This is a genomic window from Lapidilactobacillus dextrinicus DSM 20335 (assembly GCF_001436095.1).
GTDB lineage: Bacteria > Bacillota > Bacilli > Lactobacillales > Lactobacillaceae > Lapidilactobacillus > Lapidilactobacillus dextrinicus.
The window spans coordinates 115,344-284,070 of the sequence record NZ_AYYK01000001.1; the positions used below are offsets into that span (position 1 = coordinate 115,344).

A 168,727-nucleotide genomic window follows, 5' to 3' on the forward strand; every position below is an offset into this window, starting at 1 on the left:
TTTACCGTCAACCTGACTTTTTAGCAAAAAAATAATGAAATTTAAAAGTGTAAAGATTATTAAACATAAAAAAAGATGAGCGAAAATCGCCCATCTTTTTTGAGTTGCTATTATCCTCGATGTTTAGAAACATTAATCCGATTGATTGCACGGTTCAAAGCAATTTGTGCACGAGCAATTTCATCAGTATCATGTTTAGCCTCAGCAGCCTTGATCTTCTGTTGAGCACGCTCACGCGCTTGCTCAGCACGAGTCACATCAATATTACGCGCACGTTCTGCACTATCGGCAACAATTGACGCAATATTGTTGTTAACTTCCAAGAAACCGCCATTCACGGCAATTGCGTCTTCGTGATTAGGATCATCAGTCCGCTTAACACGTACTTCACCAATCTTTAAAGGTGCGATAATCGGTTCATGGTTAGCCATGATACCTAAATCGCCATCAATTGCACACGCCACAAGTAAGTTAGCATGATGGTCGTAAACAACACCATCGGGCGTTACGATATTAACGGTCACTACATTTTTGGTATTTTCCGCCATCACTCATGCCTCCCTATTTGCTTTGATGATGGTAACCCATCTTTTCAGCTTTAGCAACAGCCTCTTCAATCTTACCAACACTACGGAAAGCATCTTCAGGCATGTCATCATATTCACCATCTAAGATTGCTCTAAAACCAGCAACTGTATCTTCAACTGGTACATAAGAACCAGGTTGACCAGTAAAGGCTTCGGCAACGAAGAAGTTTTGTGATAAGAAGAATTGAATCTTACGAGCACGGGCTACTAAGACCTTCTCGTCATCAGATAATTCATCCATACCTAAGATAGAAATAATATCTTGCAATTCACGATAACGTTGTAAAACATGTTGAACTTCTGTTGCAACTTGATAATGTTCCTGACCAACAATTTCTGGATCCAAGGCACTTGAAGAACTTGCCAAAGGATCAACGGCAGGATAAATACCTTGCTCAACGATTTTACGATCAAGGTTAGTTGTCGCATCCAAGTGAGCAAATGTTGTTGCTGGCGCAGGATCGGTATAGTCATCGGCTGGTACATAGATAGCTTGAATTGAAGTAACAGACCCCTTCTTAGTTGAAGTGATTCGCTCTTGCAATTGACCCATTTCTGTAGCCAAGGTTGGTTGGTAACCAACGGCTGATGGCATCCGACCTAACAATGCAGATACTTCAGAACCGGCCTGAGTGAAACGGAAGATGTTGTCAATGAATAACAATACATCTTGACCTTCAACATCACGGAAGTATTCCGCAATAGTCAAACCAGTTAAAGCAACCCGCATACGAGCACCAGGCGGCTCATTCATCTGACCGAAAACCATGGCTGTTTTTTCCAAAACGCCTGATTCTTTCATTTCGAAGTAAAGGTCGTTACCTTCACGAGTACGTTCACCGACACCAGTGAAGACAGAAATACCACCATGTTCTTCGGCAATATTATGAATTAATTCCTGGATCAAAACGGTTTTACCAACACCGGCACCACCGAATAATCCGACTTTACCACCACGAATATATGGTTCAAGTAAGTCGATAACTTTGATACCAGTTTCCAAAATTTCTGAACTTGTACTTAAATCTTGGAATTTAGGCGCAGGCTTATGAATGCCTTCGCGTGGAAAATCAGCTGGGAATTTAGGTCCTGCATCAATCGTATCACCTAAAACGTTAAAGACTCGACCCAAGGTTTCTTTACCAACTGGTACAGAAATTGGGCCGCCTGAATCTTTAACTTCAGTGCCACGTTGCAAGCCATCAGTTGATTCCATGGCAATTGTTCGCATTACGCCATCGCCAAGTTCAAGCGCAACTTCAAGAACAATTGTCGTATTATCAGACTTCGTCACTGTTAATGCTGTATTAATGTCAGGCAAGCTTTCGTCTAGTGGGAACTCAACGTCCACAACTGGTCCGATAACTTGAACAATATGACCAACACTCATGCGTCTTAATTCCTCCCATCTTTAAAAATTTATCATTCTAGAGCAGCAGCGCCACCAACAATTTCGGTGATTTCTGTTGTAATTTGTGCCTGACGTGCTCGGTTTAACTTAATGGAAAGATCGCGAATCATGCCATTGGCATTATCCGTTGCACTCTTCATTGCGGTCATTGACGAAGCATGTTCAGCAGTTTTAGCATCCATGATTGCACCAAAAATCAAACTTTCTGCATATTGCGGTAAGATTGCATTTAAGGCTGCATCAACAGATGGATCAGCTAAATATTCAGTTGCTTCTGAATTTTGAACTTGATCAGTATCTAAATCAGTGATAGGTAACATTTTTTCAGCACGGAAAGCTGATGATAATGAATTGACATGGTGATTATAACAAACATATAGTTCATCAAAGACACCGTCATCAAACATAGTCACCATTGTTTTAACAATTTCCCGCACTTCATTAAAAGTTGGCATATCACTAACACCACGGTATTCATAAGCTAATTGAACGTCACGAGCCTTAAAGAAGTCAGCACCCGTTCCCCCAATAGCCATTACAACATGTTCTTTAGGATCTTTATGGTCATCTAAAATGTCCATAACAGAACGCAAAATGTTACTGTTATAGCCACCAACTAACCCACGATCACTAGTAATAACCAAATACCCAGTCTTTTTAACTGGACGTTCAACTAATAGATTGTTCAATGAAAGAACATCTTCGACAGTTGTACCAGTTTTAGTTTGGGCATGTTGACGCATCGCTGCTAGTTCCAAAACTTTGTTAGCTGCAAGATGGGTGACGATCTCACGAATTTTTTGGGCGTAAACTTGATAATTTTGCGACTTACGCTCTAGTTTGATCAGCTTTGCGCCGGAAACCATCTGCATCGCACTGGTAATTTGCTCAGTGTTCTTAGTAGAGGCAATTCGCCGCTTAATATCAATTAACGATTCAGCCAATTATTCACCACTCCTTGCTAACTTATGATTGAAACGATTTGATTAGTTTTTGCCTGTAGGTGTAAAACTTTCACTAAAAGCCTTAACAGCTGCTGCTAAAGCATCTTCATCAGGCAAGTTACCAGTTGTCCGAATTGTTTCCAATAAGTCAGCGTGGCTACTATCAAAGAAATCAAATAGTTCATTTTGATAACGTTCAATGTCATCAACAGGTACTGTATCTAAATAGCCTCTTGTTAAGGCATAAAGAATAATAACTTGCTTTTCAACAGGCAATGGTTTGTGTAATGGTTGCTTCAAAACTTCAACCGTACGACGACCACGATTTAACTTAGACTGCGTTGCTTCATCCAAATCAGAACCAAATTGCGCAAATGATTCCAATTCACGATAAGAAGCCAAGTCAGTCCGTAATGTACCTGCGACCTTCTTCATTGCTTTGATCTGAGCGGCACCACCAACACGAGAAACCGAGTTACCGGCATCAATGGCTGGACGTGTACCAGAATAGAACAAATCAGCTTCCAAGAAGATCTGACCATCTGTAATTGAAATAACATTAGTTGGGATATATGCTGAAATATCGCCAGCCTGTGTTTCAATAATTGGCATAGCTGTCATTGAACCGCCACCAAGATCGTCACTTAGTTTAGCGGAACGTTCAAGCAAACGTGAATGCAAGTAGAAAACATCACCAGGATATGCTTCACGACCAGGCGGACGACGGAGCAGCAAGGATATTTCACGATAAGCAGCGGCTTGTTTAGTCAAATCATCAAAGATGATTAAAACGTGTTGGCCACGATACATGAAATCTTCACCCATTGCTGAACCGGCATAAGGGGCAATATATAACATAGGAGCTGGTTCACTAGGACCTGCTTCAACGACAATGGTGTAATCTAAAGCACCAAATTTACGTAAGGTTTCAACCTGTGTCCGAACGGTTGATTCCTTTTGGCCAATTGCGACATAGACACAAATTGTGTTTTGTCCCTTTTGGTTAAGAATTGTATCAATTGCAATTGATGTCTTACCTGTTTTACGGTCACCAATGATCAACTCACGCTGACCACGGCCAATCGGTACTAAGGCATCGATTGCCTTTAAACCTGTTTGTAAAGGCTGAGTAACTGACTGGCGTTGCATAACACCAGGGGCTGGGGATTCAATTGGACGCGTACGAGTAGTGTGGATTGGTCCTAAACCATCAACGGGTTGTCCTAAAGGATTGACAACACGACCAACCATTTCTTCACCAACAGGCACTTCCATGATTCGTCCAGTACGTTTAACTGTATCGCCTTCACGAATATCGTCAAAACGACCTAAAACGATAATACCAACATCATTAGTTTCCAAGTTTTGGGCAATACCATAAGAGCCGTTAGAGAATTCTAGTAACTCACTAGACATGACATTATCTAAGCCATGTGCACGTGCGATACCATCACCAACGTAAGTTACAGTACCGACTTCATCAACTTTAAGTTGATCTTGATAATTAGCTAATTGTTGTTTAATTAATGCACTAATTTCTTCAGCTTTGATGCTCAACCGATTCACCTCACTTTTCTATCTTATTTCAATGGCTGAGCCAATAACTCACGAACCTGATTCAGCTTTGTCTTCACACTACCGTCAATTCGACGATCTTGTGCATCGATTACAACGCCACCAATGATACTGGGTTTAACCACATTAGTGACCGTTGCCGTTTTACCTGAGAAACGTTTCAAATAAGCGGCACCAATACTTTCGATTTGCTCGTCAGTCATTGGTACTGCAGTTGTTGCTGTCATTTCTACACGGCCATTAGCCTTATCGTAGAGCACTTCATATTCATCGATAATGAATTGAAGATCATACATCCGCCGATAATCAAAAACTAATTGCAAGAAGTCTTGCAAAGTTTGCGAAAAGTTCGGTTTCAAAACAGCTAAGATAGCGCGTTTCTCATTTAAATCTAAACGTGAATCAGTTAAAATGTTGCCTAAATCCGGATTATCAGTAAATACTTGTCGTAAAGCTAATAATTCAGTATAAATATCGTCTGAAATATGTTGTTCAGTCGCATACTCAAAAAGAGCTTTGGCGTAACGCTTACCGACAGTAAAATTATCTAGTTTCATCAGCAGTCGTCAACCCCTTAATATATGAATCAATCAAGTCTTTTTGATCTGCTGCATTTAATTCTTTGCCGATCATCTTTTCAGCAATATCTACAGAAATCTGGGCAACATCACTACGTGCGCTATTCAATGCTTCAGTACGCGCTTGTTCTGCATCTTCACGTGCTTTTACCTTAACGGCAGCAGCATCATTTTGAGCAGCAGTCAGAATTTCTTGACGACGTTTTTCGCCGTTTTCTTTGGCCGTATTGACAATTTGCAATGCCTCAGACTTAGAATTTTTCAATTCTGATTGACGCTGTGCAGCCATTTTTTCTGCTTGTTGACGAGAAGTTGCTGCGCCATCAAGATCATCAGAGATCTTTTTAGCACGTTGATCCATCATCTTCACAACTGGTCCCCAAGCGAAATGCTTAACTAAGATCAATAGTAAGATAAATGTGACAATCAAAAACAACGAGTCGCCTAAACTAGCACCTGCAGCAATGACTAATCCATTCGCCATGAATAACGCTCCCTTCTTCTAAGATTGTTAATACAAATACTCTCGGTCTTAGACAAAGAGGATTAAGAAGGCAACGACAATAGCCAAGATAGGAACGGCTTCAATCAAGCCGACACCGATGAACATTGTACTTCTTAATTGGCCAGCAAGTTCTGGTTGACGTGCCATACTTTCGACAGTCTTAGAAATAACTTTCGCGTTACCATAAGAAGTAGCTAAGGCAGCAAGACCTGCGGCAATTGCTGCGGCGATAAATTTACTCATTGATATAATTCCTCCTAAATATTATTATTCTTCACGCTCTAATTTACGTGAGAAATAAACACAAGATAATATAGAAAATACGTATGCTTGGATCGCACCGATAAAGACTGAGAACCCTTGCCAAATCATTGTCATTGGTGCAGCAATGACGGCACTGACGAGTCCCATACTTTGAGCAACCATAATCAGCAAACCGATTAAAACTTCACCGGCATAGATATTACCATAAAGTCGCAATGATAACGTTAAGAAGTTAGTGAACTCTTCGATCAAGTTAATTGGCAACAAGAAGCCAACTGGACGAACGTAGTTGCCAATGTAGCCTTTGAAGCCAAACTTTTGAACTGAGAAGTAATGTGACATCAATAAAGTCACCATTGCTAATGGCATTGTTACCATCGGATCTGCCGTTGGTGATTTGGTGAAAGTAAAACCGCCTACTCGAACTTGGAAGAATAGTCCGATCATATTTGAGAATAGAATAAATGTAAATAACACAAAAATATAGATATAAAATGGCTTGCCTTCATCACCCGGCATGATCGATTTAACAATTCCATTGGTAAAATCAATCAAATACTCTAAGACATTCTGTCCCTTTCCCGGTTTCAGTGTGAGTTTTCTTGAGAGTAAAAAGACAAACAAGAACACCAAGATAGCTGTGATCAAAATTGATAGACAGTTTGCGAGATTAAAGCGAAGGCCTAAGAATGTTAGGTATTGATACTTGCTCTCCAAAGCGCGCCTCCTTCCCGGTCTAAAGACCTAGTCTCAAATGCACAAGTTCCATACTAGCACCATCAAATGTAAAACTCAAAGGAATTTTGTGAAAATATTTAACGACTGATCAACGTCAAAGAAAGTCAAATTTTATCATTAACTTTCTAAGCTAGCCAAAGCCTAATTTACCAATAATATTATCGTAAATCACTTGATTGACTAGTTAATGAAAATACGTGATTAGCTACTGAAAAAATCTGTACAAACTAGACTATTTAGTACCAAATAAACGGTCACCGGCATCACCTAAACCAGGGAAAATATAACCATTATCAGTTAAGCGTTCATCTAAGGAAGCTGCATAAATATCAACATCAGGATGTTCTTCTTGAACAGCACGAACACCTTCAGGAGCTGCTACTAAGACAACTAAGCGCATGTTTTTAGCACCGCGTTTCTTGAGTGCATCAATTGCCATGTTAGCTGAACCACCAGTTGCAAGCATTGGGTCAACGATGAACAAGTCACGTTGATCAATATCTGGCGGCAACTTAACAAAATATTCATGTGGCTCCAATGTTTCCTCATCACGATACATGCCAATATGTCCGACTTTTGCAGCAGGAATTAACTGTAAAACACCGTCAACCATACCTAATCCTGCACGCAAGATTGGCACGACAGCTAATTTCTTTCCAGCTAATTGCTTCTGAACTGTCTTACCCATTGGCGTGTCGATTTCAACATCAGCCAAAGGTAAATCTCTCGTGATTTCATAAACCATTAATTCCGCGATTTCATTTGCGACTTCGCGAAAAACCTTAGTACCAGTTGACTTATCACGAATGATTGTCAATTTGTGTTGAATCAGTGGATGATTCAAAACGGTAAATTTCCCCATATTTTTGCCACCTTTCAAATTTTAAACCATATCAATGATAAGCTAGTTGGCCTGAAAATTCCACCAGATTAAGACCAATTTGTGGGAAAACTTTCTGCAAACGCATTTATTTCTTGGTGAAGTGCGGTAATTTTATCTGGATTATCTCGATTTTCAATAACGGCAATAATCAATTCAGCAACTTTACGTGCATCTGCTTCTTTCATACCCCGCGTTGTAATCGCTGGTGTGCCAATCCGTACACCACTAGTTTTGAAAGGCCCGTTTTGTTCAAACGGAATTGTATTTTTATTTAGAGTAATCTGAACTTGATCCATTAATTCTTGTACATCACGACCATAAAGACCAGTTTGAGTGACATCAAGCAATAATAAATGATTATCCGTTCCGCCTGAAACTAACCGCAGCGTTGAATTAGCATTGAAAACTTCAGCCATGGCTTGGGCGTTTTTAACAATTTGTTGTGCGTAAGTTTTGAATTCAGGTTGTAAAGCTTCACCTAACGCAATCGCCTTAGCTGCAATCACGTGTTCTAACGGACCACCTTGAGTGCCAGGAAAGACCGCTGAATTTAAAGCTTTGCCATATTTTTCTTTGGCTAAAATCATGCCACCACGGGGACCGCGTAATGTTTTATGGGTTGTAGTCGTAACTACATCCGCATAAGGAACTGGACTAGGATGAACGCCAGCAGCGACCAACCCAGCAATATGAGCCATATCAACCATTAACAATGCGCCAACTTGATCAGCAATCTCACGAAATTTAGCAAAGTCGATAGTCCGACTATATGCTGAAGCACCAGCGACAATTAATTTGGGCTGCACTTCGTTGGCAATTTTAGCAATTTCATCATAATCCAACTGTTCTGTATTTGGATTAACCCCATAACTATGGAACTCATAGGTTTTACCACTAAAGTTAGCTGGTGAGCCATGAGTTAAATGGCCACCTGCTGTTAAATCCATACCCAAAACTCGATCACCAGGTTTTAATAACGCCCGATAAACTGCCTCATTAGCTTGTGAACCAGAATGTGGTTGTACATTAGCATATTCAGCGTCAAACAATGTTTTAGCGCGGTTAATTGCTAAAGTTTCTACCTCATCTATATATTCACAGCCACCGTAAAAACGATGTCCTGGATAACCTTCCGCATATTTATTGGTTAACACACTGCCCTGTGCACGCCGTACTGCTTCGGAAACAATATTCTCAGAAGCAATTAGTTCAATGTTCTGCTTTTGTCGTGCTTCTTCTTGATGAATGGCACGCCATACTTCTTGATCTTTTTCTACAAATGTCATTGGCAGACCTCCTCATGTGCCTATTATACCCAAATTTACCAACAATTCGAAAATAAATACCCAAATCAGGTCATTTCGTTAAACAATAATTCACGAGTAACAAAAAAGTCAGCAACAAAATTCGTTGCTGACTTTTTTATAATTTATTTTTAAAGATCCGCTTGTAAATCCATTCCCGTCGTAAAGAATTTGCCACCAGCGGCTTTCTTTAAGCGATTCATATAAGCAATTCCTAAGCCAGTTTCAGGGACACCAGCCGCCAAGATTAACTTGATTTCAGGCTGCAAGTCGTAGTCACGTAAACCGGCAAATAATTGATGACCGCCAGTACTAACGTCTGTTCCTAATGAATAAGTGTCCAAACGTTCAGCTTGAGGAAGTTTGGCTAGTTGTTGGTCAAAAGCCAGCACCCCAAACTTCTTGGGATAATGCTGTAAAGTTTCTGCAACTACTGCTGAGAAATCTTGATCTGGTTGCACAATCAGCACTTGCGCATTAGGTGCATAGTGCTTATATTTCATTCCTGGTGCCTTGGGAACTTCATTAGCGGCAACGTGATGCATTTCTGTTTCCACTTCACCCAAAATCGGTGTTAAATCAGCAGCCGTTAAATAACCTGGTCGTAAAATAGCCGCAGGTTTAATACTTAAATCAACCACCGTTGATTCTAAGCCAACTTTAGTTGGACCATCATCTAAAATGCCAGTAATTTTGCCATTTAAGTCGTGATAAACATGTTCTGCTAAGGTTGGACTGGGTTTGCCAGAAGTATTAGCTGAGGGGCCAACAATAGGAATCCCCGTCTCCTCAATTAAGGCTAAAGTTGCTGCGTTATTAGGCATTCGAAAAGCAGCCGTCTCTAATCCACCAGTCACAGCTGACAATAACTTACCTGGTTGTAGTGGCAAAATAATTGTCAGCGGACCCGGCCAAAATTTAGTCATTAACTCTACTGCTAAATCATTAGGCTTAGCATATTGCCAAACCATTTCTGGTGAAGCAACATGTACAATCAACGGATTATCGCTAGGACGACCCTTAGCTGCGTAAACCTGGTGCACGGATGCTTCATTATTGATGACCGCACCTAATCCATAAACTGTTTCAGTTGGAAAAGCCACCAACTTCCCAGCACGTAATGCTTGGGCCGCTTCGGGAATGTCTTTTTGTTGATAAATTTTTGTTTCCATCATAATCGCCTCAAAATAAATTAATATACCCTTGCCATGCGTGGCCAATCAGCCAAGTCATGGCGAATCTCAACTTGATGCTGTGGTAAGGCATTTTGAAAAATTGTTTTAATTGCTAGTGCTTGTTGATAACCAAACTCCATAAACAAATTACCTTGTGGTTGGAGATAATGTGCCACCTCAACAGCCAGTCGTTCATAAATTGCTAAACCTTGATGGTCAGCAAATAAAGCCGTTTGTGGTTCAAAATTCAAGACTGAATAGTCCATGACCTTTTTTTCATCTGTGGCAATGTATGGCGGATTAGAAACAATCACGTCAAACTTAGTTTCAGATGCCGGCAAGGCTTGCCACAAATCACCTTGATAAAAGGTGACAGGTAGCTGTAAATTGGTCGCATTTTCTTGAGCAACGGTTAAGGCAGCGTTACTAATGTCCGTTGCTACAACAGTACTATTAGGGAAATGTTGCTTTAACGCTAAAGCAATTGCGCCACTACCTGTGCCAATATCTAAAATTCGCAAAGACGTCGTTGCCGGATAGACTTCACCAATCCAACTAACCAATTCTTCTGTTTCTTGCCTCGGAATTAGGGTGGCTTGATTAACCTTTAGTTTTAAGCCAGCAAACCAAGCATAACCTAGTAAATATTGTGCCGGTAAACCTGTTTTTAATTGGGCAACATCTTGTTCAAATTGCTGCCAAACAGATTCAGGCATTGGGCGGCGTTCATTTAATAATAAATCTGTTTTACGCCAATCTTGCCGTTCTAATAAAACATATTCAGCTGCTTCCGGATCACGATCTGCTTTTTGTAATAGCAAAAAAGCCCAATCCAGGGCCTCTTTATAGTTGGTCGGCTTCATCAGAGATTTGCTCCAACTTCTTCGTTTGATCCGAAACAATTAATGCATCGATTACTTCACCGAGATCACCATTCATAATTCGGTCTAACTTATTTAAAGTTAAACCAATTCGGTGATCGGTCACACGGTTTTGTGGGTAGTTGTAAGTACGAATTCGTTCTGAACGATCCCCAGTTCCGACCGCAGATTTACGGCTAGCGTCATATTCACTTTGGTTTTGACTTTCATAGTAGTCATAAACCCGCGCACGCAAAATTTGCATGGCCTTTTCTCGGTTTTGTTGTTGTGAACGTTGGTCTTGCATCGCAACGACAATACCAGAAGGAATATGAGTCATTCGTACTGCTGAAGAGGTCTTATTGATATGCTGACCACCGGCACCAGATGAACGATAAACGTCTACTCGGATATCTTTAGGATCAATATCAATATCAACTGAATCGTATTCAGGCATAACCGCAACGGTTGAGGTTGAGGTGTGTACCCGACCTTGTGATTCGGTTACGGGGACGCGTTGAACCCGGTGAGCACCATTTTCATACTTTAATTTAGAATAAACGTTCTCACCAGTAATCATGACTGCTACTGACTTAAAGCCACCGACTTCAGTACGGTTCTCATCGATTAATTCGAAATGCCAACCTTCACGTTCAGCATAATGATGATACATATCCAATAAGTCTGCAGCAAATAATGACGCTTCATCGCCACCAGCAGCGCCGCGAATTTCCATGATGATATTTTTATCATCGTTAGGGTCTTTAGGAACCATCATTAATTTAATTTCGTCTTCAAGTTGATCACGCTCGACAGTTAAATCAGCCAATTCTTCTTTTGCCAAATCGGCTAATTCTTTATCGTCACTTTCGCGCATCATTTGATCGTTCTCAGCAATTTCTTTAATGACTTCACGATAACGTTTGTACTTGCTGACAATATCGGTCATGCTTGCTGACTCTTTAGAAACTTCTAAGTAACGCTTCGTATCAGCGATGACTTCGGGATCGGCCATCATTTCAGTTAATTCATCATAGCGATCAATTAACCCATCTAATTGAGCTAAAATTTTATCCATTAGTTGCTTCCTTCCAAAGAATTATCAATATTATTCAATAATGGATGATTGTAATGTTCACGACAAACCGGATAATAAGATTCATTGCCGCCAATTTGAATTTGGTCACCTTCATAAACTGGTCGATCATTGTTAATTCGCAGATTCATAATTGCTTTTCTGTGGCAGAACCAGCAAACTGTTTTGATTTCTTCTATCTTATCTGCGTATAACAGCAAATATTTAGAACCTTCAAATAATTCATTACGAAAATCATTCTTTAAGCCAAAGGTCATCACGGGAATGTGCAACTCATCAACAACTTGTGCTGCTTCCAAAACATGATGCTTCTCCAAAAATTGTGCTTCATCAATTAATACACATGAAGCATCGGGATTGGTTTGCTTAACCCTATCGAATAAATTCGTCTCAGCAAAAATAGGATCAGCCTTACGCTTCAAGCCAATTCGACTAGCAACATAACCCACACCATCGCGAGAATCCACACCACTGGTCATTAACAAAACTGATTTGTTTTCTTCCTCGTAGTTATGAGCAATCTTCAAAATATCGATTGTTTTGCCAGAATTCATCGCTCCGTAGCGAAAAAATAGTTGCGCCATATTTTTGCCTCCAGATTTTAATTTCCGCTTTTTAGTATAACCGAAAATCAACTAATTGCCTAGATTAATTGATCAGAGTGTAAAAAGCTACGAATTGGCGACATGGATTTAAAATAGCATCGATTTGATAGTATTGCAAAACAATACAGTCTTTGAGCCCTATTTTTCAGCTCTTGCAAAGTATGATAGAATAGACCAGTACTAATTCTGAAACGATCGAGGTTATCACTATGTCAATAAAGGCCGCCTTTGCCAGCCTTGTTGGAAAGAGCAGCTACTGGTTTCTGCATAACTTCCGCAGCGGTGGCAGTTCATTCCCCGGTAAAATCGCTACAAGAATTGATCCGCGAATTCTTGGTCATTTAGCCAAAGACTACGACGTTATCATCGTTACCGGTACCAATGGTAAAACGATGACCACTTCTTTGCTGACAAAAATTCTTAATGAACAATACGATGAAGTTCTGACTAACCCAAGTGGTTCTAACATGCTTCAAGGTATTGTCACATCATTTTTATCAGCACCTAAAAAAGGTAAACGGCCACTGGCTGTCTTAGAAGTTGATGAAGCTAACGTTGCCCCAGTCTGTGAACAACTAACACCTAAAGCTTTTCTACTAACGAATATTTTTCGTGATCAAATGGACCGCTACGGTGAAATTTATACCACCTATCAAAAAATTCTTGATGGTATTAAATTAGCACCAGAAGCAACTGTTATTGCTAACGGCGATGCGCCAATTTTTCACTCAGTTAAACTTCCTAACCCGACTATTTACTATGGTTTTGACAATAACGATGATCAGCATAAGGATCTACGGGCTAGTTTTAATTCAGACGGCGTCTTATGTCCTGTCTGCAATCATATTTTACATTATCATATGATTACTTATGCTAACTTAGGCGATTATTTCTGTCCTAATTGTGGCTTTAGTCGACCTGAATTAACAGATGCCGTCACAGCTGTTCAAGAATTACGACCAACTTTTTCTAACTTTATTATTAATAAGCAGCCTTTAACTGTTCATGTCGGTGGTATGTATAATATCTACAACGCTTTGGCTGCTTACACAATGGCTAATTTCTTAGGGGTTGACCATGACAAAATCGCCGATGCCTTTAACTATGATGAACAAGTTTTTGGCCGTCAAGAAGTCATTAAACTTAATGGTAAACGCGCAACGATTATTTTAGTTAAAAATCCTGTTGGTTTGAATCAAGTGTTTGATTTGATCAAGACTGATCCTCATCCTTATTCACTTGGCTTCTTGCTAAATGCTCACGCAGCCGATGGTAAGGATACCAGTTGGATTTGGGATGGCGAGTTTGAAGGTTTGCCTTTCGCCGATATTCCTGAAATTGTCGTTGGTGGCGAACGAATGAAAGACATCCAACTCCGCTTTAAAGTAGCAGGTGCTAAAGATGATCAAGTTGTCACATCTGATTCATTAACAGATTTTATTGCTAAAGCTGGTCAAGTGCCAGATGACCAACTCTATATCCTCACCACTTATACTGCAATGTTAGCACTACGTAAACAGTTAGCAGCCCAAGGTATCGTTTCTGCTGGATTTTAAAATAAAGCCTTAAATACAAAAACTCTAAATCCGAATTTGGATTTAGAGTTTTTTAGTTATTTTGATTAAGTCAAAATTATCTCAATTAGATAAGTAAACTAGTTTGGTAACTCTGCGATAAATTGTTGGGCAATTTTTTCACGCCAATCTAAAAAAGCACTGTTTTGTTCATGGGGATGAACGCGATTAGTTAAAACAATTAAGCCTTGTTGCAACTCATCATCTAACATCAACATTGTTCCCGTATAGCCAGTATGATAAAGCAGCGGTTGCCCTTGACGTGGATAGCGTAAATCCCATCCCAATGACCGTCCTAATTGATGATGCGTATAATCAGCATATAGTTTTTTAATGAAGGTACGCGAAATCAATTGTGGCAGATCTGGTCGTTGTCCCAAATACCATTGAGCAAATTGTTGCAGATCTGTTAAAGAAGCAAATAAGCCAGCTGAACCACAATGTTCCCCTAAAACTCGTGCCTTAGGATCATGAACAATGCCTTGTAGTAATTGACCGTAACGCGTATTAGTTGGCACACAACGAGCTGGATCAGGCGTAAAAGTCGCATCATGTAAGCGAAGCGGTTGTAAAACTTGCTCTGTCATAACTTGTTGAACTGGTTGTTGATAAATGGCTTCAATAATCCAGCCTAAATATAACAAACCAATATCGGTGTACACAACTTTTCGTTCAAAGGTACTAGTCACCGGCAATTTTAACAGGGCAGCTTTTAATTCAGCAGCCGGTAATTGATCACGATTAGGAATGAATCCTGCTATTCCTGAAGTGTGCGTTAATAAGTGCCACAATTGCACACGTTCATCTTGAAATTCTGGCAAAAATCGTTGCACAGTATCAGTCAATGATAGTCGTTTAGCTTCAACTAATTGAAGAATCACGGTCGTCGTACCAATCACTTTGGTTAAGCTGGCCAAATCATATTGCAAGCCTGGCGTTAACTGGCGTCTTTGGGGAACTAACTCTCGCCAACCAAAAGTTTGTGTTAACACTTCAGAACGATTAATTAGTGCATAACTAATCCCAGGAACAATTTTTTGAGTCACTAAATCATGTAATAATTGTTGTGTTTGTGGATACATTAACTCACCTCATGAAATTACCTTAGCATTTTTTCAAACCAATTAACATATTCCCTTAATCGGTTGTACCTAAAAAATAAACCACCAATAATCAAAATTATTGGTGGTTTTATTTAGTCAGCTATAGTTGCTTGCCACTTTTTCATTAAAGACGCTGTTTTTAATTCAGTTACCACATCACGATTTAACCGCGCAAAAGCTAAAGTTTCCTGATACAATCTTTGAATGTCAGTCGCTGGTTGATTAGTCACAATTGCATTCGTCAATGCTAGAAACTTTAACCGAGCTAAATAATAAGTCAAATGTTCAGCTGCACATAGTTGTACGCCTGTTTCAATCAATTCGTTGCTTTTAGCAAGCTCCTCTTGTTGGCTTAAAAATTCAGCTGAGAAAAAAATTAAGGTTAGGCGGCGTAAATAAAACTTCTTTTCATCTTCTCGTTCAGGGACGGTCAATGGCTGCTGCAAATAATCAATAACTTTATTGAAGAAGAATTTTGCCCGAGCCTCTTGGCGATGTCTTAGGTATAAAATCCCGGAGCCTAAATAGGACAGTTGGGTAAAAATAGTCTGATGTTTTTCATCAAGATCATCTAAAATTCGGGAAAAATCAAATAAAATATCGGCTAGTTTTTGATTCGTTAACGTCCGAATCATTCCCTGCAAATAATAAAATTGCATTTGGTACAGCGGTGCTTCGATCTTATCAATATCAACGTTTTTTAATTCTTTAACGGCAAAGCGATAATCCTCGCGCATTAAAGCATCTTCAATATCATCTAATTGATAACGTAAGGCCACAACGGAAACTTCCGGATCACTATAAAGATCGTCAACGGTTAGGCCAATTCGTGAACATAATTGATTAAGAATATTTAGCGAAGGAACCTTACCATTATTCTCAAACTTACTAACAGTTGCTTGTGTACAAATTCCTGCAGCAATTTTAGTTTGGGACATTTTCATCGCTTTACGCTGTTTTATAAAGACTTCAATATTCATCATTAGCGTTCACCTCAGCCAATATATTCGCTATGTATCTAAATATATTATAACTTATTCCCATAAAAATATAACCACGCTTAACAATAAATACCCACACTCGAAATATTTCTAACTTAAAAGCCAGTTAATAAGCTCGTAAGACCGTAAAAATATTAAGCAGGGTATGATTAAAAGCATCAGGAACTTCCGCCATAATATCATGACCACACTTGGGCACGAGAATTTCTGTCACCTGTGAATTAGATTGTGCCACCCACTTACCATAACCGAAACGATAATAAGGACTTTGCCGGGCCGAAATAAAATAAGTCGGACACTTTTCGGCAATAGCTGTTGCTCGCCAATCTGCTTGCACATGATTTTTTAATAGCGGCAGAGCTTTTTCACGAATAAACGGATGCGCTTGTTTAGCCTGATTAAACACAGCAAAAACATCCTGGCGGAAACCAGCTAACGTTTCTTTGACCTTTGGCCGCTTAGCATAACTGGTTTGCCAATTACTTTGATTAATGCCGACAAAGCCATACGGCCAGTCAGGATCACTAATCATTTTAGGTGACTGGTCAACTAAAATGAGCGCTTTGATCTTAATTTCAGGATAACGTTGACGTAAATTCCAAATCACACTACAACCCATTGAATGACAAATTAAAATTGGTTTTGCTAACTGTAACTGATTAATTAAGGCCGCTAAATCGTCGCTTAATTGATCTAAGGTCGTGGCATACTGGCCTTGTGATTGACCTTGACCACGAAAATCCCAAGTGATGGCTTCAAAGTTGGCTTTAGTGACCGTTTCAATTTGTCCATGCCAAATTTCCTGGTAACTGCCAAAACCATTCACGAAAACAACAGGTTCCCCACTGCCAAATCGATTCACCGAAACTTGTTGCTGTGTTGATAACGAGAGTAACATTGATAATACCTCTTACATAAAAATCGCTTAAAAATTTTAAGCGATTTAATCAATTTTATTTAATAATGTTAGCTAGATCTTCAGGAATCGACGCCGTAAATGACTGCTTGACCCCTGTATATGGTTCCATAAAGGATAGCTGCCATGCATGAAGTGCTTGCCGTTCAATGCCTTGATCCATTGGGCCTTGATATAATTCATCTCCTAATAAAGGGTGACCAATTGAAGCAAAGTGGGCGCGAATTTGATGGGTCCGACCCGTATGCAATTTAACGCGCACTACCGTTGCTTGCGGTAATCGTTTCTCAACCCAATACTCTGTTTTAGCTGCTTTGCCGGTAGCTGTCACAACTTGTTGGAAGCCAGTTGGACTTTGAGCTAGTGGTGCTTCGATCACACCATGATCATCCGGTAACTGACCGGCAACAATCGCTAAATAAATTTTTTCTAATTGATGTTGATCTTGTTGTTGCACAAATAAATTGTTGGTCAAAATGTCATGAGCAACTAATACCAAACCACTACTAAATCGATCTAGTCGCGTGATGATATGCGGTTTGCGATCAGGGCTCTTGACTGCTCGCCAATGGCCCTTAACTCGATTAACCAAAGTATCGGTTGAGTTAGCAGGCCCAGGGACAGTATTTAAACCAGCTGGCTTATTAAGTAATAAATAGTGCGCTGTTTCAGCAACAACTTCTAATTCGCCATCACTGCCCGCAACATCTGCATCAGAACCTTCAGGTGGAAAAATAACCGTTAGTTGTTCGCCACTGGTTAAGGCATAATCAAACGGCACAATTTGTTCATTAACTAAAACCCGGCCACGCCGTTTTAACTCCGAGTACAAACGATGACTAACTCCTTTGGTTGCTAAAAAGCGTTTAATGCTCTTTTCTGAATCACTTTCGACTTGCCATTTGATTTCCATAAAATTTAGGTCCCTTCTTTTTTGGGCGGTTCTTAATATTAAACTTCAGCGGTTTCTTTTTTAGCAGTGTAATCGGCAATAACTTGCCTGAACTTGGCGCCGTATTTTGTCATTTTATTTTCACCGACACCTTTAACAGCTAAAAATTCTGTTTCAGTGCTCGGTTTTAATTCCGCCATTGCAATTAAGGTTTTATCCGAGAAAATAACGAATGGCGGAACATGTTCTGATTCTGCCAATTCGCGTCGCAATGCGCGCAACTCGGCAAACAAGCCTTTGTCAGCCACAGTAATCGACTGATTACTTTTCACAACGCGATCAACCTTGCGGTAAACTTGCCGCTGACCTTTTAAAACTTCTACGCCGGTTGCTGTCACTGACAGTGTCGGATACTGACCGGCACTCGGTAATAAATAACCACTCGCCGTTAAAAAATCAATTAACTGACTAACTGCTTTTTGAGAATGTGTCCCTAATAAACCATACGTTGATAATTCATCGAAGTGACTCTCAATAACGCGCTGATTATGAGCGCCGGTTAAAACTTGGGCAATTAAGCCCTTCCCATAACGTTCACCCATGCGTTTGACACAAGATAACACTTTTTGGGCATCAATGGTAATTTCAACAGTTTCACGATCATCAAGGCAATTACTACAACGACCACAAGGTTCTGCCGCTTCACCAAAGTAACGTTGAATAAATTGTTGCAAACAAGATTGAGTATTAGCATAAGCCGTCATTTCTTGTAACTTACGATATTCAACTTGTTTTAACTGATCAGATAGTTCTGACTGATCAATAAAGAAATGTTGAATTAAAACATCTTGCGGTGAATAAAGCAGAATTGCTTCTGAAGGTAAGCCGTCACGGCCCGCCCGACCAGCTTCTTGATAGTAAGCTTCTAAGCTACCTGGAACTTGGTCATGAATAACGAAGCGAACATTACTTTTATCAATACCCATACCAAAGGCATTCGTTGCCACCATAATTGAGACCCGATCATAAACAAAATCTTCTTGATGTTGGCGGCGCTGATTTTCATTTAATCCACCGTGATAAATCGTATTAGCTATTTTGTGGCGAGTTAATAAGGCCCCGACTCGTTCAACTTCTTTGCGCGTACTACAATAAATGATACCCGATTGATCAGGATTAGCCTTTAAGTAACGCAACAGATAATCATCGCCACTTTGGTCTTTAATGACAGAAAAAGCTAAGTTTTGCCGACCAAAGCCCGTTTTAATCTCATTGTTCTCTGGAATATTTAATCGCTGACAAATATCTTGCGCAACTTGGGGTGTCGCCGTTGCTGTTAACGCAATTACCGGCGGTTGTTGCGTTAAGTCGGCTAATACTTCACTCAAGCCAAGATAACTCGGGCGAAAATCATGGCCCCACTGTGAAATACAATGCGCTTCATCCACAGCGATTAAACTGATTTTGATTTTTTTTAAAGCCGCCATAAAGTCGGGGGAATCAAATCGCTCTGGTGCAACATAAAGCAGTTTTAAACGACCAGCCTGTGCTTCTTTAAGCACATCTAACATACCTAAAAAGTCCAACGAACTATTAATAAAGGCCGCCGAAATTCCCAGTTCATTAGCTGCGTCAACTTGATCTTTCATTAAGGAAATCAGGGGTGAAATGACTAACGTGAGACCTGGTAATATTAACGCTGGAATTTGGTAACATAGCGATTTACCACCACCAGTTGGCATAATAGCTAACGTATTATCACCAGCTAAAACATGATTGATGATCTCCTCTTGCCCAGGGCGAAATTGCTGATAGCCAAATGTTTGTTGTAAAACTGCCGTTGCATCCATGCACTCACCCCCAAATTCAAATTATTGACACTCGTATCTTCAATTGTACGGGCAAACACCCCTCGGCGCAAGCGCCAGAGAACGCAATTGACTAAATCCACCTATTTATTGAATATAAAAATAAAGACTAGGACCAAAAGTTGCGCCTAGTCTTTAATAGGTTCTGATATAAATGTTTAAGTGTCCCAATCAATAAACTTCATTATTAAGCCAATATCCTATGTCGTATATATTGTTAACTGTTAGCCACATTATTTTTCAATAACTTGTACATAAATAGTGTGACTACGTGGAAATTCAACAACCAATAATTTTTTCAATAGTTTAATCACAGCCTGTTGATCAAGGGCTGTATAAGAAACTTTCTGATAGCCTTGCTCATCTAAGCTAAACAAGCCATCATCGTCATTAATAATAATTTGGCGATCTTTTTTAAAAGTTAACAACGTTATTTGTTTGAAGTTGCCGTGTTTAAGTCGTTGTTTGACCCAACGAATTGTTGTTTGTTTAGTGATTGTTTGCATGATTAACCTGCTTTAAATAATGATTCACTTCATGATCAAAGCGAACCTTTTGTAAAGTTGTTGATAAATAAGCAACTTGAATTAATTGATCCTGATAAAAATAAGCTAAGCGATAAAATTCACGACCAACGCGTACTTTTAACTCAAACAAGTGGGCCAGTGCACCATGAACCGGTTTAATCTTTATGGAACGTTGCGCGACATAGATAGGCAATTTAGTTTGACAGTAGTACACTAACTGCTGCTGTAATTGGTTATCTTTAAAGTAATCTTCTAAATTACCATTAGGTAAAAATAGTATTTCCATCAACTCACCCCAAGATTATCTCTTAGTAGACGACTATTGCGCCTATTGCTTAATAAAACAATTAAAAAGCCGCTAACTAGATTATAGCGCTAATCTTGGATTTGATAGCAATTAAAAAGAAGCATATCTAAAAAATGGATATGCTTCTTTTAACCAATTGGCTACTCTAATCGTTAACTAAACTTTCTCAGTAATGACTATCTCAATTAGTCCTTACAACCAATGATGTAACTTATCCTGCAACTTATCGCCTGCTTTATCAATTCCTTTAGCAGCAAAAGCCGTTCCGGCTACTAAAACACCACCGACGATTAAAGTACTTGCCAGCATAAATTTAAAAACAGATTTAGCAGTCTCCATGATTTACCTCCTATGACTTTTTAGATCTACCAATAAAGAAAGAAACAATTGCAACTAGGATAACGGCGCCAATAATAGATGGTATTAAAGCCATACCCGCAAGTTTTGGTCCCCAATCACCTAACAAGGCCTGACCAAGTGCAGAACCAACTAAACCGGCAGCAATGTTCGTGATCCAACCCATTGACTTACCTTTACTGGTAATCGCACCAGCAATAGCACCAATAATTGCACCTACAATTAGTGACCATAAGAAATGCATAAAAGTCCCTCCTTTTATAAATTGACAATATCTCTCAACAACTTAATTATAACGACACATCCTAGTGCCTGTACATTAATTTGATTACAACAAAAAAACAGTCCACTTTGAGTCAAGCGGACCGTTTAAATAATATATAATTAATAAGCCTATTTTTTTTCGTTAGCTAATAAAAAGTCAAATAGCTCACCAGTGGTTTTACCAGTAAATCCTGGTAAATCTGCTCCTGCCAGAGTTACACTTTCCAAACGATAATAATCTTCAACATCAGGTACTTCAAGTTGTTGACGGGCAACATACTCAGCTGTGTCTTTATAAGTCAATGTTTGTAAACTATTGCCTACATAGTACTTAATAACAAACATAATCTCATCTCCAAATGATTAACCTCAATCAATTACGAATTGATTATATCACTTATTAAAAGTAAGAGCGGTTATCATGACTTATAAAAATAACTTGCCTGCTGATTAAAATCTGTTCAATTAATATAATGCTGCCACGCGTTCTTGGGTAACATCATGGTCCAAGAATTCATCTAAGGTTGTTTCTGCACGGTCGACAACACCTTTAGCAGAAACTTCAACAATATGATTAGCAACTGTTTGAATGAATTGGTGGTCATGTGAAGTAAAGATAATAGCACCCTTAAAATCAACTAAGCCATCATTTAAAGATGTAATAGATTCCAAGTCCAGATGGTTAGTCGGATCATCCATAATCAAGGTGTTAGCTTTAAGTAACATCATCTTAGACAGGATACAACGAACTTTTTCCCCACCAGATAAAACTTCAATCTTCTTTTCAATCTCATCGCCAGAAAACAGCATCTTACCTAAAAAGCCACGTAAAAATGTATTGTCGTCTTCACCCGGTTCAGCAAATTGACGTAACCAATCCAAAATATCGAGTGATTCATCATTAAAGGCCGAATTCGTATCCTTAGGCAAATAAGAACGCGTGCTCGTGACACCCCAAGTTACTGTACCTTCATCAGGTTCTAGATCACCAGCTAAAATCTGCATCATCGTGGTCGAAGCTAAATCATTACGTGACATAATTGCTGCTTTCTCATCAGGACTAATGGTAAAACTAATGTTATCGAGAACTTTGACACCTTCAATCGTCTTCGACACATTTTCAACGCGTAATAAGTCATTGCCTAATTGGCGATCAAATGTAAATTTGACGAAAGGATATTTACGTGACGATGGTTTAATATCATCCAAAGAAATTTTTTCTAATTGCTTTTTACGTGACGTTGCTTGCTTGGATTTAGAAGCATTAGCCGAGAAACGGGCAATAAATTCTTGTAATTCTTTGATCTGTTCTTCTTTTTTACTATTTTGTTGCGAGGCCATTTTAGCAGCTAAACGACTTGATTCTAACCAGAAATCATAGTTACCAACAAACATCTTAATTTGACCAAAGTCAACGTCGCACATATTGGTACAAACTTGATTCAAGAAATGACGATCATGAGAAACCACAATCACTAAGTTAGGGAAACTAGCTAAGAAATTCTCTAACCAAGATTCTGTTTGCATATCTAAACCGTTGGTCGGCTCGTCTAATAATAAAATATCAGGCTTGCCAAAAAGTGCTTGTCCCAACAAAATTTTCACTTTTTGGGGTTCAGACATTTCGCTCATTTTTTGTTGATGCATTGATTCATCGATGCCTAATTCATTTAGTAGCTGAGCTGCTTCGATTTCAGCATTCCAACCGTCAAGTTCAGCAAAACGGCCTTCAAGTTCAGCAGCCTTAATACCATCTTCTTCACTAAAATCGGCTTTAGCATACAGGGCATCTTTTTCAAGCATAATTGAATACAGTTCTTGATGGCCTTGAATAACCGTATCAACTACGGTGAAGTCGTCAAAAGCAAAGTGATCTTGAACCAAACTAGACATCCGTTTATTAGGTTCAATACTAATTGAACCACTAGTTGGTTGTAATTTACCTTCTAATAATTTCAGAAAAGTTGACTTACCAGCACCATTAGCGCCAATGACGCCATAACAATTACCAGCAGTGAACTTCAAATTAACATCTTCATATAATTTATGCCCGTCTAAAGTCAGGCTCATGTTACTAATTGTAATCAAATCGTTATCCCTTTTCCTTTAACTATATTAAAAGCCAGCAGCAGCGCTGTTGGCTTAAGTATTCAGTAATCATTCAGAATTCATCATATCATATTTCTTTCAGAAAGTCGTCCTAACTTCTACTACTTATCATTAAGATTTTACCTAACAATTAACCATCCAACTTCATCAGCAAATCTGAGAAACTTCAAAATTCACACATACATCAAACTTACTTTTAGTGTATGATATGTAAGTAACTTTTTGCTATTTCTGAAAGGAGCATCTCATGCACGACCATCAAAGTCCTAAAAAATTATTATGGTATAACTTAACTTTAATTGGATTTGTCTCAATTTGGGGGCTTGGAAATGTCGTCAATAACTTTGCTGAAGAAGGTCTAGTCGTCGTCATTTCTTGGCTGATTATTATGGCCCTTTACTTCATTCCTTATGCGTTAATGGTGGGCCAGCTTGGTTCAACTTTTAATGCCGACAGTGGCGGTGTTTCTAGTTGGATTAAAGAAGTTGCTAACAAGCGCCTTGCCTATTTAGCTGCTTGGACTTATTGGGTTGTCAACGTCACCTATCTCGCCCAGAAATCACAGTCAATTCTGATTGCTGGTAGCTGGCTGTTTAAGGGCAATGGCGATTTTGTCAATGAAACCTCGTCAACCATCGTCCAACTACTCTGCTTAGTTGTTTTCTTAGTTTTTCTTTATTTGGCTTCACGAGGCATTACAACGATTAATCGGATTGGGACAATTGCCGGTCTTTCAATGTTAGTCATGTCAATTTTATTTATCTTTCTTGGTTTATCTGCGCCTGCACTTACCGGTGCCAAATTTGCCACAGCTAACATGAATCAGATCAGCACCTATATTCCCAAATTTGACTTCAAGTACTTTACGACTATTTCAATGTTAATTTTTGCCGTTGGTGGTTCCGACAAGCTCTCGCCTTACGTCAATAAAATGAAAAAACCCGCCAAAGATTTTCCCAAGGGATTAATTGTTTTAGCCATGCTGGTTGTTGTTTCAGCCTTAATGGGTTCGTTTGCGATGGGCATGATCTTTGATGCGCAGCACATTCCCGCTGACCTAATGGCTAATGGTGCCTATGTTGCCTTTCAGCGTCTTGGTCAGTATTATCACCTAGGTAATCTACTAATGATTATTTATGCACTGGCCAATGCTTTGGCAACAATTGCAGCACTTGCTGTCTCTATTGATGCGCCACTACGTATTCTATTGGACGACGCTGATCCTCAATTCGTACCCAATAAATTACGTCAAAAGAATCAAAATGGCGTGCCTATTAATGGTTATAAACTGACTGGTGTTTTAGTTAGCGTTATTATTTTAATTCCTGCGATTGGGATTAGTGGCACCAATAATCTGTACAACTGGTTATTAAATTTAAATTCAGTAGTCATGCCACTAAGATTCCTTTGGGTCTTTTTAGCCTTTATGTTATTAAACAAGCATTTAAATAAGTTCAAATCTGAGTATGTGTTCGTCAGAAATCCTAAAATTGGTTTCTTAATCGGTTTGTGGTGTTTTGTCTTTACAGCATTTGCCTGCATCTTAGGCATGGTGCCTAAGATGAGCTTTGCTGCAGATCCAGCCGGTTGGTGGTTCCAATTAATACTTAATATTGCCACACCAATCTTCTTAATCGGACTGGGTTTTATCTTGCCAGCCTTAGCAAGACGAAAGAACGAACAACTTATTTCTAAATAGTTTAAAAAAAGCTTTAGTCGTGAATTTTGATATCACGACTAAAGCTTTTTATTTAAAGTTCAATAGATTTTCCTAGTGAATATCCGCCATCAATATTAATAATCTGGCCCGTAATATATTTCGAACTATCTGATGCTAGAAATAAAGTTAAATCAGCAATCTCTGCTGGTTCAGCATAACGGTTAAAAACCGTTTCTTGAGCCAATTTAACATTTAAACCTGTTTCAAAATCAGCTTGGGCCATCTCGGTTTTAACCAAACATGGTGCAATTGCATTAGCCCGTACACCAAATTTACCATACTCAAAAGCAATTTCTTTAGTTAAACCGTTAATGGCATGCTTTGAAGTTGTATAGCTAACGCCACCACCACTGGCAAATAAGCCAGCATAAGAACTCATATTCACAAAAACAATTGGTTGTTTTTTGTCAACGAGTTGTTTGGTGATGATAAACATGGCATCTAAGTTCACCTTTAATAAATCAGTGAACTCAGTATAGCTAGTTTCTGCAATGTTTTTAAAATCATCTAAAATACCAGCCGTATTACAGACAATGTCAAATGTTGACTGGTTCAAAAATTCGGTTAATGCCGTTACATCTCTTAAATCAATTTGAACAAATGTATAGTTTTCATGCTTTAAATGACTCTGTTGAAGATCCAATCCGGTAACTTTAGCGCCCTGCTGCAAAAAAGACTGAACTTGAGCGTAGCCAATGCCACGAGCTGCCCCTGTTACCAAAACGTGTTTATCTTTTAAATCATTATAAATTGTCATTAGTCGACAATTTCCCAATCATCGGCCAATACTTCACAAGAATTAGGTTGAAACATCGAGTAAGCAGGAACTTCATCAGTCTTAATCAACATAAAGGGATTAATCTCGTGTCCCTGCCATTGTTGATCTTTAACTTCAAAGACGTATTCTTCGCCTTCACTCCATGAAGACCGGCGAATTTTACCGCCATTTTTTAAATGTGCTAATGCTTGACTAAATTCCATAATCACGACTTCCTTCTTCCATTTACAAAATCAATTCGGGTCGTCAATAGTTGGATAATCACCGCACCAACTGCCATGGATAAAAGTTCCCCCACTAAAACCGAACCAAAAGTTAATAAAAATGGGATTTTATTGATGATCGTTAACTCTAAAGCAACCAAGAAAACACCCGGAATCTGGCACAAAGTTGCAATAATATAGCGAGTTAAATTCTTCGTCGCTTTTCTGGTCAACAAATAAGTTAAGGTCGTACCGATTGCCGTTCCTAACGTTCCAACAACGACATCAATAATGCCTAAAGGACTGAACATATTAACAATCAGACAACCGAGAATTAGCGCATAGATATAGCGTTTATTAAATGCAGCCAAATGATTAAACATTTCTGCAAAGCGTAATTGAACAGCACCAAAACTCAACGGTGCTAAAACTAAAGAGATTGCCACATACAAACCAGCAATAATTGCCGGCAATGCAATGTTGTTAGTGTTACTTTTGCTATGACTATTGATAGCTTTCATAATTTAAAGACCACCTAGTTTTTTTTAGAGGCAGGAAATTTCGAACTGCCTTAATTAGTCCATCGCGATGACAACATCAGTTGATGTTGGGACTCATTTATTCTAGCTATCTTCAACCAAAATAGCAACCGCTGATATTGATCAAATAAATTAAAAACATTAAAAAAACGCCGTTATAATATTCAACCATTCAGTAAAAATACGACTTTAATAAAACGGAGAAATTAAGCTACGACATATTTTTAAATTGGCGCCAAAAATGACGACAATCTAACCAAAGTGTCTAATTCTTGCGTAAATTTTTAAATTTGTCGTATCGCTATTTTGCCAAATTGAAAAAGTCACTTTAAAAAGATTGATGCTAATTGAACTGATGTATCTTTAAATCACTATTCATCTAAACGCTTAATTAATCTTGCTGGTACGCCGGCATATAGACAACTAGGTTCACAGTCCTTGTTGACAAAACTACCAGCACCTATAATACATCCAGTTCCAATCGTAACGCCGGCAAGAACCGTGACGCGCGTGCCAAGCCAAACACCATCGCCAACAATAATCGAGGCCATCTTTAATTCACCTGCGCGTCGATTCGTCGGACCAATTTCGTGCGTCGCGCAATTAAATGAGGTCTCCATACCAATCGCCACATCCTGACCAATAATAATTTTGCAATCAGGAAAAGCATCTGTCCCGGTAATAAATGAACAATCACGACTGACAAAACACCGATCGCCCAATTAAGCATTGCCCTACCATCTTAGCCCTTATCCTTATGACCTTCATTATTGCATATTGGCTCGCTTCAAAAAAATTTATTGCTGTGAGATCAATTTTTAACTATTCACACGTTAGTGATAAAAAACAGCCCCATCACAACCTTTTTATCGGTTGAAACGGGACTGAATTTATTTAAATTGTTAGAGCTTATTCCCACTCAATTGTTGCGGGTGGCTTACTGGTAATATCATACACAACGCGGTTAACATGTGCACATTCGTTAACGATTCGAACAGAGATCTTTTGGAGAACATCCCATGGAATTTGGGCAAAGTCTGCCGTCATACCATCGATTGAAGTCACAGCACGAATAGCTACGGTGTAATCGTAAGTCCGACCATCACCCATGACACCAACACTGCGAATGCCTGGTAGTACGGTGAAGTATTGCCAAATTTCTTCGTCAAGACCAGCATTCTTGATTTCTTCACGGAGGATTAAATCAGAATCACGAACGATTTCCAATTTATCTTCGGTGATTTCGCCAAGGACACGGATAGCTAAACCAGGACCAGGGAATGGCTGACGCCAAACAAGGTCATGGGGCATTCCCAACTTCTCACCTAACTCACGGGCTTCATCTTTGAATAAAGTCCGTAATGGTTCAATTAATTGGAAGTGAATGTCTTCTGGTAATCCACCGACGTTATGATGTGACTTGATTGTTTGGGCAGTACTTGTACCACTTTCAATCACATCAGTGTACAAAGTGCCTTGTGCTAAGAAGTCAATGCCGTCTAATTTAGCTGCTTCATCATTGAAGACTTGAATAAATTCGTTACCAATGATTTTACGTTTCTTTTCAGGGTCAGAAACACCAGCTAATTTGTCCATGAAACGTTCTTGAGCATCAACTTTAATAATATTTAAACCGAATTTACCTTCAAGGCTAGCCATCACTTGTTCAGCTTCACCTTTACGCAATAAACCGTGATCGACAAAAATACTCGTTAATTGATTACCAATGGCTTTATGCAACAAGACGCCAACAACGCTTGAATCAACCCCACCGGATAAGCCAAGCAGGACTTTCTTATCGCCAACTTTTTCGCGGATTTGAGCAATTTGTTGGTCGATGAAATCAGTCATTGACCAGTTAGCATCTGCACCGGCAACGTCAAAAGTAAAGTGACGTAAGATTTCATTACCGTATTCAGTATTGCGAACTTCAGCATGGAATTGGATACCGTACATCTTCTTGTCATCATTAGCAAATGATGAGATAGGTGCATTTTTACTTGTAGCAACTACATGAAAGCCTGCTGGGACTTCGCGAACCAAATCACCATGGCTCATCCAAACGGTTTGATCAACTGGTAGCCCTTTGAATAATGGTGATTGTTCATCAGTTACTGTAATTTCAGCTTTACCGTATTCACGGTTATCAGCTGGTTCAACCTTACCGTTTAATTTATAAGCTAATAATTGCATCCCATAACAAATACCCAAGACAGGAATGCCTAAGTTAAGGATTTCTTGATCGACATCAAAAGCTCCATCATCATAGACACTCATTGGACCACCTGAAAGAATGATTCCCTTAGGATTGATTGCTTTCACTTCGGCAGCGGTAATGGTGTTTGGTAACAATTCAGAGTAGACACCGAATTCACGAATCCGGCGAGTAATGAGTTGATTATATTGACTACCGTAATCAAGAACGATAATCTTGTCGACATTGTTTACGTCGGCTTGCGCCATATTTGTCACGCTCCAATTTTATTTTTGAATTTAGAGTAAATTAACAGTTATTCTTCTATATATCATAACGATTTTAAACGATGATGTAAATTGAATCTTTCTAGTAAAACGTCACCATTACAAAATTGACTACTTTATCAAGTAAAAAAACAATTTTTCAATCTTGGCTTAATATTTTCGCAACCCCACCGTGTCAATAACATGATGTGCGGTTTTATGCAGGATTAAATCGGCACGATTGCGTGTCGGCAAAATAAACTCGTCGAGATTTTTTAAGTCAACATCGCGCCAAATTTGATGAGCTTCAGCTAATGCTTTGGCACGATCACCAACCGCGTAGTGATAATAATGATTATCAGGATTGTTAACTGCCATATCAAGCAATGTCTCAAAACGTTCAATATACCAATTCTCAACTTGCTTGGGATCAGCATCCACATAAATCGAAAAATCAAAGTAATCACTCACATAAAGTTGCTGATTACTAGGTAATTGTAAAACGTTAATCCCTTCGACAATTAAAATATCCGGCTGATCAATGACATCGTAGCCTTGAGGAACAATATCATAAATTTGATGAGAATAACGAGGTACTTCAATATTTGGCTGACCACTTTTCACGTCATCAAGGAAGGTTAACAGTCGTTCCATATCATAACTCTCCGGAAATCCCTTACGATCAAGAATGCCTCGACGTTGAAGTTCAGCATTAGGATATAAAAAACCATCAGTCGTGATCAATTGAACCTTGTGATTAGTAAAAGAACGGCTCAATAAAAGTTGTAACAAGCGAGCAGTTGTTGTTTTGCCAACAGCGACACTACCCGAAATCCCAATTAAAAACGGGGTCTTACGGGTTGGCTTGCCCATAAAATCAGCCTTATCATTCATCAGTTGTTGATAGCGGTGAATATAAATATGCAGTAAATGCCGCAATGGCACATAGATTTCTTGAACATCATCTAGTGAAATGCGGTCATTTAATGCGGCAATTGATGCTAACTCATCAGCCGTCACCGTATTTAACTGATTACGACCATGGAAGGTAGCCCACTGTGCACGAGTAAAATAATTATAGTTATCCGGTAAAACCACTAGAATTACTCCCAATAAAACAAAATTGATGATACTCTGACATACGATGATAACAGTGAAGAAAGATCGATCCCATTATTCTTGAACATATAACTGCTTAGACACAGCATCTAAGATTGGGGTCACTTGATCCTTTGCAAAAATTGTTAATCGGTGCATCGCCCGTGAAGCAACTGTATAAACCAATTGACGGTCATCTTCATCAGGATAATTCTTTGCTGAAAGATCCCACAAAATAACGGCATCAAATTCCAATCCCTTAGCTAAGTATGCAGGAATAACTAAAGTACCAGCAGCTAAACGTTGGTTTTCAGAACGAATTAAGGTCGCCGGATAATCTTGTAGTTGTAAATATTTCGCCACAGCTTCACTTTCCAACTTGGTCTTACAAATAATCGCAGTAGTAATCTTACGTTCATCATTTGACTTCAGTTGTGCAAGTAATCCCTCTTGTAACGCCAACTCATCGTTCTTAACCATCACGTTAGGTAAATCACCTTCACGCTCAAAAGTATCAATCTTCTGGCCGTTTTTCAAAATTGCTCGCGTAAATTCAGTAATTGGCTTGGTTGACCGATAAGAACGGGTCAATTGCACCACTTCTGTTTTATCACGATCAAATAGTTTTTGCACCTGGCTTAACAACGAGCGGCTTTCGGTACGTGTAAAGATAGCTTGATTCAAATCGCCCAGCATTGTAAATTTCGCTTTAGGGAAACGATTCTGTAAATAAGCCAACTGGAACGGAGTATAATCTTGGATTTCGTCAATAAAGATGAAACGCATTGAACGATCGCCATTTTTACCTGTGATTAAATCAAATAAAAAAAGGAACGGTGTCACGTCATCAAGATTAATCTCATGGTTCTTAAAATTAGCTTGAACTTCCTCAAGACCAGTTTGCCACTGCTCCAGCGTTAAACCATAGTCTGCTAACTTCACTAAGTTAGGAACTTGTTTTAAAAAGTGCAGGTATTGGGCTTGGATATTAAAGAAGCGCATCCGATTAATACCCTTACCAACTGGTTTCAAAGCCTGGGTCACAATTTTACGTGATAGGAATTTATATTCAGCATCACTTGACTCAAATTCTTGGTCGGGACGATCATACAACGTTTGTAGTTGTTCTTTATCCATACCCTCGATCAGCTTAGAAACCCAAGACTTTTTAGTTTCTGGCGTGATACGACTATTTAACATATGCATCAATTTTTCTTTAGTCGAATCGACTCGATTGGCTAAATGATAGTTCTCGTTAAAACTATAATAAATTTCAGCAATCTTTTCCTTAGTTAAATAAGGCTTACCTTGGAACTTCAAATCACGGAAATACATGCCACCTTTTTCTAGTAAGCGGCTATAACTTTCTAGGACCTTAAAGAACTTCAATTCTGTTTTTAAATGTGAAATCTTCTTGGCGGTTTCTGTCTGTGGTGTTTCAAAATGGGTGGTTGGATTAACGATTGTCAAATTAGGTAAACGGCGACCAACATATTGTTGATACGTCATTTGGACCATGTTTTGTTCACCTAACTCAGGCAAGACATTTTCAATATAATCATTAAACAATTGGTTCGGTGAAAACATCACCACTTGGCTTGAAGTTAAATTACCACGATAACGATAAAGTAAATAAGCCACGCGTTGTAAAATCGCTGACGTTTTACCAGAACCGGCCGCACCTTGAACAAATAACAAATCAGCTTTGGTATTACGAATAATTTTGTTTTGTTCTTTTTGAATTGTGGTCACAATTGATTTCATTTGCGTACTAGATTTTTCACCTAGCACTTCAAGTAACATTTGATCACCAATAGTCTCAGAAGTATCAAACATTGATTCAATTTGACCTTTTTTAATTAAGAACTGGCGCTTCAAAGTGATGTTAACCGATTGTTCACCATCAGGTGTCTGATAAGTCACCTCACCTAATTTACCATCGTAATAAATAGATGAAATTGGAGCACGCCAATCATAGATTAAGAATTTATCGTTTTTATCAGTGAAAGAACTTAACCCGATATAAATCGTCTCTCGTTTCGGTTCACCATGCTCATGAAAATCCAATCGAGCAAAATAAGGATTATCAATTAATCGGTTCAACGTATTTAAACGTCGGGTTGATTGTTGCCAACTGTTTTCACGTTCAGCCAACATTTGTTGCTGCTGATGAATCGACAACGCGGTTTCCAAATTAGTGGAATAATCACCGAAGTTCAGTTTGACTTCTTCACCGAAATGCTTATTAATTGACTTCTCGTCATTTGCAGCCTGATCAATTGAAACTTGCGCTTTCTTTTGCGCTTGACCAATTTTTTGAACAACATCATCTAAATACTGTTGTTCTGCTGCCTGTGTGTTACGAATCGGTTCATGTGAATCTGCCAATATCCCACAACCTTTACTAAAAAATGACCTTTAGCAATTTTGCGATCAAAACTGCATCATACAACGACTAAATTTTTCCAAACAAAAAAACGTATTGAACAAGTTTAGCACACTCTGCTCAAAACGTCTATTCTCCAGTGTTTCTATAAGGTATGACACCAGTAAATCATCTGGTGTTTTCACAAAATTATTTATCTTGAGAGGCTTTTTTTCGTTTACGCCAAGCAACAAAATAAGGGATCCAATAAACAATCAAATAACCAACGGCTAAGCCCATCATGGTATACATAAAAATCTTGTTTAAATATAAACCAAACAAAAAGCCAATTAGTGTCGCAATGCCAGTGATAATAGATTTACGATTCATATTAATCCTCCTGATATTGTCATCATTTTATCATCAATTAACCAAAAAGACTATTCCCCAACCACCAACCTAAGGCACATAATGGTAGCCCTAATCCATAAGTCAGCGCAATATAAGTTAACGCACGCTGCCATTTTGTTGCAATTTGACCGGCAATTTCACTATTTAAGGTAGAAAAAGTAGTCCAACCACCACAAAAACCAACACCAAAGAAGCCATATAACGAATCATTTAATGCAAATGAAAAAAGTAAGCCCAAAATAAAAGCACCAGAAAGATTGATGATTAAAGTGGCGTGATACCCAAACTCAGGATGCACCTTTTTATAAAGTTCTGTAAACCAGTAACGGCCCAATGCCCCTATACTAGCACCTAAACCAACGATTACCCAATTCGTCATTAAAAGCGCATCTCCTTCATTGTTAATCTTTGGGCCACAGTTACCCCCAGCCAAGCTACCAAGACACCACCGATGATACTAATACCTAAATAAGCCAAGGCACTCGTCAGTTGGTTGGCAATGATCAATTTGACAAAGTCTAAACAGAAACTAGAAAAAGTCGTAAAGGCTCCAAAAAAGCCAGTTCCCACGCCTAAAACTAACCAGTGCCGATTTTTTGCCAGTCGTGGTCCTAAAAATCCTGTCCACATTGGTAGTAAAAAAGCTCCTAACAAATTAATAGTTAATGTGTTCCATGGTGAAGCTAACAAGTGTGTACCATATAAACGCGCTACACCACCCCAAAAACCAAAAAAAGCAATCATTAAACTGGTCAATATCATCACCTCGTAAAATATCCCTTGATTATCCCACCTAATTACTTGGATTGTCTAGTTGCTTTATTTTTTAGACCGGATAACTTTTGAATGACAAAAGCAAGCGTAAAAAAACCGCATCGCCTTAATTGGTCGATGCGGTTTAATTTTATTTTCGCGTGTGAATGACTAATGGTAAGCCTTCCTCAACTAACATCCCAATTGCCATTGCATACATGGCGAACATATTCTTTCCTGTTGCTACTAAATAAAAAGTAAAAGCCCACCAAAAAACAAACAGCCAGTTAACTAACTTATTTTGTCCCATATGTATACCTCCTCAATCACGACTTTATTATAAGCCGATTACAGCAAAAGTGTTCTGATAACGGCCTAAAGTTGACCCAACTTCAGATAACTTCTACAATAAAAGGGTCATCAATTTGGTATAGGAGGTCATCAAATGTACGTTGCTGCAAGTCATCGTTATGATGTTTTACCAATTCGTCGTGTCGGCCATACAGGCTTACAATTACCAATAATTAGCCTAGGTCTTTGGCGTCATTACAGTAGTTCTGATCCATATGCTGAGCGTAAAAAAATCATTTTATCAGCGTTTGATCATGGTATTTTTAGTTTTGATAATGCGAATAATTACGGCAAGCCAGAAATTGGTTCCGCTGAAAAAATGTTTGGTCAAGTTTATCAGGAAGCCTTAAAACCTTACCGTGATGAACTCGTCGTCACCACTAAAGTTGGTTTTCAAACTGGCATGGGACCTTATTCAGAGTTTAATTCGCGTAAAAACATTTTACAAAGTATCGATCGTAGCCTGACTAATTTACAAATGGACTATGTCGATATTTATTATAGTCATCGTCCCGATCCCCAGACTGACTTTGAAGAAACAGCCTTAGCACTAGCCCAAATTGTGCAAGCTGGCAAGGCGCTTTATATTGGCATTAGTAATTATGATGCCGAACAAACTAAAACAATGGTTAAGTTGCTTCAAGAGTTAAAGGTCCCCTTTGTCGTTAATCAGTCTTCTTATAATATGTTGCAAACAAGTGTGAAAGATGACGGCTTGATGACCACTTTGAAAGACTTAAATCGTGGTTTAGTGGCTTATGGTCCGCTGAGTGAAGGTTTATTAACAGATCGTTATCTAGATGGTATTCCTGAAGATTTCCCAATTCATTGGAGCAATACTGATATTTTTGCTAACGGTAAAGATGCGGTTGTTAAAAAACTAAATCAACTCAACAACATCGCCAAAAATCGCAATCAAACTTTGGCGCAAATGGCCTTGGCTTGGATTTTACGTGATGAAACAGTTAGCAGTGTTATTATTGGCACCACTAGTGAAAAGAACCTTTTGGCTAACATTGAAGCCGGTCAAAATCTTAAATTCAGTGATGATGAAGTAACAGCAATTCAAACAATTTTACAGCATTAAAATGCTATATTTAAAGTAATAACGATAAAAAAGAAAACGGGTGGTTAAATGAAACAAGGAACAACTATTTTAACGTTAGATAATGGTTATCATTTATGGACCAATACACAAGGGCAAGGCGATATTCACCTACTCTGCTTACATGGTGGCCCTGGTGGTACGCATGAATATTGGGAAAACTTTGGCGAAAAATTAGCTGATATTGGTGTTCAAGTTCATATGTATGATCAATTAGGCTCATTTTATTCCGATCAACCAGATTACAATGATCCTGAAATCGCTGCTAAATATTTAACCAATGATTATTTCTTAGGTGAAGTTGAAGAAGTCCGCCAAAAACTTGGCATTGATCATTTCTACTTAATTGGTCAATCATGGGGTGGCGCCTTAACAATGGAATATGCCTTGAAATATGGCGAACACTTAAAAGGTGCAATTATTTCAAGTATGGTTGATAACATTCCTGAATACATGGTCCACATCAATAAAGTCCGCGATGAAGCTTTACCAGTTGAGGCTGTTTCTTACATGAAACGTTGCGAAGCTGAAGGCAACTACGATGATCCTCAATACCAAGCTTATGTTGATGTTCTAAATGCAGGCTATGTCGATCGTCGTCAACCCCTTGCCATTCGTCATCTTATTTCAACGATGGCAACACCGGTTTACAATGCTTTCCAAGGTGACAATGAATTCGTCGTGACTGGTAAATTAAAAGACTTTGATTTACGCAAAGAGATTCATAACATCACTGTGCCAACCCTATTAACTTTTGGTCAACATGAAACCATGCCACTATCTTCAGCATTAAGAATGTCACAAGAGATTCCTAATGCGCGCTTAGAAACCACACCAAATGGTGGTCATCATCATATGATGGACAATCCTGATGTTTACTTTGCTCACTTGAAACAATTCATTCTCGATGTTGAAAGTGGTCACTTCAAAGCTTAATTATATTTAAATCAAAAGGATGCCGATATGAAAACAATCACCGTTTATCTTGTTCGTCATGGTCAAACTTACTTCAATAAATTTAATAAGATGCAAGGTTGGTCCGATTCGCCCTTAACACCGGCTGGTATTGAAGGTGCTAAAGAAGCGGCCGAACGTTTAAAGCATCTTACTTTTACCCACGCTTATTCATCTGATACGACCCGCGCCATGCATACCTGTGAAATTATTCTTGGTAAAAACATGAATACCGTTGTTCCTTATACAACAACTACCTTTTTCCGGGAAGTATTCTACGGCTATTTTGAAGGTGAAGATTCTGCTAAAGCTTGGTATTTAGTTGGTGCCCCTCATGGCGCCCATTCATTTAAAGAAATTATCTCTAAATATAATATTGATGCTTCCAAAGATTTCATGAATGATGCTGATCCTTTTCATGATGCTGAAACCGCAACGCAATATTGGACTCGTTTAGGTAAAGGTTTCAAAATGTTGCGTGAGCAAAATCTTAACGGCGACAATGTCTTATTAGTCAGCCATGGCACCACAATTCGTAGTATTGTTGAAAAATTTGGTGCCGGTCAATTTGATACTACCGTTTCCCCACGAAACGCTAGTGTCACTAAAATTTTGTTAACAGCTGAAGGTATTGAAGTGGTTTACTACAACCGCCTAGACGACATTAATTAAGAACTATTAATCTAACAAAAAAGGACTAAGTTGCTGCTAATCAGCTAACTTAGTCCTTTTAAATTACTTTTTAACTATTTTTCAATTTCTGTCTTAGGAATGACAATGCCACGATACAACCAAGTTGTCAGTAAATAATAGACAACATAGAGGCAGATAAAGATTGTAAATGGAATCCAGATTCCTTGATATGGATTCATTAACAACATCTTGAACAATTGTAAACCAAACAAGACATGGATAATACCTAGTACACCAGGTAATGCATATAACACGCCAATTTCTACTGCAACTGAATGACGTAACATACCTGTTCTTGTACCCATTTTATTTAACATTTCGTAACGACGTACATCGCTATACGCGCCAGACAAGATCTTAAACATTAAGCAACTTGCTAACATTGCTAAGAACGAAATACCCAAGAAGAAGCCCATGAAGATCATGCCAGAATATAATGCCTTGGCTGCAACGTAGAAAGTATATTTACTATTACTCAAAACTGACTTGAATTTTGGTGCTGCTTTTAATTGAAGATCTTGAATTTTACTAATTTGTTGACTATTTTGGGTAAAGTCATTAACGCGAATTAACGTTAATTGTTGCGTTGGTGCTGCTAAAGCTGCAAATTCTGCTGCAGACACAAATTTAACATTAACTGTGGCCGCATTAGCCGTTGTAATAGCTAATCGATCCGCTGCACTATACCGTGCTTCTGTACCTTGTTTGAGATAAGCAGATGCAGGATAACGTTTAGTCTTTGGCAGCTCTCGTTGCATTTCTGAAGAGTTACCATAATCCAAATAATAAAGCGGATCTTTTTGCAATTCAGGAATGGCATAATAAGTTTGTTTTCCAACTTGCTTGTAGTGATACGTTGACTTTGATTTTACGTCCGTTAATTTTGCAACTGCAGCATCAATCTTCTGATCTTGATGATAGAGAGTTAAATCATAAGGACCAGCGATGCTAGCCATTTGGTCAATATCGTTACGGAAACCTAAACCAACAGTAATTGCCCCTAAAGCTAAGGCGAACAAGATTGAAATCATCGCTAACATTCGTGTGTAGTCATGAATTCGGAAATTTAACTGCGATAACGTAAAGTTACGCAATCCTTTTAATGCAAATTTTGAATTCTTCTTCAATAAGCTAATAATCCAAATAAATGTCGCATTAAAAGTGAAATAACTACCTAAAACGATGGTAACTAAGGCTAACGGAATTGATAATAAGATCAAGATTTTAATATTAGCCATGGCCCAATAACCAACTGCTAATAATAAAACACCAAAGATGGCTTGTAAGATTAAAACGCCTGGTTTGATTTTCATCCGGCTAGGTTGTGACGCTTGATGTAACAACTTCAAAACAGGTGTCTTCACTAATTTGGCACTGTTCCAAAAAGCCGATAGGATAAACAAGACGCCAAAGAAAATCAAAGTAATTAATAAGGCTGGTAGATAAAAGGCATTAAAGTGATGTAATTGTAATCCTAATTGTTGGACTAACAGTTGGGCCACAACTCGGGATAAGCCGACACCAATTGCTGAACCAACTAAAGTTGCTAATATGCCAATGACAAATGTTTCGGCAAAGATTAATTGGGCAATTTTACTAGACTTAGCACCTAGCATCATGAACATCCCATAATCACGTTGACGCATATTCATTAAGAATGAATTGGCATAAATTAGATAAACCAACGTAATAATGCCTAGCAAAACAGCGCCAAAGCCAAAAACAAAGACGGTATTATTGGCAGAAAGCATTGAATTATTGCCTAAAAAATTCTTATTCGTGGCTAACGCCATGAACATATAAAAGGTCGCCGCAGAAACAATCAATCCGGAAAAGAGTACGATGTAATCTTTGAGGCGGCTTTTGATTCCCGTAAAAGCTAATTTTGTTAACATCTATACACTCCTCCTAATCTGCAAAAGTACCTAATGAGTTTAAAATTTCCTGATAAAATTCAGCGCGCGGACGACCATCACGCTTTAATTCTTGACCGATTTTACCATCTTTAATGAACAAGATTCGTTGGCAATAACTAGCTGAGAACGGATCGTGAGTGACCAACAAAATTGAAACTTGATCTTCGCGGTTCAAAGAATCCATGGTTTCTAATAATTCCCGAGCTGAGTTAGAATCCAAAGCACCCGTTGGCTCATCACCGAATAAAATAGCGGGTTGATGTACTAAAGCCCGTGCTGAAGCGACCCGTTGCTTTTGACCACCAGATAATTCAGTTGGGTAATGATCAAGGACATTTTCAATTGATAAGCGCTGGGCGATTTTATCAACTAATGGTTTAATCTTACGCGGTGCCACATTTTGTAATGATAATGGCAAAGCAATATTTTCATAAGCGGTTAAATTCTCTAATAGATTAAAATCTTGAAAGATAAAACCAACCTGCTTACTCCGAAAATCGGCCATTTGATTGCCCTTTAAGGTCGTGACATCGCGATTGTTAATCCGCACTTCACCAGACGTTGGCTTATCTAAAGTTGATAAGATATTTAATAGCGTGGTTTTACCTGAACCTGAAGCACCCATGATACCGACAAATTCACCATTTTCGACTGAAAAAGAAACGTCCTTTAAAGCCGTATATTGTTTTTCATTAGCCTTACCATATGTTTTAACAAGATTGTTGACAGTTACAACTTCATTTGCCAATTTATATTCCTCCATCTAAACGAGCATTTACTTAATTAATAACTTTATTATACAAAGGCTAATTAAAATTAGCGTGCCTTTCCCCTAACAAAAATCTAACTCATCTTACAGACTCGTTAGTCCAATTCGCGCCTTTCGTCCCTTGACATTTATTTTATGACCTGCTACCAATAACCACTTACTTAATCACATGCTAACCCGCCACCTTAGTAGATTCCATGCAGTAATTGTTCGCTTTTTAAGGTAGTTCATGGTATGCTGAATGTATCAAATTCACGTAGAAAGGACTGTCGACAATGCGCTTAAGAACAAGTTCGTTATTGTCAATACACTAAATGAATAGCAATCTCAAGCGATTGATGGCAGATTCTTTTTGTATACCTTTGTATGCTTAGAGGCGGCTTCGGTCGGCTCTTTTTTGTTGCCTAAATTTTCAATATGATTGCAATCGCTGATATGTGCAAAACTCATCAGTTATCACAAGTTATTTCAGCTTAAACAACCTGTAAATACATTAGCAACTCCTTGTAGCTTGCGATAACTCATTACTTAAATAATTGGAGGACATTTTATGTCAGATACTATTAATTTACAACCTGAAAAAGAACGTGTTTTAATCGGCGGCTTGAACCGTAATAAGACGTCCGATTTCGACTACACCATGACTGAACTTGGTGAATTAGCTAAAGCTGATAATATGGAAGTGGTTGACCAAGTGATTCAGAATTTAGACCACAAGGATGCCGCAACTTATTTCGGTTCTGGTAAAATTCAAGAAATTGCTGAATTAGCCAACGGTTTAGATGTTCACACCCTAGTGATTAACGACGAACTATCGCCGTCACAAATTGCCAACATTGAAAAAGAAACTAAATTAAGAATTGTTGATCGTACGGAATTAATCCTAGAAATTTTTGCCGATCGTGCGCAAACTAAGGAAGCCAAAACTCAAGTTGAAATTGCCCGTCTTCAATATGAATTACCGCGAATTCATCCTTCTGCTAATTCACTTGATCAACAGCATAGCGGTGGTGGCGGTGGCCTACGTAACCGTGGTGCCGGTGAAACCCAATCCGAATTAGATCGCCGAGTTATTCGCAAACGAATTAGCGATTTAAAGCAGAATTTAAAAGCCTTAGAAAAAAGCGCAGCAACCCAACGAGAACGGCGTCAACAAAGTGGTTTACCTAAAGTGGCTTTAGTTGGTTACACCAATGCCGGTAAATCCACAACAATGAATCAATTACTTGCACGTTTTGATCAACTAGATGCAGATAAGAAACAAGTTTTTGAAAAAGATATGTTATTTGCAACCTTGGATACTAGTGTTCGGACTATCCAACTCCCTAACAAGCAACAATTTTTGCTAAGTGATACGGTTGGTTTCGTGAGTCATTTACCTCATAACTTGGTGGCTTCTTTCAAGTCAACCTTAGCAGAAGCGGCTGATGCCGATTTGTTAATTCAAGTTGTCGACTATTCCGATCCTAATTATCGCGAAATGATGACCACAACAACTAATACTTTAAATGAAATCGGCATCGAAAATATTCCGATGATTGTTGCTTATAATAAAGCTGACTTAAAAGCCGATACCAATTATCCTGAAGTTAATGGCGATGATTTTATTTACTCCGCTAAAGATCCGGCTTCAATCGACGCTTTAGCCAAATTAATTACTAAACATATTTTTGCTGGTTATCATACCGTCAACTTATTAATTCCTTTTAGTGAAGCGCGCATTCTTGCTGAACTTGAAGCTCACACTAGTATTATTGAGAAAGAATATACTGAGCAAGGGACCCAAGTTAAAGTTGTCTTAGATCCCATTCGTTATAATAAATATCAGAAATTCGTTCATTAGTCCGTTATTTTTACTAAGAAATTAAATGTCAAGGAGCAAATCTGATGGATAATTATCAACGTTTCCTACAAGCTTACAATGAATTGGAACATGCTCTTCAGCATCGTCTCAAAGTTGATGCTAAAAATAATCTTGGTTCGCTACTGCGAATTGCGAGTCAAACTCACGACAAGCTAATTACAGCACATTATGAGCAATTAGATTTTCTACGGAATTTCCGTAATATCTTAGTGCATAACGGGCTTCTTAAAGAAGGCGAAATCGCCACACCTAGTGATGCGTTAATTGAAAAAGTTCAAACAATTACGATTAAAATTCGTGAAGCCAAAAAAATTAAGGACTTTTTCACTTCAAAAGTTATTTCTTTTAAACTAACGGATCCTTTGCCTAAAGTGCTGCAAGCAGTTAATCAATATGGTTATACAAAGTTTCCCGTTTTTTCTGAAGATCGTTTAGTCGGCGTCGTCACTGATAATGGCATTACCAAATTTATGGCCAGCCGTTTACAAGAAGATTTAGTTTCCATTAAATCAGTTCAAATTGCCCAAATTCTGGCAATTGATAAGCGCAAAGATTCCTTCATGATCGTCAATGAAACGACTTCTATTTATGATATTGACGAAATCTTCACACGCAAAATTGAAGAAGGTAAATCATCATTTATCCTGTTGATGGCACGCGATAATCACGTAGATCAACCAGAAGATATCACTGGGATTATTACGCCTTTGGATTTACCTAAGATTATCGACAATCTATAAACTTAATAAAGAATAAAACGGCTAGAACAATCTCATGTTCTAGCCGTTTTTATCATCGTCCCATTAACTTTTGGGAACTTTAACTTGTAAGTTTCGTGCAATTAGATAGCTTATGCCACTTAAGATAAGTGCAAAGATTAATAAACTAACAACTAGCGGCCACGCTTGCATTCCTGCTGGAGAATATCCAATTAAACCGTATAAAAAAGCGAGAATATTAGCTTGAGCAACAGCACTAACTCTAAAATAGGTGAAACTAACACTACTAGTTATTAAAATAATTAAGACGATGACACTTCCATAAACTAAAGTAAAAGCCAACATTCGATTCATTTTAGTAATCAATAAACCAATAATAAAACCCGGTAATAAACTGAGCCAGATTAAAATAACTGCAATTAAAAATAAATAACCGGAAAACTGCCAGGATTGATTAAAATTCGACTGATATGCGCCTAATAATCGCGTAAAAGCCTGGATTTTTGCTTGACCTACTGCTGTTAGTTGTAAAAATCCAGCCATGAGACTACCCAGTAAGATGGCACTCAAGAGAGTCGAGAGCCATTGCAACGACCAATTATGCTTACGCGATAATCCAGACTGCAACAAGAAAATCGTGTCTTCTTTAGTCAAGACAATTAACTCTAACCAATAAACAATTAAAATAGCCGTTTTAGCCGCATCAGCATCAAAAAGATTAAAGTTAAGCGGCGTGACTCGGGTAATTAAGTCAATTGACAATGATAATGCCATAAATCCAAGGGTATAAATAATACTTTCTAGAAATAAACGGCGCCAATGATATCGCCAACTTGTTTTTAACATTCTATTCACCAACCTTATCTGTTAAATAAACAAATAATTCTTGCAACGACATTTGCTGAATTGAAACGGTACTCGTCCGTGTATCACGTGGTAATTCACCCAACACATAAGCCATTTCAATTTCACCTAAATGTTTACGCGCTAAAACCCGCAGTCCTTGAGTGAAGTCACGGACAGCCGTTTGTGGTCCAGAAATGACATGCGCCTGATTCATTAATAAAGTAACGTCGCAGTCCTTAGTGACAACTCCTTCATCAATAATCAGTACGTGTTCGATTAAATGTGCAATTTCTTCAATTAGGTGGGTTACAATCACAAAAGTTCGCGGTCGATCTTCATAAGTGCTCAATAATTCTGAATAGAATAATTCACGATTATTAGCGTCTAATCCCAGCACTGGTTCATCAAGGAAAATAAACTCAACCGGCAAACATAATGCCACAATTAACTTAAAAATTGTTAAATAACCCGTTGAAAGTTTAGCGATCTTCTGATTAACATCAAGTCCAAACGCTGCAACTAAATGTTCACTATAAGTCCAATCAAAAGTGCCATACAACTGACTTAACCATTGAAAAGCTTGTTTAGCTTTCATTCCTGAAGGATAAAAATCAGCATCACTCATTAAATAAAAACGTCGTTGAACTGCTTCGTTATCCACAACTGATTGCCCATCAAGAATTACTTCACCACTGTCAGCGAAAGTACGATTATTAATGATCCGTAGTAAGGTACTTTTGCCAACGCCATTTCGACCTAAGAGTCCATAAATTTTTTCGGGCTCTAACGTGAAACTAATATTTTTAAGCACTTGATGACGACGATATTTTTTCTGAATGTGTTTCACAATCAGCTCACTCATGACGATACCCCTTTTCGATTAATCCTTGTAGATCTGACCTTGATAAGCCTAATTTTTTTGATTCAATAATTAATGATTTGACGTAATCTTCATAAAATGAAGCCTTGCGTTTTGCAATAATTTTATTTTGTGCGCCGCTCATGACGAACATCCCCAATCCTCGTCTCTTTTCAATTAATTGTTGCTCAACTAAGATATTCATGCCCTTTAAAACTGTTGCAGGATTAATCTTAAATTCCCGAGAGATTTCTGTTGTAGATGGAATCTGGGTTCCTTCTACAAACGCTCCTGCAAAAATAGCTTCTTCAATTTGATCAGCAACTTGTTGATAGATAGGTTCTGCACTACTAAAATCAAAATGCAAATGTCTCACCTCATCGCTTGCACTAGGTTAACTACTCATGTAACTAACCATATAACCAAGATCCATTTTTGTCAACTGATAATATTTTGGCAAATACTTCTCCGCACTTACGTAAAAGCCACTATTCCTCTAATTGATTGGTTTATTCTTCAACTATGTCGTTTTTTTGCATAATCGGGAATTTGAAATTTCTTTTATAATCATGTCAACTTTTAGCAATCATTCACGTAATATAAGGTGTAGGACACAATAGCTATTGAACGACTATTATTAAGGTAACATTTAGTATTTGCAACAAGAAGAAGGTGGAGTGGATGGATGAGCAAACAGTGATTACGGCATTACGTCATCACGATGAAAAAGCGTTAGGGCAATTAATTGAACATTATGGGGATTTTATTCAACAAGTCGTACTACACAATCTGCCCACATCATATGAACGCGGCTTTTTACACGATATTGAGAACCGTTGTTATTATCAAGTAATAATGACTTGTTGCATTGATAACCCCAAATTATCGCGTAACATTGCAAATTTTTTAAACCAATCCATGTAAAAAGGCCACAGCGACTAAAATCGTTGTGGCCTTTTTATCAGGCTAATAGTACTTTTAATTCAATTGTTTAGCGAGATGTTTAGATAACTGCGACAATAAGAAACAGATAATAAAATACAACGCAGCCATCGCAATAAACATCGGAATCATATAGTTGGTATTTTGACCGTAAATAATCTGCGAATGATACATTAACTCAGGCAGTAAGATAATCGTCGCTAATGATGAATCCTTAACTAACGAAACGAATTGACTGACAATTGGTGGCACCATATTGCGGAAAGCTTGTGGCAAAATAACATGCCATAATGCTTGTAAATACGTTAATCCGTTACTACGTGCAGCCTCCATTTGACCAACATCGATCGATTGAATCCCACTACGAATAATCTCTGCCAACATTGCCGATTCAAAAATCGTTAACGCCACAATTGCCGCACCAACAGTATTTAAACGAATACCAAAAGTACTTGGCAAGCCGAAATACATAAAGAAAATAATCAACAGTAATGGTAGATTACGAATGATATCGATAATGAAACCAACAATCATCGAAACATATTTAATCTTCATGTAGCGAATGATTCCTAAAACTGAACCAATAATAAAACTTAAGACGACTGAAATTGCTGAAACATAAATGGTCACCCACAAACCTTCCAAAAGAAAGCGCAGGTTGATCCAACTATAAGCTTGAATAAAATTTTGCATCGCACTTTCTCCTTTCTAGGCTTGAGGGTTCTTAGACCAACGCTTCTCAAGATAACGCATTAAATAGCTCAATGGCATGGTCATAATTAAATACAGCAAGCCCACTGCTAAATAAGTATCTGTTGTTTTAAACGTTGTCGAAGCAATTAAATTACCTTGATACATCAAATCAAACCCAGCTAAAAATGCTAAAACTGATGAATTTTTAACTAAGTTAACAAACTGATTACCTAGTGGTGGCACCACAATTTTAATGGCTTGTGGTAACACGATAAAGCGCATCGATTGTAAATAAGTCATTCCATTACTACGAGCAGCTTCCATCTGACCAACATCCACACTCTCAATACCAGCGCGAACTGTTTCAGCAATAAAAGCAGAAGTATAGATTGTTAAGCCAATTGTTCCCGCAGTGAAGCCATCAAGTCCGGGAATAAATTGCGGCATCACAATGTAGAAGAACATTGCTACAACCAATAGTGGAATATTTCTAAAAATTTCCACATAAGTTCGGCCAATGATGTGAACCGTTTTGTTAGGGCTGATTTCTAACATGGCAAAAATTACCCCTAAAATTAAACTCCCAATTAAGGCGATTAAACTTGATTCAATGGTGTACTTAACACCTTCCATCAATGATGACCAATTATTTGTTAAGATTGAGATCATTTGCTCACACTCCCATCAAAGCCGGAAATATTACCGAACCATTTGTCTGTAATCTTTTGATAGGTGCCATCTTTTTGAATATCTTTTAAAGCCTGATTAATCGCTGTTAAAAACTTCTTTTGCCCCTTGTTAATACCGATACCGTAAGGTTCACTAGTGAAAGTACCGCCAACAACTCGATAATTAGGATCATCTGAAACCAAGCCATATAAAATCCCATTATCACTAGTCATCGCATCACCTTGACCAGATTTCAAAGCGGTAAATGCTTGGGCAGCATCTGATAATTGTAACACTCGGGTATCTGGAGCTGCTTTTTTGATATTATCGACGGAATTTGATCCTTGAATCCCAATAACTTTGGTGCCCTTAGTTAAGTCTTTAACTGATTTAATTGCGCTACCTTTTTTAACAATAATCGCTTGACCGGCGTTAAAATAAACATCTGAAAAATCAATTTCTTTTTGACGTTCTGGTGTAATTGTCATCGTTGAGACCAAACCATCAACGTTACCATTTTTTAATAATGGCAAGCGTGTGTTACTGGTTACTGGTACGAAGTTAACTTTGACATCTTTACCAAAGATCTCTTTAGAAATGGCCTTGGCAATATCCACATCGAAACCTTCGATTTTACCTGTTTTAATATTCATTAAACCGAAAAGACGCGTATCACTCTTAACGCCCCAAGTGATCTCGTTTGTCTTATCGACGCGCTGCATGACGTCTTCTTGAGCAATGTTTTTACCACAGCCAGTTAAGATAATCATTAAGCTCAATAAAGGAAGCAGCAGCCAAAGTTTCGTCCAAACTCTCTGCTTATTTCTCATCGCGCGCCTCCTAGTCTGCATGAATAATCTTGCTTAAGAATTCTTTAGCTCGTGGGTCTTGAGGGTTTTGGAAGAATTCTTTAGGATGATTTGATTCTTCACGAATTTCACCGTCAGCCATAAAGACCAAACGATCACCTACTTCTTTAGCAAAGCCCATTTCATGGGTAACTACAATCATGGTCATGCCTTGATCTGCAACTTTCTTCATAACATCCAACACATCGCCAATCATTTCTGGATCAAGCGCGGAGGTTGGTTCATCAAATAAAATAGCCTTAGGTTTCATCGCTAGCGCACGAGCAATGGCAATTCGTTGTTTTTGACCACCAGAAAGCATGCTAGGTAATTTATTAGCTTGATCTTGTAAGCCAACTAAGCCTAATAACTTATTAGCACGTTCTTCTGCTTCTGCCTTAGAAACTTTTAAGACTCGAATTGGCCCAAGCGTGATATTTTCCATAATGGTTTTATTGGCATATAAATTAAAATGTTGGAAAACCATGCCCACGTTTTTGCGGATTTTATTCATATCTGTCTTAGCATCGGCCAAATCAAAATTATCAACTAATAATTGTCCAGAAGAGATATGTTCAAGTCCATTAATTGTTCGTAATAAAGTACTCTTACCAGATCCGGAAGGCCCAATGATAGAAACCACTTCACCACGTTCAACAGTTAAATTGATATTTTTTAGCGCATGAAACTTACCGTAGTACTTATTAACGTCATGAAATTCAATCATTGACATTATAAGACCCCCCTTATTCGTATAAAAAGTTTTCATAAATAATCTATTTATTATATTACGGTAAAATAACTCTGAGTGCAAGTTTACGAACATGTATCCGAACCTATAACCAATAATAACAGTTATTATTCGTATTTTTTAAATAAAAGAATTAGCGTTAAATTAACATTTTATGTGGTATTAGCCACTTTTAAAAAAGTTTAATTAAAAAATTTTGCAACTAATTTACCAATTAAATTAACAAAAAAGTCGGGACATTGCGCCTCGGCTTTTGATTAGTATTCGGATCACTTATTTTGCTGGAGTTGCTTTTAACATTGCCTCAGTAATTAAGTTAATTTGGCCCTTAACTGCGACTGGGTCGTAATAGTACATCTTATTAAATGGTAACTCAATTACTTTTTTGGCTTTAACTGCCGGCAATTCTTGCCAAACTGCATTATGCTTTAAATCACTAACAACTTGCGCATTACCTTTTTTGGTTGTACTAAAGCTGGTAAATAACAGCCAATCAGCCGCATATTGTGGTAATGATTCCGTTGAAATCTGCTTATAACCAATTCCTTCTTGAATCTTGTTAATTGATGCGGGCAGTTTAAACCCTAAGCCATTAACAGCCGCCTCACCACCACGTCCCCAGCTAGAGCCTTGAACGTATAACTTATTATTTTGCATTTCATAAAAGCCAACAGTTGTCGTACTAGGATTAATACCTGCAGCCTTTAATTTGGCCACGTTTTTAGTGCCAGTGGCTTTTAAATCTGCTGCCACTTTTTTAGCTTGTGCCGAGCGATTTAAAATTTTACCAAACTTAGTCAATGTTTGATAAACATTATCTGCAGTGCCATATTTCAAATAAACAACTGGTGCAATCTTCTTTAAGGCCTTAACATCAGCTTCATTGCTTGTAATAATTAAATCAGGTTTTAATTTTAAAACGGACTCAACATTCAAGGCATTGCCCAAATTCTTGACGTTCTTAACAGTGTCCTTCTTTAAAAAGGGATTAGCCAAATCCATACTTGTCGATCCGACAACTTTAACGCCTAAGGACATGACTTCACCCGTGTAAACAGTTGAAACAACGCGTTTAGGATGAAGTGGCACTTTAACTTTACCATTATCAGCCGTAATCGTTCTAGTTCGCGTTGCTTGATTACTGGTAGCTTTTTTAGTGGTAGTCGTTTTACCACAACCAGCAAGTACCAAACTCAACATTAAGACACCAATACTTAACAATACTTGTTTCTTCATTACTCATTCATTCCCTTTAGTTTGATTTAAATAATAAATATAAGAAATAGGGCATGGTAATCACCCCAGTGACTAAGCCCACTGGCAAAACAGATGGTAAGAATAAATTATTAGCAACTAACGTAGACAGCACCATAATAATGCAACCAAGACAACAACTAACCGGCACTAAAACGCGCATTTGACTGCCAACTAGTCTTTTAGCCATCCGCGGTGCCATCAAGCCAACAATACTAATAGCACCACCAACTGAAACCGCAATAGCTGCTAGGCCAACGGCTAATGCTAATAATAAATAGCGCATTTTTGCAACATTAACGCCAATGCTTCTCGCCATTGCTGGTCCCAAAAGAAACGTTTCTAATTCGGTATGGACACTCCAAGTTAGCAATAATAAAACGACGGTTAGCACCCCATAGGTCAATAAGAAATCACGATCGGTATTCCAAAAACTGCCACTTAACCAGACTAAAATTTTTTCAAAATCAAATTTATTTAAACTTAATTCAATCATCAAAATAATACCGTTTAGTAATGCCGTTAAAGCAACACCACTTAATAAAATTTGCATTTTTGCACCGTGACGACTCACTACACTGACCACAATAAAACTTAGCAACGCACCAATTAAGGCAGCTCTTGGCAACCAGTTATCCACATTCAAGGTTTTACTTTGGCTAGCGAGGCCAATTAGAATGACTGCCCCTAAACTAGCACCAGCATTAATTCCTAAGATACTAGAATCAACTAACGGATTTTCAGTTAATGTTTGTAAAATTAAACCACTAATAGCTAAGCAACTGCCAGTAATTAATGCTGCTCCTAGATAAGGCATCCGAATCTGCCAAACAACTAAATTCGTCATTTGATCCGTTGACTGCCCGATCAAACTTAACAAGGTACTAATAAAGTCAAGCCGAATCTCACCAAGTGCCAACAAGGCAACACCTAAAAGCACTAGTATTAAGACACAGCTAACTAAACTGCTAACAATCCGCTGCTTACTCATGAGCAGTCACCTGGCTTCCTCGAGCGATGATGATGAATAAAAAGACACCACCACAAATAGCACTTAAAGCAGCCAATGGTAATTCTGTGGGTGCAGCCAAAGTTTTAGCCAGTAAGTCAATGAGTAGCATGAAACTAGCACCTAAGAGCAAGTTAGGCATAATGTTACGTTCCAACGAATCTGGATGTAAATAATGAATGATTGCCGGAATACCTAAGCCAATAAAACCCACGTTGCCAGCAACCGCTACACTGAAACCTGCACTAATGACAATAACGATGGCACCAATAAAGCGTGTTACACCAGGTTGCGCGCCTAGTGAACGTGCCGTTGCATCATCAAATACCATCAGCGTGAACCCTTTGCGATTAAACAAACTGATCAATAAGACAATCAGCAAGCCCACAGCTAAAAAACTAACCTGCTTAAAATTAGTATTACTAAAACCACCCACTAATAAGTTACGGAATTGCATCGTCGTATTAGTTAATACACTTAGCGCATAAGCTAAACAACTAATAAAACCAGAAAAAACCGTACCGCCTAAAATAAAGCGCAATGGATCTAAGCCTTGTCGGGTCATGGCTAGCGCTAAGACAACTAGAAAAGCTAAGGTAGCGCCGACCACACTTAACCAGATTGTATTAGTAATTGACAAACTAAATCCGGCCACTGAACCCAACATTAACGCCAACATTGCCCCCGCATTGACCCCTAAAATTGACGGATCTGCAATTGGATTTTTAGAAAGCGTCTGCATTAATTGTCCACTTAAGGCCAGTAACGCACCAACTATCATCGCTGCTAATGCACGCGGTAGTCGAATCGTCCGCATAATTTGCTGGGCTAACGTGTGATCAGATTGCCACAATAGACGAGGCGAATACCAAATCACACCACCAGCCATATTTAAGACAAATAAGAACAGCAATAAGAGCAATAGCAGTGTATTTAACCACCATAATTTAGAAACTTTCATGATTGCACCAGCGTTTCATAATCCTGTAACTGTGGATACTGCCGTTCTGAATGATACGTAATATCCGCTTTGACTTGAAAAATATTGGCTAATAACGGCGCAGTCAATACTTCCTTAGGTGTACCGGTTTTCATAATTGTTCCGTGCTGCATACAGATTAGTTGATCGCAATATTGGGCCGCTTGGTTTAAATCGTGCAAAACAATGACGACAGTTTTTTGTTGCGTTAGATTCAATTCTTTCAATAGGTTCAAAATACCTAATTGATGGGTTAAATCAAGATAAGTCGTTGGTTCATCCAGCATGATAATGGGACTGTTATGCGCTAATGTCATGGCAATAAAAGCGCGTTGACGTTGACCACCAGATAATGAATCAATTCGTCGATTTGCCAAATGGTCAACTTTAGCCGCAGCCATGGCCTGCTGAACTTCAGCTTTCCCTTGTTCATCTCGATTCATTAAGCCACGATAAAACGCATAGCGCCCCATTTTAACTAGATTTAAGACTGTTAAATCACCGGGAACAATTGGCGTTTGCGCTAAATAAGCAATCGTTTTGGCCCGTTGTTTATTAGCCATGGCAGTTAGTGGCTGTTGATTAATCAAAACCGTACCATTTTTTAGCGGATTAATACCACAAAGTGCCTTTAACAACGTGGACTTGCCACTGCCATTAGGCCCAATTAACCCCGTAATTTGACCAGCGGCAATTGTTAAACTTTGATTGTCAACAATTGTTTTTTTACCATAACCAATCGTTAAATTTTTGCCAACAATAACATTCATCTAAAAACCTTCCATGTCCTAATTCCACTGTTGAAACAAATATGATTAATTATTCCAATAATTAATCATAGCATTATTCCAAAATGCAATAAACCTTATTTTTAATAAGTTGCAGGAATAAAAAATAAGCCTAAATTAATTTAGGCTTATTTTTTAAAATGTCGTCCTAATCGTTGCCAAACTAGACGAAACTTACTGCGTAAATGTTGCAAGGCTAAATACTGACGACGTGCATTTTCGATTCTTTGGTAGCGTTGGCGATTCTTCTTATAAAACTGCTGATGATAATTTTCTGCTGGCCAAAAAGTTGTTGCAGCTTCAATTGTTGTGACAATAGGCTTCTGATAACGTTTAGACGCAATTAATCTTTCTTTAGAATCTTCTGCAATTTGGCGTTGCTTTTGATTTTGTACAAAAATAACGGGTCGATACTGTTGACCACGGTCATTAATCTGACCACCAGCATCTGTAGGGTCCGTAATTTGCCAAAAAATTGCCACTAAGTCAGCATAATTCACCACGCGGTTATCAAAAATAATTTCAACGGCCTCAACATGTCCTGTTGTTTGCGTGGCAACTTGATCATAAGTCGGGTCAACAACCGTGCCGCCAGTATAACCAGAAACCACCATAATAATACCTGGACGTGTTTCAAAAGGTTCTACCATACACCAAAAACAACCGCCCGCAAAAATTGCCCGCTCTTCATAAGGTTGATCCACTTGATAAAAACGACTTAGATCAAATGATTCTTGCGGCTGATTTGTTAATTGCGCATAAAAATCGGCCACATCTGGCGTTAGATTATGACGTACCGCTAAGGGCCGTAATACAGCTTCCAGTTTAGCTGACTCAACTGCCAGATCATTTTCTTGTTCAAGCGCCTTTTTAGTGGTCATTAACTGCTCACGTTCCCAAGTGCGGGTTGCTTTATTTAAAATTAAATTGTAGAGCGTTGTAATCACTTCTGTCGTTGTTAGCTTCAAGTCACTCACCTTACCTTGTTAAGTTTATTATGACGGCTTTCGCAGTTAATTGCACTTTTAGTCACTCAAACTAGTTTTCTGTTTAAATTATTTGGTTCAACTATTTTTAAAGACACAAAAATAGCGTAACGAAAATTCGTTACGCTACCCTTTTAGTTGATTAATATTTAACGTTTTCTTTTACTAACTTGATGTTATCGTCGTTTGTTAAAGAAACATTAATTGCTTTTTCAGCAAGTTGTTTCATATCTTCAGTGTTTAAATTCTTCATTAATGAACGAACTTTCAAAATTGAAGTAGCACTCATTGAGAATTCATCTAAACCAAGACCAACTAACATTGGTACCATGATTGGGTCACCAGCAGCTTCGCCACACATACCAGCCCATTTGCCTTCTGCATGAGCAGAATCAATCACATGCTTAACTAGGCGCAGGATTGAAGGATTATATGGTTGGTAGAGATAAGAAACATGCTCGTTACCACGATCGGCAGCCATTGTATATTGGATCAAGTCGTTAGTACCAATACTAAAGAAATCAACTTCCTTAGCAAATTGATCAGCCAACACTGCAGCAGCAGGGATTTCGATCATGATACCAACTTCGATATCGCCAACTTTTACGCCATCAGCAACTAATTTAGCTTTTTCTTCTTCAAGAACGCCCTTAGCCTGACGGAATTCTTGCAAGGTTGCGATCATCGGGAACATAATCCGCAAACGACCGAATGCAGATGCACGCAACAAAGCACGCAACTGAGTTCTAAAGATATCTTGACGATCCAAACTAATTCGGATAGCACGATAGCCTAAGAATGGGTTCATTTCTTCTGGAAGTGGTAAATATGGTAAGTGTTTGTCCCCACCAATATCCATTGTCCGAACGACAACTGGTTTACCATTCATTCCTTCAAGAACAGCCTTGTAAGCTTCGAATTGATCATCTTCTGATGGTAATTCAGCTGAATCCATATATAAGAATTCAGTCCGATACAAACCAACAGCTTCAGCACCATTATCTAATACACCTTGTAAGTCTTTAGGTGTGCCGATATTAGCAGCCAATTCGAAGTGAACACCATTTGCTGTTTCCGTAGCGGAATTCTTCAATTTTTGCCATTCAGCTTTTTGTGTTGCGTAAGCTTTAGCGGCTTCTTGATATTCTGTTACTTCTTCAGCACTTGGTTCGATTACAATATCACCATTGTTACCGTCAACAATCACTTCTTGACCAGCAGTGATATCAGTTGTCACACTCTCTGCGCCAACAATAGCAGGGATTTCAAGAGTCCGTGCCATAATTGCAGAATGGGCAGTACGACCACCAATATCAGTAACAAAGGCTTTTACGTATTTTTTATTCAACTGAGCAGTATCACTAGGCGTCAGATCATGTGCAACAATGATAACTTCCTCATGGATCAAAGCAGGGTTAGGTAATTCAACGCCTAACAAATGAGCCATCATACGCTTCGTGACGTCGCGAATATCAGCGGCACGTTCTTGCATATAAGGATTGTCCGTCATTGCTTCAAACATGCCAATGAAAGTTGTTGATACTTCGTCCAAAGCGGCTTCAGCATTAACCTTTTCATCGGCAATCTTTGTTTTAACGGCACCAGTAAATTCTGGATCTGCCAAAATCATCATATGTGCATCAAAAACTTGAGCTTCTTCTTCGCCCAGGGATTTAGCAGCACTATCACGAATTTGTTGTAACTCGTCGTGAGATTTATCGATGGCGCTTTGCAAACGATCAGTCTCTTTTGTTACATCATCAATTACAGACTTTGAAAATGACAAATCGGGTTGAACAAGGAGATAGGCTTTGGCAATTGCAATGCCGTCACTAGCCGCAATCCCTTTCAAGGTCTTAGTCATTATTCAGTAAGTCCTTCTTTCTTCATTGTATCAACGATAGCGTTGATAGCATCAGCTTCGTCAGTACCTTCAGCAGAAATAGTAACATCTGCGCCTTGGCCAACACCTAAAGACATAACGCCCATGATTGACTTCAAGTTAACTGATTTACCTTTATATTCAAGGTTGATATCAGAGTTGAACTTGCTTGCTGATTGAACTAACAAAGTTGCTGGACGTGCGTGGATACCAGTTTCAGCAACAATATGAAAATCGCGTTTTTCCATAATAAATGAACTCCTTTGTGATGTAAAAAAATTTTGGGGTTTAGTTTAAAAAACTAAACCAGGAAACAGTCCCTTTGTGGTGTCTGTTTACTTCAACTTAAATGCTAACATTTTTTGAACAATACTACAAGAATTTTCGTTAAATAAAGCGTTGTATTTTCCTATAGCAATTGAAGTTAAACGCTTTCAGATAAATGATAAATAACTGTACCATTACGCTGTGCACTTCCGACAATTTCTTTGCGCTGTGGTAATTGTTCCCAAACTTTGCGGAATTCATTAAATTCTTCTGGTGCAATCACAAGCTCATTAACTTGACCACTTAGCAGATCATTTAATGCTTGTTGATATTTTTCAGTCATAATTTTTGCCTTCCTATAAGTAATGTTAGAAAATTAAATTGAAATAACGACAGCAAAAGAATGCTTGTATCCGTTAACTTAACTATTTAAACACGTTGCCATAGGCTTGTCCAGTAAATTAATTTTTCCGAGTCTTAGCACTTGCACATAAAGAGTGCTAAAGCTATAATATCAACATAGGTCAGAAATGGTCAAACTATTTCTGATAATTATTGATGATAAAAGCAGATCTGAAAGGCGTGATGCATAAAATGCTTTGTCAAAATTGTCAACAGAACGAAGCGACGATCCATTTATATACCACTGTGAATGGTCAACGTCGTGAGATCGATCTTTGTCAGAACTGTTATCAAAAACTTAAAAATCAAGTTGCTCAAGGAAGTGAACCAAGTATGTCACAAGATCCATTCGGTTTTTCTAACTTAGATGATATCTTCCGTGCCATGGGCGGACAAAATCCTAATGATGCCAACCAATTCCAACAGGCTCAAAATGCCCAGCAACCACAAAGCCAAGGTGGCCGTGGCGGTCGTCGTGGCAATGGTATTCTTGCTCAATATGGTGTCAACCTGACTGATCAAGCACGTCAAGGGAAAATTGATCCCGTTATTGGTCGCGATAAGGAAATCGCCCGTGTCATTGAAATCTTAAATCGTCGTACTAAGAACAACCCTGTTTTAATCGGGGAAGCTGGTGTTGGTAAAACAGCCGTAGTTGAGGGCTTGGCCCAAAAAATTGCTGACGGTAATGTGCCAACTAAGCTACAAAATAAAGAAGTTGTCCGTTTAGATGTTGTTTCCTTAGTCCAAGGTACTGGTGTCCGCGGACAATTCGAACAGCGCATGCAACAATTAATTCAAGAATTAAAGAAAAACACCAATATCATCCTCTTCATTGATGAAATTCATGAAATTGTTGGTGCCGGTAACGCTGAAGGCGGTATGGATGCAGGTAACGTCTTAAAGCCTGCCCTTGCGCGTGGTGATGTGCAATTAGTTGGGGCAACGACCCTCAACGAATACCGCACGATTGAAAAGGACTCAGCCTTAGCTCGTCGGTTACAACCAGTAACAGTGGATGAACCAACCATTGAAGAAACGGTCAAAATTTTGCATGGCTTACAGCCACGTTATGAAGACTACCACCATGTTAAATACACCGATGATGCTATTGATGCGGCTGCGAAATTATCTGCCCGCTATATTCAAGATCGTTTCTTACCTGATAAGGCGATTGATTTACTTGATGAAGCTGGTTCTAAGAAGAATTTGACCTTGACCAATGTTGATCCGAAGTTGATTGAAGAAAAGATTCAATCTGCTGAATCACAAAAGCAAGAGGCATTGCAGCAAGAAGATTATGAACGTGCTGCTTACTTCCGTGATCAAATCGAAAAACTTAATAAGATGAAAAACAATCAAGCTGATGCTGACGGTGACCATGCAGTGGTTACTGAAAAAGACATGGAAAAGATTGTTGAAGAAAAGACCAATATTCCTGTCGGTGACTTGCGTGAACAAGAACAAGCTCAACTTAAGAACTTAGCGAGTGACTTACGTCAACACGTAATTGGTCAAGACCAAGCGGTTGATACAGTCGCTAAAGCAATTCGCCGTAATCGAATCGGCTTTAACAAATCTGGTCGCCCAATCGGATCCTTCCTCTTCGTTGGCCCCACTGGTGTTGGTAAAACAGAGTTAGCTAAGCAATTAGCCCTGGAATTATTTGGTTCCGAAGATGCTATGATTCGCTTTGATATGAGTGAATACATGGAGAAACACAGCGTGTCTAAGCTAATTGGTTCGCCCCCAGGCTACGTTGGCTATGAAGAAGCTGGCCAACTAACCGAAAAAGTTCGTCGTAATCCTTACAGCTTGATCTTGCTTGACGAAATTGAAAAGGCTCATCCTGACGTGATGCACATGTTCTTGCAAATCTTAGATGATGGTCGCCTAACCGATTCACAAGGTCGAACTGTCTCCTTCAAGGATACGATCATTATCATGACCTCTAACGCTGGCCAAGGCGATATCGAAGCAAGTGTTGGTTTTGGTGCCGCTGCTAGTGGTGCAACCCACTCAGTTGTCGGTAAATTAACTAACTTCTTCAAGCCAGAATTCTTAAACCGTTTTGACGATATTGTTGAATTTAGTGCTTTGTCTAAACAAGACTTAACTAAGATTGTTGATTTAATGGTTGTTGACACTAACAATATGATTGCTGATAAAGGTTTGACCATTCATGTCACTGAACCCGTTAAGGAAAAATTAGTCGAACTAGGCTACGATCCTAAGATGGGCGCTCGACCACTTCGCCGAGTTATTCAGGAGCAAATTGAAGATCGCGTGGCTGACTTCTATCTCGATCATCCTAAAGATAAACAATTAGAAGCGCGTATTGAAAATGGTGAAATTAAAATTACCGCTGCTCGAACCGACCAAGCAGATGCCACTGTTGATGCCAAAACGACTGATTAATTAACTTAACCGTTCTTGATCCCCACAATAAATTTGTGGGGATTTTTTTATACTTAAAATTCTGATTAACTGTGTCAACACGTTATGTAATCGTTTGAGTCTTATCAATGGTGTGCTTAACAAATTTACTTTATAATTAAGATAAATAATATTTATAGGAGTGATTAGATGCGGCTTTTTGACGTTACTAACAATTTTCGCGATCTTGTCCATCATCAACTGGCTGGAACTGATGCCAACTTAGTTAAGGTCTACTCATTAGGCAATGTTACCGTACTTCATACTAAGGCACCTACTCATGAGGAAATTCTATTAAAGAGCGATCATCGCAACATTCGTGATGATGAAGTTAACTTTGTCGTTGAGTCATTAACCCATTTAAATTCAGACCAACTTGAAGTTATCCATGGTCATCACTTAGCTGAAGTTTCTATTAACTTACCTATTGCTCAATAACTTTAAACTCAATTTTTAATAGTGCCCAATTATTCTTAACCCCACTTTGATTTGAACGTTAGCTTTAAAAGAGTCATTTTTGGACTTTTTTAAAGCTATTTTTTGGCTGAAAATACGATTAGCTTGCCAAGTTAACAGTGCTACAATCGAGGCGACCTAATTTAGCTGACGGCCATAAAATATCGTATCTAAGGCCAAGCAGAATCAAATTTTGACAGATTTCGGCTTAGTCGTAGATCTCACTTTAACACGCCCTTACTACTTCAATTTTTCAGGAGGCAAATCAATGTGTACAAGTTTAACTTTGGCTTCTAGTCAAGGACACTATTTTTTAGCTCGAACTATGGATTTCGATTTTGAATTACAAGGCAGACCAACTTATATTCCCCGTCATTACCAATTCAACAGTGATCTAGGTCATACTTATACCGCTCAATACGGTTTCTTAGGAACTGGACGCAATATTGGCGAATATATTCTTGTTGACGGTGTTAACGAACACGGCCTTAGCGGTGCAGCGCTATACTTTAATGAATCAGTTTATCAAACGAGTAAAAATACCGCTCCTGGTCAAGTTAACTTAGCCTCACATGAGGTCTTGAACTGGATTCTTGGTAATTGTCGTAATATTAATGATTTAGTTGAGCAATTACCACGCTTAAATATCGTTGGTGTTAAAAATCAACTATTGCAAATCGTTGTGCCCCTTCACTGGATTATCACTGATCAAACAGGGCATTGCGTTGTGTTAGAAGCCCGTGCCGATGGTTTAAAATTATTAGAAAATTCAGTTGGTGTGATGACAAACTCACCAGAATTTGAATGGCATCTGAAAAATCTGAGCAATTATAACCACTTACAGCCAGAACCTCACCAACAGCGGTAATATGGTGATCTAAAAGTTAAAGATTTTGGTCCCGGCTCAGGTGCATTAGGCTCGCCTGGTGATTATTCTTCACCTTCGCGTTTCGTGCGTGCAAGTTTCTTACGCAACTACACCGTTCAGCAAGAAAATGATCAAGCCACTTTGAATGCTATGATTCATCTTTTAAATAACGTCGACATTGTTAAAGGTGTCAAAGTGATGGCCAATGGTGTTGTTGAATATACGCAATATCGAGCTTATTACAATCTAAGTACGCACACTTATTATATTCAACCCTACCAAGATCAAAATCTTTATGAAGTTAAGCTTACCGAGGCGTTATTACAAGAAACTCAACCTCAAAGTTTTGAACTGCCCCAAGCACAAACAAGCGTTGTATTAAACTAAGTAAGAAATATCTTGATAATAATCTCAATCTGAATAGCTTAATTTTTAAGTTATCTATGGGCATCAATTAGTCTAAAGATCAGCCGCTACCTTCAAGTTCAGCGATTTACAGTTTTTAAAAAAACAGTATACTAGAACTAAAATGAGATTGTAGAGGTTGATGTTGGGTTGTTAAGCTTAATTTTAATTATTGTTGGTATTTTGGCAGGTATTTGTAACGCCGTCGCGGGCTTAGCTTCATTAGTTGCCTATCCTTCCTTATTGGCCCTAGGCTTGCCGCCAATTATGGCAAATGTTACTAATACCATCGCTTTGATTTTTTCAGGTGTTGGTGCAACGATTTCTTCCCAAAAAGAATTGCGTGGTGCTCATAAAGAGTTACTAACCTTTCTCCCGATTACACTATTAGGCTGTGTTGTTGGCGCATTGTTGCTTTTTGCCATTCCCGAAAGTGATTTTGAAAAAATCGTGCCTTTCTTTATTTTATTCGGTGCTTTTGCAGAACTTGTTCCCTACACAAAACGTCCTAATAAAAAAGTGAGTGTAATAACCAAGGTATTGGCCTTGATCGGCGTCTTTTTAGTCGGTGTCTATTCTGGTTACTTTGGTGCGGCAGCTGGCGTTTTAATGCTGGCCTTATTAGGAATTATTAGTAATGAACCTTTTGCTAAATACAATGCTGAAAAAAATGTCATCTTTGCCATTGCCAATGTTATTTCAGCCATTATTTATGGCCTACACACTCGTTTATTATGGCATTGGATTATTCCTCTAGCCATAGGTTTTTTAATTGGCGGATACATTGGGCCAATCATCGTTCGTCACACACCAACACGACTACTTAAATTACTGATTGGTATCGGTGCAATTATTTTAGCCATTAGTTTATTTATTCAAGCTTATTAATTTTTCCGTTTTAACGCTAAAAAGCGATTAGGACATGATTGTCCTAATCGCTTTTTCTTGTGCAATCATTCTATTCTAGATTACGTGTAAATAATTGCGGCGTGACTCTAACTAGCAGCGCAAACACGATCACGCCCATGATGAGATTGGCGATAAAGCTACCGCCATTAATAATAAGCGAATAAAGCCAAGCTGATTGGCCCTTTGGTGCGTACGATCCCCAAAAGAAGACGCCGGCAAAGTAATGGCATAAATATTTCAAAAAATCGCCAATGATAAAACCGCTAACTGCGCCAGCAACAGCTTGCTTAATATTACCAGCTCGTAAATGTTGCCGGACATAAGGTGCAGTAATCCCAATTAACCCAACCACACCAAAAGCTACTGGATATTCCAAAATGATTTGGACTGGATTTAACAAACTGCCACTACCACGTAGCCACATATCCAATAAACCCCAAACTAAGCCGGCTAACATTCCTGGCACTGGTCCACGACGTAAACTATAAACACCTAAAGGAATTAGCCCATAGCTAAGTTGTACTGACGAAACGCCTAAATCATGAGGAACATATTCCAAAGCCATCGCTAAACCAGCAAAAATGGCTCCTTCAACTAAAACGCGTAACTGATTTTCTCTTTGCATAAAAAAACTCCTCCTTTGTTATTTTTACCATCAACAAAGTAGGAGTTTTCACTCCATCACAATTCCTACGCGTGTCTTAACACAACAGGTTCGAGGGTCTGAACTTAATCACTCTCAGCCACAATGGCTCCCCTTTGTGATGGTAATTATTCGGTTTTCTATACTCCATTATTAAAGCGTTATTTTAACTCACTGTCAAGTTCAGACCTTTGGCCGAATACTCAAGTCTTCCTTGAACCATTTTTGGCTTAACTTGCGAATCGTGCCGTCTTGATAAAGTGCCGTTAAGGCCTGATTAAGACGCCGCCGTAATTTAACATCCGATTTACGTACACCAACAGCAAAAGTTTCTTCGGGAAAACCACCCGTGACAACATTAAATTGCTGTTGATTTTGATGTTGTCGTAAATAATAACCAGCGTAAATACTATCGCCTAAAACACCTTGAATCCGTCCTGCTTGTAAATCTAAAAAAGCATTGTTGAAATTATCATAGAGAATAGCGGAATTTTGCGCCACAATGTTTTTTAGCACTTGCGGTTGGGTATTGAATAAAGTTTGTCCAGAAGAACCATTCTGTAACCCCAACTTTTGATTTTTCATCGCAGCGAATGACTTAATGCCACTACTTTTTTCAGTAACGAGGACTTGACGATTACGCAAGTATGGTTGCGAAAAATCCACTTGTTTTTGGCGAGCCTTCGTTTTAGTATAGCCATTCCAAATCAAATCGATCGTGCCATTGCGTAATTCAGTTTCTTTCATATCCCAATCAATAGGCTGTAGTTTTACTTTTTGGCCTAACTTTTGACCAGCAGCTCGCGCTAAATCAGCATCAAAACCAATAATCCGACCATCTTTGGCTTGAAAATCCATGGGTACAAAAGTATCATCAATTCCTACGATTAAAGTTGTTTGCTTTTGATTAACAGTATCCAAATTACGAATTGAATTCAAACAAGCTGTTAATAACGGTAGAAACAAGATCAAGCAACAAGCTAATAGGAACTGCCATTTCCTCTTCATTTGGTTCACTTCCTATTCTACCGGTGTTAATTGGTACATTTGATCCGCAATTTTTTTGGCAAAGTCTAAATCATGAGTCACGACAATTTGTGTAATTTTTTCCTGCTTCAGTTGCGTAATTAACGTAACCACATTATCACGCATGTCTGGATCCAATGCCGAGGTTGGTTCATCCCAACAAAGAATCTGTGGGTGAAGTGCTAAGGCCCGGGCAATTGCGACACGTTGTTTTTGACCACCAGATAATTGAAATGGGTATAAATCAGCTTTATCAGCCAAGCCTAATTGAGTTAGTAACTTTAGTGTTTCTGTTTGAATATTTTTTAAGTCGCGACCAGATTTTAAGCGTGGTGCTAAGCTAACATTTTCTGCAGTACTCAAATGAGGAAATAACCGAAAATCTTGAAAGACCACGCCGATAACGCCTTGGTTAACATTATCAATTGTCGGAACAAATTTCTGACCATTTAATAAAATCTCACCGCTATCATAATCAGTTAACCCAATGATTGTTTTCAATAGTGTGGTTTTGCCAGCACCACTAGGACCAACAATACAAAGTGTTTGTCCTTGAGTGACTTCAAAGGAAACGTCTTTTAAAATAGGACGACCATTTATTTTTTTATTGATTTTTTCAAGTTTTAACATTAATGATACCTCCTATTCATAATAAGCATAATGTTGCTCTAAACGACGTAATCCCCAAGTTAAGACAGCCGTTAATAATAAGTAAATTACTGCGACCAACAATAACGGCACTAAGGTAACATCACGCGCCATGGCAATATTTCCTGCTCTTAATAGATCACCTAAACCTAAAACATAAACTAACGAAGAATCTTTAACTAAATTAATCACCTCATTGCCCATGGCAGGAATGACGCTTTTAACAAGTTGTGGCAAGGTGATATAGCGGAAAATTTGCCCGGACTTGAGGCCTAGCATTTGACCGGCCTCAACTTGTCCACTGTCAATACTCTGTAACCCACCACGAAAAATTTCGGCAAAATAGGCCGCATAGTTAATCACAAAAGCAAATAGCGCTGCAGAAAAACGTTGAAAAACAATGTGGATAATTGGTAGTCCATAAAAAACAAAAATTAATTGGAGTAACAATGGCGTGCCGCGCATCAGCCAAATATATAATTTTAAAATTGCTTGCACTGGTTTAAATCTAGAATGTAGACCAACACTCACTAATAATCCCAACGGTATTGCCAAAACTAACGTTAAACAAAAAATACTTAATGTCATCTTAGTTCCATCTAACAATGCTGGTAAAATTGCACTAATATAATGCCAATTCATTTATCCACACTCCTCTGTTAATTAAACAACCAATAAAAAAATACCCCCTAGACAAAATGTCTAGAGGGTATTTAATCATTTTAAACACGGTTCCACCTCGAACTTACAGTAATCTCACAATTACTGACTCACACAGTTATAAACTGCACTGATAACGGGGCCAACCATTTACTATTTTATTCATCATTCAACACTTATAAAATTTAATTGTTAAATTGTTGTGCACAATAACTTATCAATCCTTCTCACCAACCAGGACTTCTCTGAACAAAGCGGTTATTGCCGGGACAATTCAAAAACACAATCAAAATCTATAACGAGAATAATAAGCAGTTACGTCCTAAAAGTCAAGCCTCTTGTTTTAAAGACAACAATTATGACTTATGACGACCAAAAAGACGTTGCCAGAAACTTAATTTTTTCGGTGGTTCTGGCGTTGTTTCTTCGGCCATTGTGGTCTCAGATAAATCATTAGTATTTTCAACAGCTTGATCATTCGTTACTGTTGGTTCTTCAGTCACAGCATCATCATCAACTGTTGTGGCAGATGTTTGCTCGTTAGTTGTAACTGTTGTTTTTGGCTCGTCTGTTAAGGACATTAGCGGTACTGTTTCGCCTAACATGCGCCGAGCAATATGTTGATAACCTTGAGCTGCAGGGTTATTCTCTTCAGCAGCAACTAATTTACCTTGATTAGCAGCTGCAATAACTTCATCATCGTCAAAAACAATTCCTAATAATGGAATTGCTAGATGCTCTGTAATTTGCGCCACATTCATGGTTAAGCCTTGTTGCATCAAGTTTTTACGAATACGGTTAATAATTAATCGTGGACCAAATTCCAAATGGCGTGCTTCTAACAAACCTACGATTCGATCGGCATCACTAACCGCCACATTTTCAGGATTGGTGACTAGAATCGCGCCGTCTGCACCAGCAACGGCATTTTCAAAACCCGTTTCAATTCCGGCCGGACAATCTAACAAGACAAAATCAAACTTTTGTTTCAATTCGCCAACAACGCGTTTAACGGCTTGAGCTGTTAAAACATTTTTATCCGCGTTTTGAGCAGCAGGCAATAAATAAAGTTGATCAGCAAAATCAGGATGAGCAATCAAAGCCTGACTAACTTCAGCTCGTCCTTGAATAACATCAACAATTGTATAAATAATTCGATTTTGTAAGCCCAGTGCGGAATCAAGATTTCGTAAACCTAAATCAAGATCAACCACACAAACTTTCTTTTTTAATAAAGCTAAAGCGGCGCCTAAATTGGCAGTCGTCGTGGTTTTACCCACGCCTCCTTTACCAGAAGTAATAACTAAGGCGGTTCCCATTATTGCGCCTCCATCTGTCGATAGAGTTCAGGTTTTTGTTTTTCCAAATCAGTCATCGCAGCATAAGCCAATTCATGTTGATCGTTAATGTAGGCAAACTTCTGTTGACCTAATTCAGGACTATCCGCAACAATTGCCACTAGATTACTAATTCGAATCTGTGCTGCTCTACGCACATCACCGGTAATAATTGCATCGTTATTATCTGGATAACCCGCATGTAAAACAGCACCATCAACATTACCCACGACATAAATATTTTTAGCAGCTTCTAGAATCGCACCTTGATGAACTTTGCCTAATAAAACAACGTCGCCATCAAAAAAGACTTCTTGGCCACTGCGAATAATTTGTGGCACGAAGTAAACTTTTTGATCATGTAAGGCAGTTGCAGCAGCTTCGTTAGTCTGCACATCTGCCACAACAGTCCCCATAGAGAAGTGATCAAATGCTGTAATTACTTTTTCTAACTCAACTTGTTGTTCTGATGTTAAAAGACGTTGACCAGTTTTAACTGAAAATTCTGTATCATGCGTACTTTTATCAGCACCCCGCACTTTTTTTAACATTGTTTTTAATTCAGTTAAACTTTGTTCAAAATCACTCGTTGCCGGGATTTCAATTTGATAGCCGGTATTGCTAGCTTTTAAAGAAATATTTTCCATTAATTTACCCCTTATTTCTCAATCATTATTCCCGATACATTAAATCGAGTAACTTCTGGCTGGGCCAGTAACAAATTGCAAATAAAATAATATTAAATAATATTGTCGGTGCTAAAACATTACTAATGAATGCCCAGACGTTTTGATTAGATAAAGCAAAAAATACAGCTAAGGCATACAAAATAACTTGTGCCAGCAGGACAGCTATAACATTAGCGGCTAATCGGTAGACAAACTTCTGTTGAAAGTAAGTTAATAAATAGCGCGTTAATAAATAAACAACAGGCACAATTAACGTGTACTGACCAATTATTCCTGTATAGAATAAATCATAAAAGAAGCCGAAAAACAAAGCTAACCAAAACAGCCATGGTTCATCTGGCGCAACAAAAGTCGCCAAAACCATTTCCATTAGTAATAATTGTGGTGCAACCTGTAAGTCACCTGCAAATAGTGATGGTGCCAACACCAAACTAAGGCTGCCATCTAAAAAGAAGCCAACCAATAATAAAATTAAAATAAGCCAACGACGGTGTAACTTATGTGCCATTTATTTATCCCCGATCGAACTACTAATAACCGTCACAACTGAAAAGTTATTCAAATTAGTAGCTGGCTTGACATAAATTGTGCTGGCCAAGCCGTAATTATCTTTCTTCACTTTGCTGACCGTACCAATTAATAAGCCCCGCGGTGTTGATCCACCTAGACCAGAAGTAATCACTTTTTGACCGACTTTAACACTATCAGCCGTTACTAAATGACTCATCACTAAACTGGCCGTTTTATCATCAAATTCTGTAATTAAACCAGTTACCGGAGTATCGGCATTGGTACTAATTTCTGCAGCAAAACGACTGCTTGAATTGTTATCACTAGAGATTAATTCAACCTTAGAATTCGTATCATTAACTTCAATGACCCGACCAACTAATCCAGAGCCTGAAACAACCGGCATGTTTTTCTTAACACCAGCTTTGGCACCACGATTAATCATCAAATAATTCTGCCAATTAATTGGTGAACGACTCATGACTGCTGCAGTAATTTTAGTGTAGTCAGTTAAAGTCTCATTTAAATCTAACTGCTTCTTTAAATTACTATTTTCATTTTTGAGGGTTTGGTTCTCTGCTTCAGTAGCTGCAATCGTGGCTAATTTTGCTTTCAGGGTTTTATTTTCCTGATAAGTATTTAATAAATCACGAACACCTGAGGTGGCATTGCGCGCAAAATTAACAGGGGCTGTAATCACCGTCCCGACGGCTCCTAATGCATCATTGCCAAAACGTTGAACAGGTTCTGGCATATTACGATTATTTCGTAAGCTGATTGAAGCTGACAGCATACCAAAAACGGCAATCAAGGTAATCATCACAATTATTAACTTTTTGTTGGAAAAAAACTTATTCATTAGATCCTCCAATAAATCAAAAAAGCGGGCAGCAACCCGCAATTCAGATCTTAATGTGTCCGTTTCAGTATTTATCAATAAATAATCCCACAATTATCGCCAGCAAGCGGGTCTTGCGTGACAAATAAACGCAACGCCAAAACAGCCACAAAACACCACCAGCAACTGATTAGTAGAACGTTATTCACAGACTAATGCTAAAGCAAATTATAACATACCCACAAAATCTTAAAAAGACTTCACAATTAAAACTTAAAAAATCAGAGTGCGGAGAAGTACGAGTAGTTAGTGAGGATAAAACTCATTTGGATAAATCTTTGAACTTTAAGATTAATCCAAATTAATTTAACCGGAACTAACTGCACCTCATAGCACGTTTCAAATCAGAGTGTTCAAAGTAACGGGTTGGCGATATGAAGCTAAACTGGAAGATTAATGTGTGCTAACACAGTGAGATTCACGCTTAACTTTATCTGCGCCAGTTACTTTGAGCCCATTTTAAATGACACCTTCTTCTTTAAGCGATAAGTATTCATCTGACCCAATAATCAGGTGATCTAAACAGGTGATGCCCATTATTTCACCACAGTCAATTAAACGTTTTGAGAATTGAATATCATTTTTTGATGGTGCAATTTGACCACTGGGATGATTATGCACAATAATTAAGCGCGCTGCTGACAATAATACTGCTTGACGATAAATCTCACGCGGATGAGCAACTGAGCTGTTCAAACCACCAATAAAAATTGTACGTTCCTGAATAATTTGGTTTTTCGTATCTAGATAAACCACGATTAACTTTTCTTGTGTACACCCCCGTAATTTTTGCAACATATGATAGCCAATCATACTTGATGATGCCACCACACCTTGACGCAATTGACGTTGTGCTAAGGCGCGCTGTCCTAATTCAAACGCTGCCTGTAATTCAATGGCCTTAGTGAGTCCAATTCCTGAAAATTGCGTTAAAGATTCAATCGATGCTAAAGATAAAAATGCTAAATTATCATACGTTGTTAATAATGATTGCGCTAATTGTGGCAATGATTGATTAACCGTACCTGTCCGCAAAATAATTTGTAAAAGTTCAACATCTTCCGCCGCACTAATGCCATATTTAAGTGCCGCTTCTCGTGGTCTTAATGCCGTAACGGTTTGTTTTTCTGCTAATTGTGCCATAAAAAATCACCCTTTCGTATTTAAATACGAGAGGGCGATTCAAAAGTTTTAATTATCCGCTTCAGTTGCTAATAAAAAATGGCGCACATCTGTAATCAAATAAAATGAACCTGCAAATAAATATAGGCCATCGCCACCACTGGCTGTGATTGCTTGCTGAAGTGCTTCTTGCCAGGTACTGGTGTAGCTAATTGATTCACCTAAAACCTGGCGTAAATCAGCTTCTGAGGCTGCACGAGCACTATTAGGAATTGTGGTCCAAGTTACCTGCCAATTTGTTTTTGCTAGCAAATCAGCAACCTGAGCGATATCTTTATCAGCCATCATTCCCATGGTTAAATAAACCTGCTTATTAGCAAATGAGCGCTTAACACCAGCAATTAGTGCCGTAATTGCATTAATATTATGCGCGCCATCAATCATGATTAACGGTTCACGACTTAGTAATTCCATGCGGCCCGCGACATTAAATTTACTCAATACCCGCCGCAAAATCGGCACAGCTAATGTTGTTTGTTGCTTTTGCAAAAATTCGGTTGCAGCAACAATTGCTAAACTGGCATCTGTAACTTGCCAATCAGCAAAAGCTGGCATCTGTAAATGATCCAATTGTAAATCAGCAGGACCTTTTAGACTAAAATTGGCCGTACCGGCGCTAATTTTAACTTTTGTTAATTGTAGTTGTTGTCCTAGCCACAGACCAGTTGCGGACTTTTCCGTTAACTTATCCGTTATGATTGCTCGGGTAGATTCAGGTAAATCACCTAAAATAGTCGTCTGCTTCTTTTTAATAATGCCGGCTTTTTCCTGGGCAATATCAGCTAAAGTAGGCCCAATAATTTGTTCATGATCCAGCCCAATTGAAACAATTACACCAATCATTGCTTCAATGACATTCGTACGATCATGTTCGCCGCCAATTCCAACCTCAATCACACCGACATCAATTTGTTGTTGGGCAAAATAGACGAACATCAAAACAGTATCTAATTCAAATTCAGTTAACGTTAAATCAGCAGCGTCTAACTTAGTCTTAACTTGATTCACAAGTTTTAACAAGTCAACATCGCCAATTTGTTGATTATTTAATTGAATCCGTTCGTTAAAACGTAAAATAAACGGTGATGTAAACAAGCCAACTTGATACCCGTGAGCGACTAATAGCTCGCTGATCAAATGACTGACAGACCCCTTACCATTTGTCCCGGTTACATGAATACTAGGAAAAGTATCCTGGGGGTTATCAAATAATGCTAAGGCCTGTTTCATTAACGTTAATTTATTTTCTCGATGAAATTTCGGTCGCGAATGAATATAAGCTAGTGCCTCTTCAATCGTTGTAAACATCAGCATACCTCTATTCCCGGATAAAATTTAAAGCGTGCAAAAGACAACAAACTGCCTTTTATACTTTATTTATTTGCTTGTAATTCGTCAATCCGACTAACCGTTGCTTCTTGTTGTTTAACGTAATCAGCACGTTTCGTTCGTTGTTCGGCAACAACAGCTTCTGGTGCCTTAGCAACGAAATTAGCATTGCCTAATTTACGATCAATTCGTGTAATTTCGCCGGTCAAACGTTCATTTTCTTTTTGAAGGCGCGCAATTTCTTCATCCAAATCGATTAATTCAGCTAATGGTACAAAAATTTCAGCGTCAGTTGTGACAGCTGACATCGCTAGCTTAGGTGCTTTGACATCTGGTCCAATCACAATAGTCGTTGGATTCAAGAAGCGTTCCAAGAATTCAACGTTATCATCTAAAATGTTCTTCATTTCAACGGAACTTGTCTTGATTAAAATCTCAACTTGTTTAGAAATTGGTGCGTTAGCTTGCGTCCGAATATTACGAACGCCACGAATAACTTCGATTAAAGCTGACATTTGTTTTTCAGCATCATCATCGGCTAAATCAGCGTTGTATTCAGGGTATTTAGCCACAACCAAAGATTTACCATTGTGTGGCATACTTAACCAAATCTTTTCGGTAACAAATGGCATCGTTGGATGCATTAGCCGTAAAATTTGGTCTAAGACATAGAGTAAGTTTTGACGTTTTGCTGTTTTAGCCGCTTCATCATCACCATTTAAGACAGCCTTACTCATTTCGATGTACCAGTCACAGAAATCGTTCCAAATAAAGTTGTACAAGAGACGACCAGACTCACCGAATTCAAAGTTATCATTCAAACGTGTAACATCAGCAATTAATGAATTCAAGCGGCTCAAAATCCAGCGATCAGATAAATCATAACGATCACGACTAGCTGGTTGATCAGTTGCCTTAATATCGCCTAAGTTCATAATGACGAAACGACTTGCGTTCCAAATTTTATTAATAAAGTTCCAAGCAGCAGCAACTTTTTCATAACTGAAACGTGTATCTTGACCTGGCGTTGAGCCTGTTGATAAGAACCAACGTAAAGCATCGGTACCGTACTTAGCAATAACGTCCATTGGGTCGACACCGTTGCCTAGAGACTTACTCATCTTACGACCTTGTTCATCACGCATTAAACCGTGAATTAAGACATTTTCAAAAGGTCGTTTGCCTGTGAATTTCAAACTTTGGAAAATCATCCGAGCAACCCAGAACGGAATAATATCGTAACCCGTTACTAACGTTGAAGTTGGGAAATAACGTTTGAAATCTTCACTATCAGTATCTGGCCAACCCATTGTTGAAAATGGCCACAAAGCGCTGGAGAACCAAGTATCTAATACGTCAGGATCTTGTTCCCAATTTTCAATATCCTTGGGTGCTTCCATACCAACATAAATTTCGCCAGTTTCTTTATGATACCAGGCTGGAATTTGATGACCCCACCAAAGTTGACGAGAAATAACCCAGTCATGAATGTTTTCCATCCATTGGCTCCACGTTGTTTCAAAACGTTCAGGTACAAAATTAACCCGATCTTCAGTTTTTTGATTAGCAAGTGACATTTCTGCCAATGGCTTCATCTTAACAAACCATTGTGTTGACAAACGTGCTTCGACTTGAACGCCTGTCCGTTCAGAGTGACCAACACTATGAACGATTGGATCTGTACTGATTAAATAACCTTCAGCCTCTAAATCAGCAACCATTGCTTTACGAGCCGTAAAACGATCCATGCCTTGATACTTACCGGCATTTTCGTTCATAGTTGCATCTGGATTCATGGTATTAATTCGTTCTAGGTCATGACGATTACCAACTTGGAAGTCGTTAGGGTCATGTGCTGGTGTGATTTTAACCATCCCAGTACCGAATTCTGGATCAACATATTGATCAGCAATAATTGGAATATGGCGGCCTTGTAATGGCAAGATAACTTCCGTACCAACTAATGCTTTATAACGTTCATCACTTGGATTAACAGCAACGGCTGTATCACCAAACATTGTTTCTGGACGTGTTGTTGCAATTTCAATATAGTGTTTACCATTAAAAGTTTGTTCTGGATCAACAAAAGGATACTTCACATGATAAAAAGCGCCTTGATCATCTTGGTGAATAACTTCAATGTCAGACAAAGCTGTTTGTGCTTGAGGATCCCAGTTAATAATATATTCGCCCCGATAGATTAAGCCTTCGTTATATAAGTCAACGAAAACTTTACGAACTGCTTTAGACAAGCCTTCATCCAAAGTAAATCGTTCTCGTGAATAATCAACGGAAATACCCATTTTAGCCCATTGGTCATGAATAGTTTTTTCGTATTCATCAACCCAATCCCAAACTTTGCCGACAAATTTTTCGCGGCCTAGGTCGTAACGCGTGACGCCTTCTTCACGTAACTTAGCTTCAACCTTAGCTTGAGTAGCAATACCCGCGTGGTCAGTGCCAGGGAGCCACAAAACATCGTAGCCTTGCATCCGCTTCTGGCGAATAATCATATCTTGTAACGTCGTGTCCCAAGCATGACCTAAGTGCAACTTACCTGTAACATTTGGTGGTGGGATGACGATTGAGTATGGTTTTGCTTTTTGATCGCCACTTGGCTTGAAGACATCTTCGTCTAACCAAGTTTGATAACGACCCGCTTCAACGGCCTGCGGATCATATTTTGGTGCCATTTCTTCTGCCATGGTTAATAACTCCTTTATTAAAAATCTAAATTAACATTGTGATGATGAAGCTGAACATTGAACTTGAGAAAATTGAAATATTTGACTTGTGGGGTATTTTCGTGCTTGCGCAGAGGTTGTACATAGAAGGTAGTGTTCGCCGTGGCGGTGAAAAATATTTAACGCTGGAACGCTGTGGGTACGACTTTAAGCCAAATAAAACTCAATTTGTCTTAAAGCTCGGCCTTGCTGTTAGTGGTCAAACCACTAACAGCAATTTCACAGCTGAACGATATTTTTCACTGCCACTAAATTAACAAGCTGGCAACCTTGCTTCGCGCTGACTAATATGTGGCTAATTGACCCTTAAAATTTACGAAGTGCAAATTTGTAGTCAAACTTTATCAACTCTATTTAGTCAGTGGCTAAAGAAAATTGCGGTCAGTCGCGGAATTGTTGTTAATGGTTGGACCATTTACAACAAAGCTCGTATTTAAGACGAATTGGTTTTGATTCGGCTTAAATCGATGCTCGCAACGTTCCACCGCAGATTTTCTGGAGCCATGAAGACTAGCCAGCTAGTGGTTTTAGTTCCGCTCTGACAAATTTATTTGGTTTAAATCGACGTTCGCAGCGTTCCACCGTGTATTTCGCACAGGCACGAAGAAGGACAATCTCATAGTTCTAGGTCTTGAACTTTTAGCCCGGCACGCCCACATTATCTAATTTTTCAGCCGACAAAAAATCGCCCTATCAACTATAGGACGATTGCTCGCGGTACCACCTAAATTGAAGTCAGTAAAACCAACTTCCAACTCAAACACAATAACGGCGTGGCCCGGCGAGAACTACTATTTTCATTATCGCAACTCACAAGCTACCAATTGATTTATACCTAGAAACTTTCCACTAACGTTTCCTCACTGTAAGCCAGTCCATCAATCGCTCTTATTCAATGTTATTAACGTTCATGTTAGCCTAGAAAAAAGAATTCGTCAACTGGAATGATGTCGTCATTAGTATTTGTTTGAGTTACTTATTTGAAACTTTCTATAAATCATCCAATCTTGATTAAACGTCGGAAATTTCTGCAAGTAATAATAGATTTTGAACCTCACTGGTTAAATCCAAATAACGAACGTGCACATTTTTAGGAACGTGCACCGGTTCAGGCGCAAAACTCAAAATTGACGTAATGCCACAATCCACTAAATAATCAACCACTTCTTGAAACGCATGGCTTGGTACTGTCGAAATAACGCCTTTAATCTGTTGCGTTTGAATAGTTGCCTTTAAATCACTTAATGGTTGAATCGTCACTTTGTTGATGGTTTCACCAATGACGTGTGGATCAGCATCGTAGGCGGAAATAATTTCTAAATTAGGGTTTCGCCGAAAATTATTTATCAATAGCGCGCGGCCTAAATTACCAACACCAATTAATGCCAAGCCCTGTGTTTCATTGACTTCTAAAATTTCACCGAAAATTTGAATTAAATGAGCAATATCATAGCCATAACCGCTTTTTCCTAAATCACCAAAGTAAGAAAAATCACGGCGAATTGTGGTTGGTTCAATTTGAATAATCTTCCCTAGCTGGGCTGACTTAATTCGCAAATAACCATTATCCGCTAAATTACACAATGTTCGATAATAAATTGGCAGGCGTTCTAAACTCATGCGTGGAATTTTTTTATTGTGTGGTGTCATCGTAGCTACTCCATTTTTGTTAATTAAATCACATTTATAGAATAACAAAAAAGCGCTTCATCTGCAAGAGACGACGCGCTTTTGATGAGTCACAGCTAATTTAAAACATAATCAGTGATAGTTTATAAAACAGATTGAATATCAGCTTGATCAGTCGTTAAGAATTCATCGTGACTATGGATTTCCGTTATTTTAACACCAGCTAATGCGCGAGCCATTAAAGCTTCACCATCAAGTTTTTCTTCATAGTAACGAGCCTTGTCTAAACGTGGTCTAGTCTTAGGACGTGGTGGCGCAAAAATTGTACAGCAGTCTTCAAATGGCATAATAGATAAGTCAAAAGTATCAATTTTTTCAGCAATATCAATGATTTCATTCTTATCCATAGTTGCTACTGGACGAATAATTGGCATATTCGTCACATCGTTAATTGCTACCATGCTTTCCAACGTTTGTGAAGCAACTTGACCCACAGACTCACCATTAAAAATAGCTAGTCCATTACGCTTCTCAGCCATTTTAACAGCTAATCGTAACATGAACCGGCGCTGAACGGTCATGAGATAGCCTTCAGGAACTGAACGTTTCACTTCTTCTTGAATTTCAGTGAAAGGTACTTCAATAAACTTAATGGTTCCCACATAAGGTGCTAATTTAGCTGTTAATTCTTTAGCTTTGGCCAAAGCACGCTCTGACGTATATGGTGGGCTGAAAAAGTGAACCATTTCAATTTCAACGCCGCGCTTCATTGCTAAGTAACCAGCAACTGGCGAATCAATCCCACCAGAGAGCATTAACATAGCTTTACCGGCTGTACCAACGGGTAAACCACCAGCACCTTTAATGGTTTCAGAAGACAAATAAATGCCATCATGACGGACTTCAACGCGTAAAGTAATATCAGGATGCTTCATCTGAGCTTTTAAACCAGGGACATTATCATAGATGTAGTCGCCTAACATTAAGTTAATTTGGTTCGTATCTAATTCAAAGGTGTGATCAGAGCGACGGGTATTAATTTTAAAAGTTTCCGCAGTTGGTGCTAATTCCGTCATCATTTCCAATGCGGTTTGCTTCATCAATTCAACGTCTTGAGCAATCCGAATACTTGGTGAGAAGTTTTGAATACCAAAGACTTTGGATAACTTCGCCATCACAGCATCATAATCCGTTCCGTTTAAAGAAATATGCATCCGATCACGTTTAGGATAAATATGCAAATCAGGAAATTGGGCCAAAGCTTTCGTCACGTTACCGTTTAAGCGCCCGATAAATTCGCGACGGTTCTTGCCCTTGGTCGATAACTCGCCATAACGGACGGTTATTTCAGTGTATTTCATCATCATTCTCCTTGGTTATAGGTTCTATTAATCACGTCTCATTATTTCAACGCTTAGTTACTCAGTAGCCGTCAAAAATTAAGCACGGCCGTTCATCCGTTCAAAACGTTGATAAATTGTAGGAAATACTTTAATAAATTGATCAACTTCAGCCTGAGTATTAGCGTCATCTAAACTAATTCTAACGGCACTAGTCGCTAATTTTTCAGGAACCTTCATGGCCTTAAGCGTTGAAGATTCATCGCCAGAACGTGAAGAACAAGCACTAGTCGTTGATAAATAAATATCTTTGGCTTCTAAAGCATGCACCGTTGTTTCACCTCGAACACCAGCAATTGCAAAACACAAAATATGTGGTGCAAAATTAGCTGTAACTGGTGAGAAAATCGTGATATCTGGCAAAGCACTTAAGAAATCAACCAACTGTTGTTTTAAAGCTAATTCATGTTGCGCCTTTTTAGCTTCATCAGTTACAGCCAAACGCAACGCCTTACTCATCGCTGCAATAGCAGGTAAGTTTTCGGTCCCGCTACGGTGGTTGGTTTCTTGACCACCACCGCTCATTAAAGTGCCCAATGCGCGACCTTTTTTAGCATAAATAAAGCCAGTACCCCGAGGACCATGAAATTTATGCGCAGAAAATGTCGCAAAATCAACTCGTTCAGGTAAAACTTGTGACCATAAATTCTTACCCACACTTTGTACCGCATCAACATGGAAGTGAACGGTTGGATAATTTTTTAAAATTTCACCAATCTCTGTGATCGGTTGAATGGCGCCAATCTCATTATTAACAGCCATTACTGATACTAACACTGTATCTGGCCGCATTGCTTTAGCCACATCGTCAGGATTAACAAAACCCTGGTTATCAACAGGTACGTAAGTCACTTCCCAACCTAACTTTTCGAGTTGAGCGGCTGAGTTTAAGACAGCAGCATGTTCCACACTTGAAACAATTATATGTTTGCCAAACTCACGCTTAGCCATCGCTGTTCCCTTAATCACCCAATTGTCGCCTTCAGTGCCGCCACTAGTGAAATAAATTTCATTAGCCGCACAACCAACTAAATCAGCAATTTGTTGTCGTGCTGATTGTAATAATTGTAAAGCATGATCGCCCAAGCCATGTAAACTAGAAGGATTACCCCAGAAATCATTGGCTACGGTATTATAGGTTTGCAATACTTGTGGATCTATTTTTGTCGTTGCACTATTATCAAAATAAATCAAAAATCCTATCTCCCTTAAATATCAACAAATACCAATCAAAATGACATTGACAACAAAGATACTTTGTTCAAATGATGCACGTCACCTTAATCTTTCCAAAAAATAGGACCTGGGTTGTCTTGACCCAGATCCGTAAACTGTGAATTGCAATGAATAATTGCAATTTTTCACTTAGTATAAATTAAACTTTTTAAAATAACAAGTAACTTTATTCGGCGTCGTCTTGGTCTTGTGCTTCATTGTCCGCATTTGTGTTGTAATATGAAGCTTCAATGCGTTTAAATGAACCTGGTTCAACCTGATCTAAGGCTGATGCAATCGTATCTAACGCCATTTCATAATCAAATTCTTGATTATAAATTCGTTTAGCTTCATTAGCAGCACCTGCTAACGTCTCATTACCATAAGTATAACGGTTAGCATATTGCAAAGCTTGTTCTGTTAAAACAGCAGCATCATGCAAATCTTCCGACTTTTGGGTCAAAGTATTTAAATCTTCTTGCGTCATCAACATTTGTTTCGTAATATCTTCGACATTGATTTGGACTTGATTTAAATTATTTTTTAGCTTAGCAACTTCATCACTAACCATACTGAAATATTCAGTGTAAGATTTTGGCAAACCTGGCAAATGCATTTGTTCAACATCACGTTGAATATTCTTTAAGCTTAACTCGAATTGCGTTACATTTTGTTTGGCGACCCTTTCGCCTTCAAACAGGCCAGAAACGCCATTGCTAATTTGATATTGCTTAGCTTGCATTTCATTTAAATTAGTAATGATCTCATTAAACTCTTTAACTGTTTCAGTATAAACAGCTTGATGATCAGCAATCTCTTGAATAGCAATATCATATTCTTTATGCATGTCAGCTGTTTCTGATTGCATCCGTCGTGCTTCTTCTAATTCATTATGCGTCAACACATAGTTTTGGCTTAAATGATCCAACGACATAATTAAGTTCGTCACTGAAATACTGGCATGGTTTAAGAATTCAGAAGTATCTTTTTGTAATTGTTCAACTTCTTTTTTAGCATCAATTTCTTCTTGCAAACGATCATATAATTCGTCAATTTGCGTCACAATGCCTTGATTGTTTTGCTCAACCAATGGTAAATCTAAGTTACCTAAAGCTTGTGAAGTAACCGTGATCTTATTGTGCAATAAGGCAACGGTTTCTAAAATACCGGGTTTAGTAAAGTTATAATGGTCAGCCCGCATTTTTTCATAAACGTTTTTAATTTCTGTTAATTGATCAGGGAACTCAACGTTTAATTCATGATAACGCGGTGGAATACGAACCATGATATCTTTAAGCTCATCAAGTTTTTTACTAATATCAGCAAGTCCTTGCCGAGCTTCAAGGTGATCGCCTTGACTTGTTAATTTGCGGACTTGTTCGAATTGTTTGTCCACATCACTTAACCGATCTTCAAAAGCATCAACAGAATTACCGTAATCAAATGACTTCGTTAAAACTTCTTTACGCATTTCTCGATATTTCGTTGACAACTTTTCAATTTCAACTTTGTTTTGTTCACTACTTCTAACCAAGCGATTAAGTGAGTCAGCAACGTCACTATTTTCTGATTGAGCCTCTTCTAACTGTTGTGTTGTGCTCTCAATCATCTTGTTAGCTGTAAATAGTTTAAAGCTTTGATTAGCCTTCTCTGTATCCGTAATATTCTGATACAAAACACCAAACTTATCATTAATCAGCTTATAGTAAACATTACGCCACTTCTCAAAACTCTTGTGACTTTCACCGGCAAGATTCATTGCTTCCAGTTGTTCAATGGTCTTGTAGATGGGCTGGTTCGTCATCTTTTCAAAATCATCGCTTAACTGGCTAATTCGTTTCTCATTTTGACCACGCTTAACTGCTGCATATAAGACAACTGCCAAGACGACAATCAAAAGTCCTAAGACTACAAAAATCCAACTTTGCACAATAAGTACACCCCTACAAACAAAATAATTGCCTCAACATAGAAATTTATCCATAATAAAATATCTTTAACTAGAATTATAGCAGATTTAACAAGCAGTCCAAGATATACTGATGTAAAATATAAATTATTTAAGGTTAATTTAACAAGCTGAAGCAGAAAGGAATAAAAATGGATCAACTTATCTTAGAACAATTCGACGCTATCTTTGCCGATGAAGAATATCGTACTGAAAATCAAGTGTCGCTTTTAGCCAATGCCAGTGCCTTTATTAAAGAATTAGTACCTGATATAAATTGGGCCGGCTTTTATTTATGGCAGCCTGAAGCTAAGCGCCTTGAATTAGGACCTTTCCAGGGAAAATTAGCATGTGCGCTAATCGCTAATCAAAGCGGTGTTTGTGGCACAGCTTTTGCCCAACAAAAAGCAATTCGGGTTGCAAACGTTCATGAATTTGCTGGCCATATTGCTTGTGACGCTGCAACCAATTCTGAAATGGTCATCCCTTTAAGCAGCGATCAGCAGCCAATTGGTGTTTTAGATTTAGATTCACCAAAGTTAAATCGTTTTTCAGAACAAGACCAGAAAATTTTAACAGAATTAGTTGCCAAAATTGGTCAATTACTGGCTAATAGCGGGCAAACAAATTAGAGCTAACCACTTAGTTTTACTTGCTTTAGGATATTTGATTTGTTATACTAGCGTTTGTGTAGAATATGCAGCACAAGGCGGCAAGCTCGTCAACATTTACCAACTACTTTAGTTCAATTGCGTAACCCGCGGCTGCACGTGGCGAAGATTGCAATGGTAAATGCACGAATGTCAAACCTTGATCGTGTATTTTACTCCAATTATATTTTTGGAGGATTTTTTAATGTCTAGATATACAGGTCCTACTTGGAGACTTTCACGCCGTCTTGGCATCTCTCTCTCAGGTACAGGTAAAGAATTAGCTCGTCGTCCATATGCTCCTGGCGAACATGGTCCTAACAACCGTCGCAAGATTTCAGAATATGGTATGCAATTACGCGAAAAGCAAAAATTACGTATGATGTATGGTATGACTGAACGTCAATTCCGTAACTTATTCGTTCGCGCAGGTAAAATTCGCGAAGGTAAGCACGGTGTTAACTTCATGGTCTTACTCGAACGTCGTCTTGATAACGTTGTTTATCGTCTTGGTTTAGCAACTACTCGTGCACAAGCTCGTCAATTAGTTGCTCATGGCCATATCACAGTTGATGGCAAACGTGTCGATATTCCTTCATACGAAGTTGAAATCGGCCAACAAATCTCATTACGTGAACGTTCACGTAACTTGGTTATTGTTAAAGCAGCATTGGAAGGCACAGTTAGCCGCCCATCATTTGTTACTTTTGATGACAACTCAATGACTGGTTCTCTTGTACGTTTACCAGAACGTGAAGAACTTGAACCAGAAATCGACGAAGCACTTGTCGTTGAATACTACAACCAAAAACTTTAATCTTTACGATTTTATTCTTTTGGTTATGCAAAAAGGACTTCTCATCACGAGAAGTCCTTTTTTGTTATCATAAAAGCTAATTTAAAATTTATCATCGGTAATATACTGACGATTATTTCATTTTATTGTGTTTGCTTTCAATTCGTGACTGTAACTTATGTTGTTGATCCTCAACCCACGAATCAGTTGCTAACGAACGGCGATAATCTTCAGCAAACTGGCCCACATCTTTACCAACATAATCGAGAACCGCTAGTCCCTGAGCAGCACCTTCTTCAAAGAAATCAATCAATTGATATAAACCGGCTACCGTGTCTAATCCCGAACCAGAGGCCAGACTGAACAGATATTTTTCGATTTCTTTATACACAACTTGATAATCTTTAGGCAAGGCTTTAACGCGTTGCATTTGTTGCCGTCACTCTTTTTTATCTGCGATCATCTTTTTTAATTCTTGGAATGGTTTCATTATTTATCTCCTAATTTACGTTGAACTCGTTGATTCAATTTACGTTGGTCTTTAGTCGCATAACGTTCTACCCAATTAGGTAACTCTGCTGCTTGTCCAAAATCTCGTGCAAAAGCTTGAACATCTTGTCCCATAAAATCTTGAACTGAAAGCTCATCATGAGCTGCTTCAATTAAATGATCAAGTAATTGAATTTGAGTGTCTATTAAGTCGAAGCCGTCAAAGCCACCATAGGTATTAAACCAATAATTAGAGACTTCTTGGAAAGCTTCACGATAATCTTTTGGAAGTTGATCAACTCGTGCAAGCTGACGTTGATATTTTTCTTTAGTTGCTTTTAATTACTTTAAATCCCAGTACTCTCTTTTAATCATCTTGATCATGCTCCTTAAGTTGCTCTAAACGTTGCACTAAAAAGGCCCACTTCTGCCAAAAATTAACCAATTCTTCTTGACCGGCCTGATTTAAAGAATAAAATTTTCGCATTGGTCCAATTTCACTTTTACGTTTGCTAATGGTCACTAATTGTTTTTTCTCTAAACGCATCAAAATGGTATAAACAGTTCCTTCAACAATATCGTCAAATCCTAGATCTTGTAGACGTTTCGTGATTTCATAGCCATAAGTTTCGCCACGGCTAATCACTTCTAAGATGACACCTTCTAAGACACCCTTCAGCATCTCTGTAATATTTTTCATCTAATTTCTCCTAAATTGTATTACTTAGTAGATAACCAAAATAAAAGCAACTTTTCATCTGCTTATTCGTATATTAGGTCAAGTTGAGATATTCGTCAACTACTTTGTTTAAGCAAGTAGCTAGCTACTTTTTACTGATATCCCCAGTTGCTGTGAAGTCTTAAAGACTGTCCGCGCTTCATTAAACCTGCTATAATAATTGAGAATTAACAAGTCTAGTGGAGGAACGCTGATGTCAAAAACAAATGACAAGTCAGGAAAATTAACTCATCTTGCTGGCAAAACTTTTACCGTCGTGGATAAAGTACTCGGCAGCATTGGCTCAGTGGCAGATACAATTAATAAAGTAGCCCCAAGTGTCATTGATGAAAGTGCTAAGGTAATTGATGCCCATCTAGAAAAGCACAAGGCTGACTTTAAAATGCCTGGACTAACTGGTTTAACGCTGGCTGAGGCCAAGCGCATTCTAGAAACTTACCAACTACAATACGCCTTGGTCCTGATGACACCAAGCCCTAAGCTTGCCAACGCTCACCCTGATATTGTACTTTCAACAACGCCGAAAGAAAAAAGTAAAGTTGGCCTCAAGACATTTGTTCGCGTCTACTATGTAACTGAAGCTGTCATCTTAGCAAGCCAACAAATAATTGACGATCAACAAACAGCCAAGACTAATGCTAAAGCAAAAAAACAGGCTGCTCATCGCCAACAACTTAAACAAACAACGGACACCGCCAAATCTTTATCCACAGGTGCATTAACTGGTCTGCGCCATCTAACTAAAAAAACAGCTAAAAAATCAAAAACTAAAGACGGCCGGATCGATATTGCTGATTCTGCTGTTGAATCCGAACCAGAATCTTCCACTACCACTAATCAAGAAGATTAATCTTAAAATCAAAAACCACAATAAAAAACGCTCAATTACAATCATACCGTTAAACTAAACGTTGACGGCATCATGTAATTGAGCGTTTTTTGCTTAATTCTAAATCAACTCTACCGAGCAATAAAAGCAGCTTTAGGCCAATGTCTTAATTAATTTACTCATCATCTTTTCCAGTTTGCGCGTTTCACTAACCGTGACTGTTTTTTCTGTGAATTGTTGTTGAACAGCGGCAGTAATGCGATCAAGTGCAGTTGCGTCATGACCATTAGGCAAAATCACAGCTAAAATATAATCGACAGCTATTTCATCATCGCCCCACGCTACGGACGATTCCAAAGGAAATAAGCGGAATTTCGGTTGATCCAATTCCGGATACGAGGCACGAGCAATGGCAATATGTTGATCAACGATACAAGCACCATTAACCTCACTACTCAAGAAACTACTCCGTAAGACTTGATTGTCTAATGCTAATTCGGCTGCACAGTTATTCGCAACGGTTGTTAATAAGTTGATTTCGTCCCAATTTGTAGCTGAAAAATCTGTTGCAACATAGTTTCTTTTAAGTGTTTTGAACATGGTGCATTCCTCCTCGACTTTTAACTGTTAATCGTGATCCCTTTGACCACGCCTATACTGTATTTGATGTAACGCGTTTCATGTCAAGGCTTTTGTTGGAATTTTTTTGCAACATTATCAACTGCTTTAAAAAATTTCGTTTAACTAAAAAAAGCTAAATCCGAATTGAGATTTAGCTTTTTTAATTTAATGCTCATTGCCTAAGTTATTATTGTCTTAAAATAAAATCTGATTGCACAGCTAAGCGAGTTGTGGCAAGATGTTGTGCCGTGACCATTCTAAAGGCTTCTCGACCGACAACATCCAAATGATGATCAATTGTAGGTATGTTCAATAGCATGCTCGACACTTGATATTCTTGCCCAACCAACCCCGGCACAGGCAAACCATGGTCTAAATAATACTGGCGTGCACCTGTGGCCACATCATCGCTATTAGCAAATAAATAATCAATCATCACATTATCCTTAACAAATTGTTGTGCTGCATCGTAGCCCTCTTGATAAGTATTAACGTAGGCAACAATATTCCTTTGATCCGCCGGCACGCAATAATATTTCAAATAAGCTCGCATTACTGCCTTACTCGTCGCACTGATGGGTTCTGGACGACTAAAAGTAAACGCAATATGGCGGGCACCTTTTTTCTTTAAGTAAGCAAATGCCGCTTGATAAGCTGACTCTCGGTATGAAAAGACCGCTGGAATTTTAATACTGCCTGGATCTTCACAAACCACTACTGGTCCGAACTGTAAATAAGTGGCCAATTCCGACAACGCTAGTGCGCGCGATGTAAAAATCAATCCATCATAGACTTTTCGCCGTAACTGCTCCAAATAATGGCGTTCAAGTTCTTGATCATAAGCTGAAGGCAAAAACGTGACGTGATACTCGCTATCAAAAGCAGCATCTAACATGCCTTTAATTAATTGTGTATAAAATGGATGGTTAACATCTGGTAAAACAACGCCAATATTGTGTGTTGAACCGGTACTTAAATCTTGCGCAATAGCGTTAGGCACATAATTAAGCTCTTTAACAATTGCTTCAATTTTAGCTTGTGCTGTGGCCGAAACATAACCACTATGATTCAAAGCTCGTGAAATTGTAGAAATAGAATAGCCACTTTTTTCGGCAATATCCCGAATCGTTGTCATAATTGTGTAACTCCTCTAATTATCATCGTTATTAGTTGCTGAGCCTCAATTTAATCAGCAGCAACTAATAGCTTCCCTCTACTATCTTAGCAAATGAAACGGGTTCCATGGCAATAAAATTTAAAAAGTTACAATTTTCAATTAATTATTTTACTAATTCTTAGTTTGGCTGAATTTTAACCTTAGTGTCACTTTTTAATTCACAAAAATAGCCTTGTCGAACTAACTGTTCAGACAAGGCTATTTTTAGTTGAAAATGTTGCTTTTACAACACATTCTCTTCTTTAGAGTTAGAATTCAATTCAATTAACTTACCCGTATCAAGGTAAATAATCCATTCGCAGATATTCGTGACATAATCGCCAATCCGTTCCAAGTAACTATCCACTAACATATAGTCCATACTACCAATGATCGTATCTGAATCTTCTTGCATTTGTTTGATACACATCTTGTAAATTTTGTTTGAGAATTCATCAACGAGTAAATCTTCCTTAGCAATTTTACGCGCACGTTTCTCATCAGATTTAACATAGGCATCTAGTACTTCTTCAACCATCTGCTTAACTTTTGTCGCCATTTGGGCCAACGTTTCCTCGATTTCAGGTGCACGTGTGTTGCCCTTAACGCGAATTGTTGACTTGGCAATACTAACTGCGTGATCACCCATTCGTTCCAAATCAGAACTAGCCTTCATCACAGTCACAATCATCCGTAAGTCTGTTGTCACGGGTTGTTGTAAGGCAATCATTTCAAACGAACGCTTCTCTAAGTCAACTTCTCGTTCATTAATTTGAACATCAGCATCAATAACTTCTTGTGCTAAAGTTTTATCGTGATTAATAAAAGCATTTACTGATTTATAAATGGCCTCGTTAACCATCATGCCCATTTCTGAGAAACGAACATGTAAGTCATTTAACTCATCATCAAAATTTTGTCTAAACATTCATTATTCTCCTTATTAGCCGAAGCGCCCAGAGATATAATCTTCGGTTTCTTTATGTTCAGGTTGCATGAAAATATCTTTAGTTTTACCATATTCAATTAACTTGCCACCTAAGAAGAAGGCTGTTCGATCAGATAATCGTGACGCTTGTTGCATATTTCTCGTCACAATAACAATCGTATAATCTTCTTTTAATTTTAGCATGGTTCGTTCGATCTTATCACTAGAAATTGGGTCCAACGCACTTGTCGGTTCATCCATTAAAATAACCTTAGGTTGCGTTGCTAAAACACGAGCAATACAAATCCGTTGTTGTTGACCGCCAGAAACACTCAAAGCATTGTCATGTAAACGATCCTTTAATTCATCCCAAATTGCGGCCTGTTGCAAACTACGTTCAACGGCTTCATCAAGAACGGCTTTGTCCTTTTCACCAGAAATACGTAAGCCATAAGTCACATTATCATAGATTGAAAAAGGAAATGGATTAGGCTGCTGGAACAACATGCCCACTTCTTTACGCAAATCAACGGCGTTCATGCTAGGTGCATAAATATCTTTACCATTTAACTTAACCGTTCCTGTCACTGTTACATCTGGAACTAAGTCGTTTAAACGATTAATGGTTTTCAATAGCGTTGATTTACCACAACCAGAAGGGCCAATCACAGCAGTAATTTCATTTTTACGAAAATCCATGGTTACACCTTTTAAGGCTTCAACTTTGCCATAATACAGATGCAAATCCCGAATTGAAATTAAATTTTTATCTTCAGACATTATAAACTCCTATGCGCTGCAATCAATTAACCAAAGTGACCAGAAACATAATCTTCAGTGGCCTGAATTTTCGGACGCGTAAAGATTTTACGTGTTTCATCATATTCCAAAGCATTACCTAAATGGAAAAATGCGGTATAGTCACTAATCCGTCCAGCCTGTTGCATATTATGGGTCACAATAATAATCGTGTAACGTTCTTTTAATTCCATCAATGTTTCTTCTAACGTTGCCGTTGAAATTGGATCAAGTACAGCGGCCGGTTCGTCTAATAATAAGATATCAGGCTTCATGGCAATCGCACGAGCAATACATAAACGTTGCGCTTGACCGCCGGATAAAGCTAAAGCACTTTGATGAAGATCATCTTTAACTTGCTCCCATAAGCCAGCCTGCTTCAAGGTCGTTTCAACCGTTTCGTCTAAGACATCTTTACGTTTTTCACCATGACGTTGTAAGGCAAAAGTGATGTTGTCATAAATTGACTTAGCAAAGGGATTGGGTTGTTGAAAAACCATGCCAATATGTTTGCGCATTTCATAGACATCAACTTCATTACTATTAACGTCTAAACCGCGATACATAATTTTACCAGTTACTTTAGTACCAGCAATATTATCATTCATGCGGTTTAACGAACGTAAATAAGTTGACTTTCCAGAACCAGAGGCTCCGATTAATGCCGTAATCTTAAACCGTTCAAAAGCTAACGAAACGCCATGAATTGCTTCATGAGTCCCATAAGAAACATGGATATCATCAGTAGATAGCGCAATCTCGCGCTTACCATCGTCTAAATCTTTAATATAGCGATCTTCACTATCATAAGTCTTCATGAACTAGTTGCGCTCCTTTACACCAGTTAAGCGAGCATAGAGGCGATTGCCCACATAACGCGCTAGGAAATTTAAAAGTAAAACAAATAATACTAAAACAGCTGAAGAAGCAGCCGAAACTTGTGTTGCATCAGGAATAATACCCTCTGAGTTAATCTTCCAAATATGGACAGCTAATGTTTCAGCTGATCGCATTGGGTTCAAAGGACTGGCAATATATAATGGATTCCAATTACTGAAGTCTAATGATGGCGAACTTTGTCCAGCTGTATAGATCAAAGCAGCGGCCTCACCAAAAATTCGACCCATTCCCAAGATCATCCCTGTAATAATACCTGGCAAAGCAGCAGGAACAACGACATGAATGACTGTTTCCCAACGTGACAAACCTAAAGCATAGCCGGCTTCACGTTGCGTATAGTGAATAGCTTGCAGCGAATCTTCAACTTTACGCGTTAACAAAGGTAGATTAAAGACCGTCAACGCCAAGGCACCAGATAAAATCGAGAAACCAAATTTCATATTGATAGAAAAAACTAAGAAACCAAATAAACCAACCACAACTGAAGGTAATGAACTTAAAATTTCAATAGCGTTACGAATTAAGCTTGTGATCCAGTTTTTAGGTGCATATTCAGATAACCAAATACCTGCGCCTAATGAAAGTGGTACTGAAATAATCATTGCCAAAACTAATAAATAAACAGAGTTGAATAACTGAACGCCAATACCGCCGCCTGCTTGAAACGAACTAGATTTACTGGTAATAAAATGCCAGCTAACATTAGGTAGTCCAGAAATTAAAATATAAAGTAACAGGAATGCCAAGACAAAAATAATGAAAATTGAAATCATGTATAAAACAAAGGTGGCAATCTTATCCCATTTACGTGGTGTCATTAACGCATTGCCCCCTTCTTACCAATCCAACGAATCAAGATATTAAAGATTAATGGCATAATCAACAGTAATAGTGCTAATGACCAAAGCGCATTATTACTTAATGAACCCATAACTGAGTTACCCATGCCCATCGTCAAGACACTGGTTAATGTTGAAGCTGGTGAGATTAAGTTTTGTGGTAACAACATCGCATTACCAATAACCATCTGAACAGCTAATGCTTCACCAAAAGCTCGTGACATTCCGAAGACAACGGCCGTGATAATTCCCGAAGTTGAAGCTCTTAAGACAACTTTATAAATCGTCTGCCATCTCGTAGCACCTAAGGCTAACGAAGCTTCGCGATAAGCGCGTGGTACACTCTTAAGCGCATCAACAGTCATTGACGTAACGGTTGGCAAAATCATGACAAACAATACAAACGTCCCAGACAAAATACCAAACCCACTACCGCCAAATGTATGACGAACAAAAGGAACTACAACAGATAAACCAATAAAGCCATAAACAACTGATGGAATACCAACTAGTAATTCAATTACGGGTTGCAAAACTTTTTTACCTAGGCGTGGTGAAATTTCAGTCATAAAGACCGCTGCTCCAATTGCAAACGGTGTTGCAATAATCGCCGCTAAAAAAGTGACCGAAAATGAACCAACAATCATTGGTAAAGCTCCCACTTGAGGATTACCTTGTGCGTCTTTAGCTGATGGGTTCCAAATTGTGCCCGTTAAAAACTTCCATAAATTAACTTTATCTTCAAAGAAGGTTGCTAAACCTTTAGAAGCTACAAAATAAAAAATTGAAACAACGACTGCAATAATAATCGTAATGCAGGCGCCAGAGATCAATTTACCAAAGCGTTCATTTCTACTAGCCCGGGAACGTTTTAAAAGATTGGCCCGAATTTCGTCATTGTTCATTTAATTGTCTCCACCTTTCCTGCTAAATTACGACTAACCTTCATATCCTTAACGGGAATATAGCCCATTGAAGCCACAATTTCATCTTGGATTTTATCAGATAAAATATAATCCATGAATCGTGCAGTTAACCCAGTCGGTTTGCCATTTGTGTACATGTGCTCGTACGACCAAATTTTCCACTTATTAGTTTTTACATTTTTATCTTTTGGTGCAACATTATCAACTTTAATTGTTTTGATGGTGTCATCCACATATGGGAAAGCCATATAACTAATAGCACCTGGTGTTGAAGCGACAATCTGACGTACCATTCCGGTCGAGTCTTGTTCTTGTGCCTGAACGGTACTACGGCCCTTCATTACCCAGCGCTCAAAAGTATCACGTGTACCACTACCTTGAGCACGGTTAATCACAACAATCTTCTGATCTGGCCCACCCAATTGCTTCCAGTTCGTAATATCACCAGAAAAGATTTGTGCTAATTCATCTGTCGATAGATTTTTAATTGGAATATCTTTATTCACAACTGGTGTTACACCAACAACGGCCACTTTATGATCAACTAAGCCTGTCGGATCAATACCTGACTTCTGCTCTGCATATAAGTCAGAATTACCTATTTCAACAGAGCCAGCTTGAATTTGTGACAAACCTGTACCGGAGCCACCGCCTTGAACATTAATAAATTCACCAGCGTGGTCTTCAGTATAACGATCACCAGCAGCTTCAACTAATGGCTGTAACGCCGATGAACCAACTGCTGTAATTGACTGTCCTGATTGTTTCAAACCGCAGCTTGAAAGTAAAAATACAAATGGTATTAAACCTAAAAACAAGATCCATTTCTTTTTCAAGTCTCATTCCTCCATAGTAACTACTTACCAGTATATGGATGTCATGTAACAAAAAGACCCGTTTAATGTAAAAGTATTGTAAATTTTAGTGATAATTTGCAATATCTTTAAATTTTATTGGTCATTATCTTGGCTCAATGGTAATTCAACAGTGAAGATACTACCTACACCTAACTGACTCTTAACCTGAACTTGACCGCCAAGTTGCTCAACTAGATTAGCTACAATTGCTAAGCCTAACCCGGTTCCACCATTATCATGTTGATGAGAATGATCTGCACGATAGAAGCGTTCAAAAATGCGAGATTGATCTTCTGTGGTTAAACCATCACCAGTATCTTTGAACGCCAGCTTCAAAGTATCAGCAGTTGTTTGTAAGGTAATTTGAATCTTACCTTGGGGATGATTATACATAATTGCATTGGTTAACAAATTGCGAACAATTTGGCGAAGTTTAGTAACATCTGTAAAAGTTGGTGCTTGGTAGTGTTGATGATCAAGTGTTACTTCTAATGATTTAGCGGCAATTTGTTGCTGTAGTGATTTTTCTTCGTCTAGAATAAGCTCGTCAACATCAACAGCTTCCCAACTTAACGGTTGAGCTTGATCAGCTTTTGATAATAATAAAATATCAGCAATTAAAGCCTCTAAGTGTTGCGCTTGATCCCGAATAATTTGAATAAACTCAGTTGATTTTTGAGGATCATCCTTAGCACCTGCTAGTAATGTTTCTGCAAATCCGGCAATGGAGGTAACTGGTGTGCGCAACTCATGACTAGCGTTGGAAACAAAGTCTAATTGCATGCGTTCGTTTTGCTTAATCTCAGTTAAGTCATATAACATTACTAAAACTTTTTGTTTAGGCGTGTCGCCATCTTGGTTCACCAATGAAATAACATCAGCCTCAACGAAACGACCATCATCGCCAACTAATTGAATATCTTGCCGCCGATGTGTGTGCTTTAATGGATCACGTAACGCATGCTCAATCATTCGACTCAAGGCATAAGTTTTAACGTAATCAACATAGGTAGCAAGCTGATCCGGCCAAATTGGTGTATTTAAAATCTCGCCTAATGCATGGTTGGCCATATCAACTTGACCAGACTCGTCAATTAACATTACCCCTAGCGGCAAGTTCTCAATTAACGATCGTAAACTTTGTTCTTGAAGTTTAGCATCCCGTAATTGCGAATTTAACGTTGTTCCTAATTCATTAACTTGCACTGATAAATCAAACAATGGATCATCTGGAGTTAAAATAACCGACTCTGGTTCCTGATGATTTTCTACTGCTTTAATATTCTCAGTTAATTGAGCCAACTTTTGTGTTAATTGTTGCCGACGGCGAACGATGAACCAACCTAACGCTGCCAAGATTAATAAATAAATAACGGTAAACCCAATCCACGTCTTTAAATAATGGGTGCGTACGGTTGTAGCGGGTTGAATTAAAACAGCCTGACCTTTATTAGTTTTAGGATCACTGACCAAATAGAGCCAAGTTGTTTGTCCATTGTATTGAACTTTAGTGAATGGTTTGGTTGAATTCACAATATTGTGATCCACGGCATTCTTCGCAACTCGCGCTAACTCGCTACTACCCTCTGCTGGTAAATCAATCGCTGACAACTTAAAGTTTTTGCGCCAACGAGCTAATGTTTGTTCATGATCTTTGGTTAAAACTTCTGCTTGATATTCTGCACCGAAATTTTTGATTTCTTGTTTTTGATTGGTTACTAAAAAGCGATTGACAAAAATTAAAATTAAAACGTAAAAACCAACCGCTAGTAATCCTAAACCATAACGACGTACCCATGATTTATTTTTCAATGTGACTTACCTCCAAACGGTATCCATAGCCGCGCACCGTTAATAAAAATTGTGGTTGCTTAGGATCCGGTTCAATTTTATCGCGTAAATGACTAATCTGGATATCAACCATGCGGCTAATAACTGCTTCTTGTGTCTGCCAAACATTCGTCATAATTTGATCGCGTGTAACAACTTTTTGCCGATTGGCAACGAGAAACTTGAGTAACTCATATTCTTTCTTCGTTAAATTCAAATCACTGCCATTTTTAACCAAATGGTGACGGTCTAATTCCCAACTAACATCGCCAAAGTAAACAACCGTTGCCTTAGTGGTGGCCATCGACTCGCTGCGCCTTAAAATGGCTTTGACTCGTGCTAATAACTCACGGGGACTAAACGGTTTAGTCATATAGTCATCGGCGCCTAACTCCAAGCCAATAATTTTATCTGCTTCTTCATGCTTAGCCGTTAAAATTAAAATCGGCACTTCAATATTTTGTTCTCGCAAACGTTTGGTTACCTCAATACCATCAAGTTTAGGTAGCATTAAATCTAAAACAACAAAATCAAATTCACCTGTAGCTGCCTTTGATAAGGCCAGTTGCCCATCAGCCGCTTCTTCAACTTGATAGCCTGCATGTTGGAGATTATAAGTAATCAATTGTCGAATTGCCATTTCATCGTCAACAACCAATATCTTCTTCATACTAAACCCCTTGAAATTTTTACCTGCAATAAGCCAAATTTGATTGTCTTATATACAATTATCTAATCTATAGTATAGCATGCTGGCACTGGCATTGTCCGCTTGTAGCCACAGATCACCTGTATTTCTTCGCGTTCAATCAACAGCAATAAAAAAAACAACCGACAAAATTATCGGTTGGTTTTTAAAAGGTTATATTTTTAAAAAGCGTCGCATTGAAACAGCTGCGCCCAATGAACCAATTAACATGGCAATCACAATTAAAGCAATATTTAAAGGTAAGAGTAATGCATTTGGTGTCAGCAAATGATAACCAGAAGTCGTTAGTTGTTGCCCCACACCGTTATAAACAGATACATAGCCAAAATCGATAATTACTAAAGGTAGGATAGCCCCTAATAAGCCTGTCCAAGCACCTTCAAGGATAAAAGGCCAGCGAATATACCAGCGCGTCGCGCCAACTAAACGCATAATTTCAATTTCATTTTGTCGCGACAGAATCGTAATTCTGATAGTGTTCGCAATTAAGAAAATAGCCACAACCAATAATAAGACGGAAAAAGCCATCCCCCAATTACGAATACCATTCATTGTTTTAAATAATTTTTTAGTTTGAGTGCCGCCATAATTAGCTCGAGCCACATGATCTAATTTTTTGGCTTGCTTAGCAATAGCCACTGTTTTTTCTGGATCAGTTGCACGTACAACGAAGACATCACTTAACGGATTATCATCGCCATTAAACATTTCAAAAGAGTTGCCATATTGACGAACTACCTTTTTCAACTCGTTTTCTTTTGACGAAAATGTCACTTGATCAACGTGTTTAATTTTTTGTAGTTGTGCCTTTAAAGCTGCCTCTTGCCGATCCGTTGTCTTAGGTTCAATTGAAACTTGCACGCGCACATCGTTTTCAACATCATGAGATAACTTAGTCACGTTAAAGACCAAAGCCAAGGAGATACCAACTAATAAAATAGTAACTGCAACGCCACTAATTGCTGCAAAAGCCATCCAGCCATTTCGCCAAATACTTTTAAAGCTATCGTGCAAATGATTACGCATTGTTGTCCAGTTCATGAGTATATTGACCTCCTTCCTCATCGCGAACGATTTGACCATCAACTACTTCAACCACACGATGAGGTAATTCGTCAACAATTTGTTGATTATGTGTTGCCATAATTACCGTCGTACCACGATCATTAATTCGTTGGAAAATCGTCATAATTCCCGCTGAAGTTTTGGGATCAAGATTACCTGTCGGCTCATCTGCAATCACAATTTGTGGTGAATTAACAATTGCCCGTGCAATGGCAATACGCTGTTGCTGACCACCTGAAAGTTCATCAGGGAAATGATCAGCTTGGGCTTCTAGGCCAACTTCTGCTAATACTTGCGTAACAGCACTACGAATTTCATCGTTATTTTTCCCTAATACATGCAAAGCATAGCCAACGTTTTCAGCTACGGTCATTTTAGGTAACAGCTTAAAATCTTGAAAAACAACACCTAGTGTCCGGCGTAACTTGGGAACTTCACGCTCTCGTAAATGTTGCAGATCAAAGCCATTAACGGTAATTTCGCCGCTAGTTGGGACTAATTCGCGATATAGTAATTTAACTAACGTTGATTTACCAGCACCACTTTGGCCAACTAAATAAACAAACTCTCCGGTTTGAACAGTTAACGAAATATCTTTCAACGCCGCGACACCATTAGGATAATTCTTTGTAACCTCTTTTAATTTGATCGTGCCATTATTTTCCGTCATTTTCTCACCTCATCTAACTAATCGGGATTCTTCTGTTGTAATTCCCATTGTAAATAATGATAAATAAATTCATCGATATCGCCGTCCATAACAGCTTGGCCGTTTCCGGTTTCGTAATTGGTCCGGTGATCTTTAACCATTGTATATGGATGAAAGACATAAGAACGAATTTGCGAACCCCATCCAATATCTGCTTGTACGCCTTTAATCGCTGCTTCTTTTTTGCGTTGTTCTTCTTGCTTCAATTGATAAAGCTTAGCTTCCAGCATACTCATAGCTGTTTCTCGGTTCTGTAATTGTGACCGTTGCGCTTGGGAACTCACGACAATCCCAGTTGGTAAATGGGTCAGGCGAACCGCTGACGAAGTCTTATTAATATGCTGACCGCCGGCACCACTAGAACGGAAGACATCCACACGTAAATCATCAGGATTAATCTCAACTTCAATACTATTATCCAGTTCCGGCATAATCTCCACTGACGCAAAGGAAGTATGCCGACGTCCAGCGGCATCAAATGGTGAAATTCTCACCAGTCGGTGGACACCATTTTCTGAACGTAACAAGCCATAAGCATTATGGCCTTTAATCATCATTGTGACACTCTTTAAGCCAGCTTCATCACCAGGCTGATAGTCAGCAATCTCTGTTGTAAAATGATGACTAGCTGCCCAGCGCTGATACATACGTAACAACATTGAGCCCCAATCTTGGGATTCTGTGCCGCCAGCACCAGGATGAATTTCCAAAATAGCATTATTAGCGTCATATTGTTCAGACAATAAAAGACTCAATTCATATGCATGTAACTGCTCTTGTAATTTAGTAACATCAGCTTCTACTTCACGACGCAAATCAGCGTCATCATCTTCTTGAAGTAGTTCTAGACTCACTTCAATATTTTCAGCAGACGTTACTAATTGTTTGAAATTATCGTACTTTTCTTTTAAGCCATTGTTTTCAGCAATTAGTTGCTTGGCAGCTTCACTATCATTCCAAAAATCTGGTTCAACCATCTTATGTTCATTTAACGCGATCGCTTCTTCTAAGGCATCGAAGTCAAAGAGACCCCCTGAACTGCTTTATTTTGGCATTAGCTGCATTTAATTGATTTTTGATTTCACTTAATTCCATCTTTTAAACTTCCTTTCAAACTTTGCTTGCTAACTTGTTACTTTTAAAAAAGGCGCGCTCAAATAAAAAACTTTGAACCGCGCCCGTAAATTATTCAATTCTAACGCTTGATGTTACGCCGAATTTCGGCTTTCATGAACAGACGGGTTACATCGTAATCGATATCAGCGATCATTTCTTCAAACTTACGGTAACCTTCTTCTTGATACTCAACCAATGGGTTCATTTGACCATAACCCCGTAGCCCAATTGATTGTCGTAATTGATCCATTTCATCAATGTGTTGTGTCCAATGATCGTCAACGACACGTAAGATAACAACTTTTTCAAATTCAAGCATTTGTGCAGGATCAACCAGTTGTGATTGTTTATCAGTAAAGTTCTTATCTACAAAGTTAAATAACAGCCGTTTCAAATCATCTGCAGACTTACCTTGTAAATCTTCTAAACGCAAATCATTTTCAGTTAATAGGTTAGCCAATGCATAATCATATAAGGCCTGTAAATTCCATTCAGATTGTGCACCTTGGGTGTGCAAGTCAACTTGATGATCGATTGTTCGTTTCATCATTGGCTTGAGTACATCCTCTAAGCTATCAGTTGCTGAGATAACTTCCATCCGTTGACTATAAATAACTTCACGTTGTTGGCGCATAACGTCATCATATTGCAACGTATTTTTACGAGTATCGTAGTTATTACCTTCAACCCGCTTTTGTGCTGATTCAACTTGGCGTGTGATCATTCGTGATTGAATAACTTGATCATCTTCAGATAGATTTAAACGATCGAGAAAAGCTTTAATTCGTTCAGAACCAAAACGCTTCATCAAATCATCTTGCAATGATAAGTAAAATTGTGTTTCACCAGGATCACCTTGACGACCAGAACGACCCCGTAACTGGTTATCAATACGGCGTGATTCATGACGTTCAGTACCAATTACAGCTAAACCACCAAGATCAACTACCCCAGGTCCAAGTTTAATATCGGTACCACGACCGGCCATGTTAGTTGCGATAGTAACAGCGCCACGCTGACCGGCATTCATGATGATTTCTGCTTCTTTAGCATGATTCTTAGCATTTAAAACAGCATGTGGAATATTTTCCTGATCCAACATATGTGACAATAATTCAGACGATTCAACGGCAACTGTACCAACTAGAATTGGTTGACCCTTTGAATGACGTTCCTTAATGTCTGCTACTACAGCTTTGAACTTACTTTCCAAACTTGGATATAACAAATCTGGTAAATCTTTACGCACAACTGGTTTATTCGTAGGAATCGAAATAACATCCATGTTGTAAATTTCGCGGAATTCTTCTTCTTCGGTTTTGGCAGTACCTGTCATACCAGCTAGTTTCTTGTACATCCGGAAATAGTTCTGGTATGTGATGTTAGCCATAGTTTGTGATTCGTCTTCAATTTTGACGCCTTCTTTGGCTTCAATCGCTTGATGTAAACCGTCAGAATAACGACGACCTTCCATAACCCGACCAGTAAATGAATCAACGATCATGACTTTATTATCTTGAACCACATAATCGACATCAAGCAACATCACGTAATTAGCCCGTAAAGCTTGATCCAAATGGTGGTTTAAAACAGTATTATCAATGTCGTAAAGGTTCTTAGTACCGAAATATGCTTCAGCCTTCTTGATACCTTCTTCAGTTAGTGAAATTGATTTTGTTTGCCAATCAATCTTATAATCGTCTTCTTCTTTTAAGGTCTTAACGAAACGATCTGTACGAACATACATTGCTGTTGAACGTGAAGCTTGACCGGAAATAATCAACGGTGTTCGAGCCTCATCAATTAAAATTGAATCTACTTCATCGACAATAGCGTAATTTAATGGTCGTTGAACCATTTGTTCTTTGTAAACAACCATGTTGTCACGCAAATAGTCAAAACCTAGTTCACTGTTTGTTGAATAAGTAATATCGCAGTTATAAGCTTCACGTTTCTGATCCGTATTTAATTCATTTAAGTTTAAGCCAACGGTTAAACCAAGCCACTTATATAATTCGCCTAATTCTTCAGCATCACGGCTAGATAAGTATTCATTGACTGTAACAACATGGACGCCTTCTCCTGCTAAAGCATTCAAATAAACTGGCATTGTTGCCGTCAAACTCTTACCTTCACCAGTCTTCATCTCGGCAATATTACCTTCATGTAACGTAATACCACCAATGATTTGTACTCTAAAAGGATAGAGGCCTAGGACCCGTTTTGAAGCTTCACGGACAACCGCAAATGCTTCTGGAAGTAAGTTATCTAAAGTTGCGCCGTCTTTTAATCGTTGTTTAAATTCAGGTGTTTTAGCCTGAAGTTCTTCATCTGTAAGCTTAGCCATTTGGTCAGCAAGTGCTTCAACTTTATCGGCAATTTTGCCCATCCGATTGACTTCGCGTTTGTCACTTTCAACCCATGATTTTAAAATATTTGCCATTGTTTAAAAATCCTCTCTGTCAATTTATTTCGTGACTGTTGACAGTATTCAACCTATTTTAGCATTTAATGCTATTGATTTAAATAGTTTACCACAACCGCCATTAGCATAGTGGCAAATTGAACAAATTAAACAGACTTGTCATATTTAACTACACAATTATTGTTCATTTTAGCTAAAGCAAGCGCGTAATTTTAAATTTACTAATAACGTGTTTTTTGAATTGTCTTGCGAATTTTGTTTAACACGACGGAATCTTTAGCCTCTGTTTTAATCGCGGTCAGCATAAATAACGTGTCCATCAAAGAAATTTGTGCAATAAGTGCATGCAAAGCTTCTGCACGGAATTGCATTTCTTCTGCCACAGCTTGAAAAACAACATCGCCATACTGAGCTAAAGGTGACTTCAGAGACGAAGTAATGACGATTAACTTTACCCCACTCTCTCGGCCAGCTTCGGCTAGGGCTAAGGCACTCTTATCCGTCCCACTATGAGAAATAATAATCGCAGCATCTGTTTTTTTCATACGTGTCATGGCCATCAATTGCATATGAAAATCACTGGCATAACTTAAAGTTCGCTCAGTGCGCAAGAATTTATGATAGCCGTCTAAAGCAACGATGTTACTTGCCCCTAGACCAAAAAAGCCAATTGTCTTGGCCTGAGCTAATATATCAGTCGCACTTTCTAGATCGGCTTGATTCAATAAGTCCCGCGTAGCGGCTAATGCATCGATATTCGAGGCAAAAATTTTATTACCCATTTCTAAGACATTATCAGTCTCGTTAATTTCTTCAAACATCTTAGAGGCGCCCGCATCATTTTGAGTCAACGAAAAGCGCAATTCTTGAAAATTATCGTAGCCCAGCTTTTTGGCCAGCCGCGAAACAGTCGCAATCGATACGCCCGTTTCATCACTAATATTTTGCAATGACATTGTCTTAACTGTTGTTTGATGGGTTGCTAAATAATTAGCAAGTCCTTGTTCTTTTTCACTCAAAAAATTTTGATTAGCTTGTAACCGTATTTTAAAATTCGTCATCAAGATCAGCCTTTCGCCAATTTACTATTCTAATTATAACATGCACATAAAGCGTTTTGTAAAATATTTACAAACAATCTATTGACATATGTAAAATAATTACATATACTCAACTTAGAAATAACAAGCAGGAGGCTTTCTAATGGAAATTGGCATGATTGGTTTAGGTAAAATGGGGTTAAATCTGGTTCGCAATCTTAGAGATCACGATGTTGAGGTTGTCGCTTATGATTTAAACGCTAGTGCCCGCGAAACGGCAAAGGAAACTGGTGCAAAAGTTGCTGATAGTCTACAAAACCTGGTTGAACAATTACCAACACCAAAAATTGTTTGGTCAATGGTACCAGCTGGTGTACCAACAGAGAGCACGTTAACTTCATTGTTAGATCTTCTTGACGCCGAAGATATTGTAATTGATGGTGGTAACTCTTTTTATAAGGATTCTATCAAGCATGGTGAATTATTTGCTCAAAAAGGTATTCACTTCTTCGACGTTGGTACTTCTGGCGGTATGGGCGGTGCTCGTCACAATGGTAACTTCATGATCGGTGGCGATGCTGAAGTCTTTAAAACAATTGAGCCAATTTTCAAAGGAATTGCTGCAGAAGATGGTTATCTATACACAGGTCAATCTGGTTCCGGTCATTATCTCAAGATGATTCACAACGGGATTGAATATGGCATGATGCAAGCTATCGGTGAAGGCTTTGATGTTTTAGAGAACAGCGAATTTGATTATGACTTTGCTGCCGTTTCTAAGATGTGGAATGCTGGTTCTGTTGTCCGTTCATGGTTAATGGAACTTGCTCAAGAAGCATTCGAAAACGACGCTAAACTTGATGATATTAAAGGCGTAATGCATTCTAGCGGTGAAGGTGCTTGGACGGTTGAAGAAGGTATTCGGCTTCACGTCCCAACACCAGCAATTAGCAGTGCATTGATGATGCGTTATCGTTCAGAACAAGATGACACAATGACTGGTAAAGTTGTTGCAGCTTTACGTAATGGCTTTGGTGGCCATGCAGTTGATAAAAATTAAGGCCAAGCGCCTTATTTTTTAATCAGTAAATGAAAGCGTTCACGGAGGTAATTAAAATGGCATATATTATTGGTGTTGATTTAGGAACCACTAGTACCAAGAGTGTTCTTTTTGATGAACATGGTGCGCCCAAGGCTTATGCAAATATCCCTTACCCGCTATATCAAGATGCCCCAGATATGGCTGAAGAAGACCCAGAAGAAATTTTTACTGCAGTTATTAACGGTTTAACAGAAGTGATGCGTAAAGGCAAAGTAAAGCCAGGAGAACTTAAAGGTGTATCATTTTCTGCTGCGATGCACAGTGTCATTCTTATGGATGAAAATGACCAACCCTTAACTCGTGTCATCACTTGGGCGGATAATCGTGCCGCTAAATATGCGCAAGAATTAAAAGCTTCTGGTGTGGGCGCTGAAATTTTCAAACACACGGGTGTGCCAACGCATCCTATGTCGCCGCTAGTTAAATTAATTTGGTTACAAAATGAACACCCTGACTTATTAAAACAGGCTAAACATATTATTGGGATTAAAGATTATATTTTATATCGGCTCTTTGGTCGTTACGTTCAGGACTATTCTTTAGCGAACGCTACGGGTTTGTTTAATATTTTTACAATGGATTGGGACGAACAAGCCTTAAAAGTTGCCGGAATAACTCGGCAACAGCTCCCAGAATTAGTCGATACTGAATATCAAATAACTGGTCTGGACAGCGCCTATGCAGAAGTTACTGGAATTGCAGTTGATACACCATTTATTATCGGCGCTTCTGATGGTACTTTAAGTAATCTAGGCGTTAACGCTCTAGATCCTGGCGTCTTGGCAGTTACAATTGGTACTTCTGGTGCTGTTAGAACGGTCGTTGATAAACCTGTCGTTGATCCTAACGGACGGCTATTTACTTACTATCTAGCTAAAGACCGTTGGGTAGTTGGTGGTCCCGTTAATAATGGTGGTATTGTCTTTCGTTGGGTTCGCGATCAACTTTTCGCACCGGAAAAAATTACGGCTGAACAATTAAATGTGGATTCTTATGAATTGTTAACTCAAATTGCTGCTAACATTCCCGCAGGCTCTGATGGTTTGTTGTTCCACCCTTACTTAGGTGGTGAAAGAGCACCAATTTGGAACGCCAATGCTCGCGGAAGTTTCTTTGGCCTAACCCGTCAACACACTCGTGCACATATGGTTCGTGCAGCACTTGAAGGAATTGTTTATAATCTTTATTTAGTGATGTTAATGATTGAAGGGATTACTGGTAAACCTAAATCCATTCAAGCAACAGGTGGCTTTGCCCGCAGCGAATTATGGCGCCAAATGCTAGCTGATGTATTTGAACAGGACGTTAATATTCCCCAAAGCTTTGAAAGTTCTGCATTAGGCGCTGCTGTTTTAGCGATGCACAGTTTAAACATGATTGATGATCTTGCCGAAGTCCAAAAGATGGTCGGCGTTACGAATACCCATCATCCTCATGAAGAAAACTTCATGGTTTATCGTGAATTGTTACCAATTTGGATCCGCTTATCTCGTAATTTACAAGGTGAATATGATTCCATTGCTAATTTCCAAAGAAATCATCCTAATCCTAACAATCATTCCGCCAATCAAGATTAAGCCAAAGTGAGGACTAAGCCATGCAAATATTAATTTTAGTATTAGGAATTGCGCTCTTATTAACCTTAATTGTTAAATTTAAACTGAATACTTACATTTCTCTTGTTATCACTGCATTGTTAGTGGCGTTAGGTTTAGGTATGCCACCTGCTAAAATTGCCACCAGTATTCAAGAGGGAATTGGTGCCCAATTAGGCGAATTAGCACTAGTCTTTGGCTTTGGTGCCATGCTTGGTCGCTTAGTTGCCGATGCTGGCGGTGCTTACCGCATCGCCCACACGCTGATTCAAAAATTTGGTCGCAAAAAGTTACAATTAGCCGTTGTTTTGGCTTCATTTATCATTGGCATTGCCTTGTTTTTCGAAGTCGGAATTGTCTTACTGGTACCTATTATCTTTGCGATTGCTGTTGAAGCCGGCGTACCCATTCTTTACTTGGGTATTCCTATGGCCGCGGCCTTATCTGTTACTCATGGCTTTTTACCACCACATCCCGCGCCAACTGCAATTGCAACAGCTTTAAATGCACCGGCTGGTGAAGTTTTAATCTTTGGTATTTTAGTCGCTATTCCTTCAGTCTGGGTAGCTGGATCATTATTCACTAAAGTAGCACAAAAATTAATGCCCCAGGTCTTTGAACGTAAAGGTAACTTAAGTGCCTTAGGTGAACAAAAAGACTTTAAACTAGAAGATACCCCAAGCTTTGGTCTCTCAGTTCTAACCTCACTTTTTCCAGTCATTTTAATGGCAATTACGACAATTTATACAATTGTTGTTCATGATGGCATGATGCCTAAAAATATGTCTGTCTTAGACAATCTGATTGCTTTTATCGGTTCACCAGGAATTGCGATGTTAATCTCTTTGATGTTTGCTTTTTGGAGCATGGGTATTCATCGCCACATTCCTATGAAAGAATTAAATCATACCGTTGAAGAAGCCGTTAAATCAATTGCTATGCTGTTATTAGTTATCGGTGGTGGCGGTGCCTTTAAGCAAGTTTTAATTGATGGTGGCGTCGGTGATGCTGTTAAAAATATCTTTATGGGCGTTAACGTCTCACCATTAATTCTAGGCTGGTTAATTGCCGTTGTCTTGCGAGTAGCGTTAGGTTCTGCAACTGTTGCTGCCTTAACAGCATCAGGTTTAGTTCAACCGTTAATGGCTGCTGGTGGCGTTAATCCTGCTCTAATGGTCTTAGCAATCGGGGCTGGTAGTTTAGCTGCAAGTCACGTGAACGATGCTGGTTTTTGGATGTTTAAAGAATATTTCGATTTATCCGTCAAGGAAACCTTAGAAACTTGGACCGTTTTGGAAACCATTATTTCAGTCGTGGGATTATTATGCGTCCTGCTCTTAAGTCTGTTTGTTTAAACAAGCTTAACTAACCAATTAAAAAAACCTGTCTCCGAAAAAATCGGAAACAGGTTTTTTTAATTGGTTCTACTCATCAGTTTCAATTAAACCATAACGGCCATCGCGACGACGGTAAACAATGCTAGTGCCGTTAGTCTCAGCATCTTCAAAAATAAAGAAATTATGACCTAACATATCCATTTGTAAGATAGCTTCTTCTGAATCCATAGGCTTCAAAGAAACGCGTTTAGTCCGGACAACTTCTAATTCTTCTTTAGGTGCTTCTTGTTTTTCTGGTGCATCAATTGCGCCGTTTGCTGGACCTGTTAATTCAAAGTCCTTAATGCCTTTTTCGCGGTTCTTGCGATTAATCTTAGTCTTATATTTACGGATCTGGCGCTCCAATTTATCGGTAACAAGGTCCACGCTGGCATACATGTCTGGTGAAGTTTCCTCTGCCCGTAAAACAAGATATGGTAAAGGAATGGTGACTTCTACTTTAGAGGTTTTATCAGCAGGATAAACCTTTAAATTAACATGTGCGATTGAATCTGTTGGCTCCTCGAAATACTTATTCAATTTGCTGAGGCGTTTTTCAACGTAACTCCGAATTGCCTCGGTAACTTCGATATTTTCTCCACGAACATTGAACGATAACATGGTCGCTCGCTCCTTTCAAGTAACGATACTAGCCAATTATTTTTGGCTCAACTTCATTATATCGAAGCGCTTAACAAGAAACAATTAAAACGAATGATAGCCTGTGCTAGTAAGGCCGAACCACCCTATTTTTACAAAACAAAACGTCGTTAGTCAAAAGGATTGGTAACGATTAACTAACGTGCTAAAGTCAAAGATTCAATTTTGCCAATAAAACCTGCCGTGCGTAATGCTGCTCCTGCTCGCCTCAAGGTTGTGCCAGTTGTATAGATATCATCTACTAACAAAATCTTACTTTTACTTATTTTCGCAAGCGTAGCTGCTTGTGCGATAAATATTTGCGGCGCTTTAAGCCGTTCTGAGCGTTTTAGAGTTGATTGATGCCAATCGATCGCGTTACGCTTTAAAAGTGTTTCTAACGAGCATAAATCGCCGAATAACCCTACTACCGGATCAAATTGACGTTGTTGATAATGTTTATCACTAGTGGGAATGTAAGTGATTAAATAATCAGCTTGATAATAGCTTAATGCGTGGCGTAAACTGCCGGCAAACATTTGACGCAGTTGATAGTCACCGTAACGTTTATAAGCTTGGAAATAATCATGCATGGCTTGATTATAGTGAAATAATGATCGATTCGTCATTGGCATTAAGCCTTTGCTTTGATAATTGCGACAATCTTGACAAAGTTGTCTGGTTTGACCCGGCCGACAACATTGGCGACATGCCGTTGTGGGATCAATTCGCGTAAATTTACGCAAGCAATGACCGCAAATTTGATCAAGATAAAATTGTGGTGCTAATAAAAGTTCGATCAAGATAAAATTGTGGTGCTAATAAAAGTTCTTTGAGTGTATAGTGATGAATCAGTTGCTGCTGGCAAAGTAAACATCGACTCATTCAAAAACCACCTTGACGATTTAAATGCTGAATCATTTTTACAGCTCGTCTGATTTTGAGCGTATAATATTCGCTATAAAAAACAACCCGGCCATTGGCAAAATTAGCAGCACGGCCAGCTCGACCGGCGATTTGAACTAAACTAGCTGTTGTATAATTGCGATGATTCGCCGCTAGAATAAGGACATCAATATCAGAAAAAGTTACACCACGCTCCAAAATCGTGGTCGTCAATAAAACGTCCAAGCGACCCTCTCGAAAATCTTGAACCTTAGTTAGTCTTTGTTCATCAGCCGCATAAACAGTTGCCATTACTATTTTTGGTAAACATTGCTGCAAAGCTTGTGCCGTTAGTTTTAGGTCAGAAATTTCAGGTAAAAAAATTAAAAAGCGGCGGTGCTGGGCCGCCCAGTTTTGTAATAAATTTTGTAACTTGCTGGTAAATTGTTCACCGTTAAAAATTCGCCCCAGTATTAATTGCGGTACCGGTAAAGCACGACCGTGAAAACGACGTGCCAAATAATGCAGTGGTAACTGATTTTGCCTTGCGGCTAATAATAGGGACGCTGGTGGCGTTGCACTTAAATATAGTCGTTGTCCCTTTGGTCTAATGGCCCTAGCAACCGCCCGTTGTAACATAGGATCCCCCACATATGGAAAAGCATCAACTTCATCTACAATTAACAAATCAAACGCCTGATAAAAACGGAGCAACTGATGAACGGTGGCGATGATCAACTGCTCATTTTGATAACGATCATGAACTTGCCCATGCAAAAGTCCTACCGAACTTGTATTAAAAGCCGCCTTAACTCGGGGAAATAATTCGTTACAAACATCCACTCGTGGAGAAACAAAGCCGACTCGTTGACCTCGGTTAAGAAACGCAGCAATGATAGGAAAGGTCATTTCTGTTTTACCAGCACCTGTCACTGCCCACAGTAATTGTTCCGGTCGCTTTTGCTGTTCAAATTGTTGTAAAATATGATTTGCAACTTGAGCTTGGGCACTGGTTAATTGACCAGTCCAAGTCAGGCTATTAACTTGGTGTGGATATTCAAAGTGCTGGTTTAGTCGCACTAAATAATCACGACTCGTCACACGCCCCATGACTAAACATTGACGACAATAATAATAGCCAGAAGGTAAAATCTGACAAATCGGCACAATACTGCCACAACGTTGACAGATTTTTTGACCGTGTTCATCCTGAATAGCCAAAATTAATTCCAAATGACATAACTGTTGGCGCTGTTCTACCAAAATAGTCGCCACTTCATCCGGCAATTGACTAAGCAATAGTTGGCGGCCATTAAATAAAGTGCGCTCTTGCTGGATCAAGTCTTGCTCAACAAAAACCACAACAATCTCCTCTTTGATACTGAATTACTGTTCATTAATAAATACGTAAAGGAGCCGATTTCTCATCGAAAAATATCGCACAATTGCCCAGAATGGCCACACAGAATTAATCATTAAAAAATCACGTTTCATTGCAGAAATTGCTCGAATTGAAGATGAAGCAGCCGCCCAAGATTTCATCAACACCATTAAGAAAAAATACGCCAAGGCCACGCATCGTTGCTATGCCTATCAACTGGGATTTAACCAAGAAATTCAACGAATGAGCGATGATGGTGAGCCTTCTGGCACTGCTGGTTCACCTATTTTAGAAGTTTTGGAGAAACAAAATTTAGTTAACGTTATTTGCGTCGTAACTCGTTATTTTGGTGGTATTAAATTAGGTGCCGGTGGACTTATTCGAGCTTATGGATCGGCAACTGCTGCCGCTGTTGAAACTGTCGGTAAAGTTGCCGGTATTGCCCAAGATCAATATGAAATAACAATTCAGTACAATCGTTTAGATATCCTCACCCACTGGTTAGCAGAACAGCAAATTAATATTTTTGATACTCGTTATACCGATAAGGTCAGTCTTAATATTTGGCTAGATCAAGATCGTGTTCAAGAAACATTGACAGCGATGACGAATCTTCTCGCCGATCAACTTGAACTCAAAAAAATAAGTAGTGGTTTTAATGAAGTCCCTATTGCCTAAATCATAAAAAAACGTTGAACGCAAATTTCTGCATTCAACGTTTTTTATTAGTATTATTCATCGTTTAAATGATGATCATTAATTCGACCGGATAATTTTTGAGCAACTTTCAATAAGCGTAACTTGGTAATGCCAATCGCCTCCAACAAAAGTTCAACACCGACCAAAATTGCGATCGTTAATAGCACATTGCCGGCCCTTGATGATAATGGATACAATAATGAGACGAAAGAGAAAATTAAAGCCAAACCATAAATAATCAGAACAGTTTGTCGTTGGGTAAAGCCAAGCCGTAATAATTGATGGTGTAAATGGCGCTTATCTGGGCGCATAATTGGTTCTTTGTTCCACAAACGTCGAATAATAGCATAGGCAGTATCAATGATCGGAATGCCTAGAATTACAATCGGAATAATCAATGACACAAAGGTAACATTTTTTAAACCCTTTAACGATAAGACAGCAATCATGAAACCAATAAATAACGAACCAGTATCGCCTAAATAAATACTAGCCGGATAAAAATTATGAGGTAAAAAGCCAATTAACGCCGCCACCAAACAGAAAATTAAAATACTCGGATAGGCATTAGCCACATTTAAAAAGAAGAACCCGATCACACCCATTGTAAAAAGACCAATAATTGACACACCAGTGGCTAAACCATCTAGACCGTCAATTAAATTCACCGCATTAGTAATCGCCACGATCCACAAAATAGTAATTGGAAATTGCCACCAACCTAAATTAAAATTACCTACAAAAGGAATGGTTAAATTACTCATCCGAATACCTGCTAAAAAGTAAATAACGAGGCTAGCAAGAACAATACCGATTAATTTCTTCCAGGGTGATATTTCACGAATATCATCAATTATGCCAACTAACACGATGATGCACTCCGCGCAAAACACTGCAATCAACTCATGAGTAGGAAACTGATTACGCAATAAAATAAATGTCGCAAATGTAAAAGCAACAAAAATTCCCAGTCCCCCTAGTGTTGGCATTGGTTCTTTATTAATTCGACGCTGATTCGGTTGATCCTCTGCGCCTAAAACAATGGCAATCTTACGAACAAACGGTGTCACAACCGCAGCTAAAATCATAGTAAAAATGAGTTTTACAATAATCGCAAACACTGACTCACCTATTTTCAGATTATTCTGTCCTAAATATATCATAATCTAAGTTAATTTAGCGCTGAAATTCTCAACAAAAAAAGAGTTGTGAACATTATCATGTCCCAACTCTTTAAATGCGATCTTATTTAGCATATTCAATAGTTCGTGTCTCGCGAATAACCGTTACCTTAACATGACCTGGATATTCCAACTCTTGTTCAATTTGATTCTTGATATCACGAGCTAAGATTGTTGCTTGATCATCAGAAATTTTATCTGGTTTAACCACAACTCGAATCTCTCGACCTGCTTGAATTGCAAAACTATGATCAACACCATGATGGGCGTTGGCAATGTTTTCCAATTTTTCCAAACGATGAATATAATTTTCTAACGATTCAGAACGTGCACCAGGTCGTGCTGCAGAAATGGCGTCTGCTGAAGCAACAATCACTGAGATTGGTGATGTTGGTTCAACATCACCATGATGTGATGCAATTGTGTTAACTACGACCGGTGGTTCATGATACTTTGTTGCTAATTCAACCCCAATTTCAACATGAGAACCATCTACCTCATGATCAATTGCCTTACCTATATCGTGTAATAATCCTGCGCGTTTTGCTAAAACTACGTCTTCATCAAGTTCAGCCGCTAAAACCCCAGATAATTTTGCTACTTCAATGGAATGATTGAGCACATTTTGCCCATAGCTTGTCCGGAAATGAAGACGACCAATTATCTTGATTAAATCAGGGTTCATTGAATGAATTCCTAATTCAAAAATAGCTTGCTCGCCTAAATCACGAATGCGTTCATCCATTTCTTTACGTGCTTTTTCGACCATTTCTTCAATTCGAGCTGGATGAATCCGGCCGTCTTGAATCAACTTCTCTAATGCGATTCGTGCAATTTCCCGTCTGATTGGATCAAAGCCACTCAAAACGACCGTTTCTGGTGTATCATCAATAATCAAATCGATACCCGTTAACGTTTCTAAAGTGCGAATATTACGGCCTTCACGACCAATAATTCGACCTTTCATCTCATCATTAGGAAGCGTTACAACTGTTACAGTATTTTCAGTAACAAGATCTGCTGCACTACGCTGAATAGCATCAACAATTAAACTACGTGCTTTTTTGTCAGCCTCTTGTTTAGCAGTTGTTTCACTTTCACGAATCATGACAGCACGTTCATGGGTTAATTGCTCACGAAGTTCATCAGTAATCTCCTGACGTGCTTGATCTTTCGTTAACCCAGCAACTCGCTCTAATTCTGCTTGTTGTTGTGCAACGATCTTTTCAACATTAGCCTGTTGCGTTTCAACCTCTGCTTGCTTGGTAGTTAAACGAGTCTCACGATCATCAAGATTGGCTTCTTTCTTATCGAGAACATCATCCTTGCGATCAAGGGTCTCTTCGCGTTGTAAAACACGATTTTCAGAACGTTGTACTTCATTACGACGTTCTTTCAGCTCATTTTCGATGTCAGTCCGATACTTATGACTTTCCTCACGAGCCTCGAGTAGTGCTTCTTTCTTGGCGGTTTTAGCTTCTTGATTAGCTTTTGCCAGAATATCTTCAGCTGTTAACTTAGCCTCAGTTATTTTCTTTTCATAGGTGTTTTGTCGGAAAATATAACCCGCAACTGCACCTACAGCTAGTCCGATGACGACAAACACGAGGATTATTAGTGCTGATGTTCCCATACACTATACCTCCGTATCATCAAAAAATACTAAAGTAAATTTTAAAGATGTTAAATTTTTTAAAGATTATCTACACAAGAATATTTTAGCTTTAATAAATATCAGTGTCAATCAAGCAACCAATAGAACAGCCCGTTATAAAAAAATAAAGCCTGTATTCACAGGCTTTATTATCCTTCTATGAAAATATATCAACGCTATAACGGCTAGCCTAATCAGACAACAAATCTGTTTCCTCAACCTTATCGTCTACATCAGTTGACGCTGCTGCATCAGCGGCTAAACCGTCCATATCATAAGCTGCTCTAACTTTTTGTCGAATTTCAGCTTCAATATCTGGATGATCAACCAAGTATTGCTTAGCATTCTCCCGACCTTGACCGATATGTTCGTCGTTATATGAGTACCAAGAGCCACTTTTCTTAACAATATCTTTATCTGCGGCCATATCAATCAATTCACCCGTACGTGAAATTCCTTGACCATACATAATATCGACAATTGCCAACTTAAATGGTGGTGCAACTTTATTTTTAACAACTTTAATTTTGACACGGTTACCAATAATATCCGTACCATCTTTAATTTGTTCAGCTCGACGAACTTCCAAACGAATTGTTGCATAGAATTTCAAAGCACGACCACCTGGTGTTGTTTCAGGATTACCAAACATAATACCGACTTTTTCACGAATTTGATTAATAAAAATCGCAATTGTTTTCGTTTTGTTAATCTTACCAGAAAGCTTACGCAAAGCTTGGGACATTAAACGAGCTTGTAAGCCGACATGGGCATCGCCCATTTCACCTTCAATTTCAGCACGCGGAACTAATGCAGCCACTGAATCCACAACAATAATATCCACTGCTCCACTGGTAACTAAGGCATCAGCAATTTCAAGTCCTTGTTCTCCAGTATCAGGTTGTGATAGCAATAAATCATCAATGTTAACGCCTAAAGCAGTGGCGTAAGCAGGATCCATTGCGTTTTCAGCATCAATATATGCTGCTGTGCCACCATTACGTTGAACTTCAGCAACGGCATGTAAAGCAACTGTTGTTTTACCAGAACTTTCAGGACCATATACTTCAACAATCCGGCCGCGAGGATAGCCACCAACACCTAATGCATTATCAAGCGCTAATGAACCAGTTGATACTGTTTCGATTTGCGTATCGACTTTATCGCCCATGCGCATAACGGCACCCTTACCATAATTCTTTTCAATCTTTTTTAATGCAGCATCCAAAGCTGCTTGACGTTCATCTTTAGCCATAATAGTCTCCTTTGACAGTTATGATGCTGGTTAAACTTTGATTAACACGCTTACTACTCAATAAAATTCTCTATTTTTAATCCATTACTAATTTTACCGATTATTTTAGGAAAAGGCAAGTATTTAGCGAACAAATGTTCTAATTATTATTTAAATGATCATACAGCATTTTTAAGCCAGCTTCAACCGCACGATTACGAATCTCATTACGCTTACCTGAGAAATGATATTCTTGGACCGCAATGGTCTGCTGCTGATTTGCTAGTGCAATAAATACCGTTCCTACTGGTTGACCTTCAAGCTCATCTGGTCCCGCCACCCCGGTGAAACCAAGACCAAAATTAGTCTTCAATTTCAAAGCAGCAAATTGGGCCATTTGCTGGGCAATCTCCAAACTAACAACCCCGTTTTGTTCAATGACCTCAGGTGCAATGCCTAATAATTCTGATTTCACCTGATTAGCATAAGTGACAAAACCGCCAGGAAAAACATCCGAAGCACCGGCTACTGATGCTAATGTTGCCTGAAATAAACCGGCCGTTAAACTTTCTGCAGCGGTTACTGTTAGCTGCTTTGCCTTCAATTGGTCGACAACCTCATCACTTAATCGACGATTCTCGCCTTCACCAACATAATAATCAGCTAAGCGTTTCTTTATTTCCTGAACCACTGGAGCTAAGATTGCTGCCGCAGCCAATTTTGAACTAGCGCGAGCCGTAACTCGAACGCCAATTTCATAATCCTTAATATAAGTTGCAATGGTTGGGTTTTGTTGTTGGGCAATTAGATCTTGTAATTGATCTGCAATAAAGCTCTCGCCAATACCGAAGAAACGTAACATCTTTGAAGCAAAAACCTGCTGAACACCAACTAACTGAGCTAATCTCGGTTCTACTGCTTGATCAACCATGGGAATTAGTTCTCGTGGTGGTCCTGGTAAAATAAAATAGTGATGATTTTCCCAACTAAGGAAACTACCAACTGCTAGGCCAACTTGATTACTTAAAACTTCGCCATGATCAATGTAATAGGCTTGTGCGAGATTATTAGCGGGCATTTTCTTTTGCGTTTGTTGTTGCCAAGCTTTTAATTTAGCGACTGCCTTAGCATCTGTTTTTAAGTATAATCCTAAATGTTTTGCTAATGTTTGCTTGGTTAAATCATCTAACGTTGGTCCTAAACCACCCATTAAAAAAATAATATCACTCCGTGTTTCGGCTAACTGAATGGTTTCGGTTAATCGTTGACTGTTATCACCAACAACCGTTTGATAATAAGATGGTACACCATAACGTGCCAATAATTTAGCAACATATTGGGCATTAGTGTTAACAATTTCTCCTAATAACATTTCTGTTCCCACAGCAATAATTTCTGCATTCATAATTTACCCTCCGTTGATAAATACCCGAAAAGTCCGTTTTATTTTTAGAAATCTAAAAACAAATAACGAACTCATTGTACGGCAGTTAACGCTAAAAAGCTTGCGCTAACTAATTTCTTCGAAAATAAAAAAGCTGATGAGTAATCATCAGCTAATAACACAATTAATCATTAGTATCTTTAAAAACATAACGTCCCTTAATGAAATAATCTGCTCCTGAATAAATTGTAAAGAACAAGCAAATGTATAACATAATTTCTCCAAAAGGAATCGCGACAGCTGCAAAGAAGATATTATTTAATAATAAGAAAATAATTGCCAACATTTGTGTAGTAGTTTTAATCTTACCAGGCATTGCTGCGGCCATCACTTGGCCATTTTGTTCGACAATTAAAAGTCGCAACCCTGTCACTGCTAATTCACGGCAAACAATGATGGCTGCCACCCAAGCAGGAACTTTTCCCAAAGAAACGAGGAAAATAAAAGCCGTCATGACTAACATTTTATCTGCTAATGGATCAGCAAATTTACCGAAGTTGGTGACTAAATGATCACGACGTGCTAACTTACCATCTAGCATATCGGTTAAAGAGGCAACGATAAAAACAATTGCCGCAATAAATTGTTGCATGGGAATATCAGCCCCACCAACACTTAATTGTCCCCATTGCCAGTTAATAGCTAGCAATAACATAAAAATGGGAATAAGAATGATACGAAAAACTGTTAACTTATTTGGTAAATTCATTTTCGGCTAACCTCTAATTGTTTGATTCAAAATTCAATGTATAGTTCTGAACAGATGTTGCATCAGCGGGAATTGGTACTGACTTGTCGTTAATCTTTAGGGTTGTCTCAGCAGCATTGCCCATGCGAACAGCGATAGTCGTCACACCATTAGGAATGACAATATCATGCGATTGACCTTCAGTCAAAACTGCTTGCCAAGTACTACCGGTACCACCGGTTACTGTAACCATTACCCAAGCACGTTTAGTTGCCGTAACAACTAACTTGTTGCTACCTGATGGTAAATTCTTAACGGTAAAGGTATTAGCATCGCCAGCTTGTTTAACAGATAGTCCATCTTTTTTAGAACTAGACTGTGCACTTGAACTTGAGCTAGAACTCTTTTGTGAACTACTGCTTGCTGAAGATTTTTTAGACGAAACAACCTTAGAACTTTGATCTGGGATCTGTGTCTTGGGCTGATTAGCCAATCGGGAAACATAAAAATACAAACTAGCAATAATCACTAAGGCAACTAAACCAATAATGACCTTACCTAAATTATCACGTAACCACTTGCCAACAGAATTATTACGATGACCTGCAGTACGTGTCTTACTAACCCCTTGTTCATAGTCACGAGGGCGAGTTGCTGGTGTTTGGGCTTCATAATCGTTAACGATTTCTTCACCATCTAAACCAACAGTTGTTGCATATTGCTTAATAAAACCGCGCACATAAAAATCACCAGGAAGTTCATCAAACTTTCCTTGTTCTAGTGCGAGTAAATAACGTTTTTGAATCTTCGTAATTTGTTGAAGATCATCTAACGTGTACCCTTTTTCAATCCGGGCACTGCGTAATCTCTTACCTACTTCATCCATTGCTAAATTTCACCACCAGCTATTATCGTTCTTAATTATATCATATCCGCTAAGGCGGACCAATTAAGATTATCTTATTATTCAGGATTACTTAAGCCAACCACCATCAACATAAATCGTCTGACCAGTTAAATAATCAGCCTCAGTTGCCAATAAATTTTTAACCCAAATGGCAATTTCATTTGGTTGTGCCATTCGTCCGACAGGAATTTCTAAAGCTAATTCATCAAGATCATCCTCAGAAAATTCTGCGTTCATTTTTGTATTGACTGCCCCAGGCGCTACGACATTAACAGTTAACCCATTAGCAGCAACTTCACGAGCATAAGCATTGACAAAGCTACTTTGCGCGCCTTTAACCGAACTATAAGCAACTTCCATTGCGCTACCGACGCCGCCATAGATTGATCCGATAAAAACAATCCGACTATGGGCATGTTGCTGTAATCGATTTTGGGCCGTCTTAATCAGGCTCATCGGCGTAAATAATTGTTGTTGAAATAGATCACGAATTTGCTGGTCACTTGTTTCAACAAATAACTGATAATCAGTAGTACCTTGTGCAAAAACAAGTGCTTGATAATCACCGCAACCAGCTAAAATATCAGTATAATTCAAATTTGGTTGGCAAAAATCCAAGGCCAAGCTCTGAAATTCCTGTTCTGGAAATTGGCGCTGTAATTCAGTAATTGATTCTGTAATTACAACCTGATTATGATGGTATTGCATGACCAAGGACCATCCAGCTGTCGCCAAAGTTTGGCAAATTGACTGACCAATATTTCCGGATGCTCCAAAAACTAACGCTCTTTTGAATTCAGGCATGATCTTGACCTCCTAACAATAAATATGAACGTAGATAACTTATTGCTAATAGTTGCTGCACGTTTGCTAAACTGTCAGCCAGCGTACGCTGACGCAATCTGGTTCCAAATTTTTGCCAACTATCATCATAAAAACTTAATTCAATATTTTCTAAGCAAATACTCCCCAAATCATCTTCAGCAAATAAACTATTACCCACCATTAATTGTTGAACAGCCGAATAATTTGCTAACTGCTCTACCGTTAGTTGTTGCAAAATCTGCGTGATTTGTTGTGTTAAAGTAGCACCTGCATCAGTATTAGCCGTAAAAACAATATGACTGTATTGACGTTCTAACGTTGTTTGGAATTGAAAACTATCATCAACCAATCCTTGTCGACGCCAAGTTTGAAAAATCGGAGACGTCTCACCAAATAAAGTTGTTAGAATCAAATCTAAATCCAATTGCTGCAAAATACGTGCAGCTTTTGAAGCGTCATTAGCTGTCATAATACCCAATGACCATTTATTATTGGTCAATTCTAATGACGTTACTTGCTGTTGAACAATTGAACTGGGAACTGGGGACGCTGTTGTTATCAATGGTGCTGAATGTTTGGACGGTGTTAACTGCTGCCAGAGATTGGCAGAGTCATTAAAATAATCAGTCAGTTCTTGGCCTTCTAAATCGGCCACAATACATAATTTCATATTTTGCGGTTGATAGTAGGCTTGATACGCCGCGTATAAGACTTCAGGTGTAATCTGTTGTAACGAATCAAGCGTCCCTGCAATATCAATCGCCATCGGATGTTCATGACCATATAATTGCTGCAACAAACCGGTTTCTAATTGAAAATCTGGTTGATCCTGGTACAAACTCAATTCTTGACCAATAATTTGCCGTTCTCGAGTCACACTATCGACTTGAAAATACGGTTGTCCCACTAAGCGTGCCAATAAATCCAAATTTGCGGTTAATTGACCAGTACTATTGAAGAAATAGGCCGTTTTAGAAGGACTCGTGAAGGCGTTAGTCTCAGCGCCATTTTTTGAAAATTGGTGGCTAATATCCCCTTCAATTTTATTAAATAATTGATGCTCAATGAAATGCGCTGTGCCAGCCGGTAAAGTTCGCAATTCATTATTAAAAAGGTACTGTTGATCAACACCACCAAAATCAATCATCACTGTTGCAAATTGTTTCTTAAAACCCGGTTTATTAATCAGTTGAACGGTTAAGCCATTTGCTAAAGTAAATTCTTTCATGATTGCACCGCCTGACTATTTTTAACAATGGTTACAACTTTTAGTTGTAATTGGGCAGCGAGTGCTCGTAATTCTTCAGTCGTAACCTGTTGTAACGAAGCTGTGATTTGTTGTAAATCACGCTGGCGTTCTGGAAATAAGGCATTGCGAAATAGGCGTGATTGTTGAAAGTGAATACTATCTAATGAACGTATTTGTTGATTCAATAAGTTATTAGCCTCTGCAGTTAATAACTGTTGATCGATTTGTAGGGCAGCCTGCTCAATGACTGTTTGAATTGCCGCCAGTGCTGACGAAATCTGTGTAGCATCAACGCCTGCTTCAATCACTAGCCAACCTAATAGCAAATCATCACGCGCACTAACGTCATAGGCTAAGCCATGTTTTTCTCGCACTTGTCTAAATAATAATGATTGTTCATCACCACCAAGATAAGCAACTAAAACACGTAAAACATCACGATCATGGTTATCAGCCTGAACTAACTTAGGTAATTGATAAGCTAATGTTAAGTGGGTTTGCTGCCCAACGACTTCCCGTTCTATTTTTTGCAGTGCAACATGTTGTTGAGCAACAGCAACTTCAGGCAACTGACCTAAGCGGGCTGTAAAATTCCAATCGCTTAAAGTTTCGTTATCAGGTAACGACTGCCCTGAAGCAAATAACTCGACTCGCCAATTGTTTACAAGTTGTTGATAAAGTGTGGCTAACTGTTGATAATCCAATTGAGCCAGTTCTGCTAATGAACCAATAGTTGGTTGTTGGGCATAAGTTTCATGAAAGAAAGCCACCTTGGTTAAAGCATAAGCTTCAAAATCATGATCATTTTTTAAATCGGTTAATTCATTTTTTAAGGCTTGATATTCAAGATCAAACGCCTGAATGCCAAAATGAGCCACTTTAAAAAGTGGCTCAAAGACGAGTTGTTTGAGTAATGATAATGCTTGGAGACCAATCTCACCATTATGATCAGGATCGACATAACTAATTTCAAAATATAAATCCTGCCAGTTACCTAACAATTGATGCTCAACGCGCAAATTAGCACCATAAAGTCTAGCCAAAGCTAAATTCAATTGATCATTTTGTGGATAAGCTTGACACCCACGGCTTAATAATCGGGCTAATAAGGTCAAAGCTGTTTGACTAGCGTTAGCAGCTGGGCCAACAAAATGGCAAGTTAGTACATTAGCTTGCCAACGTTTAGTACGATTAATATTTAAATTAACACCAGATACGATTTGTTTTTGCAAAATTAATCCTCATTTTATGATAAATACTCATCAGAGTTAGGTGCTTCTGGATTATTGAGGCCAAAATACTGTTGATAATTAGCTAATCCCCATAATACTTTACGGCCCTTACTACCTTCAGACGGACCAACCACACCAACTTGTTCCATATCTTCAATAATTAAAGCAGCCCGATTGTAACCAATTCTAAACCGGCGCTGAATCATTGATGTACTTGCTTTTTTCTCTTGAATCACATATTCAACTGCTTCTTGGAAATGCTCATCATGTTCTTGTTGATGATCGTCTTCAGTGACATCATTGACGTGTGCAATCAAGTCTTGATCATAATCAGCAGTTTGCTGTTCCTTAACGAAATCAATAATCTTTTGGACGTCACGCCCAGAAATATAGGCACCTTGAATACGAATCGGCTTAGATAGACCAACTGGTGAAAACATCATGTCGCCACGTCCTAATAATTTCTCAGCACCGTTCGCATCTAAAATCGTTCGGGAATCAATCCCACTAGAAACAGCAAATGCAATTCGTGACGGAATGTTGGCCTTAATTAAACCAGTAATGACATCAACAGATGGTCGCTGCGTTGCGATAATTAAATGCACACCAGCAGCCCGCGCTTTTTGAGCCAGTCGAACAATTGCTGTTTCAACTTCATTACCTGCAGCCATCATTAAGTCCGCTAACTCGTCGATAACATTTACCATGAAAGGCATTTCGTCCATCATTGGTTTGTTTTTATCAGCGTTGTTTTCACGAACAAGTTCATTATATTCATCAATATCACGAACACCAGCTGCTTCAAAACGTTGATAACGATCTTCCATCTCGCTAACTGCTTTATTTAAAGCATTCGCAGCCTTCTTGGGATTGGTGACTACGGGTAATAGCAAGTGCGGAATATCATTGTAAACAGATAATTCAACCATTTTGGGATCAATGAGCATGAGCTTAACTTCATCAGGACGCGCCCGCATTAAAATACTAGTGATAATTACATTAATCATCACTGACTTACCACTACCAGTTGAACCGGCAATCAGTAAATGGGGCATCTTGGTTAAATTAGCTGTAATAACCTCACCTGTGACTGACTTACCCAAGGGCACTTCCAGAATTTTACCAGGGTGCATCGGTTGCTTTTCGATCACTTCTCTAAACGAAACTGTGGCTACCGTTCGGTTCGGCACTTCAATTCCCACATAAGGTTTGCCAGGAATTGGTGCTTCAATCCGAATATCCTTAGCGGCTAATGCCAAAGCCAAATCATCAGCCAAATTAACAATCTTATTAACTTTGACACCCATGCCAGGCTTAACTTCATATTTCGTAACCGTTGGTCCTAAATCTGCATGGATCACTTTGACATCCACGCCAAAACTCTTAAAGGTCTGCTCTAAGGTAGCGCGATTTTTCTGAATTAAGGCCACTTCGCCACTTTGATCAGTTGGTGGAATCACACTTAACAAATCAGAAGTCGGTAATTGATAATTACTATAATCAGTGTGTGTAACAGTCTGTTCAGCCTTCGCAGGTAAAATCTCACCAGTTTGAGGATCAATTGTCTTCGTCGGCGTTGGTTGAGCTGATGTTGGCGTTACCTTATCTTGTGACGGATTCGTTTGAGCCGTGGTAACAGCAGCACCAGTTGGTGAAAAGTGGACATCAAAACCATCATGAGGCTTAGGTAGACCTTCGGCAGTTTCTTCAGGCTCTTGACTATTTTGGTGTTTAGTAGGAACAGCGGCCAATTGTTGATCCTGCATGATTTGGTCAACGGAAGATTGCCCCTGCGAATTCGAATTATTAGCACCGCTAACCGAGAATTCTTCGTCTTCTGAAGGCATTGATTGATGATCATCAATCGGTTGATCGCCTTCTTCAAAGAAATTAGCACTGAAATTCTTGAGCCGCCCGCCAAGTGAACGTGTAAAATTACCCAATCCCTTAACGACCGTTAACACTGCCTGTGTAACATCGCGGAACGGAATCATTGTAAACAGCAAAACGCCAGCGATTATCCCAATGATCGCGATTAAAATGGTTCCCCAATTACTTAACAGGAAATAAGTGGCTCGATATAAATAACCACCAATCATGCCACCTGCGACTGCTTCAGTTACTTGTCCGCGCTGAAAATCAGCCTTAAGCGAGACCCAGATTGATTGCGTAAATTGGCTATGGACATTCAGATGGGTGAAAAAGATTTCCGTATTTAACAATAAAGTACTTAAATAAACTAAAAACATACCCAATAATCGTTTAAGCGGTAAGTCGTGAGGCCAATGACCAATCGTTAAGAGGTATAAGCCCAGCATGCCGAAAATCGTCGCAGCGACAATATAAGTATCGCCAACAAAAATGCGAAAACAGTTGGCAAATAAATTACCTAAAAAGCCCCAGCGGAAAATTGCTAAGATAGCAATTAACGCAAAAAAGAAACCGGTAATATTTAATTGATAATTATTCTGTTTTTTTGAGCGACTAGCACGTTTCTTTTTAGTCGTTGGTGTTCTCTTAGTTGTTTTAGTTGTTTTAGTTGTTTTAGTTGTTTTAGTTGTTTTTTTTCGTTGCTTCTTTTTGGCTGCTGCCATAATATATTTCAACTCACCCTTCGTACGCTAACAGAAGCAGACAAAGTTCATCCTGACAATACTATTTAAGTTTGTCATGTTCGTAACGATGCGTCAGTTCTAAGCCAGCAAATTGTTGTTGCCGCAAAGCTTCATAGATCACTAATGCCGCAGTGTTTGATAAGTTCAAAGCACGAACTTTGTCAGTCATTGGAATACGTAAACATTTTTCAGTATTTTCCCGCATAAAGTCTTCTGGCAAACCAGTTGTTTCTTTACCAAATAAGAAGTAATGATCAACATCAGTATCGCTAAAATCGACATCACTGTAGACTTTTTCAGAAAATTTAGAAATTAAATATAAATATTGATCGTCTGGAATTGTTTGTAAAAAGGCATCTAGATCATCATGATAAACGATCTCGACATTATCCCAGTAATCTAAGCCGGCCCGCTTCAAATGCTTATCGTCAGTTTGAAAACCTAAAGGCCGAATTAAATGTAAAACAGTTCCCGTTGCTGCACAAGTTCGGGCAATATTACCAGTATTGGCTGGCATTAAGGGTTGATATAATGCAATGTGATTAGTCATTTTGCTTACCTCGATTAATATTTTTCATAATGTTACTTATTTTCAGAAATAACCTGACAAATTTTTTATTTTTTTGTCAAAGATAACTGATCTATTTTAACATAGTTAACACCGCTTAAACTAGCTATCACTTACTATCATCGCACATTTATCATTTTGTTTAAATGCGCTGTAGCACTTTTTAAGATAGTATTTAACTTTACTTAATGAGCGTTATGATTGATAATGGTTATTGCAATAAGTATTCATTTTTTGGAGGTTGAACTTATCTTATGCGCAAATATATTTCAGAGTTTCTAGGTACATTCATGCTTGTTTTCATCGGAACAAGCTCAGTTGTCATTGCTAAGGGCAACGTTTTGACAATTGCTTTAGCATTTGGTTTGGCAATTACTGTCTCTGCCTATGCTTTTGGCGGCATTTCTGGTGGTCATTTCAATCCTGCAGTAACAACTGCTATGTTGATTAATCGCCGTATTTCTGCAACTGATGCCATTGCTTACATTATCTCACAAGTACTTGGTGCTACAGTTGCTTCATTGTTCGTTAAGATTTTCGTTGGTGCTTTAAGCTTGCCAACTAATCAACTTGGACAAACTGATTTCCCTAAGATCTCAACTGGCATTGCCTTCCTTGTTGAAGTCTTAGCAACATTCTTGTTCTTGATGGTTATTATCAATGTGACAAGTAAAGATCATGGTGACGCTGCTCGTGCTGGTGTTGTTATCGGTTTAACATTATCACTCTTGATTATTTTTGCTTTGAACTTGACTGGTGCTTCATTAAACCCAGCACGTTCATTTGGCCCCGCCATCTTTGCTGGTGGTTCAGCATTGAAGCATATCTGGCTATATATCCTTGCTCCTGAAGTTGGTGCCATTTTAGCTGCACTTTGCTCAAAGTATTTACTTGGTAGTGAAGATTAATTTAGCCAACATAGTGCTGCTGTTTTTACAGCAGCACTATTTTTTTGCATTTTTTACTAATTTTCAGAAAAAGCACACAAAAAAATGCAGCCCCTCGGTTTTAATAACAGCGAGAAACTACATTAGTAAGATCTTAATCGATACTTTTAGCAAAGGAATCCCTTGATAAAAGCGCGAAATCAACCTTGAACATAATATATCACTAGATTATGCAACTTACAAGAAAAAAATTTTCAGATCGTAATAGAACCTGATCAAGTAAGTGAAATTTTGATTATACTTGCTATTCAGACAATTATTAGGTAAAATGTTTAATGTTATGGGCCCTTAGTGTAATGGATCGCACGCAAGATTCCGGTTCTTGAAATCTCGGTTCGACTCCGAGGGGGCCCATTTCTCATAAAAGCAGCCATCACGATAGTCGTGATGGCTGCTTTTTTATTTATCTGCAAAATATGCTTTTAACTTAACTAGGTCAGCTTTAGCCAATGGCCGATTTTGTTTGGCAAAGCGTCGAATAAATGATGGATGAAATAATGGTATGATCGCCCACACTTTTGTTCCGAATTCAAGCTTACCAGTTGTTGGTCGATATTCTAAAATTTCATGCTTAATAACTTGTCCGTGTACTTCTGAAATTTTATAGTCCGATCCTAACAATCGATGTAATGCCGTATTCCCCAGCACAACCATAACATCACTATCCAATTGTGCTAACTCTGCATCCAAAAACGGCGCAAAATCTTTAATCTCTTTTTTAGTCGGTGGCCGATCCCGCTTAGAATCATTTTTCTCGCGAAACGGACGAGCCCGAACTGTCGCGGTCATATAAATTTCTTCTCGCGTTACGCCAAGATAATCTAACCACTGTTGTAATTCTTGTCCCGACGGACCAACGAATCCGCGACCTAGTTCAATTTCTTTTTTACCAGGTGCTTCTGCCACTAAAACAAATTTCGGTTTTAATGAACCAGTACCTAATACTAAACCTTCTAGCTGAGGATTATCTAAAATTAATTGTTTCATTTTGCCGATTTGATTCGAGTTTAATGCGGTCGCCATTTTATCCCCTCTTTTATTTTTTATCTTATTTCAAGATTAACTGATTATTTGCAATCAGTAAAATATAAAAAGCCAACCTTGAAATTTCAAGGTTGGCTGATATCAGCAAATTAGAAATCGAGCTTATAAATATTTAGCATCTGCAATAGGATCTTGTGAAGTTAAAATCTTCGGACCATCTTTAGTGATAGCTAAAGTATGTTCATATTGGCAAGACCAACCACCATCAGCTGTTACGTAATATTCCCAAGAATCATTAGGGTCACTGACTTCTTTAGCCATAATTTGCCAAGTACCCTCGTTAATCATTGGCTCGATCGTAATTGTCATGCCCTCTTTAAGACGCAAGCCTTTATGAGGTTCGCCATAATGAGGAACATTAGGTTGTTCATGCATGGTTGGTTGAATACCATGACCAATCAAATCACGTACATCGCCATAACCATTCTCATCTTCTGTGTAATGTTGAATGGCGTAACCAATGTCACCTAACCGATTACCAACAACAGCTTGATCAATACCTAAGTACAATGCTTTTTTAGTAACATCCATTAATTTTTGGATCTTAGGACTAACCTCACCAACAGCATAGCTCCAGCAAGAATCACTTTGATAACCATCAAGGGTTACAGTCATATCTACTTTAACCAAATCGCCGTTATGCAAGATTAAGTTTTGGCGTGGTGTTGCGTGGGCAACTTCGTCGTTAACCGCAACACAAGTAGCATATTTGTAACCTTCAAAACCTTTTTCGCCAGGAATACCACCATGACTGGTGATATAATTATCTGCAAATTTTTCAATTTCCATTGATGAAATACCAGGCTTAATAATGTCACGTAAGCCAACATGAACTGCTGCTAAAAGTGCACCAGATTTGCGCATACCTTCAATTTCACGTGGGGATTTTAATGTAATCAATATATTGCCTCCGTTTAATGTTATGTTAATTATACCGCAAGATAAAAAATATAAAAGCGCTGCGCCTGTTTGTTCGCACAAACCGCTCAACGCTTTATCTATTTATATCAAGCAACGAAAAATGTTAACTGATTGACGAGCAACAATCGACGAGGCTATATTTTGCCCATTTCATGTAACTTGTCTTTAATTTGACCCATGACGATTTCGCGATCTTTAGGATTTTCAACAAAATCATAACGATCACCATCAATCCGAATTTTTGGCGAATACTGATAATTCTTGTACCAAGGATCATAATAATCCAATAATCTATGATAATAATCAACCAATGACGGATCCGTTTGAATTTGTTCATAAGAACGACCACGCTTTGTAATCCGTTTAATCATGGTGTCATAGGAAACATCAATATGAACAAGCAAGTCAGGATTTTTCTTAGGCATGCCTTTAAGTTCTTCCATCATGTTACCTAATAAATCTTTATAGATTGCAACTTCGGTTTGATTAGCGCGTCCCATATCCGCATTCATCTGGAAAAACAACGCATCTTCATAAATTGAACGATCTAAAACATTATTGTCATCTTGTAAAGCTGCTTTAATACTGTGAAAACGAGTATTTAAGAAGTAAATTTGTAAAAGAAAAGCATACTTACTTGGATCAGCATAAAAAAGTGGTAAAACTGGATTATCATCCACACTTTCATAAAAAGCTTTTGTTCCTAATTCCTTGGCAATCATTCCTGTTAATGATGATTTACCTGCGCCAATTGCACCACTGAGTACTAAAACTGTCATCACGTTCTTTCCATTCTTTTTAAGACTTGACCGTCTATCTTACCATTCATTTTGCCGGGCGATCACTAATTATATCGATGGCATATTTCTAAATAAAACCATTCTCAATCTTACACAAGATATAGTATTTTTTCAATCACTTTCCACCATAAATTGTGGTTATTTCATCTGAAATTTGTCCCTGCTAATCATCAAATTCCCACTCATTTTTAAATGTTTGAACAAATTCCTGCATAAAGCGAATTCGTTGAGCCGCGATTATTTTTGCTTCCTCTGTATTCATCAAATCACCTAGTTTAAAGAGTTTCTCGTAAAAGTGATTGATAACCGGTGATTGTTGTCGATAGTCCGCCTTGTTTAATTCAGTTCGCGGTGCAATCTTTGGATCATACATCGGTGCGCCAGTGTGAGCTCCATAATAAAAAGTACGTCCAATTCCAATGGCACCTAAAGCATCCAACCGATCAGCATCTTGAACGATTTGACCATCAAGTGTTAGTTGATAGTGCGTTTTAAGATTTTTAGAGTAGGACATATGATCAATAATATCTAAAACTGCCGCAATTTGCTTAGCAGTTAGTCCTGACTGTTGATAAGTAGTTAATAACTCTGCGCGCTTAGCCACCACATCAGCAACTAATTTATCATCTAAGATATCATGAGTTGCTGCAGCAACCAGCACTATTTCTTGATGTGCTTCAGGTTGACGCTTTAACAAATGACGTGCTAAATTTACAACCCGCTCAATATGCGCGACGTCGTGTCCAGAATGATCTTGTGCCATTTGTTCAACTACATAGTTATGAATCATTTCAAAGTTTATCATTGGCTTGCTCCACTTTAAGCATCTTCAATCTATTAAATTATAACATGGCTTTTCTTTAAGATTAACTTTAGCAGATAATCTTAGCCTGTTTTCATGTTACAATTATTTCTAATTAAGTGAGGAATAACAATGACCATTAAAAAAATTACACAAGGCGCTAATTTCTTAGCAACCTATCCCCAAGTTTTTCGCTGTCCAATTTGTCATCAAGCAATGACAGCTGAGCAGACAAGTCTTATCTGTCCAGATCATCACCAGTTTGACTTATCTAAAAAAGGAACGCTTTATTTTTTACAAAAGCAAATTAAAACCGAGTACACTACTGAAATGTTAGCTGCTCGTGGACGGATGATTCAACGTGGTATTTTTAAACCTATGTTAGATCTCATTAGCGAGTGGTTACCTGCCGATAATCAACTAACAATCGACGTTGGTTGTGGTGAAGGCGGCTTACTAACTCAATTAGCACAACGAGGCTTAAATGGTCCTAAAATTGGCTTTGATATTTCTAAAGACGGTATCTACCTTGCAAGCCAGCAACAAGTTTCCAATACTTTTTGGTGCGTTGCTGATCTAACTAACTTACCTTTTGCCGATCACTCAACATCGACAATTTTAAATATTTTTTCACCTTCTCATTATCGTGAATTTGCGCGAGTACTAACTACCGATGGTACTTTTATCAAGGTCATCCCTGGTCCCAACTACTTGCATGAACTGCGTCAGGCTTTCTTTAATGGTGCTGATAAAGAGAATTATTCTAATGAGCCCGTGATGAAACATTTAGGCGAAGTGGCCACCATTTTAAAACAGCAAGAACTTAATTATCAATTCGAGTTGACCAATAATGAAGCATTTACTGACCTATTACAGATGTCACCATTAGAGTGGCAAGCACCACTTGAACAAGTTGAAGCTTTAAAAAATAACCCGTTCTCCCATATTTCGATCAATTTACAAATTGTTCAGTGTCAGTTAAAATAAATTTATTGTTAGCATCGTGTTCGTTGTTCACGCAGGAGGAATTAGTTTGAGAAAACAAGATCGTATATTGATCACCACAATCATTGTTGCAATGATTGCCGTCATCTCACTTTTAGGATGGCAGATTTATCGCGCTCAAGCTACTACCCACGCGCAAACAGTAGCTCTCACTCAAAAAAAAGCAACCGCTAAAAAAGCCAGTTCCAAAAAAGCTAGTCAAAAAGCCCTTGCGCTAAAAAAGGCCGCTAAAAAAGCAGCCGCTGCTAAAAAGAAGGCAGCTTTGAATCTTTGGAAACATCCTACTGGTGGCACTTATCCCACACTTAAACAAACTGGAACATATAAATTAACTGTCTCACTTAAAAAACAACGCGTCTATCTTGACGACGAGACAACTCATAAACGACTTTATACTATGATTTGCTCAGCTGGTATGGATAACACCACGCCAACCGGAACATTTGCCGTTCAAGAACGTGGCGAATCATTTTATAACAATAGTCTTAGTGAAGGCGCCAATTATTGGGTTTCTTGGTTAAATCATGGGGTGTACTTATTCCATACCGTTCCCACTGATACAGCTGGCAACTATAAGGTTGCAGAAGCTCAAAAGCTTGGCAAACCTGCTTCCCACGGTTGTATTCGTCTCTCCGTACCTGATGCCAAATGGTTATATGATAATATTCCTTTTGGTACTAAAGTCGTTGTTAATAAATAATAAAAAGACTGAAAGCAAAATAATTCGCTTTCAGTCTTTTTATTTAAGTTAATTATTGATTCTCATTAAAAACTGCTTCATAAATCTGAGCTGTTCTCGCATCAAAGTTAACCAAATCAACCTGTTGCACAGAAGTTGATTGAGCTGCTAATGACTTTAACACATCATAAACAATTACAGCTGCACGTTGCACAGGAAAATGATAAACGCCTGTACTAATGGCGGGAAAAGCAATACTAGTTAGTTGATGGTGGTTAGCCAACGCTAAACAGCTTTGATAACATTGTGCTAGTAATTCTGGCTCTCTTGAGTCACCACCGTGCCAAATTGGCCCAGCAGTATGAATAATATATTTTGCAAGTAAGTTAAAACCCGGCGTTAATACCGCTTCACCAACGGCAATTGGCCCTAAGCTTTTTTGTAACGGTGCTAATTGTAAACTAGCAGCACGATTAATAGCGCCATCGACGCCACCACCGGGAATCATTTGCGGATTAGCTGCATTGACAATCGCTTCAGCTTGGCTTTTGGTAATGTCGCCTTGATAAAGACGGACGGTTAACGTCTTAAACTGCTTCACTAACATCATACTACCTCCATTATTAATGGAATCGTTGACGAACACCGGTACCAAACTGAACTAGGCCTTGTAAAACCGGATTTGTTATCGCTGGCTTAATTCTAATGGAACATTGCTTAGCGATCGTGTTCGCAATTTCAACAATCGTCATCTCATTTGTGTCCAAGATCTCAGCAAATTGTGGTGTCTCTGTTTGTTCAGCAACTTGCTTTAAATGAGACAATGTAAAAACGTTATTCAAATTGCCACGTTGTCTTAAACGCTTAGCAATTACTTCAGGCGTTGCTGCCAAGGTAAAATGACGGACGGTAATGCCTTCATTTTGTAAACCACCGACAATTTCGTCAAAATATTGTTGCTTAGAAATTGTCATCGGTACAATAATCGTTTGTTGCGTCGAAGTCGCGATTTTTTTCAAAAGTTGATAATTCCATTGCCGCCACTCTGGATAATCTTCAAAATTTGCCTTTTGCAAGGTTTGCGGTAATTGTTTTGTTAATAACCGCCCGATATCATCTGGATGGTACAAGATAGCACCGTTAATTCGTCGTTGTAATTCAGTAGCTACTTGCATTTTACCAACACCAAAAGGTCCATTTAACCAAATAATCATTTATCTCTTCACCTATTTTATTTATTAATTACATTCTAGCCAGTTTTTCAGAAAATGTCTGCTTTATTAAGCGATTATTAACAAACTTAGTTATTTTTTGACAATTCATCCTTAAATATATCGTCAAATATATCGTCAATTTTGCCTAAATCTTATTTTTTGGTATAATTTCATAGAAATTATCCACAAACATGATTAAGCAAGCTATAATGGGTACTATTAGGACACTGGAGGTTACGCACGTGGCAACAGCTAAGATCGTTTATGCAAGTATGACAGGAAATAATGAAGAAATTGCGCAAATTATGGAAGAACAATTTGAAAATTTAGGCGTTGAAGTTGATACAACTGAAGCTTCTCAAGCCGATGCAAGTGATTTTGAGGATGTTGATATTTGTGTGGTCGCCACTTATACCGACGGCGAAGGCGAAATTCCTGATGAAGCCCAAGACTTCTACGACGATTTACAAGAAGAAGACTTAACCGGTAAAATTTATGGAACTTGTGGTTCAGGGGATCGTTTCTATGGTGATCACTTCTGCGCTACAGTCGACGATTTCGACCATACTTTTGCACAAACCGGTGCTACTAAAGGTGCTGAGAGCGTTAAGATTGATCTAGCTGCTGAAGCTGAAGATATTGAGAATTTGGATACTTTTGTTAAAGAATTAGTTGCTAAAGCCAACGCTAATGGTTAATAAGTATGAATAACCTTCATACTTTTTTTAAAAATCACCGTGATTTTGTTAGTTATACTTTTTTTGGATTTCTAGCATCAGTTATTAACATCGTTTCATTTATGGTGATTAAATCAACTTTTCACGCCCACTATATGTTTGCTAACACTTTGGCGTGGTTAATATCAGTGGTCTTTGGTTTTTTCACCAACAAATCATTAGTGTTTAAATCAGAATACTCCACTGGCTATGCTTTAATAACTGAATTAATTGCTTTTTTCTTTTTCCGTGGTATTAGTTTATTGGCCGATTCAGCCATTATGTTCATTTGTATTACAGGCTTGAACTTATCTAGCTTTACAGCCAAAGTCATTGATCAAATTTTGGTTGGTATTCTTAACTACGCCACTTCTCGTTATACGTTTAGTAAGGACCAGCGTGAAGTTGCTAAACGTTTGCGCCAAAGACGAATAGAACACCATCAACAAAAATTAGCACAAAAAAAACAATCACAGGACTAAAATAACCTCTGAGAAAATTTCTCAGAGGTTATTTTTTATTAAAACGGTAAAAAAGATACTAACCCATTATTTTTGATACGCTAGTATCTTTTTATTGTAATTAATCATGATCACCATTATAAATCGTATGTGGTACTTGAACATAATCTACCGTAGTTAAGGCGGTTAAATCACGGCCACCAGCATAAGAGATTGCCGATTGTAAATCCTCTTGCATTGCGGTTAACTCATCGCGCAGGTCACCTTTAAGGGGGATCAGCACCTTTTTACCCTCAACATGGTGAGAACTTTGCTTTTGATATTGGGAAGCTGAGCCAAAGTACGCTTTATACGTCTGACCAGCATGATCAACTTCTTCACCAGGTGACTGTTCAAAACCAGCTAACATTGAGCCCACCATCACCATGGTTGCTCCAAAGCGAATAGACTTAGCAATATCACCGTGAGTTCGAATACCACCATCGGCGATAATTGGTTTGGTAGCGACACGACTACACCACTCTAAGGCTGCTAATTGCCAACCACCGGTCCCAAAACCGGTTTTAAGTTTGGTAATGCACGCACGACCAGGTCCGATACCAACTTTAGTTGCATCTGCGCCAGCTTGTTCTAAGTCGCGAACGCCATCCGGTGTCCCAACATTACCCGCAATCACAAATGAATTAGGCATGGCCTTTTTGAGGTATTGAATCATTTCAATAACACTATCAGCATGTCCATGAGCAATATCAATTGTAATAAATTCAGGTTGATTTTGTTGTGCAACTAATTGATCGACAAATGTATATTCTTCTGGTTTAACCCCAACAGAAATTGAAGCATACAAGTTACGTTCGTGCATCATTTCAACAAAAGCCATCCGCGTTTCGGGCTCGAAGCGATGCATCACGTAAAAATAGCCATGACTAGCTAACCAAATTGCAATTTCATCGTTAATAACTGTCTGCATGTTAGCTGGAACCACGGGAATCTTAAACCGATATTTTCCTAATTGAACAGAGGTATCTGCATCTTCACGAGAAGCTATCTGACACCGTTGGGGAATTAATTGAATATCTTCATAATCAAAAGTTTGCATGTTTTCACCTATCGTTTGTTTTTATTAACGTCCTAACATATAGTAACGGATATCAAAATCATTTTCAAGTAAATTGTCGTACAATTAAATTGTAATTGCACAAAATAGTTCGTTTTTAATTTAAAATAAAAAAATTGAGAAGCTTTAAAGCTTCTCAATCCTTTAGATTAGTTTGCAACTTGGAACTCAAAATCATCTTCAATTTCATTAGCAGGATTAAACCGATCGTTGTAAATAAAATCGTCTAGTTGTGCTTGTAAGATTTCAACAACCTGCGTTTTCGACATACGAGCATAGCCGCTGGAAATCAAATTAGCAATCCCATTAACAATAATCCAATTGCCGGTTAAGATCCGATAAATTTTTTCAGCCGATAGATCTGCAGCGTCAGTGCGTTTAGCAAAGCGAGTTGTTCCTATGTTTAAAGCAAATTGCTTCATTTCTGTAATGCTTTCTTTATCTTCAATCCATAATGTTCGATATAACATTGGTTGTTCACAAGCAAAATGAATATATGCTAAATCTAAATCAATCAGAGGATCTTCATGGTAGTGTTGGTTGAAAACATGTTTTTGTAAATAAGATTGGATTTTAATAATTGACTGATGTTTTAAATCATCCATGCATTCAAACTCTAAATATAGGGGTTGTGTTGAACAATTCAATTCATCGGCAATTTTACGTGCTGTGAAATTTTGAAAGCCATCACGCATTGCTAAATTAACTGCTGCATTTAAAATATCATTCTTCATAATTGTTTTTTTCCGAGCCATGATCGATCTCTCCTTTATATGTGAAATACTTTTTATTTTTTTGCTTATAGTTTTAATAACTTTTGTATTTGAATAATACCATACCGTTTTATAAAATAAAACCCTTTATTTAGTTTTTTTAAATCGATTCAATTCAAATTTCCTATATTGATTATTGCTTATTTTTATAAAGCAGTCATTGTTCATTAGTCATGACTAGACTAACAATTGTATTTCTAATGAAATCAAGGTGCCACCATGCTAAAATAAGGCTAATTAAGCAAGCAGGTGAGCGGATGGAAGACAAGACTTTTCTAGAACAACTTAAAAAATACGCGGAATTAGCGATTAAAATTGGCTTAAATGTTCAAAAAAATGATGAAGTAATAATCACTATTGCGATTGATCAGGCTACTTTGGCACATTTATTAGTTGAGCAAGCTTATTTAGCCGGTGCCAGGAACGTTATTTTGCAATGGCAAGATGAGCAAAAAAGACGACTAGATTTAACTTATCAAACTGAAACCGAATTAAAACAGGTTGCTTCTTTTAAAAATGACTTGTCGCACTATATTGTTGATAATCGGGTTAAACGCCTAACAGTGATGTCCAGCGATCCTCAAGCACTGGCTGATCTGGACCCTCGTAAAATTTCAGCTGCCCAAAGTGCCAGCAGTTCAGGAACTCGTGCAGTTAAAATGGCAACCGAAAACAATTGGTTAAGTTGGACCATTATCGCAGCAGCCAGTCCTGCATGGGCTCAAAAAGTTTTTCCTGACGAAAATTCAGAAACTAGCACCCAACATTTATGGCAAGAAATTTTTAAAGCTGTCAGAATTGACCAAGAAGATCCACTTAAAGCTTGGCAGCAGCAAAAAGAAAAACTAATCGCTAAAGCTAAATTGCTAAATCAGTATCAGTTTGATCAATTACATTATGTTGCACCTGATACTGATTTAACGATTGGGCTACCTAAAAATCATATTTGGGAAGCAGCCAGTTCATTAAATAAAAAAGGCGAGGAATTTATTCCTAATATGCCAACTGAAGAGGTTTTTACAGCACCAGATGCTAAACGAGTCAACGGTTATGTCCGGGCAACTAGACCGCTTAGTTACGCTGGCACTGTCATCTCGGGAATGGCTTTTACCTTTGAACGTGGTCATGTCATTAAAGTTGAAGCTGAACAGGGCTTGCAGCTACTTAAACAGCTATTAAAAACCGATTCAGGCGCTAGTATGCTGGGTGAAGTTGCTTTAGTTCCCAATCCCTCACCGATTTCGCAATCTGGTATTACTTTTTTCAATACTTTATTTGATGAGAATGCGGCGAATCACCTTGCCCTAGGTGCTGCCTATCCTTTCTCAATTGCTGGTGGTTCAAAAATGAACCAATTACAACTGCAGCTAGCCGGATTAAATGTAAGTCAAATTCACGTTGATTTTATGATTGGTTCTGAAAACATGTCGATTGACGGCCACACGACCGATGGCCAAGTGGTGCCCATCTTCCGTTCTGGTGATTGGGCATGACAACTAATTTTGGATTATTAGTCTTAAGTGGCTGTTTAATTATCGTTTGTTGCTTCATGGTTAGTGTCACGATAATGAACTGGCGCCAGTGGCAACGCCGTCGACTTGTTTTATTATTAAACTCAATTCCAATTATTCTGACATTAATCTCAATTTATTTTTTATTCCATAAAAGTTGATGCCATTTTAAAAAGTCTTATTTGCAATTTTGAACGATAATTGTTAATCGGCTCACCATTGCAAAATCTAAGGTTATTCGCTACAATTAGTAGTGCTTGCGATAGTAGCTCACCTGGATAGAGCAATGGTTTCCTAAACCATAGGTAGAGGGTTCGAGTCCCCCCTGTCGCATGATTAAATAAAGATCATCAAAAAAGGCCTAGAAAATTCTAGGTCTTTTTTTTAATACAGTTTAGAAATAATCCCATAGCATTGGCTTATCTGCATAATTTAAACTTGCTTGCAGCTGAGAAATAGCTGAAACAGTGTTGATCTGACATTGATTAGTTTGAAGCAATTGCTTTAAAGTTCGATAGCCTAAGAACACTTTAGCAAGTTGACGTGTATCAATCACAAGATCTGCCGTTAATTCGCTACTATGCAGTAACTGACCGCGGCCGTCCTTAACTGATAATTCCCACACACCATTATTTTGCGGAATGAATTGGTCTTGAATTTCAATCAGCAATGGCTTAGTTAGATCAGCTGTAAAATGCCATTCTTCAACTAAAGCTTGCCAATCGTTAACCCGGGCCATCATGTAGGGAATAATTGATGTTTGCACGTGATAAGCTTCTGGCATCAAATCATTATATGGCATTTGGTTAGCACTTTCGTAAATAAACTTAGGATAAACATTGGCGTGTTTACCAACAAAATTCATCAGACGTTGAAAACTAGCAAAATTACTAGGCATTAATTCAACCAACTCAAATGCTTCTCCTGAATTGCGTTGATAAATTAAATAACCATCAAGTTGTTGCTGGTCGTCGTATGACAGTGCCACTTCATACTTAGGATGTTTACTATAACGATATTGTTGCCACCAAGAATGCCGAATTAGCGCACCATTTTGACTTTGTTGATTTTGATCATAGATTGAAGCCATCTGCTCTAGTGCATCTGTGAAATTAACGCGTTCCACTGAACCAGCCGCCGACGGTGAAATACGTGGGAATTCTGTAGCCTTGACTTGATAGCAAACCCGATCAAATAATTCTTCAAAGCCGAAACGGCGATAAAAAGTATAAGAGAACGGTGCTAAATAAGATAGAACCACATGATCAGCTAACATTTGTTCAGTGGCTTTTTGCATCAGTTGCGTGATAGACCCGTGTCCACCAAATTCCGGATAGCTGGCCACATAACCAACCGCTCCCATCTGATAATCTTGACCGTGCCAATTAACAGGTAAATAAGTAACCATCAGCGCACTTTGCACATGGCCTTGATCATCAACAATTGCATAATCGCGACTATGCATCGCCAAGTTTAACCATTTAGTTTGGTAAGCTTCATTATTAGGACGATCAAAAGCATAACAACATAATTCGTAATATTCATTCAACAGATCAACATCAGCATGATCAATTTCGATAACTTTTGACATTACTTACTTGCTCCTAAATCTTCACCATTTGTTGCGATTACCTGCTCATACCAGTAGAAGCTGTCCTTAGGATAACGTGCTAATTCTCTTTCGTCTTGTTCATCACGATCAACATAAACAAAACCATAACGCTTCTGATAACCATTTAACCAGCTTAACAAATCTGTAAAGCTCCAAGTTGTGTAACCAACAACTTGAACACCATCACTGATTGCTTCATGAATAGCTTTGACGTGTTCACGTAAGAAATGAATTCGATAATCATCATGAATTTCATGACTGCTCTCTAAAGTATCAAACGCACCCAAACCGTTTTCGGTGATTAAAACTGGCAAATGATAACGACTGTTAATGCGACGTAATGCAATGCGTAAACCAACTGGATCAATATTCCAATCCCAGTCAGTTGTTTGCAAATAATCATTAGTTGCTGACTTAAATAAACCAGGAATACCAGACTCTTGCTTCGTTCCCTTTTTACCAGTCGTGTTTTCTGGTGCTAAACCAATACCATCAGCAAGTGGATTAGCTTGAACAGTTGCTGTTTGATAATAGTTCAAGCCCATAAAGTCAGGACGGGCTAATGGATCAGCAAGTAAGGCTGCATCTTCAGCTGTAATTTCAGGTGCAATTCCTTGTTCTTCTTGCCATTGACGAATGGCATCAGGATAGTGACCATAAGCGTAAATATCCATCCAATAATAAGAATTGAACTGTTCAGCATTGTCAGCCGCTAATTGGTTCTCAGGATCTGCATTAACAGCATAAACAGGACTATAAGCAAAACTTGGTCCAATCTCACCATCGAAATGTTCATGGAAGTATTTAGTTGCAGCAGCATTAGCTAAGTTAGCGATATGGTTAGCGGCATACATCCGCTTAGGATCTTTAACTGCTGGTGGATGGCTTGCCATTAAGTAGCCATGTTGAATGAAGACGTTTTGTTCATTTAACGTGACCCAATGCTTAACTCGATCGCCGTAGTTTTCAAATAAAGTCTTGGCATAATTAACAAAATCAGGAATGATTTGACGTGATTCCCAGCCTTGATATTCATCTTGTAAGGCTTGTGGTAAATCCCAATGATAAATTGTAACAAGTGGTTCAATATTGTGAGCAATTAAATCATCAATTAAATCACTATAAAATTTAATACCAGCTGCGCTAGCTTCACCATTACCATTTGGGAAAATACGCGTCCAAGCAATCGAGAAACGATAAGCCTTTAACCCAGCCTTAGCCATTAATTCAACATCTTCGTGATAACGATGGTAATGATCAACAGCAACATCACCATTGGTTCCCTTAAAAGTTTTACCTGGAATGCGCACAAATTGGTCCCAGACAGATAATCCTTTACCATCTTCACGATAAGCGCCTTCAATTTGGTAAGCGGCAGAAGCTGAACCCCAAAGAAAATCTTTAGGGAATGATTTTAATTTTTTATGTTCCATCTTCATCCTCCAATATTTACGATTAGTTCTACGATACACTTACAAATAAAATAGATGCCAAAATGTTCAAAACATTTTGGCATAGTTGTTAATAAGACTGTTCAATTTGTAGCAGCATTTTCTTAAAGTTACGTCGACGCACGAAACCAAGAATTGATCCCACAAGCACGTCATTCATCTGGCGAATAAAACCACCCTGTGATTGCGTATTCTCTTGGTAAATAACCTCAGTTTGATGATTACCCAAGCTCTTCATCTCATACTTCACATCGAAATCACTCTGATTTGAATGTGTTGTGTAGTAATAAGCTTCATTAGGCACTAGCTTAGTAATCGTAATACGCGCTGACGTCGTCTTGGTAAACTGCTTTATATAAGAATAGCCCTCTAATTGTTCTTCAGAAATGGTATCACCAGTTTGTGTTCGAATATCATACAAAACCGAATCAACAATCTTACGATAGAAAAAATTAGTCGGAATGTTTAATTTTTGCTGGATCTTCATTTCTTAGTCCCCTTCTTAATAGCGGATTGTTGAATTTCACTGGCTGATTTATCCTTAGATTTCATCTTGCCGGCTGCCTTATCTCGCTTTTTACCGCGATGGAAAAAGAAGAAGCCCAAGCCAACAACAAAAATACCTAGCGTGAGTAAATAAATGTCTAGGCCAGTGCCATTCTTACTAGATCTGCCACTCATCATAATGATGTAAAAGCCAAGAGCCATTAAGAATAGGCCATTTGTTGTCATTACTTTTCTACCCCAGCCTGGAAATAGAGCACTGAGCCCCAACGTTGAGCTTTAATTGCCGCTTTTGCAAGTTTAGCTGCTGCTTCAGAATCTTCCATATTAGTGTCAAAAACTAACTTCATACCATTTTGACTTTTAAGTTGGAAAGTCACGCCGTCCTCATTGTAATTGTTCAATAAATCGATAATTTTATCTTGTTGAATAGGTGCGTTTAAAAAGATCATTGGGATTGCTCCTTTATTAATTTTATAGTTTACATAGTATAGAATAAGCCACCAGTCCAACGAATTGCAACTGATGGCTTACGTTTAATTAAAAAACAAGTTCAAACTAAAGTTGACTGTTATTAGCAGCTTCTTCCTTAGCAAACACACGGTTAGACATTTGAACAAATGGTAACCAGATGAAGAAGGCAATGACCATATTAACTAAAGCTAATACAGCAGCACGCCAATCAAGAGTTGCCATGAACGCGTTCAAAATTGGTGGTGTGATCCAAGGAACAGCAACCTTAACTGGTCCAACCCAACCAGCCATTGTTACGAAGTACGCAATGATTGTGTTCACCACTGGTGCGATGATGAATGGCACGAAGTAAATAGCATTCAATACGATTGGCAAACCAAACATAACAGGTTCGTTAATATTGAATAAACCAGGAGCAAATGCTAATTTAGCAACTGCTTTTTCGTCAGCACGTTTTGAGAAGATTAAGATGGCCAGAAGTAATACGATTGTACCACCAGAACCACCAAACCAAACGTAAGCATCAAATGAACCACGAACCCACTTGTATGGTAAGTCGGCATGATTTTGGAAAGCAGTGATGTTGGCAATTTGTGAAGTACCCCAAATTGATTCCAAAACTGGACCCAAGACGTTAGGACCATGAATACCGAAGAACCAGAAGATTTGAACTAATAATGAAACTAAGATAACCATACCAGCTGATTGACCAGCATGAAGTAATGGTGCTTGAATTGTTTGTGATAACCAGTCACCGAAGAATTGACCAGTACCTTTAGTAAATGCCCAGTTAATAATAGCAACAGCATATAATGCAGCAATACCAGGAATTAAAGCAGTAAACGCTTTAGAAACTGCTGGTGGAACTGTATCAGGCATCTTAATTGTGATGTCTTTCTTCATTAAGAAGATATAAACAACAACGGCAATAGCGCCGAAAATCATAGCAGAGAATAATGCAGCAGAACCTAAGTTACCAACGGAAAAAGCACTATTAAGTGTAACGCTGCTTTCGCTTGCAGTAGCACCAGCATTAGTAAATGCTGTAACTGCTGATTTTGGTAATTTATCAGTTAATGCTAACGTAACAGTATTATTAGTACTCATTAAGAATGCTGCTAATGATACTAATGAACCAGATAAACCATCAACGCCGTAATTCTTAGCTAAATGGTAACCCCACATAGCAGCGAAGAATACTGCGAAAATTGATAATGAACCTGTTGAAACAATGCCATCAATTGCAACAACACCTTGGACGAAGCCTGAATTAACAAAGCCCATCCATTTCCATTCTGTTGGGAATGTAACTAACAAGGCATTGATCAATGTTGCTAATGAACCTGCCATTGTAATTGGCATTGTTGAAATAAAGCCATCACGTAAAGCAACTAGCCAAGGAATTGAACCGATTTTAGTGGCAATCGGCACAAGATACTTTTCGAGCCAATCCATTAATTTTTGCATTTGAAAACCTCCGAATTAAAGCTAACCCATGTGTTAGAAATTTTGGTGCAAACATAATTACCCCAAAGAATTATGCGTTTGCTAATTTCTTGTATACATCTACGACCTCACCAGCTAAATCACGGAAAGTAATTGCGTTCATTAAGTGATCTTGACCATGAACCATCAGTAAAGTCACTTTAACGTGATCACCACTAGCTTCCTTAGTCAACATCCCAGTTTGCGAATTGTGAGCTTCGCCTAACGCCGCGTCAGCTTCTTTTAATTTAGCATCTGCTTCATCAAAGTCGCCCTTTTTAGCAGCTTGGATAGCTTCCATTGAGCTACTTTTAGCGTTGCCACCGTTTACAATTAATCCCATAATTGCTTGCAAGTTTTCGTCTTCTTCCAAAATATAGCCTCCCTTCTATATTAGATTTAAAAAACAATGAATAATTGCAGCTAGACTGCTGATGCAGTCGCAATGAAAACAATTTCATTGCATATTTAGAGTCTATCACAACCACCAATTCACAACAAGTTAAAATGTCATCAATTTAATGGAATTGCTCTAGACCACGAACACATTATAAAATTTTAATTCGTCGATTGTCAACCCCTAAAAAATGTGTCATAGCAATATTGGAAACGCCATCACATTTACTGAAAATAACCACCTTTATTTTGTGATTTTCGCAAAAAAGCAGCCAAGTCTACTTGGCTGCTTTTGGATGGTGTTTTCCTTTGCTTTTTTGATCGCGTAATCGCTTCTTCTTACGTGGCTTTTCTTTTTTAGGTGTTGGCTTAGTTTGATGATTGGTTGAATGAGTAATCACCGTATTAGTCCGTTTTTCTAGCGGTTCGCGTTTAATTGGTTTTTCAGTGGACAACTTACCATCGATTAAATAAACAGTTTGTAATTGAAATTGTGTTTTGACCGTTTTCTGTAAATTTCGATGATCATGTTCGTTCCCCAAATTTAAAACCGTCCCCGTGCCAAACATTCGTCCGGTCCGTCCTGCCCGATGAGTATAACTTACTAAAGTTTGTGGCAAATCATAATTAACCACAAATTTTAAATCAGGAAAATCCAACCCACGTGCAGCTAATTCAGTAGTCACTAAATAAGTTAGTTGCTTTTTGCGAAATTGTTGCATGATTTTTTGCCGGCGTTGACTGGTTTCATCGCCCAATAACAGGCCAACTTTTAAATTCAAGAAACTAAGTGTCTTAAACAAAGTTCGGGCACTACCCGTATTTTTGACAAAAACTAAAGCGTTTTGACCATCAATTGGTCCACGTTGTAAACGTTTAAGTAGTTCGGCTTTTTGATGATTACCAATCATCATAAAATCATGTTGAATTTGTTGCTGTTGAAAATCAGCCTGACGTGTGTCAAAACGTTCAAAATCATAGCCAAACCATTTACCTAACTCTTCAAAAATTGGCTGTTCTGTGGCAGACATTAAAACCATTTGTGCATCAGCCGGCATAGTAGCTAATAGTTCTCGAGTAGTATTTAAATGTTCACCATCTAATTGAGAATCAGCTTCGTCAATCACAACTGTTTCAATCCGATCAACTTTCACCAGCTTATTAGTGATCATTTCTTGTAACCGTCCTGGTGTGGCGACAATAATTTCTGGATGTTGTTTTAGTTGTTCTTGTTGCCGTTTAACATTGGCTTTGCCGACAATTCCTTGAATTTTTAAACCTACAGCCTGGGCGTAAGGGCGTAAAACATCGCGCACTTGCATAACCAGTTCAGCACTAGGTTCCAAAATAAGTAATTGCAGACGTTGGCCCGGTTGTAACGTTTCTAATAGCGGTAACCCAAAAGCTAAGGTTTTACCAGTACCTGTAGCGGCGAGCCCTAAAACTGGACCACCCTTTTTTAAAGGCCAATAAACGGCTTGTTGAATTGGTGTTGGCTTAGTAAACCCGGCTTGTTGCCAAATTGGTAAGAATGGTGTGGCCGGTTCTTGATAAATTTCTGTCATTAATTTTGGTCGCTTTCAAATTTAATTTGTGCGCTAGCACGTAATTGATTGAGTACTTGATTAACTTGGCCAGTTAGTTGCCAATAATGAGCAAATTGTGCTTCATCACGATTAGCAAACATCAGACTAAACGCATTGACTTCATCAACTAATGGATTCTCAGTTGATGGTTTAGATAGATCTTGGAAGACGGCCGGACCGTCATAACGGCGAACGATTGATGGCTGACCGAGATTATCAAGCCACAACGTTTGTCTTGCTGCATAAACTTCACTCGGTAAGAAGGACTGTTGATCCTTACCAAAAATTAATGCCACATCAAAATCATCGTAGTGCAAACGGGCTAATCCATGTAAATCAATTCCATTAGCTGCCTTAGTAGCAGAATAAGTTGATTGCTTAGGCAAGCCAAACCAATCAACTGCGGCATAAATTAAATAAACACCTAAGTCATACAAAGCACCACCAGCAAATTTAGTTGAGAAAATATTCGGTTCTTTGCCAGCCTTAAAGTCATCAAAACGACTTGAATATTTCATATAAGCTAAAGTCGCACCAGTTACTTCAGGGAATGCTTTGATTTGTTCACTGGCTGCTAAATAATTGGCATCAAATAAGTGGCGAGCTGCCTCTAAAACATGTAATTCTGGATGTTCCTTTAAAATGCGATCAATTTCTTGATATTCTGCTGTCGTTACAAAAGCTGGCTTTTCAACAATGACATTTTTGCCGTGCAATAATGCTGCCTTAACATCTTGAAAATGTAAACTGTTAGGTGAAGCAACATAAACAATATCAAGATCGGCTGCACTCAAAAAGTTATCCAAATCATCATCAGCTGTCGCTTGAGGAATAAACAGATCATCGATTAATTGTTGTGCTTTAGTTTTCGTTCGGGAATAGACATGCGTAATTTTAAAAGCTCGACTAGCAATGCACGCTTGCAAAAATGTTCTTGTAATTTGGCTAGTTCCAATTGTTCCTACATTGGCCATTTTTTTCTACCTCAACTTTATTTTTTTAACTGATCCTAATGATTTAAACGTTCGCCAGCAAAGTTATCGCGTCATCAATTTCGTGATAAAACTAAGCATTTCATAGCTAAGTTCGCATTGTATAGGCATCGGTTGAAACACCATATTTTCTGTCACCTTATTGTAACAAAAATACAATCAACATATCATGGTTTTTAATACCAAATTAACATCACTGATGATATGATAATAAATGTGTAAAGGAGATTAACATGCGAGTTTCTGATATTTATTCTGCTGGTATTCATGGTATTAATCAAGTAAGCCGCTTTTTAACACAAAAGCGCCATCGTAAACAACAACAAAAACGCCAACCCGATCTAGCCTTGCGTTATGCAGGTGATTGGGCTTTTATCGATCCTAAAACTAATCAGAAGCACGATATGGCAATTTCTCCGGACTTTTCAATCATGATTGATCATCGCGAATTGCCAGGTCGCATTATTGGACTTGACGCTGATCAATTAGTCTTTTTAGACCACTATGGCTTTCAATTAAAAGTCTTTGCCAACCACAATGGTCCTAGTGAGATTTATGATGAGTCCAGTAATCGAACTTATCTAGTCATTAATCATCGTGACGTTCCTCAACAAGACGATGAAACTGAAAACGAACCAGATAACTCTGACGAAAATTATTAAATTAAATAGTAATACCCTTCGAAAAATTCGAAGGGTATTTTTTATGACAATTAATTCAGATCTTGCTCATTATCATGACGTTGTTGCCAATAATAACAAGGAATCCCTAATAGGGTAATGCCAATTCCTAACACAGCTAGACTAAATTGCGTAAACAATGTTGAAATCACAATAAAAGTTCCACCGATAATAGCAATGATCGGAATCCAAGGATAACCCATAACTTTATAAGGGCGCTCAAGGTCAGGATACTTTTTACGTAAAATAAAAACAGCGCCAAAAATCATGGTATTAAAAATCCACATTACAAAAACGACCATATCGGTCAAAAAATCAAAATTCCCCATAAAAATCATCACCACTGCCACCGCTAATTGCACTAAACTAGCTAATAATGGCACCTTAGTATGGGGTGTAGTTTTACGGAAGTGATGTGCAAGAGGAATCGTGTTATTAACGCCCATTGCATAAGCAACTCGCATTCCAGTCATAGTATAGCCATTAATTGCACCATAGACAGAAACTAAAATACCAATAGTTACTAACCGGCCACCAAATGTTCCTAAAATTGCCAGAGCACTATCCGCTGCAGCTGTTGTATTACCAGCTAATTGACCAATCGGTAAGGCTTTTAAAAAAGCAAGATTAATAAATAAATAAACTAATGTTGTTAGACCAAGACCACTAATGATAGCAATAGGTAAATGTTTACGTGGATTCTTCATCTCTCCGGCCATATTACCAACACTAATCCAACCATCGTAGGCAAACATTGCCGCTAATAAGCCACCATTAAGTGCCGTTAACCAACTAACCTGCTCACCAGGATGAATCGGCCACAATTGTAACGTTTGCGCATGGGGATTTATTAAGCCAAAAACAATAATGATAATAATTGGAATCAATTTAATGATCAGCGTTAAATTTTGAACAATACTGCCTAATTTAGCACCTAAAAGATTCAAGCCAGTTAATGAAAAGGCTGTTATAATCGCAATAGGGATAATTAAGCCGCTAGACCAGCCCAATAAACTAATCAATTGCGTGGCAAAAACAATACTCAATGCAGCAATATTAGCTGGATAATAAATCAAAACTTGCGCCCAGCCGAGTAAAAATGATGGCAATTTACCATAAGCAATCTCAATATAATTAACTGCCCCACCTGCTTCAGGAATAGCAGTCGCAATCTCCGCTAGGCATAAGCCACCGGCAATCGTTAAGAATCCGGCGATTACCCAGATGAGCAATAATAAACTAGGCGACATGGTTGAAGCGGCTAATGTTGAAATTTTAAAGAAGACGCCGCCACCAATAACCGTCCCCATAACTGTGGTCAGCGCTGAAGTTAAGCCAATCGAGCGCTGAAGTTGTTCTTTTTGTGCCAAAAACTGGTCCTCCCAACTCCAAATTCTAGTTTGTTGAACGTTGATAATTATTTTACAGGTTTGCGCGCCAACAAAATAGTTTTTTACGAAAATTTATAATTAACCTATGAAAATTTTCACCTGAAGATTAAAATATTAGGTATCGTTAGCCTAAATAGTCCGTTAAAAGTTGTTTCATGACAAATTTGTAAGATAGCTGTAATCAACTTCTATGGTTACAATAGGCTAATCTTGATATGATTAAGAAAAAAATTAAGGGAGCATTAATTCCGATGAAAAAAATCCTATCTATTACAGTCGTTACCCTTACTTTAGTTGTTGGCGCTTGGTTTGCTATCGAACAAATATTCCGTGGTGGTGACACTTACTATACTCAAATTACAACCAATGGTGAGTATCATCCTTATAAAGATGATGCTGGCAATACCATCAGTGACTATTCTTACAAACTACCAGGTTATGATACTGATGGTCGTCAAATCGAGCTCAGTTTTTACGCGAATAAAAATCGTCCCCTAAAACGTAACGCCTATTTAAAAGTGATCTATCATAAAGGTGATGTTCGTTCTTGGGAACAAGTTAGTCGATCAGCCATTCCTAAGAAAGCTTTAGCCCAATTAGATTAAAAACAACTTGCCTTAATTACAATTCGTAATTAAGGCATTTTTGTATATCAAAATTTCATCATGAGATACGATTAAATTATCATTAAAGAATTAATCATGCTAATTGATTGATTTAATCACCTTTATTGATACTTTTTGTTAATTATCAGAAATATTTATGATAAAAAAATATTCATTTATCTAGATACTTTAGGATGGTAATGGCGTATAATGTAGCCAGTTAGATAGCGAGGTGGAGCAATGCTAGATGATCGATTAATTGGCATGACTTTTATTAACACTAGTGAGTTTAATACGGGCACAATCGAGCAATACGGTGTTTACTATCATTATGTCATTGATGGACCAGCGCAAGTTGGTGATACATTAGAAATCGTAGGGGCAACACCATTAGGTTTAATTGTTCGTCGGCATGAATCGCGTTTGACCTATTAAGGGAAGGGGTAGAAAGATATGCTTGGAAATATTGTTTTAGCTATTGTTATTGTCGTTGTTGCGGCACTTTTGCTGTGGATTATTTTCTCATCAATTGCCATTATTCATACAGGTGAAGTTGGCATTGTTGAACGTTTAGGTGTTTATGTTAAAACCATGGAACCAGGATTCCACATTGTTTTACCGATTATTTATCGGATTACTGAAGTTGTGAACATGAAACAAATTCCGATGCGCGTAGCAGAACAAGAGGTTATTACCAAGGACAACGTTGTTGTCAAAATTTCTGAAACCTTGAAATACCATATTACCGATGTTAATGCTTACGTTTATAAGAACAAAGACTCTGTCACCAGTATGGTTCAGGATACCCGTGCAGCGTTACGAGGTATCATTGGTAATATGGACCTTAATGATGTTTTAAATGGTACAGAGGCCATTAATCGGGCGTTATTCGAGCAATTAAGTGAAGTCACAGCTGGTTACGGATTAAATGTTGATCGGGCCAATATTGACTCTGTGGAAGTAGACCAAGATATTCAAGCTTCAATGAACAAGTTACTCCGTGCTTCCCGTGAAAAAGAAGCTAATATTATGCAAGCTGAAGGTTTGAAACAAGCAGCTATTGCTAAGGCCGAAGGTGGCAAACAATCTGCCATTTTGGAAGCCGAAGGTAATAAGCAAACGCAAATTCTGGAAGCTGAAGGTCGTGCCCAAAGTCAACGTTTGCTTTATGAAGCAATTCGCGATCAGATTAATTCTGTTAACGAAGCTTTAGTTAATAACACTGATGCATATTTACAATATAAGAACCTGGAAGCAATGGAGAAAGTCGCTGAAGGTAAGAATAATACCATTGTCATGCCAACAGCTGCTTTAGATAGTCTCGGTAAAATCCCAGCCATTAAACAATTATGGGACCAATCTAAGACTGACGATAACCAATCAACTGCACCAAAAAAAGCAACACCTAGAAAATTATAATCAAAAAATAAATAAACTAATTGGAGTGGACTTTGTTTAATTGAAGCAGGATTTTAGCTACTATTAACATAGATTCATTCCAATTTTTAGTTGGAGCCTTAAGATGACCAAGCCTAAACTTGATATCGAACATTTAATCACTGTAAAATTTACTAATTTGATTGACGATGAAGATCATTTCTTACAAGCAGCTCATTTACAAAATGAAACCATCACCCAACTTAAACTAGCTCACCCAATTTTAGAGTATTGCCTAGTTGAGCACTTTAATTTTATTGCCTGTGATTTCAACAAATTTGAAGCGAGCAACACCATTTTTAAAAATTGTGACTTCTCTAATTGTCAGCTGGATCAAGCCAGTCTTTATCACGTTAGTTTTCAAAATTGCAAGTTAGTGGGCACAGTACTGGATCATTCTTACTTCAATGAGGTCAGCTTCTCTGGATGTTTAATGGATCTAGCAGCTTTAAATAAATGTCAAATTAAAGCAGCTGAATTTATTGAAACACATTTAGAAGATGCTAGTATTGATGATACCAAAATTAAAAAAATCAGCTTTGATCATTGTCAGTTGAACCAACTGAGCCTGATGTTTACCAAGCTAAAAGGAATCGATGTTAGTAGTTGTCAATTTAAGCGACTGGAAGTTGACTATACCCAATTGCGTGGACTTATTGTTAATTCCGAGCAAGCAGCATTACTTGGTCAATTATATTTAGGTCTCAAGTTAACCGATTAAAAATAGCCTTAATTACAACTTTTTATTTGTAATTAAGGCTATTTCTTTTTAATCAAAATAATGTTGATAGTATTGCTGATATTGTTGATGAACTTGTGGATTAAATTTAATTTTATGTGTGGCAATAGTCGTCTGCAGCTGCTGACCTGTTATCAACATATAAAGCCCGGCAATAGGCTCATTAGCTGCCGACAACCAACAATCCAATCCCAAAATATCCGCTGTTAATTGTTGTAAAGCCGTTGATTGAAAGACGCCACCACTAATTGTGATGGGACCATTTACGCCAACTAAATCAGTTAGCTGGTGTAGATTAAGTAACATTCCCTCAAACACACTGCGAATTAAATCAGCACGAGTAGTTTTGATTGTCATATTTTTAAATTCAGCCTGCTTATTAGCATCCCAATAAGGGGCACGTTCACCATTAAGAAACGGCATAAACCTAACCCCATTAGCGCCAATTGGTGATTGCTGCAGAATAGTTGGTATTTCCGCGTGAAATTCTGACGCATGCTGTGCAAATTTTTCACTGGCCCAAGCGATGACATTACCGCCATTATTAGAAGGTGCCCCAATAACATACTGATCCGCATTCAAATAATAGCAAAAATTCTGATGAATTGAATCTAACGCTGTAACGGATGAAACCTTCCGCACCGCAGCACTAGTTCCAATCGTTAAACTATTGGCAGTGCCCGTTGTTTGATAGCCCGCAAAAGCCGCTAAGCAACCATCACTGGCACCAGCCACTACCGTCGCATTTAGCGGTAATGCCAATTGACTAGCCAGTGATGGAACTAGTGAAAAACGTGCGGTGGTATCCGCTAATTCGGCTAACTGATCTTCGTCAATTGCTAATGCTGTTAAGATTTCACGATCCCATTGACAAGTGCTTAAGTTCAACAGACCAGTTGCCGATGCAGTAGCTAAATCAATTCGCGCAACACCAGTGAAAGCTTGGAGAACCAATTCCTTAATACCATACCACTTGGTTGATGTTGAATATTGTGTTTGCTCATGAAAATATTTTATTTTAGCAAAGGGTGACATTGGATGAATCGGTGTCCCTGTTTTTAAATAAAAATCTTTAGCCTGATTGCTTTGTTGAAAATCACGAATAGTTGCTTGTGCTTGTGTGTCCGCCCAAATAAAAATTTGATCGTTTTCTTGACCCGGTGTTACAGGCCAACAACTGTGCATTGGCGCACTAAAACTAATTGTCGCGATTAACTGCCGCCAATCCAGAGGAATGTTAGTAATGCCCTGTTTAATTTGTGCTAATAATTCTTGTGCTGATTGATATTTAGCACCATTATCGCCATAAAAAGTTTGGAGTGGTAACGTCTGCTGATTAACGAACGCTCCAGAAGCAATAACGCCAATCTTGATTGCAGTGGTGCCAATATCAATCCCTAAAAATAAATCTTTCATGCCGTCTTCCTTCAAATTAAGCTAATGTTAACGCAGTAACACTTTCAATATGATTGCTCATTGGGAACATATCAACTGGTTGAGTTGTCGTACCAATATAGCCACCATCAATTAATAAACGTAAATCCCGAGCTAGTGTTGCTGGATTACAAGAAATATAAACTAACTTCTTAGGTTTAGCTTTTAGGACAGCCTCAATGAATTCTGGTTGAAGACCCTTACGCGGTGGATCAACAATTAAAACATCCATGGCCTGATCTTTTTCAACCCATTCTGGCAAAATTTCTTCAGCCTTCCCTACTGTAAAATCAATATTTGTCACGTGGTTGAGTTTGGCATTAATTTTAGCGTCAGCAATTGCTTCCGGCACGATTTCAATTTCACGTACTTGTTTAACATGATCTGCAATTGAAATCCCAATCGTGCCAATGCCAGAGTAAGCATCAATAACCACTTCATCAGGTTGTAAATCAGCCAATTCAATGGCTGTTTGATATAAATTCTCAGTTTGTTCAGGATTAACTTGGTAGAATGATTGTGCTGAAATACGGAATTTTTTGCCTAATAACTCATCTTCAATATACGACTCACCAAAAACAGGTCGTTCTTGAGCACCTAAAATTACGTTCGTCGCTTTCGGATTGTAATTAACAATAATGCTGGTAACTTCTGGCAACTCACTAATTTGTGCAACAATTGTGTCTTCTTGTGGTAAACGACGTTGCCGACTAACTAACACAACCATTTGTTGACCAGTTTTGTGCGCCCGCCGCACCATAATATGGCGAATCACACCCGAATTATGTTCCTCATTATATGCTGACACATGTAATTCACGTAAAATATCACGAACAGCTTCAACAGTTGCATCAATTTTAGGATCTTGAATCATAAAATCAGTCATCGGTACTAACTGATGTGAGTGTTGCCGATAAAAACCAGTTTGAAGCCAGCCATCAATTTGCCGAACTGGAATTTGCGCCTTATTACGATAGTGCAACGGTGCTGGGGCAGCCAATGTTGGCTTTACTTCTAAATCTAACTTATCCTTTTGGAACAATGATTTAATTTGTTCCTGCTTGAATTTTAATTGTGCCGGATATGATAAGTGTGCTAATGGCGCAATACCGGTTTGTAAATAAACCGAATTGTCTTGACTAACCCGATCAGGACTAGTTGTGATAAATTCTAGCAAACGACCAAATGCATAATTTTTGTTTGCTTTGGTAACCACATACTTAATCTCTTCACCAGGTAACGCATTACCAATAAAAATTGGATAATGTTCATTGACCTTGACCACACCCATAGCCTGATAAGTCAGGTCCATTACCGTGCCGGTTAACACGTCGTTTTTCTTAACTGGTGCACTAATTTTTGCCATAATAACTCCTTTTATTTTGTCGGTTCAATTCCATTACTGTCACCTAAAAAATATGGACTTTGACAAAGAATGTCCCAGTCCATAATCTTACTACTTATCGTTGTTATTTTCGTTTTGGCCTTCAGCTTTTTCTGCAATATCCTCAGGTACACTCAGCGCTTTGTCAGGTATTTCATCAACATTAGCAAACATTTCAATATGCTGACGTAAATTAACAAAGGTCATTGGTGCATCGCCACCGTATTCCCCATCAAGGTTAATCTTCATCTGTTGACCATGTTTAACTTTAGCCACAACTTTGCGCGTCTTGGTATAAATGATGTTAGGGTCGTTTACATGACGGCCACCGTTTAGCACCATTCCCATTAGTTTAATAACTTCAACTGGATTACTAGATTTAACCACAATTAAAGCAAAATTACCATCATCAAGTGACGCATCCGGTGCAATTTGTTCAAATCCGCCAATAGAATTAGTCAATCCCAATAGGAACATCGAAGCTTGACCATCGTATTCGCCACCATCAAATTGAATGTGCAAATCAACTGGCTTAATTCGCGGCAACATTTCTGCACCCTTAACGACATAAGCTAAATAGCCTAAAACTGATTTAAAGTCAGAAGGCACATCATAAGTTAACTCCGTTAAGAAGCCACCACCGGCAATGTTCATGAAATATTTATTATTAGCTTGACCAATATCCATCTTAACGGTTTGCCCTTTAAGAATCACCTTTGCAGCATCAATCGGATTTTCTCGTGGTATCCGTAATGCCCGGGCATAATCATTAGTTGTTCCTGCAGGAATAATCCCCATTTTAGGCCGATATTTTAGCGGTGCAATTCCATTCACCACTTCATTGATAGTTCCGTCGCCACCAGCGGCAACAATCAAATCAAAGCCTTCTTTGGCTGCTCGTTGTGCTTCTTTAGCAGCCGACATTTTTTCAGCTGTTGTTTGAAAGGCACTTGCTTCATAACCAGCCTGTTCCAAAATATTTAAAATCTCGCCAACATTACGCAACATTGTTTCATGCCCCGAAGTTGGATTATAGATCAGTCGAGCACGCATTTTCACTGACGTTTCCGCCTTTCATTTAACGTTTGTTTAACTCGGCCATCAAGATTTTATTAACCACTTTTGGATTGGCCTGGCCATGAGTTTGTTTCATAATTTGACCGATTAAATAACCAACAGCACGATCTTTACCATTTTTGAAGTCAATGATTGATTGTTCGTTAGCATCCAAAATACCAGTAATAATTGGGGTTAAAACTTCAGGATTAGATTCTTGTACTAGTCCCTTTTGTTCTACCCAAGCTTTTGGTTCACTACCGTTTTTAATCGTTTCTTGGAAAACCTTTTTAGCAATCTTAGAAGAAATGGTACCGTCTTGAATCAACTTAATCATGGTTGATAAGTTCACTGGTGTTAATTTAGTTGCTAATAAATCGAGCTTATTAGCATTTAAGTAAGCACTCACTTCACCCATTAACCAGTTAGAAGCTAATTTAGCGTTAGCACCGTCAGCGATTGTTGCTTCAAAGAAGTCAGACATTTCTTTGGTTTGTGTTAAAACGCCAGCATCATATTCAGGAATACCTAATTCATTAATGTAACGAGAACGTCGTTTGTCAGGCATTTCTGGTATTTCTGATTGAATTTCGTTAATCCAGTCGTCTTCAATTTCAAACGCTGGCAAATCAGGCTCTGGGAAGTAACGATAATCATCTTTACCTTCCTTAACCCGCATTAAGATTGTTTCGCCGGAAGCTTCATCAAAACGACGTGTTTCTGGACGAACCGAACCACCAGCCATAATCACTTGTGCTTGACGTTTTTCTTCATAAGCCAAGCCTAAACGAACGTGGTTGAAGGAGTTTAAGTTCTTCAATTCGGCCTTTTGACCTAATTTGTCAGAACCAATTGGGCTAATTGAAATATTCGTATCAACCCGCATTGAACCTTCTTCCATCTTCACATCAGAAGCACCAGTAAACTGAATCGTCTTACGTAATTGCTCCAAATAAGCATAAGCCTCATCTGGTGAAGCAATATCTGGTTTAGAAACAATTTCAATTAATGGTGTCCCCTGACGGTTTAAGTCAACATAAGAATAACCATCGTCACCATGGGTGTTCTTGCCGGCATCTTCTTCAACGTGCATTTCTTCGATCCCAATTTTCTTCTTAACACCATTAACTTCGATTTCAAGCCAACCATTAGTGGCTAAGGGTTCTTCAGCCTGAGTAATCTGATAAGCCTTGGGATTATCTGGGTAGAAATAATTCTTACGATCAAAATGCGTGTACTTCGTAATATCTGCATGTAAAGCTAAAGCAACCATCAAACCTAAGCGATAGGCTTCACGGTTAACTGTTGGCAAAACACCAGGAAAACCAAAGTCGATCACATTTGTACTCGTATTGGGTTCAGCACCATAAGTTACAGGTGAAGGGCTAAACATTTTAGTCTTAGTTTTTAATTCAACGTGGACTTCTAAGCCAATTGTTGTCTCAAAGTTCATTACCGGGCACCTCCTTTAAAACTTGGTTTTACTTCGTAATATTTCGTAGCAGCTTCAAAAGCTGCGGCAGCTTTAAAGATTGTGCCTTCATCAAAACGTTTAGCAACCATTTGCATACCAACTGGCAAGCCCTTGCTATCAAAGCCGGCTGGTACAGAAGCAGATGGTACACCTGCCATATTAGAAGAAATCGTTAAAATATCTTTATAGTAAAGTTTCAATGGATCAGAAACAATTGCACCAATTTTGAAAGCTGTATCTGGTGAAGTTGGTCCAACAATTAAATCATGATCAGCTAAGACGCGTTCATAATCTTGTTTAATCAAGGTCCGAACTTTAGCTGCCTTATTAAAGTAAGCATCATAAAAACCAGCGGATAAGGCAAACGTACCTAACATAATCCGCCGTTTTACTTCAGAGCCAAATCCTTCAGAGCGACTCTTAATATAAACATCTTCCAAATTCTTAACATCTTCAGCCCGATAACCGTAACGAATGCCATCGAAACGTTGTAAGTTTGAAGAAGCTTCACTAGAAGCTAGAACATAATAAGCAGGAACAGCATATTTTGTATAAGGTAATTGAACGTGATCAATAACAGCACCTAAATCTTCAAGTACTTTAAGTCCCTTTTCAACTTGGGTCTTAACTTCTTCATCAATACCATCACCGAAAAATTCATCAGGAACAGCAACTCGTAAGCCTTTAATATCTTGGCCCACAAACTTCGTAAAGTCAGGAACTTCTTGTTTGGAGCTAGTGCTATCCTTAGCATCTTTGCCAGACATAGCTGTTAAAATATAAGCTGAGTCTTTAACACGTTTAGTCATCACACCAATTTGATCAAAGCTGGATCCAAAGGCAATTAAGCCCCAACGTGAAACGCGACCATAAGTTGGCTTAATCCCAAAAATACCATTGTATGCAGATGGTTGCCGAATAGAACCACCAGTGTCACTACCTAAAGCAGCAAAAACTTCACCAGCTGCAACTGCTGCTGCAGAACCACCTGATGAACCACCAGGAACCCGATCAAGATCCCAAGGATTATGAGTTGGCTTAAAGTAAGAAGATTCAGTAGAAGAACCCATGGCAAATTCATCCATATTGGTTTTACCAAGGTTGATCATGCCAGCTTGCGATAATTTTTCAACAACAGTAGCGTCATAAACAGGTTCAAAGTTATTCAGAATCTTACTACCAGCAGTTGTTAAAATATTTTTAGTGACAATATTATCTTTATAAGCAATCGGAATACCAGCTAATTTATCTTCAGCCTTAATGCCCTTTTCATCTAATGCAACGGCATCTGCTAACGCTTGTTGAGCATTAACTGTGATAAAAGCATTTAATTGAGGATCGCGCTGTTCAATCGTGTCTAATGATTGTTCAACTAAATCAGTAGCTTTAATATCACCGGCAACAAGTTCTTGATGGAGCGTTTCTAAATCTTTGTCTAATAAGCTCACGCGTCAGTCTCCCCCTTATCAATAATTGATGGCACTTTGATTAAACCATCTTTTGTTTCTGGCACATTACTTAATAAGTCTTCACGTGTAATGCCGTCATTAACGACTACATCATTGCGGAAAACATTAACTTCATCAGTAATGTGGGTTGTTGGTTTAACCCCTTCTGTTTCAACATGGGATAATTCATCTTCCATGGCAATAATTTGATCTAACTGACTTGTGAATCGATCAATTTCATCTTGACTAAGTGACAAGCGTGCCAAATTAGCAACGTGTGTAACGTCATTTTTGGAAATCATTAGCTAAACTCCTTTATTTGCAAATTGGATTGTTAAACTTGTCTAATACTTCGTTATACATTCTATCATTTCATTACCCAGTTAAAAACTAGTAACTACCAAATACATGGGTATAAAATGTCTTATCACCACTATCACGATTCAAAAAGGCTTGCATTCCTTCAACAGAAGAAATTGTAATTTCGATCGGAATGCCGGCGGGTAAGTATTGTGTTGCGGCGGTATCAGTATACTGAGTAAAACTACGAATTTCATTTTCACCAAAGAATTGGGTCGTGATTTTGATATTCATACCGGCTAATTTATTATCTTTATAATGTACTTGAGCGGTAACGCCACTTAAATTAGGGAAGAATGATTGTACCTTGCTCTTGAAATTATCAAAGGAATCACTATCGCCATCATTAATGGCCTTCTCATTGTTGACAACTGGTAAGACAGCATTCTTCTCATTAACGGTGTTCCATTGATCAATGTTTGTGCCAGACTTGCTAACGGCAGTTGCAAAGTAAGTACCACCAACTAAACTATCATCTTCGCCTTGTTCATAAAGGCCAAAAACAATGGTTACATTGGCTAAAGCCTTCTTTTGACGTAAGCGGCTTAAAATTTTTTCTGCTATTGACTTAGCTTGTTGTTCTCGAGCCGTTTCGGAAATAGTGGTCTTATAAACCGCACCATATTTTTCTTTACGGTAATTATCAACCTTATTCATGCCTAACCCGATTGCCACACCACCGAGCTGATAGGAATTACCCTTACGAACTAAATAATCCTGCTCTAGAATATCTTGTAAATAAATAGGATTGCGAGTTGACGGATCTGTCTTGCCGTTATCAACTGGATTTAATCCTTCTGGGTTAGATTTAGATTGGCGAGCCAACCAGTTATTGGCCGTTGTTCTAGAAATATGCTGTCCTTCTTGAAAAGCATATTTCTTAGGTGAGAACTCGGTCTTACTTAATGTGGTTAAGCCGCTCTCAAAACTAGAAATATTAAACTTATTGGCGTTTTGATCTGTTAGTAAGCCACGCGTGGCGCTAACTTTATATTTACCATTGCTTAACAAGGCGCTATATTGCGTGCCATCAGTTGTCCCGGTAATTTGATAGTTGGAAGTTTTACTATTGGTATTACTGCCAGATTCACCATCTGATAATCCAGAATTTTGTAAATTACCACAACCTGCTAGAACCGCAACGGTTGCTAGTAGCACTAGACTTAGTTTGATTTTTTTAATGTGGTTGCTCATTCTTTCACCTCATTAAGGTATTGCAATGCTTGAGTTTCATTAATAATTGTAACGTCAAGATTTTGGGCTTTTGTTAACTTACTACCAGCATCTTCACCAGCAATTAATAAATCTGTTTTTTTAGAAACCGAGCCGGTCACTTTAGCGCCTAAAGTTAATAAGCGTTGGGTTAATTCATCACGCGTAAAATTGGTTAACTTGCCAGTGATCACAATTGTCTTATCTTGAAAATAATTTGGTTGAACTGAGGCTGTTGTTTTGGGGCCCAAATAATCAAAATTAACCCCGACACTCTGTAATTCTTGCATTAAAAGTTGAACTTGTTCATTAGCAAAGTAGGTTAATAAACTGTCAATAATTGTGGGGCCAATTGTCTTGATCGCACCAATTTCATCAGCGTCTGCTGCCATTAAAGCAGGTACAGAGCCAAAGTGTTCCAACAACAATCGAGCCGCTTTCGCACCAACATTCCGAATTCCTAAACCAAATAATAGTCGCTCTGCAGAATTATCTTTTGAGTGCTTGATCGCAGTTAATAAGTTATTAATTGATTTCTCTTTGAACTTATCTAAACCCGCTAAATCCGTAGCGGTTAACTTATAAATGTCCGCAACATCTTTAACCAAATGACGATCATATAATTGGGCCACAATCTTAGGACCTAAACCATCAATGTCCATCGCATTCCGTGAAGCAAAATGGGTTAAGCCTTCTTTAACCTGGGCGGGACACATTGGATTGACACAACGTAAGGCAACCTCATCTTCTAAGTGCACTAATTTAGCACCACAAGAAGGACAAGTTGTCGGAATTTCATATGGTTGACTGTCATGCGAACGTTTTGTCAAAATAACTTCAGAAACTTCGGGAATAATGTCGCCAGCTTTATGAATTTTAACGGTATCGTTTAACCGGACATCTTTAGCTAAGAGAAAATCCGGATTATGAAGCGTGGCACGTGCAACAGTCGTACCAGCTAATTGGACTGGATCCATAACCGCTGTTGGTGTAACCACACCTGTGCGCCCAATCGTCCATTCAATATCGTGAACGATTGTTTCAGCCTCTTCTGGTGGGAACTTATAAGCAATCTCCCAGCGTGGTACCTTAACGGTATTACCCAAAACTTGCTGCTCTGCCAAATCGTTAACTTTCAACACCACGCCATCAATACCATATGGCAAATCATCCCGACGACTTTGATAACGCTCAATAAAATCCTGAACCGTAGTTAAATCCGTTGCTAAAATTGACTCCGGATTAGTATGAAAACCCCATTGAGTAAGTTGGGCTAAAGCATCCCGTTGAGTATGAACATCGTAATCAGCAGCATTAACGATTGTATACATAAATGTATCCAGGTTTCGTTCGGCAGTAATTTTAACATCTAATTGCCGCAAACTACCCGCTGCTGCGTTACGCGGATTAGCAAACGTTGGTTGCCCATCACGTTCACGCTGCTCGTTTAATTTTACAAATGACGTTTTAGGCATGTAACACTCACCGCGAACCTCTAAATCAATCGGCTCGGTTAACTGTTGCGGAATAGCTTTAATCGTTTTAAGGTTTTCCGTTACATCCTCACCAACATTACCGTCGCCACGTGTTGATCCTTCAACCAAACGGCCTTTTTCATAACGCAATGAAATTGCTAAACCGTCAATCTTTAACTCAACACTATATTCGCCTGGTTGTTTCGTCGCCGTGACAATTCGCTGATTAAATTGAGTTATTTCTTCAAGTGAAAAAACATCGCCCATTGATAGCATGGGAATGTTGTGGGTGATTTTAGTGAATTCAGGTAAAACAGCACCACCAACATTTTGCGTTGGTGAATCTACCGTTACCAAATCAGGAAAAGCCCGTTCTAAATCTTCGAGATCACGGTATTGCTCGTCATAAACAGCATCTTCGACAACTGGTGCATCAGCAGTATAGTAAGCGGCAGCGTATTCTTTTAATTTTGCACGCAGACTAGCGATTTTAGTAGCAGCCTCTGCGTGAGAAAATTCAGCAATTGCTTTTTCTAATGCCATAATAGCTCCTTTAATTAATGCCTTAATCTATCAAAACAATCTCTAAAAGAAGAATTATTCTACTTTTTTAATTGGGGCAAAAGCGGCCATTAAATGCTTCACACCAATATCTGGAAAAGCAATTGTCAATTCAATATCCGCCCCATTGGCTTCAACTTGAACCACAGTTCCTTGGCCCCATTTACGATGTTCAACTTTATCGCCAGCTTGCCAAGCCAACTTCTCGGCGCCAACAGAACCACTGGCTTTTTTCGCTGTCTTTGTTTCCCGATAAGTACTAGCTTGTGCGCGAACTTGGTAATGATGCTCATGTGAAGCGTTATTCGAACGATCAAACGGATATGACCCAGCATTAGCTGATTCTGTTTCTAGAACTTCCGGTGCAATTTCCCCAATAAAACGTGAAGCGGGATTGTTCTGAGTTCGGCCGTACAACATACGACCGTAAGCGTTGGTTAAATAAAGTTGCTTCTCAGCTCGTGTAATCCCGACATAAGCTAGCCGACGTTCTTCTTCTAAAGCATCATCTTCCATTAATGCTCGTGATAATGGGAAAATACCCTCTTCCATTCCTACTAAGAACACCACTGGAAATTCCAAACCTTTAGCAGCATGCAAGGTCATCAACGTCACTTGTTTAACGTCTTCTTCCAAATCATCTTGATCAGAAACTAAAGCCAAACCTGCAATGAAATCCGTTAGCATATCGCTATCTTCTTCCTCAGGTTCATAAGTATCATCAAATTGTTTCGTAACAGTTAAAAATTCACTTAAGTTCTCAAGTCGTGTGTCGGCTTCAATCGTATTTTGAATTTCAAATTGATGTTTGTAACCACTGCGTTCTAGTAAAGCTTCAGTTAATTCAGTTGTTGATAAAGTTGTGCGTTGTTCACGTAAATCATAAATCATTTTGGCAAAATCTAACATTGCCGTACGCGGTTTGGCAGCTAGTGCTGATAAATCAGCGTTTTTAGCAGCCTCTAAAAGTGACCAATCATGTTCATCAGCAAATGCTTGGAGCTTAGCAATGGTACCCGCGCCCATTCCTCGCTTAGGCTCATTAACAATTCGATTGAAACTCATCGAATCAGCTGGGTTGGCTACTAAACGCAAGTAGGCCAAAATATCCTTAATTTCTTTACGATCGTAGAATTTATGACCACCAAGAATTTTGTAAGGGATGTTTTGTTGGACTAAGCGCGATTCTAATGAACGAGACTGAGCGTTGGTTCGGTAAAGAATCGCATAATCGCCATAATTAAAAGTACCAGCCTTAACACCTTCTGCAATTTTAGCTGCAACAAAATCAGCCTCATCCGTTTCACTTTGGGCCCGATAATAAATCACCTTGCCACCGTCAGGATTATCAGTCCATAATTCTTTAGGCTTACGGTAATTATTGTTGTTAATAACTGCATTAGCCGCGCTCAAAATGTTTTTAGTGGAACGATAATTTTGTTCCAACATAATCATTTTGGCATGAGGATAATCTTTTTCAAAGTTCATGATATTACTCATATTGGCACCACGCCAGCCATAAATACTCTGGTCAGCATCACCAACAACACAAACATTCCGGTAACCAGCACCTAATAAGCGCACCAATTGATACTGTGCTTCATTGGTATCCTGATATTCATCGACATGAATGTAACGGAACTTGCGTTGATAAAAAGCTAAAGTTTCATCACTGGTATGGAACAAGCGAATAGTTTGCATAATCAAGTCATCAAAATCAAAAGCTTGATCACGTTCTAGTTCACGTTGATAAAGGCGATAAACTTGAGCCACGATTTTTTCAAAACCTGGTGCAGAACCGAATTCAGTTTCATATTGTTCTGGCGTCTTCAATTCGTTTTTAGCATTACTAATTTGTCCCAAAATACCTTTAGGATCATACTTTTTCGGATCAAGATTTAATTGTTTTAAAATCCGCTTAATTAAAGTTAATTGTTCAGCAGGATCAGCAATCGTAAAAGTCTTGGCATAACCAATTTTCTCTGCTTCCCTACGTAAAATTCGCACACAAAGTGCATGAAAAGTTGATACCCAAATGTCATTGGCGCCTTCACCAAGTAATTTGCCAATTCGTTCGCGCATTTCTTTTGCAGCTTTATTAGTAAACGTAATTGCCAAGATTTGCCAAGGCAACACGTTTTTTTCTTCAATTAGATAAGCAACACGATGAGTCAGCACTCGCGTTTTACCAGAGCCAGCTCCTGCCATAATTAGGAGTGGACCCTCTGTCGTTAGTACTGCTTCCTTTTGTTTGTCGTTAAGCCCTTTTAATAAATCAGTTGCCATGTTGCCATCCTTTCAAAACGTCGCTATTCTAAAAATCTATTATAACAAATATCAAGAGACACACCTAAAGTAAACCAAAACTTAGCAGAAAATTATTAGAGTGTAACAGGCGACGGGTTGACTGCATTTTTTGCAAAACATTTGCAAAACAGATGACAGGTTCTTTTACAAACCAAGCTTGAACAGGTAGAATTTAGTTTTAGTGATATTAAGTAAGTAACTTCTGCCTCTTCACAGTAAAACTATGGGAGTGTTAACAATGGGGAAATATATTCTCAAACGAATTGGTTATCTAATTCTAACCTTATTCATTATTGCAACCGCCACATTTTTCTTAATGAAATTAATGCCTGGATCGCCTTATGCTAATCAAGCCAAGATGACGACTGAACAAATTAAAATTATGGATCAACAATATGGCCTCAACAAACCGGTTTACCAACAATATTGGCTTTACATGGCCGGTTTATTGCATGGTGATTTTGGTACGTCTTTTCAATTTAACAACCAACCTGTTTCATATTTAATTGCTAGTCGCATTGGTCCTTCTATGCAGATTGGTTTACAAGCTATTATTTTGGGCACTGGCTTAGGAATTTTACTCGGCGCCATTGCCGCCATTCGCAAAAACACTTGGGTTGATACGGTCGCGACATTTTTTGCTATTATTGGCCGTTCCATTCCTAACTTCGTCTTTGCAGTCATTTTACAGTTTTTCTTAGCTTTTAAATTAGGTTTATTCCCAATTGCCTTATGGGATGGCTTTTCTTCAAGTATTTTGCCAACAATTGCCTTGGCCATGGCGCCACTAGCCACAACCGCACGATTTATGCGCACTGAAATGGTGGACGTTTTGAATTCTGACTATATTGAATTAGCTCGCGCTAAAGGAAATTCACCTTGGCAAACAGTTGCTAAACATGCCTTGCGTAATTCTTTAATTCCGGTTGTGACGATTATTGGCCCAATGGCGGTCGATTTAATGGTCGGTTCCATGGTTGTTGAAAATATTTTCTCCATTCCTGGTATCGGTGAACAATTCGTTAAATCGATCACCACAAATGACTATCCTACAATCATGGGGTTAACCATTCTCTATTCAACATTGTTAGTTGTCGTTATTTTAATTGTGGATATTCTTTATGGTCTAATTGATCCACGAATCAGATTAAGTAGTGAGGTGCAAAACTAATGGCCGATAATCTCAATAAACTCAAAATCACTCCTGCTAGTTTCAAAACCGTTACCGCAGCCAATGTTGATGCGCAAGAAAAAATCAGTACGCCTTCACTAACCTTCTTCCAAGATGCAATCCGTCGACTTCGTAAAAATCGTGCTGCGATGATTTCATTTTGGCTGCTATTAGTTATTGTCATTATTTCTGTTGTATCAATTTGGTGGACACCTAGTAATCCCAACGCCCAAAATGTCGCTTACGCCAATTTGCCACCTAAAATAGGTCAAGGTATCCCCGGATTTTCTGGACAAGCCAATGTTGGTGGCCGAATTGTGGATAAATATGCGCAGGCTAATGTTCCTAAGGGTACTTATTATATTTTAGGTACAGATTATTTAGGACGTGATTTGTTTTCACGATTAATGAAAGGTGTTGCTTTGTCATTATTGATTGGTCTGCTAGCCACACTATTTGATTTAGCGATTGGCGTATCTTATGGTTTAATTTCTGGTTGGCATGGCGGTCGCACTGACAACATTATGCAACGAATCATTGAAATCATTTCCTCAATTCCTAATTTAGTGATCGTAATCCTGATGCTATTACTATTTACACCAGGATTAAATTCAATTGTGATGGCAATGGGTTTAACCGGTTGGATTACCATGGCACGGCTAGTTCGTGCTGAAACGTTAACCTTAAAATCACAGGAATATGTTTTAGCTGCGCGTACTTTAGGAGAGTCACCAGTTAAAATTGCCGTTAAACATTTAATTCCTAACTTATCTTCAACCATTATTATTCAAACTATGTTTTCAATTCCCACAGCTATTTTCTTTGAAGCTTTCTTAAGTTTCATTGGCATCGGTATTCCTGCCCCAAATGCTTCGCTAGGAACATTATTAGCTGATGGTCAAAAAGCTTTTCGGTTCTTGCCCTATCAAATGTGGTATCCAGCAGCTGTTCTAAGCATCATTATGATTGCTTTCAACTTGTTAGCAGACGGTTTGCGCGATGCTTTTGATCCTAAAACACAAGAATAAAACACTAACTGATTAGAAAGGAGCAACCTATGACAAAGATTCTTGATGTCCAACATCTTAAAATTAATTTTGCAACGTTTGCTGGACAAGTTCAGGCCATTCGCGATGTCAGCTTTCATCTCAATCAAGGTGAAACTTTAGCTATCGTCGGTGAATCTGGTTCTGGCAAATCAGTCACTGTTCGTAGCATTATGGGTTTATTGGCCAATAATGCTCAGGTAAAAGCAGGCCAGATTAACTTCAAAAATCATGATCTGTTAAAAATGAATGCCCGTGATCTGGAAAAGATTCGTGGCAATGAAATCGCCATGATTTTTCAAGATCCGATGACTTCTTTAGATCCTACCATGCCGATTGGTAAACAAGTCGCTGAACCACTACTAATCCACGGCAAAGCCACAAAAAAAGCCGCTTTACATCGCGCTGAAGAAGTACTAGAACTGGTTGGTATTAACAACGCTAAAAATCGCCTTAAAGATTATCCTCATCAATTCTCTGGTGGTCAACGTCAACGGATTGTCATCGCCATGGCCATTGTTAATAATCCCGAGATTCTAATCGCTGATGAACCAACAACTGCTCTTGATGTAACCATTCAAGCCCAAATTCTTGAGTTACTAAAAGAATTACAACAAAAAATCAAAACCTCAATTATTTTTATCACCCATGATTTAGGGGTTGTTGCTGGAATTGCTGATCGAGTAGCCGTCATGTATGCTGGTAAAATCGTCGAATTTGGCACTGTTGATGAGATTTTCTACGATCCTAAGCATCCTTACACTTGGGGACTTTTAAATGCCATGCCCACGCTTAAAACCGACTCAGAACGTCTATACGCCATCCCCGGAACACCGCCTAACCTACTCAACCCACCTCAAGGCGATGCTTTTGCACCCCGTAATCCTTACGCCATGGTCATTGACTATCAAGCAATGCCACCCTTCTTTAAGGTAACCGATACTCATTATGCGGCTACTTGGTTACTGCATCCTGACGCACCACAAGTAACCCCGCCTTTAGCTATTCAAAAGCGTGAAGCAGAATATCAAATTTTACTTCATCAGCATCAGACGCTAGCGCAAAGGAGTAACGTTAATGACCACGAATAATACAACAGCACGTAAAAAATTAATCGAAGTTAAACACCTTAAACAATATTTCAATGCTGGTAAGGCAAATGAGGTCAAAGCCATCGATGATATTAGCTTTGATATTTATGAAGGCGAAACATTTGGACTTGTTGGTGAATCTGGCTCTGGTAAGAGCACTACTGGCCGTAGTATTATTCGTCTTTATCAACCAACTAGCGGCCAAATTCTGTTTGATGGTCAAGATATCAGTCAGATTAAACATCGCGACATGTTAAGCTTTCGTCGCGATATGCAAATGATTTTTCAAGATCCCTATGCTTCTTTAGATCCCCGAATGAAAGTTAAAGACATTATTGCCGAGGGGCTGGATGTTCATCACTTAGTTCATAGCGAACAAGAACGTGGCGCGCGCGTCAATAAACTGCTTGATTTAGTTGGTCTTAGCCGTGACCACGCTACTCGCTACCCACATGAATTTTCCGGTGGTCAGCGTCAACGCATTGGCATTGCCCGTGCACTAGCTGTGAATCCTAAGTTTATTATTGCCGACGAACCAATTTCCGCTCTAGATGTTTCCATTCAAGCCCAAGTTGTGAATCTATTACGCGATATTCAAAAAAAACAGAAACTCACCTATTTATTTATCGCCCATGACTTATCTATGGTGAAATATATTAGCGATCGCATTGCCGTCATGCACAATGGTAAATTGATAGAATTAGCTACTGCTGACGAAGTTTACAATCATCCCTTACACCCTTATACCAAAAGTTTGTTATCTGCGGTACCACTACCCGATCCAGTTGCTGAGCGAGCACGCCAACGAACCGATTATAATGACGCCATTGAATTCGATGGTCAACAGCGAACACTGCAAGAAATTACTCCCGATCATTTCGTCTTAGCCACTAATGATGAAGTCATAGCTTATCGTAAACTCGCTCAAGTGTAATAAAATCAAAAAAGGCGTTGAACAGTTTGAATTCTGTTCAACGCCTTTTTAGTAACAATGACTATTGTCATATTTGATTTAATTTGCTAATTCCCATTCTGCTAATGCGTTAGCTGCTAACAATAAGCTAACGGCTGCATCTTTAGAAAGGTTTTGTTGAACTAACTCAAAACCGCCCACATTAGCAACAGCACCAATAACTTCTAAGCCATACATAATCAAATTCAAATCTTTACGTGCAGAGTAACCACCACTGAAATTATCTTCGTGATTGTAAGAGAAATTAATTTGACCTTCAGTTAATGAACCATCGACGTGATTAGTTAAAACCCGATCTTCTAATTGGCTCATTGGTTCATCTTCGCCTTGCAACGTCAACTTATGATCTGACGTTGTGCCATAATAATCATCTTGGCTCATCTTTAAGTAAGTTGCAACAGGTTGATCAAAAATCTTTAATTCAGTGACAATATTAAAAACTTGTTGAGCATCAAATTGCACTCGTCGAGCAATAATATCATTACTATTTTCTTCTAGCCAATCTGCGTATTGTTTAATTGCATCGCGTTCCATGAATATCCTCCTAGAATAAAAGTGACGCCATCTTGGTCACTTCTTCAAAAGATTATTAACTTTCGAAATCTGGTTAAGTTATGCTGCTATTGTTGAATAACAGTAGTGGCAACATTGCCTTGCCACCATTAAAAACAGCTTACTATACCCTTATTTTACTTGTCTAACCCTAACTTAACAAGTACTGACTTGTTTAACTTACTCCTATATTAGAGAATGATCATCACCAATATAATTATGATCAAAAGTAATTTCTGCTGTAACTTGCCCTAAAATTTTGCGTAAATCGTGATTAATTGATACTAACAGTTCGTCATCGTTAGTCGTGATGTGTTCTGGCACAACGACATCAAACTGAATCAACTTATCTCCGTTCACTAATTCTTCAACATGAAAGTCATGCGTGGTTAATCCTAACTCATAATGTTTAATCACAGCCTGCACGGCTTCATAAATTTTTGCGTATTTTTGATTATTAATATCGATTGGATCAATATGACAAACTAGATGAATTTGCGCTTGATGCCAAAAATCATGCTCAATTTTATCGGTAACATGATGGGCTTGATTCAACGTCCAGTTGCTATCGAATTCCACATGCACTGATGCAAAAATCATATTTGGTCCGTATTGATGAATTAATAAATCATGAAAACCTAAAATATCGTCGTAAGTTTGTAATAGGTCATCCATTTTCTCAACTAACTCATGTCCTGGTTGATGACCTAATAGATCATTAATAAATGTCCTAATTAAACTTGCTGCACTAAATAAGATATAGATTGCCACGCCTAAACCAACCCAACCATCTAAATGCCAACCAGTAGACGCCTGAATTATGGCCGATAATAAAACGGCTATTGTTGTAAAAACATCATTTAAACTATCTTTAGCAGTGGCAATTAGTGTCGGTGAATCAATGGTCTTTCCAATCAAGCGATAAAAATACACTTGCGCCAATTTTAAAATAATTGAAATCACTAAAATAACATAAACCGTGGTATTCAAGCGTAAAGCGCTAGGTGAAATAATTTTATCAAGCGAGCTTTTAACAAACTGGAGCCCGACAAACATGATCACAATTGAAATCAATAAACCAGAAATCGATTCTGAGCGTTCATGACCATAAGGATGCTCATGATCCGGCTTTTTACCCGCCATTTTAAAACCAATCACTGTTAAACCGGATGACAACATATCCGACAAGTTATTAATGGCATCGGTGATAATTGAGATACTCCCTGAAAAAAGTCCAATCATAATTTTCAAAATAAACAAAATCAAGTTAGAGCCTAATCCAACAGAGCCTGATAAAATGCCATAACTTACTCGTTGCTCAATAGGTGTTTGTTGAGCAATTCTTTTTTTGAAATATTTAAGGAATAAATACAATTCATCACCTTCTTAAAAGAAAGACGTTGGCTACTTGAAGGGACATTCCTCAACGTGGTCATTAATAATGCCAGCACCTTGTAAGAATGAATAAATAACCGTTGGGCCAACAAATTTAAATCCTTTTTTCTTCAAATCTTTAGAAATTTGTTCTGACAATTCTGACGTTGCCGGAACTTCTGCATCACTTTTAGGATGATTAATAATTTGTTGATCATCAACAAACGACCATAAGTAAGTAGCAAATCCGCCAGTAGCCTCGATTTTTAAGAATGCTTGGGCATTGGTGATCGCCGCTGTAATTTTCCGCCGATTACGAATAATCTCTGAATCTTGCATTAATCGTTCAACGTCAGTGGCGGTCATTTGTGCAACTTGGTGCGGATCAAAATTATTAAAATCACGATTAAAGGCTGCTCGTTTGTTCAAAACGGTTTGCCAACTTAAACCCGCTTGAAAGGTTTCCAGACATAACAAACCAAATAATTTTTGATCATCGTATTCAGGCTTACCCCATTCAGTATCGTGATATTCTTGCATGACTGCTGACAATTTTGCCCAAGTGCATTCTGCCATAAAAAACCTCCGCTTATTCTTCTGTTTTAATTTTAACAGAAAGAATAAGCAGAGGTTATGGTCAAAACTTATTTAACTTTGCGATATTGGTTTTCTAAATCAGTCCGAACAATTAATACGTCACAAGGCGCATGCCGATTAACATATTCCGTCACTGAGCCAACCAAGACACGCTCAATTGCGTTTAACCCAGTTGCCCCGATCATAATTAAATCATTATGATGATCTTCTGGGAAATCACGAGAAATTACTACTTTAGGATTCCCAAAACGAACGTGAATGTCAATATCTTCATCTTTAAAGCCATCATGTTCCAAGGTCTCTTGTTTAACATTTTCTAAGTAGCTTTGTGCATCCTCAGAAATCTGATAAATCGCATCCCCGGTTAAACCACCGCCGTAGTTACCGACAAATTGTTTAGTATCTAAAATTGTTAAAATATCCAAGTGAGCATGGTTGGTTTGAGCGACACGTTTAGCTTTAGTAAAAGCCAACTCTGCTTCGGGCGAACCATCCATTGGAACTAATATACGTTTATATTCTTGCTCTGCCATGTTGAACACCTGCTTTCTTTCCTCTAACCAAATCATAACTTTTAGCAGATGGGATTTCAAGAATAAAGAGCCTGACTTGATTTAAAAATATAGTAACGCTAAGTCTAAACTTATTTAACTCAACATAAAATAGCCCAACCGCAATATTTATTGGATTGAGCCATTTTAAAGATCATTAATTAATTAATTAATTTAGCAACTTCATGTGTTGTCAAGTATAGGCTTTGTTGTAGCTCACGTTCTGAGGTTGCAACATGTTCTTCCATCATCGGTAACTTAATACCCACAATTTTTGGTAAAACAATCGTGCTAACCAAAGGTAAATTCCATTCATCAGCCGGCGTAATGCGAATTAATGTCATTAAAACAGTGCGAATATCTTGATCGTTACAGAACTTAGCCAGTTCACCTACAAAGGAACTTGTAAAACGAGTTTGGTTAACTTGATCGGTAGCAAGGAAAGCTGCATCGACATCAGCCAATTCTTTCTTGAAATCTAGGCGTTCAAACAGCCATTGATAAGTACTATTTGAAATAGTGGCATCTAAACAAGCTAAGGCTCCGGCAATACCGCCGCCAGCACCAGCACCGACAATTGTACTTAAGTCTAAATTACGTTCCTTACGCATAGCCCGGTTAAATTGATTAGTTCGCAAATCTAACCGAACAATCTGATCAGATAACAAGCCAATTTCACGACCATTATCAACTAACTTGCTATCTGAACCTGTATAAGTTGAGGTTTCACGAACTAAGACTGTCAACTTAATATCTTTAAGCAATTCATCAGGTTTAGCAAAATCAATATGGCCAAAATTAATTAATGGATTTTCACCAACAGGAATAGGATCGCCACTTTCATCCGTTATCACAGCTCCTAAAGCTTGTAACATACCTAAGCCACCGTCGATCATGCTGGTATCATCAATTAATAAGACGACTTCTTTTGCCTCATTAGTAACAGCGTCTAAGATCAACTGCCCTAAGCCATAGCTAGAAGCATGGAATAAATCATGATGATCATATTGGCTAGTTAATTGGCGATCTGTAAAATCAGAAGTATCAATCACGGCCGTTTGCTGATCTGCAAATTTCGTCAACAAGTAAGTAATTTGCGTACTTTCCCAATTAGGGCCGTAATAAACAAAGTCTTGTAGATCGCCGCCATTCCATTGTTGCAAATCACTAATAAGATTTTGTTGTTGACCATCAAAGGGCAATAAAATAAATTCTGAAGGTTCTTTTTCAACAAGACCCTGTTGAATTAAACCGCGACTGATGGACGCATTTAATTCCGACGTTAAATCTTGACTGGCTACAAGTATTTTCATAATGACACCTATCTTTTTATTTTTTCTGGTATGATTAACTTATTCTACAACTGAAAGGAACCTAATATCATGACTGCACGACTTCTCAACATTCAACAAGGCAGCAACTTTCGCGAACTTGGCGGTTACCGAACTCAAGACGGTCATCAAGTTAAATATCATAAAATCCTGCGTTCAGGTAACCTTGCTAACTTATCTGATGCAGATTTAGATTATTTAACAAATTATGGCGTCATCAAGAGTATCGATTTTCGTTCACCACAAGAAGTTAAGGATGCCCCCGATCGTTTAACGACAAAAATGTCTTATCATTTTGACCCAGTCTTTCGCATTGATGAAACTGAAAGTACTCGCGATCAAGATAGCTTTTATAAGAAATTAAGTCAAACTCCGGGGATCGGTCATCGTCAGATGCTTTCTGCATACCATAATCTTATCACGGACACTCATCCACAGAAAGCCTACCATCAATTTTTTGAACTTCTCTTAACAAATACTCAAGATAATCAAGCTGTTTTGTTCCATTGTACCGCAGGCAAGGATCGAACTGGTATTGGTGCTTATTTATTTTTACGAGCATTAGGTGTTGATCGAAAAACGGCTGAACAAGATTACTTACTAACTAATACCGTCATTAAAGATGAAGTTGCGCAAATGATTGCCGACTTGCCTAGTGATAACCCTAATTTAGTCGACAGTGTTTTCTCTTTCCAATCAGTCAAAATGGACTATTTAGCCCAGGCTCAGTCTGAAATTCGCGAACTAGCTGGCGACATTGATCATTATTTAGAAACTGTCCTAGACTTGTCAACAACTGATCTTGCTGATTTAAAGAAAATTTATTTACAAGCTTAAAAAGGAAAGATTGTTTTGTGAATAATAATCTTTCTTCACAATTTCTTCACATTTTTTCGCTATGCTAAACATGAGTCATGAGAATGACTTCTCCAATAATTTTTGATGCACTATTCTTTTTCATCTCCCCCAATATTTGAAGAAGATAGGATCAAATAAAGGCAACGACTACTTCAAGTCGTTGCCTTTATTCTTTTTTCTTTCTTAATTAGCAACTAATTTTACACGGAAAAACAAGTTTCCTTAAATTTAATACAGCAATATTCGTTAGTTCAATATTTATTTTATTTAGAAATCGTGAATTTTAAATCAATGTTGCAAATTGTTCGAATACCTTTAGCTATGAGATAATAAAAACATATCATCAATTAATTTGGAGTGTTTAAATGCCAGTCTTTTCTATTAAACGTCTTACTTTTATCGCATTAATGGCTGCGTTATGTAGTCTAGGTAGTCTTTTAACAATTTTTATTCCTAATTTTTCGCTAGTCTTGGCTTTTTTCTTACTCATGACGACTTTTGCGGGTTTGGCAACTGGCAGTCTCGTGATGGTGATCACCATCTTATTATCTAATCTACGTACCGGCGGTGTTGGCCCTTGGACTATTTTTCAAATCAGCAGTTATTTGCTAATCTTGATTATCTGGCAACTCTTCTTACGTACATCGCTTCAAAATAAACGTCCCATCCTGACTGCATTATTTGCCTCCTTACTCGGTTTTAGTTTTGGCTTTTGGAATGCGATTATGACCGTCTTCTTCTATCATCTCGCAAACTTCTTTGTCTATTATTTGCAAGGTCTCTATTTCTATTTATCTTTGTGTGTGGCAACAGGAATTTTTTATTATCTATTTGCGCGTTACCTACTGCCCATCCTTAATCATAAAATCCCCGAATTGGCGCGACACAAGCAAGCCTAGAAAGGAGTCGCATTATGACCAATGAACTTTTAAAGCAAGCAATCATCAAAGCTAGCCAAGAAATTGGTATTGATAAAATTGGTTTCACCACGGCTGATAATTTCGAACATTTACGACCAAGTTTAGTTGCGCAAAAAGCAGCCGGTCACACCACTGGTTTTGAACATCAAAATCTTGATGAGCGTTTAAATCCTGATCAAATTTTTGACCAACCACAATCAATTATCGCAATTGCCCTCGCTTATCCAACCCGAATCAAACAACGTCCCCCTAGAACCGAAAACATTCGCGGTCAATTTGCTCGCGCCTCTTGGGGAATTGACTATCACCGTATTTTAGATAATAAAATGGCACAGTTAATAACAGCCATTAAACAATTAGCAACAAAAAATAATGACATCAAGTTTAAACCAATGGTGGATACTGGTGAACTAATTGATGTAGCAGTCGCACAACGCGCTGGATTAGGTTTTATTGGTCGTAACGGTTTGCTGATTACTGAAGAATTTGGTTCATTTGTTTATCTAGGCGAAATTATAACGAATATTGAATTTACACCTGACGAACCAATTGCTAATCAATGTGGTACTTGTACACGCTGTATTGACGCTTGTCCACCAAGTGCATTACTTGGCGATGGCCGCTTAAATGGTCAGCGTTGCTTATCTTATCAAACCCAAACGAAGAATTTAATGCCAAAAGAATTCCGGCCAATGATTCGCAACGTCATTTATGGCTGCGATATTTGCCAGATTGTTTGTCCTTTTAATAAAGGGAAAAATTTTCACTTTCATGCGGAAATGGAACCCGATCCTGAAGCTGTTATGCCTGAGCTTGTTCCAATGCTAACCATGAGCAACAAAGAATTCAAAGTTAAGTTTGGTCCCATGTCTGGTTCTTGGCGCGGTAAAAAACCACTCCAACGTAATGCTATTATTGCCTTGGTTAATTCAAAAGCAACTAGCACAATTCCCCAATTATTAGAAGTTATTGACCATGATCCCCGGCCAGTTATTCGAGCAACTGCTACCTGGGCGGTTGTTGAATTATCTGACTTGCGTAATGAAGCATTATTAAACTTTTTAACTTCAGCGCGAACAAAAGAAACCAGCGTTGCCGAGGTAGATCCTGAAATACTAGACGAATACGATCAAGCAATTGCCAAATTAAGAGCCTTACCTGAACTGCCAAATACGACGAACTAAAAAAAGAACCAAGAACAATGTTTGTTGGAACTGCAACTATTTTTTGAAACATATAAATAAAAGCAGCTTTCTACATTAGGTA

At 38.4% G+C, this 168,727-nt stretch carries 166 protein-coding genes, 1 tRNA gene, 3 pseudogenes, 1 riboswitch and 1 other annotated feature; of the genes and pseudogenes, 38 read left to right on the forward strand and 132 right to left on the reverse strand.

Annotated elements, in window-relative coordinates:
* Positions 1 to 110 precede the first annotated feature (110 nt).
* The 14 genes from FC84_RS00565 to FC84_RS00630 form a co-directional block, all read right to left on the reverse strand.
* Positions 111 to 548 (reverse strand): F0F1 ATP synthase subunit epsilon, encoded by a 438-nt coding sequence (locus FC84_RS00565; protein ID WP_057753774.1) that lies wholly within the window; start codon positions 546 to 548, stop codon positions 111 to 113.
* Between the two features lie 13 nt (positions 549 to 561).
* Entirely contained in the window at positions 562 to 1,977 is a 1,416-nt protein-coding gene (gene atpD, locus FC84_RS00570) for a F0F1 ATP synthase subunit beta (protein ID WP_057753778.1), read from the reverse strand.
* Positions 1,978 to 2,009: 32 nt separating this feature from the next.
* Positions 2,010 to 2,942 (reverse strand): F0F1 ATP synthase subunit gamma, encoded by a 933-nt coding sequence (locus tag FC84_RS00575; RefSeq protein ID WP_057753781.1) that lies wholly within the window; start codon positions 2,940 to 2,942, stop codon positions 2,010 to 2,012.
* A gap of 42 nt (positions 2,943 to 2,984) precedes the next feature.
* A complete protein-coding gene (gene atpA / locus FC84_RS00580; RefSeq protein ID WP_057753784.1) occupies positions 2,985 to 4,499 on the reverse strand; it encodes a F0F1 ATP synthase subunit alpha in 1,515 nt (504 codons plus the stop codon).
* 23 nt (positions 4,500 to 4,522) lie between these two features.
* Entirely contained in the window at positions 4,523 to 5,074 is a 552-nt protein-coding gene (gene atpH / locus FC84_RS00585) for an ATP synthase F1 subunit delta (protein ID WP_057753785.1), read from the reverse strand.
* Entirely contained in the window at positions 5,061 to 5,579 is a 519-nt protein-coding gene (gene atpF / locus FC84_RS00590) for a F0F1 ATP synthase subunit B (RefSeq protein WP_057753787.1), read from the reverse strand. The genes atpH and atpF overlap by 14 nt, the downstream gene beginning before the upstream one ends.
* Positions 5,580 to 5,627: 48 nt before the next feature.
* Positions 5,628 to 5,843, reverse strand: a complete 216-nt coding sequence (atpE, locus tag FC84_RS00595; RefSeq protein WP_057753789.1) for a F0F1 ATP synthase subunit C — start codon at positions 5,841 to 5,843, stop codon at positions 5,628 to 5,630.
* A 24-nt stretch (positions 5,844 to 5,867) separates the two neighbouring features.
* Positions 5,868 to 6,581, reverse strand: coding sequence for a F0F1 ATP synthase subunit A (gene atpB, locus FC84_RS00600; protein ID WP_057753794.1), 714 nt, complete (start codon positions 6,579 to 6,581; stop codon positions 5,868 to 5,870).
* Positions 6,582 to 6,834: 253 nt separating this feature from the next.
* A complete protein-coding gene (gene upp, locus FC84_RS00605) occupies positions 6,835 to 7,464 on the reverse strand; it encodes a uracil phosphoribosyltransferase (protein ID WP_057753798.1) in 630 nt (209 codons plus the stop codon).
* A gap of 68 nt (positions 7,465 to 7,532) precedes the next feature.
* Positions 7,533 to 8,771 (reverse strand): serine hydroxymethyltransferase, encoded by a 1,239-nt coding sequence (gene glyA, locus FC84_RS00610; protein ID WP_057753801.1) that lies wholly within the window; start codon positions 8,769 to 8,771, stop codon positions 7,533 to 7,535.
* Positions 8,772 to 8,920: 149 nt separating this feature from the next.
* Positions 8,921 to 9,961 carry an L-threonylcarbamoyladenylate synthase gene (locus FC84_RS00615; protein WP_057753804.1) on the reverse strand — a complete coding sequence of 347 codons (1,041 nt, stop codon included), beginning with the start codon at positions 9,959 to 9,961 and terminating at the stop codon, positions 8,921 to 8,923.
* A gap of 20 nt (positions 9,962 to 9,981) precedes the next feature.
* Complete coding sequence (prmC, locus tag FC84_RS00620) at positions 9,982 to 10,827, reverse strand: peptide chain release factor N(5)-glutamine methyltransferase (RefSeq protein WP_083479478.1); 846 nt, start codon at positions 10,825 to 10,827, stop codon at positions 9,982 to 9,984.
* Positions 10,808 to 11,902 carry a peptide chain release factor 1 gene (prfA, locus tag FC84_RS00625; RefSeq protein ID WP_057753807.1) on the reverse strand — a complete coding sequence of 365 codons (1,095 nt, stop codon included), beginning with the start codon at positions 11,900 to 11,902 and terminating at the stop codon, positions 10,808 to 10,810. The genes prmC and prfA overlap by 20 nt, the downstream gene beginning before the upstream one ends.
* Positions 11,902 to 12,504 carry a thymidine kinase gene (locus FC84_RS00630; protein ID WP_057753810.1) on the reverse strand — a complete coding sequence of 201 codons (603 nt, stop codon included), beginning with the start codon at positions 12,502 to 12,504 and terminating at the stop codon, positions 11,902 to 11,904. The genes prfA and FC84_RS00630 overlap by 1 nt, the downstream gene beginning before the upstream one ends.
* 230 nt (positions 12,505 to 12,734) lie before the next feature.
* Here FC84_RS00630 and FC84_RS00635 point away from each other — a divergent pair, with 230 nt between their 5' ends.
* A complete protein-coding gene (locus FC84_RS00635; RefSeq protein WP_057753813.1) occupies positions 12,735 to 14,081 on the forward strand; it encodes a Mur ligase family protein in 1,347 nt (448 codons plus the stop codon).
* Positions 14,082 to 14,179: 98 nt separating this feature from the next.
* Here the strand turns inward: FC84_RS00635 and FC84_RS00640 are convergent, their stop codons facing one another.
* From FC84_RS00640 to FC84_RS00685, 11 genes are all read right to left on the reverse strand, one after another.
* On the reverse strand, positions 14,180 to 15,181 hold the full coding sequence (locus FC84_RS00640; protein ID WP_057753815.1) for a serine hydrolase domain-containing protein: 1,002 nt from the start codon (positions 15,179 to 15,181) through the stop codon (positions 14,180 to 14,182).
* Positions 15,182 to 15,294: 113 nt separating this feature from the next.
* Positions 15,295 to 16,185 carry a helix-turn-helix domain-containing protein gene (locus tag FC84_RS00645; protein ID WP_225733079.1) on the reverse strand — a complete coding sequence of 297 codons (891 nt, stop codon included), beginning with the start codon at positions 16,183 to 16,185 and terminating at the stop codon, positions 15,295 to 15,297.
* Between the two features lie 124 nt (positions 16,186 to 16,309).
* Entirely contained in the window at positions 16,310 to 17,101 is a 792-nt protein-coding gene (locus FC84_RS00650; protein WP_057753818.1) for an alpha/beta fold hydrolase, read from the reverse strand.
* A 55-nt stretch (positions 17,102 to 17,156) separates the two neighbouring features.
* A complete protein-coding gene (locus tag FC84_RS00655; protein ID WP_057753821.1) occupies positions 17,157 to 18,032 on the reverse strand; it encodes an RluA family pseudouridine synthase in 876 nt (291 codons plus the stop codon).
* Positions 18,033 to 18,070: 38 nt separating this feature from the next.
* Positions 18,071 to 19,861 carry a DNA helicase RecQ gene (gene recQ / locus FC84_RS00660; protein WP_057753824.1) on the reverse strand — a complete coding sequence of 597 codons (1,791 nt, stop codon included), beginning with the start codon at positions 19,859 to 19,861 and terminating at the stop codon, positions 18,071 to 18,073.
* Between the two features lie 251 nt (positions 19,862 to 20,112).
* Positions 20,113 to 20,385: a hypothetical protein gene (locus tag FC84_RS00665; RefSeq protein ID WP_057753827.1), complete on the reverse strand. Its 273-nt coding sequence runs from the start codon at positions 20,383 to 20,385 to the stop codon at positions 20,113 to 20,115.
* The gene (locus tag FC84_RS00670; protein WP_057753830.1) at positions 20,369 to 20,692 is read right to left on the reverse strand and encodes a hypothetical protein; all 324 of its coding nucleotides are present in this window, start codon (positions 20,690 to 20,692) and stop codon (positions 20,369 to 20,371) included. The genes FC84_RS00665 and FC84_RS00670 overlap by 17 nt, the downstream gene beginning before the upstream one ends.
* A gap of 213 nt (positions 20,693 to 20,905) precedes the next feature.
* Positions 20,906 to 21,052, reverse strand: coding sequence for a hypothetical protein (locus FC84_RS09010; RefSeq protein WP_151425829.1), 147 nt, complete (start codon positions 21,050 to 21,052; stop codon positions 20,906 to 20,908).
* 10 nt (positions 21,053 to 21,062) lie between these two features.
* Entirely contained in the window at positions 21,063 to 21,314 is a 252-nt protein-coding gene (locus FC84_RS00675; RefSeq protein WP_057753833.1) for a GlsB/YeaQ/YmgE family stress response membrane protein, read from the reverse strand.
* A gap of 149 nt (positions 21,315 to 21,463) precedes the next feature.
* A complete protein-coding gene (locus tag FC84_RS00680) occupies positions 21,464 to 21,679 on the reverse strand; it encodes a hypothetical protein (protein WP_057753836.1) in 216 nt (71 codons plus the stop codon).
* Positions 21,680 to 21,799: 120 nt separating this feature from the next.
* Complete coding sequence (locus tag FC84_RS00685; protein WP_057753839.1) at positions 21,800 to 23,422, reverse strand: ABC-F family ATP-binding cassette domain-containing protein; 1,623 nt, start codon at positions 23,420 to 23,422, stop codon at positions 21,800 to 21,802.
* 268 nt (positions 23,423 to 23,690) lie between these two features.
* On the opposite strand from FC84_RS00685, the gene FC84_RS00690 reads away from it, so the two are divergent.
* Entirely contained in the window at positions 23,691 to 25,142 is a 1,452-nt protein-coding gene (locus FC84_RS00690) for an amino acid permease (protein ID WP_057753842.1), read from the forward strand.
* A 52-nt stretch (positions 25,143 to 25,194) separates the two neighbouring features.
* Here FC84_RS00690 and FC84_RS00695 read toward each other — a convergent pair whose 3' ends face one another.
* The 11 genes from FC84_RS00695 to FC84_RS09015 all read right to left on the reverse strand — a co-directional run bounded on the left by FC84_RS00695 (position 25,195) and on the right by FC84_RS09015 (position 34,080).
* Positions 25,195 to 25,920, reverse strand: coding sequence for an SDR family oxidoreductase (locus tag FC84_RS00695; protein WP_057753846.1), 726 nt, complete (start codon positions 25,918 to 25,920; stop codon positions 25,195 to 25,197).
* Positions 25,920 to 26,144 carry a DUF2829 domain-containing protein gene (locus tag FC84_RS00700; RefSeq protein ID WP_057753849.1) on the reverse strand — a complete coding sequence of 75 codons (225 nt, stop codon included), beginning with the start codon at positions 26,142 to 26,144 and terminating at the stop codon, positions 25,920 to 25,922. The genes FC84_RS00695 and FC84_RS00700 overlap by 1 nt, the downstream gene beginning before the upstream one ends.
* 2 nt (positions 26,145 to 26,146) lie before the next feature.
* A complete protein-coding gene (locus FC84_RS00705) occupies positions 26,147 to 26,665 on the reverse strand; it encodes a QueT transporter family protein (protein WP_057753851.1) in 519 nt (172 codons plus the stop codon).
* 389 nt (positions 26,666 to 27,054) lie between these two features.
* The gene (locus FC84_RS00710; RefSeq protein WP_057753854.1) at positions 27,055 to 27,405 is read right to left on the reverse strand and encodes an acyltransferase; all 351 of its coding nucleotides are present in this window, start codon (positions 27,403 to 27,405) and stop codon (positions 27,055 to 27,057) included.
* Between the two features lie 187 nt (positions 27,406 to 27,592).
* Positions 27,593 to 29,146, reverse strand: coding sequence for a glutamine-hydrolyzing GMP synthase (guaA, locus tag FC84_RS00715; RefSeq protein ID WP_057753856.1), 1,554 nt, complete (start codon positions 29,144 to 29,146; stop codon positions 27,593 to 27,595).
* A gap of 168 nt (positions 29,147 to 29,314) precedes the next feature.
* Positions 29,315 to 30,241: a type I pantothenate kinase gene (coaA, locus tag FC84_RS00720; RefSeq protein ID WP_057753858.1), complete on the reverse strand. Its 927-nt coding sequence runs from the start codon at positions 30,239 to 30,241 to the stop codon at positions 29,315 to 29,317.
* Positions 30,242 to 30,316: 75 nt separating this feature from the next.
* The gene (gene helD / locus FC84_RS00725; RefSeq protein ID WP_225733078.1) at positions 30,317 to 32,629 is read right to left on the reverse strand and encodes an RNA polymerase recycling motor HelD; all 2,313 of its coding nucleotides are present in this window, start codon (positions 32,627 to 32,629) and stop codon (positions 30,317 to 30,319) included.
* A gap of 187 nt (positions 32,630 to 32,816) precedes the next feature.
* A complete protein-coding gene (locus tag FC84_RS00730) occupies positions 32,817 to 32,996 on the reverse strand; it encodes a hypothetical protein (RefSeq protein WP_151425828.1) in 180 nt (59 codons plus the stop codon).
* A 37-nt stretch (positions 32,997 to 33,033) separates the two neighbouring features.
* A complete protein-coding gene (locus FC84_RS00735) occupies positions 33,034 to 33,396 on the reverse strand; it encodes a CrcB family protein (RefSeq protein WP_057753862.1) in 363 nt (120 codons plus the stop codon).
* On the reverse strand, positions 33,396 to 33,773 hold the full coding sequence (locus tag FC84_RS00740; RefSeq protein WP_162257962.1) for a fluoride efflux transporter FluC: 378 nt from the start codon (positions 33,771 to 33,773) through the stop codon (positions 33,396 to 33,398). The genes FC84_RS00735 and FC84_RS00740 overlap by 1 nt, the downstream gene beginning before the upstream one ends.
* Before the next feature lie 148 nt (positions 33,774 to 33,921).
* Positions 33,922 to 34,080: a hypothetical protein gene (locus FC84_RS09015; protein ID WP_164477385.1), complete on the reverse strand. Its 159-nt coding sequence runs from the start codon at positions 34,078 to 34,080 to the stop codon at positions 33,922 to 33,924.
* Between the two features lie 135 nt (positions 34,081 to 34,215).
* Between FC84_RS09015 and FC84_RS00745 the strand changes: the two genes are divergently transcribed.
* From FC84_RS00745 to FC84_RS00755, 3 genes are read left to right on the forward strand one after another with little or no spacing between them, the layout of a single operon-like run.
* Entirely contained in the window at positions 34,216 to 35,208 is a 993-nt protein-coding gene (locus FC84_RS00745) for an aldo/keto reductase (protein WP_057753866.1), read from the forward strand.
* Between the two features lie 48 nt (positions 35,209 to 35,256).
* Entirely contained in the window at positions 35,257 to 36,162 is a 906-nt protein-coding gene (locus FC84_RS00750) for a proline-specific peptidase family protein (protein ID WP_057753868.1), read from the forward strand.
* Between the two features lie 27 nt (positions 36,163 to 36,189).
* Entirely contained in the window at positions 36,190 to 36,852 is a 663-nt protein-coding gene (locus FC84_RS00755) for a histidine phosphatase family protein (RefSeq protein WP_057753871.1), read from the forward strand.
* A 74-nt stretch (positions 36,853 to 36,926) separates the two neighbouring features.
* Here FC84_RS00755 and FC84_RS00760 read toward each other — a convergent pair whose 3' ends face one another.
* On the reverse strand, positions 36,927 to 38,768 hold the full coding sequence (locus FC84_RS00760) for an FtsX-like permease family protein (protein ID WP_057753874.1): 1,842 nt from the start codon (positions 38,766 to 38,768) through the stop codon (positions 36,927 to 36,929).
* Between the two features lie 13 nt (positions 38,769 to 38,781).
* Complete coding sequence (locus FC84_RS00765; protein WP_057753877.1) at positions 38,782 to 39,552, reverse strand: ABC transporter ATP-binding protein; 771 nt, start codon at positions 39,550 to 39,552, stop codon at positions 38,782 to 38,784.
* Positions 39,553 to 40,108: 556 nt separating this feature from the next.
* Between FC84_RS00765 and hflX the strand changes: the two genes are divergently transcribed.
* Positions 40,109 to 41,401, forward strand: a complete 1,293-nt coding sequence (gene hflX, locus FC84_RS00770; RefSeq protein ID WP_057753880.1) for a GTPase HflX — start codon at positions 40,109 to 40,111, stop codon at positions 41,399 to 41,401.
* 44 nt (positions 41,402 to 41,445) lie between these two features.
* Positions 41,446 to 42,162, forward strand: a complete 717-nt coding sequence (locus tag FC84_RS00775; protein WP_057753883.1) for a CBS domain-containing protein — start codon at positions 41,446 to 41,448, stop codon at positions 42,160 to 42,162.
* A gap of 63 nt (positions 42,163 to 42,225) precedes the next feature.
* Here the strand turns inward: FC84_RS00775 and FC84_RS00780 are convergent, their stop codons facing one another.
* Genes FC84_RS00780 through FC84_RS00790 form a run of 3 tightly spaced genes read right to left on the reverse strand, consistent with a single transcriptional unit; the run spans position 42,226 to position 44,213 of the window.
* Positions 42,226 to 42,987, reverse strand: coding sequence for a hypothetical protein (locus FC84_RS00780; protein ID WP_057753887.1), 762 nt, complete (start codon positions 42,985 to 42,987; stop codon positions 42,226 to 42,228).
* A 1-nt stretch (position 42,988) separates the two neighbouring features.
* Positions 42,989 to 43,849, reverse strand: coding sequence for an ATP-binding cassette domain-containing protein (locus FC84_RS00785; protein ID WP_057753890.1), 861 nt, complete (start codon positions 43,847 to 43,849; stop codon positions 42,989 to 42,991).
* Positions 43,842 to 44,213 carry a GntR family transcriptional regulator gene (locus FC84_RS00790; RefSeq protein ID WP_057753892.1) on the reverse strand — a complete coding sequence of 124 codons (372 nt, stop codon included), beginning with the start codon at positions 44,211 to 44,213 and terminating at the stop codon, positions 43,842 to 43,844. The genes FC84_RS00785 and FC84_RS00790 overlap by 8 nt, the downstream gene beginning before the upstream one ends.
* 314 nt (positions 44,214 to 44,527) lie before the next feature.
* Here FC84_RS00790 and FC84_RS00795 point away from each other — a divergent pair, with 314 nt between their 5' ends.
* Positions 44,528 to 44,770, forward strand: a complete 243-nt coding sequence (locus FC84_RS00795) for a hypothetical protein (protein WP_057753895.1) — start codon at positions 44,528 to 44,530, stop codon at positions 44,768 to 44,770.
* A 54-nt stretch (positions 44,771 to 44,824) separates the two neighbouring features.
* Here the strand turns inward: FC84_RS00795 and FC84_RS00800 are convergent, their stop codons facing one another.
* The 12 genes from FC84_RS00800 to FC84_RS00855 form a co-directional block, all read right to left on the reverse strand.
* Positions 44,825 to 45,481, reverse strand: a complete 657-nt coding sequence (locus FC84_RS00800) for an amino acid ABC transporter permease (RefSeq protein ID WP_057753898.1) — start codon at positions 45,479 to 45,481, stop codon at positions 44,825 to 44,827.
* A 15-nt stretch (positions 45,482 to 45,496) separates the two neighbouring features.
* Entirely contained in the window at positions 45,497 to 46,150 is a 654-nt protein-coding gene (locus tag FC84_RS00805; RefSeq protein ID WP_057753901.1) for an amino acid ABC transporter permease, read from the reverse strand.
* A complete protein-coding gene (locus FC84_RS00810; protein ID WP_057753904.1) occupies positions 46,147 to 46,980 on the reverse strand; it encodes a transporter substrate-binding domain-containing protein in 834 nt (277 codons plus the stop codon). Before FC84_RS00810 ends, FC84_RS00805 begins: the two co-directional genes overlap by 4 nt.
* A 10-nt stretch (positions 46,981 to 46,990) precedes the next feature.
* Complete coding sequence (locus FC84_RS00815; protein WP_151425826.1) at positions 46,991 to 47,731, reverse strand: amino acid ABC transporter ATP-binding protein; 741 nt, start codon at positions 47,729 to 47,731, stop codon at positions 46,991 to 46,993.
* A gap of 291 nt (positions 47,732 to 48,022) precedes the next feature.
* Entirely contained in the window at positions 48,023 to 48,985 is a 963-nt protein-coding gene (locus FC84_RS00820) for an ABC transporter substrate-binding protein (protein WP_057753907.1), read from the reverse strand.
* 16 nt (positions 48,986 to 49,001) lie between these two features.
* A complete protein-coding gene (locus FC84_RS00825; protein WP_057753910.1) occupies positions 49,002 to 49,994 on the reverse strand; it encodes a FecCD family ABC transporter permease in 993 nt (330 codons plus the stop codon).
* Complete coding sequence (locus FC84_RS00830; protein ID WP_057753913.1) at positions 49,987 to 50,973, reverse strand: FecCD family ABC transporter permease; 987 nt, start codon at positions 50,971 to 50,973, stop codon at positions 49,987 to 49,989. The genes FC84_RS00825 and FC84_RS00830 overlap by 8 nt, the downstream gene beginning before the upstream one ends.
* Positions 50,970 to 51,761, reverse strand: coding sequence for an ABC transporter ATP-binding protein (locus FC84_RS00835; RefSeq protein ID WP_057753916.1), 792 nt, complete (start codon positions 51,759 to 51,761; stop codon positions 50,970 to 50,972). The genes FC84_RS00830 and FC84_RS00835 overlap by 4 nt, the downstream gene beginning before the upstream one ends.
* A gap of 146 nt (positions 51,762 to 51,907) precedes the next feature.
* Complete coding sequence (msrA, locus tag FC84_RS00840) at positions 51,908 to 52,747, reverse strand: peptide-methionine (S)-S-oxide reductase MsrA (protein WP_057753918.1); 840 nt, start codon at positions 52,745 to 52,747, stop codon at positions 51,908 to 51,910.
* Between the two features lie 160 nt (positions 52,748 to 52,907).
* Positions 52,908 to 54,629 carry a phosphoenolpyruvate--protein phosphotransferase gene (gene ptsP / locus FC84_RS00845; protein ID WP_057753921.1) on the reverse strand — a complete coding sequence of 574 codons (1,722 nt, stop codon included), beginning with the start codon at positions 54,627 to 54,629 and terminating at the stop codon, positions 52,908 to 52,910.
* Positions 54,629 to 54,895, reverse strand: a complete 267-nt coding sequence (locus tag FC84_RS00850; RefSeq protein WP_057753923.1) for a phosphocarrier protein HPr — start codon at positions 54,893 to 54,895, stop codon at positions 54,629 to 54,631. Before FC84_RS00850 ends, ptsP begins: the two co-directional genes overlap by 1 nt.
* Before the next feature lie 176 nt (positions 54,896 to 55,071).
* A complete protein-coding gene (locus tag FC84_RS00855) occupies positions 55,072 to 55,257 on the reverse strand; it encodes a hypothetical protein (protein WP_057753925.1) in 186 nt (61 codons plus the stop codon).
* Between the two features lie 251 nt (positions 55,258 to 55,508).
* On the opposite strand from FC84_RS00855, the gene FC84_RS00860 reads away from it, so the two are divergent.
* The 4 genes and pseudogenes from FC84_RS00860 (at position 55,509) to FC84_RS00875 (ending at position 60,369) form a co-directional block, all read left to right on the forward strand.
* Positions 55,509 to 57,734 carry an ATP-dependent Clp protease ATP-binding subunit gene (locus tag FC84_RS00860; protein ID WP_057753928.1) on the forward strand — a complete coding sequence of 742 codons (2,226 nt, stop codon included), beginning with the start codon at positions 55,509 to 55,511 and terminating at the stop codon, positions 57,732 to 57,734.
* 168 nt (positions 57,735 to 57,902) lie between these two features.
* Positions 57,903 to 58,190: a DUF1827 family protein gene (locus tag FC84_RS00865; protein ID WP_057753930.1), complete on the forward strand. Its 288-nt coding sequence runs from the start codon at positions 57,903 to 57,905 to the stop codon at positions 58,188 to 58,190.
* Between the two features lie 286 nt (positions 58,191 to 58,476).
* Positions 58,477 to 59,463 (forward strand): annotated as a pseudogene (locus tag FC84_RS00870) (choloylglycine hydrolase family protein).
* Positions 59,464 to 59,631: 168 nt separating this feature from the next.
* Positions 59,632 to 60,369 (forward strand): sulfite exporter TauE/SafE family protein, encoded by a 738-nt coding sequence (locus FC84_RS00875; protein ID WP_151425825.1) that lies wholly within the window; start codon positions 59,632 to 59,634, stop codon positions 60,367 to 60,369.
* A gap of 70 nt (positions 60,370 to 60,439) precedes the next feature.
* On the opposite strand, the gene thiT is transcribed toward FC84_RS00875, so the two are convergent.
* From thiT to FC84_RS00955, 15 genes and pseudogenes are all read right to left on the reverse strand, one after another.
* The gene (thiT, locus tag FC84_RS00880; protein ID WP_057753936.1) at positions 60,440 to 61,015 is read right to left on the reverse strand and encodes an energy-coupled thiamine transporter ThiT; all 576 of its coding nucleotides are present in this window, start codon (positions 61,013 to 61,015) and stop codon (positions 60,440 to 60,442) included.
* 45 nt (positions 61,016 to 61,060) lie between these two features.
* A riboswitch (TPP riboswitch) is annotated at positions 61,061 to 61,159 on the reverse strand.
* Between the two features lie 57 nt (positions 61,160 to 61,216).
* Positions 61,217 to 62,041 carry an amino acid ABC transporter substrate-binding protein gene (locus FC84_RS00885; RefSeq protein WP_057753939.1) on the reverse strand — a complete coding sequence of 275 codons (825 nt, stop codon included), beginning with the start codon at positions 62,039 to 62,041 and terminating at the stop codon, positions 61,217 to 61,219.
* A 12-nt stretch (positions 62,042 to 62,053) separates the two neighbouring features.
* Positions 62,054 to 62,689 (reverse strand): amino acid ABC transporter ATP-binding protein, encoded by a 636-nt coding sequence (locus tag FC84_RS00890; RefSeq protein WP_057753942.1) that lies wholly within the window; start codon positions 62,687 to 62,689, stop codon positions 62,054 to 62,056.
* Positions 62,690 to 62,701: 12 nt separating this feature from the next.
* Positions 62,702 to 63,349 carry an amino acid ABC transporter permease gene (locus FC84_RS00895; protein ID WP_057753945.1) on the reverse strand — a complete coding sequence of 216 codons (648 nt, stop codon included), beginning with the start codon at positions 63,347 to 63,349 and terminating at the stop codon, positions 62,702 to 62,704.
* A gap of 572 nt (positions 63,350 to 63,921) precedes the next feature.
* Positions 63,922 to 64,686: pseudogene (gene minD, locus FC84_RS00900) on the reverse strand (septum site-determining protein MinD); the annotation flags it as partial.
* Complete coding sequence (locus tag FC84_RS00905) at positions 64,686 to 65,351, reverse strand: septum site-determining protein MinC (RefSeq protein WP_057753947.1); 666 nt, start codon at positions 65,349 to 65,351, stop codon at positions 64,686 to 64,688. The gene FC84_RS00905 and the pseudogene minD, both read right to left, overlap by 1 nt.
* A gap of 25 nt (positions 65,352 to 65,376) precedes the next feature.
* Positions 65,377 to 65,901 (reverse strand): rod shape-determining protein MreD, encoded by a 525-nt coding sequence (gene mreD / locus FC84_RS00910; RefSeq protein WP_057753950.1) that lies wholly within the window; start codon positions 65,899 to 65,901, stop codon positions 65,377 to 65,379.
* Positions 65,902 to 66,762 carry a rod shape-determining protein MreC gene (gene mreC, locus FC84_RS00915; protein WP_057753953.1) on the reverse strand — a complete coding sequence of 287 codons (861 nt, stop codon included), beginning with the start codon at positions 66,760 to 66,762 and terminating at the stop codon, positions 65,902 to 65,904.
* A 498-nt stretch (positions 66,763 to 67,260) separates the two neighbouring features.
* The gene (gene radC / locus FC84_RS00920) at positions 67,261 to 67,944 is read right to left on the reverse strand and encodes a RadC family protein (RefSeq protein ID WP_057753956.1); all 684 of its coding nucleotides are present in this window, start codon (positions 67,942 to 67,944) and stop codon (positions 67,261 to 67,263) included.
* A gap of 48 nt (positions 67,945 to 67,992) precedes the next feature.
* Entirely contained in the window at positions 67,993 to 69,291 is a 1,299-nt protein-coding gene (locus tag FC84_RS00925) for a bifunctional folylpolyglutamate synthase/dihydrofolate synthase (RefSeq protein ID WP_057753959.1), read from the reverse strand.
* A 65-nt stretch (positions 69,292 to 69,356) separates the two neighbouring features.
* On the reverse strand, positions 69,357 to 72,017 hold the full coding sequence (locus FC84_RS00930) for a valine--tRNA ligase (RefSeq protein ID WP_057753962.1): 2,661 nt from the start codon (positions 72,015 to 72,017) through the stop codon (positions 69,357 to 69,359).
* Between the two features lie 736 nt (positions 72,018 to 72,753).
* Positions 72,754 to 72,961: a binding site (T-box leader), on the reverse strand.
* Positions 72,962 to 73,067: 106 nt separating this feature from the next.
* Entirely contained in the window at positions 73,068 to 73,706 is a 639-nt protein-coding gene (locus FC84_RS00940; RefSeq protein WP_057753968.1) for a redox-sensing transcriptional repressor Rex, read from the reverse strand.
* A gap of 122 nt (positions 73,707 to 73,828) precedes the next feature.
* Entirely contained in the window at positions 73,829 to 75,046 is a 1,218-nt protein-coding gene (gene thiI, locus FC84_RS00945; protein ID WP_057753971.1) for a tRNA uracil 4-sulfurtransferase ThiI, read from the reverse strand.
* Positions 75,047 to 75,124: 78 nt separating this feature from the next.
* Complete coding sequence (locus tag FC84_RS00950; protein ID WP_057753973.1) at positions 75,125 to 76,279, reverse strand: cysteine desulfurase family protein; 1,155 nt, start codon at positions 76,277 to 76,279, stop codon at positions 75,125 to 75,127.
* A gap of 208 nt (positions 76,280 to 76,487) precedes the next feature.
* Positions 76,488 to 78,230, reverse strand: coding sequence for a septation ring formation regulator EzrA (locus FC84_RS00955; RefSeq protein WP_057753975.1), 1,743 nt, complete (start codon positions 78,228 to 78,230; stop codon positions 76,488 to 76,490).
* 170 nt (positions 78,231 to 78,400) lie between these two features.
* Between FC84_RS00955 and FC84_RS00960 the strand changes: the two genes are divergently transcribed.
* Positions 78,401 to 78,880: a GAF domain-containing protein gene (locus FC84_RS00960; protein WP_057753979.1), complete on the forward strand. Its 480-nt coding sequence runs from the start codon at positions 78,401 to 78,403 to the stop codon at positions 78,878 to 78,880.
* A 223-nt stretch (positions 78,881 to 79,103) separates the two neighbouring features.
* Entirely contained in the window at positions 79,104 to 79,715 is a 612-nt protein-coding gene (gene rpsD / locus FC84_RS00965; RefSeq protein WP_057753982.1) for a 30S ribosomal protein S4, read from the forward strand.
* A gap of 112 nt (positions 79,716 to 79,827) precedes the next feature.
* On the opposite strand, the gene FC84_RS00970 is transcribed toward rpsD, so the two are convergent.
* From FC84_RS00970 to FC84_RS00975, 3 genes and pseudogenes are all read right to left on the reverse strand, one after another.
* The gene (locus FC84_RS00970) at positions 79,828 to 80,124 is read right to left on the reverse strand and encodes a DUF1048 domain-containing protein (protein WP_057753985.1); all 297 of its coding nucleotides are present in this window, start codon (positions 80,122 to 80,124) and stop codon (positions 79,828 to 79,830) included.
* A gap of 59 nt (positions 80,125 to 80,183) precedes the next feature.
* Positions 80,184 to 80,504: pseudogene (locus FC84_RS08995) on the reverse strand (DUF1048 domain-containing protein); the annotation flags it as partial.
* A 46-nt stretch (positions 80,505 to 80,550) separates the two neighbouring features.
* Complete coding sequence (locus FC84_RS00975) at positions 80,551 to 80,883, reverse strand: PadR family transcriptional regulator (protein WP_057753988.1); 333 nt, start codon at positions 80,881 to 80,883, stop codon at positions 80,551 to 80,553.
* Positions 80,884 to 81,115: 232 nt separating this feature from the next.
* Between FC84_RS00975 and FC84_RS00980 the strand changes: the two genes are divergently transcribed.
* A complete protein-coding gene (locus tag FC84_RS00980; protein WP_057753990.1) occupies positions 81,116 to 81,772 on the forward strand; it encodes a PASTA domain-containing protein in 657 nt (218 codons plus the stop codon).
* Between the two features lie 132 nt (positions 81,773 to 81,904).
* On the opposite strand, the gene FC84_RS00985 is transcribed toward FC84_RS00980, so the two are convergent.
* From FC84_RS00985 to FC84_RS01055, 15 genes are all read right to left on the reverse strand, one after another.
* Positions 81,905 to 82,351, reverse strand: coding sequence for a PTS sugar transporter subunit IIA (locus FC84_RS00985; protein ID WP_057753993.1), 447 nt, complete (start codon positions 82,349 to 82,351; stop codon positions 81,905 to 81,907).
* Between the two features lie 208 nt (positions 82,352 to 82,559).
* Complete coding sequence (locus FC84_RS00990; RefSeq protein WP_057753996.1) at positions 82,560 to 83,507, reverse strand: LacI family DNA-binding transcriptional regulator; 948 nt, start codon at positions 83,505 to 83,507, stop codon at positions 82,560 to 82,562.
* A 265-nt stretch (positions 83,508 to 83,772) separates the two neighbouring features.
* Entirely contained in the window at positions 83,773 to 84,456 is a 684-nt protein-coding gene (gene phoU / locus FC84_RS00995; protein WP_057753999.1) for a phosphate signaling complex protein PhoU, read from the reverse strand.
* A 15-nt stretch (positions 84,457 to 84,471) separates the two neighbouring features.
* Positions 84,472 to 85,236, reverse strand: coding sequence for a phosphate ABC transporter ATP-binding protein PstB (gene pstB, locus FC84_RS01000; protein ID WP_057754002.1), 765 nt, complete (start codon positions 85,234 to 85,236; stop codon positions 84,472 to 84,474).
* A 26-nt stretch (positions 85,237 to 85,262) separates the two neighbouring features.
* A complete protein-coding gene (gene pstB, locus FC84_RS01005) occupies positions 85,263 to 86,072 on the reverse strand; it encodes a phosphate ABC transporter ATP-binding protein PstB (RefSeq protein WP_057754007.1) in 810 nt (269 codons plus the stop codon).
* Positions 86,073 to 86,075: 3 nt separating this feature from the next.
* The gene (gene pstA / locus FC84_RS01010; protein ID WP_057754009.1) at positions 86,076 to 86,972 is read right to left on the reverse strand and encodes a phosphate ABC transporter permease PstA; all 897 of its coding nucleotides are present in this window, start codon (positions 86,970 to 86,972) and stop codon (positions 86,076 to 86,078) included.
* A complete protein-coding gene (gene pstC / locus FC84_RS01015) occupies positions 86,972 to 87,898 on the reverse strand; it encodes a phosphate ABC transporter permease subunit PstC (protein WP_057754012.1) in 927 nt (308 codons plus the stop codon). The genes pstA and pstC overlap by 1 nt, the downstream gene beginning before the upstream one ends.
* Positions 87,895 to 88,755 (reverse strand): phosphate ABC transporter substrate-binding protein PstS family protein, encoded by an 861-nt coding sequence (locus FC84_RS01020; protein WP_057754015.1) that lies wholly within the window; start codon positions 88,753 to 88,755, stop codon positions 87,895 to 87,897. Before FC84_RS01020 ends, pstC begins: the two co-directional genes overlap by 4 nt.
* 114 nt (positions 88,756 to 88,869) lie before the next feature.
* Entirely contained in the window at positions 88,870 to 90,588 is a 1,719-nt protein-coding gene (locus tag FC84_RS01025; protein WP_057754018.1) for a sensor histidine kinase, read from the reverse strand.
* Positions 90,578 to 91,276, reverse strand: coding sequence for a response regulator transcription factor (locus FC84_RS01030; protein ID WP_057754021.1), 699 nt, complete (start codon positions 91,274 to 91,276; stop codon positions 90,578 to 90,580). The genes FC84_RS01025 and FC84_RS01030 overlap by 11 nt, the downstream gene beginning before the upstream one ends.
* Before the next feature lie 192 nt (positions 91,277 to 91,468).
* A complete protein-coding gene (ftsX, locus tag FC84_RS01035; RefSeq protein ID WP_057754024.1) occupies positions 91,469 to 92,356 on the reverse strand; it encodes a permease-like cell division protein FtsX in 888 nt (295 codons plus the stop codon).
* Positions 92,334 to 93,050 carry a cell division ATP-binding protein FtsE gene (gene ftsE / locus FC84_RS01040; RefSeq protein WP_057754027.1) on the reverse strand — a complete coding sequence of 239 codons (717 nt, stop codon included), beginning with the start codon at positions 93,048 to 93,050 and terminating at the stop codon, positions 92,334 to 92,336. Before ftsE ends, ftsX begins: the two co-directional genes overlap by 23 nt.
* A 17-nt stretch (positions 93,051 to 93,067) precedes the next feature.
* Positions 93,068 to 94,184, reverse strand: a protein-coding gene (gene prfB / locus FC84_RS01045; protein ID WP_151425823.1) for a peptide chain release factor 2 whose coding sequence is annotated in 2 segments (ribosomal slippage) — positions 93,068 to 94,111 and positions 94,113 to 94,184 — 1,116 coding nt in all. Because the reading frame shifts where the segments join, the coding sequence is not laid out codon by codon here.
* A gap of 100 nt (positions 94,185 to 94,284) precedes the next feature.
* Complete coding sequence (secA, locus tag FC84_RS01050; protein WP_057754032.1) at positions 94,285 to 96,648, reverse strand: preprotein translocase subunit SecA; 2,364 nt, start codon at positions 96,646 to 96,648, stop codon at positions 94,285 to 94,287.
* 203 nt (positions 96,649 to 96,851) lie between these two features.
* Entirely contained in the window at positions 96,852 to 97,691 is an 840-nt protein-coding gene (locus FC84_RS01055) for a MurR/RpiR family transcriptional regulator (RefSeq protein ID WP_057754035.1), read from the reverse strand.
* Positions 97,692 to 97,833: 142 nt separating this feature from the next.
* On the opposite strand from FC84_RS01055, the gene gnd reads away from it, so the two are divergent.
* Genes gnd through FC84_RS01070 form a run of 3 tightly spaced genes read left to right on the forward strand, consistent with a single transcriptional unit; the run spans position 97,834 to position 101,722 of the window.
* Complete coding sequence (gnd, locus tag FC84_RS01060; protein ID WP_057754038.1) at positions 97,834 to 98,730, forward strand: phosphogluconate dehydrogenase (NAD(+)-dependent, decarboxylating); 897 nt, start codon at positions 97,834 to 97,836, stop codon at positions 98,728 to 98,730.
* 56 nt (positions 98,731 to 98,786) lie between these two features.
* Complete coding sequence (gntK, locus tag FC84_RS01065; RefSeq protein ID WP_057754042.1) at positions 98,787 to 100,349, forward strand: gluconokinase; 1,563 nt, start codon at positions 98,787 to 98,789, stop codon at positions 100,347 to 100,349.
* 20 nt (positions 100,350 to 100,369) lie between these two features.
* Positions 100,370 to 101,722 carry a gluconate:H+ symporter gene (locus tag FC84_RS01070; RefSeq protein WP_057754045.1) on the forward strand — a complete coding sequence of 451 codons (1,353 nt, stop codon included), beginning with the start codon at positions 100,370 to 100,372 and terminating at the stop codon, positions 101,720 to 101,722.
* Positions 101,723 to 101,791: 69 nt separating this feature from the next.
* Here the strand turns inward: FC84_RS01070 and hpf are convergent, their stop codons facing one another.
* The 3 genes from hpf to FC84_RS01085 all read right to left on the reverse strand — a co-directional run bounded on the left by hpf (position 101,792) and on the right by FC84_RS01085 (position 104,629).
* On the reverse strand, positions 101,792 to 102,364 hold the full coding sequence (gene hpf, locus FC84_RS01075) for a ribosome hibernation-promoting factor, HPF/YfiA family (protein WP_057754048.1): 573 nt from the start codon (positions 102,362 to 102,364) through the stop codon (positions 101,792 to 101,794).
* Positions 102,365 to 102,540: 176 nt separating this feature from the next.
* Positions 102,541 to 103,128 carry a ComF family protein gene (locus FC84_RS01080; protein ID WP_057754051.1) on the reverse strand — a complete coding sequence of 196 codons (588 nt, stop codon included), beginning with the start codon at positions 103,126 to 103,128 and terminating at the stop codon, positions 102,541 to 102,543.
* A gap of 139 nt (positions 103,129 to 103,267) precedes the next feature.
* Positions 103,268 to 104,629 (reverse strand): ATP-dependent helicase ComFA, encoded by a 1,362-nt coding sequence (locus FC84_RS01085; protein ID WP_083479484.1) that lies wholly within the window; start codon positions 104,627 to 104,629, stop codon positions 103,268 to 103,270.
* A 64-nt stretch (positions 104,630 to 104,693) separates the two neighbouring features.
* Between FC84_RS01085 and FC84_RS01090 the strand changes: the two genes are divergently transcribed.
* The gene (locus FC84_RS01090; RefSeq protein ID WP_057754054.1) at positions 104,694 to 105,326 is read left to right on the forward strand and encodes a YigZ family protein; all 633 of its coding nucleotides are present in this window, start codon (positions 104,694 to 104,696) and stop codon (positions 105,324 to 105,326) included.
* A gap of 53 nt (positions 105,327 to 105,379) precedes the next feature.
* Here FC84_RS01090 and FC84_RS01095 read toward each other — a convergent pair whose 3' ends face one another.
* From FC84_RS01095 to trmL, 11 genes are all read right to left on the reverse strand, one after another.
* Positions 105,380 to 106,468: a glycosyltransferase family 4 protein gene (locus tag FC84_RS01095; RefSeq protein ID WP_083479485.1), complete on the reverse strand. Its 1,089-nt coding sequence runs from the start codon at positions 106,466 to 106,468 to the stop codon at positions 105,380 to 105,382.
* A gap of 124 nt (positions 106,469 to 106,592) precedes the next feature.
* Positions 106,593 to 108,161, reverse strand: coding sequence for a ribonuclease Y (gene rny / locus FC84_RS01100; protein ID WP_057754059.1), 1,569 nt, complete (start codon positions 108,159 to 108,161; stop codon positions 106,593 to 106,595).
* A 211-nt stretch (positions 108,162 to 108,372) separates the two neighbouring features.
* Positions 108,373 to 109,437, reverse strand: coding sequence for a recombinase RecA (gene recA / locus FC84_RS01105; protein WP_057754062.1), 1,065 nt, complete (start codon positions 109,435 to 109,437; stop codon positions 108,373 to 108,375).
* A gap of 139 nt (positions 109,438 to 109,576) precedes the next feature.
* Positions 109,577 to 110,821: a competence/damage-inducible protein A gene (locus FC84_RS01110; RefSeq protein WP_057754064.1), complete on the reverse strand. Its 1,245-nt coding sequence runs from the start codon at positions 110,819 to 110,821 to the stop codon at positions 109,577 to 109,579.
* Positions 110,822 to 110,984: 163 nt separating this feature from the next.
* Positions 110,985 to 111,569, reverse strand: coding sequence for a CDP-diacylglycerol--glycerol-3-phosphate 3-phosphatidyltransferase (gene pgsA / locus FC84_RS01115; protein ID WP_057754067.1), 585 nt, complete (start codon positions 111,567 to 111,569; stop codon positions 110,985 to 110,987).
* Between the two features lie 13 nt (positions 111,570 to 111,582).
* On the reverse strand, positions 111,583 to 112,434 hold the full coding sequence (locus FC84_RS01120; RefSeq protein ID WP_057754070.1) for a helix-turn-helix domain-containing protein: 852 nt from the start codon (positions 112,432 to 112,434) through the stop codon (positions 111,583 to 111,585).
* 87 nt (positions 112,435 to 112,521) lie between these two features.
* A complete protein-coding gene (gene ymfI, locus FC84_RS01125) occupies positions 112,522 to 113,259 on the reverse strand; it encodes an elongation factor P 5-aminopentanone reductase (protein WP_057754073.1) in 738 nt (245 codons plus the stop codon).
* Positions 113,252 to 114,508 (reverse strand): EF-P 5-aminopentanol modification-associated protein YfmH, encoded by a 1,257-nt coding sequence (gene yfmH / locus FC84_RS01130; RefSeq protein ID WP_057754076.1) that lies wholly within the window; start codon positions 114,506 to 114,508, stop codon positions 113,252 to 113,254. Before yfmH ends, ymfI begins: the two co-directional genes overlap by 8 nt.
* The gene (locus FC84_RS01135; protein WP_057754079.1) at positions 114,505 to 115,761 is read right to left on the reverse strand and encodes a M16 family metallopeptidase; all 1,257 of its coding nucleotides are present in this window, start codon (positions 115,759 to 115,761) and stop codon (positions 114,505 to 114,507) included. The genes yfmH and FC84_RS01135 overlap by 4 nt, the downstream gene beginning before the upstream one ends.
* Before the next feature lie 14 nt (positions 115,762 to 115,775).
* Positions 115,776 to 118,355, reverse strand: a complete 2,580-nt coding sequence (locus tag FC84_RS01140) for a DNA translocase FtsK (RefSeq protein WP_083479487.1) — start codon at positions 118,353 to 118,355, stop codon at positions 115,776 to 115,778.
* Positions 118,356 to 118,416: 61 nt separating this feature from the next.
* Positions 118,417 to 118,926, reverse strand: coding sequence for a tRNA (uridine(34)/cytosine(34)/5-carboxymethylaminomethyluridine(34)-2'-O)-methyltransferase TrmL (gene trmL, locus FC84_RS01145; RefSeq protein ID WP_057754082.1), 510 nt, complete (start codon positions 118,924 to 118,926; stop codon positions 118,417 to 118,419).
* A gap of 272 nt (positions 118,927 to 119,198) precedes the next feature.
* Here trmL and FC84_RS01150 point away from each other — a divergent pair, with 272 nt between their 5' ends.
* Entirely contained in the window at positions 119,199 to 119,852 is a 654-nt protein-coding gene (locus FC84_RS01150) for an MIP/aquaporin family protein (protein WP_057754085.1), read from the forward strand.
* Positions 119,853 to 120,290: 438 nt separating this feature from the next.
* On the opposite strand, the gene FC84_RS01160 is transcribed toward FC84_RS01150, so the two are convergent.
* The 4 genes from FC84_RS01160 to FC84_RS01175 form a co-directional block, all read right to left on the reverse strand.
* Positions 120,291 to 120,914, reverse strand: a complete 624-nt coding sequence (locus FC84_RS01160) for a uracil-DNA glycosylase (protein ID WP_057754088.1) — start codon at positions 120,912 to 120,914, stop codon at positions 120,291 to 120,293.
* Between the two features lie 123 nt (positions 120,915 to 121,037).
* A complete protein-coding gene (map, locus tag FC84_RS01165; protein WP_057754090.1) occupies positions 121,038 to 121,835 on the reverse strand; it encodes a type I methionyl aminopeptidase in 798 nt (265 codons plus the stop codon).
* Positions 121,836 to 121,990: 155 nt separating this feature from the next.
* Entirely contained in the window at positions 121,991 to 122,635 is a 645-nt protein-coding gene (locus FC84_RS01170) for a deoxynucleoside kinase (RefSeq protein ID WP_057754094.1), read from the reverse strand.
* Between the two features lie 184 nt (positions 122,636 to 122,819).
* Positions 122,820 to 123,461: an HD domain-containing protein gene (locus FC84_RS01175; protein ID WP_057754097.1), complete on the reverse strand. Its 642-nt coding sequence runs from the start codon at positions 123,459 to 123,461 to the stop codon at positions 122,820 to 122,822.
* A gap of 129 nt (positions 123,462 to 123,590) precedes the next feature.
* Here FC84_RS01175 and FC84_RS01180 point away from each other — a divergent pair, with 129 nt between their 5' ends.
* Together FC84_RS01180 and FC84_RS01185 are read left to right on the forward strand one after the other, a co-directional pair.
* Complete coding sequence (locus FC84_RS01180) at positions 123,591 to 124,445, forward strand: methyltransferase domain-containing protein (RefSeq protein WP_057754099.1); 855 nt, start codon at positions 123,591 to 123,593, stop codon at positions 124,443 to 124,445.
* 46 nt (positions 124,446 to 124,491) lie between these two features.
* Positions 124,492 to 125,163, forward strand: a complete 672-nt coding sequence (locus FC84_RS01185; protein ID WP_225733076.1) for a L,D-transpeptidase — start codon at positions 124,492 to 124,494, stop codon at positions 125,161 to 125,163.
* A gap of 52 nt (positions 125,164 to 125,215) precedes the next feature.
* Here the strand turns inward: FC84_RS01185 and FC84_RS01190 are convergent, their stop codons facing one another.
* Both FC84_RS01190 and FC84_RS01195 read right to left on the reverse strand, forming a co-directional pair.
* On the reverse strand, positions 125,216 to 125,749 hold the full coding sequence (locus FC84_RS01190; RefSeq protein WP_057754102.1) for a macro domain-containing protein: 534 nt from the start codon (positions 125,747 to 125,749) through the stop codon (positions 125,216 to 125,218).
* A gap of 16 nt (positions 125,750 to 125,765) precedes the next feature.
* Positions 125,766 to 126,356, reverse strand: a complete 591-nt coding sequence (locus FC84_RS01195) for an AAA family ATPase (RefSeq protein WP_057754105.1) — start codon at positions 126,354 to 126,356, stop codon at positions 125,766 to 125,768.
* A 242-nt stretch (positions 126,357 to 126,598) separates the two neighbouring features.
* On the opposite strand from FC84_RS01195, the gene FC84_RS01200 reads away from it, so the two are divergent.
* Together FC84_RS01200 and FC84_RS01205 are read left to right on the forward strand one after the other, a co-directional pair.
* Positions 126,599 to 127,054 carry a flavodoxin gene (locus FC84_RS01200; RefSeq protein WP_057754108.1) on the forward strand — a complete coding sequence of 152 codons (456 nt, stop codon included), beginning with the start codon at positions 126,599 to 126,601 and terminating at the stop codon, positions 127,052 to 127,054.
* Between the two features lie 5 nt (positions 127,055 to 127,059).
* The gene (locus FC84_RS01205; protein WP_057754111.1) at positions 127,060 to 127,554 is read left to right on the forward strand and encodes a GtrA family protein; all 495 of its coding nucleotides are present in this window, start codon (positions 127,060 to 127,062) and stop codon (positions 127,552 to 127,554) included.
* A gap of 100 nt (positions 127,555 to 127,654) precedes the next feature.
* Here FC84_RS01205 and FC84_RS01210 read toward each other — a convergent pair whose 3' ends face one another.
* Complete coding sequence (locus FC84_RS01210) at positions 127,655 to 128,632, reverse strand: GMP reductase (RefSeq protein WP_057754114.1); 978 nt, start codon at positions 128,630 to 128,632, stop codon at positions 127,655 to 127,657.
* Between the two features lie 167 nt (positions 128,633 to 128,799).
* Positions 128,800 to 129,405: a TetR/AcrR family transcriptional regulator gene (locus FC84_RS01215; protein WP_057754116.1), complete on the reverse strand. Its 606-nt coding sequence runs from the start codon at positions 129,403 to 129,405 to the stop codon at positions 128,800 to 128,802.
* A 275-nt stretch (positions 129,406 to 129,680) separates the two neighbouring features.
* On the opposite strand from FC84_RS01215, the gene FC84_RS01220 reads away from it, so the two are divergent.
* Together FC84_RS01220 and FC84_RS01230 are read left to right on the forward strand one after the other, a co-directional pair.
* Complete coding sequence (locus tag FC84_RS01220) at positions 129,681 to 130,916, forward strand: aminopeptidase (protein WP_057754118.1); 1,236 nt, start codon at positions 129,681 to 129,683, stop codon at positions 130,914 to 130,916.
* Between the two features lie 277 nt (positions 130,917 to 131,193).
* Positions 131,194 to 131,267: transfer RNA gene (locus FC84_RS01230), tRNA-Arg, on the forward strand.
* A 61-nt stretch (positions 131,268 to 131,328) separates the two neighbouring features.
* On the opposite strand, the gene FC84_RS01235 is transcribed toward FC84_RS01230, so the two are convergent.
* From FC84_RS01235 to FC84_RS01275, 9 genes are all read right to left on the reverse strand, one after another.
* Entirely contained in the window at positions 131,329 to 132,525 is a 1,197-nt protein-coding gene (locus FC84_RS01235; RefSeq protein ID WP_057754124.1) for a GNAT family N-acetyltransferase, read from the reverse strand.
* Complete coding sequence (locus FC84_RS01240) at positions 132,525 to 133,979, reverse strand: glycoside hydrolase family 1 protein (protein WP_057754127.1); 1,455 nt, start codon at positions 133,977 to 133,979, stop codon at positions 132,525 to 132,527. The genes FC84_RS01235 and FC84_RS01240 overlap by 1 nt, the downstream gene beginning before the upstream one ends.
* A gap of 88 nt (positions 133,980 to 134,067) precedes the next feature.
* Entirely contained in the window at positions 134,068 to 134,484 is a 417-nt protein-coding gene (locus FC84_RS01245; RefSeq protein ID WP_057754131.1) for a DUF3284 domain-containing protein, read from the reverse strand.
* Positions 134,481 to 134,729 carry a DUF3188 domain-containing protein gene (locus FC84_RS01250; protein WP_057754134.1) on the reverse strand — a complete coding sequence of 83 codons (249 nt, stop codon included), beginning with the start codon at positions 134,727 to 134,729 and terminating at the stop codon, positions 134,481 to 134,483. The genes FC84_RS01245 and FC84_RS01250 overlap by 4 nt, the downstream gene beginning before the upstream one ends.
* Entirely contained in the window at positions 134,729 to 134,953 is a 225-nt protein-coding gene (locus tag FC84_RS01255; protein ID WP_057754135.1) for a hypothetical protein, read from the reverse strand. Before FC84_RS01255 ends, FC84_RS01250 begins: the two co-directional genes overlap by 1 nt.
* Before the next feature lie 106 nt (positions 134,954 to 135,059).
* Positions 135,060 to 136,442: a PTS sugar transporter subunit IIC gene (locus tag FC84_RS01260; RefSeq protein WP_057754140.1), complete on the reverse strand. Its 1,383-nt coding sequence runs from the start codon at positions 136,440 to 136,442 to the stop codon at positions 135,060 to 135,062.
* Positions 136,443 to 136,512: 70 nt separating this feature from the next.
* Positions 136,513 to 136,836: a PTS lactose/cellobiose transporter subunit IIA gene (locus FC84_RS01265; RefSeq protein ID WP_057754143.1), complete on the reverse strand. Its 324-nt coding sequence runs from the start codon at positions 136,834 to 136,836 to the stop codon at positions 136,513 to 136,515.
* A gap of 298 nt (positions 136,837 to 137,134) precedes the next feature.
* The gene (locus FC84_RS01270) at positions 137,135 to 138,421 is read right to left on the reverse strand and encodes a DEAD/DEAH box helicase (RefSeq protein ID WP_057754147.1); all 1,287 of its coding nucleotides are present in this window, start codon (positions 138,419 to 138,421) and stop codon (positions 137,135 to 137,137) included.
* Positions 138,421 to 139,416 carry a Gfo/Idh/MocA family protein gene (locus FC84_RS01275; protein WP_057754150.1) on the reverse strand — a complete coding sequence of 332 codons (996 nt, stop codon included), beginning with the start codon at positions 139,414 to 139,416 and terminating at the stop codon, positions 138,421 to 138,423. The genes FC84_RS01270 and FC84_RS01275 overlap by 1 nt, the downstream gene beginning before the upstream one ends.
* A 251-nt stretch (positions 139,417 to 139,667) precedes the next feature.
* Between FC84_RS01275 and FC84_RS01280 the strand changes: the two genes are divergently transcribed.
* Complete coding sequence (locus tag FC84_RS01280; protein ID WP_057754153.1) at positions 139,668 to 140,096, forward strand: DUF4828 domain-containing protein; 429 nt, start codon at positions 139,668 to 139,670, stop codon at positions 140,094 to 140,096.
* A gap of 50 nt (positions 140,097 to 140,146) precedes the next feature.
* Here the strand turns inward: FC84_RS01280 and FC84_RS01285 are convergent, their stop codons facing one another.
* Positions 140,147 to 141,484 carry an APC family permease gene (locus FC84_RS01285; protein ID WP_151425821.1) on the reverse strand — a complete coding sequence of 446 codons (1,338 nt, stop codon included), beginning with the start codon at positions 141,482 to 141,484 and terminating at the stop codon, positions 140,147 to 140,149.
* Positions 141,485 to 141,756: 272 nt separating this feature from the next.
* On the opposite strand from FC84_RS01285, the gene FC84_RS01290 reads away from it, so the two are divergent.
* The 4 genes from FC84_RS01290 (at position 141,757) to FC84_RS01305 (ending at position 144,268) form a co-directional block, all read left to right on the forward strand.
* Entirely contained in the window at positions 141,757 to 142,110 is a 354-nt protein-coding gene (locus FC84_RS01290; RefSeq protein ID WP_057754155.1) for a YxeA family protein, read from the forward strand.
* 240 nt (positions 142,111 to 142,350) lie between these two features.
* Positions 142,351 to 142,545 (forward strand): hypothetical protein, encoded by a 195-nt coding sequence (locus FC84_RS01295; protein ID WP_057754159.1) that lies wholly within the window; start codon positions 142,351 to 142,353, stop codon positions 142,543 to 142,545.
* An 18-nt stretch (positions 142,546 to 142,563) separates the two neighbouring features.
* A complete protein-coding gene (locus FC84_RS01300) occupies positions 142,564 to 143,529 on the forward strand; it encodes an SPFH domain-containing protein (protein WP_057754162.1) in 966 nt (321 codons plus the stop codon).
* Positions 143,530 to 143,632: 103 nt separating this feature from the next.
* Positions 143,633 to 144,268: a pentapeptide repeat-containing protein gene (locus tag FC84_RS01305; protein ID WP_057754165.1), complete on the forward strand. Its 636-nt coding sequence runs from the start codon at positions 143,633 to 143,635 to the stop codon at positions 144,266 to 144,268.
* Positions 144,269 to 144,316: 48 nt separating this feature from the next.
* Here the strand turns inward: FC84_RS01305 and FC84_RS01310 are convergent, their stop codons facing one another.
* From FC84_RS01310 to pcrA, 9 genes are all read right to left on the reverse strand, one after another.
* Positions 144,317 to 145,702 carry a gluconokinase gene (locus FC84_RS01310; protein WP_057754168.1) on the reverse strand — a complete coding sequence of 462 codons (1,386 nt, stop codon included), beginning with the start codon at positions 145,700 to 145,702 and terminating at the stop codon, positions 144,317 to 144,319.
* Between the two features lie 16 nt (positions 145,703 to 145,718).
* Complete coding sequence (rlmD, locus tag FC84_RS01315) at positions 145,719 to 147,086, reverse strand: 23S rRNA (uracil(1939)-C(5))-methyltransferase RlmD (protein WP_057754172.1); 1,368 nt, start codon at positions 147,084 to 147,086, stop codon at positions 145,719 to 145,721.
* A gap of 90 nt (positions 147,087 to 147,176) precedes the next feature.
* Complete coding sequence (locus FC84_RS01320) at positions 147,177 to 148,163, reverse strand: diacylglycerol kinase (protein ID WP_057754175.1); 987 nt, start codon at positions 148,161 to 148,163, stop codon at positions 147,177 to 147,179.
* A 19-nt stretch (positions 148,164 to 148,182) separates the two neighbouring features.
* On the reverse strand, positions 148,183 to 149,613 hold the full coding sequence (gene gatB / locus FC84_RS01325) for an Asp-tRNA(Asn)/Glu-tRNA(Gln) amidotransferase subunit GatB (RefSeq protein ID WP_057754177.1): 1,431 nt from the start codon (positions 149,611 to 149,613) through the stop codon (positions 148,183 to 148,185).
* Positions 149,613 to 151,082 (reverse strand): Asp-tRNA(Asn)/Glu-tRNA(Gln) amidotransferase subunit GatA, encoded by a 1,470-nt coding sequence (gene gatA, locus FC84_RS01330; protein WP_057754180.1) that lies wholly within the window; start codon positions 151,080 to 151,082, stop codon positions 149,613 to 149,615. The genes gatB and gatA overlap by 1 nt, the downstream gene beginning before the upstream one ends.
* Positions 151,079 to 151,384 (reverse strand): Asp-tRNA(Asn)/Glu-tRNA(Gln) amidotransferase subunit GatC, encoded by a 306-nt coding sequence (gene gatC / locus FC84_RS01335; RefSeq protein WP_057754183.1) that lies wholly within the window; start codon positions 151,382 to 151,384, stop codon positions 151,079 to 151,081. The genes gatA and gatC overlap by 4 nt, the downstream gene beginning before the upstream one ends.
* Before the next feature lie 88 nt (positions 151,385 to 151,472).
* The gene (locus FC84_RS01340; protein ID WP_404804615.1) at positions 151,473 to 152,636 is read right to left on the reverse strand and encodes a CamS family sex pheromone protein; all 1,164 of its coding nucleotides are present in this window, start codon (positions 152,634 to 152,636) and stop codon (positions 151,473 to 151,475) included.
* Positions 152,633 to 154,672: an NAD-dependent DNA ligase LigA gene (ligA, locus tag FC84_RS01345; protein ID WP_057754186.1), complete on the reverse strand. Its 2,040-nt coding sequence runs from the start codon at positions 154,670 to 154,672 to the stop codon at positions 152,633 to 152,635. Before ligA ends, FC84_RS01340 begins: the two co-directional genes overlap by 4 nt.
* A gap of 54 nt (positions 154,673 to 154,726) precedes the next feature.
* Complete coding sequence (gene pcrA, locus FC84_RS01350) at positions 154,727 to 156,976, reverse strand: DNA helicase PcrA (protein WP_057754189.1); 2,250 nt, start codon at positions 156,974 to 156,976, stop codon at positions 154,727 to 154,729.
* A 259-nt stretch (positions 156,977 to 157,235) separates the two neighbouring features.
* Here pcrA and opp3b point away from each other — a divergent pair, with 259 nt between their 5' ends.
* The 4 genes from opp3b to FC84_RS01370 are packed head-to-tail and all read left to right on the forward strand — an operon-like array spanning position 157,236 to position 161,239.
* Complete coding sequence (gene opp3b / locus FC84_RS01355; RefSeq protein WP_057754193.1) at positions 157,236 to 158,168, forward strand: oligopeptide ABC transporter permease; 933 nt, start codon at positions 157,236 to 157,238, stop codon at positions 158,166 to 158,168.
* The gene (locus tag FC84_RS01360) at positions 158,168 to 159,196 is read left to right on the forward strand and encodes an ABC transporter permease (protein WP_057754197.1); all 1,029 of its coding nucleotides are present in this window, start codon (positions 158,168 to 158,170) and stop codon (positions 159,194 to 159,196) included. The genes opp3b and FC84_RS01360 overlap by 1 nt, the downstream gene beginning before the upstream one ends.
* 29 nt (positions 159,197 to 159,225) lie before the next feature.
* The gene (locus FC84_RS01365; RefSeq protein ID WP_057754201.1) at positions 159,226 to 160,305 is read left to right on the forward strand and encodes an ABC transporter ATP-binding protein; all 1,080 of its coding nucleotides are present in this window, start codon (positions 159,226 to 159,228) and stop codon (positions 160,303 to 160,305) included.
* Positions 160,292 to 161,239, forward strand: a complete 948-nt coding sequence (locus FC84_RS01370) for an ABC transporter ATP-binding protein (protein WP_057754204.1) — start codon at positions 160,292 to 160,294, stop codon at positions 161,237 to 161,239. The genes FC84_RS01365 and FC84_RS01370 overlap by 14 nt, the downstream gene beginning before the upstream one ends.
* A 78-nt stretch (positions 161,240 to 161,317) precedes the next feature.
* On the opposite strand, the gene FC84_RS01375 is transcribed toward FC84_RS01370, so the two are convergent.
* From FC84_RS01375 to FC84_RS01395, 5 genes are all read right to left on the reverse strand, one after another.
* Positions 161,318 to 161,812 carry a hypothetical protein gene (locus FC84_RS01375; protein ID WP_057754207.1) on the reverse strand — a complete coding sequence of 165 codons (495 nt, stop codon included), beginning with the start codon at positions 161,810 to 161,812 and terminating at the stop codon, positions 161,318 to 161,320.
* A gap of 204 nt (positions 161,813 to 162,016) precedes the next feature.
* A complete protein-coding gene (locus FC84_RS01380) occupies positions 162,017 to 163,204 on the reverse strand; it encodes a cation diffusion facilitator family transporter (protein WP_057754211.1) in 1,188 nt (395 codons plus the stop codon).
* A 30-nt stretch (positions 163,205 to 163,234) separates the two neighbouring features.
* Positions 163,235 to 163,780, reverse strand: coding sequence for a DNA-3-methyladenine glycosylase I (locus FC84_RS01385; protein ID WP_057754214.1), 546 nt, complete (start codon positions 163,778 to 163,780; stop codon positions 163,235 to 163,237).
* A 68-nt stretch (positions 163,781 to 163,848) separates the two neighbouring features.
* A complete protein-coding gene (locus FC84_RS01390) occupies positions 163,849 to 164,334 on the reverse strand; it encodes a universal stress protein (protein WP_057754217.1) in 486 nt (161 codons plus the stop codon).
* A gap of 179 nt (positions 164,335 to 164,513) precedes the next feature.
* Complete coding sequence (locus FC84_RS01395) at positions 164,514 to 165,665, reverse strand: glycerate kinase (RefSeq protein WP_057754220.1); 1,152 nt, start codon at positions 165,663 to 165,665, stop codon at positions 164,514 to 164,516.
* Positions 165,666 to 165,734: 69 nt separating this feature from the next.
* On the opposite strand from FC84_RS01395, the gene FC84_RS01400 reads away from it, so the two are divergent.
* The 3 genes from FC84_RS01400 (at position 165,735) to queG (ending at position 168,645) form a co-directional block, all read left to right on the forward strand.
* On the forward strand, positions 165,735 to 166,520 hold the full coding sequence (locus tag FC84_RS01400; RefSeq protein WP_057754222.1) for a tyrosine-protein phosphatase: 786 nt from the start codon (positions 165,735 to 165,737) through the stop codon (positions 166,518 to 166,520).
* Between the two features lie 386 nt (positions 166,521 to 166,906).
* On the forward strand, positions 166,907 to 167,440 hold the full coding sequence (locus FC84_RS01405) for a hypothetical protein (RefSeq protein WP_057754225.1): 534 nt from the start codon (positions 166,907 to 166,909) through the stop codon (positions 167,438 to 167,440).
* 14 nt (positions 167,441 to 167,454) lie between these two features.
* Complete coding sequence (queG, locus tag FC84_RS01410; protein WP_057754227.1) at positions 167,455 to 168,645, forward strand: tRNA epoxyqueuosine(34) reductase QueG; 1,191 nt, start codon at positions 167,455 to 167,457, stop codon at positions 168,643 to 168,645.
* The last annotated feature ends 82 nt before the right edge of the window (positions 168,646 to 168,727 follow it).

Excerpts from the sequence above, each read along its gene's own strand:
- FC84_RS00565 (WP_057753774.1), bottom strand. The coding sequence starts at position 548 with ATGGCGGAAAATACCAAAAATGTAGTGACCGTTAATATCGTAACGCCC.
- atpD (WP_057753778.1), bottom strand. The coding sequence starts at position 1,977 with ATGAGTGTTGGTCATATTGTTCAAGTTATCGGACCAGTTGTGGACGTT.
- atpH (WP_057753785.1), bottom strand. The coding sequence starts at position 5,074 with ATGAAACTAGATAATTTTACTGTCGGTAAGCGTTACGCCAAAGCTCTT.
- atpF (WP_057753787.1), bottom strand. The coding sequence starts at position 5,579 with ATGGCGAATGGATTAGTCATTGCTGCAGGTGCTAGTTTAGGCGACTCG.
- atpE (WP_057753789.1), bottom strand. The coding sequence starts at position 5,843 with ATGAGTAAATTTATCGCCGCAGCAATTGCCGCAGGTCTTGCTGCCTTA.
- upp (WP_057753798.1), bottom strand. The coding sequence starts at position 7,464 with ATGGGGAAATTTACCGTTTTGAATCATCCACTGATTCAACACAAATTG.
- glyA (WP_057753801.1), bottom strand. The coding sequence starts at position 8,771 with ATGACATTTGTAGAAAAAGATCAAGAAGTATGGCGTGCCATTCATCAA.
- FC84_RS00615 (WP_057753804.1), bottom strand. The coding sequence starts at position 9,961 with ATGGAAACAAAAATTTATCAACAAAAAGACATTCCCGAAGCGGCCCAA.
- prmC (WP_083479478.1), bottom strand. The coding sequence starts at position 10,827 with ATGAAGCCGACCAACTATAAAGAGGCCCTGGATTGGGCTTTTTTGCTA.
- prfA (WP_057753807.1), bottom strand. The coding sequence starts at position 11,902 with ATGGATAAAATTTTAGCTCAATTAGATGGGTTAATTGATCGCTATGAT.
- FC84_RS00630 (WP_057753810.1), bottom strand. The coding sequence starts at position 12,504 with ATGGCGCAACTATTTTTTCGCTACGGAGCGATGAATTCTGGCAAAACA.
- FC84_RS00635 (WP_057753813.1), top strand. The coding sequence starts at position 12,735 with ATGTCAATAAAGGCCGCCTTTGCCAGCCTTGTTGGAAAGAGCAGCTAC.
- FC84_RS00640 (WP_057753815.1), bottom strand. The coding sequence starts at position 15,181 with ATGTATCCACAAACACAACAATTATTACATGATTTAGTGACTCAAAAA.
- FC84_RS00645 (WP_225733079.1), bottom strand. The coding sequence starts at position 16,185 with ATGATGAATATTGAAGTCTTTATAAAACAGCGTAAAGCGATGAAAATG.
- FC84_RS00650 (WP_057753818.1), bottom strand. The coding sequence starts at position 17,101 with ATGTTACTCTCGTTATCAACACAGCAACAAGTTTCGGTGAATCGATTT.
- FC84_RS00655 (WP_057753821.1), bottom strand. The coding sequence starts at position 18,032 with ATGGAAATCAAATGGCAAGTCGAAAGTGATTCAGAAAAGAGCATTAAA.
- recQ (WP_057753824.1), bottom strand. The coding sequence starts at position 19,861 with ATGGATGCAACGGCAGTTTTACAACAAACATTTGGCTATCAGCAATTT.
- FC84_RS00665 (WP_057753827.1), bottom strand. The coding sequence starts at position 20,385 with ATGCAAACAATCACTAAACAAACAACAATTCGTTGGGTCAAACAACGA.
- FC84_RS00670 (WP_057753830.1), bottom strand. The coding sequence starts at position 20,692 with ATGGAAATACTATTTTTACCTAATGGTAATTTAGAAGATTACTTTAAA.
- FC84_RS09010 (WP_151425829.1), bottom strand. The coding sequence starts at position 21,052 with ATGGAGACTGCTAAATCTGTTTTTAAATTTATGCTGGCAAGTACTTTA.
- FC84_RS00675 (WP_057753833.1), bottom strand. The coding sequence starts at position 21,314 with ATGCATTTCTTATGGTCACTAATTGTAGGTGCAATTATTGGTGCTATT.
- FC84_RS00680 (WP_057753836.1), bottom strand. The coding sequence starts at position 21,679 with ATGTTTGTTATTAAGTACTATGTAGGCAATAGTTTACAAACATTGACT.
- FC84_RS00690 (WP_057753842.1), top strand. The coding sequence starts at position 23,691 with ATGCACGACCATCAAAGTCCTAAAAAATTATTATGGTATAACTTAACT.
- FC84_RS00695 (WP_057753846.1), bottom strand. The coding sequence starts at position 25,920 with ATGACAATTTATAATGATTTAAAAGATAAACACGTTTTGGTAACAGGG.
- FC84_RS00700 (WP_057753849.1), bottom strand. The coding sequence starts at position 26,144 with ATGGAATTTAGTCAAGCATTAGCACATTTAAAAAATGGCGGTAAAATT.
- FC84_RS00705 (WP_057753851.1), bottom strand. The coding sequence starts at position 26,665 with ATGAAAGCTATCAATAGTCATAGCAAAAGTAACACTAACAACATTGCA.
- guaA (WP_057753856.1), bottom strand. The coding sequence starts at position 29,146 with ATGGCGCAAGCCGACGTAAACAATGTCGACAAGATTATCGTTCTTGAT.
- FC84_RS00730 (WP_151425828.1), bottom strand. The coding sequence starts at position 32,996 with ATGAATCGTAAATCTATTATCACTGGCATTGCGACACTAATTGGCTTT.
- FC84_RS00735 (WP_057753862.1), bottom strand. The coding sequence starts at position 33,396 with ATGACGAATTGGGTAATCGTTGGTTTAGGTGCTAGTATAGGGGCATTG.
- FC84_RS09015 (WP_164477385.1), bottom strand. The coding sequence starts at position 34,080 with ATGGGACAAAATAAGTTAGTTAACTGGCTGTTTGTTTTTTGGTGGGCT.
- FC84_RS00745 (WP_057753866.1), top strand. The coding sequence starts at position 34,216 with ATGTACGTTGCTGCAAGTCATCGTTATGATGTTTTACCAATTCGTCGT.
- FC84_RS00750 (WP_057753868.1), top strand. The coding sequence starts at position 35,257 with ATGAAACAAGGAACAACTATTTTAACGTTAGATAATGGTTATCATTTA.
- FC84_RS00755 (WP_057753871.1), top strand. The coding sequence starts at position 36,190 with ATGAAAACAATCACCGTTTATCTTGTTCGTCATGGTCAAACTTACTTC.
- FC84_RS00760 (WP_057753874.1), bottom strand. The coding sequence starts at position 38,768 with ATGTTAACAAAATTAGCTTTTACGGGAATCAAAAGCCGCCTCAAAGAT.
- FC84_RS00765 (WP_057753877.1), bottom strand. The coding sequence starts at position 39,552 with ATGGAGGAATATAAATTGGCAAATGAAGTTGTAACTGTCAACAATCTT.
- hflX (WP_057753880.1), top strand. The coding sequence starts at position 40,109 with ATGTCAGATACTATTAATTTACAACCTGAAAAAGAACGTGTTTTAATC.
- FC84_RS00775 (WP_057753883.1), top strand. The coding sequence starts at position 41,446 with ATGGATAATTATCAACGTTTCCTACAAGCTTACAATGAATTGGAACAT.
- FC84_RS00780 (WP_057753887.1), bottom strand. The coding sequence starts at position 42,987 with ATGTTAAAAACAAGTTGGCGATATCATTGGCGCCGTTTATTTCTAGAA.
- FC84_RS00785 (WP_057753890.1), bottom strand. The coding sequence starts at position 43,849 with ATGAGTGAGCTGATTGTGAAACACATTCAGAAAAAATATCGTCGTCAT.
- FC84_RS00795 (WP_057753895.1), top strand. The coding sequence starts at position 44,528 with ATGGATGAGCAAACAGTGATTACGGCATTACGTCATCACGATGAAAAA.
- FC84_RS00800 (WP_057753898.1), bottom strand. The coding sequence starts at position 45,481 with ATGCAAAATTTTATTCAAGCTTATAGTTGGATCAACCTGCGCTTTCTT.
- FC84_RS00805 (WP_057753901.1), bottom strand. The coding sequence starts at position 46,150 with ATGATCTCAATCTTAACAAATAATTGGTCATCATTGATGGAAGGTGTT.
- FC84_RS00810 (WP_057753904.1), bottom strand. The coding sequence starts at position 46,980 with ATGAGAAATAAGCAGAGAGTTTGGACGAAACTTTGGCTGCTGCTTCCT.
- FC84_RS00815 (WP_151425826.1), bottom strand. The coding sequence starts at position 47,731 with ATGTCAATGATTGAATTTCATGACGTTAATAAGTACTACGGTAAGTTT.
- FC84_RS00820 (WP_057753907.1), bottom strand. The coding sequence starts at position 48,985 with ATGAAGAAACAAGTATTGTTAAGTATTGGTGTCTTAATGTTGAGTTTG.
- FC84_RS00825 (WP_057753910.1), bottom strand. The coding sequence starts at position 49,994 with ATGAGTAAGCAGCGGATTGTTAGCAGTTTAGTTAGCTGTGTCTTAATA.
- FC84_RS00830 (WP_057753913.1), bottom strand. The coding sequence starts at position 50,973 with ATGAAAGTTTCTAAATTATGGTGGTTAAATACACTGCTATTGCTCTTA.
- FC84_RS00835 (WP_057753916.1), bottom strand. The coding sequence starts at position 51,761 with ATGAATGTTATTGTTGGCAAAAATTTAACGATTGGTTATGGTAAAAAA.
- ptsP (WP_057753921.1), bottom strand. The coding sequence starts at position 54,629 with ATGACTAAGACCTTGAAAGGGATTGCGGCTAGTGACGGCATTGCAATT.
- FC84_RS00850 (WP_057753923.1), bottom strand. The coding sequence starts at position 54,895 with ATGGAAAAACGCGATTTTCATATTGTTGCTGAAACTGGTATCCACGCA.
- FC84_RS00855 (WP_057753925.1), bottom strand. The coding sequence starts at position 55,257 with ATGACTGAAAAATATCAACAAGCATTAAATGATCTGCTAAGTGGTCAA.
- FC84_RS00860 (WP_057753928.1), top strand. The coding sequence starts at position 55,509 with ATGCTTTGTCAAAATTGTCAACAGAACGAAGCGACGATCCATTTATAT.
- FC84_RS00865 (WP_057753930.1), top strand. The coding sequence starts at position 57,903 with ATGCGGCTTTTTGACGTTACTAACAATTTTCGCGATCTTGTCCATCAT.
- thiT (WP_057753936.1), bottom strand. The coding sequence starts at position 61,015 with ATGCAAAGAGAAAATCAGTTACGCGTTTTAGTTGAAGGAGCCATTTTT.
- FC84_RS00885 (WP_057753939.1), bottom strand. The coding sequence starts at position 62,041 with ATGAAGAGGAAATGGCAGTTCCTATTAGCTTGTTGCTTGATCTTGTTT.
- FC84_RS00890 (WP_057753942.1), bottom strand. The coding sequence starts at position 62,689 with ATGTTAAAACTTGAAAAAATCAATAAAAAAATAAATGGTCGTCCTATT.
- FC84_RS00895 (WP_057753945.1), bottom strand. The coding sequence starts at position 63,349 with ATGAATTGGCATTATATTAGTGCAATTTTACCAGCATTGTTAGATGGA.
- FC84_RS00905 (WP_057753947.1), bottom strand. The coding sequence starts at position 65,351 with ATGGAAAATATTTCTTTAAAAGCTAGCAATACCGGCTATCAAATTGAA.
- mreD (WP_057753950.1), bottom strand. The coding sequence starts at position 65,901 with ATGGCACATAAGTTACACCGTCGTTGGCTTATTTTAATTTTATTATTG.
- mreC (WP_057753953.1), bottom strand. The coding sequence starts at position 66,762 with ATGAATAAGTTTTTTTCCAACAAAAAGTTAATAATTGTGATGATTACC.
- radC (WP_057753956.1), bottom strand. The coding sequence starts at position 67,944 with ATGGCACAATTAGCAGAAAAACAAACCGTTACGGCATTAAGACCACGA.
- FC84_RS00925 (WP_057753959.1), bottom strand. The coding sequence starts at position 69,291 with ATGTTTACAACGATTGAAGAGGCACTAGCTTATATTCATTCGCGACCG.
- FC84_RS00930 (WP_057753962.1), bottom strand. The coding sequence starts at position 72,017 with ATGGCAGAAGAAATGGCACCAAAATATGATCCGCAGGCCGTTGAAGCG.
- FC84_RS00940 (WP_057753968.1), bottom strand. The coding sequence starts at position 73,706 with ATGACACCACACAATAAAAAAATTCCACGCATGAGTTTAGAACGCCTG.
- thiI (WP_057753971.1), bottom strand. The coding sequence starts at position 75,046 with ATGAAATACACTGAAATAACCGTCCGTTATGGCGAGTTATCGACCAAG.
- FC84_RS00960 (WP_057753979.1), top strand. The coding sequence starts at position 78,401 with ATGGATCAACTTATCTTAGAACAATTCGACGCTATCTTTGCCGATGAA.
- rpsD (WP_057753982.1), top strand. The coding sequence starts at position 79,104 with ATGTCTAGATATACAGGTCCTACTTGGAGACTTTCACGCCGTCTTGGC.
- FC84_RS00970 (WP_057753985.1), bottom strand. The coding sequence starts at position 80,124 with ATGCAACGCGTTAAAGCCTTGCCTAAAGATTATCAAGTTGTGTATAAA.
- FC84_RS00975 (WP_057753988.1), bottom strand. The coding sequence starts at position 80,883 with ATGAAAAATATTACAGAGATGCTGAAGGGTGTCTTAGAAGGTGTCATC.
- FC84_RS00980 (WP_057753990.1), top strand. The coding sequence starts at position 81,116 with ATGTCAAAAACAAATGACAAGTCAGGAAAATTAACTCATCTTGCTGGC.
- FC84_RS00985 (WP_057753993.1), bottom strand. The coding sequence starts at position 82,351 with ATGTTCAAAACACTTAAAAGAAACTATGTTGCAACAGATTTTTCAGCT.
- FC84_RS00990 (WP_057753996.1), bottom strand. The coding sequence starts at position 83,507 with ATGACAACGATTCGGGATATTGCCGAAAAAAGTGGCTATTCTATTTCT.
- phoU (WP_057753999.1), bottom strand. The coding sequence starts at position 84,456 with ATGTTTAGACAAAATTTTGATGATGAGTTAAATGACTTACATGTTCGT.
- pstB (WP_057754002.1), bottom strand. The coding sequence starts at position 85,236 with ATGTCTGAAGATAAAAATTTAATTTCAATTCGGGATTTGCATCTGTAT.
- pstB (WP_057754007.1), bottom strand. The coding sequence starts at position 86,072 with ATGAAGACTTATGATAGTGAAGATCGCTATATTAAAGATTTAGACGAT.
- pstA (WP_057754009.1), bottom strand. The coding sequence starts at position 86,972 with ATGACACCACGTAAATGGGATAAGATTGCCACCTTTGTTTTATACATG.
- pstC (WP_057754012.1), bottom strand. The coding sequence starts at position 87,898 with ATGAACAATGACGAAATTCGGGCCAATCTTTTAAAACGTTCCCGGGCT.
- FC84_RS01030 (WP_057754021.1), bottom strand. The coding sequence starts at position 91,276 with ATGAAGAAGATATTGGTTGTTGACGATGAAATGGCAATTCGACAATTG.
- ftsX (WP_057754024.1), bottom strand. The coding sequence starts at position 92,356 with ATGAACTGGACAACAATGCGTAATCATTTGCACGATAGCTTTAAAAGT.
- ftsE (WP_057754027.1), bottom strand. The coding sequence starts at position 93,050 with ATGACGGAAAATAATGGCACGATCAAATTAAAAGAGGTTACAAAGAAT.
- secA (WP_057754032.1), bottom strand. The coding sequence starts at position 96,648 with ATGGCAAATATTTTAAAATCATGGGTTGAAAGTGACAAACGCGAAGTC.
- FC84_RS01055 (WP_057754035.1), bottom strand. The coding sequence starts at position 97,691 with ATGACGAATTTTAAAATACGGTTACAAGCTAATCAAAATTTTTTGAGT.
- gnd (WP_057754038.1), top strand. The coding sequence starts at position 97,834 with ATGGAAATTGGCATGATTGGTTTAGGTAAAATGGGGTTAAATCTGGTT.
- gntK (WP_057754042.1), top strand. The coding sequence starts at position 98,787 with ATGGCATATATTATTGGTGTTGATTTAGGAACCACTAGTACCAAGAGT.
- FC84_RS01070 (WP_057754045.1), top strand. The coding sequence starts at position 100,370 with ATGCAAATATTAATTTTAGTATTAGGAATTGCGCTCTTATTAACCTTA.
- hpf (WP_057754048.1), bottom strand. The coding sequence starts at position 102,364 with ATGTTATCGTTCAATGTTCGTGGAGAAAATATCGAAGTTACCGAGGCA.
- rny (WP_057754059.1), bottom strand. The coding sequence starts at position 108,161 with ATGGGAACATCAGCACTAATAATCCTCGTGTTTGTCGTCATCGGACTA.
- recA (WP_057754062.1), bottom strand. The coding sequence starts at position 109,437 with ATGGCTAAAGATGAACGTCAAGCAGCTTTGGATGCTGCATTAAAAAAG.
- FC84_RS01110 (WP_057754064.1), bottom strand. The coding sequence starts at position 110,821 with ATGAATGCAGAAATTATTGCTGTGGGAACAGAAATGTTATTAGGAGAA.
- pgsA (WP_057754067.1), bottom strand. The coding sequence starts at position 111,569 with ATGAATTTACCAAATAAGTTAACAGTTTTTCGTATCATTCTTATTCCC.
- FC84_RS01120 (WP_057754070.1), bottom strand. The coding sequence starts at position 112,434 with ATGGATGAAGTAGGTAAGAGATTACGCAGTGCCCGGATTGAAAAAGGG.
- ymfI (WP_057754073.1), bottom strand. The coding sequence starts at position 113,259 with ATGCCTGAATTCAAAAGAGCGTTAGTTTTTGGAGCATCCGGAAATATT.
- yfmH (WP_057754076.1), bottom strand. The coding sequence starts at position 114,508 with ATGAAAGAATTTACTTTAGCAAATGGCTTAACCGTTCAACTGATTAAT.
- FC84_RS01140 (WP_083479487.1), bottom strand. The coding sequence starts at position 118,355 with ATGGCAGCAGCCAAAAAGAAGCAACGAAAAAAAACAACTAAAACAACT.
- trmL (WP_057754082.1), bottom strand. The coding sequence starts at position 118,926 with ATGACTAATCACATTGCATTATATCAACCCTTAATGCCAGCCAATACT.
- FC84_RS01150 (WP_057754085.1), top strand. The coding sequence starts at position 119,199 with ATGCGCAAATATATTTCAGAGTTTCTAGGTACATTCATGCTTGTTTTC.
- FC84_RS01160 (WP_057754088.1), bottom strand. The coding sequence starts at position 120,914 with ATGGCGACCGCATTAAACTCGAATCAAATCGGCAAAATGAAACAATTA.
- FC84_RS01170 (WP_057754094.1), bottom strand. The coding sequence starts at position 122,635 with ATGACAGTTTTAGTACTCAGTGGTGCAATTGGCGCAGGTAAATCATCA.
- FC84_RS01175 (WP_057754097.1), bottom strand. The coding sequence starts at position 123,461 with ATGATAAACTTTGAAATGATTCATAACTATGTAGTTGAACAAATGGCA.
- FC84_RS01180 (WP_057754099.1), top strand. The coding sequence starts at position 123,591 with ATGACCATTAAAAAAATTACACAAGGCGCTAATTTCTTAGCAACCTAT.
- FC84_RS01190 (WP_057754102.1), bottom strand. The coding sequence starts at position 125,749 with ATGTTAGTGAAGCAGTTTAAGACGTTAACCGTCCGTCTTTATCAAGGC.
- FC84_RS01195 (WP_057754105.1), bottom strand. The coding sequence starts at position 126,356 with ATGATTATTTGGTTAAATGGACCTTTTGGTGTTGGTAAAATGCAAGTA.
- FC84_RS01205 (WP_057754111.1), top strand. The coding sequence starts at position 127,060 with ATGAATAACCTTCATACTTTTTTTAAAAATCACCGTGATTTTGTTAGT.
- FC84_RS01210 (WP_057754114.1), bottom strand. The coding sequence starts at position 128,632 with ATGCAAACTTTTGATTATGAAGATATTCAATTAATTCCCCAACGGTGT.
- FC84_RS01215 (WP_057754116.1), bottom strand. The coding sequence starts at position 129,405 with ATGGCTCGGAAAAAAACAATTATGAAGAATGATATTTTAAATGCAGCA.
- FC84_RS01220 (WP_057754118.1), top strand. The coding sequence starts at position 129,681 with ATGGAAGACAAGACTTTTCTAGAACAACTTAAAAAATACGCGGAATTA.
- FC84_RS01235 (WP_057754124.1), bottom strand. The coding sequence starts at position 132,525 with ATGTCAAAAGTTATCGAAATTGATCATGCTGATGTTGATCTGTTGAAT.
- FC84_RS01240 (WP_057754127.1), bottom strand. The coding sequence starts at position 133,979 with ATGGAACATAAAAAATTAAAATCATTCCCTAAAGATTTTCTTTGGGGT.
- FC84_RS01245 (WP_057754131.1), bottom strand. The coding sequence starts at position 134,484 with ATGAAGATCCAGCAAAAATTAAACATTCCGACTAATTTTTTCTATCGT.
- FC84_RS01250 (WP_057754134.1), bottom strand. The coding sequence starts at position 134,729 with ATGACAACAAATGGCCTATTCTTAATGGCTCTTGGCTTTTACATCATT.
- FC84_RS01255 (WP_057754135.1), bottom strand. The coding sequence starts at position 134,953 with ATGATCTTTTTAAACGCACCTATTCAACAAGATAAAATTATCGATTTA.
- FC84_RS01260 (WP_057754140.1), bottom strand. The coding sequence starts at position 136,442 with ATGCAAAAATTAATGGATTGGCTCGAAAAGTATCTTGTGCCGATTGCC.
- FC84_RS01270 (WP_057754147.1), bottom strand. The coding sequence starts at position 138,421 with ATGACAGAAATTTATCAAGAACCGGCCACACCATTCTTACCAATTTGG.
- FC84_RS01275 (WP_057754150.1), bottom strand. The coding sequence starts at position 139,416 with ATGGCCAATGTAGGAACAATTGGAACTAGCCAAATTACAAGAACATTT.
- FC84_RS01280 (WP_057754153.1), top strand. The coding sequence starts at position 139,668 with ATGCGAGTTTCTGATATTTATTCTGCTGGTATTCATGGTATTAATCAA.
- FC84_RS01290 (WP_057754155.1), top strand. The coding sequence starts at position 141,757 with ATGAAAAAAATCCTATCTATTACAGTCGTTACCCTTACTTTAGTTGTT.
- FC84_RS01295 (WP_057754159.1), top strand. The coding sequence starts at position 142,351 with ATGCTAGATGATCGATTAATTGGCATGACTTTTATTAACACTAGTGAG.
- FC84_RS01300 (WP_057754162.1), top strand. The coding sequence starts at position 142,564 with ATGCTTGGAAATATTGTTTTAGCTATTGTTATTGTCGTTGTTGCGGCA.
- FC84_RS01305 (WP_057754165.1), top strand. The coding sequence starts at position 143,633 with ATGACCAAGCCTAAACTTGATATCGAACATTTAATCACTGTAAAATTT.
- FC84_RS01310 (WP_057754168.1), bottom strand. The coding sequence starts at position 145,702 with ATGAAAGATTTATTTTTAGGGATTGATATTGGCACCACTGCAATCAAG.
- rlmD (WP_057754172.1), bottom strand. The coding sequence starts at position 147,086 with ATGGCAAAAATTAGTGCACCAGTTAAGAAAAACGACGTGTTAACCGGC.
- gatB (WP_057754177.1), bottom strand. The coding sequence starts at position 149,613 with ATGAACTTTGAGACAACAATTGGCTTAGAAGTCCACGTTGAATTAAAA.
- gatC (WP_057754183.1), bottom strand. The coding sequence starts at position 151,384 with ATGATTTCCAAAAATGACGTTACACACGTTGCTAATTTGGCACGCTTG.
- FC84_RS01340 (WP_404804615.1), bottom strand. The coding sequence starts at position 152,636 with ATGAGCAACCACATTAAAAAAATCAAACTAAGTCTAGTGCTACTAGCA.
- ligA (WP_057754186.1), bottom strand. The coding sequence starts at position 154,672 with ATGGCATTAGAAAAAGCAATTGCTGAATTTTCTCACGCAGAGGCTGCT.
- pcrA (WP_057754189.1), bottom strand. The coding sequence starts at position 156,976 with ATGGCAACTGATTTATTAAAAGGGCTTAACGACAAACAAAAGGAAGCA.
- opp3b (WP_057754193.1), top strand. The coding sequence starts at position 157,236 with ATGGGGAAATATATTCTCAAACGAATTGGTTATCTAATTCTAACCTTA.
- FC84_RS01360 (WP_057754197.1), top strand. The coding sequence starts at position 158,168 with ATGGCCGATAATCTCAATAAACTCAAAATCACTCCTGCTAGTTTCAAA.
- FC84_RS01365 (WP_057754201.1), top strand. The coding sequence starts at position 159,226 with ATGACAAAGATTCTTGATGTCCAACATCTTAAAATTAATTTTGCAACG.
- FC84_RS01370 (WP_057754204.1), top strand. The coding sequence starts at position 160,292 with ATGACCACGAATAATACAACAGCACGTAAAAAATTAATCGAAGTTAAA.
- FC84_RS01375 (WP_057754207.1), bottom strand. The coding sequence starts at position 161,812 with ATGGAACGCGATGCAATTAAACAATACGCAGATTGGCTAGAAGAAAAT.
- FC84_RS01385 (WP_057754214.1), bottom strand. The coding sequence starts at position 163,780 with ATGGCAGAATGCACTTGGGCAAAATTGTCAGCAGTCATGCAAGAATAT.
- FC84_RS01390 (WP_057754217.1), bottom strand. The coding sequence starts at position 164,334 with ATGGCAGAGCAAGAATATAAACGTATATTAGTTCCAATGGATGGTTCG.
- FC84_RS01395 (WP_057754220.1), bottom strand. The coding sequence starts at position 165,665 with ATGAAAATACTTGTAGCCAGTCAAGATTTAACGTCGGAATTAAATGCG.
- FC84_RS01400 (WP_057754222.1), top strand. The coding sequence starts at position 165,735 with ATGACTGCACGACTTCTCAACATTCAACAAGGCAGCAACTTTCGCGAA.
- FC84_RS01405 (WP_057754225.1), top strand. The coding sequence starts at position 166,907 with ATGCCAGTCTTTTCTATTAAACGTCTTACTTTTATCGCATTAATGGCT.
- queG (WP_057754227.1), top strand. The coding sequence starts at position 167,455 with ATGACCAATGAACTTTTAAAGCAAGCAATCATCAAAGCTAGCCAAGAA.